The following is a 210,902-nucleotide window of genomic DNA, read 5'->3' on the forward strand; positions in this document are numbered from 1 at the left end:
GTGTCTCAGTCCCAGTGTGGCCGATCACCCTCTCAGGTCGGCTACGCATCGTCGCCTTGGTGAGCCGTTACCTCACCAACTAGCTAATGCGACGCGGGTCCATCCATAAGTGACAGCCGAAGCCGCCTTTCAATTTCGCACCATGCGGTGCAAAATGTTATCCGGTATTAGCCCCGGTTTCCCGGAGTTATCCCAGTCTTATGGGCAGGTTACCCACGTGTTACTCACCCGTCCGCCGCTAACTTCATAAGAGCAAGCTCTTAATCGGTTCGCTCGACTTGCATGTATTAGGCACGCCGCCAGCGTTCATCCTGAGCCAGGATCAAACTCTCCAATAAAGTTTGTCTAGCATCTAAAATAAAAATTGACGTTTCACGTTGTTTGTTTCGTTCAGTTTTCAAAGAACTTGTCCATCGCCGATTGGCGACTTCCTTATGTTAGCACCTTCGTTTTTCGATGTCAACCAAGTTTTTTAATTTCTTTCTTCGCTTCCTGCGTTTCTCGCATCAGCGACGTTTATTAATATACCATCCTCATTTTAAAATCACAAGTGTTTTTTTAAAATAATATAAAAAAGTTTTTCGTTTCATAATTCCACCTATTTATTTCATATTAAATAGAATTTCTTCTCCCTCACTTCAAAAACGCTAAAATACCCAATCAACTCTCTAGCTCTTACTTACAAAATCTCATTCCTTCTCTACGTAAGAATAAATTTAGAATCTTTTTACATTTAATTAATGAAAAATATCCAGATTTTGTTATATAGTAACAAAGTAGACTAAAAAACAAATTAAACGGAGGAATTACTTTTATGGATAGGTTAACAAAATTCTCATTAAAAAACCGAGCCGCTATCATCATCATGGTTTTTCTCATTTCTGTACTCGGCATTTATTCTGGTTCGAAATTACCAATGGAGTTTCTACCTAGTGTCGACAACCCCGCAATAACTGTCACTACAATGTCTCAAGGTTTAGATGCTGAAACATTAACAAAAGAAGTAACCGAACCTCTCGAAAAACAATTTCGAAACTTAGAACACGTCGATACAATCACTTCTTCTACTCATGAAGGGTTATCACGTATCGATATCGCGTATACATCTAAAGCTAACATGAAAGATGCCGCGCGCGAGGTCGAAAAAATTACCAACAACGTAAATTTCCCAAAAGAAATTACAAAGCCCGTCGTTAGTCAACTTAATACCTCTATGATTCCACTTGCACAAATTACCGTTCAAAAACAGAATGGTTTTACAAAAGCAGACGAAAAACAGATTGAAGAAGAAATCATTCCACAACTTGAAAATATCGACGGCGTTGCTAACGTTATGTATTATGGCAAATCAACATCCGAGCTATCTATTATATTAGACCCAGAACAAATGAAACAGAAAAACGTGACACCTCAGCAAGTATTGACTGCTTTACAAGGCAAAGAAACTTCCACTCCAGCTGGGCAGGTCACTGTAAATAACGAAAATCACAACCTTCGTATCATTGGAAATGTAAAAAATGTAGATGAAGTGAAGAACATAGCACTTGGAAATCAAGTAAAATTACAAGATATAGCGCAAGTAGAAGCAAAACAACATCATGACACTGTTACACATGTAAACGGCGAAGAGGGAACTGGATTAGTTATTATGAAAGAACCTAGCAAAAACGCTGTTGAAATCGGGAAAGAAATCGATAAAAAAATTAAAAATATAAGTAAAGAATATAAAGATACTTACACAATTAAGTTGCTATCCTCTACTCACGAACAAGTCGAAAACGCTGTTATAAGTATGGGGAAAGAAGTAATCTTAGGAGCAATCGCTGCAACATTTATCATTTTAATCTTTTTACGTAGTATTCGAACAACGCTTATCGCTGTTGTTAGCATCCCGTTATCCATTTTACTAACGCTATTTTTACTAGATCAATCTAATATTACATTAAATATTTTAACTCTTGGGGGATTAGCAGTTGCTGTTGGACGTCTCGTTGACGATAGTATTGTTGTCATTGAAAATATCTTCCGTCGTTTGCAAAAGGACACCTTTTCAAAAGACGTCATTCTAGATGCAACAAAAGAGGTAGCAGTCGCCATTACCTCTTCGACATTAACAACAGTCGCTGTCTTTTTACCTATCGGTCTTGTATCAGGTACAATCGGTGAACTTATGTTACCTATGGTACTAGCAGTTGTATACTCTATACTTTCGTCATTAGTTATTGCACTAACAGTTGTTCCACTTATGGCATTTTTATTACTCAAAAAGACAAAACAACGAAGTCCAAAGCCTTCAAGAAAATATATAACTACTTTAAAATGGGCACTTTCGCATAAGTTTATTATTTTATTCTCTTCTTTCTTATTATTTGCTGGGTCAATCGCCGCTTATATATTGCTACCAAAAGCAAATATCAAATCAGAAGACGACACGATGCTTTCAATTAATATGACATTCCCAACAAATTACGATCTTGAGTCTAGAAAGCAAAAAGCCTTTGATTTTGAAAAAAAATTACTTTCTAACAGTGATATAACGGATGTTATGTTACGAATGGGTTCTAGTGCCGAAGATGCACAGTTTGGATTTACAACTAAAAATAACCTTGCAACTATTTTTGTCACCTTTAAAAAAGGATCAGATATTGATCAATATATCAAAACATTAAAAAAAGAGCATACAGACTTTAAACCAGCCGAATTTGAATATACTAAAACAAGCTTTTCTAATTTTGGCGGGGGCAACAGCTTACAATTTAACGTAACAGCAAATAACGATGAAAATTTAAAAAAAGCTGCCGATGTCGTTGAAACAAAACTAAAAAGTATCAACAGTCTTTCTAAAGTAAAAACAAATATGGAAGAGTCAAAAAAAGAGTGGCAAATTCATATCGATCAAACGAAAGCAGAACAAGTTGGATTAACATCAGAAACAGCAGGACAACAAGTTTCATTTCTTATGAAGAAATCACCTATTGGACAAATTACAATTAATGATGAAAAAACAACTATTATGCTAGAAAATAAGAAAGACAATATAAATAAAAAAGATGATATCCTTAACACAAATATTCTATCTCCTATAAATGGACTGATTCCTTTAAAAGAAATTGCAACCATTTCAGAAAAACAATTACAAACAGAGATTTTCCATAAAGATGGGAAAGAAACCATTCAAATAACTGCTGAAGCAACAAATGAAGATTTAAGTAAAGTAACTACAGAAGTGAACAAAGCGATCTCAGAATTAGACCTACCAAGCGGCGCGAAAGTTAAAGTTGCTGGTGCAACTGAATCTATGCAAGAAAACTTCACCGATTTATTCAAAATCATGGGTATCGCAATTGGGATTGTCTACTTAATTATGGTTATCACTTTTGGGCAAGCACGCGCTCCATTTGCAATTTTATTCTCCTTACCACTAGCTGCTGTTGGCGGTATTTTAGGGTTAATCATTTCAAGAACACCAGTCGACTTAAATGCACTAATTGGCGCATTAATGCTCATTGGCATTGTCGTTACAAATGCCATCGTACTAATCGAACGTGTTCAACAAAATAAAGAACATGGTATGACGACGCGGGAAGCTTTACTAGAAGCAGGTTCTACAAGACTACGACCAATTATCATGACCGCTATTACAACAATAGTAGCGATGTTACCATTATTATTCAGCCAATCACAAGCCGGCAGTATGGTATCTAAAAGTTTAGCAGTTGTTGTAATTGGTGGTTTAGCAGTTTCAACTGTACTTACACTAGTTGTTGTCCCTGTTATGTATGAATTGTTAGATAAATTCGGTAAAAAACGAAGCTCACGTAGAAAAATAGACTCTTCTATAGATACACCAAAAGCCTAACATCCAAAAACGTTATCTTCTGTTCTGAAGATAACGTTTTTTATTTCTACTATGAATATACAATTATAATTCCATGATTACTCATTCATATAAGTCATCACTTCATCTATATATTCTTCTAACATTTGTCCAGAATCTACAACAAAATATGTAAAACCAGACGGTCGTTTACTACCATCTAACCACTTTTTAAACACTTCTTCAGATTCCACTTTCTCAATTTGACTTATCATTCGTTTTTGCTTCTTTAACCTATTATTAATTTCTTCTATATCATTAAGGTAACATTCAACATATTTGTATTTCACATTATACTTCTGCAACACCTTTATTCCTTTTTCTAACATTTCTATATAGAGACACGGGCTATCTAGTATTACATTATGCCCCTGGGATAAAGTGAAACTTTAATCAGCGGGGGTTTTCTTCATCCCCCACTGATTATTAGCCCTCACCAATCGGGCCGTTACGGGCAGTAATACTCCCACCTAACTTCTTTGCTTCGCCGAACTTTGAGGTGGGAGTATTACTGCCCTAAAGTAGCGGGATAAATGAAAATCTATTAAGGCCCATTCGATTTCGTACGAAATTCCACCAGCGGCCATCGTTTCAATCTGACGAGTTTCCAACGACTCTAGTAAGGCCGTTTTCACAATATCATGATCAATCACAATTGCACCTGTATTTTGGGCTATACGTCTAGCAAGAGTTGATTTTCCTGAACCCGGAAAACCTGACATTTGAAGAAAAAACATAAACAACACCTTCCCTATTTATATTACAGTATTTATTTATATCGTTAAATATACAATTTCTTTTCCTTATACTCCTCCTATAGATGAAATTACTTGATCCATCTTGCATATTAAAACCACAAAAAAGCCCTCTGTTTTTACAAACAGAGAGCTTCCCGTTTATTAAGGGTACAAGCATTTAAGCTGCCTTTGCTTTCGTTGTTTTACGAGATTTCTTAGATCCTGTAAAACGTTTATGAAGTACAGATGCAGTAAAACGAGCAATGATATTAAAGAGTAAAACCATAATAATTAATACCGCTGCTGATTTTGTTGCAATTAACTTCGCATCCGGAATAATCCCTTCAGAGTTCAATTTCCAAATATGAACCGCTAATGTTTCAGCTGGTCGAAATGGATTTAATGGATGTGCAGGACTTGAAAAGTCAGCTGCCGAATTTAAGATTGGTGATGTTAATCCCGCTGTATAAATCAATGCCGCTGCCTCACCAAATATACGACCCGCAGCTAAAATAACCCCCGTAATAATTTGCGGCAATGCTGTTGGGATAATAATTCGCACAATCGTTTGCCACTTTGTTGCACCAAGTCCAAGACTTGCTTCTTTTACATTAGACGGAACTTCTGTAATGGCACTTTCACAAACACGTGTTAGACCAGGTAAATTCAAAATCGTTAAAGCGAGTGCACCACCCATTACCGTATAGCCCCAGCCTGTCATGGTAACAAATACCAACAAACCGAATAGACCAACAACGATAGAAGGCAATGACGCCATCGTTTCAATACATAAACGAACAAAACCTAAAAAACGTCCTTGCTTCGCATATTCCGCAAGATAAATCCCTGCCCCTAATCCAAGTGGGATGGAAATAATCAGGGTGATAACAAGCATATAGAAAGAGTTGAATAATTGCGGACCAATTCCACCCCCAGCCCTTGTATTGCTTGGTTCTCCGAACAAGAAACTTGGATCCCAAAATCCCCATCCCTTTTGCAAAATTTCGTATACTAAGAAAACAAGTAAAGCTACAACAAACGCAGCAACTGCATATAAAATACCCGTCCAAATATTATTTACTTTTCTTGCATTCATCGTTATCGTTCACCTCTTTGGCCAATTGCTCGAATTACTAAAATAAATAGGAATGAAATAACAAGTAGAATCATCGCCAATGTCCATAAAGCGTTATTCCATGCAGTTCCATTTAGCGTATTCGTCATATCCATTGTTAAAATACCCGTTAATGTCGCCGTCGGGCTATATATTCCTTCAGGCAATTTAACAGTGTTTCCTATTACCATTTGAACCGCTAACGCTTCACCGAAAGCACGAGCTAACCCTAGAACGATTCCTGTTAAAATACCTTTTTTTGCAGCCGGAACAATAACACGGCTAATCGCTTGCCATTTCGTCGAACCTAAACCATAAGAGGCTTCCAAGTAATCAAATGGAACTGAACGTATTGCATCGGAAGCAATACTAGCAATAGTAGGTAAAATCATAATACTTAGTACAACAATACCAGCAATTAAACTAAAACCAACACCACCGAATGAATCACGTAAAAGCGGAACTAAAATTGTAACCCCTAATAAACCGTATACTACGGAAGGAATTCCAACTAATAATTCTAAAACAGGCTTTAGCACTTTATTCCCAAACTTTGGTGAAATTAAATTCATAAATATCGCAAGAGCAAGTGCGATTGGCGCGCTAATAACGACTGCACCTAATGACACAAGCGTTGAACCCACAATAAAGATAACTGCACCAAATGATCCTTTATCAGCATTCGGATTCCATTTTGTTGACGTCAATACCTCAGAAAATGAAATACCACTTTGCGTAAAAGATTGAATTCCTTTTCCGCAAATAAATGCAATAATCGCTAATGTAACAAGAACAATAAATATACCGCAAAACGTAACAAGTGTTCTTCCGATATATTCACTTTTTACATAATTAATTTGTTTTTTCCCCTTCATCACAGGACATAACCCCACTTTATAGATTGAAATGAACAAGACTGGCCTCGCAGCCAGCCCCGTTGAATGTTTACTTATTCAGTTTAGACATTGGGATATAACCCATATCTTCAACTTGTTTTTCGAAGTCCTTACCTTTTACATAATCGATATAATCTTTTGTAGCTTCTTTTGCTTCCCCTTTTGTTACCATATACTCATAAGACCAGAATGGATACTTACCAGAAGAAATATTTTCAACTTTCGGCTCTGCACCATCAATCTTCACAGTTTGTAATGCACCTTTTTTATCGCCCACCATATAAGACATTGCAAGATAACTAATAGAGCCAGGAGTAGAGTTAATCGCTTGTTCTACTGCACCGTTAGAATCTTGTGTTGTACCTGTTCCATCGTTAATCTTCGCATCTTTCATAATTGTTTTTTCAAATGTAGCACGTGTACCAGAAGATGCCGGACGGTTGATTACGTTAATTTTCTCATCTTTACCGCCTAATTCTTTCCAGTTTGTAACTTTTCCAGTGAAGATATCTTGTACTTGTTTCACAGTTAAATTATCAACCTTCACATCTTTATTTACAACAAGCGCAAATGCAATACCTGCCACTTTGTTATCTACTAATTCTTTCGCTTTTTCTGGATCTTTTATTTTATCTGCAGATGGAACATCAGAGTTGCCGATTTGAACCGCACCGGAAGCCACTTGGTTAATCCCTGTTCCACTACCGCCACCTTGAACTTGAATAGAAACGTTTGGATTTTTTTCCATGAATTTTTTACCCGCTTCTTCAGCAAGAGGTTGAAGAGCTGTAGAACCAGCTGCTGCAATTGTACCTGACGATTCTTGTTTTGCATTGTTACTACCGTTAGCAGTTTCTTTACTACCTGTGCTTTCTGATTTTCCGCATCCAACTAAAGCACCTGCAACCACTAATGCCGCTAACGAAAATTTAATACCTTTTTTCATAACCATGTCTTGTACCCCCATTTGGATTATCGCTTTTTCATATTCATCTACTTCTTTCGAACACAAATTCATTGTAGGACAATAATATTGTGTTAGTGTTAAGCAATTTTTAATTTTAAGTAAATAGAGGTAACATGCCTCAAAACCTATATATTTCAACTTTTTGCGTTTAAAAAACCAAAAGAATCCACACGAATTATCCCATATTGTAAATTTACTTTTAATAATGTAAATTTAACGTAAATAAAACCTTATTTTTCACTATCGATGTTAAAACTACCTTTACAAATCCCCTCATTTTTTGAACTTTATAGATGTTACTCCGCATTGATCCCACATAATTTTAGTAATATTTTTCTGTACAATAAAATAAATTGGAACAATTCTAAAAATAATTGAATATTTTTAAAGTACAAATTGACAACATCATCCAATGTAGTCTACTATATTAGTAGCAAAAAGTTTCCCTCGGCAAACTTTTTAAATCAAGACTAAAAATATAGAGAAGAGGTAACTTTTATGGTATCGGCTAATCTCAAACCCCTTTCAAATTTTCAAACAGGGCAGTTTGTACAAATCGAGAAGATACAATTAGAAGGAACTATGAAACGTCGTTTATTAGATTTAGGTTTTATTCCTGGTGCTACCATTAAAGTATTGCAAAAAAGCCCGCTTGGGGATCCAACTGCATATCAAGTAAGCAATACAACCATTGCACTGCGTAGTGAAGAAAGTTCCCTCATTTTCGGGAAGTTAATAGGAGATGATTCAAAATGAAAAAACATCGCATTGCGCTAGCAGGAAACCCTAACACCGGTAAAAGTACATTATTTAATACATTAACAGGATTAAAACAGCATACTGGAAACTGGACTGGAAAAACAGTATTAAAAGCAGAAGGTGAATATGAACATAACGGAAGTATATATACTCTCATTGACTTACCAGGAACGTACTCCCTGTATTCAAATTCTGCAGATGAAGAAGTAGCACGTGATTATATCATTTTTGAAAAACCAGAAGTAACTGTCGTTGTTGTGGATGCAACTGCAATGGAAAGAAATTTAAACTTAGCTTTGCAAGTTATGGAAATGACAAAAGACGTTGTAGTTTGTATTAACTTAATAGATGAGGCTGAAAAAAAAGGAATTATCATCGATGAGAAAAAATTAGCAAAGTCACTCGGAGTTCCTGTCGTTAAAGTCTCTGCTCGGAACCGAGTTGGAATTGACCATTTACTAAGTGTAATCGCCAAAGTAGCCAATAAAAAACTAATTCCTACGCCAGTTCAAATTACTTATAATGAACAAATTGAAAATATGATTCAGGAGTTAGAACCAGAGATTTATAAAGTGTTCGGAGATACTTATCCAGCACGCTGGGTGGCACTCCGCATATTAGATGGAGATAAAAATTTTCTAGCAGCACTCCAAAAGCATCATAAGGAACCGCTTGTAAGGGAGGTCGTAATAAATGGAATCTCACTCAGCCAATAAAGCTCTTCCATTAGATTATATTGTTCAACATGCACAGACACTTACAAAAGAGGATATACGCGATGATATTGTAGGTGATATTTATCGAACTTCCGCAAGTATATGTAAGGAAGCTGTTCAGTACACAAATACTGATAAGTTATACCGTTCAGAGAAACTAGATAAAATTTTCACTTCTCCTATATTCGGATTCCCAATCATGCTCGGAATTTTATCGGTTATTTTTTATCTTACAATTGCAGGGGCTAACGTGCCTTCTGATATGATTGCTGAGTTTTTCGGGTGGGCAGAAGGTCATTTAACCGCTTGGTTTCAAGCGATGAACGCACCATCATGGTTACATGGCATCTTAATTCTTGGCCTATTCCGTGGTACTGGCGCTGTAATTAGCGTTATGTTACCACCTATGGCTATTTTCTTCCCTATGTTTGCTTTATTAGAAAACTACGGATACTTACCACGTGTTGCTTTTAACATGGATCGTTTATTCAAACGTTCTGGCGCTCACGGAAAACAATCATTAACAATGGCAATGGGATTTGGTTGTAACGCCGCTGCCATTATGTCAACTCGTATTATTGAATCACCACGCGAGCGTATGCTAGCGATTTTAACAAATAACTTCGTTCCTTGTAATGGACGCTGGCCTACATTAATATTAATGGCATCACTATTTATGGCTGCCGGCTATACTGGTAGTATGCAAACACTTGTTACAGCAGGTGTTGTAGTCGGAATGGTTGTAATTGGGGTTATTGTCACCTTAACAGTATCTTGGGTATTATCAAAAACTGCTTTAAAGGGTGTCCCAACTCACTATACGTTAGAATTACCACCATACCGTAAGCCGAAAATTTGGAACACAATTGTGCGTTCCACACTCGATAAGTCAATATATGTTTTAAAACGTGCAGTAATTGTAGCTGCACCTGCGGCTGTATTTACTTGGATATTAGCAAATATTTATATAGGCGACACAAGCCTACTTATGTATTTTGTAAATTTCTTAGATCCATTCGCTAAATTACTAGGCCTTGACGGATTCATTCTAGCTGCATTTATCCTTGGATTACCCGCTAATGAAATTGTGATTCCAATTTTATTAATGTCTTATTTATCAACTGGCGCTTTAACAGAAATAGATGATTTAAACCAAATTAAAAACTTGTTCTTAGAGCATGGCTGGACTTGGTTAACTGCATTAAACACAATGCTGTTCTCACTTCTTCATTTCCCATGTGGAACCACACTAGTTAACATATATAAAGAAACAAAAAGCCCGAAATGGACATTTCTAGCATTTGCAATCCCTACCGTTATCGCCATTGTTGTTACATTCCTAACAGCACAATTGGTACATTGGTTAGGGCTTGTATAAAAGTGAAACTTCCATCAATACAGCTTTTACTACCCGAAAATAGTGGGATGAATAAAAAGGAAACCTATCTACGGGTTTCCTTTTTCATCTTCATTTGGATTTTCCCACGGCTGTGCACCATATTTTTTTATTTTTTTATTCAAAAAATAAACAGCATATGGGATAATCCCCATCAAAATCGTATTTATAATCGTAAACATAGAAGGCATTTTCATATTATTACTATCACTCCTATTTACATTTAAAGATACGGAAAATATCAATAGAAGATACTCAACTCCACATTACTGACCACCTTCTGGCACCAAAGAACCTGAATGTTCTACCACCGGATGAACCCGAACAACGATGTCACTCTTAGTAAAATAGTTCTTTCCGTGATCCCAATTTTTTTCTATCTTCTTCCATTCTTTATAATTATGCCGCTTATAATACTCTCCTAACTCAAGAACATCCGTTTTAAAATCTTTTTGCATTTTTTTTATCGTTCTCATCGCTGTATTTTCCATCTCTTTAGAGATGTATGTATTCATTTTCTTTTCATTCCACATCGTTCCACTCCCACCTAAATACGCCTCTGCTAGTACACCTTCAGGATAAATATCAACTGTAAACTTCGGATGACGAGGGTTTGTAAAGGAAGCATGTATCTTTCGACTTAGTTTGTGAATTTCATACGTGATTGTTTTTTTTTCTTTTCGAATGGTCATAAAACCAGTCGCTTTCTTTCCAATTATATAGTTTAATCCTTGCGTATCTTTCCCTGTTAATAGGCCAATCAATTTATTATTAACCCCTTTAAATACAGCAGCTCCTTCCATTTTCACACCTTGTTTTGTTAATTGTAAAACCGGAAGTACAAAGCTTCTCTTAGCAATCATCATTTCTTGTAAATCACCAAGACGAACTGCCTCTAACATAAACGCATTAACATCTGCATGATCTGCTAATAAATCAATATATTTTGCTGGTAATTTTTCTGGTTTCGAGCTTTGCTGCAGAATTTTTTCAGCTCGATCTTTAGAGATAAAAATTCTAATATTCCTCCTCATTTCATGATCACGAAAAAAGATATCTGAAGTTTGTTCTAACAGATTTTGTTGCTTTAATAAATCTTTTGAAAAAACTATAACTTGGATATGGGGAAAAAATAAAGACCGACTAATTTTTTTTGATATCTCGCGAACTTGCGCAAAAATACTATCAGCGGTTGCACTAATATTGATATAATTATCCTCAGCTCCACCTCCACCTCCGCCTCCACCTTTTCCTCCCTGTTGCGCTAACGCACTCGGTAAGACAAGTTGATATGTTCCTTTCATACGAGGTGGTTTCTTTGATTCACTTTCTTCCTCTTCTTTTACAACATCAAAAGCTGCTCCTGCAACAAAACCTCTCTCTTCAATCTCTTTCCGTTCTGAGCAGCCAGTCATACATATAACCAAAACAATACAACAAATATATTTATGGAGATGTTTCACTACTTTTGCCCCCCTTTATTTTATAAACAATAAAAACGAGAATAGGGACAATAATAACGCACGCCATATCTACCCAAGCTAAATAGGTACCATACTGAGTTAACTTCGTAACATTTTCAGGAAGCATGTTAAACAGATAAATAATTGGTGCACTTACAAAAATAAATGTTTTCTTTTTAATAGAAGGAAACATTGAACAAAACCCTATTATAGCAATATCATAATACATAGCCGTTGTGTTAAAAATTGTAATAATCCAAGTCGTAAAGAAAATAGCATCAAAACGTTCTAAAAATCCCCCACCAATTTCAATCTCCTTCCCTAATTCAATAACAGGATACGTCAAGCTCTTTGTCGTAGAATAAGAAAAAACAGTAATACAAGTAAGATACATGAGGATATATAATAAATTCGTAATCATCACTCCCTTTGCAGCAGCTAAAGGCGCTTTGTCTCTTTGCTTCACAATTGTGGAATAAAATAAAACGATTTCAAATCCAATGAATGTAAATATCGATTCCTTCATCCCAAGAGCATACTGGCTCCATTTTGTCTGAAAGAGCGGCAACAAATTATGAGTATCCATTAAATTTATATTTAATAACGACAAAGCAAAAATGGCACTCGCTACAATTGGCAAAAATAACAAATTAAGCCGAAGTAACGCTGCTCTAGAACCACTTACTCCATAGATAACAACAAGTAAGTAAAAAAAAGATAGAAGTTCAATAGGCGTTTTACCGAATAAATATGTTTGTGAAATAATTGAAATTGCTCGCGCCTGATACGCAGTAATTCCAGTGAATGTTAATATCATAATACTTGTTACGCAAAAAGCCACTGGCTTCGATAAGTATGTACTTGTATATTGAAAAAACGTTTGTTTTGGAAATAAATTTGCTATTTTTGTAATAACCCAAGCAAAAAAGGCACAAATCAATCCACCAAGCAATAATATAATCCAGCCGTCTGTAAAAAGCGTCTTTTCCGCAATCACCCGGGGCATCGAAAGCGCTCCTGTACCAATAATGACTGAAGATACTGCAAATGTTAACTCCCGAGATCCAATTTCTTCATCTCCGTATTCAAACGGTTTCAATTTATTTTCTCTCCTTTGAACGTAATGTTTTATCTTGCGTTTGCAAATAATCTGGTCTCGTCTTTAACATTGCCCTAGGCAACAATACCACTTCATCTTTCCAATCTTTATAAAAAGCAGGAGCGAGTGGCGTAGAATATGGGATTCCAACACTTTTTAAATTCGTAATATGTATTGCTAATGCAATTAGTGCTAAAGTAATCCCATATAGTCCAAACATAGTAGCTGCTAAAATAAATGCAAACAACAAAAACCTGAATGTAATCGTTATACTATACACAGGCAAGGAAAAGGTAGCAATAGCCGTGACAGCAATCACAATAACCATAAAAGGATTAACAATCCCAGCACTTACTGCTGCTTCTCCGATAACAAGCCCCCCTACAATCCCAACGGTTTGTCCAATTTGCTTAGGTAAACGAAGCCCCGCTTCTCGAATTAACTCCATCGTTAATGTCATAATAATAGTTTCAATATAAGCAGGAAATGGCACCCCTTCTCTTGCTCCAGCGATTGAATATGCAAGATTAGATGGAATAAGTCCTTGATGATAGGAAACAAGCGCAACATATACCGCTGGAAGTAAGATTGCCATAAGTCCAGCCATGATACGAAGCCCTCTTAGCAAGCTGCCAATAATCCATCTTTCGTAATGATCTTCTGGCGATTGAAAAATATCGACAAGCACCATAGGTGCAATAACTGCAAACGGAGACCCATCGACTAAAAGAACCGCCTTCCCTTTCGCTAAAGAAGCTATCGCTCTATCTGGTCTTTCTGTATTTAAAAATTGTGGAAAAGGTGACATGTTATTATCCTCAAGTAGCTGCTCGATTTTTCCAGAGTCTAATATCATATCTGTTTCAATTGATTGTAATCGTCGTTTTAATTCTGCTACAATGTACGGGTTAATGATGTCTTCAATATAAATTAATGTAACTTCTTTTTGAGAACGTTTTCCCATAATATAAGATTGAAATCGAAGTTTCGGATCACGTAAGTCACGTCGAATTAACATTTTATTTGTTGCAATATCCTCGGTGAATCCTACTTTCGGACCTCGAATGATGTTTTCTGTAATCGGTGGTTCTAAACTTCGCCGTTCCCACGCCCGACTATTAATCACTAATGCATTAGGTATTCCATCAATTAAAACAATGGTATCTCCCACTAGAACAGAATTAATAATATCCGGGAATTTCTTTACTATATTTACTTCACCTATAGAAATAAATCCGTCTAATAACGTTTGCATAATTGATGCCTTATTTGGAATATCTTCTTGTTGCAGTGGACGGATAATAAATCGATAAACTAAATCTTTATCCGAAAGCCCGCATAGAAAAATAACCGCACATCGCGTAGAGGAAGAAGAAAGTGCAAACTCTCGTACTGTTAAATCGTTTGGAGACTGTAACGTGTCTCGAATAGATTTTGTAATTGCAGATACGTTCGCCTCTAAACTCGTCATCTTCCTCACCTAACTTTCCTCTCAGGATATTACCGTTATATTTCTCCATCTAGGGAAAATGTATGCAATGAAAAAAGCTACCTCCCTAAAGAAAGATAACTTTTTTACTGTATACCATTCCTATTTCTCCAACACAGTAGAATTGCGCGTCACTTCAATATTTCTAGTCACAATGCTCACTACAAACATGACAATAATATTTACCACTAACGCCACAATACCCACGTTTAAATCCTTAATATATTGTGGAAAGGATGGAAACATACTAGATATAGTCGAACCAGACAATGTAATATAAGCAACTACTAATAAACCAACTCCCATTCCAGCAATGGCGCCTTGCTTTGTTACAAATTGACGATGAAACAAACTACAAACTAGTGCAGGAAAAAGCTGTGTAACAATGCTATATCCCATAAGAAGAAGTGCACCGATTGTTTCCCCGCCTTTAAATGTAAAGAACACAGCAACAAGTGTTACAACAGGAACAAATAGTTTTGCAGCCCTTGCTACCTGCTGATCTGATACAGACGGCGTTAGAACCTGATAAATATTTTTTGCAAGTAGCGTCGAAGCCGCCATTACGAGCATAGACCCTGGCACCAAGGCCGTTAATAATCCTGCACTACCGATAATACCAATAAACCACGGATCAAAAGTTTGAATAGCAAGGCGGAATAACGATAGATCTGCATCCGCTCCTTGTAATCCTGGCACTTGTAAAATAGCAGCGAAGCCAGCAAAAAATACAAAGAGTAATACTAAAGAGTACAAAGGCATAATCGCCGCATTTTTCCGAAAAACTTTTTCACTTTTGGCCGAAAAAGCTGAAGCAAATGTATGTGGCCACATATAAAACCCTAGTGCTGTTAATATAATTGTAGAAACAAACCAAGAAATACTCATTCCCTGCTCAGGTAGAGCTAAAAACCCTGGCTTCGCCGCTTCTACAGCCTCGAACATCGGCTGAAATCCTCCGTAATAATGATACGGTAAATATATTCCTAAAAACATAACGATAAATAAAATCATAATGTCCTTTAAAGCAGCTGTCCAAGCAGAGCCGTGTATACCAGAAATCATTACATATATTGTAATTGTAATCGCACCGATCCACACTGCAAAAACTGGTGATACTTTTCCATACGAAGCTTCAGAAACAATAATTCCAAGCCCCTTTAGTTGCAGTACAAGATACGGAATAATTGAAACGACACCGATAATCGATACGATAATCCCAAGTGCCTGACTATTATATTTTTTTGTAAAGAAATCCGGTTGTGAAATAAGCCCATGCTGTTTTGCATACTTCCAAACCGGCGGCAATAAAAAGTAAGATAAAATATAAGCTAGTGCCCCATATCCTAAAATATAAAATGTAGGAGCACCTTTGCTATACGCCCAGCCACTACCTCCTAAAAATGTAAACGTCGTGTAGATCTCTCCGGCCATAAGCAAAAAGACGAAAATCGTTCCGAACCCTCTGCCTCCAACAGACCATTGTTCTAAGTTCATATCTTTCCCGCGCTGTGCCCGAATTCCTAAAAATAAAGACAAACATAAAAACAAAGTAATAATAATAAGTGCTATCATTCCGCTTCCCCCTTATTAGCAGGGTCTAACCAATATAGAAATCCCATACAAAAAGATGTAATAAATACAGAGAGTAAAATCCAAAACAATAAAAATGGCATCCCAAGTACATAAGGAGTAACTGAATTTGTAAACACTGGTCCAACAACTAAACAAAGAACTGGAATAAGTGCTAATACGTGTATTTTTTTCATCTCATTCTCCTTTTCTCATAAAATTCAAAACAGATGAAACAAAAACTTCAACCCCAATTGGCAATGCATCTTCGTCAATTGTAAAACGAGGATGGTGATGCGGGTATACAATCCCTTTTTCTTTATTTCCAGCACCAATGAAGAAAAATGTACCTGGCGCTTCTTGTAAAAAGGCTGAAAAATCTTCTCCCGCCATCGTCGGCTGTAACCGTATGACTCGTTCCCTTCCGTAAATTTCTAGCGCTGCATTTTCGACAAGTTGTGTAACTTGTTCATCATTTACAACTGGACGATAGCCGTACTCATATGAAAATTTATAATTTGCGCCATAAGATTCTGTAATATGTTTAACAAGTTTTTCAATTCGCTGCGCAGTTTGTTCTCGTAACTCATGCTTTAAACTTCTTACCGTACCTTCAATCTTCGCTTGCTCTGGAATTACATTATGTGTTGTTCCGGCATGAAATTGCGTTACAGATAGAACGAGAGAATCTAACGGATTCGTAAGACGTGATACGATTTGCTGAAGCTGCGTAACTACCTGCGTACCAATAGCAATGCTATCGACTGTTTCATGCGGAATACCGGCATGTCCGCCCTTTCCTTCTATTGTAATTCTAAACACATCAGGCGCTGCCATCGCTGGACCATAAATGACACCAACCTTCCCCACTTCTAAAGACGCCCAAAGGTGTGCTCCAATAATATAGTCCACATTTTCCATCACGCCTGCTGCAACCATTTCCTGTGCACCACCTGGAAAATTTTCTTCAGCATGTTGAAATAGAAAACGAATTTCCCCTTTAATTTTTTCTCTTTGCTCTACTAGCGCATATACAGTACCAAGGAGCATCGCAATGTGACCATCATGCCCACATGCATGCATCACTCCCGGATGTGTAGAAACAAATTCAAACTGATTTTCTTCTTGGATGGGAAGCGCATCCATATCTGCACGGATTGCAATCACTTTCCCGGGATGTGTACCAATTAATCTTGCCATGATGCTATACTTTGTCGGTCGTGAGAGTTCTAGATGAGGAATTTTTTGAAGTATGTCGTATATATACTGAGATGTTTTTTCTTCTTGAAAAGATAACTCCGGATACCTGTGAAAATGCCTTCTCCATTCTATTAATTGTTCTTTAGAAAGAACAATATCTTTTACTTCATCCATTTATCCTCTTCCTTTCTTCACCAAGTTAAATGTTATTATAACTTGAATCCTCATTAAAATAAATAATATTCTGAATATTATTTATTTTAATGAGGAGCGTATCTTTAAGCATCGTTTTTTCTGCACTCTTCATCTAACCTCTTTATTTTCTCTGAATTTCTAGGTAGAAATGTTCTCAATCCTGAATAACGAAAAAAATAAAAAGCTACCTAATTAGGTAGCTTTTTATTTTCATAGAATAGTAATCGCTTGTTTCCCCATTTGTTCCCATGCTCTTTCAAATTCAGAACGTGATACTTTTTTATTCGGATTGTTAGCTAACGGATCGTTCATATATACGTAGTTTTGATCATATCCAACAATTACTGCGCTATGCTCGTAATATGTAATTTTTATATCACCGTTATTTGTATTCCATGTTTCAAAACTACCCTCAGCTAGGGGTTGAAACGTCGTATTGGCAATTACCCATACTGGTGAACCTGAACTAATAACTTTATAAATATCCTGAATATCTTTTCCTGTTAAATCAATGGTTTTTTCAGGCATATACTTTTCGGCAAGTTTAAAAATAGGCCCATGATACACACCGTATCCAGGCTCAGCCTTCGTATAAATATTTCCAACGAATCCTTCATAAGGGTTTCCTCGAAGGTTATTTTCTTTAAATGGAACTTTATTGATTTCACTTGCAAGTTGCATCTTATCTACTTGTACACCTTTATACTGCAATAACATTGCTAAACTTGTAACCTCACAACCTCGCTGCAGTTCCGGAAGTTGTTTTATGAATGGAACATTTTCAATCATAGCTGTTTCTTTCATATCAAACAAAAAATTCACTCGTAACTCTTGGACTTTTTGAAGAATTGTATTTTTCCCTATAAAAATAATAGCAACAAGTACAATCCCTATCATACATATATATTTGAATTTCTTTAACATATTCAAAACTCCATTACATCATTATTTTCATCAAACACCACTCTTTGTATTGTACCTTTCTTCTGCCTTGTTTGCTAGAAAGATTATATGAATTATTATTCAATTTAACTGTTTTAAAATTCTAATTTTTTGTAATTAAAAGAAAAATAATATGTACTTTTTCAGAATATTTCGCTATAATCAAAAACGTTATGTGTTTTAAAAAGAGCTTTCTTTCATTCACAAAACATGAAATTAGAAACTAATCATAGTTGTTTTTATCACCACTCTTACACCCAGAAAATATACAGAATTGATTTCTATAGTGATATACAGAAAACTACTATCAGTATGTTTTTCATCCCCCACTAATGATTAGTGAAATGAAGCATGCTCGAGATGCATCGAGCACAACAAACAAGGAAAAGAACACGGGGTGAAGGGAATATGAATCAAACAAATACAGAACAAACAAGTTTACAACGGACAATGAAAAGCAGACACCTTTTTATGATTGCACTCGGAGGTGTTATCGGTACAGGGTTATTTATGGGATCAGGACAAATTGTCCATAATGCTGGACCTGGTGGAGCCATTCTTGCATTTTTAGTTGGTGGTTTCGTCATGTATTTAACAATGCTTTGTCTTGGTGAATTATCTGTTGCAATGCCAGAAGCGGGCTCATTTCAAAGTTATGCAAGCCGATTTATTTCACCTGGTTTTGGATTTGTCGTTGGCTGGATGTATTGGTTAAACTGGGCTGTTACAGTTGGCGTAGAGCTTACAACTGTTAGTATTTTAATGAAGCGCTGGTTTCCGGATGTTTCCTCATGGATTTGGTGCGTTATATTTGCGGCATTACTTTTTATTGTAAACGCTTTATCAGCAAAAGCATATGCAGAAGCAGAATTTTGGTTTGCCAGCGTTAAAGTTGCTACGATCATAGTCTTCATCGTACTTGGAGGCGCCGTTATGTTTGGATTCCTAGATTTCAATGGAAAACCAGCACCAATGCTACATAATTTCACAGAAAATGGCGGACTATTCCCTAACGGTGTGTTAGCCGTTCTATTTACGATGATTACAGTAAACTTCTCCTTCCAAGGAACAGAATTGATTGGTATCGCTTCAGGTGAAAGTGAAAAACCTGAAAAAACAATTCCAAAAGCAATAAAAAACACAATTTGGCGTACGCTATTCTTTTTCGTATTAGCAATTGCTGTTGTTGTTGGACTGCTTCCATGGCAAGAGGCAAATCTTGTAGAAAGTCCCTTCGTACTTGTCTTTGATACAGTGGGAATTCCATATGCAGCAGACATTATGAACTTTGTTATTATTACCGCTGTATTATCTGTAGCAAATTCAGGATTATACGCAAATTCACGTATGCTTTGGGCAATGTCAAAACAAGGCATGGCAAGTCCTATATTTACAAAGCTAACGAAAAAAGGTGTGCCACTAAATGCATTAATTTTCAGTTTAATCTTTGCAAGTCTTTCGCTACTAACAAGCGTATTTGCAGCAGATACTGTCTTTTTAGTATTAACATCTATTGCCGCAATGGCAGCAGTTGTTGTTTGGATGTCGATTGCAGCTTCGCAATTTTTCTTCCGAAGAGAATTTATAAAAAATGGTGGAAATATAAAAGATTTAAAATACCGTACGCCACTTTATCCAATTGTTCCAATCTTAGCTTTTTCTTTAAATTTCATTACATTCATTAGTTTAGCTTTCATACCGGATCAACGCATTGCGCTTTACTGCGGGATTCCATTTATGATTATTTGCTATATCTTGTACCAAGTTAAATATAAAAAAGTTGTCACATTTGAACAGAAACGAAATATTAAACAAATAATAAACTAAATATATAAAATATTCGACTATCTTACTTTATGATAAGATAGTTTTTTTCTATTTCTTGGATATGCTGGTATAACTTTAATTATCTTAAAATTCCTACAATCATGGTTTCGTCCGAAAAATGGTTTACAATGTAATCAAGTTACAAATGATATTCACCTTAAAAAGTGTGCATTTGTGTCTATTTTTTAACAATCTAACAAAAACTATTGCCTTCTATAAATTAATAGGTTTATATTGTTTTATTGGCATAGTTTCAATCCAAGGAGAAAGGAGATTTTCAATCGTGCAACTAAAGAAATCGTTTTGGAAGTTGGCTTCACTTCTTCCTTTATCACTACTCTTGTTCCTCGGTGGCTGTGAGAAAAAACTTGCAGTATTAAATCCACAGGGGCCTGTTGCAAAAGCACAGTATGATTTGATTGTTTGGTCATTCGTACTTATGTTGTTGATTATTGCAATTGTATTCATCTTGTTTACAGTCATCTTGATTCGTTATCGTGAAAAACCAGAAAACATGGGCTATGAGCCACCTGATCAACACGGTAACACATTATTAGAAATTATTTGGACACTCTTCCCAGTTATTATCGTTATTGCATTATCAATTCCAACGGTAAAAGCTACTTATGCATCTGAAGAAGTGCCAAAAGAGTCTAAGCATATTAAACCAGTTGAAATTTATGTTACATCTGCCAACTGGAAATGGTTATTCAGTTATCCAGAGGAAAATATTGAAACCGTTAACTATTTAAACGTACCAGCTGGTACACCAATTCAATTTAAATTAACATCTGTTGGTCCAATGAACGCCTTCTGGGTTCCAGAACTTGGTGGTATGAAATACACAATGGACGGCATGATTATGGATTTATTCCTACAAGCTGATAAGCCAGGTTCTTACCTTGGTCGTAGCTCAAACTTCTCTGGTGAAGGATTTACTCACATGGAATTTGAGCTTGAAGCAAAAACAAAAGAAGATTATGACAAGTGGGTAAAAGAAGTAAAAGAAACTGCTAAACCACTGACAGAAGAAAAATATAACGAAATCATTAAACCTGGTGTAGTAGGGCGTATGACATTCTCTAGTCACCACTTAAAGTATGTAGATCCAAAATCACTTGAATACTGTGATTACAACTACTACAAAAACAAAAAGTAACAGATAATATTCCAACAGATTGGAGTGAACACAGTGAAGCTTGATGAATTTTTTGTCACAGGTGATCCGATTATTTACGGAGCTGACGCATCTATCGTTCTTGTGACATTAGCAATCATTTTCGTACTGACAAAGTATAAAAAATGGAAATGGCTTTGGGATGAATGGTTAACAACTGTTGACCATAAAAAAATCGGTATAATGTATATTATATCGGCAGTTTTAATGTTATTCCGTGGTGGGATGGACGGTTTAATGATCCGTGCACAATTAACATTCCCAGATACAACTTATTTAAACGCAGAACATTATAACGGAATCTTTACAACACATGGTACAGTTATGATTCTTTTCATGGCGATGCCATTCGTTATGGGATTAATGAACGTTGTTGTACCACTACAAATTGGTGCTCGTGACGTTGCGTATCCATTCTTAAACGCATTAAGTTTTTGGTTATTCTTTATCGGAGCAATGTTATTCAACATCGCTTTCGTTATCGGAGGGTCTCCAGACGCTGGGTGGACATCTTACTTCCCAATGGCTGGTACAGAATTTACTCCTGGCGTAGGAAATAACTACTACGCTATTGCATTACAGATTTCCGGTCTTGGTACGCTAATGACTGGTATTAACTTCTTGGTTACAATCTTAAAAATGCGTACACCTGGCATGACATTAATGAAAATGCCAATGTTTACTTGGTCAATCTTAATTACAACTATCATTATTATTTTCGCTTTCCCAGTATTAACAGTTGCTCTTGCATTAATGACATTCGATCGTCTATTTGATGCTCACTTCTTTACGATGGCGAGCGGCGGTATGCCAATGCTTTGGGCCAACCTATTCTGGGTATGGGGTCACCCTGAAGTATATATTGTTATCTTACCGGCATTCGGTATTTTCTCTGAAATCATTAGTACATTCTCACGTAAACGTCTATTCGGTTACAGTGCAATGGTATACTCAATGATTGCAATTTCTTTATTAAGTTTCGTCGTATGGCTTCACCACTTCTTTACAATGGGATCTGGTCCAGCCGTTAACTCATTCTTCTCGATTTCGACAATGGCGATTTCGATTCCAACCGGTGTTAAGATCTTTAACTGGTTGTTTACACTGTATAAAGGACGTATTCGTTTTACAGTTCCAATGCTTTGGTCATTGGCATTTATTCCAAACTTCGTAATCGGTGGGGTTACTGGGGTTATGCTTGGAATGGCAGCAGCTGACTATCAATACCATAACAGCTACTTCCTAATCGCCCACTTCCACTACGTATTAATCGCAGGTACAGTATTCGCGATGCTTGCAGGATTTACGTTCTGGTATCCAAAAATGACTGGTCATATGCTAAATGAACGCCTTGGTAAGTGGACATTCTGGATCTTTATGATTGGATTTAACATCTGTTTCTTCCCAATGTACTTCCTAGGTTTAGATGGTATGACTCGTCGTATGTACACTTACTCCGCTGATTTAGGGTGGGGTTGGATGAACCAAATCGCAACTGTCGGTGCAGTAATGATGGGTATCGGCTTCCTAATCCTTTGCTACAACGTAGTTTGGAGCGCACGTCACGGTGAGCGTGACACTACTGGAGATCCATGGAATGGCCGTACACTTGAATGGGCAACTCAATCTCCTGTACAACATTACAACTTTGCTAAACTTCCTGAAATTAAAGAGGCTGATGCTTTCTGGTTCATGAAGAAACGTGGAGAAACAGTTACACCAAAGGCTGATGAATTAAAACCAATTCACATGCCAAGCAATTCAGGTGTTCCTATCATTATGTCTAGCTTTATCGGTCTTGCTGGTTTTGCGTTAGTATTTAGCTGGTTCTGGTTAGCAATTATTGGCGGTATCGGTATGCTAGCTTGTATGATCTATCGTTCATTTGATTATGACGATGGTTACTATATCAGTGTTGATGAAATTAAAAAAACAGAACATGTAGCATGAGAGGTGAAACGAAATGGCGGCTTTAGATAAAAGCTTACCTTTAGAATATCAATCTGAACAAAGCAGATTGAATATTCTAGGGTTCTGGATTTTCCTAGGGGCTGAAATTATGCTATTCGCAACACTTTTCGCCTCTTATTTAGTCCTTGCTGGTCGTACGGCAGATGGCCCAACGCCAGCACAATTGTTTGAAGTGAAAACACTTTTAATTCAAACATTACTACTTTTAACAAGTAGTTTTACGTGCGGTATCGTAATTCATGAAATGCGTAAAAACAACCAAAAAGCTATGTTAGGATGGTTCCTTTTCACATTGCTTTTAGGTGCAGGCTTCCTATTCTTTGAAATTGAAGAGTTCATCATGTATGTTGGTGAAGGCGCTACGATCCAAACAAGCGCATTCTTATCTGGATTCTTCGTTCTTCTTGGAACGCACGGTGCCCACGTAACAGGTGGTATCATCTGGGCAACTTGTGTAATCATCCAAATTTTAAAACGCGGATTAACACCAGTTACAGCTCGTAAAGTATTTATTATCAGCTTATACTGGCATTTCCTTGACCTTGTTTGGATCTTTATTTACACACTAGTTTACTTGAACGGGATGGTGGCGTAATAATGGGACAAAACAATACACAAGCAAATGGACACGCGCATAGCGGGTTTCCATGGTCACACGTTTTTGGGTTTATTTTATCGCTTGCACTAACGTTTCTTGCTTTATATGTTGCCCTTTACACAGACTTGCCACTTTCAACGATATTAACAACAATTATCGTAATGGCACTTGCACAAGGTTTATTACAATTAATTATGTTCATGCACTTAAGAGAAGGAGAAGGTACAATTCAAATCCTTACAATGATATACAGCTTCTTTGTTGCAATCGCAACAATCGGTCTTACTGTATGGATTTTCTTCTCTATGTAATGAACAGAAAATGGACTGCTGAGATAATCTCAGCAGTCTTTTTATTTATTCCCCTCCCCTTTTATCCATATTACGGAAATTACAACATTATCATGTAAACCATACTTATTATGACAAATGTTAAGAAAACTCTTTCTTTATGAAATCGAGTTCACATGCATTGCTTTTCTTCCTATAATATGACTAAAATAAGTACTATATTATTTGAAGGGAGAGAACGCAGTGGAACATCATTCCTCAGTCTTATCACTTATGATTGTTGTCGCAATCGCGTTTTTCATTCCCCTTTTGTTACAACGCTTTAAACTAAAAGCACTTCCTGTCGTTGTTGCAGAAATTATCGCAGGAATTTTTGTAGGAAAAAGTGGATTTAACGTTATTGAGCCCGACATGTGGCTCCAGGTCTTATCAACACTAGGATTTATCTTCTTAATGTTCTTAAGCGGTTTAGAAATCGATTTTTCTATCTTTAAACAAAAAGGGAAAAAGAATACGACGAACGAACCAAACACGTTCCAAGTAGCAAGCATTATCTTTTTATTCATTTTCATCTTATCCTACGCTATATCACTTATATTCGTATGGCTTGAATTTGTAGATAGTGCCTTATTTATGACATTAATTATTTCAACAATTTCTTTAGGTGTTGTTGTTCCAACATTAAAAGAAAATAACTTAGGGAAAACAGCAATTGGCCAAATCATTTTATTAGTTGCTGTTATTGCTGACCTAGTTACAATGATTCTACTCGCTGTATTTGTCGGATTGAACTCTGAAAGTGGCCAAAGCATGTGGCTTCTTCTCGTTCTATTTGGTGCAGGTATTGTCATTTACTTTGTGGCAAGACGCTTTAAAAATATTCCATACCTAGAAAATATAAAAGCTGGTAGTGTACAAATTGACACACGTGCTGTTTTTGCACTCATTTTAATCTTAGTCGGATTATCTGAATCTGTTGGTGCAGAAAATATTTTAGGGGCCTTTTTAGCAGGTGTACTCGTATCCTTATTATCACCAAATGAAGATATGGTTGAAAAACTTGATTCCATCGGATATGGTTTCTTCATCCCAATTTTCTTTGTTATGGTCGGGGTTAATTTAGAAGTATGGTCTATTTTTAAAGAGCCTTCTAGTATGCTAATGATTCCGATTTTAATTGTCGGACTCTTTATTTCAAAATTATTACCATCACTCGTACTAAGAAAATGGTACCCACGTAATATTGTATTAGGAAGTGCCATTTTATTGACATCGACACTTTCATTGGTTATCGCCGCAGCACAAATTGGTGAAAAGCTAAATATCATTAGTACCAGTCTATCTGCTTCACTTATTTTGAGTGCAGTTATTACATGTATTTTTGCACCTGTATTCTTTAAAAAGATGTTTCCAAAGGTGGAAACACCAAAACCAAAAGTTTCTATTATTGGTGCAAGTCGAATCACCCTTCCATTATCACTTGATTTAAAACGCGAAGATTATGATGTGACACTATACATGATGCGTCAAAATAAAGTAAATGCAGAGGAAGCAAAGTCTCATGACTTCCCGATTGTAAAACTAGATACAATCACTATAGAAGGATTAGAAGAACAAAAAGCATTCGATGCAGATCGCGTTGTTGTTGCAACAAGCGATGATGAACAAAACTTATTATTAGCAGAACATGCGAAAGAATTAGGCGTTGAACATGTTATTGCAAGCGTAGAAGATCCACTTCTACAAGAAAAAGCAACACAAGAACATATTGCCGTATTCTCGACCATCAACTCTACACGAATTTTATTACGTGCACTCATCGATAGACCGAGTCTCGTTCGTTTAATTACGACAGCAAATGAAACAGTTCGTGAAGTTGAATTACGTAGTAATAAATATAACGGTTTACCACTTCGTCGCTTACCATTCCTAGGTGACGTGCTCATCATTCAAATTTACCGTGGTAATAAAGCACTCGTACCACATGGTGATACAAAATTACAACATGGTGATACGCTCCTTGTAACAGGTTCAAAAGAACACATTGATACAATGAAAAACATACTAGAATAGCAGAAAGTCCCCTTTCGAAATTGAGAGGGGACTTTTTTAGTACATAATATTCACAAAATTTTTCTTAAGATTATCGTTTTTTAATGGTAAAATATTACTATCACATATTATGGGGATGAATCACACTATGTCTATTTCAACTTTAGCTCTTTTATTATTGGCAGAGGTACTCGTTGCCATTATTCTTATCGGCATTAGCATTGAAATTTGCAGCTATGGATGGAAGAAATCCAATGGCACGAAATACTTTTGTCTCTTTCTTTCTCTTCTCATTGGTACTAGTAGCATATTAGGCCTTTGTGTTGCGCCGGCCTATTTTTTTCTGCAACTTATTGAGAAATCCTCATAAGAAAGGACAATAATATGATTACAATCAAACATATTGATGCCTCTGAAACATATAAACTACGGCAAAATATTTTGCGACCGAATCAACAGTTAGATGATTGCAAATATCCATCTGATTATGAAACAAATTCCTTTCATCTCGGTGCCTTCTTAAATGATGAACTCATTAGTATCGCGTCTTTCTCATCTGAAGCAGAGCCTTCCTTACAAGGTAATAACCACTATCGTTTACGAGGCATGGCTACAATTCCCACCTTTCGAAAGCAACATGCTGGTCGCTCATTAATTAATCATGCCGAAACCATTCTAAAAGAACGCCAAGCAACAGTACTATGGTGTAATGCTCGTATTACCGTTGCAGATTACTACAAACGATTAGGATTCCTTGAACATGGTGAAATATTTGATATCGATCCGATTGGACTTCATAAATTGATGTATAAAACGTTATAAATCATCTAATATAGCCCTCTCCATATGGAGAGGGCTATATTATGATTCATTATCTTCATCTCTTATTGATTTTTTATAATAATAGACATACAAAAAAGGAACGAAAGAACAAAGAAATACAATAATACCAATTATTCCTGCATCTAGTATAGAAGCATCAGGCGTTACAATCATATGAATTCCTATGATAGCACCCGTAAATATAATCGGAATAAGTAACAATTTGAAAAAATAGCTACGTTTTACTGGCTCTCCGCTTTCATGCACTTCAATTGATTGTTTCAAATTTAAAAAGTTTACAGACATGATTCCAACCATAAATAATAGTAGTAAATCAGACACAGCTTCATATCCTGCTTACTTTATAACATAACGGTAAAAAAATCATACTTAATATTACAAGTTCTATAATATGAATGCCATTCTAATATGCTTTTAATCCTTGAATCATTAAACGTTCATCTTTCACAATTCGCATTGATCTCTTTCACTCCCTCTCCTCCCAAAACAAATCATTTAATGTTTGGTTTAACGCATAACAAATATTCAAACACAACTCTAAAGAAGGGTTATACTTCCCTTTTTCAATTAAACTAATCGTTTGCCTTGTAACTCCTACTTTTTCTGCTAATTGTTGTTGTGTTAAATCTAGCTGAACACGAGCAACTTTTATTTTACTTACAGCCAATCCCTGTCCCTCCCTCACTATTAATCGCAACATATATATTCCATTATTCAATTTATAAATTACATAATAATTAAACTTCTTTTTCATGTCTTATATTAGGTTCCTACAAATTAAACTTTCACTTTATTATACACGAAAAAAGGGTACTTCCTACGAGAAGTACCCTTTCCTATATGATTATAAGAACAAATGACATCCAAATAAAATTGCAAAGAAATACAGAAGTGGATGAACTTCCATTCCTTTTCCTTTCACAATTTTTAAAATTGGATAGATTAAAAATCCAAGCGCAATTCCGTTCGCAATACTAGATGTTAATGGAATCCCTACGAAAATTAAAAATGCGGGCAGTGCATCTTCAAATTCACTCCAATTAATATCTCTTATGCTTTGCGCCATTAGACTTCCTACAATGATTAACGATGGAGCAGTAATTGCTGCTACACTAGATAAAGAAGCGATAACAGGGCTGAAAAATGCAGTAACGATCGTTAAGCAAATTACTACAATGCCTGTTAATCCAGTTTTACCACCTGCTGCAATTCCCGCTGACGATTCAATCGTTGCTGCTGTTGGGCTTGTCCCAAATACAGCTCCCGTTGTACCACCAATTGCATCCGCAATAAATGCTTTACCAAAACGTTTTTCAGCATTATCTGTATTTAAACCCGCTTGCTTAATCAGGCCAAGCAAAGCACCTGTTGTATCAAATAATAATACAAGTAAAAATGAAAAAACAACGCCGTATAATCCATATTCAATTACATCAGAAAATGCAGTCATCGGATTTGAAACAATGATTCCGTTTGGTAAATGAGGGATAGCTGTAATCTTATCCCCAAATTTAAGTTGCCTTGTAAAAAAGGCAATAATGCCTGTCACAATCATACTAATAAACAACGCACCACTCACACGTAATGCCATTAACACCGCTGCTAACACTAAACCAACTAATGTTAAAATAACAGCTGGTGAATGAAAATCTCCAATTGTAACTAAATTAGATGGGTGATCCACGATAATTCCAGAGAGACGAAGACCAATGAAAGCAATAAATAGCCCAATTCCACCTGCAATTGCCTGTTTTAGGCTATCTGGAATTGCGATAATAAGTTTCTGACGAAATGATGTGAAAGACAATAAAAGAAAAATAATACCTGTAACAAATACTGCTGAAAACGCAATAACATATGTAATACCTTCTGCCTTTTGTACAACCGAATAAGCAAAATACGCATTCATCCCCATTGCTGGAGCAATAACAATCGGATAGTTTGCTAAAAACGCCATACATAATGTTCCGACAACTGTTGCAATAATGGTTGCCGTAAATGCTTGATCAAATGGTACACCTGCATCAGATAATATTTTCGGATTGATGACAAGAATGTACGCAAATGTAAAAAATGTTGTGATGCCAGCTAAAATCTCTTGCTTCACAGAAGTGCTATACTTTTGTAATTGAAACATACTTTGGTACCCTTCCTACACAATGAATTATTATCACACATTCTTTTCTTATTATTATGCGAGAAAATGTAATACTTAATCTTACCAACGACTAAAAATAAGAGTCAATATATTGAGTAATAGTTCGAATTTTAAGTTTAGGTCTGACGAATTGAAAAACGGAAAGAAAAACCCTTCTTATAGGTGGGAAAGAGCGTCCGGCCATGCATAGAAGCGGTCAGGTCCTATTTTAGCCCCATGCCACGTTTTAAACAAAAGGAGAAAACGAGTGGAGGTCTCCTTTTGTTTACATAGCTGTGATTTATATGTAGAAAATCAAAATGCATTTTTACACTTCCCTTTTTAGCTGGGAGAGAGTATCCGGCCATGCATAGAAGCGACCTGGCCCTTTTTAGCTCCATGCTGCGCTTAGAACAAAGAGAAAACACAAATACAAGTTATCCTCAATTATATATTGAAAAATCCAAATGGTTTTATATATTACAGCACAAAATAATTGTTTTTGTAGCATAACAGACAGAAATATTTTATAATTTAAAATAGTTGCACTTCAAGTAAGCGCATTCAATTCTTTCATCCTATAAGGAGGCTTTTTATGCAGCAAACAAACAAATCAGGAACTTTAAACCGCGGTCTAAAACAAAGACACATCACATTGATGTCTCTTGGATCCGCTATTGGCGTAGGACTATTTTTAGGATCTGCTTCCGCTATAAAATTAGCTGGACCTTCTATTCTATTAGCCTATATGATTGCTGGACTCGTTATCTTCTTCATTATGCGTGCTCTTGGGGAAATGGCAATTGAACAACCAGTTGCTGGTTCTTTTAGTAAATATGCATATGATTATTTAGGACCGTTAGCAGGTTATATCACTGGTTGGAACTACTGGTTTTTATGGGTTATTACTTGCATGGCGGAAATTACTGCCGCTGGTATCTATATGGAGTTTTGGTTCCCAGATATCCCGCGCTGGATTTGGGCATTAATGGCTCTCGTATTAATGAGTGCATTCAACTTTTTATCTGTAAAAGTATTCGGGGAACTTGAATTTTGGTTTGCTTTAATTAAAATTGTCACAATTATCTGTATGATTGTAATTGGGACAGGCATTATTCTATTTGGATTTGGAAATGATGGTATCGCGACTGGAATTTCAAATCTTTGGTCACATGGCGGCTGGTTCCCAAATGGTTTTTCTGGGTTACTTCTTTCCTTACAAATGGTTTTATTTGCTTATTTAGGAGTCGAACTTATCGGCGTTACAGCTGGTGAAGCACAAAACCCGAAGAAAACACTCGCGAAAGCAATTGATAACGTATTTTGGCGTATTTTACTGTTCTATGTTGGTGCCTTATTTGTTATGATGGCAATTTATCCATGGAATGAACTTGGCGATAAAGGAAGCCCATTCGTATTAACATTCCAACAAATTGGTATAGCAAAAGCAGCTGGGATTATTAACTTTGTTGTCTTAACGGCAGCTCTTTCTTCTTGTAACGGTGGTTTATTTAGTACAGGACGTATGTTATTTACATTAGCAGCGCAAAAAAAGGCACCTGAAAAATTCGGCCGTTTAAATAAAAATGGCATTCCAAGTAATGGAATTATAGCGACTTCATTAGTCTTATTAGTTGGTGTTATATTAAACTACCTTGTTCCTGCTAAAGTATTTACATGGCTTACTAGTATTTCAACGTTCGGTGCGATTTGGACATGGGGTATCATATTAGTTGCTCAAATTCGTTTCCGTAAAGGGTTAGCAGAAAATACGAAGCAAAATTTAACGTACAAAATGCCTTTGTATCCATTAAGCTCTTATTTCTCACTCGCTTTCCTTGCATTAGTATTAGGAATTATGGCTTATTCAGAGGATACACGAATTGCATTAATTGTTGGGCCGATTTGGTTAATTTCATTAGCAGTTGTATATTACTTAAAAGGGTTCCATAGGATAGATGCTGCACCAAATTCAAAAGTTAGTTAAATATGTTACCCCTTCCTTATAGCGAGGAAGGGGTTTTCCTATTTTTCACACAAATATTTATCAACAAAATTCACGTTATTTTTACAAATTTTTTGTATTTTTTATATTTATTTTCATTAAAAAATCCATTACATTATTAAAGCACATATATTTATTATTAGGGGGATTCTTCTATGAAGAACAAAAAATGGCTTAAACTTTCTTTAGCAACAGCAATTACACTCAGTATCGGAAGCGCTTATATTCCACCTGCTTTCGCTGAAGGTGCTACAGATCCAGCACCTGAAATTACTGCAAAAGTTGTGAATCAAAACAATGGGAAGAAAGTATTATTTGATAATACACATGGGCAAACAGCAGGTACTGCTGATTGGGTCATTGATGGTGGTTTTTCCGATTTCGGAAATGGTATTGCTAAAAATGGATATTTTGTGAAAGAGCTTCGCCAATCTACACCTATTACATATGAAAATTTAAAAGATTATCATGTATTTATCGTTCCTGAAGCAAATATTCCTTATAAAAAATCTGAACAAGATGCTATGTTACAATATGTTAAAAATGGTGGTAGTATTTTCTTTATCGCAGATCATTATAATGCTGACCGAAATAAGAACCGCTGGGATTCTTCAGAGGTGTTTAATGGATACAGACGTGGTGCATGGGACAACCCTACAAAAGGTATGTCTGATGAAGAAGCAAATTCTCCAGCAATGCAAGGAGTAGAAAGCTCCGATTGGTTATCACAAAACTTTGGTATTCGCTTTCGCTATAATGCACTTGGAGATGTTTCCGCCAAAAATATTGTATCACCTGAACAATCCTTTGGTATTACAAAAGGGGTTTCATCAGTAGCTATGCATGCTGGTTCTACACTTGCCATTACAAACCCTAAATTAGCAAAAGGAATCGTATACCTTCCAGAAAACCCATCAAAATGGAATAACGCTGTTGATAGTGGTGTTTATAATGGTGGCGGTATTGCAGAGGGTCCTTATGCTGCTATCGCTAAAATTGGTCTTGGAAAAGCAGCATTTATCGGCGATTCTTCTCCTGTTGAAGATGCCTCGCCAAAATATGTTCGTGAAGATACAGGACAAACAAAAAAAACATATGATGGGTATAAAGAAGAAAGTGACGCTATCTTATTAGAAAATATTGTGAATTGGTTATCTAAACAAGAAACCTATACAAGTTTAGATCAAGTAAATGGCTTACAACTGGATAACCCAACACCTTTACAAACATTTGAACACCCTAATTTATCAACTGAGCCACAACCAGAACCTTGGAGCGCTCCAAATCAAGGATATCAATGGTTCAATACAAATACATTTAAGCCAGGTTCATATGGATATAGTGGTACAATAACTACTCCTGTAAATAATTACGTAGTTACGCATCCTACTATTCTGCCAAGCAATGCAGTATTCCAAGTAAAAATTCAATTAAATAACTTATTACCAAATACAACATATAATAATTATTCTCTAGGGATTTTCACAACTGGAGGAACACAAGTTGCGAAAATCCAAAATGAAAATGGTACTTGGCCTTCTAACTTTGGATATAGTAATGCATTCTCTTTCATAACAAACAGTCTAGGTTTTTCTGAAAAAGTAGTAAATGTACAACTCGCACCAAATACAACTGGACAAGCCACTTTGCGTCTTCGTCAAAATACAACGACAAAATATAATGAAACTGTCACTATTAATAATAAATAGTAAAAAAAGCAATCCTAAATGGATTGCTTTTTTACTACTCATCTTTTTCTTTCGAGAAAAACATTCTAGAAATAACAATTCCTAGTCCACCAACAAGTAAGAATAATACGGCACGAATCATCATTGATACTTCTGGTAAATCTAAGAAGAATAACTTACTAACTGTTACAACTAACACAACTAATCCAGCATATAATATTTCAGTCATTCCTCTATTACGTCCAAACCAAACTGCAACTAAAGCATATATCATCCATAAAAGAGAGACAGATACACTGATAATACTTCCATTTGTTGAAAGAACCTCTCCTATTCTCGTAATCGTAATAAATACAAGTATCATAAAGCCGTACAGTGTGATCGAATACACATGTTTTCCAAACTGTTGTAACATTGGTTTCACTCTCATCATGCCATAATAAAATGTTCCAAGCAAAATGAAATGAGCTACAAAAGCAGCTGACATAAATGTTTCAAATGGACTAACGAGCGTTTGAAGCATACCAATCGCATAAATGACAGCACTTATATGAAACTTAATTTCTTGCTTCAATTTAACAGAAGTAATGATACCTAAGAACCCTTGTAACATTAAGACAATCGATCCATTTACTAAGCTGAACTCATATAGAATTGCTAAACTAAATGATCCCATTGCAAATCCAAATAAAAGATCGGTAAATAATGATTTTTTATTTTTTCTATATTCAGCTGCAAACATTACAGTGTGTACAACTGTACTAATTAATAATCCCCCTGTTGTAAAGTTTGGAATTTTTACAATCGCTAAAATAAAGAAGATTGCATTCGCACTAAACAGCGCCATTCTAGGTTGATAAATAAAACTTCGATTCGTAAACATATGCCAAAAAAGTGTAAGATGAATAAATCCATAAACAACTGTTAATTGCACATTTAAGTTTCCAAGTAACGCCGTCATAATGACAAAGAAGACAAACGTGACAAGTACAGAAACACAATAAGACACCATATATAAATATTGATAACGATTTTTATACGCATACCATAATAAACTAATCGTTAATATCATCTCATACCCAAAGAAAATGTAAGAATTTGGTGTTGTACTATTCAATAAGAACGGTACAAAAAATGCTCCTACAGATACAAATATAGCGAGATACTCAGATTGATATCGCTTAGCAAGATAAATACCGAGTATAATCCAAATAATATTGAGTACAAATGCAATGCTTGCCGGGAAAAAGTCATACAAATAATGGGCAGCAAATGTCGTTAAAACGATCCCCGTAATACTCCCACCAGCTAATACTAATCCTAGTGCTTGACGTTCCTGTTTTATTTGCATATCACCTACATAGTACAAACCAATTGATAATACTACGCCAAATACAATCCGAATTGCTGGAGTAAGTAATCCAGCATCTACTCCCGCTTTAAATAGCCAAATTACCCCAAGGAGCATAATGGCAACGAAAATACGTGGGAGCCACGTTTGACAAAATTTTATAATATCAAATGGCTCAGGCTTAAACGCAGATATATCTACTTGTTTTAATTCTGGCTTCTCCACACCTTCTTGATTAACGACTATTTCTTCTTTTCGTACATTTTGTTTTGGAATACTGACTTCTGGTTTTTCTTCAATAGATTCCCGTTTCCTCTGCTCTCTCTCTTGTTGATTTTTTTCTTCCTCTATTTTTCTTTGCTGTGCCTTTAGCTCATATAGTGCCTCTTGAATCGTATCAATCGCTATTTCTAGCGCTTCTATTTTTTTATTTACATCCTGTTTCACTCGCTCTCCCCCCTTTAATTATGCTGCTAAAATGGTAATATATATAATTGGTTAAATTATCCATTACTTACATCATACTATTAGCCTATTCATTTTTTAAAGGAATTCTGTGTAAATTTCTCAATTTCATAAATAAAAACCTCCTTTCAATTGAAAAGAGGTTTTATTTTCTACTACTTCTTCTATTTTTTTGTAAGAATGCTTACAATCACCCCTAAACAGCCACCTACAATTGCTGGAATAACCCATCCTACTCCCTCTGTATATAAAGGAATGTATTCTAATATAGGTGTCCATTTTGAAAGTAGCACATTGCGATTTAAAATATCTATTCCACTAAACACCGCTACTAGTCCAATCGTTACTGAATATATATACGTATACCTACTAATATACTTATGAAACAGTCCTAAAATAATAAGTGTTAAAGCAATTGGATAAATAAATCCAAGAATAGGAACGGATACTTTTAAAATTTGTGTTAGCCCTAAATTAGCAAGAATCATACTAACAACACTTAAGACACAAGCCCACACTTTATAAGAGACTTTTGGAAATACTTCCGTAAAAAACTGGCTACAAGATGTAACAAGACCAATCGATACACATAAACAAGCAACAGTAAAAATAATCCCTAATAAGACCATACCGCTTTGTCCAAATAATTTAGTCATCACATGAGCTAATACTTGAGCACCATTATCAAACTTTCCAAGTGAACCACTTATTGATCCAACATATCCGAGAATAATGTAAATAAGAGATAATAAGAGACCAGCGCCAATACCTGCCATGCTCATATACTTAGCTAAGCTTTTTTCATCTTGTACTCCTTTAGCGCGCAAAGCATTTGCTACAACAATTCCAAAGATTAACGCTGCTAGTGCATCCATCGTTAAATACCCATCTAAAAACCCTTGAAATACCGCAGATTGTTTATAGTTCCCTATCGGTACTTGAACTTCTCCTACGGTTATAATCATACTTTTTATAAAAATAAGAGCAATCATACATAATAATAAAGGTGTTAACAGCTTTCCAAACAGCCCTATCAATTTCGATGGTGACAAACTTAGCCAATATACAATACTAAAAAAGACAACCGTATAGATGAGTAGTAATACACTACTCTTCTCTGGAATGAACTGGCCTGGTCCCATTTCAAAGGCTAAACTTCCGGCACGTGGTATACCAAGTCCAGGACCGATAAACAAATAAATTAAACATGGAAAAATAATTGCAAACGAAGAATGGACACGATTGACTAATCTTTGGAAACTTCGAGCTTTAGCAATTGCTATTACACCTAATATTGGAAGTCCAGTTGCTGATATAATAAAGCCGAGCAATGCAACCCACACATGTTCCCCTGCTTCATATCCAAGGAAAGGTGGGAAAATCAAATTCCCAGCCCCGAAAAACATCGAGAATAGCATAAGACTCATAAGCAAAATTTCTTTTTTCTGTAATGATTTCATTTCTTTCTCCTTTTTTACTTTTAAATAAGATGGAATCCTTCTCATCCTATATACATCAATTCTAATTTTTCAACATATAAGTTACAGCTAGATAAACAAAAGCAGACCTCCACTCGTTTCTTACTTTTGTTTTTCATGGCACGGGGCTAAAAAAGGCCCTGACCGCTTCTATCTATGGCCGGATCCTCTTTTCCCCTTAAAAAGAAAGGTTTTATATGTTTTTTTATTCTCCACTAGAACAAACATAGTCCATAGTCTACCACAAAAAAAATTCCCATTCTATATCTATAAAGGTTTCCAATTTCTTCTGAAAAATCGACCTTTATTGACATTTAATAGTTAATAAAGTAAACTATTAAATATACAAAACTATTAACTTTGTTTTCGTTTGTGTCAGGAGGAAACTTATATGGAATCAGCGATACAACTTGAGAAAAAACAACAAAGAAACAAGAAACATCCTCCAGGTTTATATCTCCTCTTCTTCACAGAAATGTGGGAACGATTTAGTTACTATGGATTACGAGGATTATTAACACTATATTTAACAACAACTTTAGTAAGCGGTGGTCTTGGGTTTAGTCCCGGGTGGGCACTTTCTATCTATGGCTTTTACACTGGAGCGTGTTACTTTACTCCAATGATTGGTGGATACTTAACTGACCGATTTCTTGGAAGACGCTTAGCTATCACGATAGGTGGCGTGACAATGGCAATCGGTAACCTTACACTCTTTGCCCTGCAAAACCAAGTCGGCCTATACCTTGGACTCGCGCTTATTATTATTGGTAATGGTTTCTTCAAACCAAATATTTCTACGCTTGTCGGAGAACTGTATGAAGAAAATGACCCAAAACGCGATAGTGCATTTACCATTTTCTATATGGGTATTAACGTCGGTTCATTTTTAGCTCCACTCGTTTGCGGATTTTTATCAGAAAATTTATTCAAAACAACAGTAGATGGTATTGTTCATTATGGCTTCCGTTACGGATTCTTAGCCGCTTCAATCGGTATGATTATCGGACAAATTTTATTTACAACATTGTCTAATCGCTTCCTTGGTGATATCGGTAAAAAACCAACAAGAGATTTGCAAGCAGCATCAGGCAAAGAAACAGCTGGTAATACACCACTTACAAAAAAAGAAAAACAACATACAGCAGTTATCGTTATTCTAACTTGCTTCGTTGTCTTCTTCTGGGCTGGTTTTGAACAAGCTGGTAGCTCATTAACGCTATATACAAACAAGTTTGTTGATCGTTCTATATTCGGATGGGAAATCCCAACATCTTGGTTCCAATCAGTCAATCCATTGTTTATCATTTTGCTTGCCCCTGTTATTTCAGCACTATGGGCTAAGCTTACTACAACAAAACGTGGAGATTTAAAAATCCCAACAAAAATGGGACTCGGTATGATTTTACTTGGAATCGGTTATATCGTTCTCGTTATCGCTACATTAAAAACAGGTAGTGATGAACACAACATTACAGAGCAAGCAAACCTATTATTTATTGTTTTTACTTATCTTTTCCATACATTAGGTGAATTGTTCTTATCACCTGTTGGATTATCGATGGTTAGTTCCCTTGCACCAGTAAAACTCGCTTCATTACTAATGGGTGTTTGGCTAGCTAGTTCAGGTATTGCCAACATTTTAGGTGGCCAACTCGCTAGTTTTACAACTTCACTTGGATATTCAGAAGTATTTACTGTCATTGGAGCCGTAGCCATCGTTCTAGGATGTGTTTTATTATTACTTTCTAAAAAACTAGTAAAATGGATGGACTAAAAAAGCTGAGGGATTGCTCCCTCAGCTTTTTATTTTCTTAGTCTGAACAAAATCTCCTGTAACAACAAAACGCTTGGAGTTATCTGATACAGACACACATGTAATAAGTGTAACTTCCGTTTTCCCGTGATCTTCTACTACTTCCCATTTATCAGGCGTTACTTCTGATACATTCTTAACAGCATACTCATACTCGTTTTCATTATCATATAAATAAATTTTATCGTTCTTTTTTAACGAAGATACATCACTAAACAAAACACCCTTTTTAGACATGTTATGTCCTGCTAATGCATAATTTTCTTTGCCCATCTCTTGCTTCTCTTTTACAGTCGCTGCTCCTGATAATAAGTTTTTCTCAGTAGAAGCATTTAAAATAGGTAATTTTAATGAAATGCTTGGAATTTCAATACGGCCAATTACTTGTTTTTTATCTAATGATGCATTTGCTACCTCTGATAAATCAGGCTGATCAATTTTAGATGCATCTACAAATTTTGTTTCATGCTTTTCGTATTCCATCTTCTGAACAGCTTGTACATTTTCTGTTTGCTTTTTCTCTGCCATATATCCGTCATAAAATGGCTTACCAATTAAAATACCACCTACAACAAATAACAGAACTGCTAATATACTATACATTCTCCTCTTATTCATACATAATTCCTTTCCATTACAAAATCTTACTTCTATATACGATGATAAAGTAAGATAGCTTTATGTACAAGTGTTAGACGGAAGGAAAAAGCTTATTGACCTATATGATAAAAAAGACGTGCACGCGGCACGTCCTTACGCAATTTTATTTCGATAAAGAGAAACATGGAATATCATCATTTGAATAAAGAAAATAAAAAATATAATATATAGTGGATATCCTAGGACATATAGGTGTACCACAGGCGAAAAGGTCAAGAGTCCAATTGCACAAGGTAAAACATACCACAATGAAACAAATGTTGTACGGAAGGCTTTTCCAGTAAGTTCTTCCTCACGCTCATCTTCTTGTGGAAATAATAAAGGAAACATCCAAAAAGATAATTTCTTATATTTTTTCTTTTGTACGTTATAGAAAATATTCGATATAACTGTTGCAATCAATAACAATAAAAGCGGTACTATATTTATTGTTATCTCAAATGGTACTTGCTCATTTTGAATAACATTTGCAAGCTCAATAACAGCATAATAGAGTTCAATAAACGTCCAACTAGCTAACCCAATAAACAACACATTCACCACATAGGACAAAATGATTCTATTCACCTTTTTCTCCTTCCTTATTTAAAACAAACACATCCTCCATCTTTAAATCAAATACATCAAAAAATCGTCAGTGCTAATAACAGTGATGGAACGTAATCGCCCTTTTCAATTGCTGCAATTGTTTGCCTTGTTACGCCAACTTTTTCAGCTAATACGCTTTGCGTGAAATTAAAACGGGCTCTTAGCTCCTTTACTCTATTACAAATGGTCAAATTTACCACATATTACCATTACTGTATACTAGACTTTACAAAATGTAAACTTAACTTAACATTAAACTCACAAAAAAATCCAACTTTACCTAATGTAAAGTTGGATTTGATTTTAACTTAAAATTGTAACTTTAACGTTTTTTCGTCCCCAAGTACTAGATGAAGCTTTATCTGGCATCAATACATCAATTCTATATCCTTTAATAGCACCGCCAGTATCTCCTGCAATTGCTTCACCATATCCATCAACATACACACGAGATCCTAATGGAATAACAGCTGGATCTACAGCAATCAATTTCATTCCTGGGTTTGCAGTTAAGTTATGACCCAATTTAGATTTTACAATTTCACCTGGTTTATAGCCATTCTCAGCTGGATCAGCTGTATAAGCAGTTGCCTCTACATAAATCTCCCGTCCACCTTTAGCCGGTTTTGATTCTGGCTGAGGAGCTGGTGCTTTTGTTGTATTTTCGGATTGTTTAGGTGCTGGTGCTGAAGTTGTTTGCTTAGAAGCTTCTTCTCTCGCTTTTGCTTCTTCCTCTTTTTTTGCTTTTGCTAAAGCTTCTTCTCGTTCTTTCGCTTCTGCTTCCGCTTTCGCCTGAGCTTCCGCTGCTAATCTTGCCGCCTCTTGTTCACGCGCAATTGTTTCTTGTACTTCTTTCATGTTTGCTTCAATTTTTGATTTTTCTTGTTCTGCTAAATTAATTTGACTTGCGATTTGATTATACTTTGCTTGCACAGCTTGTAAGTTTTCTTGGCGCTTTTTCAAGTTTTCTTGTAAGTCAGCTTGTGCTTTTGATAATTTTTGCTTATCTACTTCTAAAGATGCCTCTTTTTCGTCAATTGCTTTTTTATCTTCTTCAATTTGACGAAGATCTTGTTCTTGCAGACGTAAAATTTCTTTATCTGCATCTAAAATTGTAGATACTGCATTCATACGTTGTAAGAAATCAGCAAAGTTCTTTGATTCTACTACAACTTCGACTACTAAACTCGTATTTGAGCTATTTTGAACAGAAACCATACGTTTTTTCATAATATCTTTACGAGCAAGTACTTTATTTTCCAAAACGATAATTTCTCCCTTTTTCTGTTCAATTTGCTTATGTGTTTCATCGATTTTACGCTGAATAGCAGCTTGTTCCTCTTTGTTTTTTGTAATTGTATTATTTAAATTATGTAGTTCATTTTCAATACCTTGTATTTCTTTATTAACAGCTTGCTTCTCTTGTTCTTTTTGCTGAATATCATTGCTATTCTGCTGCAATTGCTGCTGCATGTTGTTCAGTTTCTCGTCGTTTGACTCAGCTTTGACAGCGACTGTACTAGAAAGACCAATAATTCCTGCTAATACTAGACTACTGATTCGCTTAAAATAGTTCATAATCCGACTCCCTTCTCATACAGTTATACATGATTTATTTTACAGTTTGTTTACAAACTCATTAAATACACTTTATTTTTAATGACAAAAAAACAAAAACAAACCATAAAATGTAATAAACTTTTAACTTTTAATAACTGTTTTTCATACAAATCTTACAAAAACATAGATTCGTATATTAGAAATAACAGATTACACGACATTAAAAGCATTGTCAAATCCTGTAGGAACCATGCTGATACAAAATTAGTCTTTTTACAGTTTATGACAACCTACTACAAAGTATTTAAATCCAAATTAAAAAACTGACATATCAAGCTTTTACGGACAGTTCATCTCCCATCTAACTTCTTTGCTTTCATTGAATTTTGATGTGGGAGTATTAATACGGATAAAAAATTTGTCGTCTTCCTTTTATTTACTTTGAATTTTCAGAATAGTATAATATTAAGCGTATCATGTATTATCCTATTCGTTACGAACAGGATGAATCGATACTACAAATATACCCTAACTTCGGAAGAATAACAGGAGGGATTGCACATGTTCTGACTGAAACAGGATATTCATTCTAATTTCTCATTACTAATACAAAAGGGGTGCAATCATGTTTATTGTTACAAAACTTATCCATATTAAATTTGGTTATGAAGAAAAAATTATTCGTTCTTTACAAGAATACTATCCAAACTCTGGTGCATACGGATTTATTAATCTAGAATTTTCTCGTATGAAGCGTACTGAATATGGCAACGAGTATATGATTCGTATATTATGGAAAACACAACAAGATTATCATGAGTGGATTTCTCGAAAACAAGAAACTACAACTATGCCATGGAAACAACAATTCCAAAGTTATATTCTCTCGTCAAAATCCAATGCTATACATGTTAAATATCCGCACTAAAAAAGCCTTCTGCAACATTGCAGTAAGGCTCTTACCCATTCCCCTTACCTATCGAAACAATTCGGCCTCTAAAAAATAAAATTTGATTTTACATTTTATTAAGGCTATAATAAAAACCGAATTTTTTCGAAAGGAGCCACATTTTGACAGCTTATTTATTTCCTATTAAAACAGCATTTATTCTATTTCCCCTTTTAGCAATGATTCTATTGATTCCATTTTTAATATTTAATTACAGGAAATATGGCTATTTAAATAAATGGCGTTCATTTATTTTATACTCTTTGCTTCTTTATTTGCTAAACGCTTATTTTCTTGTTATCTTACCGCTGCCACAAACTTATGATACATGTAGTCTGCAGCCTGCTAATACACAGCACGTTCAGCTTGTGCCATTTTATTTCATTCAAGAAATTAGCAACCATACAGCAGCGATATTAGCAAAGCCTGCTACCTATTTCTACTTATTAAAAGAATCTGCCTTTTTACAAGTTGTATTCAACGCACTGTTAACGATTCCATTTGGCATATATTTACGTTACTATTTCCGTCTTGGCTTTTTACAAACAATCTTCTTTTCCCTTTGTCTCTCACTATTTTTTGAAGTGACACAAGTAACTGGATTGTACGGTATATATAATTGTGCGTATCGTTTATTTGATGTTGATGATCTATTTTTAAATACACTAGGAGGGGCAGTTGGTTATTTTATTGCACCAATATTCACGTACTTCCTTCCTAAATCAAATGAATTAGATGCACATGTCGATTTAGCTACGAAACCAGTCGGATTTATTCGTCGTCTTATCGCACTGCAAATTGATTGGATTTTCTTATCCATTGTTGTACCAGCTATAAAAAATAAAGGGAATTCTATTTTCATTTCTAGTATCCAGTCTTATACGAATCTATATGAGCTTATTTTTATCATATGTGCGGTCTTCATTTATTTCATCTTCATTCCGTATTTAACGAACGGAAAAACAATTGGTAAAGCACTTCTACGTATTCAAATAAAAGGGAAAAGTGAACGAATTACCATTAAGGAATTATGCATTCGTTACGGCCTGTTCTATTTTGTTTTAGGTGGAATGAACTATATTCTCTCTAGTAGTTCCATATTGAATCAAGCTCATCCATTAATTATGTTCATTATATTACTGTTTATGTTCTCAATTAATGGTCTCTTCATTCTACATGTCTTATTACATGTATTTAGTCGAGATAAATTATTATTTTATGAGCATATAAGCCATACAAGAAATGCAATTACACTCAAAAAAGCTGACAAATAATTGTCAGCTTTTTTCATGAATAGAAAACATTTTTGCCAAATACGGATTTAAAAATAACGCCGTTGGATCTATTTTCTTTCTAACTTCCAAGAAAGAATGTAACTTAGGATAAATGGCTTGCAACTGTTCATATCGCATTGCATGCATTTTTCCCCAATGTGGACGTCCTTCATACTTTTGAAAAATATGTTCTATTGCTGTAAAGTATGCAGCATACTTCATTCCTTTATACATATGAACGGCAATATATGCTGAATCTCTTCCATACGTAGGGCTTAGCCATATATCATCTCCCCTTACATAGCGGCATTCAATTGGAAAATGAACTTGGAATTTCTTCCTTTCAATAAGGTTGTAAATTTCCTGGACTACATCTTTCATATACTGTGCTGGGACACTATACTCCATTTCATAAAAACGAACATTACGAGACGTAGCAAATATTTGATAACTAGGACCAATTGTTTTCGTATTCGGCACTGCCTTTGCTGATAGTCTACTAACTCCTTTACTTATAGAAGGTATGAACTTACATCCTTTAGACAATAATGAAAAAGCTATATTTTCAAGTAGTTCTGTCTTGAACTTATGCCACTTTAAATCCATACCTTTCACTGTCGTTTCATCTGTAATCTTCACTTGAACATCGTCTGAATATGGAAACACAAAAAATTCAAAATGACGATGTTTTTTATATTCTTCCAGTCTGTTCATAACAGTAGAAAACGATTCCTTTTTGCTTTCATAGATAAGCGAATAAGCTGGGATGACTTTTAATTTGACTTTTACAATAATTCCAAGCATACCAAGTGATAACTGAAATGCTTTCCAAAATTCAGGATGCTCTTTCTCAGAACAAACAATAATTTCACCTGTAGCAAGAACAGCGGTAATTTCCACTACCTGTGTCGCTAAACTCCCAAATGTAATGCCCGTTCCATGCGTTCCTGTACTAATAGCTCCTGCAATAGATTGCGAATCGATATCGCCTAAGTTTTCCTGCGCATATCCTTTATCTTCTAGTAATTTCCCTAAGTTATACAACTTTGTTCCAGCCCATACTTCCACTATGAATGATTGTGCATCTACATCTACAATCCCTTGTAGCTCATCTAGAGACATTAGAATTTCCTCTGTTTGAACAAGAGGTGTAAATGAATGTCCTGATCCAACAACTCGAATACTCTTTCCCTGTTCCTTTGCGAACTTCACTACTTCCGTTACGTCTTCTATACTTTTGGGATACATCATATATTGCGGAGTCCCTTCTACATTCCCTGTCCAATTTCTCCATTTCTGCCCTTTTATAGAAAGCATTGACCATCCCCCCGGTATGTTGAATACTCTCCTATAACTTTGTTACCTACAATACGATGCAGCGATGAAAAACGTTCGCATAGTTCTCCCGCTTTACTGTGTCGAAATAACATGACATCTCCAACGGTTAGATATTCTGAACCATTATAAAAAACGGGTGTTTGCACTTCTCCAGCTCCTTCTAAAGCTAACAACTTTGCCCCACTTGGCTCCCAAATTTCAGGTTGTTTGTCTTTCCCAACTGATCCTGAAGCAATATATCCACCACCTAGGCAAGTATATATATGAAAGTCTGGCTGTCTAACAATCGATAACGCAAAGCCAACAGCTGGTTCAAAACGAATATCTTTATAATAATCAAAGAGCTTAGGAGAGTAGAAAGCAGAACCGATTGTAATCTCTGTAACACATTCATCTTGCATTGTCGTTTTTATACTTCCTGTACCGCCTCCATTTACAAAGCGAAGCATAATTTCTTTCCCTTCTATTTCCTTCACAATATCTTGTCTTCTTTTTACTATTTCCCATGCTGATTTTCTTTTCAAATAGGAAACGACTTTATTTTTAAACCCTTGCTTTGGTACATCGTCCCCAACTCCCGCAATCTGTGCCTCATATCCCATTACACCATCTATTTGTAAAACGGAAGATTGCATTGCTTTTTCAATAACTTTTAAAACATCAGTAGTAGTACGTATCGGAGAACGTCTAACACCAAAATGAAATTGAAAAAAACGGCTACTCATATCGATATCAACACAAATTCGAAAACGTCCACCTGTTTCTATTGCAATTTTTTCTAAATAACTAATATGTTCGATGCAATCTACCATACAAGTGATTATAAATCCTTGTTTTGTAAGCAAACTAATTTCTTGCAGTGCTTGTTCATCATATACAGGGTATCCAAGCAACAAATCATTAAATCCTTGTTTTATTAAAAATGGTACTTCTCGTGGTGAAAAACACATAATGCCTTGAAAACAACTATTAGAAGATAAAATTTTCTTCATCACTGGAACAGATCGTAACGATTTACTAGCAATACGAACTTTTTTCCCTCTACATAATTGAACAATGGATTGAATATTTTTTTCTAACGCTTCTTCATCAAGAAATGCACATGGTAAGGGAACCTTTTGAAATATGTTACGCTCCACACTTTCCTCTCCCCTTCTATATATGTCTTATATATATTGGAAGAAAACTGATATTCTCCTGTATCTAAATTAAAAAAGTTTCTTCTTTACGAAGAAACTTCCTCACTATTTTATAGCAATTACTACCTCTACTATGTGTGTATGTTTGTAAATCAGAAATTAACAATCATTCTAGCGATTCCCATATGTATCAAACCAAAGCTGAATATATCCAGCTGTGACACGCTGCGCTTCTACTAAACGTTTTCCTGTTGCTGGTGTAACTTCTGCACGCCATTTATCAGCATATTCTTGCGATACAGCCGCCCAAACGAACCAATCTTTTGTAGTATCATTTACAATTCCATCATAATCTTGCTTAGCAGCTACAGCTGCTCCATGAATCCAATCTTCAGGATTTTTTCCTTTCCAATTCCAATATCCATTTCCATCAGCCACTTTATAATTATCTTTAATTGTATCTACAAAGTTTTCATATTTAGAGTGGAATCCTTGTGGATAAGAAAGATTTGTAAAGTTTGCTGCATGCATTGGTTGATTGACATCCCCTAAGTAATGAAGCGACAAACCTAAATAAAAGAATGCTTGTTTCATATCTTGTTTTTGATACGCTTCACCAGCAAGTTTAAAATATTTAGCTCCTGTTTCTTTTGCTTGCTTAGCAAAAGGAATATATGTCTTCCCTGTATCAGGATCATAGAAATGAGAAGCAAATGTACTATTATCATAGTAAGGGTTTTCATAATCAGCAGCATAAATACCATTCTCTAATTCTGTACGCCATTCATTTAATAGCACTACTTGATCTTGTTGTACAATCGTTGTGTTACGAGACATGATATCAATTGCACGATTAACAATCCATAAATGAGAGTTTACACCCTCTGTATGCTTATCTTCCGCAGACCAATATTGAATTGCCCTTACCTGCTTTCCGCCCTCATTTTCATGAGCAAATGCTACACTTTGTAATGGCGCCATTAATGTAATCGCTGCTGCTAAAGCTAATACTTTCTTTTTCATATGAAACCTCCGTTTATTATTCATTTACTTTAAATGTGTAATTTACATCATATGATTAACCTATGATTAGAATATCCCACCTTTCTACTAATTTGTATTGAGAAAATACATTATGAAAATTTTCATATCATTATAATTTTATGGGTGATATGCTTCATTTGCATTTTAGTAAACGAATATTAATCTTCTGCAAAGAAACAACTAAAATATTGTAAAAAAATAAAGCAATCCGGATTACACCTGATTGCTTTTACTCTTTTTTTCGCCCTGATAATATACTTGGCAATTGAACATTTACCGCTAGCTTATGAATAAATCCAAACACTAAACCAATTCCAATGAAAATATAGAATATCGTAAAGATTTTCCCAAAGTCTGTTTGCGGGCTAAAATCTCCATAGCCAACTGTCGTTAATGTAACGACGCTAAAATACAATGCATCAATCGTACGTAATCCCTCTACCGTGCTGTAGAAAATAGTTCCTGATATTAACGTTAGAATGGTTAACACAAATAACACTTGAAATTCTTTATCTTTCCAGGCTCTTAAACAAGCTTTTAGCATTCGTTTTAAAGTTAATAAAAATGAAAGCATGCGACTCCCCCTTCATACTCAAGCTAATTCTTCAAAGGAAAGTCTATCACCTTTCTATGCGTAAAAAAAGTAGCCTCCTTCTATTTCTAGAAAAAGACTACTTTCTTCTATATTATATATTATTTAGGTGAAACAAGAATCTTCACTTGATTTTTATCTTTTACAAGCGCTTCAAATCCTTCTTCGACAACTTGATCCACTGTAATTTTTTTCGTAATTAATTTCTCTGCTTGAATTTGACCAGAGCTAATTAATTTAATAACAGATGGGAAAATGTGACGGTATCCAAGAATACCAACAAGTTCTTTTTCTTTTAATACTAAGTTGTTCGGAGTGATTTTTGCGTCTTTTTCCCATACGCTGACAATTACTGTTTGACCTTCAAAGCTTGTACTTTCAATTGCTTGACGCAGTACAACTTCAACACCTGTTACTTCGAAGCTAACATTTACACCTAAACCGTTTGTTAAGTTACGGATTTCTGCTAATACATCTTGCTCTGCTGGATTTAATACATAATCAGCACCTGCTAATTTTGCTAACTCTTGACGTTCCTTAGAAAGTTCAACTGCAATAACAGGTGTTGCACCTGCAGCTTTCGCAGCTTGGATAACAAGAAGTCCGATTGGGCCACAGCCAAATACAGCCACAGCTTCTCCTTCTTTTAATTTACTTTGACGCACTGCATGAACTGCAACTGCTGCTGGTTCTACAAGTGCACCTTGTTCATAAGTCATTTCATCTGGGATATGGTGAACCATATCTGCTGGTACTACAGTATATTCAGAGAAGCCACCGCCATCTCCACCAAGACCGTGGAAAACAAGTTGTTCACAAACGTTATAATGGCCGTGTTTACAAGCTTCACATTTACCACAAGAATAAATAGGTTCTACAACAACGCGGTCCCCTACTTTATGAGTTGTAACGCCTTCACCGATTTCAACAACTTCACCACTAAATTCATGACCTAAAATGACAGGTGCTTTCACATGTGTTAGTGGATGTTCTTCTGTTGGAATAAAAATAGGTCCTGCTAAATATTCATGTAAATCTGTTCCACAAATACCACACCATTTAACCTTGATTTTTACTGCTCCTGGTCGTACAGTTGGTTCTGGAACTTCTTCTACTCTTACATCACGTTGATTATGCCAAAGTAATGCTTTCATTTTATGCATCCCTCTCTATGTATATATACTTAACCTGGTGAAGTTTACCATTCTATTATAGTACTAATATCCATATATTTCAAAACATCAATCTGAGTTTCACCAAATTTTAACAAGAAAAGTTCATTTTTCTGTCACTTTGTGCTTTTTTTCCACATCTGTTAATTCAATTTCATTGCAGGAGAAATTCGCATTATGCCATAATAGCAGAGGAGAGGTGAACATCACTTGAAATATTTCATTTATTTTATTGTTATCGTAGCGTTTTTAGATACATTTTCACAATTACCAATTATGAGTACTTACGCGCAAAGCCTCGGAGGAACACCTCTTATTATCGGTCTTGTTGTCGGAATGTACTCGTTTGCCAATATGATCGGCAATATTGTCGCAGGTGCATCTGTTGATAAGTTTGGAGCAAAGAAAGTACTTTATATAAGTATGGGCCTTACGAGTTTCATAGTATTATTGTATACCGTTGTTCAGAGCGGCGAACAATTACTTATCGTTCGTTTTTTACACGGATTTAGTGATGGCTTCTTAATCCCTGCAGCCTTTACTTTCCTATCTAAGCAAACAAAATCTACAAAACAAGGAAAAGCAATGGCGCTATCCGGTGCTGCTGTCGGAACAGCCGCTATCGTTGGTCCTGCTTTCAGTGGAATTATGAAAGCAACTGCAGGCGTTGAATGGGTCTTTATTACGATTTCGATTTTAATGGTACTCGGTACAATCGTTTCCCTTTTCTTGTTACCAAACAATGTAACTAGAAAAGATACTTCACGAACTCAAATGATGAACAAAGAAGATATGATAGGATTACTAAAATCCGAACCATTATTACAAGCATATATTGGCGCTTTTACATTGATGTTTTCACAAGGAATCGTCACATATATGTTGCCCGTAAAAGTAGAAGCATTAGCGCTTAAAGCATCTACAACAGGCATGATGCTAAGTGTATTTGGAATTACTGCTATCCTCTTCTTCTTGCTACCGACAAATCGTATTTATGACCGCTTTGACCGTTCAAAAATGATGCTAATCGGTATTGCAGTCATGGCACTTGCCTTATCATTACTTGGCATCTTTACAACAAAAGGGATGCTCTTTATTGTGATGATGATTTATGGAATTGGATTCGCCATCCTCTTCCCATCTATTAATGCTTTACTCGTTGAAAATACAACTGAAGATAAACGCGGGAAGGCATTCGGATTATTTTACGCATTCTTCTCATTAGGCGTTGTTGCAGGATCTTTTACAGTGGGGGCAATCGGGGCATCACCGAGCGTAAGCTTTGTAATTGGAACCGCATTCTTACTCACATTTGCTTCTATGATTTATGTAAGAGGAAAAGTGAAAAAAACAATGATGGGTTAAATGCCATCATTGTTTTTTATTTTCAGGTAAATTTTTTACCGAAAGCACTTTGTATCAAGAACATATACTGTAACATGTCCATCTCGGATATCTGTTAATGTGATATTATAGGATCCAGCATTTTTTTAACTGAAACACCATCTCTCAATTAATATGATTTTTGTAAACCATTATCATATTTAACAAACATCTCATCGTTTGTTATGCTCTATTCCTCTACTTCTATCACTTGTGTCCCAGCAATAAGGTCATGAATTGCTCTTCTATCCTCACGTAACCCTACCATAAATACACTTATAATAAAGCCAATTCCTAATGTAAGTATATATACAATTATAGCTAGCAAATAACGCTTACATGTAGTCCATAATGTAATCTTTTCCCCATCTATACGAATAATTTGGATTTCTATCACTCTCTTCCCTATTGTAAACTCTAGCCATATAGCAGGTACAATCAGGAAATATAAAAAGTTTAAAGTATTGACTATCATTTCCGTATGAGACTTGGATACATCTAAACTTAAAAACATAATATACATAGGAACAATCAGTAACCCATCAACAATACAAGCTAAGAATCTCTTCCAAAACCCTGCAGGTTCCTTTTCATACATATTGCTCCCACTCCTTTTGAAACAATCTCCTCTTTATAAGTCAATGTTTTCTGTATGTTTAATTTTAAATATAGCCGACCTTATATCTATACGCAATGTCCCTTTCATCATTTCCAATAGAATTTGGGTAACCCTTGCATATATCTCGACAATTTCCTTGGAAATATTTCTTTTCCCTACAGTATTTGATAAGGTTTTGTTTTTGAAATCGTTATAACATGGTATTAGGTGATTTTGACGCTTGAAAATTCTAAATATTGGTTTTACAGTTAAATCATATGAAAAATGCATCATATAACATAATTGCAACCGTAAGTTGACAAAGTGCATTTCTCATATGATAGAACAGAAAGCAATGTTTATATACAATTTAGTTATCAAAACAAAGGGGGTTATACATATGGCTTTTGGTGAGAAACTTTTTAAGTTAAGAAAAGAAAAAGGCCTTTCTCAAGAAGATTTAGCTGAAAAATTAAACACCTCAAGGCAAGCGATTAGTAAGTGGGAAAATGGTCAAGGGTTTCCTGAAACTGAAAAACTTTTAGTAGAAAATGAAGAACATAATAATCGCTTAAGTTTTAAAATTCGAAAAAAAGTGAGAGAAAAGATGAATCATCTTTAATCGATTTATCCCTCCATAAACTTTTCTATATAACAAAAAATCACAACTCAAACAAGTGAGTTGTGATTTTTAATTATTTATTTTCCTTGTGTTTTCTCCCAATCCGCTAAGAATTTCTCAATTCCTTGATCTGTTAACGGATGTTTTACTAATGCTCCGATTACATTCGCTGGAATTGTTGCGATATGTGCACCGTTTAATGCTGCATCAGTTACGTGAACGCTATGACGTACAGATGCTGCGATAATTTCTGTTTTAATGTCGTGAATTACAAAGATGTCAGCGATTTGGCGAATTAGATCCATACCATTATGACCGATATCATCTAAGCGGCCTAAGAATGGAGATACGTATGTTGCACCAGCGCGCGCTGCAAGTAATGCTTGTACTGCTGAGAACACTAACGTAACGTTTGTACGGATTCCTAGATCAGAGAATGCTTTTACTGCTTTTAACCCTTCTTTTGTCATTGGTACTTTAACAACAACATTTGGAGCGATTTTTGCTAATTCTTTTCCTTCTTCAATCATTTTATCTGCTTCTAAGCTGATTACTTCTGCACTTACAGGTCCTTCTACAACGCTGCAAATTTCACGAATACGTTCATGGAAGTCTACGCCTTCTTTTGCTACAAGTGATGGGTTTGTTGTTACACCTGCTAATACTCCTAAATCATTTGCCTCTTTAATTTCATCAATGTTTGCTGTATCAATAAAAAATTTCATTTGTTATTCTTCCTTCCTAATTTTCATTTTATATTTATTTTTTCTTAATAAGCTCTAATTCAATCGGAATGAATTTTTCCACTTTTTTACCTTGGTTCACCTGTTTTGCTGTCTCCATCGCCTTCTCTCCGATTAACTCTGGTTTTTGAGCAATCGTTGCTGCCATACGCCCATCATTAACTGCCTTCACAGCATCATCAGTTGCATCAAATCCAACAACCACAACATCTGTTTTTCCAGCAGATTTTAATGCCTCAAGCGCACCTAATGCCATTTCATCATTATGAGCAAATACTGCTTTAATATCATTATTTGCCTGTAATATGTTTTCCATAACTGATAATCCTTTGGCACGGTCAAAGTCAGCAGCTTGCTTTGCAACGACTTTTAATCCTTTGTCAGCTACGTTATGGAATCCTTTCCCGCGCTCACGAGCAGCAGAAGATCCAGGAATCCCTTCTAGCTCAGCGACATTTGCCCCTTCACCAACAAGTTCACGAATGTAGTCACCAGCCATTTGGCCACCTTCTACATTATTTGATGCAATGTGTGAAACAACTTTTCCTGAGTTTGCAACGCGATCCACTGTAATAACAGGGATGTTCGCTGCATTCGCTGCACTTACAGCTGAAGCAACCGCATCTGAATCTGTTGGATTAATAACAACTACATCAACGCCTTTTTGAATTAAATCCTCGACATCGTTCGTTTGTTTCGCTGCATCATTTTGAGCATCAACAGCAATCAATTCAATGCCACTATCTTTCGCTTTCTTTTCTGCACCTTTTTTCAACGTAACGAAAAATGGATTATTTAAGGTGGAAACAGAAAATCCAACTTTAATAGTTTTATTTCGACCTTTATCGCTAGAATCCTTTGCCCATTCTGGTGGTTCCATTGAACAACCAGCAGTGATTATCATGATAAGTGCAACGAGCGCAAGTAACCATTTTTTCATGAATTGTCCCTCCATTATGCTTCTTTTCGACGATCAATTAATACAGCCAGTAAGATAACAAGTCCTTTTACAACTTGTTGGAAGAAAGAAGATACACCTAATAAATTTAGACCGTTATTTAATACACCGATAATCAGTACACCAATGAATGTGCCGACAATCCAACCTCTTCCACCCGAAAGGCTTGTTCCTCCTAATACAACTGCAGCAATTGCGTCTAGTTCATAAGAAGTACCAGCAGTTGGCTGTGCAGAATCTAAACGTGATGTTAACACAATGCCTGCAAGCGCTGCCAACATTCCAGAAAGACCATAAATCATTACTTTTATTCGCGTTACGTTAATACCTGATAATGCCGCTGCTTCTTCATTTCCACCAATTGCAAAAGTACGGCGTCCAAATGTCGTTTTCTTTAGAATAAAGTACAGAACTGCGAAAGCGATCATCATCGTTACAGCTGGTACTGGAATACCAATGAAGTAACCACGACCGAACATTTGAAACATTAAATGGTCGCCAAGGCCAGTGATCGGACGTCCATCCATATAAACGAGCGTAAGGCCACGAAAAATGGTCATTGTTGCTAATGTCGCAATAAATGGTGCCACTTTTCCTTTCGCAATGATGATACCGTTTACAATCCCCATTACAAGACCAGCCAATAATCCAACTGCCATTGCAAGGAATGGATCCATGCCACTTGCCATCATTCCAGCAACAAGTGCACTTGATAATGCTAAAATAGAACCTACTGATAAGTCAATACCCCCTGTTAAAATAACGAAGGTCATTCCAAATGCGATTAGTGCATTAATCGATACTTGACGTAAAATATTAAACAAGTTTGGAATTTCAATAAATGCTGGATTTAGTGCTGTAATGACTACAATGATAAGCGCTAATCCAATTAAAGAACCAAGTTGTTGCAAAACATTCCCCTTTTTAGCCATAACTTATTCTCCCCCTGTAGCTAATGCCATAATGGACTCTTGTGTTGCTTTACCTTTCTCTAAAATGCCGCCTACTTTTCCTTCATGAATAACAAGAACACGATCGCTCATTCCTAATACTTCAGGTAGTTCGGATGAAACCATAATAACGGCATCGCCTTGATTTGTAAGCTTGTTCATAATTGAGTAAATTTCTTTTTTCGCTCCAACATCGACGCCACGCGTTGGTTCATCTAAAATTAACAACTGCGGCTGGATTCCTAGCCATTTTGCAATGACGACCTTTTGTTGATTTCCACCAGAAAGTGATTTGACAGGCTGTTCCCCATTTGCCGCCTTTACATTCAGAAGCTTCATCATATCCCTTGTAAACTGCTCTTCCGTTCTTTTATCCATTACACTACCTTTTGAAAGACTTTCTAAGTTTGGTAATGCTAAATTTTCACGAATAGAAAAGTCTAATACAAGCCCTTCTGATTTTCTATCTTCAGTGATAAAAGCAATTCGTTGCCTTATTGCATCAATTGGACTGTCAATTTTCACCTCTTGTCCATTCATAAATATTTGCCCTGAATCTAATGGTTCATAGCCAAAAATCGCTTTCATAATATCTGTGCGACCAGCTCCCATTAATCCAGCGACACCGAGAATTTCACCTTTTCTCACTTGAAACGAAATATTTTCAAACTTTCCTTTTTTCGTGCCGTTACGCATTTCAAAAATAACTTCGCCAATCTTAGCATCTCGCTCTGGATAACGTTCACCAATACTACGGCCAACCATCATGCTTACCACTTCATCAAATGACGTTTCAGGAATTAACCGTGTTCCCACATATTCTCCATCACGTAAAATAGTAATAGCGTCGCAGATTGAAAAAATTTCTTCCATGCGATGTGAAATATAAACAAAAGACACGCCTTCTTTGCGTAATTTATTTATAACTGTAAAGAGCGTTTCAATTTCACGATCCGTCAATGCTGCGGTAGGCTCGTCCATAATAATAACGCTTGCATTTGTCATTAACGCCTTACCAATTTCTATAATTTGCTGTTGCCCAACTGATAATTCCCCAGCAAGCATAGCCCCTTTTACATGTAGCCCAAGACTTGCTAATTGCTCTTGCGCAATAGCATTCATTTGACGCGTACGCAGGATACCTGTTTTTCCGTACATAAGCTCTTTTCCAAGAAACATATTTTCAGCTACTGTTAAATTCGGTAATATGTTTAGTTCTTGATGAATAAAAGCAATTCCGTACTCTTCTGCTTCTTTCGCGTTTTTAAAAGTTCGGTCTTGCCCATCAATCGTGACTTGACCACCATCTCTTGTATATACACCTGTTAAAATTTTCATGAGCGTTGATTTACCGGCTCCATTTTCCCCCATCAGTGCATGAACTTCTCCTGTTTCAATGCTAAACTGTGCATGTTTCAAAACAGGATTGCCATTGAACGCTTTCGAAATGTTTTTCATTTCAATTCGCATTCTCATCACATCCCTTTATTAAAAAATCACACCTGCGTGTAAAATAACGTTCGCATATGGCGTTGCTTCTCCTGTACGAATAATCGCCTTCGCCTGTTTTGTAAGTTCTTTAAACTGTTCATGAGATACATATTCAAAAGCAGCCTCTTTCAAACGTTCTTCAACTTCTTGGTTTACCTCTGCATTATACGTAGTAATTTCTTCTGCTAATGTTAGTTTTTCAACTGCCATATCATCTGTTACAACTTGTAATACATCTAAAAATGATGGTTTTCCAAGTTCAATAGCTAAATCAATTCGTTTCACACCGTTAGGAATTGGTAAGCCACAATCCGCAATCACAATTGTATCCGTATGCCCAAGTGAAGCAAGCACAGCAGCTATTTCACTATTTAATACACCGTGCTTCTTCATCCGACAATCACCTGCACTTCCCGGAGTCTCTCTCTTGTTGGCATACCGCCTTGTGCTCCTAGCTTTGTTACAGAAAGACCACCCGCAATATTTGCAAATCGAATTGCCTTTTCCAGTAGCTCACCTTCCGCAAGTGCAACCGCTAATGCACCGTTAAAAGTATCGCCAGCTCCTGTCGTATCTACTACTTCTACAGAAATGCCTGGAACATGAACAACTTCTGCACCATTATGGAAACGAACGCCTTCACTACCTTCTGTCATCAATAACTTATTTGGGTATTTCGCAAGTAATTCTTCAATTGGTGACGTAAAATCATCTAATACGATGCGGCACTCATGCTCATTCGGTGTAATATATGTTGCCTTTTCCAAAATATCTGCTGATAAAACTTGTGCCGGGGCTGGATTTAACATCACTGGAATTTTATGCTCTTCGCAAAGATTAAGAACATACTCTACTGTCTCTAGTGGTATTTCCAACTGAAGTACAACCATATCTGCTTTTACGAGAAGATCTTTTGCACGATTTACAATTTCTTCGTTTACAAGACGATTTGCACCTTGTACAACAACAATGCTGTTATCTTCTTCCGCTAACACGATATGGGCAATACCTGTCGTTTCACCTGTAACCGGTACCACATAATCGATAAAAATACGTTCATTCTCTAAATTATTTTTAACTACTTTACCGTAATCATCATTCCCTACAGCTCCAACCATTGCTACATTCGCACCTAATCTAACTGCAGCAACTGCCTGGTTGGCACCTTTTCCTCCTGGCACTGTATGAAACGCTTCACCAATTACCGTCTCTCCTGCTTTCGGTCGCTTTTTTGAAACGGCGACTAAATCCATTGAAATACTGCCGACTACTGCAATGTTTGGCATATATCTCATCTCCTTACTTCGTTGTATTTCGTTCTATAATTTTAATCGGTAAACGATAATGTTCGGTTTCTAATGGTTTTCCTACCATCTGCTCTAATAGTAATTCCGTTGCAATACGCCCCATCTCATAAATAGGCTGTGCCACTGTTGTAATGGATGGATGCATCATTTCTGTTAAAGAAATACCATCAAACCCAATGATTTGTAATTCATTAGGAATAGCAATCCCCTTCTGCAAAGCTGCCTTGACTACACCGATTGCAATCAAATCATTTCCTGCTACAATACCATCAATATGCGGATATTCGTCTAGTAATTCCATCGTAACACGTTCGCTATTTGCTGGATCAAATGTACTCTCAGCAATCATATAAGAAAGACCATACTCTGTAATCATATCTACAAAACCTTCAAATCGTTCATTTGCAGTACTTACGTCACGTGGTCCACGAATATGGGCAATATGTTTACAACCCTTTTCTAATAGTAACTTCGTTGCCTCTTGAATCCCCGCATAGTTATCTGCGTATACTGTAGGGATTCTCTCATTAAACATGCGGTCAATTGCCACAACTGGTATAGATAGATTCATGTAATTCACACTATTTTGCGGGTTCGTTGCTACAATAAACCCATCTACGTTGTTTTGTCTAAGTACATCAATATATTGTTTCTCTTTTTCTAAACTTTCATCAGAATTACAAAGTACAACTGTGTATCCTTGTTTATGTGCTACATCCTCTACGGCACGTGCAACTTCTGGAAAGAATGGATTCACGATATTTGGAACGACCAAACCGATTAAACGAGATTTTTTATTATATAGAGAACGCGCTACCGTGCTAGGCTTATAATTCAACATTTCAATTGCTCGCTCTACTTTTTTTAGCGTATCTTCGCGAACATACCCGTTCTTATTTAACACCCTGGAAACGGTCGCAACAGATACTCCCGCTAATTTCGCAACATCTTTTATCGTACTCATTCTCTTCCCTCCTCATCACATGTAACCGTTTACACAAAATAATATAACTTATTTCTAAAAATGCGTCAATCACTTCTAACTAAAAAGCATCGCCCTAAGGCGATGCTTTTTTCTCATTATGAGTAAGATACGTTCGTTTCTTTTTCTTCTACCGCAGCAGACTCTTCTGCACCTTTCTTACGATCAGAAAGCTTGATTTTCTGCAAGAAAATCGTAAATACGGCACCGACCACAATAAAGACTAATCCTGTTAGGAATACACTGTGAAGTGAATCTACTAAAGATGTTTTTAAAATAGGTACGATGCTATTAGAGAATGCTTCTGGCATTTGCTTTAATGCCTCTGGACTAAATAACATAGAATATAAACCTTGTGGATCTGTATGAATCATATCTTTAAACTTCGTTACCATTTCTCCAGCTTGTGGCGGAAACTTATCTAATACCGGCACTAATTTCTCAGTTAGAACTGTACCTGAAGTATTATTCATAATAGAACCTAAAATCGTAATCCCGAATGTTCCCCCAATTTGACGGAAGAATTGACTGGAAGATGTTACAACGCCAAGATCTTTTTTCGGGAAACTTTCTTGCAATGCTAATGTTAATGTTGGCATTACAAGTCCCATTCCTAAACCGATAATGCTCATATAAGAAGTTGCAACAAGCTTACTTGTATGCATATCCATTGTCGTTAACAACCAAAAACCACCAGCCATAATAAGCATCCCTGTAATAATTTGTGGTTTCACGCCAACTTTTAATACGAGCTGACCACCGATAATACTCATCACAATCATCGTAATCATCATTGGTGTCATGATCGTTCCAGATTCAGCAGCACTTACTCCAACAATTCCTTGCATAAAGAATGGAACGAACATAATTGCTCCAAACATTCCAATGCTCATAAAGAAACCAATTGCATTTAGTAGTGTAAATGTACGGTTCTTAAAGAAATGCATTGGCAAAATTGGCTCTTCTGCCTTTGTTTCAACAATAACAAAGCTTACGATGCCGATGATTGCAAGTGCAAATAACCCAATGATTTGCCAAGAATCCCATGCATAGTCTTTCCCGCCGAATGTTAATGCAAGTAATAAACTTACAACACCGAGAATCATCGTGAAAATACCAGCAATATCAATTTTAATTGGTCCTGTTTGTTTATGTGATTTTAATCCCATTGCAATAAAGATTGTCGCTAACACACCAACTGGTAAATTTATATAGAATACCCATCTCCAGTTGACAGCATCTACAATCCAACCACCTACTTGCGGTCCAATTACAGATGCAAGACCATATAATGCTCCGAAAATCCCTTGCCATTTCGCACGTTCTTTTCCTGTAAACATATCCCCGATAATAATCATCGCCATTGGCATCATAATACCGCCACCTAGGCCTTGAATACCACGGAAAATGATTAACTCCGTCATGCCGTTTGCCATACCACAAAGGGCTGAACCAACCATGAAAATAACTAACCCTGTTATATATACGTTACGACGTCCTAATAAGTCAGCTAACTTCCCTGCAATTGGTACAACTGTCGTTGATGTTAACATATACGCTGTTGTTAACCATGTCATTAAACTTAATCCGCCTAGTTCACCAACGATACGCGGCATTGCTGTACCAACAATTGTTCCATCTAACGCAGCAAATACCATCGCAATAACTAGACCAATTAACAACAACTTTCTATTTTGGTTTTCTTGTTGCTCCATGTAATCTCCTCAATTCTCTTTAGTTTGTCTCTTTTTTCTCGGATGCTCCGCAAATAATTTTCTCTAATTTTTCAAATAAGCGTAATAAATCTTCTCTTTCCTGTAATTCTAATTGTGAGAAATACTTGGCAATGTGTTCATTTCGAGCAGCCATTGCCTCTTCTAATACATCTTTCCCCTTCTTTGTTAACTCAATTATGACAACGCGACGATCACTTTTGTCGTGATAGCGTAACACCAATTCTTGCTCAATTAAACGATCAATCATCACTGTAATTGCACTTGGTTTCACGTACATTTTCTTCGCCAGCTCTGTAGCCCTTGCTGCACCGTAATGATCTAAAATTTTTAAAATGTAAAATTGCGGTGGTGTAAGTCCTGATGCTTGCATTTGTTCTAATAACTCCGTTTGCATTTTCTTCCCTATAGAAAATGCAAGAGCCTGAATTTTATCAATATGATTTATATCATTTTGCATGTTATCCACCTCTTATTTAAACAATAAAATATTTAACGTATTTAAATATTAAACTACCTAATAAATCCCGTCAACAACTTTATTTCATAAAAACGTTTACAAATTTGTCACAAAGTTGTATACTTTGTGACGAAGTTAATAGCGAAAGTCATGGAGAATTAGAGTATACGACTATGGAACATGGAAAGAGTGCCTTTCTATATTTCATGGTCTTTTTTTGTTTACCATGGTGTTGAACGCTTACAATAATAGAGGAGGATTTTAGGCGATGTTTCTAACTAATTTATTTAAACCTGCGCCGCATACAGAACGCTTGCCTGCTGATCGCGTAGATAGCGAATACCGCAAACTACGCTTACAAGTGTTTTTAGGAATTTTCATTGGTTATGCAGGTTACTATCTTGTTCGCAAAAACTTTTCACTAGCAATGCCTTATCTTGTTGAACAAGGATTTAGCAAAGGAGAACTTGGAGTTATCCTTTCTGCCGTATCTATTGCATATGGCTTAAGTAAATTTATAATGGGGATTGTATCCGACCGTTGTAACCCCCGCTACTTCTTAGCAGCAGGGCTATTTTTATCCGGTATCATTAATATTATTTTTGGTTCATTCTCTTTTATTACAACGAGTATTTTACTAATGTTTGTTCTCCAGTTTTTAAATGGCTGGGTACAAGGTATGGGCTGGCCTCCATGTGGTCGTACAATGGTTCATTGGTTCTCTATTAGTGAACGCGGTACAAAAATGTCTATTTGGAACGTTGCCCACAATGTTGGTGGTGGGCTTATGGGACCACTTGTAACATTAGGACTATTCTTATTTGCTGGTAGCTGGCAAAGTATTTTCTACTTCCCAGGTATTTTTGCAATTTTAGTTGGAATCTATGTATTAATTGTAATGCGCGATACACCTCAATCTTGTGGATTACCACCTATTGAAGAATATACAGGTGAATATCCTTCAGATGAAAAAGTAAAAGATCGTGAACGTGAACTTTCAGTAAAAGAAATTTTATTTACGTATGTATTAAACAACAAATTTTTATGGTACATCGCAATCGCTAACGTATTCGTATACTTCGTACGCTACGGCGTTGTAGACTGGGCACCGACTTATTTAGTAGAAGAAAAAAGCTTTACTCATAATAGTTCTCGTACAGCATACGCATTGTATGAATTTGCTGGTATTCCAGGTACACTCCTTTGTGGATGGATGAGTGATAAATTATTTAAAGGACGCCGTGCACCTGCTGGTATTTTATTTATGGTTGGTGTATTCATTGCCGTTCTTGTTTATTGGTTAAATCCAGCTGGTCACCCAATCATTGACAGCATCGCACTTGTTGCAATTGGCTTCTTAATTTATGGACCAGTTATGTTAATTGGATTACATGCCCTTGACTTAGCACCAAAAAAAGCTGCTGGAACAGCTGCTGGTTTAACAGGTTTCTTCGGTTACCTGGGCGGTGCTGCATTTGCTAGTGCGGCAATGGGCTTTATTGTAGATGCTTTCGGGTGGAACGGTGGTTTCATTCTATTACTTGCATCTTGTGTGCTTGCGATTGTCTTCCTTGCTCTAACTTTAAATACAGGATCATCAAAATCACAGCAAGCATAAAGTGAAACTTTACTCAGTAAAAAACAAAATAGCTCTTAGCATTAAGATACACGCTAAGAGCTATTTTTTATTTATGTCTAGTGATATTGTCTTGCCTACTATAACAATCATTTCCCTTCTATTTACAACATTACTTTTATTAAAACATCTGCTGAAACATTTTCACAGTAATAGCCAATATCACTGAAGTAGCAAAGCCCCCTAAACAAATAAGACTTACTCCTTGACTATATGACAGATTTTGAAACCCTTTCATTTCTTTCATCCTCTCATGTATTTATTTGATATCTTTATTTTATCCATGGAGGCAATTTTATAACATCGATTTCGCTAACAACTGTCTTACAAAATTGTAAGATTTCCCCCTTTGAACTACCCCCACTTAACAGTCTAACAAACTGTTTGAAGTGGGGGATTTCTACGAACACCAAAGTATCCCTCGGCTTTATGAGTAGGCAATCCCCGTAGTCCCTACGGTTAGAAGCCTTAAGGCCTCTTTTCTCAGATTTTTTCCTGCGTTGACATCTCTATCATGATGCATACCACAAGAAAGATACTTCCATTCACGCAATTCCAGATCTTTCACGTCTTTGTTTTTGTTTCCACAATTTGAACAAAGCTGAGAGCTGGCGAATGTTTTTGATACCACGACGACTTGTTTCCCATACCACTCTACCTTATACGTAAGCATCGCTCTGAATTGTGACCAAGATACTTCTTGAATCGCTTTTGCTAGCTTGTGATTCTGTAACATATTGGATACTTGCAAATCTTCTATCCCAATCACATCGTGGTTTTTGATGATCATCGTAGAGAGTTTTTGCAAATAATCGGTTCTTGCATTTGTGATTCGTTCATGAATACGAGCCACTTTGATTCGCTGTTTATGCCAGTTCGCTCCACCTTTTGTACGGCGAGACAGAATACGCTGGGCATGAGCGAGCTTCTTCTCTAATACCCGAAACCATTTCGGATTGCCAAATACCTCTCCAGTTGAAAGAATCGCAAAGTTTTTTACGCCAACAACGGAACCTGTCTTTGGCAATTCTTGCACTTCTACTTCGGCAAGAATCGAGACAAAATATGTTCCACTTGGATTTTTTCTGACAGTAGCACTCAAAAATGCGGCCTTCTACCTCACGACTTTTGGAAAACGTGACAAGGCCCAGTTTCGGTAACTTTATTTGATTCCCTACAATCGCGATGTTCCCATTCGTGTGCTTCGTTGTATAAGATTGGACTTTATTGTTTTTCGACTTAAACCGAGGTGCTTTGTTTTGTTTGTTGAAGAATCGTGAATACGAGTCAGTGAGGTTGTGAAGAGAAGATTGAAGAGCCGTGCTGTCCACTTCTTTTAACCATACAAATTCTTTTTTGAGAGCAGGTAATTGCGAAGAACAAGTGCCATAGGTGAATCCTTTTCCTGTTTCTTTATATCTATCATTCCATTTTGCCAAAAAGTAATTGAATACAAAACGAGAGCAACCAATTGTTTTCGCAATACGTATTTTTTGTTCTGCGCTAGGGTAGATCCGGAACTTATACGCTTTATGGACGAGCACCACTTTCCACCTCACTTCCTATTTTGGTTTTTCTACATGCTTTTTTCGCGATATGCATGAGAACGATATCATATTATACTCAAAAATACTTCTCTCGTATCATTTCTTCTTGTCGAAATTCCTCTGTCGCCCTTCAAAAATGTATACATATGGATGGAATTTTATGATGGAACAATTCCTTATATGTAAGAATGCTTCTTACTGCATCATTTCCCTTCTATAGGAACGAACGGATTCCGATACCTCATACTAACTCTTCAACAAGAAGAACCATTAGGCTTTTGCCTAACCGCCATTCATCTCCCACCTACTCATTGGACCATATCCTATCCATTCCTTGAGGTGGGAGTTTTCTGTCGGGAAATGATAAAAAACAGACAACATTTCTATTGTCTGTTACTTTACAATCATCACCGGGCATTTCACTCGTTTAGCTACTTTATGACTTACACTACCGAGCACCATTTCTTGTAATGTATTTAATCCCCTACTCCCCACAATTACAAGATCAATGTCTCCTGTATTTACGTATTGAATAATTGTATCACTTGGATCACCATGTAAAATCGTAATTTTATAGGAGATCTCTTCTTGCTGTAATAAAGCCTCAATTTCTTTTAATCTATCTTTTCTACTAGCTGAAATTGTTTCTATATTTGTTTGTCCCTGTATAATATCTGATTTTGCCGTTCTATTATCTACTACGTATACAACTTCAACGTTTATTTCCTTACTCAACATAGCGATGTGTGCGGCATGTTTTGCTGCGCGCATTGCGTGTTCTGAACCATCACATGCTAGTATAATCTGCTTGTACATATGCTGAAGCCCCTTTCATCATCATACTCGTATTATAATACAAAAAGAACCCTTTCGGCCTCCCGAAAAGGTTCTTCCTATTTAACTAACAGCTTGTTCTTTATTTTTATTATAAGTAGCCAATTTTGTAACAAGCTGCGAACTACGCTCGTTTAATCCCGTTATATTTACTTTCACACCATTTTGCTCATACTTCATCACAACTTTATCCACGGCTGCTACTGCTGAATCATCCCATATATGGGCATGTGTAAAATCAATTTCTACTTCTTTTACATCTTCTTTAAACTGAAACGTATTTATGAATGCTGTAGTAGATGCAAAGAAGAGTTGTCCGTGAACAGTGTATCTCTTTTTCTCACCAATATAAAAATGTTTCACGTGAATCTTTGCCATATTCGCTGCAAATAGTACGGCACTTATTACCGTACCGATAATCACACCGAGTCCTAAATTATGTGTTACAAGAACAATTGCAACTGTTACGACCATAACAAACGCGTCACCCTTTGGAACTTTATGAAGGGTAAATACAGAATTCCAATCAAATGTTCCAATAGACACCATAATCATAACCGCAACTAATGCTGCCATTGGAATATGGACAACATAGTCACCAAGAACAAACAGTAGAACAATTAAAAAGCCACCAGCAACGAATGTTGATAATCGACCACGTCCGCCTGATTTCATATTAATAAGAGATTGTCCAATCATCGCGCACCCTGCCATTCCACCAAAGAAACCAGCAACAATATTGGCAATTCCTTGACCACTTGCCTCTTTATGTTTATTACTCGGTGTATCTGTTATATCATCTAGAAGAGATGCTGTTAATAGCGATTCTAATAAACCAATCACAGCTAACATAATCGAATAAGGTAAAATAATAGCTAATGTTTCTAACGTAAATGGTACATCCGGAATACTAAAGAACGGTAATTCGGTTGGTAAATTTCCCATATCGCCAACAGTTCGTAATTCAAATCCGCTGAGTAACGCAATACTTGTCACAATAATAATAGAAACAAGTGTAGACGGTACTGCTGTTGTAATACGTGGAAATAGATAAATAATTACGAGTCCTAATGCTACTAACGCATACATTTGCCAGTTTACACCTTTGAAATGTGGCAATTGTGCTGTAAAAATTAAAATCCCTAATGCATTTACAAAACCACTCATAACCGAGCGCGGAACAAATTTCATTAATGAACTTAGCTTTAATACTCCAAAAATAATTTGTACAACACCTGTTAAAATCGTCGTTGCAAATAAATACTGCAATCCGTAATCTTTTACAATCGTCACCATTAACAGCGCCATCGCACCTGTCGCAGCAGAAATCATCCCCGGTCTCCCGCCCACAAATGAAATTGTCACGGCAATACAAAATGCAGCGTATAGTCCAACCATCGGATCTACTCCTGCAATAACGGAAAAGGCAATCGCTTCAGGAATCAGCGCTAGTGCAACAACAATACCTGATAACACATCGCCTTTTACATTCGAAAACCATTCGTTTTTTATCTTTTGAAACAAAAAAACACTCCTCTACTTTTTTATTTTTAATTTCCTCCATAAGAAAATCGATCCGACTGCACGAGAGCTATTATATAATAAATGTCAGATTTTTTGCTATGAAAAAGTTTCCCAAAATAAAAAGACGCTTGCTTTTATGCAGCGTCTTTTCTACTTAATGTCCAGCATGACCTCCGCCATTTTCCTGAACAATCTCTAATCTTTCATCTAATATCCCTTGCGTTTCAAATGAAATATTCTCCGTATTCCCTAATAAAAAGCCATGATTATATGGTCCTAAGGTTGGATCATCCTTAAACTTCGGCTGGATTGTTGCCAATAAATCATAGACTGGTTGCGAAACCTTCCCTTTATCTAATAATAGAACAGGTGCATGTTTCCCCATATGAGAAAACGGTGCACCAGCAATTGCTAAATCTGGTGTTTCTGTTGAAACAAATGATACACCATGTCCCGGTTTTTTGAATCCCCAACCAAATTTCGTTTTTTCATCTTTAAAATTAGCAAAAGCGATAGAGTTTTCTGTCGGACTTTCCCCACTAATACGCGTTACTTTACCATGCTTACTTAACTGTTTTTCTACTTCTTTTGAAATTATTTTTTCTGGACCTAATATATATATATTTGCTTTCCCTTTTCTTGCTTTTAACGCCTCAATTGTAGCTTCGGGTACTTTATCTTTTGTTACATATAAAAGAGGTTCTGGCATATGTGCAATCCAATTTACAGCTGGCGTTGTATATAAACGCCCTTCTTCTTCAGACGAACCGATAATAACACTTTCTGGATACTTCCCTGTTATGTCTGCATATTCTTTATCAACGTCTTTCGCAAATATAGCTGGATCTGTTTCTTTTATTTGTTTTACTTTAAATTCTTTTAATTGATCTAATGTAGAAGATCCTACATCCCCCATTACCATAATTTGAGTTCCATCTTTTGTTCCAAGTGGATTTAACCGCTTGATCTCTTTTAATGTTGCCTCTGGAATTCCCTCTTTATTTGTAAATAAAATAGGCCCATTGTTCGGATGATGAATCAAATCCGCACTAGCAAGCCCAAGTTGCCACTGATTAACTGGTACTAAGATCACCGCTCCTGGTTGATTCTCTTTATGAGTTGCTGGCCAGATTGTTTGTGATGTTAACACTGCCATTTGCACAGGATCATTTGTATTTAATCTTGTTATATTTTTTAAACTTGTTGTTAATAAATCGCTAGATGCCTTTGCATTCATTTCTTTCGGTGCCATCGCCTCATGATTCATTTCCTTTTGCTGCTCATTTTTCTTCTCTTTTTCAGATTCGTGATTTTTATGCTCTGTATTGGCTTGCCCACACGCTGCAAGTCCAAATGCAGCAACTATTGTCACACTTAACATTCGAGCTGTTTTTTTCAAAAAAACGCCTCCTCACCTTTATCGTTTGAACCTATATCCTTTACCTAAAATGAAAATTTCAACTATACGATAACAACCAAATCTGAAGAAATTATGCAGACGCATCATAATCTGCACCATTTCTCCATGATTTTGCATTACACTTTTAATAGTGAATACAAATACGGAGGATATTATATGATGAATATACTACTCGTAGATGATGAACCACGTATGCTGGAGTTATTAGCACTTTATCTTACTCCTAGAGGATATAATTGCATTTCTGCGACGTCAGGCCAAGAAGCCATTTCCTATATAGAAAACCAAAGTTTTAAGTTTGTTCTTCTCGATATTATGATGCCAAAAATGGATGGATGGGAAACATGTAAAAGGATTCGTTCATTTAGTAATGTTCCTATCATTATGGTAACCGCTCGGGATCAAACGATAGATGTTGTTCAAGGATTAAAAATCGGAGCTGATGATTATATAACAAAACCGTTTCATGAAGATGAACTATTAGCACGAATTGAAGCCGTATTGCGACGTAGCAATCAGCATGAACAACTAAAATATAGAGGGATTTTGTGGGATGAAGCAAAGCACTTTATTTCCGTTCATGGACAAGAGATTTTGCTTACACCAATTGAATTCTCTTTACTTGGATTATTTTTGCGTCACGTAAACTATGTACTCAGCCGTGATCAGCTTATTGAGCGAATTTGGGGGCTAGATACAAATACAGAGGATCGCACAGTGGATTCCCATATTCGTAATTTACGTGATAAATTACGAAAGGCTAATTTTCCAATTGATGAACATTTAAAAACCGTGTATGGTGTTGGCTATCGATGGATTGATACTGAAAATCAAGGAGCTACACGATGAAACGAATTTCTGTTCAACTCGGATTTTATTTTTTAATTGTTACGCTTTTAATCGAAACCGTCCTGTTTGCATTGCTCTATTACAGCCTTATCAATACGAGAGTAAATGAAGAAATGACAGCATTATTAAAGCGAGGAAATAGCCATCGGGATGTACTTGAAAAACATTTCGATTCCCAAACAATCTCTCATGTCGCTTTAATGGAGTCAGAAGCTGAAACAAAGGTTGTTATTACAAACTCCTATAAAGAAATATTAGCAAAATCTAATGATATAGATTCCACTATAAAAAGGCACATTGTCGAAATGATAACAAGTGCAGATCATAACGGAACAATCATAGAAAACCACTGGAAAACATCTAATTATATATGCACAGTTAGCCCGATAATAATAGAAGGAAAAATACAAGGTTATGTTTATATGTTTCTCGGCACAAGTTCTATTAAACAAATGATTGCAGGTCTTACGAAACAATTCCTTGTTGTTGGTGCTGTTACATTTATTTTAACAGTCATTACGATATTTCTTCTATCGCGTCTGTTAACAAAGCCGCTTCTTCGTATGAAGCATGCTACTGAAAAAATGAGTCATGGTGATTTATCCGTTTCTTTAACAAGTAATCGAAATGATGAAATTGGTGAACTTGCACAGTCTATTCAAACACTTGCGAATGATTTACATTATATGAAAAAAGAACGCAGTGAATTTCTAGCAAGTGTCGCCCATGAGCTAAGAACACCTTTAACTTATGTAAGAGGATATGCAGATATCGCTATGAAAAATGACACGCTTCCTGAACAGCGCCAAAAATATTTATCGATTATAAAAGATGAAGCTGACTACATTACAAATTTAGTACAAGACTTATTTTTACTCGCGCAAATGGAAAAGCATAACTTTTCGATTCAAACAAAGGAAGTACACTTACAAACTTTTCTTTCTCGCATCGTTACAAAAGTGAATATCATGTATGAAGCAAAGCATATCAATGTTTCTTCAACATGCCCTTCTTCACTTTCTATAACTCTTGATGAACAACGATTTGAACAAGTGATCATCAATATTTTAAATAATGCGTATGCACATTCACCTGAACATTCTCAAATTACAATTTCCGTTACAGAGCATAACACACACATTAAACTCTCAATTCAAGATACAGGAGAAGGAATTCCAAAAGAAGATATCCCGCATATTTTCGAACGGTTTTATCGCGTCGATAAAGCAAGATCTCGCTCAACTGGCGGAACTGGATTAGGACTTGCCATTGTCAAAGAAATAGTCGAACTACATGGCGGAACAATTACTGTTACAAGTGAAGTAAATCAAGGTTCTTGCTTTACTATTTCATTTCCAATCAGTATGTAAAAAAATAAAAATGCGAGGGTAATGTCTATAAGACATTACCCTCGCATTTACATACCACTTACAAAATTTTATTCATTAATTAATTCAACTGTTTCCGTAATTTTTATACTATCCTTCACAGATTGAGCAATCGTACAATTCTTTACCGCAAGTTCTAACGCTTTTTCTAATTGTACTTGTGTAATCCCCTCTGCTTTTAACCTATAGTGCAAATGAAGGCTTTCTACCGGTCTCGATAAAACTTCACTTCTTCCAATTTCAGTTTCAATTGTAAACGTATCATATGTAATACGCTTCTTTTCTAAAATTGTCCGAAATACAATTGCACTGCATCCTGCAATAGAAGAAACCAATAATTCTAACGGCGTATGTCCACTTTCTTTTCCAATAGACAATCGACCATTTGAAAATTCTGCTTCAATATCATCATGCTTGATTGTTAGTTTCATATGTTGTTCCCATCTCCACTTTCGTAATTTGCTGCCGTTTCTTATTTATATAATAATACACATAGCAGAAAATGATAAATGGAATGCCGCAATATAGTGCCATACGCTGTTCTGGAATGAACGCTAAACTAATTACAACAATACTATTTGTAATTAACGCTAAAATTGGAACAATTGGATATAGTGGTGTTCTATATTTTAAATCTTCTAATTTCCCGCCACCCTTTATATACTGACTTCTAAAGCGAAGTTGTGATAAGGCAATGATAATCCAACTTGAGACAGCTGATAAGCCAGCGATAGATAATAAGTACATATATACTGTATCTTCCGCTAAAAAGCTTGTTAATAAAGATAATGCTGCTACTGCAATTGTAACTACTAATGCTGTAATCGGAATCCCACGCTTATTTACCTTTTTGAAAGAAGCCGGTGCCATTCCTTCATTTGCAAGTGACCATAGTATACGCGTCGCTGCATATAATCCTGAGTTCGCTACAGATAATAACGCAGTGATAATAACGAAATTCATAATATCCGCTGCATATGGAATACCGATTTTATCAAATACAACAACGAATGGACTTTCAATAACTCCTGCGTCTTTCCAAGAAATTAAACCTACTAAAATCGTCATTGTTAAAATAAAGAACAACATAATACGCCATACTGTATTACGAATTGCACGCGGGATTGTTTTCTCCGGCTCTTGGCTCTCCCCCGCTGCAATCCCAATTAACTCTGTACCTTGGAATGAAAAGTTAACTGTAATCATTGTAAGAAGTACAGCAGCAAGTCCATTTGGGAACAAACCTCCATCGCTTACAAAATTAGAAAAAAGAGGTGCTGCTTCTTTTCCGTCATATGGTAAAAATCCTAATAACGCACTACCACCAAGAACAACAAATGCAACAATTGTAATAACTTTAATACTTGAGAACCAAAATTCTAATTCCGCATAACTCTTTGCTGAGATAGCATTTGACATATATAAAATAACTCCAAATACAAGACACCATACCCAAACATCGACATGTGGAAACCATCTTTTCATCATTAAACCAATCGATGTTAACTCTAAACCAACTGTAACTGCCCATCCAAGCCAGTACAGCCAGCCGATCATAAATCCGGTCCCTGGACCGATAAACTTCGTCGCATATTTTTGGAAGGAACCAGAAACTGGCATCGCAACCGTTAGCTCACCAAGGCAAAGCATTGTTAAATACATAATAAATCCGCCCACTAAATAAGAAAGAATCGCTCCTCCTGGTCCTGCTTGGTTAATGGTATATCCTGATCCAAGAAAAAATCCTGTTCCGATTACACCTCCAAGTGCAATCATGAATAAATGTCTACTCTTCATCGTACGATGTAATTTCTCGTTCGTTGTTTGCTGCATCGTAATCCTCCCCTATAAAAAACCCTCTATCTCTTTTTAAAATTTTCTGATAATAAAAATATACACGAAAGCGGTTACAATTTCTATATAAAATTAAAACTTTTCTGATAAAATATCATATTTTTTAATTCCTCTTACAATTACACTACTAAAAAGTTAATATATTCCAAGTGGTATTTTCCATACTACATAAATCCATTTTATTTTTCCAAGATATAAAGTGAAACTTTAATCATCCCTCACCAATCGGGCTTTTACGGGCAGGTAATGCGGGCTATGAAAACAAAAGAGGACTGCACTCATTTTCTCTCTTTGTTTTAACTTGGCATGGGGCAGAAAAACGCTTCTATCCATGGACGGATCCTCTCTCCCACCCAAAAAGAAAGGTTTTATGTCGATTTTTCAACTTATATTTATATATGTAAAAAATAAAAAAACTCTTACATCCTATTTCATGTAAGAGTTAACGGCTTTCCAATTTTCTAGACACAAGCGATAAACTGTAGTTAACAACAAAATACATACATGCAACAAGTAATAACGTAGGAATCATATAGTTTACGTTTTGTCCATTAATAATTTGGGCATTATGCATGAGTTCTGGCAAAGATATAACAACTGCTAGTGACGTATCTTTTAATAAAGAGATAAATTGACTAACAAGTGGTGGTACCATGCGTCTCAATGCTTGTGGCAAAATAATATGCCACAGTGTTTGTACATATGATAATCCAGAGGCACGTGCTGCTTCAATTTGTCCTTTTTCAATCGATAATAAGCCACTTCGCACAATTTCTGATATCATCGCTGCTTCAAATATCGTTAAAGCAACAATAGCTGCTGTTGTAATCTCTAATTTCAGTCCAGCTTCTGGAAGTGCAAAATACGTAAAGAAAATAATTAAAAGCAGCGGTAAATTACGAATGATTTCAACGATAAAACCTAGTAACTGTGATACGACTGGTATCTTTGTATATCGCAACGTCCCGACCACACTACCAATAATAAAACTAAGCAAAATTGCTATAACAGCTATTTCTAACGTAACAAGTAGCCCTTTTAATAAAAATAAAATATGATCGCCTGTATAAGCACCTCGAAAGTCCATTTACACCGCTCCTTTCGCTAAGCGTTTCTCAAAGTAACGCACAAGCATACTAAGCGGTACAGTTAAAAGTAAATAAAACATTCCAACAAATATATATACATCAAATGTAACAAATGTTCTTGTTGAGATTAAATCCCCTTGATACATCAAATCTGCTCCTGCAATAATGCCAAGGATAGATGAGTTCTTTACTAAATTGAGAAATTGATTTCCTAATGGCGGAATTACTATTTTAATAGCTTGTGGTAAAACGACATAATACATGGCTTGCACATACGTTAAGCCTGAAGAACGTGCTGCTTCCATCTGTCCTTTCGGTACTGACAAGATTCCAGCTCGAATTGCTTCTGCAATAAATGCTGCTGTATAGACTGTAAGTGCAGCTGTACCAGCAACAAATCCATTTAATGTTACACCCATTACTGGAAAAGCAAAGTAAAATACAAATGCAATTAAAACGAGTGGAATATTCCGAATGAATTCTACATAAGTCGCGCCAAGCCAATTCAAAACTCGAATGGGTGCAATTCGCATCACTGCCATAATAATGCCAAGAATAAAGCTCCCAATCAGTGCAACAATACTGGACAACACTGTATATTTAAATCCTTCTAAATACAAATCAAGATTGTTTATAAGAATAGAAAAATCAGGCAAATGCCCCCCCTCTTTCTTTACAAGAAGAGGATGAGTATCTCTCATCCTCTTACTCTTTCTATACTTTACTTCTCTGGCTTTTCACCAATCCATTTTTCATATAATTTATCGTATTCTCCATTTGCTTTCATTTCTTTTAACAAATCATTAATTGCCTTTGTCAAATCTGTTGCTCCTTTTTGAACAGCGATTCCATACGGCTCATCTGTAAAGATTTTTCCAACAACTTGATAATTTGCATCTTGTTTTGCCATACCATATAAAATGGCATTATCTGTTGTAAGTACATCACCTTTTCCTGCTTTTAACGCTGTAAATGCCTCGCTATAATTTTCAAATTCTAACACCGTTGCTTCTGGTGATTTTTTACGAACATTTTGTGTAGAAGTTGACCCTTTTACCGCCAATACCTTCACGCCACTTTTCACATCATCAATACTCTTAATCTTGCTTCCTTTTTTCACAAGTAACGACTGCCCCGCTTTAAAATATACATCTGAAAAATCAACTTCTTTTTTACGCTCTTCTGTAATTGTCATCGTTGCGATAATCGCATCAATATCACCGTTTTTCAACATTGGAATACGCGTTTTGGAAGTTACTTCTTTTAATTCTAATTTACTCTCATCTCCTAGAATTTTTTTCGCAAGCGCTTTTGCTACATCCACATCAAACCCTTCTACCTTCCCTGTTGCAGGATCTTTCAATCCAAATAAGTTTGTATCATTTTTAACTCCAACCACTAGTTTCCCACGCTTTTTAATTTGATCTACTACATTCCCGCCAGAAGATTCTTTAGACACTTCTTTAGACGTCTCTTTCTTACTTCCGCAACCCGCTATGATAAGAGTAAATAAACATGAAAATACAATTAAAACAAACAGTTTTTTCGCTTTTAACATGAAATCCCTCCTCTAATGGTTTAACACCCGACTTAAGAACAATCGTGCTCTTTCTTGCTTTGGATTTGCAAAGAAGTCTACTGGCTTTGTATCTTCAATGATTTGTCCTTCATCCATGAATATGATGCGGTCTGCTACTTCACGCGCAAATCCCATCTCATGGGTCACGACAACCATCGTCATCCCTTCTTTTGCTAAAGTTTTCATTACATCAAGTACTTCTCCAATCATCTCTGGATCGAGCGCTGAAGTCGGCTCATCAAATAGCATGATTTCTGGCTTCATTGCTAATCCCCTTGCAATTGCTACCCGTTGTTGTTGTCCTCCAGATAATTGCTGCGGATACACATCCGCTTTCTCTGGAATTCCTACTTTCTCTAAATAGTATCTCGCTGTTTTTTCTGCTTCTTCTTTCGAGACATTACTTACTTTTATTGGTGCAAGTGTAATGTTTTGAAGTACTGTTTTATGTGGATATAAATAAAAATGTTGAAATACCATTCCAATATTCCGGCGTAATCTATTCATATCTGTTTTCGGATTATGTACTTCAACATCTTGTACTACTAATTCTCCTTCTGTAATTGTTTCCAATTGGTTAATGCAGCGAAGTAATGTACTTTTTCCAGATCCAGATGGTCCGACGATTACAACTACTTCTCCTTTTTGAACTTGTAAATTAATATTTTTCAAAACTTGAAAGTTACCATAAAATTTATTTACATCACGAAAAGCAATCAATCTTTTTCCCCCTTTCCACCCTAATTTTATCGTATTTTAACTTGGCCCAATTATTAATAAAATGAAGCTTACCTGATTCAAATTTTATTCGACCACGCAAATAGAAATTCCCATTATTTGAACAATAACGGACAGATATACTGCCCGTTATTGTTTTACAAATACTCTATTATGACACTTCTTCTTTCTTATCTTTTCCGTATTCGTGCTCCCAGAAATCGGCGTTTTTAATTCCTAGTTCACGAGGATCGAATACAGGATCTTTTCCTTCTTTCTTCTGTTTTTCATAGTCTTTCAATGCAAGGAGTGCTGGTTTTTGTAGGAATAAAATTGCAATGATATTCACCCATGCCATAATCCCTACACCGATATCACCAAGAGCCCAAGCGGTTGCTGCTGTTTTTATACAGCCGTAGAATACAACACCTAAGAAAACAATTTTTAAAACAAGTGACATCCATGGACGATCTTTATCACGATTTAAATAGGCAATATTCGTTTCTGCAATGTAGTAATACGCCATAATTGTTGTAAAAGCGAAGAATAATAGAGAAATGGCAACGAAACCGTTTCCAAATCCAGGGAATACAGATTCTACTGCAGCTTGTGTATATCCAGGACCCGGTTCTGCACCATTCAATTTGTTTACAATGAAGTTTTTTCCGCTTGCATCAAATACGTTATACATTCCTGTAATAATCATCATAAACGCTGTTGCTGAACAAACGAATAATGTATCAATGTAAACGGAAAATGCTTGCACAAGTCCTTGCTTTGCTGGATGTGATACTTCCGCTGCTGCTGCAGCATGTGGTCCAGTTCCTTGACCAGCTTCATTTGAATAAATACCACGTTTTACTCCCCAAGAAATTGCTAAACCAATAATTCCACCAAAAGCCGCTTCTAATGCAAATGCACTTTTTATAATTAACATAAATGCTTCAGGTAACTTTTCAATATTCATAAACACAATTACGCAAGCAACAAGTATATATCCAACCGCCATAAATGGCACAACAACTTGTGCTACGTTAACAATACGCTTAACCCCACCAAAAATAATAAGTGCTAATACAACGACTAATACTGCTCCTGAGATAGAAGTATTAATGCCAAAAGCAGTTTCCAAACTTAAGGCAATACTATTTGCTTGAACACCTGGAAGCAACATCCCTGTTGCAAGGATTGTAGCAGCGACAAACACAAGTGCATACCACTTAATTCCTAATCCTTTTTCAATGTAATACGCTGGGCCACCACGAAATTGCCCTTGATGCTTTGTTTTATATATTTGGGCAAGTGTTGATTCTACATAAGCAGATCCCGCTCCTAAAAATGCCACAGCCCACATCCAAAAGACTGCTCCTGGTCCACCAAATGCAACTGCTGTTGCAACGCCGGCGATGTTCCCTGTTCCAACGCGCCCTGATAGAGAAAGCGCTAACGCTTGGAAAGAAGAAACACCGGCTTCTGACTTTTCTCCTTGAAATGTAAGCTTTACCATTTCTCCCACATGTCTAACTTGTAAAAATCTCGTTCGAATCGAAAAATATAAACCAACGCCTAAACATAAATAAACAAGTGCGGGACTCCATACAATACTATTTAGCCAAGTAACGAAAGCTTCCAATCTATTTCCCCTCCTTTTCTTTATAAAGAATATTCAGAATATATAAAAAGTATAAATGTATCTATAGTCTATGACAATATTATTTTGATAAAACAAACATATTTTTGTATAAAAAAACAAAGTATATATTTGATATATATACTTTGTTACATTACATCTGTATTATATATTCACAATGGCTTCCTGTTTTATAATCCTTACATACAGTTCATCTGCTAGCTTTTGAAAATATACTGGCATTTCTTTACCCTTGAACTTCTTCTGAATCGTACCATATAAACCAATATCACGAAGGCGTAAAAATAGTGGTAGTGATTCATACCAACTTTCTTCTAATTGATGTTCTAACTCATACCCTTTTCTTAATACTTGTAATTGTTTACGCACAAACAATGTTTTTTCTTGTTCAGTCTTCCATACATTCGAAAGAACGGAATAATAAATAACCATTGCTAAATCATGAATAAAATAATTATACGTTGCATCATCAAAATCAAAAATCGTCAATTCTTTCCCATCATAATGGAAATTCCCTTGATGAATATCACCATGCATAAGACCAAAATTTCTCTTTTCTATTGGAAGCATCTTTATTTTATCAATTAATACATATGCAATCTTTTTTACTTGTTCATCCTCTAACTGATCAATAATCGCTTTCTCTTCTATCTCCCATGTATCACGATATCCTGTATTAGGATAACTTATTGTAAGACGATGAAGTTGACCAATCGCTTTTCCCCATGCTTCAAAAAGATCATCTCCCCAATAAATAGATGTTGAATCTTTTACTCTCTCTCCTTTGGCATATGCAAATAAAGAAGCGTAAAAGAAAGTTCCATCTACTGCTTGTATCCCTTCTACAAGTTTTCTAGATTTTGAATAATATGGTCTAGCAATCTTAGCTCCATGCTCCCCTAGATACTGTAAAAAATCTAATTCTGTTTCTACTTGTTTTTCAGATCGATGAGAAGAGTGCGTTAATCTTAATACGTAAGATACCCCCTTTTCATCCTTTGCATGAAAAATATAGTTTTCAAAATCTCCAAGTGGATTTTTTTCCACTGTAACGTTAAATAGATTTGCCGCTTCCTCCAAAATTTCATTGGTGAAAACTCTCTCTACAGCTATTTCCATATTTAGCTCCTCCTTTACGTATCCTTTATTTAATTCGACATGAACGTGAAAAATACTGCTATGAACAGAATGCACGAGCTCAAATTTTATAAATAGAAGGGATCAAAAAATAAAAAGATTGCTTATTCAATCAACTTTTTTGTTCAAGGTGCCGGAACATTCTTTAGAGATTCTCAGCATTTTGTAAATAAGAAACCTATACCTAAATGTGAATTCAAACTAAAATCTGATAATAATTCCATCTTTTTCTTGTTGTTTATATCACTTTATGATATATTTTTTTCAGATATATCATAAAGTGATATAAAAGGTAGGGATAAAATGAAATCATTAGAGCAGTTAACTGATTCTGTATTTTATATTATGGCAGGATTTACAAAACCAAGGCATGGCTATGCAGTGATGAGTTTGATTGAAGAATTAACAGAAGGTCAAGTAGTAATTGGACCTGCATCACTGTACACAATTATTAAAAAGTTAATAACCGAATCTTACATTGAGTTATTTGATGATTCAAATTCACGTAGAAAAGTATATGTTTTAACAGAAAAAGGGAAAGAAGTGTTAGAACAAGATATTTTGAGACGTAAAACGATGCTTGATTTCGCTGAAAATGGATTAAAGGGGGAGAAGTAAAATGGGGAAAACAAAATACATGATGTCAAACGGAATTGCTTTTTCAGAAAAAAGGGACTTACAGAAGCTAAGGAAGTATGCTACAAAAGGTTGGATCGTGAAACGCTTCAAAAAAATGGGATATGAATTGGAAAAAGGTATTGCTGAAGATGTTATTTTTAGTCTTGATATAAGAGAATTAGCAGCAAACGAATTAGAAGAATATATCGAAATGTTTGAACTGGCAGGTTGGGAATATATTTGCTCAAGTTATAATATGCACCTATTTAAAGCGCAACCTGGCACAAAACCAATTTATACAGATAAAGAAACAAAGCAGGAAAAAATAAAAAAACTTAGACAACCAGTTCTATTAACAGTCGCGATTAGTATGGCTCTGCTTATTATAAGCTATATCGTTCATTCAGTAAGCTCTGGATTATTAAGTACAATATTTTCAACAATCTTTTTATGTTCACTTGTCATTACTGTTCCCATGTTAATGACATTAATGGCGACCTACTACCATTCTTTTCGCACAAAATAGTATAGCATTTCTAAGTCTATAAAGCAGCGATACATTATAAATCCCTTATATTTTAATTAATCTTTATTCAAAATATAAGGGAATCTTTTCATAATGAAATGAATGTTCTCAACATCCTTTTAATCAAGTTTTACTTTGAGCCCACACATGCATTTACTTTTCTTCACCTTCTGTTTGCATTGAGTTGAAAGTCCAATTCAAATTCAATACATCTCCTTGGAACACATTTTGATCTTCCCCGTTATCTACAAATGTGAACATCACATAGAAAGTATCGTCATCACCTGGAGCAAGTCCGTTTTCTTCTCGATCTACAATACCTTTTTGCACAAGATCAGGAATATTTCCATTTTGTGTAGCTTCCTTCAATTCAGATAATGTAGTAGACCATATAGGTACTGTATTTTTGTCCAAGTTCCACAAGAAATCAACGCGGATATGATCCCCAAAATCAGTATTTCCATTATCTCCTTTGGCATCAATTACAGTGTAATCAGTAAGAAGCTTCACATCTCCTATCGCTAATGTACCTTTGTTAACTAGTTGAAACCCACGCTCCATTTCGTCACCTGGTTTAAGATTATCTACATCAATAACGACTTTAGGATCAACACTCAAGTCTAAAGTACTAGCTGCAAACGTGTTATTTGACACTTCTTTATCACTGAAATACGCATACGTTCCTCCCCCAATTAAAGATAAACCAAGAACCGCAGTCATAGCACCCATACCAAGCTTTTTCTTAAGACCCATTTCAATAATCCCCCTATTTTAAAAGTTCAAGTTATAGATCACGTATCAATTGCACGAAAAATAATAAACAAGCTAGTAAACTATTCCACGTTAAAAACTAACCAATTTTAATTACTCAATGTGAAAATTCAAGTACCAAAATACATTTCACTATAAAACTACTTTAAGAAAAACCGGTAACGTTACAATGAAGCATTACCGGTCCTCATTAATCATGGAAGCACATCCCTAATTCGTTTTATTGTAGTTATTTAATGGCATACTGCATTCCAAATTTGTACTTACTTATTTTTTCGGTTCCAATCCAATCGAGCGCAAGATTTTCTCTAACGTCACTGGTCCAACATTTTCTTTTGGTTTCTGATTCTCTTTAGCATCTGGACCCTTTTTCAAGAAGTTCTTCTCGATAAAACGTATATCTGTTTCATTTACAACGCCGTCTTGATTGATGTCACCATCTTTAACAGTTTTTCCTTTTTCATATGATAGAGCTGCTATTCTAGCATCTTGAATATCCACCATTTTATCGCCGTTGACGTCACCAGCAAGGTTATCATCCATATCAGCTCTAAAATATTGACCTACTAATTCCCCATCCTGCATTTTCCCTATTTTTGTTGTTAATTTACTATTTAAATGACCCGGCATTTCTACAAAAATATCGTATTCTTTATCGCTCACAGGAACATTGTGAATTTCAAATTGGCCGTTATTATCAATTTTCCCTGTGTATTTCTTTCCATCCTTGCCAACCACGTACACTTTTGCTCCCAGTTTTGTGTAGTCGTTCTTACCTACATACCCCTCTTCAGTCAAGAATGCTTCTGGTCCAATATATCCTGTAACCATTGAATGTTTTGAAACAATAGAAAAGGATTTATCTTTAAACACAGGAATCTCAGCACCTTCTGATACACCAGCTTTTGTATAAGAGAATTTATCTACTCCAAATACAGCCAAACTATTAAAATATTCATCACTCGTCATCTCGAATGTAACATCTAAAAATGGTGTGTCTCCATCTAATCCCTTAAATTCTGCTCCTTCTACAGATGCGCCAACTTTTACTTTATTTTCCCAAGTGCCTTCTTCATTTATCACCGGATCTTCTAACTTGATATTTAATCCATGTTGTTTCGCATATTCCGTAAGCGCTGGATTTGATTTCACATCTGTAAATTTAAATAGCTGTTTACTATAAGGAATCTCAAATGTACCTGACATAAGTTGTTTTACATTATTGAGATTTAAAGTTAACGTAATTTTGTCTCCTAATTTTATTTTGTCTTTGTCATAACTTGGAATAGCGTATTCTGTTCCTTCTTTAACAAAGACGTAATCTTTAAACCCATTCGCCATATTCGCTGCAGTTGCAAGGTCATATCCAAATAATCTTAAATTAAGCGGTTCATTTATTTCCTCTGGAAGTACGCCAAGTTTAAAATCACCATTGGCTTGAATTGTATTCAACCAACCTGATGGAAAGGCAGAGTTTTGGTAATATACAATTTCATTAGCCTTTTGATCATACTGAAGGCCTTTTGCCTTTAATGCATCTATCGTAGAATCATAAATATTACCATGGACCCACAATGCCCTTTGACCATCTTCTTCTGTGAACATAGATTCATTTACCTCATGAACACCAGGTTGTACATCAGCAAATTTCACTTCAGGTTTGACATTATCAATAATTACGCTATCTCCTTTTGTATAAGGTTTTCCTTCTTTATCATATCCAATGAAATCCAGTTGGTAATCTCCATCAGGTAGCGTAACTCGTTTATCTCCAATTGGATGATTCGGATCTCCTGTAAACGGGAACACGTATCCTCCCATACCATCGAACATAATATATTCAGTATTCGGTGTTAGACTACTAGCATTAAGTGTGCCAACAATTCCTAATGCCTTTCCTGTTTTTCGATCCTTCACAACCGCATCAATGGTTTCAAGTGGACTATTTAATTTAAATGTCAACGGTGAACTCGGTCTTCCCATAAATGGATGGAAGTTAGATGTATCTGTCGCCATTGCATCTCTAAGCAAATCTACAGATGCAATCCCTTTTTCTGTGAATTTCACTGCAAATGGCACTTGATATGTTTCTTTTTCATTGTTTTTATTTGAAATATGAATATATCCTTCATATCTACCGAATTCCGCGTTTTCTGGAATGATAATTTCAGGACTAATTTCCCCAGATGTACCAGGAGCTACTTTAATAGAATCTTGTACATTCAACTTCACACCATTCTTCGCTGCATCCTGCACTCCTACACTTGTTGGTGAAAACTCTACTTCTAGTTTGAACTCTTTTTCTTCTGTTTTATTGTTGTTTTTAATCAGAACTTTTCGATTATCTTTAATTGGTCCATTTGCTAATTGCGTTTTATAACCGAATGCAATAGAACCAGTTTTTTCTTCAATTTCTACTTCTTCATCATTTACCACGTTTGTCGTTTTATCGATAACCTCAATCGCTGTATCCGTATGAACTGCACGATAAGCATCAATTCGTCCTGATCCCACCTCAAATACGGAGCGCTCTTCTTTTAAATCTACCGCTGTATTCATAAGCGCCTCTTTTACTTCAAATGGACTATAGTTTGGATGTTCTTGTAAAATTAATGCTGCTACCCCCGCAGTATGAGGAGTTGCCATAGATGTACCCGACATACGTCCATACGCTACTGGATAATTTTCGCCATCCTTTGGATCATTAATATATTCAGGAACAGTAGAGAAAATAGACACACCTGGCGCTACTATATCTGGTTTAATATCATCTGTTTTACTTGCAGGACCTCGTGAACTGAAATCAGCTAGGTGATCTCCCTCTGTTTTTGTGTTACTCAGTTCTCCAAATGCTAAGGACACATCCCCCTGGGCAGCTTTTGCTTGTAATTTCTCACCATCTGCTTTTGTTAAGCGGAAAGATGGAATAGATGAAGTACTTTCTCCAAGATAACTTGTAATGTCACCATCCACATTGTTGTACACAATGACAGCTTTCGCGCCTGCTTCCTTCGCATTTTTAATTTTTTCATCAAAAGTAATCTCACCGCGCTGGATGAGCGCTAGCTTTCCTTTTACATCTTTCCCTGAAAAATCATCTGATTTTCCAAGGCCTGTATATACAACAGATAAGGATTGTCCTTTTAAGTCCTCAAGCTTATCAGCAAAGCTTTTTCCAAGTAGCATCATCTTATCCACATGTAAATCACCTGCAGTAGCGGAAAACGTCGGGATAGTCATCGCAGCGTCACTCGCTCCAACTGTAATCGGAAGTGCTGCCGCACTAGGTGATCCAAGAGTTCCTTCTTCTGGTCCACTATTTCCTGCCGCTACAACTGTGACAACACCAGCTAACATAGCATTGTTTACTGCCACAGAAGTAGGGTATAAAGGATCATTAATAGAGGCACCTAGTGATAGATTAATAACATCCATATCGTCTTTCACTGCTTTATCAATCGCAGCAAGAATACCATTTACTTGTCCGCTTCCATATGGTCCTAATACACGATACGAATATAAATCTACATCAGGAGCGACTCCCTTAACCGCATAATCTACGTTATTTTTTTTGTCTGCAGCAATAGTTCCAGCTACATGTGTACCGTGAGATGTATAATATGCATTTCCATTATAAATCTCAGGATAACCTCCAGAGTTTTGCCAGTCTTTATATGTTGTTTCCATTGGATCAGCATCGTTATTAACGAAGTCCCATCCTTTTATAGAGTTTGGATCTACCTTTGTTGGATCTTCCCCTTGTGTTGCACGATATCCTTTATATGCATCTTTTAAATCAGGGTGGTTATAATCGATACCTGTATCCAGCACCCCCACCTTAATTCCTTTACCTGTTATTTTTTCATCATGAAGCTTGTCCACACCGATTTGTGGTACACTATCTGCCATTTTTGGCTGGGCAGCAGTCTTAGCTGTTTCTTTCGGCAAATCAATTTTGACCTCCTGATCTTCCCATACGCGCTTAACGATACCAGTGCGAACTAAGTCTTCAATCATATTCCCAGGTAACGACATTGCCACACCATTAAAAGCATTCTTATATTCTCTTGTTATTTTGGCAGACTTAAAGTTTTCCCCTTTATCTTTCTTTTTTCGAAGCTGTTCGAGCTCAGATTTAAATCCTTTATGAGATGCTTCCACCTTTTGTTCTGCATTAGAAAGAGCTAATTTTTTCCCTTTAGCTGCTTGTTTTAGCACCTCAATTTTAGCAGGAGCTTGCTTGAACTCTACAATTACATTCACATTATCAGGACTTGCTGTATTGATACCTGGTGAAATAACAAAACCTGGTTTTGTATCTAATGTTTTTAAAGCATTACGTTGTTCCTTTGTAAGTCCTTTCAATACAGAATTTGCATCATCAATACCAGTTAAAGTAGATGTATTTACCTCTTCTGCCAATACGTTATATGGAATTCCTTGAGACAATAACATACCAACAGTCAACGTTCCAATAAGAATCTTTCCAAATTTTCTTTTCTTCATATGGCATCCCCTTATAATTACAAAGTTATTTTTTCGAGACGAATTGATTCTCAAAACCTTGTTCAGCATTGGCAATTCTATCAATCTTGAACCTTTATTTTGTATGATTGAGAATAACCAACACTGCTACCATCCCCACATTTCATCTAGCTGACCGTCCACTTTAATTTTTTCTATAAACGCCCCCTACAACTTATTTCCAATACCAAATTTTCACAAAATGAATTATTAATACAATGAAACGATAATTCTATTTTCATTATTCCATATTCCGATTTTTCTGAACATTAAACAAAAGGAGTAATTTTTGTTCTAATGATTCTACACCTAAATAGTACAAAAGAACTATCTTGCTCTTTATTCTTTGGAATAGAGAATAAAGAAACACGATAGTTCTCTTAGGAATTTTTTATTTAGTCCAACGGAACCAATTGATTTCGAACTGCATAAATCACTGCTTGCGAACGACTTTTTACATTGAGCTTTTTAAAAATTTTATTGATGTGAATTTTAACTGTCTTGTCACTAATATATAGAGCTTCAGCAATTTCTTTATTACTAAGCCCCTTAACCAATTCAAAGAGAATCTCCTTTTCACGCTCTGTCAATTCATTTTCGTTTGATTCTACTTTCATTTGTTGCTGATGATACGTAATTAATTTTTTCGTCATACGCGGATGAATAACGGAATCACCTTGATATAACATTCGAATTGCTGCTACTACTTGCTCTGATGATGAATCTTTCAACAAATAGCCATCAGCACCCGCCTGAAGTGCATCCATTAAATACTCGTCATGCTCATACATAGTAAAAGCAAGCACTCGGCAAGTCGGATACTGTTTTTTCACTAACGCCGTAGCTTCAATTCCATTTTTCCCAGGAAGATTAATATCCATTAAAATACAATCCGGTCTGCATTCCTCGACTTTCTCTAATACCTCGTCCCCAGAGATCGCTTCCCCAACTACTCTTATATCAGATTCAACCTCTAGTATACTGCGAATTGCGTCTCGTAAAAAAGCATGATCATCCACTACTAATATTTTAATCATTTTACGCACCCCTTGTTTGTGAATCTGGAATTAATAATGTAATTTCTGTCCCCTTCCCTACAGAACTATCAATCTGTAAAGTAGCCCCTAGCTGTTCAGCTTGTTCATTCATATGTAATATACCATAATGCGGCTCACACTTCGTTTTAACCATAGACTCAAATAGTGAAAAACCAATTCCATTATCCTTCACCTTTAAAAGTACGTGCTCACGCTGATAGCTTAACAGCACATCAACTTTTTCTGCTTGTGCATGTTTAACAATGTTCTGCAAACTCTCCTGAAATGTATCAAAAATAACTCTTTCTTTAGAAAAACTGATTGTACGAGCATGACCCCTTTCATGGTATGTAATGTCTATTTCATATTCTTGTTTTACAGATTTTATTTTACTTGCTATCGCTTGCTTAAGTCCTAATTGTTGCGTTGGATATGGCTTTAAAGCATAAATAGAATAGCGAACTTCTCCTAAGCTTCCCCTTAATTTTTTTATACTTTTCTCCACTACTTGCTGCATATCGGTTGGTTTATCACGATATTTTTTCTGGACGGATTCTAGTTGGAATATTACCCCGGCTAACGCTTGCGCGATACCATCGTGAATTTCGCGTGCAATTCGATTTCTTTCTTCTAAAATCATTCTTTTTTCCTGTTCAGAAATCAATATCCTTGTTTTAACTACGTTAGCTAATTGGTTAGAAAACGTAGCTAAAGACTGTATATCTTCTGGAAAAAAACCCGCATTTCTACTTTTTCCTGCAACAAACATTCCAACTAATTCATCATTTACAATAAGGGGAAAATATACAAGCGAGCGTATGATATCATCAAATACATCATCTCCAGGAGCCATACCAGTTTTCCAATCATTAAAAACAAGATTTTTGGAGATTTCCTCAAACCCCTTATATATATCAGAATGATCAGAAAAATTCGGATGCACTTTCCCATCTTTTAATAAAAGATTCCAGTTTCCATCATCTTTTGTCCATATTGCATATGCTTGTATTCCAAAAAAACCTTTAAGTGCTTGTTTGATATGCTTCAAGTTCCCTCCGGTTAGTCCACGACTTATTTCTGTTGTAATAAGAAACAGTTCGTATAATCGTTCCTTCTCGATCCTTATTCGCACAGAAAAAGAGCTGATAACTGAAATTGCTACAAGTGGAAAAAAGAAAAACAATACTGTAATCTCGTTTATCTCCACACTATATGCACTAACTAAGAGATGCATCAGAGCAGCGTAAAATAAACCAAAAGTTTCACAAAGAAATACCGTTGTGGTTTTTTTATACCATTGATGTATTGAATACGGCTGAGGAAGGAGTACCATTAACAAATCGTAAAAACGGTTGTTGAAAAAACAAAAAAACACGCAAAACAATAACAGAAATATTAATTTCTCATACAGGACTGACATGTCGATCCTGCTAATAAATAAAGACAGACCTTCATTGGAAAACCATTCTGCCAAGATCAAACTAAGAGCATGCTGTGTACTATTAAATAGCATTCTTTGCACTGGCGAACGACGATGCAGATGAATAATTAGCGTAACAAACACAATTGCAATAATAGTTATATGTATTCCAAGCTGCCAACTCATAGCGTAAATAATCGGAAAGGTAAGCGAGCTAGTTCCTCTCCAAAATCGTACAGGAAAATACTCTGCAATCCCCATAAATATTAATAACAATATTAGTATTGTTGGATGAGAAGGGATTTTAATTTCAAGTAAAGATATAGTTATAGTAATCAAACCAAGAAAAGAAATGAAATAAAGATAATAACTAGCAACTTTTTCTCTCATAAAAATAGAATCTACATCTTTCAAAACAGCCCCTTCTTTCTTTATAAAAATATATTTTCTCTATTATCCAACAAAAAACCGGCACTGGCAAAATGGAAGAACTTCCACTAGCCAATCACCGGCTGTGTACTACACCTAAACAGGCAAGACACAATATTAGTATAAGTTGATTTTTATAAATTTCCTATTCATCAAATGATGTAATTGTACATACTATTGGACGTAATCTTTATAGTACAAAAGATGTATATTAATATCGTTAATCTAGTAGAGTTGTAATTCACTTGTAAATTTCTTTGTACATGTAAAGCAAGAAACTGTTGATGTTATATATCCCCTATAAAATCTTTAACACAAACATAATTTAAAATTTGAAAAAAGATTATCCAAAGGTGCAGTTTAACCCTGAAGTAGAAGTAAAAATGTTATATAGTGGCGTTTTAAATTAATAAGAGGTTGAATGCTATGGGCATCCAACCTCTTATTTCAATTATTTAGTAAATCGATACACAATGGATTCATACGGTCTAAGGATAAGCTTTCTAATATCTTCACCTGAATCCTCATAATTTGATATTAATATTTCTTGCTTCATCCCATTTACTTTAATCTCTTTTGGCACAGAATATGTTATTGTTTCTCCATAAAAATTATTTATCACAAGTAGCATTTCATCATTTAACGTACGAGTATATACCCAAACATTCGGATCATCCATATCTATAATTTCATATTTACCAGCTGTAAGCACATCATATGTTTTTCTAAGTTCAATTAACTTTTTATAATGATAAAACACAGACTCTTTATCTTGTAATGCTTTTTCCACATTAATTTCTTTGTAATTTTCTGCAACTGAAATCCAAGGTGTATTTGTTGAAAAACCAGCATTTTCTTCTTCATTCCACTGCATAGGTGTCCGTGAATTATCGCGAGATTTTTGTTTTAGGATACCAATGATTTCTTCATTTGACATCCCTTCTCCCTGCTTCATTTCATAAATATTTAAAGATTCAACATCTCGATACTGTTCAATTCTTTCAAATCCTGGATTTGTCATTCCAATTTCTTCACCTTGATAAATATAAGGTGTGCCTTGCAACATATGCATCGCCGTTGCTAACATCTTTGCCGATTCATTTCGGTACCGCTTATCATCACCAAAACGGGATACAATGCGAGGCTGATCATGGTTACACCAGAACAGAGCGTTCCAGCCCCCACCTTCTTGCATTTCAGTTTGCCACTTTGACATGATTTCTTTCAACTGCCTGAAATCAAAGTCAGCTTTTGTCCACTTATCTCCATTTGGATAATCTACTTTTAAATGGTGAAAGCTGAAAGTCATACTTAATTCCTTCCGCTCTGGATTTGAATACTTAATACAATTATCAATTGTTGTAGATGACATTTCTCCAACTGTAATTACGTCTTTTCCTTCAAATACTTCATGATTCATTTCTTGTAAATATCCATGAACACGAGGGCCATCTGTATAGTATTTCCGACCATCGCTAGTAGCAGTTGTTCCTTCATCATCTAGAAAACGTTGATCTTTTGAAATTAAGTTAATGACATCAAGCCGGAATCCTTTGACCCCTTTTTCAAGCCAAAAGCGCATCATTTCGTATACTTCTTCCCGAAGCTTTTCATTTTCCCAATTTAAATCAGCTTGCGTTTTATCAAACAAATGCAAATAATATTGCTTTGTTTTCTCATCATATTCCCAAGCGGAACCACCAAACTTAGACTGCCAATTATTCTTTTCATCACGCCATATATAAAAATCACGGTACGGGCTATTTTTATCATGGCGCGCTTCCTGAAACCACTTATGCTCCGTCGAACTATGGTTCACAACGATATCAAGCATAATATCCATCTCACGTTTCTTCGCTTCTGCTAAAAGTTCTTCAAATTCTTCCATTGTTCCATAAGATGGATCTATTGAATAATAATCACTAACATCATAACCATTATCATTTTGTGGTGAACGATACATTGGCGTAAGCCAAATATAATCAACACCAAGTTTTTGTAAATAATCTAATTTCTCTGTTACACCTTTTATATCGCCTGTCTCTGTATTGTAATAGCTATTAAAGCTTTTCGGATAAATTTGATAGACAACACTTTTATGCCAATCTTTCATGCTAAATTGCCTCCTACTTCTGTTTTACTTGCTTTGCAAATAACCACGTTAAAACAAATGGAACTACTACTGCGATTATCATCCCAACTACAAACATCGGAATCGATTTCGGAATGATAGAAATAAATGCCGGTAAACCACCAATTCCAATCGCTGGTGCTAATACGCCATTTAACGTAATAAATACTGCCGCAAGTGCCGATCCCGTAATAGCTGCATAAAACGGAAATTTATTTCTCAAATTCACACCAAACATTGCTGGTTCTGTAATACCGAAGTACGCTGAAATAGCTGATGTTGATGCCATACTTTTATCATTTTGATTTTTTGAAATCCAAAACATTGCTAGCGCTGCACTACCTTGCGCGATATTAGAAAGTGCAATCATTGGCCAAATAAATGTACCACCACTTTGTGAAATTAATTGTAAATCAATTGCAATAAACATATGATGCATACCTGTAATAACTAATGGTGCATATAGTGCTCCAAATAGAACCGCACCGATTGCTGGAACTGTTTCGTATACTCCCACTAATCCAGTTGTTAGTAAATCTCCGATATGACGTGTAACTGGACCAATAATACCTAACGCTAATACCCCCGTCACAACGATTGTTGTAATCGGTACAACTAATAGTTGTATCGCATTTGGTACACGTTTTTTCAGGAAAATCTCAACTTTACTTAGCACCAATGCTGCTGCTAAAATCGGTAAAATTTGTCCTTGATACCCTACTTTTTCAATTTGGAACAATCCTAAAATATTAAAGTACTCAATTTTTTGTCCATCTAGTCCTGCCGATGCTTTTCCATAATTCCATGCATTTAATAAATCAGGATGTACAAGCATTAACCCCATTACAATCCCGAGTATTGGACTGCCGCCGAAACGTTTCGTCGCAGACCAACCAACAAGTGCTGGTAAGAATACAAATGCCGTATTTGCCATCATATTAATTAAATCCCATAGCCCGCCTAAGTTTGGATATACTTCTAATAAATTTTTCCCTTCAAAAAATAAGTCTTTAGCACCTAATAAATTATTAATCCCCATAAGTAAACCAGCTGTAACAATTGCTGGCAAAATCGGCATAAATACATCAGAAAATATCTTTACAAATTTTTGCATCGGATTTAATTTTTGATTTCCCGAATCCTTCACATCTGCTACTGTCGACTCCTTCATACCTGCAAGCGTTATCAATTCTGCATATACTCGATCTACATCTCCTGGACCAATCACAATTTGAAATATACCAGCGTTATGAAACGCTCCTTTTACTAAGGAAACTTCTTGCAGTTTATCACTATCTATTTTACTTTCATCCTTTAAAGCGATACGAAGTCTCGTTACACAGTGAGCTGCTTGTTCAATATTTTCTTTACCACCAATATATTTCAGCACTTCTTCTGCTGTTTTACGATAATCTTTCCCCATATCCGTCCCTCTTTTCTTTTTTGATACCGTTTACAATTACATATTAACTCGTATATATAAGTTAGTCAATACTCGTATATACGAGTTGTTATTATTTTTTATCAAACAATACAAAAAGAGATGAAACATCTATCGTTTCATCTCTTTATTTTCTCCGCGCCACATCCGAAAAATGAAAAATATCAAGTCGGTGTCGTGATTCTGTATATTCAAACTGACTACCATCATAAAGATGAGTAAAGTTTTTCACAACAACAACATAATCTGTTCCATTTAAATCTAAATACTTCCGATCATCACCTGTACAAGGTTGCACTTCAATAACGCGCTGTGAATAACTAATATGTAATTCTAATTCTTTCTCAATGTATTTATAAATTGACTTCTCAGCAATTTCTTTTGTTAATCCAGGAATATATTCAGATACAAAATAGTTTACATCTAAAATTACATTTTCCCCGTCAATATTTCGAACGCGTTTAATATGATCTACCTTCGTTTTCGCCTTCACATTTAATAATTTGGCCATTTCTTTCGGTGCTGACAATTGCTCCATCTCTACCACATTTGTTATACATTGGCGCCCTAATCGTTCATTTTCCTCTTGAAAACTCACAATCCCACCAAAATTAAATTCAATGTTTTTTCGTTTTAAAACGAAAACGCCTTTACCGTGTATTTTCTGTACATATCCACGTTCCTGTAATAAATCGACAGCTTTCCTTACCGTCCCACGGCTCACTTCATACTGCTTCATCAATTCTGTTTCAGATGGGATTTTACACCCTTCTGTTAACTTACGATTATCAATTGAATTACTTATCTCCGTATAAATCTGTTCATACTTACTCATCATTTTGAATAACCCCTTGTCACCTTCTATTTCTACTTGTATTATAGCATGACAGAAAATCATGCCAATCTCTCACTAATTTTCCAGCACAAGAAATATCTATATAAATATTTAGTCAACAATACGAATTTTTATAATTTTTTTCATATTTCCCTTTTCATTCTAAAAAACATGTAGTATACTAACTTCAAAATCAGAGGAGAAAGGGAGCAAAGAACTATGCTTACGAATACAACTGTAGTTACATTTGCACAAAAACATCATCATCATACTTAACCCTTGAAACCTAGCGGAAAAATTCACGCGTAGGTACAAGGGTTATTCCCGTTGTACCTACGTTAGGCAAAGAGCCATGTAGGTATTTTTTATCTACATGGCTCTTTTTTTGTTTTCAAAAACGCTAGTAAAAAGATGATGAATAAGCAAAACTACTACAAAGGAGATAAACAAACATGGAAACGAAAAAATGGGGTTTATGGATTTTAACAGCATTTGTTGTTGGAAATATGGTTGGCGGTGGCGTGTTTATGCTTCCAGCAAATTTAGCGCAAGTATCGGGTCCAATGGGATCTACGCTTGCTTGGAGTATTACAGGACTTGGCGTATTTATGATTGCTCTTGTATTTGGAAACCTTGCAGTACGTAAGCCGGAGTTAAAAGCTGGTCCACAAAGTTACGCACAAGCAATGTTTGCTTCTCAAAAGGCAGGTAAAGTTGCTGGATATAGTATGGCATGGGGATACTGGGCTGCGAACTGGGCTGCGACTGCTTCTGTTATTATTTCATTTGCAGGATACCTATCTACATTCTTCCCAGTTTTACAAAGTAAGCAAGTTCTTTTTTCACTAAACGGATTTTCATTAGAACTTGGAAAAGGGTTAACTTTTGCTGTATGTAGCATTATACTATGGGGCATTCAATATATTCTTTCTCAAAACATTGATAGAGCTGGCAACATGAACCTGCTTGCAACGATTGCAAAGATTATCGGATTTACAATGTTCATCGTCATTACACTATTTATTTTCAATACTTCTAACTTTGGCGATGGTCAAACATTTATGAATGAGGCTGGCAAATCAATTCCATTAGGTGGACAAGTTAATGCCGCTGCTATTGCAACTCTTTGGGCATTTATAGGAATTGAGTCAGCAGTTATGCTATCGAATCGCGCAAAATCACAGCGCGATGTAAAAAAGGCAACAATTTTCGGTTTAATTATTGCTCTTCTTATTTACATGGCAATTACACTACTAACAATGGGTGCTCTTCCACAAGACGCTTTAAAAGAGTCGCAAAAACCTTTAGTAGATGCTTTAAACCTAGCCATTGGTAATAAAGGTGCTTATATCATGGCACTACTTGCACTTGTATCATTATTCGGATCTACTGTTGGCTGGATTGTTGTAAGTTCAGAGGTACCTTATCAAGCAGCAAAGAATGGACTTTTCCCGAAATTTTTTGGAAGAACTAATAAAAAAGGGAGTCCTTCAAAGTCACTCCTTGTTACAAATATTATGACGCAAATTTTCTTGTTCTCAACAATATCTGGGACTGTTTCAGAAGCTTATAATTTCGCCATTGTTGTCGCAACATTAGCTTATTTAATTCCCTATCTTGTTTCTACCCTATACCAATTAAAACTTGTTGTAACAGGAGAAACATACGATATAACACCAGGCTCTCGAGTAAAGGATGGAATCATTACAGTACTTGCACTCCTATACTCTATTTGGGTAATTAAAACAGGAACAACTGATTTAAAAACATTTTTCTTAGGTATTGGATTATTTGTATTAGGACTCGTTCTCTATCCAATTCTAATGAAAAATTCATCTACTTCTCCTTCAGAACAGCCTAATAATAAAGCTAGCTAATACAATAAGAAGCTGTGAGCTACATTCCAAAATATACTGGATTGTTCCCTCACAGCTTCTTGTATTCCTAAGAAACTTTCAATTAATAATCAGTGGAGGATGAAGAAAACCACCACTAATTAAAGTTTCACATGAAACTCTTTCTATGCTAATAAGGTGAAACTTTGATTCCCCTTTATCAATTGTACTTTTAGCAATTGTGGATTCCTCTTGTATGTAAAATTAACTGTTAAATAAACCAACGACACTTGAATCTACATAGTGAATACGATTACTTAAGCTCCTTTTGATAGCTAATCGCTTGCTTCCCCATTTGCTCCCAAGCCGCTTGAAATTCATTTTTGGAAACAGCGATATGTGGTTCTGTTCCAAGAGGATTATGAAGATATACTTTTTCTTTATCATATCCGGTTACGAGTACACTATGCTCATAGTACGTAATACGAACCATTCCTTGCGGCGTTTCCCAATTACGAAAATGACCATCGGAAAGACGCCGAAAAGTAGAATTTGTAATGACTAAAACTGGTATCCCCGAACGAATTTGTGTATAAATGCTCTCTATATCTTCTCCCGTCAAATCAATTGCTCGTTCTCCTAAATATTGCTGTGCCAAATTATAAATTGGCTTATGATATGCCCCATATCCAGGATAAGAATACGTGTAAATATTCCCAACAAACCCCTCGTTTGGATGCCCATGTTTATTTCCAATCCAAAACGGAACTTTATGTATTTCCTTTGCTAACCTCATTTTATCTACTTGAATATTGGCTGACTGAAGTAGCATCGCCAAACTCGTTACTTCACAACCCCTTTTTAATTCAGGAAGCTGTCTGATAAACGGAACATGTGATAAGACAATTTTCTCTGGTAAAGGTTTTGCTGTTTCTTGTTTCACTTGTTGAATCTTATATTGACTTGCTTTCCCATCCATTTTTACTGGTTGAGAAGACTTCTTACTTGCCGGAGAACAACTCCCAAATAATACTGTAAAAACAAAAAGTAGTTTATACAATTGCACATATTTTTGCATATATATAACTCTAACTCCATTTCATATTAAAATGCTTCTTTCCTATTGTGTACGATTACAAATAAAATCCCATTGTTATTTTTTCCCGAATTGTATTATCACTATATGCAGGAAAAATGCGGAAAGCTTGAGCATTTTATCTACATTTGTGCAGATAAAACAAAACGTTTTATAATGAGGGTATTATACTAAATTTCTATAAAGCAATACGCAAGAAAGTATAGGTGAAATATATACATATGAAAAATCGTGTCGTTCAACTATTATTTGTGTTGACTATTGTAGCGATCGTCCTCACGCTCTTAAATAAAGAGGTCATATCTTTATATAAATTTATTGGTGTACTATGGTCGATTACGATTATAGGAATTTCCTTCGTTATTTTTATCGAAAATCGCTCTCCACAAAGCACACTAGCATGGTTTTTAGTATTAGCACTTCTTCCTGTTATTGGTGTATTATTGTATGCACTTTTTGGAAGAAGTCGCTGGAGACGAAAAAAACATTTACATCGTGCAGAGGAACAGCGAAATGTATTCCGTCAGATTTTAGAAGGGAAGCGTTTAGATGTAGCATTTCCTTCCTCACTAAGTGAACGGTCTACCTATTTAACCAAAGTTGTACAAAAATTTGGTGGTGGTCCCGTTGCAGATCAAACAACAACAACGCTATTAACAAACGGAGAGGAAACATTTACTGAAATCATACAAGCTATCGAAAATGCACAGCATCATATTCATATTCAATACTATATTTATCGTTCAGATGAAATCGGTACAAAAATTCGGGATGCATTAATAAAAAAAGCAAAATCCGGTGTCATCGTACGTTTTCTTTTCGATGGACTTGGAAGTAATACACTACGAAATCGCTTCTTACGACCGATGAAAGAAGCCGGAATTGAAATTGTCGAATTCGATTCCATTCTTTCACCATGGCTACTAGAAACAGTAAATTATCGGAACCATCGTAAGATTGTTATTGTAGATGGAGTTATTGGTTTTACTGGTGGGCTTAACGTTGGGGATGAATATCTTGGCCGTTCGAAAAAGTTCCCTATTTGGCGCGATAGTCATTTAAAAATAGAAGGAAAAGCATTATATAAACTGCAAGCTGTTTTTCTAGAAGATTGGCTATATGCTTCTAGCGGTTTAAATAACTATTCCTGGGATTCATTTATGAATAGAGGATACTTTCCAGGACAAGGTATTCACCAAGCAGAAGGTGCTGTTCAAATTGTCGCAAGTGGTCCAAGTTCCGATGATACAAGTATTCGCAATGCTTTATTAGCAGCTATAGGGTCTGCCAAAAAATCAATTTGGATCGCAACGCCCTACTTTATTCCAGATCAAGAAACATTAACATTACTGCGTTTAAGCGCCACCGCTGGTATTGATGTCCGTATTCTATATCCAGGAAAAAGTGACAGTATCATTAGTGATCAAGCATCTCAATCCTACTTTACACCACTCTTAAAAGCAGGAGCTTCCATTTATCGCTATAAAGATGGATTTATGCATGCTAAAATTGTACTTGTTGATGATGAGATTGCATCGATTGGTACCGCAAATATGGATATTCGTAGCTTTGAGCTTAATTATGAAATTATTGCGGTGCTATATGAATCAAAAACAGTTTTAGATATAAAACGTGATTTTGAACAAGATTTTAAAGACTCCATCGAGATTAGATGGGATTCATTCAAAAAACGCCCTATTGGAAAGCGAACACTGGAATCACTTATGCGGCTAATTTCCCCTTTGCTTTAAAAAGTAATCAAGATAAACTTGATTACTTTTTCTTTTATAATGGTACATTCCTCTCCCTTCCTTTTCTTTGCATACCATATTAAAACAAGTTATCATAAGATGTATTGTTTACTTTACGAAAATAATGTTAGGTGGGAAATACATGTTAAAACAATTTCATATACATGCTGATTTAAAACAGCAATTAGCAACAATTCACGACAAAAATAAGCAAGCAGCTGGTGAAAATGCACATTTAATCGGTACAAAAATGTATAAAGCATCAGATAGCAGTATTATTGAAGATGCGATTACAGCACTTCTACTTGGCAAAAACATTTTATTAAAAGGGCCGACAGGAAGCGGTAAAACTGTACTTGCAGAAACACTATCTTCTTTATTCCAAAAACCAATGCACAGTATTAACTGTTCTGTTGATTTAGATGTCGAAGGTATTTTAGGATACAATACTTTAAAAACAAAAGATGGAGCATCTGAAGTTTCCTTCGTTGACGGTCCTCTTATGAAAGCAATGAAAAACGGACATTTCTTATATATCGATGAAATCAATATGGCAAAACCTGAAACACTTCCTCTTCTTCATGGTGCATTAGATTACCGTAAAATGATCACAAACCCATTTACACAACAAGTTGTATATGGTGATGAAGAGTACCGCGTTATTGCGGCAATTAACGAAGGTTACGTTGGAACGAGCGAACTAAATGAAGCATTAAAAAACCGCTTTGTTATCATTGAAGTTCCTTATATTCAAGGTGATACTTTAAAAGAGTTATTACTATCTGAATCCAAATTAAATGACGTTGCAACGATTGAAAAGTTTGTAGCATTCGCAAGTGACCTCATGCCACTTGCCCGTGATGGACGTGTAAGTGAAGAAGCAGCAAGTATTCGCGGCATTATCGACGCATGTGACTTAGGCGTATATATTCCTGTTATGCGCGCAATTGAGCGAAGCATTATTGCAAAATTAAATGATGAAACAGAACAAATGACTGTCCGTGAATTAGCAGAAAGCTACTTCTTTGAGGGATAATTCATGAGACAAATTTTTAGTGACAAAAAAATTGATGCGTCGCTGTTTCTTCAAATGGAAAACTTAATGTATGCCCTTCTAAAGGAAGACGATGCCTACCTTGAGTATGGCTATAAAGCATACTACGACGAAATAGAAAAAAAGGTTGTCATTAGTCACTTTTGGGATGATCGAAAAGAAGAAGATACCATAATCGGATTAAAAAGCGAAGTGTTTTTAAAAGCACTTGGTAATAAACACTACTCGGACATGACTTTAATTCGCTCTTATGCAATTGAATTACAAGAATCTCCTCTTAAAAAGTTTTTAACACAATTATTTGTTTTATTAGAAGATTTACGTGTTGAGGAAATCGTGAAAAGCTTACGTCCTGGCACAAAATATATTTTTAAGCGCCGAAAAGAAATGTATCGTAATTACTTCGGCTCACAAAATGAAATAAACCGCGTTCGTAATTATCACGGTGATCGTCTATTTTGTTTATGTTACCTTTCATTAACGAGCGATAAATATGAAATGTTCAACAATGAATATTTCGAGCAAATTGAAACGATTTTACACGAAACATTCCAAGCACGTAATACGGAAGATATTATGTACGTCGTTGAAAAAATTCGCTATCGTCTAGAAGGTCTTCTGCAAAATGATATGATCAATAACTATTTCGGACACGCCCCACTCTACTTATCTGTCATTGCAGATGAAAAAAACTGTCGTGTCGAAGAATTAGCAAATGATGATACTCAAATCGTAGATGATGAGAATAAAAATAAAATTAATGAAAGCTTCTCGACATGGCATCGTGAAAATAAAAATAACGAAAACGAGAACTTTTTACGCTTTGAATTAGAAAGCGGAACAAAAACAAATATGATGGGTGATACTGCTCGTGAATCAGAGGATGGCGATCAAGCGCTTGGTTCTGTACAAGGGACTTCTCAAAAAAGTACGCAATCTAACTTTGATGTGGCTGATGCAGAAGATTCCAGAGCCTCTCATGCTTCTAGCCAAAATGAAGGCATATATGGTAAATATAATGTCGGTGCTTCTCATACATTTAAAGAAGCTCGCAAGCCAAACTCTGATGAGAAAAAGGACTATCAAGCCATTAAGTCACTCATTAATAAAGACGTAAAAGAATTAAAGAAAATCATTGAGAAAACAATTGAAAATAAAACAAACGCAAATAGTGATAAATATTACGGAAGACTTCGTAAGAAATTCCTTCGTATTTATACAGAAAAACAGCCGCGCATGTTTTATAAAAAGGGACAAGAATCACAAGAACTTGACGTTGCCTTCCAACTATTAGTCGACTGCTCTGGTTCTATGTATAACAAAATGGAAGAAACGAAGAAAAGTGTTGTTCTATTCCATGAAGCATTAAAATCATTAAAGATTCCACATGCAATTAGTGGATTCTGGGAAGATGCTTCTAGTGCGACACCAGAAGATAAACCAAACGTCATTCATGAAGTGGTAACATACAAAAACTCAACGCTTCCAAACGTTGGACCAGAAATTATACAACTTCGCGAAGAAGAAGACAATCGCGACGGTTACATTATTCGCATCGTTTCTGAAAAGCTTGCAAAACGACCAGAGAAGCACAAATTCTTACTTGTCTTTACAGACGGTGAACCATCTGCTTTAGACTATCAACAAGATGGTATTTTAGATACACACGAAGCTGTTAAACTCGCTCGAAAAAGCGGTATGGAAGTTATCGGGATTTTCATCGAAGAAGGCGAAGCAAAAGAAGCGACATATCAATTAATGAAAAATATTTATAACCATCATTTCTTAGTTGCCAATCATGCTGAAGATTTACGCTTAAAGATTAAGCCGCTATTGAAGAAATTATTATTGAAGACGATTGAATAGCAAGCAGGAGCCCATTTGGCTCCTGTTTTTTAATCATTATTTGTCGAGCGATCGATATCCTATGTGGAATCGCTGATATATTTTAATTTGCGTCGATAAAATTTTTATTTACTATTTTGTTTCCTTTTGAAATGTATATGGAATAGATGCTTTTAATAATGATTCAATTCCCCCATCATAATATGGAAAGCGTGTGTTCGCTATTTTAACATCGACCCATTCTATTACTGAAATCTCATCTGCATCTTGCACAGCAATATTCCCATCTATCACATTGGCGTGAAAAGTAATCAACAATGCATGGTTACCTACCTCAGTAAAAAATTTTTCATTTATTGCAGCAATCCCTTGTATCTCTACAGTTAATCCCGTTTCTTCTTTTACCTCTCTTACAGCTGCAGCTTCTAATGTTTCTCCTTTTTCCACTGCTCCTCCTGGCAATGACCAAGCATCTTGTTCAACATTATGTACCATTAATACTTGGTCCTTTTCTTGATTATAAATTAATGAATATACAACATCGACTCTTTTCATATGTATTCCCTCCTATTATATTTTTTACGTATCTAATTCTGGTTCAATTTTCGATAAAATGAAACTTTAATGCCCACACCAATCAAGCTTTTATGGGCAGCCCGCCCCCACCTATCTTGCTTATCTCTCTCTGAATAATGAAAAATTTTTAGAAATCGTTTTGGGTATATTAAGAAAGAATTCTACTATCAAATATATTTGAAAGGATGTTTCATTTGTCCACAAAAAAGGATGAACAATATACGGATGTTACAGCCGCTGAAGCAAGACATGAATATGTCATTCCCGAAGAGTTTCCCGAGGGTCCTTACGGTTCTTCCATTAACAGAAAGTTAGGAAAATCGACTCCTTGGGAGAAAGATCAAAAAACACATAAAGCATTTAGTTACGAATATGAAAAACAATATGAAGAAACAGAGCAGCAATATCCTGAAGCTAGCACTGAACCAAGAAGCGTAGATACGAATAAGGTAAAATCTATATAACGAGAAACCTTATTTCTTCTCTAGACTATGTTTAGATATGCTGACAAAAAGAACCGATTCAATTGAATCGGTTCCCTTCATTAACTAAGCACTAGCTCAGCTGTTAACTTTTTTTTTAACTTTGCTAGCATATCTGCTGTCATTTTATCTAAATCATACTCCGCTTTAAAGCCCCACTCTTCTTTTGCTGCTGTCGCATCGATTGAGTTTGGCCAACTATCAGCAATGATTTGACGAGCTGGATCTACAGCGTAATCCATTGTAAACGTCGGAATGTGCTTACGGATTGCTGCTGAAATTTGTTCTGGTTCGAAGCTCATTGCTGTAATGTTGAAAGCATTGCGATGGACCAGTTTACTTGAATCAGCTTCCATTAATGAAATAATCGCTTGCAAGGCATCAGGCATGTACATCATATCCATGTACGTACCTTCTGCAATGTATGAGGTGTAAGTACCATTTTTAATTGCTTCATAATAAATTTCAACGGCATAATCCGTTGTACCGCCTCCTGGAGGAGCTACGTAAGAAATTAAACCTGGGAAACGAACCCCGCGCGTATCAACACCAAATTTTTGATGATAATAATCACATAATAATTCTCCTGCTACTTTGTTTACCCCATACATTGTAGTCGGACGCTGAATTGTATCTTGCGGTGTATTATCTTTTGGTGTTGTTGGACCAAATGCACCGATAGAACTTGGCGTGAAAAATTTACAGTCAAGTTCACGTGCTGCTTCTAATGCATTTACAAGTCCGCCCATATTTAAATTCCAAGCAAATAGCGGATTCTTTTCTGCAGTCGCTGAAAGTAAAGCTGCTAAATGAATAATTGTATCTACTTCATTACGTTTCGCAATGTCGTGTAGTTTCTGACCATCGGTTACATCTAACGTTTCAAATGGACCAGATTTTACGACATCACTATCCGTCTCGCGAATATCTGTTGCAATAACGTTTGATGCGCCGTATACATCACGAAGTTTCATTACAAGTTCAGAACCAATTTGCCCTAAAGAACCGGTTACTAGAATTTTTTTCATTTTTCCCACTCCTCATTTGCAAGCTTTCAAAAGATGTAAGTTAAATAATTCCCATTTCTTTACCCACTTTTTCATACGTACGAATCGCTTCATCCAGCATTTCTTTCGTATGAGCCGCTGTTGGCATATTACGAACACGACCTGTTCCTTTTGCTACAGTCGGGAATACGATCGATTTTGCATAAACACCTTCTTCATTTAGACGTTTACTGAACTCTTGTGTTAATACTTCATCGCCAATGATACAAGGTGTGATTGGTGTTTCGCTTTCTCCAATGTTGAAGCCAAGCTCTTTTAAACCTTGTTTTAAATAGCGACCATTTTCCCATAAGCGGTCATGTAATTCCGTGCTTTCCATTAAAATTTCAATTGATCTCATACAAGCCGCTGCATCTGCTGGTGTTAGCGCTGTCGAGAATAAGAATGGACGTGAACGAACTTTTAGCCAATCAATTAAATTTTGCTTTCCTGCTACATATCCGCCAACTACCCCAATTGCTTTTGATAATGTACCGATTTGGAAATCTACTTTATCGGAAAGGCCGAAATGTTTTACAGTACCTGCCCCTTTTCCAAGTACACCTGAACCATGTGCATCATCCACATATGTCATTAAATCTAACTCTTCTGCAATTTCAACAATTTCTGGTAGTTTCGCAACATCACCATCCATTGAGAAGACACCATCTGTAATAACCATCAATTTATTGTAAAGGCCTGATTCCTTGGCCTCAGTTGCTTTTTTGCGTAAGTCTTCCATATCAGAATGTTTATAAACAATAATTTTTGCTTTTGATAAACGACTACCGTCAATAATAGACGCATGGTTTAATTCATCAGAAAGAATTGCATCGTTTTTATCCATAACAGCTGAAATCGCTGCCATATTACAGTTAAATCCTGATTGATATGCAATTGCTGCTTCTGTATGTTTAAACTTGGCAATTGTTTCTTCTAATTTAATATGCAAATCAAGAGTCCCGTTAATTGTACGAACCGCTCCTGCACCAACACCATACTTATGAATCGCACCAATTGCTGCTTCTTGCAGACGATTGTCTGTTGCTAAACCAAGATAATTATTTGAAGATAAGTTAATATATTCTTTCCCGCCAATTGTAATGATTGGTCCATTTGGACTTTCCAGCGGATCGATTACGTTATAAAGCCCCTTTGCTTTTAAATCCTCTAAATTTTCTTCTAAAAAGTTTGCAAGTGTTTTACTAGACATCGTGAAGCCTCCCCATCGTTCATGTAAGCGAATTATTGTCTTAATAATTCCAATAATCCCTCTACTAGCTTAACACGTTTTCAGAATTTATTATAGAAAAATAGTTTAAAGAAAACGCTTACAAATTTTAATTATATAGGATTACATACAAGAAATCTATGATTTACTTCAATTGTTTGATAGAATGAAAAAAATATTTTTAGGAGCTGAGAAAATGGCATTTACAGAATCTGAAGTATATAATAATGACTCTTTTTTTGAACAGTACATGAAGCGTAGATATCGAAAAGATAATCCAAATGAAGTAATTGAAAAACCTGCCTTATTGCAGCTCATCGGGGATATGAAAGAGAAGAACATTCTTGATTTAGGATGCGGTGATGCTAAATTTGGTGTGGAATTATTGCAAAAAGGATGTCTTTCTTACACAGGTATCGAAGGCTCTCACCTTATGTATACAGAAGCTGTAAAACAACTAGAAAATAAAAATGGTACCGTCCATTTTATGAACCTCAAAGACTATACATACCCTCCTTCTACTTTTGATCTCGTTACATCTAGACTCGCCCTTCACTATATTGAAGATCTCGATATGATTTTTAAAAACATCCATCAAACTTTAAAAACCGATGGAACTTTCACATTTAGTGTACAGCATCCCGTTATTACTTCTTCCTTTGAAAGCCTACAATCTGGTGGCAAACGCACAAGTTGGCTCATTGATGATTATTTTAAGAGCGGGAAACGTGTAGAACCGTGGATTGACCAAGAAGTAATCAAATACCATCGTACCATCGAACAATACTTCATTCTTTTACAACAAGCTGGATTTATAATTACAGACTTGCGAGAAGCAACACCACAGCGAAAACATTTTCAAAGCGAAGAAGAAGATACACGCCGATTGCGCATTCCCCTCTTTCTTTTATTTTCTTGCAAAAAAATGAAAAAAGCGATGAAATTTCATCGCTTTTTTCATTTCACTACTTGCGCTACCTGCGGAAGTAAACATCTTCCTCTTCCCTGCGGAATGCACAGCGGTGTTCCAAATAAAGGATCTGTTGTAATTTGACACTCCATGCGGAATACATCACGAACTAGCTTACAGTCAATAATCTCTTCTGGCTTACCTTGCGCATAAATTTGTTTATCTTGAATGGCTACAATATTGTCTGCATAGCGGCAAGCTAAGTTTAAATCATGTAATACCATAACGATTGTTCTTTGTTCTGTTTCATTTAATTCGAATAACAAATCAAGTACTTCAATTTGATGTGTCATATCTAAATAGGTTGTTGGCTCGTCTAACAAAATAATATCTGTATCTTGTGCAAGCGTCATAGCAATCCAAGCACGCTGACGTTGTCCCCCTGAAAGGGCATGAACATCACGTTCAGCAAATTCAGTCATTCCTGTTGCTGCAAGCGCTTTTTGTACCATTTCTTCATCTTTTTCTGACCATTGCTTGAGCCACGTTTGATATGGATAACGCCCTTGTTTTACAAGTTGAAGCACAGTCAGCCCTTCTGGAGCTTGAGGTCCTTGGGGTAAAATTGCCATTTGCCGAGCAATTTGCTTCGTTTGCATATTTTGAATTGCTTTATTATCTAATAAAATATCACCTGATGTCGGTTTTAATAAACGAGCAAGCGAGCGTAATAAAGTTGATTTTCCACAACCGTTAGAGCCGATAAAAATCGAAATTTTTCCTTTTGGGATCTCTAGATTTAACTCATTAATAATAATTGTTTCACCATAAGACAATGTTAGCGTTTTCGTCTCTAATGCTTTTTGCATGTTCATCTCCCTTTACTCCGTTTTCTTAGTAGACAAGAAATCGTTTATGTACTTCTTTACCTTTATGAATTTCGACTTTTATAAAGTAAATAAATAAAATACGGAGCACCGATTGCTGATGTAAATACACCTGCTGGAACTTCAAGAGGAGCAAAGACTGTGCGCCCAATCAAATCAGCAGCAAGTACTAAAATTGCCCCAACAACAGCAGCTACTGGAAGTAGTGCCCCATATAAAGAACCAACTAATCTTCTTGAAATATGCGGTGCCATTAAACCAACAAATCCAATTCCACCTGCAAAAGCAACCGCTCCACCAATTAATGCTGTACTAAGGAGCAAGAGGAAAAAGCGTGACTTCGTTAAACGAATACCAAGTCCGGTAGCAATATCATCACCAAGCTCTTGTGCATTTAAATGTCTCGCTGCTATAAATGCAATCACTGTTAAAATAAGAACCCAAGGTGCTAACACCCCTACATTTTGCCAAGAAGATCCATAAACAGTACCGGTAATCCACACATTCGCTTGACTCGCTTGATAAATTGGTGCTAACAGCATGAATAATGTTGTCGCTGCCTTTGTTAGTGCCCAAAATCCAACACCGATTAAAACAAGACTAATCGCCGATAATCCATCGTTTCTCCATGCGAATAAATATACAAAAAAGGCAACGATGGTTGCACCAATAAAGGCAGCTAGCGGCATATAATGAATGCTTACTGTTAATGCATTATTTTTATCACTAAATAAAGCAAGAAATAGTACAACTGCTACACTTGCACCACCTGTAATCCCAATGATATCAGGAGAAGCAAGCGGATTTCGAACGAGCCCTTGTAAAATACATCCAGCTACAGCAAGAGCTATTCCTACAAGAATTGCAATTAAAATACGCGGCATGCGGAACTTATTTACAACCATATTAGACATCGCATCACCGTTTCCAGTAATTGCTTGCCATACATCATATGGGGCAATCTTCATCTCCCCCATACCTGCGCTTGCAAAAAACAATCCAATTAAAACAATGAATAAACCTAATAAGACGAGACAAGCTCGTTTATACATTAAAAACGAGAGGCCGTCTTTTCCTATACGAAACGGAATATACTTCTTCATTTGCTAAGCCCTCTCTTACGTGCGATATAAATAAAGAATGGTGCACCAATAAATGCTGTCATAACCCCTACTGGTACTTCTTGTGGCATGATCACATATCTCGCTCCAATATCTGCAAGAAGTAATAATATAGCACCTAACAACCCACTATACGGTACTCTCCAGCGATGATCTACGCCAACAAGCGCCCTTGCAAAATGAGGTGTAATAATCCCCACGAATCCAATTGGACCAGCAACTGCAACAGAACCACCTGACAGTAACACAATAATGAGCAATACCAGTGATTTCATCAAAATGGTTCGCTGTCCTAACCCTTTTGCAACATCTTCTCCCATCATTAATGTATTTACTTTTCCTGCCATTAGAAGAGAGGCAATCCATCCTATTAATAAATAAGGAAATACAGACTGTAATATTTCTAACTTTCTCCCCTGCACAGAACCAGCTAACCAAAATAATACTTCTTCCAATGCTTTCTCGTTTAATACGAGCAAACCTTGTGTTAAAGACGAGAATAAAGCACTAATGGCTACCCCTGCCAAAGTCAATTTAAGTGGGGTTGTCCCTTCTTTACCTAAGGAACTAGATGCAAATACAAGTGCTGCAGCAACTGCTGCACCTAAAAAAGCGATCCACGTAAACGCTGACAAAGATGAAATCGAAAAAACAACAATGGCTACAACAATGAAAAAGGCAGCACCTGAGTTTAATCCGATAAAATCTGGAGCAGCAAGTGGATTTTTTGTTAAAGTTTGCATTAAGCAACCAGCGATGGCTAAACTAGCACCGACACTAGCAGCAATTAGCGCACGAGGTAACCGTACGTTTTGAATAATGATATGCTCATTCGAACCATTAAAATGAAAAAAAGCATCCAACGCTAATTTCCCACTTGTATTTGTATATCCAAAAATAATACTTCCCCAAATACAAGCGATAACTGCAATGATTCCAACAAATAGTCCAACCCATTTTGCTTGATTTGTTTTTAATAACATGCAGTGTTTCTCCTTCAATGTATAATGATACGTTGTTAGTGTATTGCAACTTAATTTACGTTGTCAATGATAATAATTATTAATGTCAATTATTTCTATTGACATTATATTTTCAAAACCGTAATATCAATTTCGACAATGAAAATTATTCTCAATATTTAGGGGGATACATAATGAATTTCATCAAACAAAAATCATTTGTATTATTTGTATTCGTGTTATCATTTTCACTTCTTTTAGGGGCATGTGGTAAATCTGATAACAAGGCTGAGCCGAAAAAAGAAGAAAAGAAAGAAATGGTTACTGTAGAACATGCGATGGGCAAAACGGAAGTTCCTGCAAATCCAAAACGTGTTGTTATTTTAACAAATGAAGGAGCAGAAGCTTTACTTACTCTTGGTGTTACACCAGTTGGTGCTGTAAATCCGCCTACTAGCGACTCATGGTATCCACATATGAAAGATAAAATGAAAGATGTAAAATCTGTCGGTAACGAAAGTCAAGTCAATATCGAAGCAATTGCTGCTTTAAAACCTGATTTAATTATCGGCAACAAAATGCGTCAAGAGAAAGTGTACGAGCAGCTAAATGGCATCGCTCCTACTGTCTTTGCAGAAACATTACGTGGTGAATGGAAAGATAATTTTAAATTCTATTCAAAAGCAGTAAATAAAGAAAAAGAAGGCGAAAAAGTATTAGCTGATTACGACAAACGTATCAAAGATATAAAAGGTAAGCTTGGAGATAAAGTAAACCAAGAGATTTCTATGGTACGCTTTATGCCTGGTGACGTTCGTATTTATCATGGCGATACATTCTCTGGGATTATTTTAAAAGAACTTGGTTTCAAACGCCCTGGCGATCAAAACAAAAATGACTTTGCAGAACGTAACGTATCTAAAGAACGCATTCCTGCAATGGATGGCGATATCATCTTCTACTTCACTTACAATCAAGGAAATGAGAAACAGGGTTCTGAATTAGAGAAAGAATATATCAATGATCCTCTATTCAAAAACTTAAATGCTGCAAAAAACAACAAAGTATATCAAGTTGACGATATAATTTGGAATACAGCTGGCGGTGTAATGGCTGCAAACTTAATGCTAGATGACATTGAAAAACGTTTTATAAAATAATACTTTTCTAAAACAGCTTCCCTTTCGGAAGCTGTTTTTATTTCACCTTCACGAAAGTGTCACATTATTTCATTTTGTATTTTTATTCCCTATATGTTATATTATAAAAGTAAATAAAATGTATTTTCTATATACCAGAAAAGTTTTTATAATCTAAATTTTCTGATTTATCATTATTTTGGTTTCTTTTGAAATTCAAATACTACATTTGAAAACGCTTATTATTAATTTTTCAGGGAAAAATACAGTAACGGATAAACACTCAATAGATTATTTAAGAAATTTTCTTGCTATTCCCATATAATTCTATTGACTTCTAAATATTTTGTAAATTAAAATGATTACATAAATATCCGTTATACAGGATTAGGGGGAAACAATATGGATGCAGCTTTAAAAGTAGAAAAAGCTGGAGGGCAACAATCACCAAAAAAACATCCACCTGGATTATATTTGTTGTTCTTAACAGAAATGTGGGAAAGATTTAGTTATTACGGAATGCGTGGTCTTTTAGTTCTTTATTTAACAACAACTGTTGTAAGTGGAGGACTTGGATTTGACAAGGCTTTCGCAGTGCAATTATACGGAATTTTCACAGCTTTAGTATATTTCACACCGATTATTGGTGGATGGTTAACTGACCACTTTATTACAAGACGTCATGCAATTACTCTTGGCGGTATTATCATGGCACTTGGTAACTTTGTACTATTTTCAATGAATACAAAAACTGGACTCTTTTTAGGATTAACACTCTTAGTTATTGGTAATGGATTCTTTAAACCAAATATTTCTACCCTTTTAGGTGAACTATACGGCGAAAATGATTCACGTCGTGATAGTGCTTTCACAATCTTTTACATGGGTATCAACGTAGGAGCTTTCTTTGCACCACTTATTTGTGGTTTCCTAGCAGAAGATTTCTTTAAAACAAGCGTTGATGGCGTTATGGTTATGGGTTATAAATACGGGTTCCTTGCAGCTTGTATCGGTATGATTATCGGTCAAATTTTCTTTAACCTATTAGCTCCACGTTACCTTGGTAAAGCAGGAACAACAGTTGTAGGAAAAAAATCAAAAGATAAAAACGCTGCAGTAGTTGAAAAGAAACCTTTAACAAAACAAGAAAAGAACCGTACTTGGGCGATCGTTATTTTAACTTGCTTCGTTGTTTTCTTCTGGGCAGGTTTCGAACAAGCCGGTAGTTCTTTAACACTATATACAAACACTTTTGTTGATCGTACAATTTTCGGATGGGAAGTTCCAACATCTTGGTTCCAATCTGTTAACCCAGCATTTATCGTACTATTCGCACCATTCGTATCTATGTTATGGATGAAACTATCTAAAACAAAAAATGGCGACTTAAAAGTTCCAACAAAAATGGCACTTGGTATGATTTTACTAGGAATTGGTTATCTTGTTTTAACATTAGCTGTTTTGAAAACTGGAAGTGATGAAGCAAACATTGCTACGAAAGCAAACTTACTATTCATCGTCTTCACATATATGTTCCATACAATTGGTGAATTATTCTTATCACCAATCGGTCTATCAATGGTAAGTGCAATTGCTCCTGTAAAATTAGCATCTCTATTAATGGGAGTATGGTTAGCAGGTTCTGGTATGGCGAACTATCTAGCTGGTGCACTAGCTGCTTTCACACAATCTTTAGGATACCTGGAAGTATTCGCAAGCATTGGTATTATCGTAATTGTACTTGGCTTAGTACTTCTTATGTTCTCTAAAAAAATTGCACGTATGATGGAATAACAAATTCAATACGAAAGGACCCTCAAATATGAGGGTCCTTTCTATTTAACATTTTCCCTATTGTATTTTCACTGATCCTAAAGCTTCTTTTTCTAACAATGGTGAATACGTATCAGTACGACGGTCTCTTAAGAACTGCAATAGATTACGTGCCGCTTTAATTTCTTTCGTATCAATTTTTTGAATTAACACCCCTTCCTCTTCCTCTAAGGAACAAATAATTTCTCCCATTGGATTACTGATAAAACTCCCTCCATAAAAACTCATATCCTTCTCTTTCCCTACTCGATTTACAGCAGCAACAAATACACCATTATGAATACTATGAGCTGAAATAGCTTTTGTCCAAACTGGTTTTGTAGACAACTCTGGATGATCCGGCTCAGAACCGATTGCTGACGGATAAAACAATATTTCTGCACCTTTTAATGTCAAAATTCGTGCTACTTCAGGGAACCATTCATCCCAGCATATCCCGATTCCTATCTTCCCGTACTTTGTACTATATATGGGATAACCCGTATTTCCTGGTGTAAAATAATATTTTTCATGATAATTAGGTCCATCTGGAATATGATTTTTACGTGTTGTCCCTAAATATTTACCATCCGCATCAAACACTGCTGCACTATTAAAATAAATTCCCTGTGCTACCCTTTCATAAAAAGGAACAATTAAAACGACATGTAATTCTTCCGCTAATTTCTGCATCACTTGTAATGCATCATGCTCAAAAGAAATAGCTAATTCATAATTATGAACCGAGACATTTTGAGCAAAGTACTCGGCATGATAAAGCTCTTGTAAACAAACGATTTGGGCACCTTTATCTGCTGCTTCTCTTATCTTCTCAATCGTTTTTTCTATATTTATCTCGATATTCTCCCCACATGCTAATTGAACTAGACCAATTGTAATCGTACTCATTATCCTTTCTCCTCCTAGTATTCATTTTGGACAACTTGTTTTTCAGCCTGGTAGACAACCTTTCCATCTACCATTGTGAAAATAACTGAAGCCTCTTTAATTTCTGTCACAGGCACATCAAATAAATTCCGATCCAATACAACAATATCTGCTAACTTTCCTTCTTCTATTGTTCCAAGTTCATCCTCACGAAATGAAGCATATGCGGGAGCGTATGTATAGGCCCATAAAGCTTCAGCCAAAGAAATTTTCTCCTGCGAATTCCACTCTATTCCTTCATCATCTAACCTTGTTACTGCCCTATAGATTTCCGGTAACGGATTTAATGTAACTACCGGATAATCACTTCCAAATACAAGCATTGCACCTGCATCCATTAATGTTTTCATCAAATAATTGTGCTGCATTCTTTCTAATCCAATTAAATTCTTATATACTTCTCTACTTGTAAGATTAATATGTTCTGGCTGAATAGAAGCAAGCGCCCCTAGTTTTTGGAATCTCTCAATATCGCTTGGATGAATCATTTCAACATGCTCAATTGCATGTCTTGCATCTCTTTTACCATTCCGCATTTGCGCCTCTTCAAAAGCATCTAACGCTAAACGTACAGCTCCATCTCCAATCGCATGAAACCTTACACGAAATCCTTCTTTATCCGCATCGACTGTCCACTTTTTTATTATTTCTGGAGGATAAGTTGTATAGCCGCTTGTCTCTTGAGTACAATATGGTTCTAATAAATATGCTGTATAACTTGTTGTAACACCATCTATAAATTGTTTAAACCCACAAAATTGAACCATATTAGAGTTATATGTTTCATTTAAATGTTTTGCTAATTTTAAATCACCATTCAGAGGAGCCACAAAATGAATTCTTGTTGTTAACTTCCCCTCCTTCTCAAATTCATCGTATAGCTCTGCTTCTTCCACACCCATTTCAGGTATTCTTAATAAATCATGTACAGACGTTACACCGTATTTTGCAGTTTCTATTAAAAAGCTCTGAAGCAACGCTCTATTTCGTTTGGGAGTAAACTGTAATATATTTGTTGCTAACCCTACTGCATTTTCCTTTAAAATCCCTGTTGGCTCGCCATTTTGATCTTTCACAATTTCTCCATACGGCGGATTTTTTGTTCCTCTATGAATCCCCGCCATTTCTAAAGCCTTACTATTTAGCCATGCACAATGAAATTCAGCATGATATAAAAATACTGGTCGGTCTGCAATACATTCATCTAATATATTCCGGTGGGGTTCTTCCTCCGACTCCCACAAATTCTGTTCCCAACTACTTCCAATCACACAAGGTGCATTTTTATTTTCATCAGCATGTTTCTTTACAAGCCTTGCAACTTCCTTAGCTGAACGTGCATGAATAAGCTGTACTCCCTCATTTACTAAGCTCCCTAGCATAAGATGAATATGAAAGTCATGAAACCCAGGCATAATAAGTTGATTTCCAAAATCATAAATCCTTGTGTGCGTATCAACATAATCTTGAATGTTATCTTTTTGAACAAGAGCAATAATTTTATTATCTTTAACCACAATAGAAGCCGGAATAGAAATTTCTTTCGTTCCTGTAAACACAGCATCACTACTTAAAATAACATCTGCTTTTTTCGTCATCATGTTCCTCCTAAATCGATAATTCTTGTCCATCTTCTTTCTGTGATTCATCAAAATTCATTTGTGGTGGTTGAACTCGAAATAATTTCGTTATATAGAGTAAATAAACAATCCCAACAAAGGCCCATATTCCTCCTAGTATCATAGACATCTTATCCAAATCGCTCCATAACTTGAGTGTTATACTCGCACCAATAAACGGAATCACAAAATATAAAATTGTACATTTTAAAGATCTCTGACGCCCTTTAACAAAGTAATGAGCAATAACTGAGATATTTACAAATGTAAATGCAATTAGTGCACCAAAATTAATGAAAGAAGTAATGGTAACAAGGTCGGTAAATAGCGCAGCTAGAGCAAAAATACTCACTAAAATAATATTCTTGATAGGTGTGTGAAAGCGTGGATGTATATAGGCAAAGAATGTCTTCGGCAATACCGAATCCCTTCCCATTGCATATAAGATACGTGAAACACTAGCATGAGAAGTCAAAGCTGAAGTAAAAGAAGTTACTATCATTCCTGCAAGAAATATGGCATTAAATAAATTCCCGCCTATCATTCTCGCAATTTCAGCAGCTGCTGTATCTAGATTTTTAAAAGATGCATAATCCGGATGTATTAAGTGTGCAAGGTAAGAAACAAGAATATAGCAGATACCCGAACAAGCAATTACAAAAAATATTGCTTTTGGAATCGTCTTTTTGGGATTAATCGTTTCTTCTGCGAAAGTTGTTAATGCATCAAAGCCTAAGAAAGATAAACAAAGAACTGCAGCGCCAGAAAATGCAGCTAAAATTGATGATTCAGAATTTATGAATGGTTTTAACGAAAATATAGTTCCTTCTCCATTCCCATTGAGGAGAGAGTTTACACATAATATGCAAAACAGAAACAATACAAAATATTGGAATCCTAAAAAAATCATATTCATTGTGATCGTTAATTTTGTCCCTATAATATTGATTACAGTAACAATGACAATCATTGCAACAATCCATATGCTAGAAGGAATAGAAGGGAAATATTCAGACAGGTAGAGTGCTATTATGAGGAAATTAATCATAGGAATAAACAAATAATCCATTAAAATTATCCAACCAACCATAAAACCTAACCCTGGGCTCAAAGATTTTTGCGTATACGTATAAGCAGATCCAGAAATCGGATAAGCCTTTGTCATTTGTCCGTAACTATAAGCCGTAAACAACATTGCAAATAGGGCAAGTATATACGCGGTTGGTATTACACCTTTAGATAAAGATTCTACAACTCCAAAGGTAGTAAATACAGTTAATGGCGCCATGTAGGCTAGACCTAGTAATACTAACTGAAAAAAATTCAACGAACGTTTTAGTTTCATTTCATTCTTCACTTTTCAACCCCCTTCTTATTGCTACTTACTCTATGCAAATTATGTTCCAATTTGTCATTACATAGAAAAAATCTTGTTTTTTCATGTTTTGCGATGAAAAAACATGAAGACGGGTATTTCAAAAAATATACCAATATGCATAAATTATGAGCTATTGCATACTTCTTATCACTTTTATAAATAAAAAGCGAAAGTTAGCTACTGAAAGCTAACTTTCGCTTTTTATTGCTCTTCTAACGCTGTAACGTCCACTTGCACTGTTTCATGTGGTGTTTTTATATCATGTACATTTGCAATTCCACTTCCCTCATCACAACTTTCAATCCACACTGGTACACCTTGATACGTAACATCAATTCTGCTTGAAGACGACAAAATTTGTTTCACACGCTTTACATCCATTATTTATTCCTCCTTCTATATATTACACCTCCTAGCTTTCCATATTTTCAAAACTCTATTCCACAAAAAAATCCGTGTATTTCTACACAGATTTTCCCATAATATTCAAATTTTATGAAAATAATGTCTTTACAACTTCACTTACTTTCTCATTATGCACTTGATAATATACTTCTAAGCCACGTCTTTCAAAACGAACAACCTTATTTTGCTTTAATTTCGTTAAATGCTGCGAAACAGTCGATTGCGGAATTTCTAATACTTCCTGCAATTGTGTTACGTTACAAGTTCCACGACCCATCAGCTCCATTACTAAGCGAAGGCGGAGCGGGTGAGCTAACGCTCGTAGCATTTGTACATCCTCTTCTGAAATACAACAATCAAATTGATTTTGATTCATAAAGTTCCCCTCATTTTTTCATTTTTATTTTCTCTTTATTTATCTTTATATATTTGTTTTTATATTTCCTGTTACGACACAACTTTATCAACCTAAAATAAAAAAATTATTTCCTCCTTTTATCAACACACAATTAAGGACAAAACCCCTGCTGATTTTGAATATTATACTACACGGTTTAGTGAAAAAGCAAAACATACAGATAGGTATACTTTGCTTCTAAATGCTGATTTATCAACCTTTTTGTTATATTTTTTCACTTACACTACTCCCTGTAATGATATTGTAAAATATTACTCTGAAATGATATGCGAATGTAATCTTTTTAAGTTATTTGACCTATAAAAATCGCCTTGTTACGATGGATATAGTTAAATTTTGGTAAAATAGATAGTTTTTCATAAGTTTCATTAATATTGCACTTGGTTATATAATTATCCAAAACTTCCTATATAAAAGATAAAGGAAAATAAAAATCCCCTTGGATCTTTCGACACATAAGTCACTGCTACGAAAAAAATGACTTGCATTGTTCTCGCTCTAACTTGGTAATGACAGGAAGAAATTCTGACCGCTTCTATACATGGCCGGATCCTCTCTCCCACCTAAATAGAAAGAGTTTGGTTTTATATAGGAATCGTGTACTTTCACATACACGGTTCCTCTTTTTGTCCAGTTTATGAACAAAATGTAGCGGAATTTTTACAGTTGACACTATTATGGAATAATTATACTTTTTTACGTTGACAATAGTGTTGAACAGGAATATACTTAGCAATGTAAATTGATTGTGAATTATTTCACAAATAATGTGAATATATTCACATATTATAGATAGGAGTTGTCATTATTATGAGTACTTGGACACAAATTTATGATCCATTAAACAACATTTGGTTATCAGCACTTGTCGCTGCTCTTCCAATCTTATTCTTTGTTCTTTGTTTAACAGTATTTAAAATCAAAGGATATTTATCAGGACTTTATAGCGTAATTCTAGCAATCATTCTTTCTATATTTGTTTACAAAATGCCTGCAACTATGGCAGTATCATCGGCTGCATTTGGAGTAGCTGCTGGTTTTTATCCAATTTGTACAATCGTTATTGCAGCAATTTTCCTTTACAAATTAACAGTAAAAACTGAACAATTTAACGTTATTCGTGACAGCATCTCCAGTATTACAAATGACCGTCGTCTTCAAGTCTTATTAATCGCTTATTCTTTCGGTGCTTTCTTAGAAGGTGCAGCTGGTTTTGGTGTACCAGTTGCAATTACAGCAGCATTACTTGTAGGTATGGGCTTTAATCCATTAAAAGCAGCGGGTATTTGTTTAGTTGCAAATATTGCTGGTGGCGCAATGGGAGCAATGGGTATTCCAGTTACAGTACCTGCTCAATTAACACAAATGGATGCATTAATTGTTGGTCGTCAAACTGTAACATTATTACCTTTCATCAGCTTTGTATTACCATTCTTACTTGTGGTAATGGTAGACGGTTTCAAAGGAATTAAAGAAACTTGGCAAGGTATCCTTGTAAGTGGTGGTTCTTTTGCTATCACACAATTTGTTGTAACATATTTCCTTGGTGCCGAACTAACTGATATTTTCGCAGCTGTTGTCAGCATGGTTGCATTAGCTTTATTCTTACGCATATGGCAACCAAAATCTTCGGATGAAACTAACGCTGGGCAAGCTGAAAAACATAATTACACAATGAAACAAATTTTATATGCTTGGTCACCATTTGCTTTCTTAACAGCATTCGTAACAATTTTCAATTTAAAAGCAATTAAAGGTTTATTCGCTCCAGATGGCGCATTAGGGAGCTTAGTATGGAACATCCAGGTTCCTGGTTTACACAATCACGTTATTAAAACAACACCAATTGTAAATGCAGATACACCATTTGCAGCAATCTTCAAACTAGATGTATTTTCATCTACAACTACTGCAATTGTACTAGCAATTATCGTATCCTTACTTGTATATCGTGCAAAAGGACAATTGGTTAAGGAACTAACTATTGAAACATTAAAAGAGCTAAAAGCTCCAATTTATACAATTTGTAGTGTAATTGCATTAGCATATGTAACAAACTACTCTGGTATGTCTTCTACTCTTGGACTAGCTTTATCATCTACAGGCAATGCCTTCCCAATCTTATCTCCAATCTTAGGTTGGATCGGCGTATTCTTAACTGGTTCTGTAGTATCAAGTGGTTCATTATTTGCACCACTTCAAGCAGTAACTGCAGCACAATTAGATATCGTACCATCTACACTCGTTGCATTAAACGTAGTCGGCGGTACAATGGCAAAAATGGTTTCACCACAATCCGTAGCGGTTGCATGTGCAGCAGTTGGACTAGTTGGTAAAGAATCTGCTTTATTTAAAACAGCAATGAAATATAGCTTAATCTTCTTAGCTATCATTAGCTTACTTCAACTTAACGCTATATTTAATATCTTTTAAAATAAAAAGGCTGATGACTCGTTCATCAGCCTTTTTATTTTAAAAGTGTGGTGAAAGTCTTCTCCACACTCTATTTTTTATGTCATTCTTTGTTGGAACGTCGATATCCTTTGTCGAATCGCCGATATATAATGAGAAATGGCCGATATATTTGAATTTATGCTGATAAAATTTCATTTACTATTTATCATTACACCCCATACCAAGATCTCTATATTTCATCAGCTTTTTTATTTTTCTCTCTAACCATTCACTAAGATACAGTACTTCACTAATTCCAATTGATTCTTCATCTAACCTTGCGTTAAACTCTAAACTATTTCCATCTAAATCATAAAAATAAACAGCCGCCGACGGCATCCAATCATGTACAATTGGTTCAATTGGTTCTTTTTCAAAACTTTTTCTTAGTCTTATCCCTCTTTCTTGTAACCACTCATTTGCCCTTTTTAAATCTTCTAACGTTACTCCAAAGGCAAAATGATTTGTTTTTATCTTTTCTCCCTCTGCAACTTCCCATATCCCTAACATTTGTTTCTTTTCTCCCACATAGAAAAACGCGCATCTTCTTTCTTCTATTTTATGCGCAAGAACAATTCCTAATCCTTTATAAAATTCAATTGATTTTTCTAACTGCTTGACCTGCACATGCGTTTCATAAATAGATTGAATCATTTTTATTCCTCCTTTTATAGTGAAGTCTTTCCTTCATTATAAAAAGTTTTCCGATTTCAACCACCATCAATAAGGATGAGAATACATCATACCTTTGTATGAAAAAATCCCGATACACAAAGTATCAGGATTTTTTATTTTTTAATAGCGACGCTCCTGCGATCTCAGGATGTGTCATTTCATATGGATCCAAAATAATATCCAACTCTTCAGCTGTTAATACACCATGCTCTAAGCAAAGTTCACGGACTGATTTGCCTGTTTTAATTGCCTCACGTGCAATACTAGAAGCTGCTTCATATCCAATATGAGGGTTCACCGCCGTAATAATACCAACACTTTTCTCAACATATTGTTTTAACAACTCTTCATTTGCAGTAATCCCTTTAATACAGTACTCACGGTATACGCGGAATGCATTATTCATTATACTAATGGATTGAATTAAATTAAATACTAACACTGGCTCCATTACATTTAGTTCTAATTGTCCTGCTTCTGATGCTAAACATATTGTATGATCATTTCCGATCACTTGGAAGGCAACTTGGTTAATAACTTCTGCCATAACTGGATTTACTTTTCCCGGCATAATAGATGATCCAGGTTGACGAGCTGGTAATTGAATTTCAGCTAATCCAACACGTGGACCAGATGCCATAATACGCAAGTCATTTGCAATTTTAGACATATTCATCATGCATACTTTTAAAGCTGCTGATACTTCGGTATACGCATCTGTATTTTGCGTTGCATCCACTAAATGTTCGGCGCCAACAAGCGGAAACCCACTAATGCTGCATAAATGTTTTACAACCTGCTTAATATAAGTTGGATTTGCATTTAAACCTGTTCCAACAGCTGTCGCTCCCATATTTACTTCGTATAAATGTTGACGAGATTGTTTTATTCGCTTTATATCACGTTCAAGCACACGACTATAGGCTTCAAACTCTTGACCAAGTCGAATGGGAACTGCATCTTGCAAATGTGTACGTCCCATTTTAATTACATGATCAAATTCTTTTGCCTTATCAGCAAACGCATGATGAAGTGCATCCATTGTAATAAGAAGCTCTTCTAACATTATAAGCGTCGCAATATGAATTCCTGTCGGAAAAGCATCATTTGTTGATTGTGCCATGTTCACATGTGTATTTGGACTAATTATTGCATAATTTCCCTTTTCATAACCTAATCGTTCTAATGCACGGTTTGCAATAACTTCATTTGTATTCATATTAATGGAAGTTCCTGCCCCGCCTTGAATGGGATCTACAATAAACTGCTCATAAAACTTTCCATCAATAATTTCCTGAGCTGCTTCTACAATTTCTTTCCCAATATTCTCTTGCAAATAACCTGTCTCCATATTTGCAAGTGCCGCAGCTTTTTTAACCATTGCCATTGCTTGAATTAATGACCCATGAATACGATATCCTGTAATAGGAAAATTCTCTACAGCACGTAATGTTTGAACACCATAATAAGCTGCATGTGGCACTTCTTTTTCACCTAAAAAATCTTTTTCTATACGTACGTCTTTCGTTGCTATCATTTTTTATCACCTATACTTTTCATTCTAATCGATGACCTAAAAACATTTTCTATGAAAATATAATTTTGTGAGATATATATTTTCATATCCTTCTTCACTATAGTCACCTTTCTTGAAAGCGCAAACATTATTACTTTTTTACCAAATCACCTATTTAAATTTGAACCGGTGGGAATTCCCCCTTCCCACTGATTTATAAAGGTTAGGCAATTGCTGGATCTTCTTCTTCAACTTTCTTTATTTCCACCCGTTTAATTTGATGCATATCTTTTTCGAGAACTTTGAACATCCAACCATTTGTCTCAATAATATCTCCCTCAGTAATGATTTGTTTTTGCATCATAATCCAACCACCAATTGTGTCTACATCATCAGCAATTAAATGTAAACCGAGCAAGTCATTCACTTCACTAATGAGTACTTTTCCATCAAGGATTTTATATGTTTCACTTATATGTTCAATAGGAGGGTATTCATCTTCATCATATTCATCACGAATTTCACCAACAATTTCCTCCAAAATATCTTCAAGCGTTACAATTCCTGCCGTTCCTCCATATTCATCATATAAAACTGCAAGTGGAATGCGTCTTTTTTGCATTTGCAATAATAAATCATGAATTGGGATGTTTTCCAATACTTCAATAACAGGTCTTGTATAAGGAACAATGGAGCATTCTTCATTTCGACCACCATCCATATAACGAATAAATAAGTCTTTTACATTAACCATCCCAATAATCTCATCTTTATCTTCTCCAAATACAGGATACCTTGTATACTTTTCTTGCCCAATCACTTTGATATGTGTCTCAAACGGTTCATCTTCATATAAACCGACAATTTCAGTACGCGGAACCATAATTTCTTTTGCTATCCGGTTATCGAATTCAAAAATATTATTTACATATTTAAACTCAGCCTGATTGATTTCTCCGCTTTCATAACTCTCTGATAAAATAAGTCTTAATTCCTCTTCTGAATGTGCAACTTCATGCTCAGAAGCTGGGGACAATCCAAATATACCTGTCACCAGGCGAGCAGAACCATTTAGAGTCCAAATAAATGGATACATAATCCGGTAAAAATAAATGAGCGGCCTGGATAGTAATAAGCTTACTTGTTCTGCTTTTTGAATAGCAAATGTTTTTGGTGCTAACTCTCCAATCACAACATGCAAAAATGTAATAACAGCAAATGCAATAATAAAGGAAACTGTACTCGCAATTGTAGGTGAAATTTCAATTTTTAAAAATAACGGCTCTAACAAATGCTTTATTGTCGGTTCACCTAACCATCCTAGTCCTAAAGCTGTAATTGTAATTCCGAGCTGACACGCTGATAAATATTCGTCCAAATTCGAAATCACTTTCTTAGCTGCTAGTGCCCCTCGTTTCTTTTCTCCTACAAGTTGATCAATACGACTACTACGAACTTTTATAATCGCAAATTCGATTGCCACAAAAAAACCAGTTAATGCAATGAGAATAACAACCATGATTAATTTCGCAATTTCCAAAGAACACCTTTAGCTTTTTCTTAGCTAAAGTTACACCTCCTTTTTAAAAGAAGTTTTCTCTCCATCAAAGTAGCTGATTGAATGGAAAACGAATGGAAGCTTCACTTTGTTCTTATTTTCTTCATTTGTCCAAAAGCAAACCTATATAAAATTCCCCAATTTTCAATCCTCATATAATTCTAACGGTAAACCATCCGGATCTTGGAAAAATACAAATCGTCTCCCTGTTATTTCATCAACACGTATTGGTTCCGTATCTACTCCGCATTGATTTAAATGTCTAACTGCCTCTTGTATATCTGTAACTGCAAATGCTAAATGTCTCAGACCAGCTGCTTCTGGAAAACTTTGGCGCTTTGGGGGATTTGGAAATGAAAATAACTCAATTTGATACTGCCCTCCTACACATAAATCTAATTTATAAGAATCCCTTTCTTTCCTGTAAACTTCATTTAACACATTAAATCCTAAAATTTCAGTATAGAAGTTTTTAGATGTTTTGTAGTCAGAACAAATGATTGCAACATGATGCATTCCAGATATATTCACGCTCTACTTCATTCCTCTCTTTACCAAACATGCATATTCTCCCTCGAAATGAAAAACCTATGTAACAGAATATCTCTTTTAGGAGGCTAATTATGCGATTTGTTACTTTTTTTCTCGGTCTTGTTGTTGTTTTCTTTCTTGCCTACATCGCAAGTAATAATAAAAAGCATATTAAATTCAAACCGATTTTCATTATGCTTATTATACAGTTAATTTTAACCTATTTACTACTAAATACAGAAATTGGTCTCATACTCGTAACCATGATTTCTAATTTATTTACGAAATTATTGGACTACGCTGCATCTGGGATAAACTTTGTATTTGGTGGGATTGCAAATAAAGGAGAAATGCCGTTTTTCATCAATGTACTGTTACCAATTGTCTTTATTTCTGTCTTAATTGGTATCTTACAGCACTTCAAAATACTCCCATTCTTTATTCGCTGGATTGGTTTTTTTCTCAGCAAAATAAACGGACTTGGCAAGCTAGAATCTTATAACGCTGTCGCCTCTGCTATTGTAGGTCAATCAGAAGTATTTATTACCGTAAAAAAACAGCTTGCCCAAATTCCCAAACATCGCCTATATACACTTTGCGCTTCCGCTATGTCAACTGTATCCATGTCAATCGTCGGGGCTTATATGACAATGATTGAGCCCAAATATGTAGTAACCGCTCTCGTTTTAAATTTATTTAGTGGTTTTATTATCGTACTCATTATTAATCCATATAAGGTTAAAGAAGAAGAGGATATTTTAGAAATTAAAGGCGAAAAACAAACCTTTTTTGAGATGCTTGGAGAATATATTCTAGATGGATTTCGCGTTGCTATTGTGGTTGGTGCCATGTTGATTGGATTTGTTGCCTTAATTAGCTGTATTAATGATTTATTCCATCTTATTTTTGGAATTACATTTCAACAGTTACTTGGTTATGTTTTCTCTCCTATCGCTTTTCTTATTGGTGTGCCCGGTAACGAAATTGTCACTGCAGGAAGCATTATGGCTACAAAGCTTGTAACGAATGAATTTGTAGCCATGATGGATCTCAGCAAGCTTGCAAATAGCCTCTCTCCTCGTACGGTAGGCATTATTTCCGTTTTTCTTGTATCCTTTGCCAACTTCTCTTCTATCGGAATTATTTCCGGTGCTGTTAAAGGATTAAATGAAGAACAAGGTAATGTTGTTGCTCGTTTCGGTTTAAAACTGTTGTACGGTGCAACACTCGTCAGCATTTTATCTGCAATTATTGTAAGCATTATGCTATAAGGAGGTAAAATTTAATCCTTTCCTTATTCATCCTTTTTGTATACAATACGAATAGATGTCTCATAAATAATCGAGACATCTATTTTTTATACATGTACAACGATATCTAGCGTACAATGTCCTTTATGTGTCTCATTTACACATTATAAGAAATATACAAATTGAATGATTTAAAGGAGAACTAAACAATGAACTCAGACTTAGAAAACAATAATAGAACCTCAAAGAGGCGATTTAAAAAAAGACGCCTACTATGGTTTGTTCTCATTCCGTTACTCATTGTAACAATTGGCGGTGGAAGCTATTCTTTCCACATATACAGTAAAGCAAAATCAATTATAAATAATGCCTATTCTAAACTAGATAGAGGCGATAAATCCGATAAACGAGAAAAAGCTGTTAAGCCGATGACCGATAATGTTTCTGTCCTGATTATGGGGGTTGATGAAAGTGATCTTCGCGAAAAATCTTATGGTAAAGCAACACGCACAGATGCATTATTACTTGCCACAATCAATAAAAATGATAAATCAGTAAAGCTTGTTAGCATACCACGTGACTCACGTGTGTATATTAAATCCCGTGATAAACAAGATAAAATCACACACGCTCACGTATTTGGAGGCGTAGATAGTACAATTGATACAGTTGAGAACTTTTTAAATGTTCCTGTTGACTATTATGTTAAATTTAACTTTAAATCCTTTATAAAAATTGTCGATTCTCTGGGTGGCATCGATGTAGATGTTCCTGTTGAATTTACAGAGCAAAATAGTAAGGACGAACCAGGTGCAATTCACCTTAAAAAAGGACGTCAACATTTAAATGGTGAAGAAGCACTTGCTTTAGCAAGAACTCGTCATATCGATAGCGATTATATGCGCGGTCAGCGCCAACAGCTTATTTTAGAAGCAATTGCTCAAAAAGCGTTATCTATCAACTCCATTAATAAAATTGGTAGCCTATTAGATGCTGTTGATCGTGATTTAAAAACAAACTTAACTTTTGATGACATGATGACAATTACAAAGAACACTATGGGCTCAAACTTAAAAATGGATAAACTGCAAGTAAAAGGTGAAGATAAATATATAGGTGGTACTTACTACTACATTCCGGATAAAAAAAGCGTACAAGATATAACTACAACAGTACAACAACATCTCGGTGTCACGAATAAAACAGAGCACAAAAAATTATAATAAAAAGGCTGCTAGGATTTTTCCAGCAGTCTTTTTATTATAATTTTCAACAAAATACTTCCATTTTCTTACGCAAATAATGACAAAAAGAGACAAATGTTACAGAATTGTAACGTTTTTTATAAAAACATTACACCGATAAGGAAAATAATAGTATACTAGTACATACATAATACTATTTTTATCATTCATACATAAAAAACGAATACATATGACCTTATACATTAACTTTTTGGGGGGAAGTAAATGAAGCTACGTAAATTACTTATTGGTTCTGCTGTCACTGGTGGAATATTACTATGTGCAGGTGGGATTGGTGGTTATCAATACGTCTCTAAATTAAATAAACAGCTCGATACAAATGTATTACCACATACTACATTTGAAGGCACTTCTCTTGATGGTAAAAGTAAAAAAGATATCCAAAAAATTATTCAACAAAAAATTGATGAATCCAATAAAAAGTCCCTTAACTATGCATTCCAAGGTAAGACACAAACTTATACGTGGAAAGATTTAGGTATTGAATATAAGGAAAAAGACATTGTAGAAAAAATCTTTAAAGAACAAAAAGGGAACATTATGGATCGCTATAAAATGCGAAAACAAGCTGAAAATGGTGAGCTGAAACGTGAATATAAATTAACACCAACGCTAAATCCAACAGCTTATGAAATCTTTATAAAAGAAAAATATAATGAAACCTTAAAAGAACCTGTAAATGCTGAATTAAGTGTTTCAGGGACAACAGTAAATATTAGTCAAAGTCACAATGGTGAAAAAGTCGATAAAGAAAAATTAAAACAATTAACAGCAAAAGCAATTACTGCTGGTACACAAGATATTGAGCTGCCAATTGCCTCCATAAAACCAGAACGCTCTACAGAAGATATACAAAATATGGGGATTACAGAAGTTATTGCTGAATATTCTACTCCTATGGCTGGTCGAAATGGCAACCAATCCTTTAATGTAAACAAGTCTGCAAACACTTTAAGTGGTGCAATCGTGGCACCCGATGAAACATTTAGCTTTAATGGACGCGTCGGTATTACCGATGCAGCTCATGGTTATAAATCTGCTGCTGTATTTTCACAAGGTAAAGTGATCCAAAGTGCTGGGGGCGGCGTTTGCCAAGTGAGTAGTACTCTATATGGAGCAGCATTACGTGCTGACTTAGGAGTTGTTGCTCGTAGTAACCATTCTATGCCTGTTAACTATTTACCACTTGGTCAAGATGCTGCTGTAGCAGATTATGGTCCAGATTTAAAATTTAAAAATAATACCGGAAAGCATATTTATATTCAAGCATTTTCTAATGGCAGTAGCATAACTACACGTATTTTCGGCACACCTACTGGCAAGAATGTAGAAGTTTCATCAAAAGTAATTAGTAATACGGAAAATAAAATTACTGCTGTCACTTATAAAAAGGTAACACAAAACGGTCAAGTTATATCAAATGGCCAAATTTCAAAAAGTGTATACAAAAAGGCGTGATTATTCACGCCTTTTTGTTTTGCAATACATGTATAAATGTCTGTATATGTTCTCTGGTCTCTTCTAATGACCATATACGATTTCCTTGTTTAGCTGCCAATAAACAACCGTCTTCCCAAGAATTTTCCTTTTGTATATGTAATAACTCATGTTGTAATTTCGCAATCGTTTCTTGATCCTCTTGCTCTAAAAACTCCGTCATTACATCTATAATCTCTTCCTCATGTACACTTAACGTACAATATGCTTTTAGGAAATATTGAAATGTCGGATACATGTTACTCTCCCTTTCTTATTTATCAGATGGATAGGAAGTAATGATTTTAAATCCTAATGTTCCTGACTTATCTCGTGCTAAGACAGTGACCGTATTTATCAGCTTATCTTTCACACTCATATCTTTCTTTAATACTGTTTTTCCAACAGGAAATGAATGCTTCGTATTTAATACGAGACGATTTTCTTTGGAATTCTTTAACCAATTCTCAATTTCCTGCTCATGTTGCTTTAAACTATCTTTAACAGCTTTGGTTGCCACTTCTTTATCGTAGTATGTACTTGCTGCGGATACTTTATCTGTGCGTAATCGTTTTTTTAGATCCTCTTCTGTCTTTCCTACATGACGTTCTATCGTATGACCATTTTTAGGTGGCCCTTCCATTTCGTCTAAAATATTATCATTTATTTTCTCTACTGATGTTGAATTACTTCCTTTTGAACTTTCTTTTTTCTGCTCTTGTCCTGCACACCCACTTAAAACAAGAATCATCGCAAGTAAGCTGCTCAAAAAAATACTCCATAATCGTTTCATCAAATCACCTCTTTCATGATTATTATCGGAACTTCATCAAAAGTCAATTTTGGATAGAAAAGCATGTAGCATTCTAAAATTCTACATGCTTTTTCTTATTTTTTCATATTGCTTCCCATTCACAGAACCATTTTCTCTAGCTGAGAGCCATAATCTATGCAATAAACCTTTTATTTAAGGGGTATATTTAATAAATTTTAAAAAAACCTTATTTTAATAACATTTACACACTTAAAATATACCCCTATTTTTATATACCATATACCCATAAAGGGTATAAAGGTTCATTTTTATCACTATATGTAAATTTAATCCATATTTTCTCCACGGATTAAGCTTTTACATGCCTTCATTTTTACTGCACTTTAAAGTTAGCGTGTTACTGCCCTAAAATAGCGAGATAAAAGCATTCATTTTAAGTAAAAATCTACGCTTGCCTATATTGATTAAATATGGTGTAATGCTAAAAAAGACAAAGGACTATAATGATATGCAAGAACTGATTCATGATGTACTTACAGAACATTACACGCTAGCAATTCCACTTAGTATTCTATTTAATATCATCATTAGCTTTGCTGGTTTCATTCCAAGTATTTTTCTAACTGCAATCAACATACAACTTTTCGGTTTAACAGCTGGAACAATCATTTCGATCGCAGGCGAAGCATTAGGGGCCATTATTTCTTTTTATTTCTATCGGTTAGGTCTTCAGAAATTCGCACAAAACAAGATAAATCATTACCCAAGGGTAGAGAAACTCCTTTATGTTCAAGGAAAAGAAGCTTTTTTGCTCGTTTTATCATTCCGCTTCGTTCCCTTTATTCCATCAAGTATTGTTACTTTATTCGCATCTTTAGGGAAAATGTCCCTACTCTCTTTCAGTATTGCCAGTACACTAGGAAAAATCCCAGCTTTACTCATTGAAGTGTATTCGGCATATCATGTTATGAATGGAACAAATGAAGCAAAGTGGATTATAACAATTGCAGGTTGTATCGGGTTATTGTATATATGGAGAAAGTGGAAGAAAAAATAAAAAAAGGGAGCATTCGCTCCCTTTTTTTATTTTTATATTATGAAGAAATCTTATTTTACACCAACTGCATCATACGATTGTTTCACCGCTGTAACCTCAGCAGAACTTGCACCATATAAATCTGCTGCAGCTTGTACTAAACCAGCACGAGCTTGACTAAATGTAGTAGATTCAGTGAAATATAACGTATTTGCACGATAATAGATTGCTCCTACTTTATCTTTACCAATACCGTTCACTGTTACACCATAATGTGTACCACCATTTGCTAGTAAATAAGCCGCTTTATTAATAATTCCACTGTTCGTATGAACACCACCATTATCACTTGAACCTGTGTAACGCTTAGAATAGTGATCTGGATCGCCATATTTCGCCGGATTACTCATAGAACGAAGTGCATCCCCTGCTGTACCAGGTGTGTAAATGTCTTCTCCTACTTCCCAATCCGGATTGCGATTGTCATAGTACTCTACTAAAGTACCAAAAACATCAGAAATCGCTTCATTTAATGCACCTGACTCATTTTGGTAAATAAGATTTGAGCTATATTCTGTAACCGCATGTGTTAATTCATGTCCAATTACATCTAATCCACCGGATAAGGCAGTAAATGTATAACCATCTCCATCTCCATATACCATTTGCGAGCCATTCCAGAATGCATTATTATAACCACTACTGTAATGAACCGTTGATTTTAACGGTGCTCCAGCGTCATTAAATGAATTACGATTGAACGTCTTTTTATAATAATCATATGTTACTCCCGCATAGTAATGAGCATCTACTGCTGCTGCATCACGGCTTGCATTGAAAACGTTATCTGTATCGGCCCACAACGTTCCTGGTAACGTAGTACGATTCTTCGCATCATATGTGAAAATCTGCGCTCCACGCGTATTATCTTGCAAATAATAAGAAGATCCAGATAACGTTGTATTAATAGATTTTGTATCTCCTAATACCCCTTTACCTGTTCCAACTTTATTTGTTCCTGTTACAGGTTTTATAACTGCTTTTCCCTCTTGCTTTACAGCTTCTTTATTAAGCGGTGATTTATCTTCACCTGTTACGTGATCAATTGTGTTGTATTTATTTAACACGTTACCGCTATCTGCTTCAATGAAATAATAATAGTTTCCTGGTTTTGGTTCTAAAAAGTTTAATTTCACAACATATGCATAAGTTGTGTCTTCACCGTTTTGATATACATATAAATCTGCTGATGGCTCTACCTCATACTTTGGTGTTAACCCTAGATCTTGCTGTGCAATTTCAATCGCTTTTTTACCTTCAATCTTATTTTTATTTTTTAACTTTTCTTTTTTGTCTAGATCAGGCACAACGGTTCCAGATAGTACTTTCAATGAACCATCTTTACTAACATGGGCTAGTTGAGTAGACCCCCATACTGGTGTGCCTTCATACATTTGTTGCATACGTACCACTGTTGCATTCGTTACAGAATCCTTTTTCACTTGCTTCACTTTGAAAGAATCCTCTGCACTCTTTTCCCCTAGCTTATACTCCCCTTTTGCTGCATTTAAATAATCAAACACAACAGACTCCGCTTTCTTTCCAGTTGCTCCAGTTAAATCACCAGAGATAAATTCAGGTGACTGTACTGCTTCGTTGTACTTTTTCGTAGAGAGCACATTCTTAGAATCTGCAAACGCAGAGCTTGTCCCTCCAAACGTTGTAACTGCCATTCCTGCCGCTAACGCAAATGCTAAACTCTTCTTTTTCATATAACCTTCCCCCTAATAAAAATTTTTTTTGAAAAAGAGTAGTTTTATATTAGCATTAGATTTCCATTATTAATATACTAAAAATTCAAAAAGTTCATTTCTCAAGTTTTGTAGAATTTTGGAGAACAATTATTGAGAAAGGCCCTTTCCGTTTTGGAAAGGGCCTTTCTCAATTGTTATTATAGGTTTACTGATTGAGATGAATTAACTTCTTGACCATAATTATCTGGCTTCCAAGCATACTGCACATCGAATACTACCGCTAAAATCGCCACCATTACAAATGTTCCTAAAATCACTTTTTTCATCCTATAACTCCTCCTTCTTCTTCTAACAACATAATCGCTAATTTATAATATCGATTACTTTCTTTAAATTCCAATGATTCTTCGAAGTATTCCGCTAGCTCTAAATATACTTTCTTTAAATCCTTAACATTCTTTTCGTTTTTAAAGAAAGGCACTGCTTCCATTTCCAAAAACCGCTTATATACTTCTTTTTTCTCAAAATATTTATATTGTAGCATTAATAACAGGTACAATATACTTTTATACCTATCTTCTTTTCTTGCAGCCGAAATACCTTTTTCAATCCAGCCTCTCGCCTCTTCAAACTCCTTTAACTGAACACACTGCAGAGAAATTTCATACATGGCATCAATATAATTTAAATCTTCTTCTTCTTTATACTGGAGACTCTTCAAATAATATTCTTTTGCTTTTGCATAATTATTTTGACGATAATATAAATAACCAATATTATTTAAAGCAATCGACATGATATTATCTTTATCTGCAAAAGAATCTGCCTCTCTCAAAATATGATTAAAAATCCCCATAGCCTCACTGTACTGTGTTTTCCGTATATAACTAAAAGCTATTAAAAGTTGACAATTAATTACATGTCGAAACTTATATTCATTTCGAAATCCTTCTAACGCAACATTAGCAAAATACAATGTCATATGATCAATTTCTATCTGACTGTACGTGAGTGCTAAATTATAATATATTCCCGTTTCATAATATCCTTGTTCTTTTGCCATAGATTCTGTTTTTAGTAAGTACTCCAGTGCCTGTTTATATTTATACTGCAAAGAATACAGCAAACCTTTACTATACGTATACAACAACTTCTGAAACGGAGAATACTTCTTATACATCTTCTTTAATTTCTCTAGTTCTTCTTCAAGCGCCGGAAGATCTCTTTTCATAATCAAATAACGTGTATACAGCAGATTATAATAATTTATAATTTCAAAATCTGAAACTTGTTGCATCTCATCCTGTAATTCGTTATATATGCGTTCAACCTGCCCTTTGTCCAAATGGACTAATGCGTTTAGCCAATCATCTAACTTCTCTTTCACATCTTCTTCCACATCTCTCAAATCCGACACAGCAATCTCTAACCTCGCGCAGAGCAGCTGCAAAATTTCCTCCGATGCTTCTATCTTTCCATTTTCAATCTTACTTAAATATGAGACGGAACAAATGCCCTGACATAATTCTTCTTGTGTCATTTTTTGCTGTAATCGCTTATAAAAAACTTGTTTGCCAATTTTCTCTAGTGTTTGTTGCATTGCCCTCCTCCATTCTCATTTACCCTCACTACTTTAATAATACATAAAAATCAGAAAAATATAAATTAATAAATGTAAATTTTCTAAAGAATTTTTCATTTATCAACTTCATTTCCCTCTCTTCAATTAATTTTTATGCTAAAAAAATCTGCTGAACTGCCTAAACTTTGAGTTTTCCCTATTCAATAACCATTAATTATTATTATTTATCTTTTTAATATAATAAACGAAAAAAATTCTCTTCTTATTAAGATCGCCTCCTTTGGCATAAACTAGTAAAAATTGTTATACTATAACAAAATTACGGAGGTGTTTTCGCAATGAATCATTATAAAGACGATAGTTACGCCTTACATACAGATTTATATCAAATCAACATGGCTTATACATATTGGAAAGACGGTATTCATAATCGCCGCTCTGTTTTTGATTTATATTTCCGGAAGCTTCCATTCAAAAATGGTTATGCTGTTTTTGCTGGTCTTGAAAAAATTATAGAATACATAGAGAATTTTCTTTTTACTGATAGTGACATCACTTATTTAAAAGAATTGGAGTTCGAGGAGGAATTTCTGCATTATTTACAAAACATGAAGTTTACGGGAACAATTCGCAGTATGCAAGAAGGAGAGGTTGTTTTTAATAACGAACCATTACTACGTGTTGACGCTCCTCTTGGTGAAGCTCAAATTATTGAAACCGCTTTGTTAAACATTGTGAATTACCAAACATTAATCGCTACAAAAGCTGCTCGTATGAAACATGCAGCAGACAATGATGAACTATTAGAATTTGGCACTCGTCGTGCTCACGAATTCGACGCTGCCCTATGGGGTACACGCGCAGCCTTTATTGGTGGTTTTTCTTCTACTAGCAACGTCCGTGCTGGAAAACGATTTGGTATTCCTGTTGCTGGGACGCATGCTCATTCTTTTGTCCAAGCTTATCGTGATGAATATGTTGCATTTACAAAATACGCCGAAACACATAAGAAATGTGTTTTTCTCGTTGATACATATGATACGTTAAAATCCGGTGTACCAAATGCGATTCGCGTTGCTAAAGAATTCGGCGACCACATTGATTTTTATGGTATTCGTCTTGATAGCGGTGATATGGCTTATTTATCAAAAGAGGCACGAAAACTACTTGACGCAGCTGGATTTACCAATACAAAAATTATCGCTTCTAGCGATTTAGATGAATATACAATTATGCATTTAAAATCCCAAGGAGCAAAAATTGATGTATGGGGCGTTGGAACAAAGCTCATCACTTCCTTTGAACAACCTGCATTAGGTGCTGTTTATAAATTAGTTGCGATTGAAGATGAGAATGGGACACTAAACGATACAATCAAAATTTCTTCCAATCCTGAAAAGATTACAACACCTGGGTTAAAACGTGTATATCGCATTATTAATCGCGTCAACGGACACTCCGAAGGGGATTATATTGCGCTAGAAACTGAAGTACCAGAGCAGGAGGAACGTTTAAAAATGTTCCATCCTGTCCATACATACATCAGTAAATTTGTCACAAATTTTGAAGCAAAAGAACTACACCATACTATTTTCGTAAAAGGTAAACGCACATATAAACTGCCTGAAATACAAAATATTCAGCAGTATGCACATGATAGTTTACATGTATTTTGGGAAGAATATAAACGAACTCTTAATCCTGAAGAATACCCGGTCGATTTAAGCCAAGAATGCTGGGATCATAAAATGAATTATATTCAAACTGTGCGGAATCAGGTTTCAAATAATATTCAAAAATAAAAAGAAATACAATTGTTATCAAGATCTAAATTTAAAAATATTTTTAAAAAATAAAGACTCTAACATATTGTATATGACTAATATGTTAGAGTCTTTTGTTTTATTAGTAGTACAGTTCGAATAGTGTTGATTTTTATACCAAAGTAAAAAAACTTTCCCGTAAACGAGAAAGGTTCTAACGCCTCCAAGATTGGAAGCTTGTTCGAATATTGATACCATGTAGAGTGGAGATGTTTGTACGTATAAGGCAAACTATACATATATATCTCATATATCATATGCTAAGTAAAACCATATGGTTTGGACATGTTGCGTGAACTTCCGATAAAGTAAAACTTTAATCAGTGGGAGATGAAGAAAAACCCCACTGATTATTAGCCCTCACCAATCAAGCTTTTACGAGCAGTTCATACAGGGTAACACAAGTTTCCAAAGCTTTATTAATCGAAAGGTCTGTTAAAGCGTCGCAAAATACAAATTGTACGTCATTTCTTTCGCTAAATGGACACTTTACGCAAGGCAAGGTAAAACGTCTATTTTTCTGATAAAAAAGCTTAGTATAGGTTTTTTATAAATCTTTCACTCGTAATACACGCATCGCATTCAATACAGCAAGTAGCGTAACACCCACATCGGAGAAAACAGCTTCCCACATTGTTGCAATTCCAAATGCACCAAGTAATAAGACAAGTCCTTTTACACCAAGTGCAAAGATAATATTTTGCCATACAATATTGCGTGTACGTTTGGCAATTTTAACAGCCGTTGCAATTTTAGAAGGTTCATCTGTCATAATGACGATATCTGCTGCTTCAATCGCTGCATCAGACCCTAACCCCCCCATTGCGATTCCAACATCTGCTCTTGCTAATACTGGTGTATCATTAATACCATCACCAACGAAAGCGACTTTTTCTTTTGCTTGTTTTGCCGCATCAATTTTTTCAATTTCTTCTACTTTTTGCTGTGGCAATAATTCAGCATGAACTTCATCTAAACCAAGCTCTTTACCGACAGCTTCTCCAACTAGCTTTGCATCGCCTGTTAGCATAACTGTTTTCTTAATACCAAGTTCTTTTAACTTTTGAATCGCTTGTTTTGAATCTTCTTTTACCTCATCTGAGATAACAATATAACCAGCGTATGCACCATCTACAGCAACATGAACAAGTGTGCCTACTGTTTGTGGTTGCTCAAATGCGATATTTTCTTTTTTCATTAATTTTGCATTACCCGCAAAAATTTCTTTACCCTGTACTTTTACAACTGTACCGTGACCAGAAATTTCACTGTAATCTTCCATGCTATTTTCATCAATTGATTTTCCATATGCAGTTCGAATAGATTGCGCAATTGGATGGTTTGAATAAACCTCTGCAAACGCAGCATATTCAAGGAGTTCTTCTTTTGTTATTTTGCCGTTTGGCTCCATCTTTGTTACCTTGAATACACCTTTTGTTAATGTTCCTGTTTTATCAAACACAATATGTTTCACATCATTTAATGCTTCTAAATAGTTACTACCTTTTACTAAAATACCACTTTTCGATGCTCCGCCAATACCACCAAAGAATCCAAGCGGAATAGATACTACTAACGCACACGGACAAGAAATAACAAGGAATACTAACGCACGATAAATCCAATCTGAGAATGTAGCACCTTCTAAAATAAGAGGGGGAATAAACGCCAATGCTGCTGCTGTAATAACGACAACCGGAGTGTAGTAACGCGCAAATTTCGTAATAAAGTTTTCTGTCGGCGCTTTTCGACTACTTGCATTTTGTACTAAATCTAAAATTTTCGATACTGTGGATTCACCAAATTCTTTTGTTACCTCAATTGTTAATACACCATTTTGATTCACAAAACCACTTAATACATCATTCCCAACTTCTACTTCACGTGGTACAGATTCACCTGTTAATGCTGAAGTGTCTATCATTGATGTTCCTTCAACTACTCTTCCATCTAACGGTACCTTATCACCTGGTTTAACAATGATGTAATCTCCAATTTGTACATCTTCCGGCGAAACTTGTTTTGTTTCATTTCCAACTTTAACGTTGGCATAATCAGGGCGGATATCCATTAACGATGTAATAGATTTTCGAGAACGGTTTACCGCAATGCTTTGGAATAACTCTCCTACTTGGTAAAATAACATAACTGCAACCGCTTCTGAGTATTGTCCGATTGCAAATGCACCAAGTGTCGCAATCGCCATTAAAAAGTTTTCATCAAAAACCTGGCCGCGTGTTATATTTCTCACAGCTCGCCAAACGATATCTCCACCAATTAATAAATATGCGATAACGAAAAGTGGAATAGTCATCATTTGTGGTAATCCTGCAAGTGCAGCGATTCCTGTTAAGACACCACCAATCGCTAAGCGCCATATCATTTTCTTCACATTTCCTTCACCATGATCGTGTCTATGACCATGATCATGTCCTGTTTTTTCTTCACGGACAACTTTTACATCGGGCTCTAACTTTTGAACAATATTTTTTATATCTTGCACCGTCGTTCCGAGCTCTTTTTCGTTTGCCACTTCTATTTTTAGTTTCTTTGATACAAAATCAACAGTCGCATTTGAAACTGTAGGCATTTCTTTTACCTTTGTCTCAATCTTCATTGCACAATTTGCACAATCTAATCCTTCTAATACAAATACTTCTTTTGTAATTTTTGTTTTTTGTTCTTCCTGTACTTTAATATGCGGTTCTAATTTCGTAACAAGTTGTTTCGCCTCATTAACAACATGATTTTCTTTATTTTGCTCTGTTTCTAAAGTCATCGTCTTTGTTGCAAAGTTCACAGAACAAGAGGAAACGCCGTCTAATCCGCTAACGCCTTTTTCAATTTTCATCGCACAATTCGCACAATCTAATCCTTCTAACACAAGTTTCCGTTTCACTAGTGCTTCTGCCATCTTTCTCCCTCCTTGTGCATTTCTTTTTATTCTTCCTCGTTTACATGTTCGAATGCTTGCTCAAAGATACCGATTACGTGATGGTCCGCCAATGAATAATAGACAACCTTTCCCTCTTTACGGTTTTTCACAAGTTTCGCTTGCTTTAATACACGAAGTTGATGAGAAATAGAAGATTGTGTCATACCGAGTAAATAAGCTAAGTCACATACGCACATTTCCGCTTCGAATAAAGCGTGTAAAATCCGTGTCCGCGTACGGTCACCTAATACTTTAAATAACTCCGCTACTTTACTTAAACTTTCATCTGCTGGGATTGTTTGTTTTACTTGATCAACAACTTCTTCATGGATAATTGTTTGAGAACATGATTCTTGGCATGTTTCCACTTTATTTTCAGCCATTATAGCTCACCTCTTTATTTGAACATATGAACAATCATTCATATATCTTATACCTTTATTATATGAGCGCCTATTCATATGTGTCAATAAAATCCTTAATTAATTTTCCGAACATTTTGTTCACATTTCAAAACACATCACTTATTCTCCGCATCCGTTACATTCTTCATACAAAAAGGATGTACGGAAGTTTCCATCCTTTCGTACATCCTTTTTTCTCTACCCTTTAATCAAAAGAAAAAGCCTTGTGCGCTCCCTAGACGCACAAGGCTTACAATTCATTATATCCCTTTAGTTTGCTTTTTCTAAACTATCTTGCGAACTTCCATCTTCTTTTAAATGACTATGTTTTTTCGAATAAACAAAGTATACAACTACTCCGATTGCTAACCAAGCACCGAAGTACATCCATGTCGTTAATGGTAAGTTTACCATTAAGAATAGGCAGCATACGATTGAAATGATCGGTAAAATTGGTACAAGTGGCACCATAAATCCACGTTGTAATTTCGGATGTGTTTTACGAAGGATGATAACTGATACACCAACCATCGCAAATGTTAGTAACGCTCCAATATTCGCTAAATTCGACAATTCTTTTAAATCGATAAATCCAGCAATTAAAGCACTACCAATTCCTGTTAACCAAGTTGAAAATGTTGGTGCTTCTGTCTTTTTGTTAATTTTCGCAAAAGATTCTGGCAATAAACCGTCACGACTCATTGCAAAGAATACACGTGTTGTTGCGTAAATATAAGCAAAGATTACAGCCATGATACCTATTACAGCCCCGACAGCAATTACACCAGCTACTTTATCTTGTCCTACAACTTCTAGTACATAAGCCATTGCTTCTGGTACATCTAGTTCCTTGTAAGAAACCATACCAGTCATAACAAGACAAACTGCAACGTAAATGATTGTACAAATAACTAACGAAGCGATGATACCAATTGGAAGATCACGCTGTGGATTTTTCACTTCTTCTGCTGAAGTTGCTAATGCATCAAAACCTAAGAAAGCAAAGAATACTGCTGCTCCTCCGGCAAAGACTCCACTTAAACCATATGGTGCAAATGGTACCCAGTTTTCTGGTTTTACGTAGAATACACCAACTGCAATAAATAAGATAACAATACTAATTTTGATTAATACCATCGCGTTATTTATACGTTTACTCTCTTTCGTACCACGTGATAACAACCATGTTAATACGAGCGTAATGATTACTGCTGGCAAGTTCACAATACCACCTTGTGATGGAATCGTTAACAGCTCTTTTGGAATTTCTAATCCAAATCCATTCACCAAGTTATTGAAATAACCTGTCCATCCACCAGCTACTGCTGCTGTTGTTACAACGTATACTGATAATAATGTCCATCCCATTAAATGGGCTACAAACTCACCGATTGTTGCATAAGAGTATGTGTATACACTACCTGAAACAGGAAGTGTAGAAGCAACTTCGGCATAACATAATGCTGCAAATCCACAAACAATTGCGGCAATCATAAATGAAAAAATAACTGCTGGACCAGCATCTCTTGCTGCTACTAATCCAGTTAATACTAGAACTCCTGTACCGATTATCGCACCAATTCCTAGCATTGTTAGGTCGAATGCCCCTAAAGTTTTAGACAAAGTCTTACTTTTACTTTCCCCTAACAATTGCGTAACGGATTTCTTTTTAAATAGGTTGGCCACGATGTATGCCCCCTTTTACTAAGAAGAGCTAAGAGGTCTTCTCTCTTAGCTCTTATCATGTTGTATTAAATATTGTTCGATTTTTATTTTGTATTATGCTTCAATTAGCAAGATACAGTTTCTGCTTCTAATAATTCTTTTGCACCTTTGTATTCTACACCATGAGCTTCTGCAACTGCTTCAAATGTTACATAGCCATCTAATGTATTAATACCTTTTAATAATGCAGAGTTGCTTAGGCAAGCTTCTTTGTAGCCTTTGTTTGCAATTTGTACTGCATATGGCACTGTTACGTTTGTTAATGCAAGAGTTGATGTACGTGGAACCGCACCTGGCATGTTTGCAACTGCATAATGAACAACACCGTGTTTTTCGTAAGTTGGGTTGTCATGAGTTGTAATGCGGTCAGTTGTTTCGAAAATACCACCTTGGTCAATTGCGATATCTACTACAACAGAACCTGGTTCCATTGATTTAATCATTTCTTCTGTTACAAGTTTTGGCGCTTTTGCACCTGGAATTAATACCGCACCGATTACAAGATCAGACTCTTTTACAGCTTCTGCAATATTGTACGGGTTAGACATTAAAGTTTTCACTTGGTTACCGAAAATGTCATCTAATTGACGAAGACGTTCTGCACTTAAGTCGATGATTGTAACATCCGCACCTAGTCCAACTGCAATTTTAGCAGCATTTGTACCAGCTTGTCCACCACCGATAATTGTTACTTTACCACGTTTTACCCCTGGAACGCCTGCTAGTAAGATACCTTTACCGCCTTTGTTTTTCTCAAGGAATTGCGCACCGATTTGTGCTGCCATACGACCAGCTACTTCACTCATAGGTGCAAGTAATGGTAAAGAACGATTTTCTAATTGTACTGTTTCGTAAGCGATAGCTACAACTTTCTTTTCAATTAAAGCTTTCGTTAATTCTGGTTCTGGAGCTAAGTGTAAGTATGTGAATAGAATTAAACCTTCGCTGAAGTGTTTGTATTCGCTTTCAATTGGTTCCTTAACTTTCATTACCATATCCATGTTCCAAGCTTCTTCAGCTGTGTCAACGATTTTCGCACCTGCTTCAATATACTCAGCATCTGTAAAACCAGATCCTAAACCTGCACCCTTTTGAATGAATACTTCGTGATTGTTACGAACTAAATGTACAACACCAGCTGGTGTCATTGCCACACGGTTTTCGTTGTTTTTAATTTCTGTTGGTACCCCAATACGCATAATGAAATGCCCCCTTATAATTAACAGAAAAAAGAAATTCTTTTTTCTTTTTATAATAATTAATAACTTATGTCCTTATTCTAGCATAACTTTGAAATTATGAAAACGCTAACATATCAAATTTTAAAAGTTTATATTTTTAGAATAGTGTAAATATAAAGAACTTTATTCCCTAGGGAGATTCCCTATATCTCGCTTATTTAACACTCTATTTTCATTATAACCTTTGTAATTCAATATTACCCTTTTATTATTTGACAATAATATAACAATGTGAAAAATCAACATAAATCGCATACATATACAATCGAATTTTCCTGTAATATTTTAGAGATATATTCTTTTTTATATAAATCCATTTTGTTTTCTCAATATACACGACGCTACCATGAAGAAAAGGTAACTTGCACTCGTTTTCTCCTTTTGGTTTCACACGGCAGGGGGCTAAGCCAAAAAGGGCTCTGTCCTCTTCTCCCCATGGCTGGATGCTCTCTCCCACCTAAAAAAAGTTTTTATCTTTTTTCACTTTGCATTTATATAATAAAAAAACAGCTACCGATATTTAACCGGCAGCTGGATAACTGAGAAACAACTTTGAAAATAAATCTTCCGTTGTTTCTGTAATCTTATCAAACACATCTGTTTCACTTTCTTCTTGCTCTTTCATCATTTTAATGGTTTCTTGCGCATCCACAGGATAGTCTGTAATAATCCCATCGACATTCAGTTTATAATATTTTTTTAAGCTTTCCATATCATTTACAGTCCATACATAAATCGGCTTATTTAATTTACGGGCTGATTTTACTAAGCGTTTGTTTAACATATATTCTTCCGCTACATAGAAATCGGCTTGCACATATTTTAAGTTAGCCCTACTTGCATATAATATATATCCTACTTTTATATTTGGATTTGCACGTTTAAATTCTTTAATGAGCGGATAGTGCAATGTTTGAATGACACATTGCTTTTCAAAGTCATTTTCTTTAATTGTGTCTAATACTTTCTTTACAAAATCTTTTTCATTTCCGTGCAATTTCACTTCTATATTCAGTTTTATCTTGTTTTCTGCAAGCTTAATCATCTCATCAAGTGTGCTAATTTTCCCTGTGAATCCATCTTGACTAAGAGTCAGTTTTCGAAGCTCATCCATCGTTAAATCTGAAACTTGTACATTCGCATTCGCAAGACGCTTTAGCTTTAAATCGTGTATCACTGCCAATTCACCATCTTTTGTTTGCAACACATCAATTTCAGCATAATCCGCTTTCGCATCAATCGCACCTTGCAGAGCCTCTTTCGTGTTCTCTACTCCTTTGGAAACATATCCACGATGCGCCATAATAATCGGCTCTTTATAGGAGTTCGTAATAAACGTTACAATAAAAGCTACAACCATACCGACTGTAAAAACACCGACAATATATACGCCAATAAACTTCAGGCGATGTTTTTTAAAGAAACATTTATCCGCTTTCGTTTTGGAATAATCTAAGCCTTCTTCTAATAAAACATCTCCAACTGGGACCTTTTGTAAATAAAGTCTTGTCAATGCCATAATATAAAACGGAGTTATAATAAAGCTAAATAGATACAATGTACTCGTCAAAAATACAGATAAGGTAGATTCTGCTAGTAGGGCAAATGTCCCTTTTGGATTCGTAAATTCATACACACCCCATAAAATTAAGAAATATACACCCATAAATAAGACAAATACAATCCCTATCGAGATAAAAAATCCAACTAAAAAGAACAAAACTTTAAAAAAGCTTTCTTTTACCAAGTTTGCACTTTTACGTGCAGCTGTGCGAAACGGTTTTTCTTCTAATACAATAATAGGTAAAACAAAGATCCAGCGAAGATTCAAGTATGCAACTACAGCAAAGAACGTGTAATAACCTACTTGTCCCATTGTTGTTTTAAACAATTCACCTGTAATAAAATTAGGAATTTGAATTTCTGGGATTAGCGCAGATTTATATCCCAAGCTTAAAAGAGGTAATAGTACAACTGCATATAAAATGAATCCTGGCAAGCAATATGTAAAAAGAGAAGGTAAATACGTTACTGTTTTATACAAAATCGGACGTAACCTCACCTTTTGCCGTTTATGAGCAAAATATGAAATAATAATAAGAACTGCAAATTCCGTAAAAATGAGGAAGAGTGCCAATATCGATAAAATGACAATAGCCGCGATTCCATATGGCGTTTTTAGAAAGGCTAACAATTCATCATTTGTTGCATTTGCATAGCCACCCCAATATAATAACTTGTTAAAAATCATACCGAATAGCGGTATAAACACAATAGCCGCTACTAATTTATATGCGAGTTGAAATGATAATACATTCCAAAAAGCAAATTGTACCGTTTGAAAGGAATGTCTCATAACTCCTGGTATAGATAATCTTTTACGGTGTTGCATAAATTCCTCCAAATTCTAAAACTATATTTGAAATGGATTCCATTTCACAGTCATCTTTTTATAATAATATATTCCGCTTAACATGAACACTCTTATACATTCACAAAAAAGAGTGATGAGTACTTTCTCATCACCCTTTTTGTTTTTATTTTTTCTCTAATCCTTGTCCAAACGCTTTTAAAAAGCTAAATCCAAAAGTAATGGCTCTGTTAATATCCGGGTCTTTCAGCACTTTAAAAAAGTCCATTACTTTTGTTTTCTTTCCTTTGTTCAATTCATCTGTTGCAAACTGTAATCCTGTAACTAAGCTAGATGTGATCTGTTTTGTCATTTCTGGGTCGACTGAAGATAAAGCCTCTCCTGCCCCCATCATATTATTTAATGCATTTTTGACTGGTTCACGGTTTAATTGCTCAATTGCAATTTTAGAAACATCTTCTTTGGCAGCAAGTAGACTGATTGCCGCATCTAAAATACCAGCTTGCTGCAACCCTGCTAACAACTGCATCGTTTCTTCTACCGCCTCACGATTTTCCACTAATTGTGTTAACAGTTCATCTGATAACTGTTGTTTCTTTTCTTCTTCTGTAACTACCTTTTTTTGAATCAATGTAATTTCTTTTGCCACTTTCTTCGCCCCCTAGTTCTGATCCACAAGTGATACATATTGTTTTCGTTGCCATTTCTGCTGAATTTCAACACCATTTTGCGGATGACGTTTTTTATCTCTTGGGTTCGAAGCAGGAAGTGGGCGATTTCCTTTTTCGCGCAACACACGCATTTTCACCATCGTTTGTTTATAAGCTGGTGTGCAAGTATACAGGTCTGTCGCTGTTCCTGTTAAAATATTAATCGCTTCTTCATTTACTGTCGCGTGCATCGGTAAATATAGCTCATTTCCAGTCACACGATCTGTAACAAGTGCCTGTACTTTAATTTTCCCAAACGGTGATGCTAACTCGACAAGTCCGCCATCTTTCACATTCCGCTCAGCAGCAAGCTCTGGTGAAATTTCAACAAACACATCAGACATTTTAGATAAAATTCCTACTGATTTATTTGTCATATTCCCTTCATGGAAATGTTCGAGTAAACGACCATTATTTAATAATAAATCGTATTCTTCTGGTGCTTCAACCGGCGGAATCCATTCATCCAATGATAGACGTGCTTTTTTATCTGGGAAATTAAAGCCATCTACATATAATAGTGGTGTGTCGCTACCATCATGACTACCCCAACATAAACTATTCCATCCTTCTAAGCGGTCGTATGTGGCTTGGGAATAATACGGCGCGAGTGATGCAATTTCATCCATAATTTCACTTGGGCTTTCATAATTCCAATCACCACCGAGGGCACGAGCTACTTTTTGTAGGATCCACCAGTCCGGTTTAGAATCACCAAGTGGTTTCATAGCTTCATATAAACGCTGAATACGACGCTCTGTATTCGTAAATGTTCCTTCTTTTTCTAGACTTGGTGCCGCTGGTAAAATAACATCAGCAAAACGAGCTGTTTTTGATAAGAACATGTCTTGAACTACAAGGAAATCAAGATTACTTAAAATGTGTTGCACATGATTCGCATTAGAATCGACCAACGCCATTTCTTCTCCCATTACATACATACCACGTAGTTTTCCTTCTTCTGCTGCAGCAAGCATCGCAATATTATTCAGTCCTGGCTCTTTCGGAATGGTAGTTCCATATGCTTTTTCAAATTTCGCACGAAGCGTATCATCCGACACTGCTTGATAACCCGGAAGCCAGTTTGGTAATGTTGCCATATCACAAGCACCTTGTACATTATTATGCCCACGGAGTGGATATGCACCTGCACCCGGTCGGCGATAGTTACCTGTTACAAGAAGTAAGTTTGAAATCGCTGCGGATGTTGTACTTCCTCCTGTATTTTGCGTAACACCCATACCCCAAAGTACACAAGTACCGTCTGCTTCATATACCATACGAGCTATTTCTTTTAATGTATCTTTAGAAATACCTGTAATATTTTCTGTATAATCAAGTGTGTATTTCTCTAACATCTTGCTATATTCATCAAAGTTTTTCACATTTTCGTCTAAGAATTTTTTATCATGCCAGCCTTGATCAATAATATATTTTGTTATACCCGCAAGCCAGACATAATCTGTTCCTTGACGTGGATGAATAAACAGGTCAGCACGCTCTGCCATTTCATGTTTACGAAGATCTGCCACAATTAACTTTTGTTCCTGTAATTTGTGAGCACGCTTCACACGAGTAGCAAGTACCGGGTGTCCTTCCGTTGGATTCGCTCCCACAATAATGACAAGGCCAGCTGCTGCAATATCTTTCACTGTTCCTGCGTCTCCGCCTATACCAACAGTTTTTGTTAACCCATCGCTTGCTGGTGATTGACAGTAACGGGAACAGTTATCTACATTATTTGTTCCATATATTTGACGAGCTAGCTTTTGCATTAAATAGTTTTCTTCATTTGTTACTTTTGAAGAAGAAATAAATCCAAATGCATCGCTACCATATTCAGATTTAATGTGCTGCATATTGGATGCAACAACCTCTAAAGCTTCTTCCCATGATGCTTCAACGAACATATCTCCTTGACGAATCAACGGTTTCGTAATGCGGTCCTCACTGTTTACAAAGTCCCAGCCGAATTTTCCTTTCACACATGTAGAAATTCCGTTTACTGGCGCATCTGATACAGGTTGTACTTTTAAAATTTGACGGTCTTTCGTCCAAACTTCGAACGAACAACCTACACCGCAAAATGTACAAACTGTTTTCGTCTTGTTAATCTTCGTTTTGCGCATTGCAGATTCAACTTCTGAAACTGCTAAAATACTACTATATCCAGGTTCTACATCCTTTACAAAATCAATCATTGGGTCTAACACATCCGGTTTTAATCCGGTCATAAACCCAGCTTCCCCAAGCATAGATTTTTCCATTAATGCGTTACAAGGACACACCGTTACACATTGCCCGCAACTCACACAAGATGAATCGTTAATACTTACGCCGCTATCCCAAATTACACGCGGACGATCTAAATTCCAATCAATTGATAATGTTTCGTTTACCTGTAAATTCTGACATACTTCTACACATTGCCCACAAGCAATACATTGATTCGGATCGTAACGATAAAATGGATGAGTCATGTCTACTTCTTTTGCACTAACTTTCGGTTCATATGGATATTTCTGTTCCTCAATCCCCATCATATGTACCGTATTATGAACTTTACAGTTCCCGTTATTATTATCACATACTGTACAGTACAATAAATGGTTCTCTAATATTCGATCCATTGCTTCCGTTTGTGCTTCTTTTGCACGTGCTGATTTTCTTTCAATGTGCATACCATTTTCTAATTTTGTTGAACAAGCACGCATTAATTTTCCATCTACCTCCACAATACATGTATCACAAGTTTGAATTGGATCTACTTCCGGTACATGACAAATCTGTGGATGCTCTAAATCACTTTCGTTAAATAATTGCAGTATCGTCTTTTCACCAGATGAAAGAAAGTCTTTTCCATCTATAGTTACACGAACCGTTTGCTCTGCCATAGTTCCCCTCTCCTTACAACTAACTGTACAATAAATTTTTGAATCCGCTTTCAAAACTTTATTGTTGTACATTTTTTGAAACGCTCTGCTGAAATCCTATCTTAGAAGTCGATTCTTGATGCTATAAGGTATAAAAATGACACTATTCTACCACTCTATTATATCTCACATATACAATAATAACCAAATAATATATAGAAACTAAGAACAAACGTACAACCTGTCTTTTTAGGTGGAATAGAGCATTGGGCCATGCATAGACACACATTCCTTTTTCCCCTTTCCTCCCCCATTCCAAGTAAAACAAAAAGTGCAGATTACTTAAAATTTATCTCGCTATTTCTGGGCAGTAAGACCTCCACCTCAAGATTCAGAGAGAACTAAGGAATGAAGTTACCTACTGATGAAAGTTTCACTATATACATAACAGATGCTTTTATTTTTTTTATGTTTTATGATAAATAGTAAGAAAAATACATATGAAGGGGAAAATACGATGGGGCCTGTCCAAGAAACATGTAAAATGGTACGTTATCAAGCTGGAACATTCCTTGAACAAGAAGATAAAATTGTCACAGAACATCCTGTAACAATTAAATTAAATGGGGAAGAATACGTAACAGTTGTATGTACTCCAAATTATATTGAAGATATGGTAATAGGTTTTTTAATTTCTGAAGGAATTATCGCTTCTTATGAAGGTATTGATGAGCTATGGATACAGAAAGACAAAGGGGTTGTCCACGTAAAAACATCACAAATCAATCCTCTCTATCAAACACTATATAACAAACGATATGTCACTTCTTGTTGCGGAAAAAGTAGACAAGGTTTTGTGTTTGTAAATGATGCAGCAAAAGCAAAAAATTTACATGATATACATGTAACAGTTACTCCAGAAGAGTGCTTTCATTTAATGAATACCTTGCAACACTCTTCTACTACATTTCGTCAAACCGGAGGAGTTCACAATACTGCTCTTTGCGATCGAAATACCATTCTCCTATCCAGAATGGATATCGGTAGACATAACGCATTAGATAAAATATATGGTCATTGTCTACGTAACCATATCCCCATCAAAGGAAAAATCATTGCATTTAGTGGCCGAATTTCATCTGAGATTTTACTAAAAGTTTCTAAAATCGGTTGTGAAATTGTTCTTTCTAAATCAGCTCCAACAAAATTAGCTTTGCAACTTGCTCATGATTTAGGCATTACAGTAGTCGGGTTTATTCGTAATGATTCTTGTAATATTTATACTCACCCAGAACGAATTGAAGGATATATAACAGACAAAAATGATTCCTAGCAAGGGAATCATTTTTTAGTTATAAAAATGTAACATACTTAATTGTTGAATAGTTAATAAAGTTAATATATAATTTCATTACATAAAGCGAGACAAAAAACAAAAGAAGATACATGTTTTTCTCGCATATATCTACTTATTCTTTTACAAATTAAGAATGAGTACGTAAAGAATATGTTTATGAATACACAGTAGATATTCTATGAATATAATCATCATACTCTTACGGATCCCCCTGCTTTAAACACTAAAGCGGCGTATTCATTTTCCTATAGAGTGAGCTAAACTGAGGAGGTTACTGATATGGAAATTCGTTTATTAACAAAAGAAGATGCAAAAATTTATTTAAAAGTGTGTATGGAAGGATTAACACAAAATCCAGAAGCCTTTAGTTCTTCTTATGAAGATGTACTAAAACATGAGGATCCAGTTGCTGCAATGGCAAAACGTTTAGCTAACCCTGATAAGTATACCCTTGGTGTCTTTAAAGATAACGATTTGATTGGAATTGCTACTTTAGAAACAAAACCATTTATTAAACAAGAACATAAAGCGAAAATCGGATCTGTTTACGTCTCTCCAAAAGCTCGCGGTCTTGGGGCTGGACGTGTATTAATAAAAGCCATTATTGAAAATGCTCATAAATTACATGTAGAACAACTCATGCTCGATGTTGTCGTTGGAAATGTAGCTGCGAAAAAGCTGTACGAATCACTTGGTTTCCAAACATACGGTGTACAAGAGCGTTCCTTAAAACATAATGGACAGTATTGGGATGAAGAACATATGGTTTTATTTTTAAATAGCTAATGATAGATTTTCACAAAAGTACCTTTTGATACAAAGGTGCTTTTTTCTTACAACAATGTAATATTCATGTCATCTAATTGAATGGTTCTCTTCCCTCCTCTTCCCTATACTAAAAGTACGAAATCACACCCAAAAGAAATAAAAGATAAAAAAATAATAGCAGTAATAGCATAAAAATCAGTAACCGGAGGAACAACAGATATGAAACAGCACAAACATCTTATTTTTTTAATTTGTGGCACAATAATCGTCACTTCAGGATTAGCAATTCTTCCTTGGTTTATATAAAACTTCTATCACCTTTTAATTCCTCCCTATGCAAATAAAAAAAGCTCATTGTTTCTCCAAACGAAACAACGAGCTTATACATCTATTATAGAATTCCGAAAAATTTATTCGCACACGTTACAATGATTAGCATAGATACGGCAACACACATTACAACAGCATTGCGATCTTGTTTATCCTTTTGGAAACGTTCTTCTTTTTTACTCATGTGTATATTCCCCTTTTAAAAAAAGTGTGAGATAGGAAATTTTCCTTATCCGATGCGAGGTGAATACGAAATTTCTCGCTATCTCACATACACAATAGAATGGAATTGTCATTTTATAAATAAAATGACATGACGTTATGTCGCAACATAGGGTATTTTGTGTCGCTACGCCTTTTATTATAAAAAAGAGTTGTGCAAAAGTAGTGCATTTTTTATGTCAATTGCCTTAGTAGAAAAAATACACTACAATTCAATCACATAAACAGAGTTTTTTATTATTTTCATGTAAACTATACAAAGTAGAAATGAATGTTTTGAGGTGCACAAGACCATGATAAAAATCTTATTAGTAGACGACGAAGAACGCATGTTACGATTATTAGATTTATTTTTAAGTCCACGCGGTTATTTTTGTATGAAAGCCACGTCTGGCATAGAAGCTCTTGAACTAATTCAGCAAAAAAACTTCGATATCATTTTGTTAGATGTCATGATGCCAAATATGGATGGATGGGATACATGTTATCAAATCCGCCAAATCTGCAATGTTCCAATCATAATGTTAACAGCTCGTAATCAAAACTACGATATGGTTAAGGGACTCACAATGGGGGCCGATGACTATATTACAAAACCTTTTGACGAACAAGTACTCGTTGCACGAATTGAAGCTGTACTGCGCCGAACAAGAAAGGATGGTTTTATTAGCTTCAATGGTATTGAATGGGATAAAACCAAACATACTGTCACTGTTTACGACGAAAAAATTTCACTTACACCTATCGAGTTTTCGTTACTAGGACTGTTTTTACAAAATACGAATCGAGCATATAGCCGTGATGATTTAATTGAAAAAATATGGGGATATCAAACCGATATTGAATACCGTACTGTCGACTCACATATCCGCAATATCCGTGATAAATTACGAAAAAAAGATTTTCCTGTTGAAAAATACTTAGAGACTATCTATAAAGTGGGATATAAGTGGAAAAGTGAATGAGAATTGACTTCTCCCACTTAAAACTCGTTAAACAAGCATAATAAAACTCTGGTCGGTAGTGAGTTTCTTTCTGCTGGCCATTAATGTGAAATAAAGGTATGGTGACAAAATGAATAAACTATCCCTCAAGGTTGGTACATACTTTTTAATCTTAGCTCTATGTATTGAAACAATTGCCTTTTTATCTTTTCATACGAGTCTTGCGAACATGCGCATCGATGAAGAAAAAACAGCCCTTTTAGAAAAAGGCAAGCGCTATAGTAAATTTATTGCTAGACGTTATAGCACACGCGCTTTGGAGCATGCTGCAGCAATGGAATCCCACTCTGATTCAGATACAAAATTAGTCATAACAGATACGAATGGGCAAGTTCTTTCCGCCTCTGATCCTGTCACAAACGAAATGAAAAAGCAGCTTGACTACAAAATACAATCTATTTCAACAGATGGAACGATGGTTGAACAAAACTGGAAAACATCAAAGTTTATTTCAACAGCAACTCCAATTATCGTTCACAGGCAAGTTATTGGATATGTACATATGTTTTTAGATACAGCCTTCTTAGAGAAAATGATCCTTCGTTTAACACGTCAATTTATGATTATCGGTATATTAACGCTTCTTTTAACAACAATTTCTGTATTTATTTTTTCTCGCGTCATTACTGATCCACTTATTAAAATGAAACGAGCAACAGAAAAAATGTTAAAGCTAAATAAACCAATTAAATTGGGAATTACACGAAATGATGAACTTGGTAGTTTAGCTAAAACCATTGAAGAATTATCAAGCGAATTAACCTATATGAAAAAAGAACGAAATGAATTTCTTGCAAGCGTTGCTCACGAACTTCTCACACCACTCACCTATATGAAAGGCTATGCCAAAGTTGCAAAACGAGAGTCTTTATCTAAAGAGGAGCGTGAAGAATACTTGCAAATTATCGAAGACGAAACCGATAGTGTAACAGAACTTGTTCAAGATTTATTTGACCTTGTGCAATTAGAACAACATCAATTTGTTATTAAAAAACAGAAAATGCCACTCTTGCCTTTTCTGGAACGGATGATTGAAAAAACAAAGACTACGTTTGTTAAGAAACAAATAAAAATTAAATTTTACTGCGCAGATAATCCTAATGTCTGTATGGATGAACGCCGCATGGAACAAGTGATGCTAAATTTATTACACAACGCCTATCAGCATTCTTATGAACAGTCTGTTATTACTGTACACGCCTATCAAAATGGGAATACTTTTTCTATAAGTGTGCAAGATGAAGGAGAAGGGATTCCGCAAGAAGAGATTCCACATATTTTTGATCGTTTTTATCGGGTTGATAAATCAAGAACGCGGGCTACGGGTGGTAAAGGAATCGGTCTAGCTGTTGTAAAAGAAATTGTTGAGTTACATAGCGGCTCCATTCAAGTAAAAAGTAAGCTTGGAATGGGAACAGAATTTATTATTACATTACCAATCGAATAATATAATTTTTCGTCTATCACCAGTAGTATCTTTACGAAAAATCTACTGGTGATATTATGTTAATAGCTACTATTTATTGGAATTTCATTTACAAACTCAATAAAATACTACTAACAAAAGCTAGCTTTTTGAAATTATTCTTATTTCAATATAAAATATAATTACATCTGTCAAAGATTTGGAGGGTGATATAATTGGATATCCATGTATTAACAAAGGATGAAGCAGAAATTTACTTAGAGCTTCGTGTAGAAGGATTAAAGCAAAATCCTGAGGCTTTCAGTTCTTCTTATGAAGATATTATTAATAAAGAATGCCCGATTGAGTATAAAGCACAAAAATTAGCGCAAGATGAAAACTATACGCTAGGTGCGTTTAAAGACGGAAACTTAATCGGGGTTGCAACCTTAGAAACGAAACCATACGTGAAACAAGAGCATAAAGCAAAAATTGGTTCGGTATATGTATCGCCAAAAGCACGTGGACTTGGAGCAGGAAAATCTCTTATTAAAGAGTGTATTGAACTTGCAAAAACATTAGAAGTAGAACAAGTTATGCTTGATGTTGTGGTCGGAAATGATGGTGCAAAAAAACTTTATGAATCATTAGGCTTCAAAACATTTGGTGTACAAGAGCGTTCTTTAAAATATAACGGTCAGTACTGGGATGAAGAGCATATGGTTTTATTCTTAGATGAAGAGAAATAAGAAAAACATCCTCACATGCATGAGGATGTTTTTTATTTTCCGACAAGATATGTAAATGTAAAACACACTACTCCAATGATAATTATAACCACTATATAATGAACAGATGGAAAAAATATAGTAAATATTCCATAAAGAACAGCTAGTATTAATACTGCGCTTACTGAATAGAGACCCCCTTTCCATATTGGCTCTAGGTACACATAACTCGAAACATACACAATAATTGTCAGTATGATGCCATACAAAATCCCAGTGTATATATTTAACTTCTCTGGTCCCAATAATATGCTTATTAATCCAGCAATAATAATGATATTTTGTATTCTTTTATCCCGTTGTAACTTTACAATAACTTCTTTCACCAAACTCCTCCTATTTTTCCAAAAACCACACCTGATATAGCAATTGAGTGGCCTCTTCAATCTCTTCCTCCGATAAAATAGCAAACCCAAGTAAAACTGTATTTTTTGAAGTAGTCCCTTCTTTATAATACATAGACACTGGATATACCCTTATGCTATTTTCAGCCGCTCTTTCTATTAATTCTTCTTCCAACATCCCATTGTGAACCTTTAATAAAATATGTAAGCCAGAATCTTCTCCTATCACGTCCACCTTATTAGAAAAGTACCTTTCTATCGCTGAGACAAGAGCATCTCTCTTTTTTCGATAAACAACTCGCATCTTATGAATATGTTTTTCCCAATGTCCTTCGTTTAAAAATCTTCTAATAATTTCTTGATCGATTCTTGAAACACTTTGTGTATAAAATAAATATTGTGTTTGATACAACTCGATTAATTGTTTTGGCAATACCATATAGCTCATTCGTAATGATGGGAGCAATGCTTTTGAAAGTGTTCCCATGTAAATTACATTTCCCTCTGTATCAAGTCCTTGCAATGCGGGAATCGGCTTTCCAGAGTAACGAAACTCACTATCATAATCATCTTCAATAATATAACGCCCACTCTCTCCTTGTGCCCATTGTAATAGTTGCATCCGTCTTTTAATTGGCATAATCATTCCACACGGAAATTGATGAGATGGGGTAACGAACACAACATTTGCATTACTACCTTCTAAATCTGAAATACAAATCCCATCCTTATCAAGCGAGAGCATCTGGACATTTTCTTCACCTTTCTCAAAGACAACTAATTTCCGGTGATATCCTGGATTTTCAACTGCAAAATAGCTTCTCTTTAGCAACTGAAACAACATTCTTATTAAAAACTGTGTGCCAGCTCCTATTACAATTTGGCTTGCTGAACATCTCACACCTCTTGATTCATATAAATATTTCGCCATCTCTTCACGTAAACTCAATTCACCTTGGGGATGACCAAGAAATAGTAGGTCCTTATTTTCTAGTTGCCATACCTCGTTTGAAATCTTTCGATATACAGAGAACGGAAATGAATTTGCATCTACACCAGTTTGTGTAAAATCATATTTATATTTCTGTTCCCTGTACAATACTTCTTTCACGACTTCTCTTTTTTGCACTGTATGCATCATTTGTTCTATTTCACATACAAAATAGCCTGTGCGTGACATCGATTCAATATATCCCTCTGCAAGAAGCTGTTCATATGCCGATTCCACCGTATTTTTACTCACTTCTAAATGCGCCGCTAACTTTCTTTTTGCTGGGAGCTTCGTCAAAGGAGGAATTTTTCCACTTCTTATTTCTGCTTTTATATATTCGTATAACTGTACATACAGCGGGATTTTTTCCTCCATATTCAAATTTGGTGTTAATTCTAACATGAAATCTGACCCCTTTATAAAATTAATTATTGATACTTTTTATAGTACCAGAAGTTATATATAATTCCTTTTATCATGTAAACTTTGAAAAATCAATCTTAGAAAGGAGCATCATGATGATGAACAATAGCAGACGACTCGGCCTCATTATGATTATTACAGGAGCTACTTTATGGGGATTATCAGGTCCGATGATTCAGTGGCTTTTTCAACATACGAAAATATCATCTATCGATTTTTTAGTCATTCGTCTATTACTTGCTGGGGTCTTTATTTTATGGTTCTTACTTTTAAAAAAACAAAATATATTTCGCATTTGGCAAAGCCCGCGCCATCTTTTACAACTGATCATTTTCTCTATTCTTGGAATGCTTGGCGCCCAGTATGCTTTTATTGAAACAGTGCATATTAGCAACGCAGTTACCGCTACTTTATTCCAGTTTTTAGGGCCAGTTCTCATTACTGTTTATGTTGCACTGCGGCATAAAAAACTTCCTTCCACTATGCAAGTATTAGCAATTGTCGCTGCTCTAACAGGCACATACTTTATCATTACCAATGGATCCGTTCAAAATATTGTTTTATCGAAGGAAGCTATTTTATTCGGTCTCTTAACAGCAATTGGATTTGCCTTTTACACACTTCACCCAGCTTCCCTTATTAAACAATGGGGGACGACTCTTATTATTGGTTGGGGGATGCTAATAGGAGGTATTGCACTATTCATTTATAATCGCTCTTTTGAATGGAAACAACTTTCGCAAACCTTTACGTTACAAACATTTTCTATGCTAATTTTAATTATTATAAGTGGAACACTTTCTTTTCTTCTTTACATTGGCAGTCTAAAATATTTATCAGCAACAGAGACTAGTATTTTATCTAGTATTGAACCGCTTGTGGCAGCTGTTATTTCCATCACTTGGCTAAAAGAATCTTTCGGAGCATACCAATTACTAGGCGGTGTATGTATCGTCATCGCTGTTATTTTCTTAACAATGCCAGAAAAAGAAGCAGAGCCTACATTCACACCGGAACAAATATAGTACAAAATGTCAAAAGAGGTCATACTAAACTTATGACCTCTTTTTTATGAATGAAAAGGAATTGTCCGCTCTTCTAACAAATACAATTACACTAACAACGAAAAATAGGAGTGTGGCAAGATGAAAAAAATTGGAACTGCGCTACTTTTCTCCTGTCTCATCACTGGATGTACCTCAATCGAACAAGATTCCAAAGCACCAAGAAAAGAAATAATAGAGACTTCAAACCCTCAAACAAATGCACCCTCATTTTTTCATTTAAGCGTCTTAAAAGATGTTAACTGGGAAGAAAGTCCTTCCTTTGTTGATGGAAAAACACCGTTACGAGGCATTGAAGGAAAAATTGCAATTGCAGATAGTACTTTCATTGCTGGTGAGAAAAATAAACAGATGTGGTTCTTCCTCGATCCGCAAATACCATCTGGAAAACTATCTATTATTGCTTTAAAACAAGGGTCTACAACACCCACTCCCGTACTCTTCCAAGATGAAATTTCCGAACAAACTTGGACTGCTCCTACTCCCATTCATTCAAATATAAAAGAACTTCCTTTCCTTATGTCACTGCCTTCTCCTGGATTATGGTTATTAAATGTATATATTGGTGAGAAATATTATGAACAAATTGTTATTCATGTAGAAAAAAGTGACAAAGCTTAATCTCTTCCTTACAACAATGTAATTCTCGTGTCATCTACTTCGATAGTTGTATCTCCCTCTCTCTCTTATACTAAAAGTAAGAAATGAAACAATAAACAAGGAGAGATGAGAGATGAAAAAAGTGATGGAAGTTGTAGTGGCAGTAGTAGAAGTTTTCGTAAACGGAAAACAAGTTGCGATGGAGTTGAACAAATAATGAAACAAAAAAAATTCATTACGAATCGTATAAGACAATAAAAGGAGATAAGGCTTCATCACTGTTTTGATCCCTTATCTCCTCAGAGAAACAGTACCTTTTCTAAAAAAAGGTACTGTTTCTTACTATTTCAAATAACTTGGTATCTTTTTTATTTGTGCTACACCTGATTCGATTGCTGCCTTCGCTACTGCAGCAGCCACACTTGGTACAACTCTTTTATCTAGCGGATTTGGAATTACATAGTTCTCATTCCGTTCCTCATCAGTAATGATGTTTGCAATTCCATATGCTGCAGCTAACTTCATTTCTTCTGTAACATCTGTCGCACGTACATCTAGTGCACCGCGAAATATTCCAGGGAACGCTAACACATTATTTACCTGGTTTGGAAAATCAGAACGTCCTGTTCCAACAACCGCTGCCCCGGCCTCTAGTGCATCTTCTGGGAATATTTCTGGAATTGGATTCGCCATTGCAAACACAATCGGTTTTTCATTCATAGTCTGCACAAGTTCTTTTGTTAATACGTTAGGAGCAGATACACCGATAAAAATGTCTGCACCGTCAATCGCTTCTTTTAATGTTCCACATACAAATTCACGATTTGTTTCTTTCGCAATCTCGATTTGTGCCGGATTCATCCATGATTCGCCTTCACAAACAATCCCTTCTAAACTTACTAGTGTAATATGCTGTGCGCCTGCATTTAATAACAATTTACCAATTGCAATCCCTGCAGAACCGGCACCATTAATGACAATCTTCACTTCATCTATCTGTTTGTTTACAACTTTTAAAGCATTAATAACTGCAGCTAAAACAACAATTGCTGTTCCGTGCTGATCATCATGGAACACTGGAATATTTATTTCTTCTTTTAAGCGCTTTTCAATTTCAAAACAGCGCGGCGCGGCAATATCTTCTAAATTAATACCAGCAAATGTAGGTTCTAAATTTTTAACAATGGTTACGATTTCATCTACATCAGTCGTTCCAAGACAAAGCGGAAATGCATCTACATTCGCAAACTTTTTAAATAAAATACTTTTCCCTTCCATAACAGGCATAGCTGCTTTTGGTCCAATATCACCTAATCCGAGTACTGCTGTTCCATCCGAAACAACTGCAACCATATTACCGCGCGCTGTATAATCATAAGCTGTTTCTTCATCTGCAGCGATTGCTTTACAAGACTCAGCCACTCCTGGTGTATATGTCAAACTTAAATCATCTGCTGAATTTACTTCTACTTTACTTGTAATTTCAATTTTCCCTACCAATTCTTTATGAAGTAATAATGAACGCTCTTTAATTTGACTTTCTAACATAGTTACAATCTCCCTTTAATTTGACAAGCTAGCTACATCTTTATATAGCTAGCTTGTCTGATAGTAAGTAATTTAAGAAAACATTTTTAACAAAATCGTTGCTGTTACGACCATTGCAGCTCCGCCCAAACGCGTAGAAATTTGCGCAAATGGCATCAATTCCATACGATTTGAAGCTGATAAAATCGCAACGTCTCCAGTTCCACCTAATCCACTATGGCATCCTGTTACAATCGCAGATTCAACTGGGTACATTTTCATTACTTTCCCAACAAGAAAGCCAGTCGCTATCATTGTAAGTACTACTGACGCGCATACAACAACATATCCAACTGAAAGAACAGCTGCTACGTCTTTTAATGGAATGTATAACAATCCTAAACCAACCATTAATGGCCAGGTTAAGTTTTTCGAAATAAATTTATATAAATGATATGCTCCTTGCTCCATTTTTGCCGGCATTAGTTTAAAGTACTTCACAATCGCTGCAGAGAAGATCATAATGATTGCCCCTGGAATACCAATAAATTTAGAAGCAAATCCGCCAAAGATAAAGAATGTACATGCGATTAATAAACCTGCTCCCATTAATGAGAAATCAATTGGTTTTTCTGTATTTTGTTCTTTTAATAACTCTGCTTGATTATCTGTTTTTACTAATACACCATTACCACTAAGCTCGGGTCTTTTTTCACCTAGACGTTTCATATATCCTGCACTTACAATCGCAAACATATTTCCAATAATAGCTGCTGGAATTAGCTGTGATACAAATGTCGCAGAAGATTCATTTAAAATATCACTGTAGGCTAAAGAAAGTGGTAAAATCCCTTCTCCGATACCACCGCTCACAATCGGTACAATGATAAAGAAGAACGTTCGCTTCATTTCAAATCCAAATAATGATCCAACTAATAATCCAACTACAATAGAAGCGATTGTTCCTACAACTAATGGAATAAACATACGAACAAACCCTTGTACTAACACTTTACGGTTCATTCCTAAAACACTTCCGACTACTAAACAAGAAATATATAAATATAAAAAGTTCGACTTTTTCATTAATGTAGTAGCAGCTTCCATTGAAGCTGGATTCATCCAATTAAAAAATACAAGTAATGATGGAATAAATAATGAGAGAATTGCTGGTCCACCAATATTTTTTAAAATCGGGATCCGCATTCCAATATCACCTAAGAAAATCCCCATAATCATAATGACTGCAAATCCACCAATCATATCAGCAGGTAATTTGTTATATACAGATGCTCCATAAATAATAGCTGCTAATACGATATATAACGGTAAAGGTATAACACCAATTTTAATATTCATAATTTTCTGTACAAAAGTTTTTTGTTCCATCTCTGTTGTTTTCACGGATGATACCGCTTCCACTTCTTTTTGAATCCCCATATAGGCACCCCCTTATATTCTTATTCACAATATTAAAACGCTTTCAATAATAAAAATAGTTTTTGTAAGTTTTGTAACTAATTTTGTAATTAAAAAAAGTATAAGCGGCTTACATAAGCCGCTTATACATAAAAACGTATTTTACTTTCATCGATACATCGTAATTTACTTACCGGTCTCCCCACATGTTGATAGACCATTTCATTTTCTAAAACTCCTATTTCAGTTAAAAACATGACGTACTTTCGAATAGAAACCCTTGAAATTCCAACTAATTGCGCCATTTCATCTGTTGTAAACACTTGTCCATGAAGTAATTCTATTTGCTTCCAAATTAACTGTAATGTTTGCTTTGTTAGCCCTTTTGGCAGTTCCTTATTTGCATGAATTTCTACTTTTTCTTTTTGTAAAATCAATGTATCTAATTCAGATTGACTAATATTTTGTTGTTCTTTCATGAACATAAATTTCTCACGATATGCCGTTAATGCTTCCTTAAACCGTTCAAATGTAAACGGTTTAATTAAATAATCAACAACTCCATATTGCAGCGCTTTTTTTATACTCCCCATATCATGCACAGCTGAAATCATCATAACATCAATTTCTTTTTTCTGATTCCGAATGTGCATTAACAATTCAAATCCTGTATCACCAGGCATAAAAATATCCAGCAAGATAAAATCTATATGTACTTTCTCTAGTATATCTACTGCTTCTTTCACAGAATTAACTGCCTGGACAAGTTCAAATCCTCCTACCTGCTCCAAATAATGCTTATTTAACATCGCTACCATCGGATCATCTTCTACAATCAAAACTTTGATCATGTTCCTATCTCATCCCTACTTTTGTATGGTATTTCAATGGTTATGGTCGTTCCCTTCCCTAATAATGACTCGACCTGCATGTTTCCATTTATTCGCTTTAAACTATCCTTTACAAGATACAAGCCATACCCTCGATTCTCTCCTTTTGTGGAATACCCTTTGATAAATACTTTGTCAATTTCTTCTTGCTGAATTCCAACTCCTGTATCTTTAACTGTGATAATCAACGTATCCTGATATTGAATAGAAATATCTACTCGTTTATATTCACAATTCACTACCGCATCTAATGCATTGTCGATTAAATTTCCTACAATTGTAATGAGTTCATGAATAATATGTTCATCATATGGCTCTGGTAAGTAAGAATTTTCGCTTACAATAAGTTGTATATTCTTTTCCCTTGCGTAACTAAGTTTACCAAGCATAAATCCTGCAAATACAGGATTTTTTATTTTTCGCATCACACCACCAATTTCATATTGATGCTCCGAGACCATGTTACTAATGTAGGTCTCTAATTGTTCATAATGCTTCATATGTGTAAGCCCTAATACAACATGCATCTTATTCATAAACTCATGAGATTGCGCCCGAAGCGCTTCTGCATAAAGTCGAATATCCATTAATTGTTCTGCTAATTGCCTAATCTCTGTTTTATCACGAAATGTTGCAATCGCACCAACAATTTCTCCTTTAACATATAAAGGAACTCTGTTTGTAACAATGGTAATTCCATAAAGATTTTGTTCCTCATACAATTGTGCTTCCCCCGTTTGTAACACTTCCTTTATACATGAGTTAGGCATATACTTCTCAACATCTTTGCCAATAAAATCTTCTTCGAGACCACTTTTCTTAAATAACCGTTTCGCTTCGTTATTAATTAAAGTAACTCTCGCATTTTTATCAACAGCAATAATTCCTTCTTTAACAGATTGTAACATCGTATTCCGTTCTTCTAAAATTTTTGCGATTTCGCTAGGTTCAAGATTAAATAAAATTTTCTTAATATGTCTAGCTAATAAAATAGCACCTATAATTCCAACTAAGATTCCAACACTGATACCAATATAAATAATGTGTCTACTCTCTTTTACCCTCTCATATACATTATCAGCTGAAATACCGACAGCTACAACTCCCATTTGTTCTCTCGTTTCAGAAAAAATAGGTACAAACACGCGCATAGAGATTCCCAATGTTCCTTCTGCCATCGATACATGTTCTTTCCCTTTCAAAGCTACCCCTTCATCCCCTCCTACAAAATGATGACCGATTTTTTGAGGATCAGGGTGAGATTTTCGAATACCATTCATATCCATGACTACAATAAATTGTACATCTGTATTTTTTAATAATCGGTTTGTATACATTTGAATTTCAGATATATCTTTTCTTCCTGCTAAAGCATCAATGACAAGTGGTGAATTCGCTACAATACGCGCAATTGTTTTTGCTTTTTCAGCTTGGCTTTCTTCAGTCGTGCGTTCGACATTATGACTAATTAAAATATCTGTTACAAGTAAAGAAAGTAAAATAACAGTACACACTAGCAATGTAATCGTTTTCCATAAACTTAACAGCTTTTTTCTTTTCCTCATCCCTTTATTGTCTCCCTTATTTCTTCTTTACTGCATGCGAAATCTATCTTACTTATTCTTTTTTAGAAATACAACAATTTCACAAAATAAGGACATCTACCTTCATTCATTCTCTCACAAAATTTTCTATCCACTTTTTTATTCTTACAATAATGTAATTCTTATGTCATCTACTTCGATAGTTGTATCACATGATCTCTTTTATACTAAAAGTAAGAAATGAAACAACAAACAAGGAGAGATGAGAGATGAAAAAAGTGATGGAAGTTGTAGTGGCAGTAGTAGAAGTTTTCGTAAACGGAAAACAAGTTGCGATGGAGTTGAACAAATAATGAAAAGAGGAACATTCATTATGAATTGTATCATCGCATAAAAAAAGATAAGGCTTCATCGTTGTTTTGATCCCTTATCTCCCTTATAAGAGGAACTCAGCATCTGCTGAATTCCTCTTATTATATTACTCGATATATAAATGTAATTTCAGCCCTAGTTCAATTTGAACGTTGCACATTGGAACGACAAGCTGATTCTTACCGCTTTCCTCTTGGATACATTTGTTTGAGACAATTCTTTTTACATTTTCTACATGGTTAGTAACAGGAATTATGTCGCTCCTTTTCATATACACACTACAGATACATATCGCTAATACAATCAATCAAACATATATACAACTTCCAATTTCGCATCATTCTCTTATCTTCACGGCCCTTTTCACTTCGTTAAATACGAATAAAATGCATCCGCATCTGTTTGAACCATAGGTAAAAAGACAAGTTCATTTCCCTTTTCAGGCTGTTCTTTTTTTATTTTCTCTTTCAACTGTTGGATATTTGAATTTGCACTATCTATACCAAGCTCCTCTGCAATTTGTATGACTTTCTGTTCATTTATTTCTCTTAGCACTTGGTAAATATCTTTACCATATAAATCAATATGCAGTTTTTTGGCTTCCTCCTGAATTTTCTTCTCATATACTTCTTGTGCCAAATCTTCTATATCTCTCCCTTTTTGAGAAACACCTAATTTTTCCGCTGCCTCTTTTACTTTCGTTCCATAAATCTCGGCCGCAATCTCATCTATTTCTTTTCCCTCCGTTGAAACCCCTAGTTTATCTGCTTCATCATTGATTTTAATTGTATTAATTTGCTTTATTAAATCCACAATAGATGCATGATCTATTTTTATTCCTAGATTCACTGCTTCTTGTTTTACTTTTGTTTCATAGATTTCTTCTGAAAGAGTCCCTACATCTTTTCCCTCAGTAGAAATCCCTAGCTGCTTCGCCTCTTGATCAACTTCTGTTTCATGAATTTCTTTTTCTAACGTAATTTGCTCTTTACCATCTGTTTCAATTCCTAGTTTTCTTGCTTTTTCCTCTGTCTGTGCCGCATGCATGTTCCCATCATTAAGTTGTTCTTTACTGCGCTGAGCAAAATCAATTTTTCCTTTTGACATCGTAGAAGAGGATGCCCCTCCCATTACACTTAAGCTCAACATTCCAATAACAAATAATGATGCTATCTTTTTCTTTTCCAAATTTCATCTCCCCTTTATGTTTCTTACTCTTTATTTTTTTTGACGCTTCCTCTTCCATTTTTTCCATATTATCGTGAAAAATATGCTCTATTCGGTTCCTATTAAAATCATCCATGAATATAACGATTTAGCTATTCTTAAATAAAATATAAAGTGATTACTTTTTCTTTCTTTTGTCCTTTTGATTCTGTATAGAATCTATTATGAAAAACATTTCTTAACTTTCCCTTAAAAAAAGACGACCTTGTAAAAACAAGATCGCCTCTAATTTCTTTATACTCTTTGATTTTTTGGTAAAGTTACTTCAAAACAAGAACCTTCATTCATTTTACTCTCTACTTTTATTCTCCCGTAATGTTTCTCTACAATCCAGTTAGCAATTGAAAGCCCTAATCCTGCACCTTCTGATTTCGTTCTTGCTTTATCTCCTTGATAAAAACGATCAAATAACTTTGGAATCTCTTCTTCTTTTATTCCAATTCCATTATCTTTCACCTGAATCATAATGGAATGATTTGTTTGCGTACATGATACTTGAATTGTTCCACCAACATCAGTATATTTCATTGCATTGTCTAATAAAATTACAACCATTTGATGAATTCGTTCTCTATCACCAATAAAAGATACTTGAGATTCTATTTCTAGTGTCATCTTTTTCTCTTGATACGCAGCAATTTCCGTATAAGGCTCTACTACTTCTGTTAATAATTCGTCTAATGCAAATTCCTTTTTATCCATTTCAATTTGATTCGAATCCGAACGAGCTAATAGTAATAAATTAGCAACAAGCTTTGATAACCTTCTACACTCCTTTGAAATTGTAGAAATATCCATTACCTTTTCCTCTATCGTGGCGGAAGGAGACTGAAACAATACATCTGTTTTAGATTGAATGACAGCTAGTGGCGTTCTTAACTCATGAGATGCATCGGAAACAAACTGTTGCTGCTTTTCCCAAGAATTTCGAATTGGTACAAGAGCTCTTCCAGCTAAGAAAAATCCCATTCCAATTGCACATAAACTTCCTACACTACACCCCACTATCAGAATTAGTGATAACGTATGCAACATATCTCTTTCTGCAGTTGTATCACGTACAAATTGAACCGTCATTTCTCCAAATTCAGTATTACGCTGAAAAGCCAATGCTCGGAAACTCTTCCCTTTTATTTCAATATCCTGAAATCCCTCCAATTTTTCCGGAAAAAAAGCTAAAGTATTTTCTTCAAAAGTAGGATCAACAAATTTAGGATTCTTATCTATTAGGGCTACTTTTTTTCCATGCCATAACAGTACAGTAATCCTTGGATCTCCAATACGAATATCCTTTACTGATCCTTTTGGGTTAGACTTAGAATGTTTCTTTTCTTTTGCTTTAAACATTTCTAGTGAAGTATCTACTCCACTATAGATACGATTATATGTATAACCATAGATAATACTCCCTAGAACTCCAATTAATATAATAAACACCAATGAATTTAATATTGTAAGGCGAATGCGTGTTTTTTGAAACATACTTCTCCTCTTCATAGCTCTTTTAACATATATCCAATCCCGCGAACGGTTTGAATATCTTTTTGATAACCAAATGGCTCTAATTTTTTTCGTAAATGATGAATATACACTTCAACAATTGCTACCGTTGTATCTGAATCAAAGCCCCAAATACGGTCAAAAATTTGTTCACGCATTAAAATCTTTCTACTATTTTGAACGAGATACTCTAAAAGTTCATATTGCTTTAATGTTAATTTAATCGCTTCCCCATTCACCTGAATATCCTTATCCTTTCCAAACAACTCGATCCCACGGTAAGTAATAGTTTGCTTTGTTGTTAAACTACCACTTCTTCTTAATAAAGCACGAATTCTTGCTTTTAACTCAGGGGCTTGAAATGGTTTTATTAAATAATCATCTCCCCCAAAATCTAAGCCTTTCACACGATCCTCCAAAGAATCTTTAGCAGTCAAAAATAAAACAGGAGTTTCAATCTTCTCATTCCGTATTCTTTGAATTACTTCAAATCCATCCATTTCTGGCATCATGACATCAAGAAGAATTGCATCATAAATATTTTGCAGTGCCAAAAATAAGCCGTCTTCTCCATTCATTGCTGTATCAACTTCAAACTCATCACATAAAATTTGTGTAATTGATTCTAATAAAGGTGCATTATCTTCTACAACTAATAAGCGCATACCACTTTCTCACCTTTCATCCAACATAAAAATCTTTTCTATTCACCTATATTCATTTTCATCATAACAAAAAAAGAGCCTTCGACATACTTGTCCGTCTTGTGTACAAACAATTCGACTTGCTTACTAAACCATACGTAATCATAGCCTTAATAAATTCCACACTTATTCCACTATCTAACGTTCTGCATATAGGATTTATTATGAAATTTATTTCTTAACTTCCCCTTAATAAAAAGCTTTAAAAACAGAAAAATTGTACCCTTACAACACTGTAATCCTTATGTTACCTAATTCGATAGTTACAATACTTGCTGCCCGCTATACTTACAGTAAGAAATGAGACAACAAACAAAGGAGAGATAAGAGATGAAAAAATGATTGAAGTTGTGGTAGCGGTGGTAGAGGTTTTCGTAAATGGGAAACAAGTTGCAATGGAGTTAAATCAATAATGAATCGCGGTAATGATTTTACAAATTATGTAAACTCATAAAAAGAGATAAGTTTTGATCTTTGTTTTGATCCCTTATCTCTTTTTATATTATTCTTTCACCACATATACATTTTGACTTGGTAATTCTAAACAGTTTAACTGACCACCATATACGGCTCCCCCATCGATTCCGATAATTCGATTTCTTCCAAAATACACATTACAATTCTCCTCGTCGCCATGGAGTGTGTTGGTTACTGTATGTCCAAAAACAACAGTTTTTTCACCATTATATCCATGATGAAACTCATTCCGTATCCACATTAACGTGTATGGTTCAGATTCAGCAACTGTTTTTGTTGGTTCTACACCTGCGTGAACAAATATGTAATCTTCTGTTTCGATATAATGATCTAGTTCTTGTATAAACTTTAAATGATTTTCTAATATACCAGACTTTAAAACTGTTTTTTCAAATACCTCTTTATTTACAGCAATATCGCTCTCTGAAAAACCATAGCTATATAACGTTTTATCCCCGCCATTTCTCTTCACCCAATGATTCCATGATCTTTCTTCGTTAGTCGTTAATGCTTTAATCATCATATCTTCATGATTCCCTTTTAAAACAAAAGCACCTTCGTCTTTTAATTGCATCACTTTTTCAAGTACAGCCTTTGCACTTGACCCACGATCCACATAATCCCCCATTAAAATTAACTGATCCTCTTTCGCATTGTATTTTGCCTCTACTAACAGCTTTTCAAACTTCTCTATCTCTCCATGAATATCACTTATCACAAGAATTCGCTTCATCTATTTCCCTTCTTTCTAGAGTGATTTACTCCATATTATAACTAGTTATATCTAAATTTTCAGATTACAATTCCGAAACCTTATTCATAAAATAAATCAGCGGGGTTTTCTTCATCCTCCACTGATTATTAGCCCTCAAATAGCTGGATAAATTTAGTGATGCCTTTTTTACAACGATACAAATGAAATAAAAATAATTTATAAAAATACTAAATTTCACAAAAAAACTTTTTTCCATATTTTTTCTATAATAATATATATAATAGAATTTGATAAATTTACAAAAAGATTAAGAGGCGATATGGGATGAAAAGATATATTAAAATAAAAGGTATTGGTGTATATGTTCCAAAACGAAAAGTAGATTCTTTTGAAATAGATCGTATGTTAGGTGCTCCAGAAGGCTGGACATTAAAAAAAGCTGGGGTAAAAACACGATACTTTGTTGATGATGAAACCTCTTCTTATATGGGAGCTGAAGCTGCAAAAAAAGCTGTAGCAGATGCTAACCTAACATGGAAAGATATAGATTGTATCATCTGCGGAAGTGGCACAATCCAGCAGGCAATCCCTTCTACTGCATCACTTATTCAAGAACAACTTGGACTACAGCATTCTGGTATTCCATGTTTTGATATCAACTCAACATGTTTAAGTTTCGTAACAGCACTTGATACAATTTCTTACGCAATTGAATGCGGGAGATACAAAAACGTTGTTATCATTTCTTCTGAAATTTCTTCTGTAGGATTAAATTGGGGACAAAACGAAAGTAGCATTTTATTCGGTGATGGCGCAGCTGCTGTTGTGGTAACAAAAAGTGATCACACTTCTTCTATTATAGCTTCCCATATGGAAACATATAGCTCTGGTGCCCATCTATCAGAAATTCGTGGCGGTGGAACGATGATTCATCCTAGGGAATATAGCAAAGAACGAAAAGAAGACTTCTTGTTCGATATGAATGGCAGAGCTATTTTCAAATTGTCTTCTAAATATATGTTAGGTTTTATCGAAAAACTACTTATGCATACTGGTTATTCCCTAGATGATATTGATTTAATTGTTCCTCATCAAGCAAGTGGTCCAGCTATGAAACTGATTCGTAAAAAATTAGGGGTCGATGAGGATCGCTTTATGACTATTTTTGAAGACTACGGGAATATGATTTCTGCATCTATTCCAGTCGCTCTTTTCGAAGCAATGAAACAAAAGAAAGTGCAACGCGGAAATAAAGTATTATTACTGGGTACTTCTGCAGGACTTTCTATTGGAGGCATTCTTCTTGAGTACTAAGAAAAAGGTATTAATTACAGGGGCACGCGCACCAGCAGCATTACATTTATGTAGACTGCTCAAGAAAAGTGGCCATACCGTCATTATTGCAGATAGTACTCCTTATCCATTAAGCAAAGTTTCAACGAGCACTGATTATTTTTATGAAATTCCTTCTCCAAAATGGAACACAATTGAAAGTATCGATGCACTGCAATCAATTATCCAAAAACATGATGTCGATTTACTTATCCCTACTTGTGAAGAAGTATTTTATATATCTAGGTATAAAGAGAAATTAAGCCGATTTTGTCATGTATTAGTAGACGAATTTCACAAACTTTCATTACTTCATAATAAGTGGGAGTTTATTCAGTTCGTAACGAAATTAGGTTGGCGAGTTCCTGCAACATATAGAACAAACAACGAGCAATCCATACTGGCAATGATTCAGCGAACATCAACATCCACTCCTTTTGTACTAAAACCTATTTTCTCGCGTTTTTCTGATAAAGTAGCGTTTATTACAAAAGAAGATGTGGTAAAAGGAATTACGATAGATAAACAAAATTATATTATGCAAGAGTTTATAAAAGGAACACAGCATTGCTCCTACAGTATTGTAAAATCAGGGAAAGTGTTAGCACATTCTGTCTACAAAACAGAATTCACAGCAGGTTTAGGCGCTACCATTGCGTTTGAGCATATTAATCTCCCAAAAATTGACGAGTTTGTTGGGCATATCGTAAAGGAGCTCAATTTCTCTGGGCAAATTGCCTTTGATTTTATCCTTACAGAGGACGGAGATGTTATTCCGATTGAATGTAATCCACGTACTACAAGTGGGTTACATTTATTCGATGAGGAAATATTATCAGCTTTTTTTGATACAAAAGTGAACCATATGCTAATTCCTAAACCAAATTCTGAGTGTGCAATTCGATTAGCAATGCTTTTATATGGACCTCCTTACTTAAAAAATAAACAAACACGTAAGCGCTGGCTGAAAGTTCTATGTTCCTATCCAGATATCATTTATGGTCACTCTGATTGGAAACCATTTTTTTATCAGTTTTATAGCATGTATAAATTATGGCGTGAAAGTAATAAACATAAACGGACTATTTTGGAGCAAACAACATATGACATATCATGGGACGGTGAAAATTTATGAAAATGCTAGTAACTGGTGGAACTGGTTTTCTAGGACAAAAACTTGCTTTTCGATTAGCGAATATGGGCTATGAAGTAACAGCAACCGGGAGAAATAAAACAATCGGCAAATTATTAGAACAAAATGGAATTGAATTTGTACATTGTCCTCTTGAAGATAGACATCGTGTTCTACAAGTTTGTAAAGACAAAGATTATATCTTTCATAGTGGAGCCCTTTCTTCTCCTTGGGGCAAATATAAAGATTTTTACAATGCAAATGTGTTAGGAACAAAGCATATTATTGAAGGAAGTCAAAAGTCTGGTATAAAACGCCTTATCCATGTATCAACACCGAGTATTTATTTCTATTATGATGAACGGCAAGATGTAGTAGAAAACGCAAAGCTTCCTGATACATTTGTAAACCATTATGCAAAAACAAAATATATGGCCGAACAAGCTATTGATCAAGCGTTCAATCATGGTTTACCAGTTATCACGATACGCCCACGTGCTTTATTTGGTCCAGGAGATAACGCTATTCTTCCACGCCTTATTAAAGTATGTGAAAAAGGCGCCCTACCAAGAATCGGTACAGAAGATGTACTTGTCGATATTACATATGTCGAGAATGTTGTAGATTCCCTGCTTCTTTGTATGCATTCACCTAAACATACATTAGGCCAAAAATACAATATAACAAATGGGGAACGTGTAAATTTATATGAAGTCATTGAAAATGTAATGAAACGCCTTGGTAAGGAGGTCCAATATAAAAAGATTTCCTACAAAACCGCTTTTACAATTGCTGCGATACTAGAAAGCATTTCAAAAAACATTTTATTCGGAAAAGAACCTATTCTCACAAAATATACTGTTAGTGTACTTTCAAAAAGCCAGACTTTAAGTATTGATAAAGCTCAAAGAGAACTAGGCTATATCCCAAATATTAGCATAGAAGACGGAATCACAAAATTTGTGGAATGGTGGGAAACACAATGAAAATCAAATCTTTAAAGCTATACGATACAGGATATTGTACACATCCTGAAAAAATTGCATATTCCAAAGGCAGTTGGAAACAAATTTCCTTTCCAGCTACAGTAGGATTACTTCAACATCCAAGCTTAGGTTATATTTTGTTTGATACCGGTTATGCCCAGCACTTTATAGAAGCAACAAGAAAATTTCCTTACTCTGTATATGCTAAACTTACTCCTGTTCACTTTACAGAAGAGCAATCTATTAAACAGCAACTACTTCTTGATGGTATTCAACCAGAAGAGATCAAGTATATTATTCTTTCTCATTTTCATGGTGACCATACAGCGGGACTGCCCGACTTTCCAAAAGCAAAAATATTAACCTTTGCAAAAGCTTATGAAGATATTAAAAAGAGAAGTAAGTTTGGTGCCCTATTAAAAGGTTGCTTAAAAGATACATTACCAATTGATTTAGAACAACGGATGACATTTATTGATAAAACTCCATCACTTAGCTTACCTCCTACATATGGAAAGTTTGAAGAGGGATATGATGTATTTGGTGATGGTTCATTACTCGCTGTTGATTTAACGGGGCATGCAATTGGACAATTTGGTTTATTCGTCCATTTACATAGTGATAAAATTATCTTTCTTTGTGCAGATGCAGTGTGGCTCAGTAAAACGTATGAAAACCTTGTCTTTCCAAGTAAGATTGTCAGGCTTTTAACCGGAGATGCAAAATCTTATCGCCACAACATTGAAAAGTTACATCATTTATCGCAAATATCACCGGAAATTGAAATTCTTCCAACCCATTGCGAACGTACATGGAATCAAATTAAAGCAGGGGTGTACTATGAATAAATTCCAAATTCTCCAGCAATATTTGAAAACAAAATATCGCTTACGATTTTCAACTCGTGAGCAATTAGAACAATTTCATAAGCAAAAAATAACAAAGCACCTTTTGTTTGTTATAGATCAGTCACCTTTCTATCGTCAATTATATACACCTTTTTTAAAAGAAATTGAAAACGGGGACTTGGCTTCACTCCCCATCATTAATAAAGAAGTAATGATGGAGAACTTTGATACATTAAATACAGTTTCTATTTCAAAAAAAGAAGCCTTTCATGTAGCATTTGAAGCGGAAAAGACCCGAAATTTTTCTCCAACTATTCGTAATATAACTGTTGGGCTGTCATCAGGAACTAGTGGAAATCGCGGAGTTTTTCTCGTTTCTGAGGAAGAACAAACGATGTGGGCCGGTTCTATTATCGGTAAAGTCCTTCCTTCTAGCATTCTGCATAAACACACTATCGCTTTTTTCCTACGAGCGAACAGCAATTTATATGAAGCGACAAATAATAAGCGAATTTCGTTTCATTTTTTTGATTTACTAGATTCGTTTCATCAACATATCGCTCGACTAAATGAAGTAAATCCATCTATTTTAATTGCACCTCCTTCTATGTTGCGAAAAATCGCTCATTGGCAACAAGAAGAACTTATTATGATTTTTCCCAAAAAAATTATCTCTGTAGCAGAAGTACTTGAAGATATTGATAGGGAGTTTATCAGTACAATTTTCCAACAGACAGTACACCAAGTTTACCAATGCACAGAAGGCTTTCTTGCTACAACATGTAAACATGGTACATTACATATCAATGAAGATCTTGTTCATATTGAAAAAGAATACTTAGATCAAGAAAGAGGGATATTCGTTCCCATTATTACTGATTTCATGAGGAAGACACAGCCTATAATCCGCTACCGTCTCAATGACATATTAATTGAGAAAAAAACAGCGTGCGCCTGCGGTTCTCCCTTCTTAGCCTTAGAACGAATTGATGGTCGATGCGATGATATATTTATCGGGATAAGTGAATTGGATAAAAACGAAATATCTATTTTTCCTGATTTCATTCGAAGAGCAATTATGTTAGCATCTAATGAAATTCAAGAATTTAAAGTGATTCAGCACAGCACAGACAAAATTGAGATTAAACTTAAAGTACTACCGGAACATTTCAAATCATGTAAATCTAGCTTAATACAGGAGCTACATACACTATGGTCTACTAAAAAATGTGTTGTGCCACATTTTTTCTTTTCACATTATGATATTCAATTATACGATAAAAAATTAAAAAGAATAGAAAGCCTTATAAAGCATGGTGAGAGTGTATGACTACGTTACATGATATTCATTCCTTGCACAGCATCGACTGGACTACAAAACGAGATGGAACATATGTAAGAGACAGCTTCCTTCCGCTTTTACAAAATGGTATTACAGCATTTATTGAAAATGTTAACACACAGCTATTTCTATTAGAAATTGATGATCTTATATTGCCAGTTACTGTTAATAATGAGGAGTTTGAAAACTCCTATGTATGTTCCCCCTATACACATTACATATCCTATGCTCTAGAAGAGTTATGGGAATTAAAGAAACCGTGGTTAGAGAAGTTACTAACCTATCCGATTCATCTTATCGGAAGCTGGCTACGACGAACGAATATTAATAAAGTAATTGTAGTAAATAATTGGATGCTGTCAACAAATCTTTATCATTCTATAAATCAACAACAAATCGAACGGATTACGAATTTACTTGTTGAAAGATTTCCAGAGCATACGATTTTATTCCGTTCTTTAAATAGCGAATTATATCCTGAAATTACACAAGCATTATCTACAGTAGGTTACAATAAAATTATGTCTCGTTCCATATACTTATTTGATCCAAAACACTATAAGGAAATGAACCGAAAAGAACGAAAAGACTTATTAAATGATAAAAGATTATTAAAGAAAAGCAATTATGAAGTGATTACGAATGAACGATTAACAAAAGAAGATATTTTAGAGATTTCCGAGTTATACAATCAACTATACATTGAGAAATATTCCGATCATAATCCAATGTTTACACCAGCTTATTTATGGAATGCGCTTCAGCACCATTTATTGGAGATAAAAGTTATTAAAAAAGAGGGAACGATTGATGGTGTCATTGCTTATTTTATTAGAAATGGAGTTATGACCACTCCTATACTCGGCTATGATACAAACTCTGATCAGCAACAAGGCTTATATCGCATTCTTTCCCTTCTTATTACAATGGATTCTATTGAAAAAAATTTAATTTGTCATTGTAGTGCTGGAGCTGGAGAGTTCAAACGAAATCGTGGTGCAAAACAACAGATTGAATACAGCTATATATATCATGCTCATTTGCCACCTAATCAACAAAAAGTATGGAAAGTATTAAGTTGGATATTAAATACATGTATAGAACCGATGGCAAAAAAACATCAATTTTAAACATAAAAAAGAGATAAGATTTCCGCTTATCTCTTTTTTCATAACCTATATTATTCTGTAGCTTGTTCGATAGTTTCATTTGCTCCTGCTACCCTTAACATATTGGCCATTTCTTTAAACCCTCGCTTCTCCGCATGCTCTAGTGGAGTAACACCTTCTCGATCGGCCATATTTACATCTGCCCCATGATCAATAAGCAACTGAACAATTTGTTTATGATTTTCACTGCCATTACCAAGAACAATTGCTTCTAGTAATGCTGTCCAACCAAGGTCATTTCTATAATTCACATCAATATCAGTACGATCCACTAGCTCTTTTACAACTTCCACATGTCCTCTTTCAGCTGCCGGAATGAGTGCTGTTCCACCGCGATGATTTATTTCTCTAATATTCGTTCCTGCATCGATTGTTAGCTTCACAATATCAACATAACCCTCTTTGCTCGCATAAAGGAATGGATTTTCTTTATTTTTATCTTGTAATTCAATATCTGCACCTGCGTCAATCAATGCTTTTACTGTCTCAACGTGATTATGATACGTTGCTGCCATTACAGGTGTTTCTCCTTTATCCCCTGATACATTTATATTTGCTCCATCTTTTATTAATTTCATAGCTGTTTCTGTATCACCTATTGTCGCAGAAAGTAATAATTGCTTATCCATTAAATTCATACTTTTTTTCTCTTTGTTCTCTTCTTCCTCTTTATGTGTCTTCTCTTGTTTGTTTTCATTTTTCACTTGAACCGGCTTAGATTCAATCTCTTCTTGCTTCTCACAAGCCACTATCATAATGAAAAGCCCTACTAACACAAATAATAAAAACTTTTGTTTCCTCACAACTTACAGCTCCTATGAAAGATAATGTTTTTTTAACCATCCCTTCATCACATGTAACAACTCTTCTTCAATACATTTATCCATAAGCCCCTTATATTCCTTCATTAATCGAATCATTGTATGCTTATGTTCATAATTTCTTAAAATATGGTTCATGTTCGGAATGATATGCCATTCTGCTTCGCCATTCACATATGAAGCAATCAGTTTAGCATGCTCAGGCGGCACTTGTATATCCCTATCTCCCGTAATTGCTAAAACAGGACATGATACTTGCTCTAAATATGTAACTACATTATATTGTAACTGTTCTCTTAACCATTTTGCATTCACTTTTGTCCCTTTTATCCATATAACAGCTTGTGTTGAATCTTGGATTTTTTGCGTAAGTACTTCATTCTGCTTTTTCATACGCTGTGGAATCTTCAACATTTTAGATAACCAACCAATGAATCCTGATTTATTTTCTAACTCGTTAACAACTTTATCTATTTGTCTTTCCAAGAGTAATTTAGATGGTTCTGCTGCACCAGCAAGTAATACTAATCCCGCAACTGATTCTCTCACGTAGACAGCTGGTGCAAGTAAAGCTCCTTCACTATGCCCAGCAATAATAACACGTTTTGGGTCTATTTGTGGGTGATCCTTTAAAAACCTAATCCATAAAACCGCATCATCAATAAAGTCTGTCACCCCTGATTTATAATAATTCCCCTTACTTTTATGCGTACCACGTTTATCATAGCGAAGTACTGCAAAACCTAAAGAGGTAAAATAATCCGCTAATTCTTTATATAAGTTTAACTGTAAACAACTTGTATTTCCATCCCGATTTCCTTTTCCAGTACCACCAATTATTACAATAGCTGGATACGATTCAGAATAATATGTAGGGAGTGTTAAAGTTCCTTGAAGTGTATACGCACATTCCATCGTCACAAACAGTTCTTTCCCCATGCTTATTCTCCCCTCACTGTTTTTCAGGAATAATATATAGTTCAAATCGGTCTTCTTTCCTATCCTATGCCTATATTATCAAAAATGAGAACAAGTATATAATGTAAACAGCTGTTAAAAATGATTAAACAACTGTTTACATTATATATGAAGAACTATTACTAATAAAAAAAGATGTGTAGCAATTTCTACACATCTTTTTTTATTCACATCCAGTAATTAACAAATCATCTTCTAACTTAAGTAACAATGTATCCGCATTAATTTCCTGACCAACCTCTATATTTACAGATCGTATATGACCACTAATTCCCACTGCTACTTTCTCCAGTGTTCCGTCGTTTTTTCGAATCGCCATCAATTTTTCCCATTCATATACGTAAGAGGATTCATCAACGAAAATCTCTTCTACTCTCCCATTATATGAACTATAAATCTCTTCAAACATCGCTTTCATTCAAAATCTACTCCCTACTTCACGCTTCTCTATTTTCTCATCTATTCTACCACTCCTGTAATAAACACATTATGTTTTTAAAAATTCAAAATAAAACTCATGAACAAAATGAGCAAAATGACAATTATGCGTTTAATAACGTTATTTCTCTAATTATTTACCATCCATATTTCATCCTTTATGATAAACAAAAAAGTTTTTTCTGAATTTTCAACATAATTTGAAAGCGTAATCATTTTTTGAGGGGGAGATTGCATGTTAGCGATACTCGGATTTGCAATGGTTTTTGTCTTTATGTTTTTAATTATGACAAAACGTATGTCAGCGTTAGTTGCATTAATATTAATTCCTATAATATTTGCATTAATTGGGGGATTTTATGCAAATGTAGGACCAATGATGTTAGATGGAATTAAGAAATTAGCACCAACTGGTATTATGCTTATGTTCGCCATTTTATATTTCGGAATTATGATTGATAGTGGCTTATTTGATCCAGTCATTAGTAAAATCTTGAAATTTGTAAAAGGCGATCCTTTAAAAATTGTTGTCGGTACAGCAATTCTAACGATTATCGTTTCTTTGGATGGTGACGGCACAACAACATATATGATTACAGTTTCTGCCATGTATCCACTTTATAAACGCCTTGGAATGAACCCACTTATATTAGCTGGGGTTGTTATGTTAGGAGCAGGAGTGACAAACCTTACACCTTGGGGAGGACCAACCGCTCGAGTTATGAGTGCACTTGGACTTGATGCATCCGAACTCTTCACACCTCTTATTCCAGGAATGATTGCTGGTGCAATTTGGGTTGTTTTTGTTGCCTACTATCTCGGAAAAAAAGAAAGAAAACGTTTAGGAATTATGGATGTACAATATTTAAAGAAAATGCAAACAATCGATGAGCAAGCTGCAACAGTCGAAGCTGTATCATATAAACGTCCTAAACTACTCTGGATTAACTTTTTACTAACAGTTGCCTTACTCGTTTGTCTCATACTAGAAGTTATGCCGTTACCAGTTTTATTTACAGTCGCTTTTGCTATTGCCGTGATGATCAACTATCCAAACTTAGAACAACAGAAAGAACGTATTGCTTCTCACGCTGGAAATGTATTAGCAGTTGTTTCTCTCGTATTCGCTGCTGGAGTTTTCACAGGTATTCTATCTGGAACAAAAATGGTAGATGCGATGGCTCAAAGTGTAGTTACCCTCATACCAGATGCACTTGGACCACAACTTCCAATTATTACAGCTCTTCTAAGTATGCCGTTCACATTTTTCATGTCCAATGATGCGTTTTACTTCGGTGTACTACCTATTTTGACAAAAGCCGCTGCTGCTTACGGAGTTAGCGCCGCTGAAATGGGACGTGCTTCGTTACTCGGACAGCCTGTTCACTTACTAAGTCCACTCGTCGCTTCCACTTATTTATTAGTCGGAATGGCAAAAGTTGATTTTGGTGAACATCAACGTTTTACATTACTATGGGCAGTTGGAACAACACTGGTCATGTTACTTGTTGGTATTATTACTGGCATTATTCCGATATAATCCGTAACGAAACTTCTTTGAAAGGAGTTTCGTTTTTTCAGTCAATACAAATAAGAAAGAAGGCTACAATATGCTATTATTCAATCTTTTATTATTAATATTCGCAAGCCTGGGTGGTTACCTACTTTCTTTAACGGGTTTGTCAATTGGTTGGTTACTTGGTTCCCTAAGTATTACAGGTCTCCTTGCTTACTTCAAACCAGTCTGGATGCAAACATTAGAAGAGCAACCACTCCAAGAAAAAATCCTTCTTTCCTTTCAACATATTGGTCAATGTATCATTGGTATTGAATTAGGACAAAAATTAACAACTGATATTCTTGTTACGTTTCAACAATACTGGCTAATCATTATGATGATGATTATTGGCTCCATTGCTCTTGCATTATGTTCTGGTTTGATTGTATGGCGTTTCGGGAAAGTAGATTTATTTACGAGCCTATTTAGCGCCACTCCTGGCGGGTTATCTGTTATGCCTACACTCGCCTCAGAAATAGGTGCGAATACCGCAATAGTTAGTATTGTTCAAACAATTCGCGTCTTTTTGGTGCTTGGTACAATTCCGCTTCTTTCTGTCTATTGGATTCCCCATAATCCAATTGTATCTCACCTAAAAAACGCCCCTACCAGCTCTCCATTTTGGACAATCTTTTTAATTTTTATCGCTTGGATTGGTTATCGAATCGGAAAAGTTTTAAAACTTCCTTCCCCTTGGCTTGTCGGAAGCATGATAAGCGTTGCACTCATACAAGCTTTATCTGCACACTATGTTAGTAATAGTCCGACAGCCTGGTGGCCACAATGGACTATGGTTTTAGCTCAAATTTTCATTGCAACTAGCATTGGATGTCGTTTTAATAAAGAAATGTTTATTGGTGTAAAACAAACAATCATAATAGGGTTATTTAGTTCTATTGGCCTGATTGGAATCTCTATATTGTGTGCATTCTTTGTTTCTTCCGTCACAAATATTCCACTAGTTACTTCTATACTAGCTCTTGCACCTGGCGGAATCGCAGAAATGACAACAACCGCTATCATTTTACAAACAGATGCTACATTTGTAGTCACAGTTCAAGTAATACGCGTTCTTACCATTCTTGGATTGCTTCCTATTTTCTTTAAATTCCTTTATGGATATTTGCATGGTAAAAAATCTAATGTTCATAAAACAGGATAACAACTTCTTCGAACAAAAAAGTAGAGGCTCTAAGAACCTCTACTTTTTTCTACCTCATAATTATGAAGAAACTAGGAAATATCTTCGCTCTGGTCTTCCCACATTCCCATATATAAGTTCCGCATAAATCCTCTTTTCAGAAATCAAATATTCTAAATAACGCCTTGCTGTTGATCGACTTATCCCTGCTTCTAAGCCCAACATCTCTGCTGTAATTCCTTCTTTTCCTACTTTAGAAACGTATTTTTTTATTTTTGATAATGTTAAAGGATCAATACCTTTTGGAGCATATCTGCTTTGATTATTTTCCAATCGTTCCTTAAACCACAAACTTTCAATTTCTTCTGATGATAACTGTTGACTTTGCTGTAATTGTTGTATCTTCTTTCGGTAGTTTTCTAAACCTCTTTTAAATCGATCAAACATAAGCGGCTTTACAATATAATCCGTTACCCCACCTCGCAATGCATGGCGGACAACTTCGACTTCTGATGCCGCTGTAATCATAATTATATCTGTATCGTGTAGGTTACGCCGAATATATGTCACAAGTTCCGTTCCTTGCATATCAGGTAAATACACATCCAATAAAACAAGTTGTGGTGAGACAAGGTCTAACCACTCTTTCGCTTGCTCTCCTGTTGTTGCAGTTCCAATTACCTTGAATCCTCCTACCTTTTCAGTAAACCGACGATGAATCTCTGCAATGCGAATATCATCTTCTACAATTAGTACTTCAATCCCTTCGTTCATTACAATTCGCCTCTTTCCTTTGGCAACGCAACTATAAACAGTGCACCACCTAAATCCCCTTTTTCTAGCGCGATACTCCCTTTTAAATCTTCAACTAACTCTTTTACCTTTGCTAATCCGTAACCTCGCTTTTCTCCTTCTTTTGTCGAAAACCCTTTGTCAAATATATATGTAATTACCTCATCATCAATCCCACGACCCGAATCTTCAACTTCAATAACAAATTCCCCTCCCATATCTGTTACAAACATTCTAACTTGCTTTTCATGCTCCTCCTTATATTCAACTGCTTCAAACGCATTGGTGATTAAATTTCCTAACATAGAGACAATGTGATTACTATCAATATGCGAACCTAAACTTTGTAAACTACTCTCACGGTCCAAAATAAAATCAATTTTCAATTCTCTAGCACGATTATAAAATCCTATTAAAATTCCACCTAACCACGGATTGTGTATACGTTTCATAATAAATTGAACAAACTCTTGATATACAGCGGTCTCTTTGTGAATAAGCTCTAACGCTTCATCATATGACTCTAATTGGATCAGCCCTGAAAGCGTATACAAAAGATTGTTATACTCATGTGTCTGCGCCCGAAGCGCCTCTGTATAACGTTTCGCTTGAGATAGTTCTTCTGTTAACTGATCCATCTCTGACTTTAAGCGAAAACTAGAAACAACTCCAATTACCTCATTGTTCACTTTAATAGGTAATCGATTTACAATAACCGCTTGTCCCCTTATATCTAAATAGCGATCAAATTGCTCTTCTCCAGTTCGAAGCACTTCTAGTATCGAAGAGTTCGGAAGAATTTTCAAAATAGAATCCCCAATGATCTTCTGCTGTTTTTCAAGAGAAAGAATTTCATATGCCGCTTGATTGACTAAACGAATGCAACCTTCTTTATCTATCACCATAATTCCTTCCCTTACAGATTGAATGACAGCACTATGCTCTTCATATAAAGAGGAAATCTCTTCTGGTTCAAAGCCAAACATTAATTTTTTTATACTACGTGCTAAATATATAGAACCCAATATCCCAATTACCAATCCAACAAGAGCAATCCAAAATACTCTCTTACCATAAGCTTCTGCCACCTCATGAATATCCTCCATAGAAAAACCAACAGATACAACCCCGATAATACGATTAGTCTGATCACGAATTGGCACTTTCCCGCGTAAAGAAGGCCCTAATGTCCCGGTTGCCTGAGAAATATATGATTTTCCATCCGTTAAAACCCCTTCGTTATCCCCACCAACCATTTCTTTTCCGATTTTCTCACGTAAAGGATGTGCATAACGAATTCCATCTTTATTTCCCACTACGATAAAATCAGCATCTGTTTCTATCCGTATTTTCTCAACAATTGGTTGAATCATAGCAGATGGGTCTTCCTTCTGAAATGCTTCTTGAATTTCAGGTATGGCAGCGACTGTCTTCGCAACGTGTAATGCTCTTTTGCCAATTTGCTCTTCCACCGTTTTAGATACAATATAATAAAAAAGAAAACTCGTTAAAACAATAACAAAGAAAATAAGTATACCAATCGTTAATGTAATTCTTGGCTGTAATTTTAATTTTAATTTTTTTAACTTCAAAATGATTCCCCTAACTTTCATTGCATATTACTTTGTGAAGCATAGGTGAAGAAAGTATTTCCTTCCTATGAAATACATACTTCCAGCAGCTTATAATATGTTAGGAAATTTCCTTAAAAGAAGTTGTACAAAATCTACATACTCACTTTCCTCATCACTGCTATTTTCCTGATTCATCCAATAATACCCATCTACCAAATCAAACATTTCAATAGCAGTTATTTCCTGACAGTTAGCATCTTGTAATACCCTTTTCATCGACTGTAAATCAGCATCCCAATTAAAATCTAATACAAACGCATGTAACAATTCAGGAGTATTTAATTGAGTAAAATAAGCTTCTGCTTCAACTTCCTCTCCATATAAACAACCATCGATAATCTCCTGTTCACTTTCTGTTAATCTCAGTCGAACCGCTCCTTTTGTTTCTAATAATAAATCTGCTATTTCAGGATTATGTCTTGCTGCAAACCAAGTTGTTTTCTTTATCCCTGCTGGATGATTCAGTTCTACTCCATTTTTTATTAAGCACTGCACAGCCTGTTTATTACTAAATTTAATTGCTTTCGAAAATACTGACTCATGTAAACGGTCTTTTATCGTTGTCTTTGCCCCAACAGCTAGTAATCTTTCAAACATTTCAATAGGAGCTTTTTTGACAATTACATAATGCAACGGTGTCCTTCCAAACTGATCTTGTTCATTTATATTAGCTCTCGGAATGGCCTCTATGAATTGATCGAGATTTTTGTTTTTAATTGCTTCAAACAATATGTTCAATACATTCACCACTTTCGTACTACGATATTTTTACAAAAAACAACAAGAATTACAGGACTACTTCCCTATAAGACAGGCTCTCTTAAATAAAGCATTACATTATTGATTTCAATACATTCTCAAAAGAAATTTACCTATTGTCTTTTTTAAATGATGTATCCATTATAACTAAATATACTAAATTTTGTTTATTATTTAAAAACCGTTAAGTAAAATAAACATATATGTCTATAAGAAAGTAGGGTAAAAAAATGGAGTCAAAGGAGCTTTTATTAAAAGAAATTGCAATGATTGAACAATGGGAGAAGGAACAGGAGGATCTTTGGTTCTTTGAAAAGTGGGGGAAAATTCCGTTTGCTATTCTTGATAAGCTCACGCCAAAGTTTATTCATAAAAAAATTAATCTTTTACTAGATGAGCTTATTCAATATCTCAATTCTGGAAGTAAATATTTAATTCATCCACAAACAACAATAGAGAAATTTGAAAATGCTGCTTCCTTAACAGATGTTCAAAAATTCCCTTTAAGTGAGATGGATTCAATTGTTGATAAAATCATTGAAAATAGAAAATCTGTCGCAACTGCCCAAGGAGCGACAACTGGATTTGGTGGTATTTTCACCCTCGCAATTGATATTCCAGCTGTTTTAAGTATGTCACTAAATGTTTTACAAGAGATTTCCATTTGCTACGGTTATAATCCTGAAGATATGCAAGAGAGGTTATTTATCGTAAAATGCTTACAATTTTCCTCATCTGATATTGTAGGAAAACAAACAATTCTTCATGAATTAAAACATTTTGACTCTCGCGCCAATCACGATGACAGTATGTCACAAGTTAAATCATGGCGAGAAGTGTTTACTGTGTATCGTGACAATTACGGCTGGAAAAAACTTTTTCAGATGATTCCTGTTGCCGGAATGATTTTCGGTGCTTATTTAAATCGAAAAACAATTGAGGAAATTGCTGAAGTAGGTAAGATGCTTTATAAGAAAAGAAGGGTGTTAGATAGATTAGAAGAAATGAAATACAATTCTAAATAGCATGTCAAAAGGCCCCTACTGTAAGGGGCCTTCTTTCATTACTTTTCACTTTGCTCTTTTTCTTCCACTACTTGCACAACAGGTTTCTCACTCACTGCTTGCTGCACTGCACCTTTCCCAGCAAATCCTTCTAATAGTTCTTTCAAGTCGATGCCAGAAGAGGCTTTCAATGTCTCCTGCATCGTTGCCATTAGATCAGTCGCATACCCTGCCACTTTACCAGCGCCGCTGTTTTTTCCACCGCCGCCTGTATCAACAACAGTAATTTTATCAATGTTGCTAAGTGGACTTGCAACTTCTTTTGCGTAGCTTGGAAGCATTTTAAGAACCATATCCATAATTGCCGCTTGCCCATATAATTCGAATGCTTCCGCAATTTTTTGCTTCGCTTCTGCTTCTGCTAAACCTTTTAACCTAATAACATCCGCTTCTGCTGTACCTTGTGCTTTTTGAACTTCCGCTTTTGCTTCCCCTTGTGCCTTTTCAATTTCAGCTTTTGCTAAACCTTCTACACGTACTTCTTCTGCACGTGCCCTTGCTTCTGCTTCAATCTTATATTGATCTGCATCTGCTTTTTTCATTTGTTTTACTTTTTCCGCTTCCGCTGATTGTTCAACTGCATAACGATCTGCATCTGCTTTTTTCTTTACTTCCGCATCATATTGTTTTTCACGGCGCGCAATTTCTTTTTCTTCTAATTCAATTTGTTTTTCACGCTCAATGATTTTAACTCGCATTTGCTCTTCTGTAACACCTTGTTGCGCTTTCGCTTGTTGTAATTCATAAGAAAGATCCGCATCTGCACGTGCTTGCTCTTGCTCTCTCTTATATGATTGTACCTTTAATTCTTTATGCTTTTCAGCTTCAGCAATTTGCGCATCACGTTGATACTCAGCTTCTTTCGCTTCTTTTTCCGCGCGAGCTTTTTCAATACGTGCTTCTTTTTCACGCTCTGCATTTGCTATTTGTGCATCACGTTTTACAGTTGCAATTTGCGGCTGACCAAGCGCATCTAAATAACCATTTTTATCCATAATCTCTTTGATCGTAAACGAAACAATTCGAAGACCCATTTTCTTTAAATCTGTTGAAGCGACTTCATGTACCTTTTGGGCGAATTGCTCTCTATTACTATAAGCATCCTCCACTGTCATCGAAGACAAGATAGCACGTAAATGACCTTCTAATACCTCTTTCGCTTCCACTTTTAACTCTTCTGTTTCTTTTCCTAAATATTGTTCAGCTGCTGTCGATACTTCTTCAATTGTTGAACCTACTTTAATAATGGAAACACCGTTTACCGTAACTGGTACCCCTTGCTTCGTATACGTATCACGTGTTCCAACTTCTAGTTTATAGTTTAATAAACTAAGAGGTTCTGCTCGTTGCATAATCGGTACTACAAAAGTACCTCCGCCACGAATAATTTTAATTTTCTTTCCATCATCTGTTGTAACAACGTTCTTTCCGCTTCCAAGCCAGTTCCCGGTAACAATCAATGCTTCATCTGGGCCAACTGTACGGTATTTTGTAATAAACACCAAAATAAGTAAAAGTAAAATTGCTAGTAGCACGCCACCGATAATTAATGGAATCATTCAAATTCCCCCTTATAACTTTGGTTTTTTTAAAGAATAAGCGATGTTTTGTACAAGCAAAACACCATCTTGAACTCCCTCAATCATAACTTGTGTTCCTTGCGTAATATCTGTCTTTCCAACTGTCTTAGCTGGTATCGCATTGCTTCCAAATTGTGAAGAGACTAATACTTCTCCAAATCCTTCTTTCGGAATAGTGATAATCACTTCTCCTTTGCAGCCAACAAATTCATCCATACGCTGCACTGTATTTTGTTCAGCTTCTGCAATTGGTTTTAAAATCAATATCTTCATTAGAAAAACACCAATAAAGGATATGCCAAAAGAAAGACTAAAAATAATAATACTATTCAAAGAAAATAAATACTCTCCTATATAACTAAACCCACAAAGCATTGCAAGGAAACTGAGCAGCAGCGTTACAATGGATGTAGATCCACCTCCGAAGCTAAATATGGATTCGAATATATCTCCAAAAAAGATATAAATAACGGTAAGTACAGTAGCAATAATAAATCCATATAAATAAATTGTTTCAAGCGGATAACCAAATAATGTCATGCCTTATCCCCCTCTCATTATTGCTTCTCTCTTTGTTATATGTATGCCTCACCTCTTTCAAGGATTATTTTTTCATAATTTTCAGTTATTTAATATTTAAAGAAAAACCTGTATAACAGGCTGCTTAAAAAAGAACAGGAAGAGCCTATTGTGACAGGCTCCTCCTAGAAAATAACCGATGTATTATATATTTATATAATATACTATTTTACATAAAAAGTAAAGTTGTATATACATTAGAAATGGATTTATTTTACTAATAATGAATATGCCCCATTTTTATTATCAAATTTATATACATATAAATAATACTTTCCTGGTCTTGCTTGATATTGTTCCTTTATAACATTTCCATCAGCTTGACCATAAGCGACATAATTTTGCATATCTTCTTCATGATGAAGCACCCATGTCATCCCAATTTGTTGTTCATTTATAACAGCAATGTCCACTTCTTTTGGTGATGTGATCTCGAACGTATAAACATCCGTTTGATTTAGAGTGTTCAAACTTCCTTTTATAAGCGTATTAAAAGGAAGTATCTTAGTTTCTTCAGAGCCTGCATTTGTTTGTGTATCCTGTTTTACTGTGACTATTGTTTGTTCTTTTATTTCTTTTCCTTTACTATCTTTCACTGTTAATGTCACAGTATATTTTCCTTCTTTCCCATATACATGAGTAGGATTTATTTCTGTACTTGTTTTACCATCTCCAAAATCCCAAAGATACGAATTTATTTTTCCATCTGTACTTTCTGTACCATCACTATGAAACTGAATTTTTTCATTTACTTTTCCCTGATAGGGCCCATTTATATTTACTTTAGTTGTTGAAATTTCTTCTTCATCCGTTGCAACACCATGAAATACAATATCATATTCAAACTGATTTGCTGCATTCACACGATGGTTAACAAAATACGCTGTAACTGTTTTATAGCCGCTCCATTCTTTTTGCGATAGCTGTTCTAATACCTGATTCATTTGCTTACTCATCACTTTCCAATCTTCTGATTCATCTTTTGATACCCCACCTATGTACGTGCCTTCTACTGTAAATGTGTTAAAGAATTGAGACTTATGTTTTATAATTTTTGCATCTTTTACATTCGCAACATCTGCAATTTCTTTTTTCACTTCAGTTAACGCCTTCGGTGCGTGTTTTACTAAATAATCATCAGATACTTGTGGTACATTATATTTATCTTGATTATCAATTAAATGCTGCATATATGCTTGATATTCTTGATTTAACTTTAAATCCTTACTTAAAGCTTCACGATATGCATCATAATTTTTCACATCATTTGCACGTATTAAATCTTGAACCTTGTCAAATGTTTCAAATCGATGATTATATAAATACGACTGCAATGCAAAGGAATAGTTATAAAAATCCCATGATCCATACTTTGCAAACAATGTTCGTTCTGCTGAATAACGACTCGCCGTATCAGATGCTATGCCACTAATTATACTCTTACGCGGCACGACATTATTTGTACGTGTAGATCCTGCAAAAAATTCCGCATTCCCTTCTTGGAACCAAGTTAATCGTTCATTTTGATACATGTCTCCCCTTCCAAATAAACCAGGAACCTCATATCTTCCTTGTAAATAATGTGTAAATTCATGACGGAATAACTCTTCTAAACTATAAATACTTTGTTCCGGTGTGCGCTCATATGTAAAGAAAGTACCCTTCTCTTCGATATAGATTCCACCATTGTTTGTTTCATATCCATATAACTGTCTATTTAACTGATATTCATCCGGATTATTATAAATTACTACTGTCAATACATCATCAGCGTTCCCTGATTCTAACGCTTTATCATTTCCAATTACACGATGATATTGTGCTTTTACTTCCTTGGCAGCCCAATATAATCTCTTAATCTTCTCTTCTGTTACTTTGTCTCCTGTTTTAAATACGATAGATCCATCATCAAATTTGTATGTTTTCGGTAGATACCGCTGTTTACCTTCTTCCTGTACTTTCTCTAAATCAACAGTATTTCCACTAGAGTCTTTCCCACCATAATTTGTTGTAATCTGCTCTACTGCTCCAAAATAAGCTTCACTTAAATGAGGATACATATGCATTGCTTGTGTGATAACTTCCAATCCTTTATTTGGATTACTATGAAATTTCCCTAAACGTCCTACATAATAAATACCGTTATTAATTAACCAACTATTTTCAGTTGTTACATTTCGTATGAGTGCGATTCTACTAATCTCATTTATAAAGTTATCAATCTGTCCAAACCACATTGTCGCATTAGGTTCTTTATGCGTATCATACAAATAAGACTGTATGTCATAATCAATTCCTTGCATGAGATCATATACAGCTTGTCCCTTCATACGGTCACTTACATATGTAAAGAAGTTATCGTTATACTGTTTTAAAATATTTGCCGCATACTGCACTGTTTCAGCATCACTAGAAGCATTGCTAATTAATTTACCATATGCAGATATCACTATATCTTGCTCTACTGTACCAAGTTTAAAGTTTGGATTTTTTGCGATTGCCTTTAATGCTGGTAAGCATCTATCCTGAAAACTGCGCTCATTTAAATAACTTAACTCTTTATTATAAAATCCAACATAAAAAGCTGAACGTAATACTTCAACAAATGTTTCAATACCTTTTGTATCTTCTTTTGTGAACGCATTTCCACGACTACCTAATTCATCAATAATAACCTGCATTCGCTCTTTCTTTTGATAAAAAGCTTTCGCATCTTGATTGAATTGGAATAAATCTGTAATTTGATTCCAACGAATGTTTGCTAGCGTATCAATTAGTTCACTATCACTCATTCTATTAAGCTCTGCCATAGAATAACTTTGCTGGAATTGTCTAACTTCAGCCCGCTCCGCAATCGGTGTTGGTCGCTGTGAAAAATCCCCTACTTTTAAACGCTTTTCAAATGATAATGTTTCATCGCTTTTGGTTGTATGTCCAACTTCATCTTTTGAAGTTTCTATACCTATAGGCTTCATTTGTAATACGTTACTTTGATCTTTTTCTGCCGCCAAAGCTTCAAATTGAACTCCTCCTAACGATAGCGCTATTGTACTAATACCAAGAATTATTGGATTAAACTTTATCTTCTTGTTCATGGTAAATCCTCCTGAGTTATATATTCCAAACAAGAAAATAACATATTATCTTGATAAAATAATATAAAATGCAATATTTCATATTATTTCTGTATATATTTCGAACGTTTTATGAATAATTATACTAACGTATCTCTTCTGTAAAAATCGAATTTTTTGACATTAAAACCAATAATTGTTATGATCAATATAATTATTAACTAAATTAAATAAAAGGTGGGATTCTATGATAAAAAAAGAAAACAGTGTATTTTATATCTCCATCTTGCTCACAACCTTATTTATTATATGGGGTGTGATTCCAGCGAGTTGGATACAAGGCTATGATTTACAAAGTGTTACCTCTTCTTTAAATTCTTTTATCCTCAATAAGTTTGGGTGGTTTTACTCTCTACTTATGACCACGATGATTGTTTTAGCTGCTTATTTAGCATTTTCAAAATATGGGTCTATTCGTCTTGGTAAAGATGATGAACAGCCAAAGTATAGTTACCTTTCTTGGCTTGCGATGTTGTTTGGAGCAGGAATGGGAATTGGCCTTCTCTTTTATGGAATTACTGAACCAATTTCACATTTTGGTGCACCACTTACTGGTAAACCTGGAACAGAGCAAAGCGCAAAACTTGCCATGCAATATTCTTTCTTCCACTGGGGTCTCTTCCCTTGGTCACTTTATGCAATGGTTGCTTTAACAATCGCATACTTTACATTCAGAAAGCGAAAAGGTAGTACAATTGGTGCTACAGTTATTCCTTTATTTAATCGATCGAAAAATTCTTCTATTGGAAAAACAGTAGATATTTTAGCTGTGTTGGCAACCGTCTTCGGAATTGTGCCATCCGTAGGAATCGGTGCACAACAAATTGCTGGAGGATTAAGTTACTTATTTCCTTCTATTAACAATACAATGAGCACACAGCTAGTACTCATTGCTATTTTTACTGTACTCTATTTAACTAGTGCGCAAACTGGTTTAGATCGTGGGATTAAATATTTGAGTAACTTAAACTTCTCCCTTGCTGGAATATTACTCGTTTCCTTTTTAATTCTTGGTCCAACTGTCTTTATTATGAAATACTTTACTTCTACACTAGGTTCTTACATTGGGGCACTACCAAGTATGGGATTAAACTTAGGAGCCTTTAGTAAAGAGTCCTCTTCTTGGATTGAAAATTGGACGATTTTCTACTGGGGTTGGTGGATTTCTTGGTCGCCATTCGTCGGTACATTTATCGCCCGCGTATCCCGTGGACGTACAATCCGTGAATTCATTTTTGGCGTAGTCTTGATTCCAACACTCATCTGTACATTTTGGTTTGCTGTTTTTGGCGGAACTGCGATTCATATGGAAATGTTCCAATCACTTGGAATTGCTGATGAAATCGCTAAATATGGAACAGAAATTGGATTATTCGCTGTTATTTCACATTTACCATTCTCAACATTCTTAACCATTATCGGAATAATCTTAGTTGCAACGTTCTTCGTTACCTCTGCGGATTCTGCAACATTCGTTGTTTCTATGCAAACAAGTAATGGTAATTTATCACCCAAAAACCATTTGAAACTTATTTGGGGATTAACTATTGCAGCGATCGCAGCCATTCTCTTGCAGGCTGGCGGATTAAATGCCTTACAGATTGCGGCGATTATTGCAGCCTTACCATTCTCTATTGTTGTTGTTTTAATGGTCACTTCACTCTTTAAAGAATTGCGTCAGGAAGACGTTGCTGTTCAAACCAAGCAAATGTCACAAAAAATGAAAAAGGTTATGTAATTTTCAGCACCTCTAAATAAATAGAGGTGCTTTTTATATGCCAAAAAGGAAAAATAGAATGAATATAAAAAAACCCCTTAAAAAAGGGGTTACGCCATTTTCTCACCTGATTCTTCTCTAAAAAAGCTCTTCATTGCGTGGAATACATCAGCTTTCTGTTTTAAAATATAGTACCTGAAATTCTCATCTTTAATATTTTTATAGGCTGACATAAGCGTACTGTGACGATTATACTGATTTACTTCTCCATATCCAAACATATTACATACCTTCATCAATTCTTGTACAAGCTTAACACAACGAGCATTATCTGATGTTAAGTTATCTCCATCTGAAAAATGAAATGGATAAATATTATAGCGTTCTGGTGAATACTTTCCATCTATAAGCTCAAGTGCTTTTCTGTAAACAGAAGAACATATTGTTCCACCACTTTCCCCTTTTGAGAAAAACTCTTCTTCTGTCACGACCTTTGCTTCTGTATGATGGGCAATAAATTCTATATCTACCGTTTCATACTTTGTACGTAAAAACCTTGTCATCCAAAAGAAAAAGCTGCGCGCCATATACTTCTCCCAAATTCCCATAGATCCGCTTGTATCCATCATTGCTAATACAACAGCTTTTGAATCTGGCTTCAATACTTCATTCCATGTCCGGAATTTCAAATCCTCTTGACGAATTGGATGAAAAGCAGGCTTTCCATTCATTGCATTTCGTTTATAAGCTGATATCATCGTCCGTTTTTTATCAATATTTCCCCATAACCCTGTTTTTCTAATGTCATTAAATTCAATATGTTCAATACGATTTTCATCCATTTCTTTCCTTTTTAAATTAGGTAACTCCAACTCTTTAAAAAACGCTTGCTCTAATTCTAAAATAGATACTTCTGCTTCATAATAATCTTCTCCAGCTGCATCTCCCGCACCTTGCCCTTTACCCGGTCCTTTTTGCTTTTGACCACCCGATCCATCTCTTGCAACCACATCGCCAACTTTACTATCACCATTTCCTTGGCCAACATGTTTATTCTTATCGTAGTTATATCTAATTTTATATTCATCTAAAGACCGAATTGGTATTTTTACAACGTCCCTACCATTAGACATAACGATACTTTCTTCTGTCACAAGGTCTGGTAAGTTATTCTTAATTGCTTCTTGCACCTTTTCTTGATGGCGTTGTTGATCGTCATGTCCTTTGCGATGGAGGGACCAGTTTTCCTGTGAAATTGTATAATTTGGTTGATTTTCTTCGCCCATCCTTTTCCCTCCTTACTGTAATTTCCCTTATTTTTCTCTAATAAACAGTAATATATAAATTTGAGGTTATAATGTAGCAACAAGAGTAGTAAAAAAGTATCTGTTCATTAGAACTTACTTTTTCCATAATCATATGGCACCCATGGCTTTTTTACGTATTACTCTGAACTTCCTTAACAAAACTTTGATATCCACTTTACTTTGAAATTTCTTTCGCTGATAAGAAAGAAACACAATTCATTGTTGCACACTTTTTCACTCTGCAACATATTGTATTGTGTTGGCTTTTTCTGTATGAATGGTTGGTTACTCTATCATATGCATATTGTGAAAATAATTGACAATAAATTCATGAAATTGCATCTTAATTTCTTCTGTTTGGACAAGTCCATACATGAAATGAAACATTCACTTTGAAAAACCGACATCAAACCTAATTTTTAGGTGGGCGAGAGCATCCAGCCAAGCATAGAAGCTGTCAGTTCCTTTTCGAGCCCATGTCATGTAAAACAAAAAGAAAAAATGAGTGGGGATTTCCTTTTTTGTTTTCATAGTCACAATTTAGATGTTGGAAAACAAAAATGGATTTATATGGTATATTATCCTCACTTCAATCAGATAGATACAAAAACGCTGCCTCTGGTTTCATAAGAGACAGCGTTTTATTATCAAACTATCGATTCAACAAGCTACCTACATAGCGAAGCAATTCATTCGCTGATGAAGAATTGTAGCCATGTTCATCGATTAAGCGTGCTACAACATCATTAATTTTCTTCAGCTGATTTTCGTCTGGTGTCTTAGTCGATGTTGTAATTTTTACAACATCTTTCAGATCGGCAAATAATTTTTTCTGGATCGCTTCGCGAAGACGCTCATGTGAGTTGTAATCAAAACGCTTCCCTTTACGAGCATAAGCAGAAATTCGTATTAAAATTTCTTCTCGGAATGCTTTTTTCGCATTTTCTGAAATACCAATTTGTTCTTCAATAGAACGCATAAGCTTTTCATCTGGACTCATTTCTTCACCTGTTAACGGATCCCGTAATTTTGACTTATTGCAATATGCCTCAACATTATCTAGGTAATTATCCATAAGCGTCTTAGCTGACTCTTCATACGAATACACAAACGCTTTTTGAACTTCCTTCTTAGCAATCTCATCGTACTCTTTCCGTGCTAATGAAATGAAATTCATATAGCGCTCGCGGTCTTCATTACTAATGGATGGATGTTGGTCTAGCCCATCTTTTAACGAACGTAACACATCAAGCGCATTAATCGATGGTACTTCTTTTCTAATAATAGTGGAAGAAATGCGATTAATAACATAGCGCGGATCAATCCCGCTCATACCTTCATCTTGATATTCACGCTGCAATTCTTCCACATCAATTGAATTATAACCTTCGACCATTTCTCCATCATATAAACGCATCTTTTTAATTAGATCAATATCCGGACGCTTCGGATCTTTCAGGCGTGTCAAAATTGTAAACATCGCTGCGACGCGAAGCGTGTGCGGCGCAATGTGTACATTTGAAACATCACTTTCGCGAATCATCTTTTCATAAATATGTTCTTCTTCACTAATCCGTAAATTATATGGAACCGGCATTACAATAATTCTTGAATGTAACGCCTCATTTTTCTTATTAGAAATAAAGGAGCGATACTCAGTTTCATTCGTGTGGGCTACAATTAATTCATCTGCTGAAATAAGCGCAAATCTTCCCGCTTTGAAATTCCCCTCTTGCGTAAGAGACAATAGATGCCATAAGAATTTCTCATCACATTTTAACATTTCTTGAAATTCCATCATGCCACGGTTTGCTTTATTTAATTCTCCATCAAAACGGTATGCACGTGGATCTGACTCTGAACCATATTCTGCAATTGTAGAAAAATCAATACTTCCTGTTAAATCCGCAATATCCTGTGATTTTGGATCTGAAGGACTAAATGTACCAATTCCTGTCCGGCGATCTTCCGAGAAGAAAATTCTTTCTACAATTACATCTTCAATTCTTCCACCATATTCTTTTTCTAAACGCATCACATTTAATGGTGACAAGTTTCCTTCAATTCTTACGTCATATTCATCGTAAAAGTCATCCCGTAAATGATGTGGTATTAGATGAAGAGGGTCTTCATGCATCGGGCAACCTTTTATCGCAAAAATAGCTCCGCGATCTGTACGCGAGTATGTTTCTAACCCTCGCTTTAACATAGTAACTAACGTTGATTTCCCCCCACTAACTGGTCCCATTAATAATAAAATCCGTTTTCTAACATCTAAACGTTTTGCAGACGGATGAAAATATTCTTCCACAAGACGCTCTAATGCGTCTTCTAATCCAAATAACTGATTGCTAAAGAAATTATATTTTTTTCGCCCTTCTACTTCTTCAATACCAGCGTCTTTAATCATATTGTAAATGCGAGAGTGTGCAGTTTGAGCCACCCATGGTCGTTCTTTGACAAGCTCCAAATATTCCGCAAACGTACCTTCCCATTGTAAACGTTCTTCTGCTTCTCGATGCTGTTCAATTTTCTTTAGAATATCCATTATAGCTCCTCCCCCATCTCCTTGTTCAATCGGATTATTATAAAAGGTATGCGAGGATGTCCTTAAACATTCTTTAAATCCAAATGAAATCTGCTACAAACATTATAAATTTCATCCCAAAGTTAAAAGAAAATTCGGTATAATAAAGTTATAAGGGAACTTCTCCCTCATTCTTACAGATATCTCTTCTTTACTTCCACAGAATCTACATAAACTTCAGATCCAAATTGGCTAAAATAAAATATGAAGAAGGAGGATTCATATGAAATTATTATTAATTTTAGGTGTATCACTTACATTTCTTACTGCAATTTTCACTTCAGGATATAATGATAAACCAGGTACAAACAAAAATTGATGGGCCTAGGCCCATCAATTTTTGTTATTTATTACATGCAGGCTTTAGTATACAATTTCTAAATCTAAACCTGGATAATTTTGTTGACGGAATGCTTCATAAATTAAAATCGCTGCTGTATTGGATAAATTTAAAGAACGTACTTTGTCAGTCATTGGAATACGTAAGCAATGATCGAAGTTTTCTTCGATTACGTTTGCTGGCAATCCATTTGTTTCTCTACCAAATACAAAGTAATAATCTTTCTCAGGCTTACTATAATCAAACGCTGTATGTGCTTTTTCACCATACTTTGTTAAATAGAAAAATTCACCGTCACTATTTTTTTCATAAAACTCTTCAATTGAATCATAATACGTAATTTTTACGTGCTGCCAATAATCTAGACCGGCACGTTTTAACATTTTATCATCTGTTGAAAATCCAAGCGGTCGAATTAAATGTAATTCTGTCCCAGTAGCTGCACAAGTACGTGCAATATTTCCTGTATTTGCTGGAATTTCTGGTTGATATAAAACAACATGTACTCCCACGTGATATTCACCTCAATCTTTTGTCTACTACGTATTATACCACTTGAATGAAAAATCTCTACCCATTAATAATATGAAAAAATTTATATTTCATTTGTGGCGTATATTTACTGGAATCTTCATAATTCCAATATCGCCTGCGGCTATTAGCAGAATGGGCATTTACAAGCGGCATACCATCTGCATCTTTGGCTACAACGATTGTTGTATGATTCCATCTGCCATCATCTTCAAAATCATAAACAATTACATCACCAAGTAGAAGATCTTTTGGATTTTCTACTGCTTTAGCACGTAGTCCTGTTGTAGCTCCTGATAAATACCAATAAAATGAATGAGCAACTGCCCAACTCCAGCTCCACTGATTCTCCCGTTGCCACCATCCTTTACGAATGTTAGGATACCCAGTCATTGGTGTTTCACCAGCATGCAGACACTGCGAAATAAAATTTGTACAATTATCAGGAAAATTACGATATGCCGGATTCCGACCATCCCACCAATACTCCGCATATTTGACAGCTTCCAAGCGATTATATTGATATGAATCATACTTTCCTTTTGTTACATCGCGCTCTAATGTTTCACCTTGGAACCTTTCTTCTGTTATTTCAATATCTTTATCTTCTACAATATGCCCATCTTTCAAATAAACACGTCGTTCTAATTGTTCTTCTTCCATATAGAATAATTCATGGTGATGAACTAAATATTTCAAATGAACTTGATAATCTACTTCTTGATATTGCTTACTATTCCATTGTCTTATAAAAGATACATCTGCTGTTGCCTTCACAATTTCAGCATTACGGTTTTGAAACAAGTTTTTTTTTCGCTGTACTACTTGTAATAAATCAGCAGGAATCTCATCGACACCTACACGTTTATTTGTAATATACGCTAAAAATTGTTGCATCTGTTTTTCAATCTTTTGTTTTACCAGCATCCCTCTCCCTCCCATATTATTACAATATGAAAAAGGAAGACATTATCTACTGTTTTTTCTCGGCTAACATTTCAAGACCGCGATTCATTTCATGAAGAACTTCTTCGTCATTTTCACGTTCCATCGCCTTTTCAATCGCTTCCCCTACACCTTCACCACCGATTTTCCCTAAAGCCCATGCGGCTGTCCCTCGAATTACAGGTCTTGGATCCTCTTTCATAACACCAATTAAATCAGGAATTGCTGTGGTTTCCTTGAAATGAGCAAGGGCTAAAATCGCATTTCGTTGCAACGGTTTTTTCCCGCGCCATGATCCAGACATAATGCCGTATTTTTCTTTAAAATCTCGGTTACTTATCGTTAATAATGGGGTTAATAGTGGTTTAACAAGCTCTGGGTCTGGCTCCATTTCTGGATGATTATGAAAATCCTTCCCCCTGTTCTTTGGACAAACTGTTTGGCACGTATCACAGCCGTAAATACGATTTCCAATTTTATCTCGATATTCTTCTGGGAGAAATCCTTTTGTTTGTGTTAAAAAAGCAATACACTTTTTTGAATCTAACTGTCCTCCCTGTACAAGTGCACCGGTTGGACAAATATCAATACACTTTGTACAGCTTCCGCACTGATCTTCTATTGGCTGATCCGGTGGAAATGGTACATTCGTAATCATTTCACCTAAATACACATAGGAGCCAAATTCTGGCGTAATAATGGAACAGTTTTTACCACTCCATCCAATACCAGCACGCTCTGAAACTGCACGATCACTTAATTCTCCTGTATCCACCATTGATTTTACTTCTATATCTGGAAGCCGCTCAATTAAATACGCCTCTAATTTTTGCAGACGATCTCGTAAAACAAGATGATAATCTTGTCCCCAAGAAGCACGACAGAAAATCCCCCGGCGTTCTCCTCGTTTACTTAACGGTGCATTTTTCAATTTTGATGGGTACGCTAATGCAATTGCAATAATTGATTTTGCTCCCGGCAATAGTAACTTTGGATTTGTTCTTTTTTCAATATCAGGCTCTTCAAAACCAGACTGATAATTTAATTGTTGCTGCTGAATTAAACGCTGCTTTAATTCTTCAAATGGTGAAGCACTTGCAAAACCTATTTTATCTATTCCAATTGTTTTACTATACGCAATTACATCTTGTTTTAACTGCTCAAAATCCACGCTTTGCCTCCTTCTACGATGAATATATATACTTAGTCATCTACTGATGGTTAGCAATTCACTTCGTAATCATAGTTCTTAATTCTATTTTCGCATAAAATCTTCATTTCCAAACATTAAAAAACGCAATGCCTCGTTTATCTTAGAAACGAAACACTGCGTTGATCACAATGTATTATGAAAATATAAATAATATCTGGAGCGGGTGAAGAGAATCGAACTCTCGACCAGAGCTTGGAAGGCTCTTGTTTTACCACTAAACTACACCCGCAAATGTGAAAAAAGAGAAGCTATTCAAATAACTTATGTAAAATAGTATAGCACGTCACAAAAACCTAAGCAAGAATTTTATCGAAAAAAGTCGAAAAAGTGATGAGTATACTCGTCACTTTTTCAATTCTTTATCAATTTCCTTTTTTATACTATCATAATCTGGATTTGCAAGATTTCCGTTTACGTATACTGAAGGAGCACCTTGTACTTTCAGTTTTTGTGCACGGTCTGAATCTTTGCGTACTTTATCTTGAATTTCTTTGCTATGTAAATCTTTTTGAAATTGATCTACATTAACTTTTGGAAGTTTTTCCTTCACTATATTAAGAAGCAGTTCTTCTGTAATCCATTCTTCAGTATCTTTCTTCTGGCTTTGATAGATTTCATCATAGAATGTCCAGAAAGATTCTGGATCCTGTTTATAAATCGCTTCGCCAGCCGCTGCACCTAAATCAGAATCTTTTCCAATAAACGGGAAGTTAATAAAATAAAATTGTACTTTACCTTTATTAATATACTCTTCCTTTAAACGGGGTAATACTGTAGCATCCCACGTTCGGCAAGCTGGGCATTTAAAATCTCCAAATTCTACAACCTTAACAGGAGCATCTTTTTTACCTAAAGATTGCTGCGTGGAATAAGCAAACATCTCATCCCCTTTATCCTTTTTATCATTTATGATACTGTATGCAATTGTCCCGATTACAATTAATACTGCGATAGAAAAAACAATACCAAGAGCCATGATTTTATTTGATGATTTCATATACATTCCTCTTTAAATTCATATTCTGTATACATTGTTGTACACATTACACATGATATCAATACTTTTATACATCATGCAATGAACACGCTCACATAATTTCCAAAAATACGACAAATGTGTCAATATTGTGTCTCTTCTTTGGCTATTCTATTCAAAAAAAAAGCGAAGTTCCCTCTATGGAACTTCGCTTTTAGCTTACCGCTTTTTCACGAGCTACTTTTTGTAATGAATGCTGGGTTGGAATATCATGACGAATTACTAATTTTTCACTAATCGCTTGCACATATTCGTTATGACTAATATACCCTTCTTTTTCCATTAATTTCAAAACAACATTTCGTCTTTCTACTGCTTTATCATAATTTTGAGCAGGAGAATAATAAGCAGGGGCTTTCACAACAGCAGCCATCATTGCACTTTCACTTAATGTTAATTGATTTACCTTTTTCCCAAAGTATAGCTGGGATGCTTTTTCAATCCCCCATGCACCTTCTCCGTAATAAATATTGCTCACATATAATTTTAAAATCTCATCTTTCGTAAATGTGCGCTCAATTTTTTTTGTATAGAAAATCTCTTTCCACTTACGGGAAAATGTACGTTCATTAGATAAAAAAGCATTTTTAGAAAGCTGCTGTGTAATTGTACTTCCGCCCTGTACAACACCACCAGCTTTTATATTTTCAATAGAGGCTCGAACAATTGCTATATAATCTAAACCGTTATGGTGATAAAACCTTTTATCTTCTGTCGCAATAAATGCATGAGCTAAAGGTTCTGGTACTTCTAATTTAGCGGATACCTGTAGCTTGCTAATATCACTTCGCTCAATCATTACATTTCCAATCAATAATAATGTACAAGTAATTAGTAATAATAAAATAATAGCTTTATAAAGAAACTTTGTAATTGGATTGAATGAAACCTTTTGATGATAGTTGACCCTAGACAGTACTCGTTCTTTCATCGTACACACCTCTTTTCCTTATAACATATATAGTCCTTACATTTAGAATACTGTTTCTCAAAGCAATCTCCAATTGATTTCTCTTACACTTACCTTACAATGTTGTAAGCTATAAAATACATATTCTAGCAGAAAAAGTAGCAAGCTTCTATTCATATAAATTGCTTTAAAAATCACATACCCTTCTTCTATTATATCATCTGCATATTTTTCAGTTTTAGTTGTTTCCCTCCTAATATTTTTTCTACAGCATATCTAAAGAAATTAATATAACAGTTTAATTTGAACAATATAGATATAATACCAAACAAACGTTCTTGCAATCAATATCTATTTACCATATGTATTTATCTTACTACATTACCCAGTTTCACCGATTACGCATCATACTAGACATTTTCCCTTACACAATATAAGAAAAAAGAACAAGTTATTTGGTAATACCTCAAATAACTTGTTCTTTTACATAAAGTGAACCTTTAATCAATGGGGGTTTTCTTCATCCTCCACTGATTATTAATTAAACCAATCGGGCTTTTACGGACAGCCCGCTCCCCACCTAACTTTTACTTTCACTGAATTTTGAGACGAAGGTCTTACTGCCCGTAAATAGCGAGATAAATACCATATCCTATAATCTTTCTATCAAATCATAAGGATCTACTTTCCAGGTTTCATATGGAATGAAATTCTTTGCTTTTATAGCATCAAGTGTCCTTGATTTCATGTGAGGACGCGTAATATATTCATCAATATTATCTTCATTCAAAGTAATAAATTTTGCTTCTTTTATTTCTTCTGGTGGGGCTTTTATTTCTCCGTTCACATACTCCACTTTAAAGACCACTGATAAAATATGCTTTGAGGCATTATAGTAAAGACCTGTAATTCCAACTGGTTTCACTAAGAGGCCTGTTTCCTCAAGTACTTCTCGACAAACTGCCTGATCAAGAGGTTCTCCCTCTTCTACTTGTCCGCCAGGCATTTCCCATGTATCAGCTCTCCACTGTACCTTTACTAATAGAATTTCATTATTTTCATTCGTTATGCATGCTGAAACAGCGACAATATGCTTAGGTATTTTATATTCCATTTTATAGCCTCCAAGAAACATTCATTAAATTTTAAATATAATATATATTAATATTCAATATCAGATGCAAAAGTCCTTTTCCTTTAGGCTATAGATGATCTAAGAAAAAAGACCTTTTGTTCTAAATAACAAAAGGTCCCTTTTTCATATATTATTCCCCTAAATCTACATTGTGGTAAACTTGTTGAACATCTTCTAAATCTTCCAATGCATCAATCATTTTTTCAAATTGTGCTTGTGCATCTTCTGAAAGTGTTACATCACTTTGTGCAAGCATCGTTAATTCAGCAACTGTGAATTCAGTGATACCAGCATCCTTAAGCGCAGCTTGTACCGCATGGAACTGATCAGGCTCAGCATAAACGATAACTGCCTCTTCTTCTTCTAAAATGTCACGTGCATCTACATCTGCTTCCATTAAAATTTCAAGCACTTCATCCACAGTTTTTCCTTCAAGTCCAATAACAGCAGTCGCATCAAACATATATGCTACTGAACCATTCACACCCATGTTACCGCTATTTTTACTAAATGCAGCACGTACATCTGCTGCAGTACGATTCACGTTATTTGTAAGTGTATCTACAATTACCATTGATCCGTTTGGTCCAAATCCTTCATAACGAAGTTCATCATAGTTTTCTTCTGAACCACCTTTTGCTTTTTCAATTGCACGATCAATAATTGTTTTTGGTACACTATATGTTTTTGCACGCTCTAATACCACTTTTAAAGCTTGGTTTGATTCTGGATCTGGTTCACCTTGTTTTGCTGCTACATAAATCTCACGTCCAAATTTAGCGTATACACGGCTTGTATTTGCATCTTTTGATGCTTTTTTGTCTTTAATATTATTCCATTTACGACCCATTCTGTTCCACTCTCTTTCACGTTAAAATCTACATAAAAAATATTAATATGAAATATAATGTTTATTCAACACTTTTTCAAAAGAAATACAAAAAGTTCATTATCGACTCACATTATTGACATAATATACATCGATATAATTTTGTTCATTTACCAAATTATATTATACCTTAATTCTATAATTCATTACGAGTTTAACACTCAAATAACATGCTTTGACAGTGTCAATGAAAAAAGCCTCCCTAAAAGGAAGCTTCTAACTATAAATTATGGATGTTTATTTTCCTGAAACATGCTTAAGGTCTCCTGAGTTGTGTAACTGGCGTGTTACTTCATCTCCGAAATTATTTAAAGAGAAATTTTGTTCATCTACTGGATCCATAACTCCTGTAGCTTTACCAATATTCCCCTCTTGTGATGTCCAAAAGTAGTTATGGTCATCTACAATTTTACTAAAATCTCTATTTACCCATCTTTCAACAATTGCTAAAAGTTCTTCTTTCTTTTCAAAGTTACTTTGACTTACGATATTTTTTACTGTCTCAGCATTCTTCTTAGACATTGGAATAGCGCCCCATTTTTGTTCTGCTACTACTTTTTGGTGAGTCATACTATGCATTGCTGCAATAACATCATTTTCTGTAGAATCTTTAGTAATACGAAGTTTTTCATCTGCTCCTTGTATTCCACCAGTCATCGATTCTTTTTCTCTTGGAACTTCTGCATATTCGCCTTTGTCTATCTCTGCACTAGCCTTTTTATCTGCTGGATTGTCTGCGAGTTCAAGCATTCCGAAAGTTATACCGATAGTAAGAGCTATTAATCCTACGATTGACCCCAACCAAATTATTGTTTTCTTTTGCATCTTATTCCCCCATCTTACATTTCATTTAATACCCCATATTAAGAATATTATACCAAAAATGTATTATATATGTAACGATGGTAAATTAACCGTTTATTTCAAGTAATAGTTAGAATTGAAATTGAACTTCAAAAAGGCGGTAGAAAATTTGAATGAATTAAAAACTGCGGAAAAAATTATGGACATTATCCAAAATTTAAGCAACGAGGAAAGATGGAAGTTGTTAAATATTTTGTACGATGAATATTACAATACAACGGTTAACAAAGGAATGCCAGTAGATTAAAAATACGTCAAAAGTCATCTTTAGATTATTTTTTGTCGTGTCGAAAAAACAAAAAAAAGACTCCAACATCTCTGTTAAAGTCTTGATTTCATCACGTTATTTGATACCGATGGTCGGGGTCGAACCGACACTCCCGAAGGAACACGATTTTGAGTCGGTTATAGAATTTAATCCTTCCCATAAACCATCGAAAACATTGATATATATACGTTCTTTTACGTTCAATTTTAATTTAAACCAAATTATCACATACGACTATCTTGTAAACAAGTATATTTCGTTTAAAAAGGTTAGTCAAGTTGAAGAGTGCGACATAAAACGAGTTTCTTCCTATTATATAAGTGATTATATTGTTTAATATATTTTTGCCCTTACCAAGAAGATAGACATTAACTTTCCAGTTTAAAACAAAAATTTCTTTACAAAAGTTTTTCCTACTATTAAAAATTATACATTTCTTTTTATATCTGAACTTATAAGATCAAAGAAATTTATTAAATCGTAACCGAACCTAGTAACCTTCGTAAATTTTTCATATGAATGTCTACGGAATTGATCTTGAGTAATTTGTTTATTAATAAATTTCGCTAAATCTTCATTCGTTTTAACTAAAGGTGTATTAATTAACCCATAATTTTCAAGTCTATTTTCAATATAAGTATTATAAGCCTTTTGTTCATAATACTTCCTAGTTTCTTCTTCTGTCTCAGGCGCTTTAAATGCAGTTGGATATCTCTTACCTTCCGCTCTTAATTTACCTAAATACATTTTATAGTCTGGTGTTAATTCGATTAGTCTTTTAATTTCATCAAGCCTTAATTCTCTAAATACATCATAATAAGCAATAAGACGATCTTCATCTCTAAAATCTCTGTCAATAATGTTTTCAAAACCATTGAAAAGAAATTCAACTTTTTCATCTTGTATATCATTCATTATGTCTTCTAAAATAATAGGAAATGCTTTTTGTTTAAGAAATTCATTAAATGCTGCATCTTTCCTCTGAAGCTTACTTTCAATAACCATAAGGCGTTCTTGATGTTCTTCTAAACGTTTTTTCAATCGATTTATTCGATGTGAAGTAATTGCTCCACTTATATAAGGTGCTACACTTCCAATATTATCAAATACTAACTCTATATTACTGCCTTCTTCAATTCCTAATAAATTTTTTACTGATTTAACTACATCAAATTTCATTTTCTTCTCCTTTACATGGTTGATTAGCTAACTTCTCGAAATTCCTTTATTATTTCAGGAATACCTGTTTTTAGCTCGGCTTCATTATATTCCATCTTTAATTCTTTTTTTAATTGATTATATTCTTTAACAATTGTCGTTACCAAATTAAAAGTAACCTCGCTAGGAACTTTCAAAGATGTAGTATAATCTTTAAAAATATTTATTAGTTCTATACTAGCGTATCCCGAATTAGTTAGTATCAATTTTTCCATTGCTTTTCTATCTAAATGGTCTTGTGAGCTTCGCTGTCCTAAAGTAAGCGAACCATTCCCTACCCATCCAGTTTCTTTTGCCATATTAAGCCTTGAAAGTATCATTGCGTATACAGGAGCATACAAATTTTTATATTGTTCCATTTTAAAATTCCTTTTTACCTTTCTTGGCTCAATATATAGATGAATAATTAGAAACGTAAGAACTGAAACTATTACTGAAATAAAAGCAGACAATATTTTTATATCGATTTTCATGCTATCCTCCAATTAACTTATAATTATTTCTTTTTCACACAGAAAGCACCCTAATTAAAGAGTGCTTTGAAAATTAGCTATTCTCCACTGTATCAATACCATAAGAAGTTATCTTAACTATGCGTCTATCTTTAGAAAAAGGTCTATATTCAATCAATCCTTTTCCATTTAAATATTCATAGGTTAAGTGTTTTTGTCTATCTTCTTCAGACACATACACATCAAGATAAACACTTAATGCATCTCCATTATTTTCAAAATGGTAATTATAAAGTTCTTTTAATAAATTTTTTCTTAACGTTTCTCTCTCATTTAAGGTTAAAGACATAAAAATTACCCTCTTCCTTTATTTAAAAAGCCAATTAATAATTTATTTAAATCGAATACGCTTGTACAATTTACAATAAAGATTTTATATTAAAGCAATTAAGCTATTATTTCTTTCCTTTTGCTTGTGCCAAAACTGAAGCAGCAAGACTTTTTGTTAGTTTGCTAGTACCTTTACTTTGTAATGCTTTTGACGCTTTAGATGCCATAGATGCACTCGATACTTTCTTTGATCCTTTTGCCATTTAATCACCTCCTTATTCCAAATGGACATTTTTACCTTTACGTATATATTGTATTACGTTTCAAAACAAGACACAAGATATATGAATAAATTCTTTCTTTTAATAAAAAAAGCACTTCCAAATGAAATACTCTTTTAAAATTATATTAATTAGTTATTATCCATGAGCCTTTGTCAGCAGGATTGGTATATGCTACTTCTCTTCCTTGACTATCTGTGACAATAATTGTGATTTTCTCACCTTTAGGTATAACCCCAGCCTTCTCTAAGTTAGAATTTATAATCGTTCCTAACAACATTGTATCTGCTTCTTTAAGCAATTTAGATTTTCTATACCATGCATCATCATTAAAAAGAAGAATTACTTTCTTCTCTCCACTATCATCATATAACATATCAATTACTTCATTTGGTAAGTTCCTTTTCGTAAAGTCCTTTGACTCATCTAATGCCTTCTGTATGCTCGTATCCATATTTTGAGGATTAGTTGTTACAGTTGCTTTTGTTTCTGTATCATCTACAGGATTAACATTTTCATTTTTCACTTCACTAGCAGTTTCTTTTGTATCAGTTTCTGCATCTTTACTTCTCATTAGATAAATATTAACTGAAAGAAGAACTATAATTCCAATAATAACCGCTACCTTTACATACTTGAACATAATCTAAATCCCCTCTCTTAAAAATTCCCCTATGAAATAAATTAGGTTCATGCGCCCTTATTTAAACAATTCGATTGTTCAGAATGTAAACCGCCCCTCCCCCCCTATATTGTCTTATCACTGGAAGGGATTGGCAAGATGTTTTTTTACATATGTAACCAATTGATTTAATCTTTATGTCAGATCACGCAAAACTTCTTATTAAATGCAGAAGTATCATGTATAAATAACACGATGATTTACACTTCAAAATATCGTGGAATTATTGCGTAGAATTATAATTCTATGATAAAATTTACATATAAACAGACGGAATACATACATAAACTCATGAATAGCAAGCAGAAAAAGTTGCGTAGAATTATTTAGGGAGGAATTATCATGATTCATAAGTTCGTGAATGAAGCATTGAAAGGAAAGTCAGCAACAACTGTTAAGACATACACTCATGCACTAAAACAATTTGAACAGTGGCTTGATGGAGCAGGAACAGACTTGGAAGGCTTTGCTCGTTCTGATGTCCAACAGTATATTGACTACATGGTCGCTAATAAGAAGTCAGCTGCAACTATTAATAAAGTATTTAATGCATTAAAGAAGTATTGTAAGTGGAGTAACAAGACAGAAGCAATAGAAGACATAAGTGTAGTGAAGCAACAAGACTTAAAGCAAGTAGCACCTAAGTCACTCGATAGAAACGAACGCAATCAACTCATACGTGAAGTGGATAGAGCAGGCAACAAGCGAGACTCGGCTATTGTAATGCTTCTATTGAATACTGGATTGCGTGTTAGTGAACTTACAAATATAGATATCAATGATATAGCCCTTACCGAAAGGAAAGGTACGGTTAAGGTTATTGGAAAAGGAAATAAAGAACGTACAGTACCATTAAATGCAGAAACTAGAAGGGCTTTAAATAAGTATTTAGAGGAACGTAATGGAAATAGTCCAGCCTTTTTCTTAAGTAATAGAGGGGAACGTATCAGCGTTAGAAGTGTGCAGCACCTAATAAACAAATATGGATTCAATGTACATCAACTACGGCATACGTTTATTACTGACCTTGTACGTGCAGGGCATGATATAAGTGTTATTCAATCCTTGTCGGGACATTCCAGTGCTGATATGATCCTTCGCTATTCAGCACCATCAGAAGAAGATAGAACAAGCGCAGTTGAACAATTATATAAGAATTGATACAAGGCTATCGTTTACGATGGTCTTTTTTCATGTAAAGATTTATTTCACTTCAATATATTGCAACTCGTAAAACAAAAAAACTTCCCTCTATTATGCTTACGTATGTATCATTTCGTACATCTTCGTTAACAACGCACAAGATGGCGACCACTCTCATTCCTTGTTTCTTCATCCACTCCTTATCACTACAAACACATGCATTCTTACACTTATTTAACGTAACAACTCCGAGAAATTACTTCATATATGAAGTATTAATGTTTTACAGATAAGAGGGATTCAGCTACTTCTTATCTCCACTTAATTCAAATTGGCGTAGAAATGAGCATTACAGTTTCAAGTTTTAAACGTTTTGAAACCCCCTTTTTTCCCTGTATCAAATGGTACAGGGATTTCTTTTGTCCATTTTTAAGCGTAAGAAAAATAGAATATCAAACCATGCTTCTTACTTTATTTTTAATCCATTTATAACAAATTCAAAAATGATATGACCATTGATTTTAAAGCTGATTCCACTCGATACGTTTACTCGGTAACACTCGATGAAAATCCTTCGAGTAATTACATCTTAATTAATTTTTAAAACGTAAGAATTACGCACGATTCCCAAGTATTACTGGTTTAAAACAGTACAAATAAGGAAATTCGAAAGGAATGTTAAATTATGGTTAAAAAGGTTTTTCACACATCTGATATGTCGCTAACTGCTGCATTATCAACAATTAAAGGAGCATCAATTGGTCATGTAACTGTAACTCAAAAGGAGGACGATGGTTATTTGGTTACATATGAAGTGACATACGAAGAAAATTTACAACCAGCAATCGACAACATGATTGAGCAATATAAGGCGAACACATTACAACTAAACGTTAGATCACTAAGTTCACAATTAGCTTATTGTCGTTATTTATTCAATCTTAAAACAAGACAATATCAAAATCAGATTTAGTGGAGGTTCAATATGTTTAATACACCAAAATCAAATTTAGACAAGAAGATCGAAGAATTAGAACAACAATTAACGCTATATAAACAAGTTGCAGAATTAAAGAGAGAATTAGCCCTTGAACATGCTATACAAGAAGAATTTCGTATGATTGTAAAAGTCACTATAGAATTTCTTAAAAATAAAACTCTGCAAGCAAATCCAAATGAAAGCGAGGTGAAGAATTAGTGCCTAGAATAGTTCACTTAGTCGATAAGGAAACAGGACAAATATTGGGTGAAGATATTATTAATCCCCAATCACAAGTAATATCTGAAAATCAAAAACAAGCATATAAGAACAAATTAGAAAAGGAAAGAGATAACCGTCATTTCAGTTTTGCGGATATGGAGAATATTAAAGAAGTGATTTCTAAATTAACAAATATTCAGCTTGGATATTTATTAAAATTACAATGTCATATGGAATTCGGAACAGGGTTTTTAATTGGAAAGGATGGGGCGGTTATGACTAAGAAAGTGGACATTGAACATACATTAGGAGTTACAAATAGTACTAATAAACGTTTATGTAAAGCACTTGAAAGTAATGGGATTTTGGAAGAGGTTGAAGGTGGATATCGTATTAATCCTACTTATCACTTTAGAGGACAAGTTCAAGAACAAAAGATAATCAAACTATTTACTACAACATTAAAACATTTATGCGAAGTTCTGAAACCTGCTGAAATTGGATTCTTATATAAGTTACTTCCATATGTTCATTATGAAACTAACATGGTTTGTATTAATCCTCATGAAGTTGATCCCACTAAAATTGAATTTTTGAACATCAAAGCTATTGCTCAACTTGTGGATATGGAAGAGAAAAAAGTAAGCACGTTATTGACTAAGTTAAGAAAAGGTCTAATTGTAGCTGAAGTAAGAAGACAGGATAAGAAAAATATCTTTTTTGTTCTCAACCCTTATATCTTCTATCGCAAAAGTGGAAAACCAGACGATACATTACGAGGTATGTTTGCTGCTTCACCATACACATCGAAAAAATAGGTGTCTTTTTTGACCCTTTTTTTCCCGAATAGGTGTCTTTTTTGACCCCTTTTAAATTACGCTCAATCCATTGTGGCAGTAAGGCTGAACGTTGTTTTGGGCGTTGATTACTTCTTATTCTTTGATACAAGTTAACTTTATATATAGTTTAATAATTTACAAGTTTAATATAGGTAAGAATTATCTTTTACATATATTCCTTGTTATATGTCCTCAATTGCCGGACGGCTTAGTACTTCACTTTCGTTTGTACATACATTTTATAAATAAAGGAGGTAGAAAAAAGTTTATGAAAAAGAAATACATGAGTCGCAAAGAATTTATTCAACACGTTAGTATTTTAACTTTAGGATATTATGCATATAAAAATGAACCAATTTCATTTCCACAAGTTGCTGAATATCTAAATACAACTACTGATAACTTACGATTAAAGAAACAAGATACTGATCTGATGAATCAATTATCTAAATGTGGAATTATTGTAGAACGAATTAATAATACGAATCATTTTGTACTAGCAAATAATTAACCAAAGTTTCGCCCTATCCGAAAGGAACGTGGGGGAACAGGTTAATACACTTTCCAAAAACCCCTTTTCTCTTCGGCAAGGGCTAATCACAAATTAAATAAAGGATGGTATTAATATGAACCAAGATAATTTACTTTCAAATTTAAAACGTTATGAAACAAGTAATAGTAATCCATTAGCATTTTTAGACGAAAACAAGAAATCTGAAACTGCTGCTACTGATTTAAATAGTAACGAAAACCCTTTAGCATTCTTAACGAACGATCATGAAATTGCTACAAATAAAACTTATAAGGATAACCCATTGATTTTTTTAGAAAGTGCAGGAACTATTACAGATGAATTATTAACTGAATTCAAATATCAAGGTATTGTAGAAGTGTTACGTAAATATCAAAAAGGTATTAAGTTAGAACAAGATGAATTGAAATTATTACTTGATTTTAGAGCAATGTTCCCAACTAAAACCTTAGAACAATTGGAGGATTAATAATATGAGTGCATATACAATTAAAGACATCCAAAACTTAAAAATGATATTTGGAAATGACTTTGATCCCTATAATAAATCTAATTCACATTCTGATTTTGTCAATATCACTATTCCACTAATTGCAAAAGGATTAGCAAATTACATCAAAAGACATTATCGTTTCGCTAATTATCCAGCAGAGTTTACAGGTGCAGTTTCTGATTTACGACACTTTGTAAAGGACGCTAAATTAGACATCCATAAATTTTATAATATATTTGAATATCAAAGTACAGTAAATGAGTTAACAAATGAATTGAAGAAAAATAATATTAACCTTACTTATATAGGTGGAAGGGTTAAGTTAGTTGAATTTTAAAGGGTATCCTCATTTAGAGGATGCCTTTTTTACTTATTAAGAGGGTTTTAAGTGGTTATTAAATCATTGTTGTTAAGTACGTATTAAGAGCATCATAACAAACTTATATGAGGTTATTAAGTACGTTATAACTAATGCTATGTATAAGCTTACCTAGAACTTTCGAACCGCCATTACATTCGCTCATACGAAAGTTTATGCTTAGCGTATTACAATTATGAATAGTAACGTCATAAACTCATTCTCCATATATAAGGAGTGTGTGCAAAATTGCGTAGACCACTTATGTTTTCCATAATAGGTGTGCTCAAAATTGAGCTTACCTTTTTCCTTTCTCCTTTTGCTCCTGAATCCATTTTTCTGCTCGTGCTACTGGATCGTCAATCATGAATGAATCCAAGTTACGATTTTTTAACTCCTGTTCCATTTTGTTAAATTCATCAATATACATCAATTTAAAATTCATAGCTGCTCCACCAGTGAATCCCATAACTAAAAGTGTAAAGCCGTCTTTTGTTAAATTGTATTTCTTATATTCACGTCCGTTATCGTGTTTATAAGACGATAGCCCAAAATTGGACTTTCCTTTTTCATCCACTTGAATCATTAAGTTTTCAATATCTCGCAAAACATGTTTATGTTGTTTTCCAAAGACACCAGCTACATTTAAACTATCTGTTACTACCTCATTATTTTCAATAAATACGATATTACTCATTTACGTGATTGCATTAACTCTTCGTCCAAATTCACCGATTGAACAATGACCTTCAACATCTAACCAAGCATCGTACATATCAAGTTTAGGTTTTGCTTCAATGATTTTTTCAGACAACTCTTTGTTTTGTGCAAGTAGTAATTGTTTCTCCTGCTGTTCTTTAATCCATCGTTCAGCTCTTGCTATTGGATCGGCGATCATGAATGAATCTAAATTACGACTCTTTAACTCTTGTTCCATTCGGTTAAATTCCGTGATATACATTTCTTTAAAACGCGCTGCTTCAAAACCTGTGAATCCCATTACAAGGAAAGAAACACCATCACGTTTAATTAAATACTTTTTGTATTTCTTATTATTACCTTCTGTCTTATATTCTGAAAGCGCAAAATTTCGCTCTCTAAAATCTTCACTACATTTTAATGTTTCGATAGTTTTTAATACATCTTTGTGATGTTTTCCAAAGACACCAGCTACATTTAAACTATCTGTTACTACCTCATTATTTTCAATAAATACGATATTACTCATTTACGTGATTGCATTAACTCTTCGTCCAAATTCACCAATCGAACAATGACCTTCAACATCTAACCATGCATCGTACATATCAAGTTTAGGCTTGTCTTCGATGATTTTTTCAGACAATTGTTTATTTTGGACTTCTAAAGCTGCTCGTTTTTTCTTCTCTTCATTGTAGTTCGTTAACAATCCAATCATGAACGTAGGATCAGCTAAAGTTTTTTCTAGTAAATTATCAGTCATGTACATTCCATGATTACGAATATCTTTTAAAATTTCTTTAACTTTCTTTTTGAATTGTTTAGCGATTGGTTTTCTTGATTGCATTAATACCTCATACAATCCATCTTCAGTTAAGAACCATAAGTCAGAACCACTCGGATTATTAATCGTAGTGCGGATTTTTGTTTTTTCTTCATCATCAACTGTTCTTAACATAGCTGATACATCATAATAACCTTGTTTTGTTTTGTTGTATTCAATTAAAATAGCTACATCTCTAGCCAAAAATAAAGGTTCTTCCTTTGATCCGTAAATTTTAAATTCTTGTCCTAATACCTCTTGTTCGTGAATAACTTTTAATTCGTTTGTCATTTAATTTTCCTTCTGTTTAATCATTCCCTTCATCCTCCCTTCTCTATTCGGTAAGGGCATTTATAAGATAAATAATTTACTCTGTTCATTATTATTTTATAAAATGTATTGACTTGGATTGCTTGTCCTTCATCATGGGATGAGTGGTAAGGAAAACGGCTAGGGCATAGAATGACTACCTTACATTGCAAAAACAAGAAAGTTAATGCAACATAAAGCAGACGTTCATTTTCACTTCCCATGGTCTATCGGGTTAAGGAATCCGTATAGTAACACCTTGTTTGAACGTTAGATTTTCATCTACAACGAATTTTTAACATGTTATGCTTGTCCAACATGCCGAAAGATATAGGGAAGGAATTGTACTGCTGACATCATCCTTAATTATTTGTAACCTAATGTTATCTTTCTTATTCGTTGCTACCTGTACCGTAATACACCAAGCAACCTTACCAAACCGTTTATGGACGTTCTCTCCTAGTCTTCTAACAACGCAAACAAGGAAACGTTATACGTTAGAACGCTTAATTTTATGACATCGGCTTAGCTAACCTGTTCAAGTATTTATTCGTGGTGTTAGGTCATTCCCACGTTCGGAAATCCCTGTACATCCTCCCTAAAAAAGACAATAGGAAATTAAACCTTTGCATTATATTTTTTAAAAATTTATAATGAAGGTATTAAATGTACGGAATATCCGTTATTTAATTTTTGCTATTACTTATTTAAACTTGGTCACCTACTGCAATAGGTGGCTTTTTTCTTTTTATTTGTATCTATTCAGCATCTTTAAAGGTGAAAATTCTTTATGTTTCTCCTTCACATCATTACTAAATAAATTGACATACGTTCTAACCATATCCATTGTTGTGTGACCAAGTATGGATTGTAATTCAAATATCCCTGCTCCATTTTGAACGCTTAATTTAGCGAATGTATGTCTAAACGTATGTGGACTGCAACGAACGTCTTTTATCTTAGCCATTTCCCCATACTTGCTAATTCGATTTTGTAATTGGCGTTTTGTCATTGGACGATTATCAATTGAAGTGAACAATGCATCAGTTTCAATTGATCCACGAACCGTTACATACTTTCTTAATACTTCTTTCATATATGATTGAATGGGTACTAACCTTTCTTTATATCCCTTTGTATTACGAATATGAATAAACGAATCTTCCCATTTAATATCAGTAATTGTTATTCCGACAAGTTCATTTGCTCTTACACCTGTTTCTAAAAGCAATAACATTACCGTATAATCACGAAAGCCTATAAATGTAGTTAAATTAGGTTGTTTTAATAAAACTTTTATCTGCTCTTTGCTGAATGTAGGTATAGCTTGTCTTCTTACACGCAAGAATTTAACGTCTTTCATTGGATTAGATTTAATGTATCTTTCAGTATGAAGGAAGTTAAAAAACGCTCTAATGGCTCTTAAACGTGTATTAATAGTAACTGGTTTTCTTTGTAGAACCTCTTTCATATAGAAAATAACGTTCTTCTTAATTACTTCACTGGTAATTTCAGTTGGATTTGTGGATACAGATTGATCCATGAGAAGTTTGTAAAACGTGGTTAACTCACTCCTATAATATCGAATAGTATGGTCACGCAAATTACGCAACTCACAATCATTAAGGAATAAGTGTAGAGCGGTTTTATAATCGAGTACATCTAATTGTACAGAATCGTGAATTACTGCTAATTCTTTAACATTTAAATCATTGTTACGTCTTTTCATAACAAACTTTTACCTCCCTTTGGTATCTGATTCAATACGCTTATTTAACAAGGAGATAATCGTATGTAGTGAACCTTTAAGAACACGAAAAAACGGCTCCTACTGAACGTAAGAACCGTTTAAATCAACATTACATGATACCGATGGTCGGGGTCGAACCGACACTCCCGAAGGAACACGATTTTGAGTCGTGCGCGTCTGCCAATTCCGCCACATCGGCATGCTAAGAAAGGCGGCAACCGGATTCGAACCGGTGGTAAAGGTTTTGCAGACCTCTGCCTTACCACTTGGCTATGCCGCCATATTAAATTTGGAGCGGAAGACGGGATTCGAACCCGCGACCCCAACCTTGGCAAGGTTGTATTCTACCACTGAACTACTTCCGCAAAAATGGCTGGGCTAGCTGGATTCGAACCAGCGCATGACGGAGTCAAAGTCCGTTGCCTTACCGCTTGGCTATAGCCCACCGAATTATTAATACATTATATGTTTGAATCATTCATTTTATTACCATTAATATTTAACTAAGACATTAGATATCTTATCATAGTTAAATTTATTTGTAAATATTTTAAATAAATGGGGCGACTGATGGGAATCGAACCCACGAATGCCGGAGCCACAATCCGGTGCGTTAACCACTTCGCCACAATCGCCATATTGTGTTTTTGGCAGGGGCAGTAGGAATCGAACCCACACTGGAGGTTTTGGAGACCTCAGTTCTACCTTTAAACTATGCCCCTATGTAAATGGTGGAGGGGGGCAGATTCGAACTGCCGAACCCGAAGGAGCGGATTTACAGTCCGCCGCGTTTAGCCACTTCGCTACCCCTCCGAAACTTACATGGTGCCGGCTAGAGGACTTGAACCCCCAACCTACTGATTACAAGTCAGTTGCTCTACCAATTGAGCTAAGCCGGCGTATTTAGTTGAAAATGGTGGCTCGGGACGGAATCGAACCGCCGACACGAGGATTTTCAGTCCTCTGCTCTACCGACTGAGCTACCGAGCCAGAATTAAATGGCGGTCCCGACCGGGGTCGAACCGGCGATCTCCTGCGTGACAGGCAGGCATGTTAACCACTACACCACGGGACCATTTGGTTGCGGGGACAGGATTTGAACCTGCGACCTTCGGGTTATGAGCCCGACGAGCTACCGGACTGCTCCACCCCGCGATAATACTATTCATATATTATGTTTATATATGGTGGAGGATGACGGGATCGAACCGCCGACCCCCTGCTTGTAAGGCAGGTGCTCTCCCAGCTGAGCTAATCCTCCAAAGTGGTGACCCGTACGGGATTCGAACCCGTGTTACCGCCGTGAAAGGGCGGTGTCTTAACCACTTGACCAACGGGCCAAAAATATCATGGCGGAGAGCAAGGGATTCGAACCCTTGATACGCTTGTGACGTATACACGATTTCCAATCGTGCTCCTTCGGCCAACTCGGACAGCTCTCCAATCATGGCTCCGCAGGTAGGAATCGAACCTACGACCGATCGGTTAACAGCCGATAGCTCTACCGCTGAGCTACTGCGGAATGATATTAGCCTGGCAACGTCCTACTCTCACAGGGACAAGGCCCCAACTACCATCGGCGCTAGAGAGCTTAACTTCCGTGTTCGGTATGGGAACGGGTGTGACCTCTCTGCCATCATTACCAGACTATATTCACTCGAGACAAACATTATTATACTTGATTGATTAAAAAAGTCAATAAGTTTTTTATATTCTCTCAAAACTAGATAACATTTGCTTCATATTATATGGTTAAGTCCTCGATCTATTAGTATTCGTCAGCTCCACATGTCACCATGCTTCCACCTCGAACCTATCAACCTGATCATCTTTCAGGGATCTTACTAGCTTACGCTATGGGAAATCTCATCTTGAGGGGGGCTTCATGCTTAGATGCTTTCAGCACTTATCCCTTCCGCACATAGCTACCCAGCTATGCCCTTGGCAGAACAACTGGTACACCAGCGGTGCGTCCATCCCGGTCCTCTCGTACTAAGGACAGCT

The 210,902-nt window shown here is 35.3% G+C and carries 179 protein-coding genes, 16 tRNA genes, 3 rRNA genes and 8 pseudogenes; 63 read left to right on the forward strand and 143 right to left on the reverse strand.

The window, feature by feature from the left end; all coding sequences use genetic code 11:
- Positions 1–338 (reverse strand): 16S ribosomal RNA (locus KFD70_RS18500); the annotation flags it as partial.
- A 476-nt stretch (positions 339–814) separates the two neighbouring features.
- On the opposite strand from KFD70_RS18500, the gene KFD70_RS18505 reads away from it, so the two are divergent.
- The gene (locus KFD70_RS18505; protein ID WP_336453031.1) at positions 815–3,859 is read left to right on the forward strand and encodes an efflux RND transporter permease subunit; all 3,045 of its coding nucleotides are present in this window, start codon (positions 815–817) and stop codon (positions 3,857–3,859) included.
- 77 nt (positions 3,860–3,936) lie between these two features.
- Here the strand turns inward: KFD70_RS18505 and KFD70_RS18510 are convergent.
- From KFD70_RS18510 to KFD70_RS18530, 5 genes and pseudogenes are all read right to left on the reverse strand, one after another.
- Positions 3,937–4,257: pseudogene (locus KFD70_RS18510) on the reverse strand (P-loop nucleotide/nucleoside kinase family protein); the annotation flags it as partial.
- 153 nt (positions 4,258–4,410) lie between these two features.
- Positions 4,411–4,614, reverse strand: a pseudogene (locus KFD70_RS18515) (P-loop nucleotide/nucleoside kinase family protein); the annotation flags it as partial.
- Between the two features lie 178 nt (positions 4,615–4,792).
- Positions 4,793–5,710 (reverse strand): phosphate ABC transporter permease PstA, encoded by a 918-nt coding sequence (gene pstA, locus KFD70_RS18520; RefSeq protein WP_336453030.1) that lies wholly within the window; start codon positions 5,708–5,710, stop codon positions 4,793–4,795.
- A gap of 2 nt (positions 5,711–5,712) precedes the next feature.
- The gene (pstC, locus tag KFD70_RS18525) at positions 5,713–6,603 is read right to left on the reverse strand and encodes a phosphate ABC transporter permease subunit PstC (RefSeq protein WP_336453035.1); all 891 of its coding nucleotides are present in this window, start codon (positions 6,601–6,603) and stop codon (positions 5,713–5,715) included.
- Positions 6,604–6,673: 70 nt separating this feature from the next.
- Complete coding sequence (locus KFD70_RS18530; protein ID WP_336453029.1) at positions 6,674–7,576, reverse strand: phosphate ABC transporter substrate-binding protein PstS family protein; 903 nt, start codon at positions 7,574–7,576, stop codon at positions 6,674–6,676.
- A 513-nt stretch (positions 7,577–8,089) separates the two neighbouring features.
- Here KFD70_RS18530 and KFD70_RS18535 point away from each other — a divergent pair.
- The 3 genes from KFD70_RS18535 to KFD70_RS18545 are packed head-to-tail and all read left to right on the forward strand — an operon-like array spanning position 8,090 to position 10,444.
- Positions 8,090–8,347, forward strand: a complete 258-nt coding sequence (locus KFD70_RS18535) for a FeoA family protein (protein ID WP_336453028.1) — start codon at positions 8,090–8,092, stop codon at positions 8,345–8,347.
- Entirely contained in the window at positions 8,344–9,066 is a 723-nt protein-coding gene (locus KFD70_RS18540) for a FeoB small GTPase domain-containing protein (protein WP_336453027.1), read from the forward strand. Before KFD70_RS18535 ends, KFD70_RS18540 begins: the two co-directional genes overlap by 4 nt.
- Positions 9,044–10,444, forward strand: a complete 1,401-nt coding sequence (locus tag KFD70_RS18545) for a nucleoside recognition domain-containing protein (RefSeq protein ID WP_336453026.1) — start codon at positions 9,044–9,046, stop codon at positions 10,442–10,444. The genes KFD70_RS18540 and KFD70_RS18545 overlap by 23 nt, the downstream gene beginning before the upstream one ends.
- A 68-nt stretch (positions 10,445–10,512) precedes the next feature.
- On the opposite strand, the gene KFD70_RS18550 is transcribed toward KFD70_RS18545, so the two are convergent.
- From KFD70_RS18550 to KFD70_RS18585, 8 genes are all read right to left on the reverse strand, one after another.
- Positions 10,513–10,659: a hypothetical protein gene (locus tag KFD70_RS18550; RefSeq protein ID WP_174100232.1), complete on the reverse strand. Its 147-nt coding sequence runs from the start codon at positions 10,657–10,659 to the stop codon at positions 10,513–10,515.
- 69 nt (positions 10,660–10,728) lie between these two features.
- The gene (locus KFD70_RS18555) at positions 10,729–11,925 is read right to left on the reverse strand and encodes a Ger(x)C family spore germination protein (protein WP_336453025.1); all 1,197 of its coding nucleotides are present in this window, start codon (positions 11,923–11,925) and stop codon (positions 10,729–10,731) included.
- A complete protein-coding gene (locus tag KFD70_RS18560; RefSeq protein ID WP_336453024.1) occupies positions 11,909–13,024 on the reverse strand; it encodes a GerAB/ArcD/ProY family transporter in 1,116 nt (371 codons plus the stop codon). Before KFD70_RS18560 ends, KFD70_RS18555 begins: the two co-directional genes overlap by 17 nt.
- A 1-nt stretch (position 13,025) precedes the next feature.
- Positions 13,026–14,495, reverse strand: coding sequence for a spore germination protein (locus KFD70_RS18565; protein ID WP_336453034.1), 1,470 nt, complete (start codon positions 14,493–14,495; stop codon positions 13,026–13,028).
- A gap of 120 nt (positions 14,496–14,615) precedes the next feature.
- Positions 14,616–16,088, reverse strand: a complete 1,473-nt coding sequence (locus KFD70_RS18570; protein WP_431613271.1) for a sodium:solute symporter family protein — start codon at positions 16,086–16,088, stop codon at positions 14,616–14,618.
- A complete protein-coding gene (locus tag KFD70_RS18575) occupies positions 16,085–16,282 on the reverse strand; it encodes a DUF3311 domain-containing protein (RefSeq protein WP_336453022.1) in 198 nt (65 codons plus the stop codon). Before KFD70_RS18575 ends, KFD70_RS18570 begins: the two co-directional genes overlap by 4 nt.
- A gap of 1 nt (position 16,283) precedes the next feature.
- Positions 16,284–17,459, reverse strand: a complete 1,176-nt coding sequence (locus KFD70_RS18580) for a M20 family metallopeptidase (protein ID WP_336453021.1) — start codon at positions 17,457–17,459, stop codon at positions 16,284–16,286.
- Between the two features lie 231 nt (positions 17,460–17,690).
- Complete coding sequence (locus KFD70_RS18585; protein WP_336453020.1) at positions 17,691–18,404, reverse strand: C39 family peptidase; 714 nt, start codon at positions 18,402–18,404, stop codon at positions 17,691–17,693.
- A gap of 426 nt (positions 18,405–18,830) precedes the next feature.
- Between KFD70_RS18585 and KFD70_RS18590 the strand changes: the two genes are divergently transcribed.
- From KFD70_RS18590 to KFD70_RS18625, 8 genes are all read left to right on the forward strand, one after another.
- Entirely contained in the window at positions 18,831–20,249 is a 1,419-nt protein-coding gene (locus KFD70_RS18590; protein WP_336453019.1) for an amino acid permease, read from the forward strand.
- A 283-nt stretch (positions 20,250–20,532) separates the two neighbouring features.
- Positions 20,533–21,408: a cytochrome aa3 quinol oxidase subunit II gene (qoxA, locus tag KFD70_RS18595; protein WP_336453018.1), complete on the forward strand. Its 876-nt coding sequence runs from the start codon at positions 20,533–20,535 to the stop codon at positions 21,406–21,408.
- 33 nt (positions 21,409–21,441) lie between these two features.
- Positions 21,442–23,376: a cytochrome aa3 quinol oxidase subunit I gene (gene qoxB, locus KFD70_RS18600; RefSeq protein WP_336453017.1), complete on the forward strand. Its 1,935-nt coding sequence runs from the start codon at positions 21,442–21,444 to the stop codon at positions 23,374–23,376.
- Positions 23,377–23,389: 13 nt separating this feature from the next.
- Positions 23,390–23,992 carry a cytochrome aa3 quinol oxidase subunit III gene (qoxC, locus tag KFD70_RS18605; protein WP_090694261.1) on the forward strand — a complete coding sequence of 201 codons (603 nt, stop codon included), beginning with the start codon at positions 23,390–23,392 and terminating at the stop codon, positions 23,990–23,992.
- Positions 23,993–23,994: 2 nt separating this feature from the next.
- Positions 23,995–24,306, forward strand: coding sequence for a cytochrome aa3 quinol oxidase subunit IV (gene qoxD, locus KFD70_RS18610; RefSeq protein ID WP_336453016.1), 312 nt, complete (start codon positions 23,995–23,997; stop codon positions 24,304–24,306).
- 222 nt (positions 24,307–24,528) lie between these two features.
- Positions 24,529–26,358 carry a monovalent cation:proton antiporter family protein gene (locus KFD70_RS18615; RefSeq protein WP_336453015.1) on the forward strand — a complete coding sequence of 610 codons (1,830 nt, stop codon included), beginning with the start codon at positions 24,529–24,531 and terminating at the stop codon, positions 26,356–26,358.
- A 115-nt stretch (positions 26,359–26,473) separates the two neighbouring features.
- Positions 26,474–26,707 carry a DUF4022 family protein gene (locus KFD70_RS18620; RefSeq protein ID WP_336453014.1) on the forward strand — a complete coding sequence of 78 codons (234 nt, stop codon included), beginning with the start codon at positions 26,474–26,476 and terminating at the stop codon, positions 26,705–26,707.
- Positions 26,708–26,721: 14 nt separating this feature from the next.
- Entirely contained in the window at positions 26,722–27,159 is a 438-nt protein-coding gene (locus tag KFD70_RS18625; RefSeq protein ID WP_336453013.1) for a GNAT family N-acetyltransferase, read from the forward strand.
- Positions 27,160–27,198: 39 nt separating this feature from the next.
- On the opposite strand, the pseudogene KFD70_RS18630 reads toward KFD70_RS18625, so the two are convergent.
- The 3 genes and pseudogenes from KFD70_RS18630 to KFD70_RS18640 all read right to left on the reverse strand — a co-directional run bounded on the left by KFD70_RS18630 (position 27,199) and on the right by KFD70_RS18640 (position 29,317).
- Positions 27,199–27,637, reverse strand: a pseudogene (locus KFD70_RS18630) (hypothetical protein).
- A gap of 9 nt (positions 27,638–27,646) precedes the next feature.
- Complete coding sequence (locus KFD70_RS18635) at positions 27,647–27,847, reverse strand: helix-turn-helix transcriptional regulator (RefSeq protein ID WP_336453012.1); 201 nt, start codon at positions 27,845–27,847, stop codon at positions 27,647–27,649.
- Between the two features lie 177 nt (positions 27,848–28,024).
- The gene (locus KFD70_RS18640) at positions 28,025–29,317 is read right to left on the reverse strand and encodes an NCS2 family permease (RefSeq protein ID WP_431613272.1); all 1,293 of its coding nucleotides are present in this window, start codon (positions 29,315–29,317) and stop codon (positions 28,025–28,027) included.
- Between the two features lie 595 nt (positions 29,318–29,912).
- On the opposite strand from KFD70_RS18640, the gene KFD70_RS18645 reads away from it, so the two are divergent.
- Positions 29,913–31,304, forward strand: coding sequence for an amino acid permease (locus KFD70_RS18645; RefSeq protein ID WP_336453010.1), 1,392 nt, complete (start codon positions 29,913–29,915; stop codon positions 31,302–31,304).
- A 173-nt stretch (positions 31,305–31,477) separates the two neighbouring features.
- Positions 31,478–33,031, forward strand: coding sequence for a DNA-binding protein (locus tag KFD70_RS18650; protein WP_336453009.1), 1,554 nt, complete (start codon positions 31,478–31,480; stop codon positions 33,029–33,031).
- Positions 33,032–33,065: 34 nt separating this feature from the next.
- On the opposite strand, the gene KFD70_RS18655 is transcribed toward KFD70_RS18650, so the two are convergent.
- Complete coding sequence (locus KFD70_RS18655) at positions 33,066–34,808, reverse strand: DUF2339 domain-containing protein (RefSeq protein ID WP_431613273.1); 1,743 nt, start codon at positions 34,806–34,808, stop codon at positions 33,066–33,068.
- Positions 34,809–34,990: 182 nt separating this feature from the next.
- On the reverse strand, positions 34,991–36,286 hold the full coding sequence (gene brnQ1 / locus KFD70_RS18660; protein WP_431613274.1) for a branched-chain amino acid transport system II carrier protein BrnQ1: 1,296 nt from the start codon (positions 36,284–36,286) through the stop codon (positions 34,991–34,993).
- Positions 36,287–36,695: 409 nt separating this feature from the next.
- Between brnQ1 and KFD70_RS18665 the strand changes: the two genes are divergently transcribed.
- Positions 36,696–38,081 (forward strand): peptide MFS transporter, encoded by a 1,386-nt coding sequence (locus KFD70_RS18665; RefSeq protein WP_336453006.1) that lies wholly within the window; start codon positions 36,696–36,698, stop codon positions 38,079–38,081.
- Between the two features lie 21 nt (positions 38,082–38,102).
- Here KFD70_RS18665 and KFD70_RS18670 read toward each other — a convergent pair whose 3' ends face one another.
- The 4 genes and pseudogenes from KFD70_RS18670 to KFD70_RS18685 all read right to left on the reverse strand — a co-directional run bounded on the left by KFD70_RS18670 (position 38,103) and on the right by KFD70_RS18685 (position 40,946).
- Positions 38,103–38,738 (reverse strand): class A sortase, encoded by a 636-nt coding sequence (locus KFD70_RS18670; RefSeq protein WP_431613275.1) that lies wholly within the window; start codon positions 38,736–38,738, stop codon positions 38,103–38,105.
- Positions 38,739–38,873: 135 nt separating this feature from the next.
- Positions 38,874–39,347, reverse strand: coding sequence for a DUF2178 domain-containing protein (locus tag KFD70_RS18675; protein WP_431613276.1), 474 nt, complete (start codon positions 39,345–39,347; stop codon positions 38,874–38,876).
- Positions 39,340–39,568, reverse strand: a pseudogene (locus tag KFD70_RS18680) (helix-turn-helix transcriptional regulator). Before KFD70_RS18680 ends, KFD70_RS18675 begins: the two are co-directional and overlap by 8 nt.
- 103 nt (positions 39,569–39,671) lie before the next feature.
- A complete protein-coding gene (locus KFD70_RS18685) occupies positions 39,672–40,946 on the reverse strand; it encodes a 3D domain-containing protein (RefSeq protein ID WP_336453003.1) in 1,275 nt (424 codons plus the stop codon).
- 607 nt (positions 40,947–41,553) lie between these two features.
- Here KFD70_RS18685 and KFD70_RS18690 point away from each other — a divergent pair.
- Positions 41,554–41,856, forward strand: coding sequence for an antibiotic biosynthesis monooxygenase family protein (locus KFD70_RS18690; RefSeq protein ID WP_336453002.1), 303 nt, complete (start codon positions 41,554–41,556; stop codon positions 41,854–41,856).
- A gap of 143 nt (positions 41,857–41,999) precedes the next feature.
- The gene (locus KFD70_RS18695) at positions 42,000–43,151 is read left to right on the forward strand and encodes a VanZ family protein (protein WP_336453001.1); all 1,152 of its coding nucleotides are present in this window, start codon (positions 42,000–42,002) and stop codon (positions 43,149–43,151) included.
- Positions 43,152–43,154: 3 nt separating this feature from the next.
- Here the strand turns inward: KFD70_RS18695 and KFD70_RS18700 are convergent, their stop codons facing one another.
- The 5 genes from KFD70_RS18700 to bdhA form a co-directional block, all read right to left on the reverse strand.
- Positions 43,155–44,468: a D-arabinono-1,4-lactone oxidase gene (locus KFD70_RS18700; protein WP_336453000.1), complete on the reverse strand. Its 1,314-nt coding sequence runs from the start codon at positions 44,466–44,468 to the stop codon at positions 43,155–43,157.
- Positions 44,456–45,628: an amino acid deaminase/aldolase gene (locus KFD70_RS18705; protein WP_336452999.1), complete on the reverse strand. Its 1,173-nt coding sequence runs from the start codon at positions 45,626–45,628 to the stop codon at positions 44,456–44,458. The genes KFD70_RS18700 and KFD70_RS18705 overlap by 13 nt, the downstream gene beginning before the upstream one ends.
- 171 nt (positions 45,629–45,799) lie before the next feature.
- Entirely contained in the window at positions 45,800–46,651 is an 852-nt protein-coding gene (gene cerA, locus KFD70_RS18710) for a phospholipase CerA (RefSeq protein WP_336452998.1), read from the reverse strand.
- 250 nt (positions 46,652–46,901) lie between these two features.
- Positions 46,902–47,246 (reverse strand): potassium channel family protein, encoded by a 345-nt coding sequence (locus KFD70_RS18715; RefSeq protein ID WP_336452997.1) that lies wholly within the window; start codon positions 47,244–47,246, stop codon positions 46,902–46,904.
- 119 nt (positions 47,247–47,365) lie between these two features.
- Entirely contained in the window at positions 47,366–48,418 is a 1,053-nt protein-coding gene (gene bdhA, locus KFD70_RS18720; RefSeq protein ID WP_336452996.1) for a (R,R)-butanediol dehydrogenase, read from the reverse strand.
- Between the two features lie 228 nt (positions 48,419–48,646).
- On the opposite strand from bdhA, the gene KFD70_RS18725 reads away from it, so the two are divergent.
- Positions 48,647–49,801, forward strand: coding sequence for an MFS transporter (locus KFD70_RS18725; RefSeq protein WP_336452995.1), 1,155 nt, complete (start codon positions 48,647–48,649; stop codon positions 49,799–49,801).
- Between the two features lie 208 nt (positions 49,802–50,009).
- Here KFD70_RS18725 and KFD70_RS18730 read toward each other — a convergent pair whose 3' ends face one another.
- On the reverse strand, positions 50,010–50,417 hold the full coding sequence (locus KFD70_RS18730) for an RDD family protein (protein WP_336452994.1): 408 nt from the start codon (positions 50,415–50,417) through the stop codon (positions 50,010–50,012).
- Positions 50,418–50,817: 400 nt separating this feature from the next.
- Here KFD70_RS18730 and KFD70_RS18735 point away from each other — a divergent pair.
- Positions 50,818–51,021, forward strand: a pseudogene (locus tag KFD70_RS18735) (helix-turn-helix domain-containing protein); the annotation flags it as partial.
- A gap of 95 nt (positions 51,022–51,116) precedes the next feature.
- Here KFD70_RS18735 and fsa read toward each other — a convergent pair.
- The 9 genes from fsa to KFD70_RS18780 form a co-directional block, all read right to left on the reverse strand.
- Positions 51,117–51,764 (reverse strand): fructose-6-phosphate aldolase, encoded by a 648-nt coding sequence (gene fsa, locus KFD70_RS18740; protein WP_174100274.1) that lies wholly within the window; start codon positions 51,762–51,764, stop codon positions 51,117–51,119.
- A 34-nt stretch (positions 51,765–51,798) separates the two neighbouring features.
- Entirely contained in the window at positions 51,799–52,722 is a 924-nt protein-coding gene (rbsB, locus tag KFD70_RS18745) for a ribose ABC transporter substrate-binding protein RbsB (RefSeq protein ID WP_336452993.1), read from the reverse strand.
- A 14-nt stretch (positions 52,723–52,736) separates the two neighbouring features.
- Positions 52,737–53,672 carry an ABC transporter permease subunit gene (locus tag KFD70_RS18750; protein WP_336452992.1) on the reverse strand — a complete coding sequence of 312 codons (936 nt, stop codon included), beginning with the start codon at positions 53,670–53,672 and terminating at the stop codon, positions 52,737–52,739.
- A gap of 3 nt (positions 53,673–53,675) precedes the next feature.
- Positions 53,676–55,160 (reverse strand): sugar ABC transporter ATP-binding protein, encoded by a 1,485-nt coding sequence (locus tag KFD70_RS18755; RefSeq protein ID WP_336452991.1) that lies wholly within the window; start codon positions 55,158–55,160, stop codon positions 53,676–53,678.
- Between the two features lie 18 nt (positions 55,161–55,178).
- A complete protein-coding gene (gene rbsD / locus KFD70_RS18760) occupies positions 55,179–55,574 on the reverse strand; it encodes a D-ribose pyranase (RefSeq protein WP_336452990.1) in 396 nt (131 codons plus the stop codon).
- Entirely contained in the window at positions 55,571–56,467 is an 897-nt protein-coding gene (rbsK, locus tag KFD70_RS18765; protein ID WP_336452989.1) for a ribokinase, read from the reverse strand. Before rbsK ends, rbsD begins: the two co-directional genes overlap by 4 nt.
- 13 nt (positions 56,468–56,480) lie before the next feature.
- A complete protein-coding gene (locus KFD70_RS18770; protein ID WP_336452988.1) occupies positions 56,481–57,452 on the reverse strand; it encodes a LacI family DNA-binding transcriptional regulator in 972 nt (323 codons plus the stop codon).
- Positions 57,453–57,568: 116 nt separating this feature from the next.
- Positions 57,569–59,185 (reverse strand): MDR family MFS transporter, encoded by a 1,617-nt coding sequence (locus KFD70_RS18775; RefSeq protein WP_431613277.1) that lies wholly within the window; start codon positions 59,183–59,185, stop codon positions 57,569–57,571.
- Between the two features lie 19 nt (positions 59,186–59,204).
- Positions 59,205–59,663: a MarR family winged helix-turn-helix transcriptional regulator gene (locus KFD70_RS18780; protein WP_336452986.1), complete on the reverse strand. Its 459-nt coding sequence runs from the start codon at positions 59,661–59,663 to the stop codon at positions 59,205–59,207.
- A 268-nt stretch (positions 59,664–59,931) separates the two neighbouring features.
- Between KFD70_RS18780 and glpT the strand changes: the two genes are divergently transcribed.
- A complete protein-coding gene (gene glpT, locus KFD70_RS18785) occupies positions 59,932–61,281 on the forward strand; it encodes a glycerol-3-phosphate transporter (protein WP_336452985.1) in 1,350 nt (449 codons plus the stop codon).
- 139 nt (positions 61,282–61,420) lie between these two features.
- Here glpT and KFD70_RS18790 read toward each other — a convergent pair whose 3' ends face one another.
- From KFD70_RS18790 to KFD70_RS18810, 5 genes and pseudogenes are all read right to left on the reverse strand, one after another.
- On the reverse strand, positions 61,421–61,546 hold the full coding sequence (locus tag KFD70_RS18790) for a DUF4027 family protein (protein ID WP_336452984.1): 126 nt from the start codon (positions 61,544–61,546) through the stop codon (positions 61,421–61,423).
- Between the two features lie 180 nt (positions 61,547–61,726).
- Positions 61,727–62,843 (reverse strand): annotated as a pseudogene (gene tnpB / locus KFD70_RS18795) (IS200/IS605 family element RNA-guided endonuclease TnpB).
- Between the two features lie 396 nt (positions 62,844–63,239).
- Positions 63,240–63,662 carry a universal stress protein gene (locus tag KFD70_RS18800; protein ID WP_336452983.1) on the reverse strand — a complete coding sequence of 141 codons (423 nt, stop codon included), beginning with the start codon at positions 63,660–63,662 and terminating at the stop codon, positions 63,240–63,242.
- Positions 63,663–63,743: 81 nt separating this feature from the next.
- Positions 63,744–65,204 (reverse strand): SulP family inorganic anion transporter, encoded by a 1,461-nt coding sequence (locus KFD70_RS18805; RefSeq protein WP_336452982.1) that lies wholly within the window; start codon positions 65,202–65,204, stop codon positions 63,744–63,746.
- Between the two features lie 154 nt (positions 65,205–65,358).
- Complete coding sequence (locus KFD70_RS18810; protein ID WP_420792364.1) at positions 65,359–66,585, reverse strand: cell wall-binding repeat-containing protein; 1,227 nt, start codon at positions 66,583–66,585, stop codon at positions 65,359–65,361.
- Positions 66,586–66,780: 195 nt separating this feature from the next.
- On the opposite strand from KFD70_RS18810, the gene KFD70_RS18815 reads away from it, so the two are divergent.
- Positions 66,781–67,473: a response regulator transcription factor gene (locus tag KFD70_RS18815; protein ID WP_336452980.1), complete on the forward strand. Its 693-nt coding sequence runs from the start codon at positions 66,781–66,783 to the stop codon at positions 67,471–67,473.
- A complete protein-coding gene (locus KFD70_RS18820) occupies positions 67,470–68,843 on the forward strand; it encodes a sensor histidine kinase (RefSeq protein WP_336452979.1) in 1,374 nt (457 codons plus the stop codon). Before KFD70_RS18815 ends, KFD70_RS18820 begins: the two co-directional genes overlap by 4 nt.
- A 68-nt stretch (positions 68,844–68,911) precedes the next feature.
- Here the strand turns inward: KFD70_RS18820 and KFD70_RS18825 are convergent, their stop codons facing one another.
- From KFD70_RS18825 to KFD70_RS18860, 8 genes are all read right to left on the reverse strand, one after another.
- A complete protein-coding gene (locus KFD70_RS18825) occupies positions 68,912–69,292 on the reverse strand; it encodes an OsmC family protein (protein WP_336452978.1) in 381 nt (126 codons plus the stop codon).
- Positions 69,270–70,694: an amino acid permease gene (locus KFD70_RS18830; protein WP_336452977.1), complete on the reverse strand. Its 1,425-nt coding sequence runs from the start codon at positions 70,692–70,694 to the stop codon at positions 69,270–69,272. The genes KFD70_RS18825 and KFD70_RS18830 overlap by 23 nt, the downstream gene beginning before the upstream one ends.
- A gap of 463 nt (positions 70,695–71,157) precedes the next feature.
- Entirely contained in the window at positions 71,158–71,802 is a 645-nt protein-coding gene (locus KFD70_RS18835; protein ID WP_174100293.1) for an amino acid ABC transporter permease, read from the reverse strand.
- Positions 71,803–72,459 (reverse strand): amino acid ABC transporter permease, encoded by a 657-nt coding sequence (locus KFD70_RS18840; RefSeq protein WP_336452976.1) that lies wholly within the window; start codon positions 72,457–72,459, stop codon positions 71,803–71,805. It abuts the gene before it with no gap.
- A 65-nt stretch (positions 72,460–72,524) separates the two neighbouring features.
- The gene (locus KFD70_RS18845; RefSeq protein WP_336452975.1) at positions 72,525–73,361 is read right to left on the reverse strand and encodes a glutamate ABC transporter substrate-binding protein; all 837 of its coding nucleotides are present in this window, start codon (positions 73,359–73,361) and stop codon (positions 72,525–72,527) included.
- Between the two features lie 12 nt (positions 73,362–73,373).
- Entirely contained in the window at positions 73,374–74,102 is a 729-nt protein-coding gene (locus KFD70_RS18850; RefSeq protein ID WP_336452974.1) for an amino acid ABC transporter ATP-binding protein, read from the reverse strand.
- 169 nt (positions 74,103–74,271) lie between these two features.
- A complete protein-coding gene (locus KFD70_RS18855) occupies positions 74,272–75,732 on the reverse strand; it encodes an alanine/glycine:cation symporter family protein (protein WP_336452973.1) in 1,461 nt (486 codons plus the stop codon).
- Positions 75,733–75,894: 162 nt separating this feature from the next.
- Complete coding sequence (locus KFD70_RS18860) at positions 75,895–76,869, reverse strand: phosphotransferase enzyme family protein (RefSeq protein WP_336452972.1); 975 nt, start codon at positions 76,867–76,869, stop codon at positions 75,895–75,897.
- A gap of 321 nt (positions 76,870–77,190) precedes the next feature.
- On the opposite strand from KFD70_RS18860, the gene KFD70_RS18865 reads away from it, so the two are divergent.
- Both KFD70_RS18865 and KFD70_RS18870 read left to right on the forward strand, forming a co-directional pair.
- Entirely contained in the window at positions 77,191–77,505 is a 315-nt protein-coding gene (locus KFD70_RS18865) for a PadR family transcriptional regulator (RefSeq protein ID WP_336452971.1), read from the forward strand.
- Between the two features lies 1 nt (position 77,506).
- Positions 77,507–78,031 (forward strand): DUF2812 domain-containing protein, encoded by a 525-nt coding sequence (locus KFD70_RS18870; RefSeq protein ID WP_336452970.1) that lies wholly within the window; start codon positions 77,507–77,509, stop codon positions 78,029–78,031.
- Between the two features lie 153 nt (positions 78,032–78,184).
- On the opposite strand, the gene KFD70_RS18875 is transcribed toward KFD70_RS18870, so the two are convergent.
- The 7 genes from KFD70_RS18875 to treR all read right to left on the reverse strand — a co-directional run bounded on the left by KFD70_RS18875 (position 78,185) and on the right by treR (position 90,622).
- The gene (locus KFD70_RS18875; RefSeq protein ID WP_431613278.1) at positions 78,185–78,784 is read right to left on the reverse strand and encodes a TasA family protein; all 600 of its coding nucleotides are present in this window, start codon (positions 78,782–78,784) and stop codon (positions 78,185–78,187) included.
- A gap of 285 nt (positions 78,785–79,069) precedes the next feature.
- Entirely contained in the window at positions 79,070–83,308 is a 4,239-nt protein-coding gene (locus tag KFD70_RS18880) for a S8 family serine peptidase (protein WP_336452968.1), read from the reverse strand.
- 413 nt (positions 83,309–83,721) lie between these two features.
- On the reverse strand, positions 83,722–84,363 hold the full coding sequence (locus KFD70_RS18885; RefSeq protein ID WP_336452967.1) for a response regulator: 642 nt from the start codon (positions 84,361–84,363) through the stop codon (positions 83,722–83,724).
- A 1-nt stretch (position 84,364) separates the two neighbouring features.
- Positions 84,365–86,197 carry a GAF domain-containing sensor histidine kinase gene (locus KFD70_RS18890; RefSeq protein WP_336452966.1) on the reverse strand — a complete coding sequence of 611 codons (1,833 nt, stop codon included), beginning with the start codon at positions 86,195–86,197 and terminating at the stop codon, positions 84,365–84,367.
- A gap of 466 nt (positions 86,198–86,663) precedes the next feature.
- Positions 86,664–88,325, reverse strand: a complete 1,662-nt coding sequence (gene treC / locus KFD70_RS18895) for an alpha,alpha-phosphotrehalase (RefSeq protein ID WP_336452965.1) — start codon at positions 88,323–88,325, stop codon at positions 86,664–86,666.
- Between the two features lie 13 nt (positions 88,326–88,338).
- Positions 88,339–89,766, reverse strand: a complete 1,428-nt coding sequence (treP, locus tag KFD70_RS18900) for a PTS system trehalose-specific EIIBC component (RefSeq protein ID WP_431613279.1) — start codon at positions 89,764–89,766, stop codon at positions 88,339–88,341.
- Between the two features lie 145 nt (positions 89,767–89,911).
- Complete coding sequence (gene treR / locus KFD70_RS18905; protein WP_336452963.1) at positions 89,912–90,622, reverse strand: trehalose operon repressor; 711 nt, start codon at positions 90,620–90,622, stop codon at positions 89,912–89,914.
- 449 nt (positions 90,623–91,071) lie between these two features.
- Between treR and KFD70_RS18910 the strand changes: the two genes are divergently transcribed.
- Positions 91,072–92,496, forward strand: coding sequence for an amino acid permease (locus KFD70_RS18910; protein ID WP_336452962.1), 1,425 nt, complete (start codon positions 91,072–91,074; stop codon positions 92,494–92,496).
- A gap of 271 nt (positions 92,497–92,767) precedes the next feature.
- On the opposite strand, the gene KFD70_RS18915 is transcribed toward KFD70_RS18910, so the two are convergent.
- Complete coding sequence (locus tag KFD70_RS18915; RefSeq protein ID WP_336452961.1) at positions 92,768–93,532, reverse strand: C39 family peptidase; 765 nt, start codon at positions 93,530–93,532, stop codon at positions 92,768–92,770.
- A gap of 239 nt (positions 93,533–93,771) precedes the next feature.
- On the opposite strand from KFD70_RS18915, the gene KFD70_RS18920 reads away from it, so the two are divergent.
- The 3 genes from KFD70_RS18920 to KFD70_RS18930 all read left to right on the forward strand — a co-directional run bounded on the left by KFD70_RS18920 (position 93,772) and on the right by KFD70_RS18930 (position 98,221).
- Entirely contained in the window at positions 93,772–95,301 is a 1,530-nt protein-coding gene (locus tag KFD70_RS18920; RefSeq protein ID WP_431613280.1) for a cardiolipin synthase, read from the forward strand.
- A 142-nt stretch (positions 95,302–95,443) separates the two neighbouring features.
- Positions 95,444–96,337, forward strand: coding sequence for an ATP-binding protein (locus KFD70_RS18925; protein WP_336452959.1), 894 nt, complete (start codon positions 95,444–95,446; stop codon positions 96,335–96,337).
- A 3-nt stretch (positions 96,338–96,340) separates the two neighbouring features.
- Positions 96,341–98,221, forward strand: a complete 1,881-nt coding sequence (locus KFD70_RS18930; protein ID WP_336452958.1) for a vWA domain-containing protein — start codon at positions 96,341–96,343, stop codon at positions 98,219–98,221.
- Positions 98,222–98,332: 111 nt separating this feature from the next.
- Here KFD70_RS18930 and KFD70_RS18935 read toward each other — a convergent pair whose 3' ends face one another.
- Entirely contained in the window at positions 98,333–98,755 is a 423-nt protein-coding gene (locus KFD70_RS18935; RefSeq protein ID WP_336452957.1) for an NUDIX hydrolase, read from the reverse strand.
- Positions 98,756–98,961: 206 nt separating this feature from the next.
- Between KFD70_RS18935 and KFD70_RS18940 the strand changes: the two genes are divergently transcribed.
- On the forward strand, positions 98,962–99,240 hold the full coding sequence (locus tag KFD70_RS18940) for a hypothetical protein (RefSeq protein ID WP_336452956.1): 279 nt from the start codon (positions 98,962–98,964) through the stop codon (positions 99,238–99,240).
- Positions 99,241–99,320: 80 nt separating this feature from the next.
- Here KFD70_RS18940 and KFD70_RS18945 read toward each other — a convergent pair whose 3' ends face one another.
- Complete coding sequence (locus tag KFD70_RS18945) at positions 99,321–100,286, reverse strand: L-threonine 3-dehydrogenase (protein ID WP_336452955.1); 966 nt, start codon at positions 100,284–100,286, stop codon at positions 99,321–99,323.
- 40 nt (positions 100,287–100,326) lie between these two features.
- Positions 100,327–101,517: a glycine C-acetyltransferase gene (locus KFD70_RS18950; RefSeq protein ID WP_026593913.1), complete on the reverse strand. Its 1,191-nt coding sequence runs from the start codon at positions 101,515–101,517 to the stop codon at positions 100,327–100,329.
- 214 nt (positions 101,518–101,731) lie between these two features.
- Between KFD70_RS18950 and KFD70_RS18955 the strand changes: the two are divergent.
- Positions 101,732–102,460, forward strand: a pseudogene (locus tag KFD70_RS18955) (class I SAM-dependent DNA methyltransferase); the annotation flags it as partial.
- 32 nt (positions 102,461–102,492) lie between these two features.
- Here the strand turns inward: KFD70_RS18955 and KFD70_RS18960 are convergent.
- The 3 genes from KFD70_RS18960 to KFD70_RS18970 are packed head-to-tail and all read right to left on the reverse strand — an operon-like array spanning position 102,493 to position 105,436.
- The gene (locus tag KFD70_RS18960) at positions 102,493–103,320 is read right to left on the reverse strand and encodes an ABC transporter ATP-binding protein (protein WP_336452954.1); all 828 of its coding nucleotides are present in this window, start codon (positions 103,318–103,320) and stop codon (positions 102,493–102,495) included.
- A 56-nt stretch (positions 103,321–103,376) separates the two neighbouring features.
- Positions 103,377–104,435, reverse strand: coding sequence for a FecCD family ABC transporter permease (locus tag KFD70_RS18965; protein WP_336452953.1), 1,059 nt, complete (start codon positions 104,433–104,435; stop codon positions 103,377–103,379).
- Positions 104,432–105,436: a FecCD family ABC transporter permease gene (locus tag KFD70_RS18970; protein ID WP_336452952.1), complete on the reverse strand. Its 1,005-nt coding sequence runs from the start codon at positions 105,434–105,436 to the stop codon at positions 104,432–104,434. The genes KFD70_RS18965 and KFD70_RS18970 overlap by 4 nt, the downstream gene beginning before the upstream one ends.
- Before the next feature lie 173 nt (positions 105,437–105,609).
- Between KFD70_RS18970 and KFD70_RS18975 the strand changes: the two genes are divergently transcribed.
- Positions 105,610–106,575 carry an ABC transporter substrate-binding protein gene (locus KFD70_RS18975; protein ID WP_431613281.1) on the forward strand — a complete coding sequence of 322 codons (966 nt, stop codon included), beginning with the start codon at positions 105,610–105,612 and terminating at the stop codon, positions 106,573–106,575.
- Between the two features lie 381 nt (positions 106,576–106,956).
- The gene (locus KFD70_RS18980; protein WP_336452950.1) at positions 106,957–108,348 is read left to right on the forward strand and encodes a peptide MFS transporter; all 1,392 of its coding nucleotides are present in this window, start codon (positions 106,957–106,959) and stop codon (positions 108,346–108,348) included.
- A gap of 57 nt (positions 108,349–108,405) precedes the next feature.
- Here KFD70_RS18980 and KFD70_RS18985 read toward each other — a convergent pair whose 3' ends face one another.
- The 5 genes from KFD70_RS18985 to KFD70_RS19005 form a co-directional block, all read right to left on the reverse strand.
- Positions 108,406–109,275: a carbon-nitrogen hydrolase gene (locus KFD70_RS18985; protein ID WP_336452949.1), complete on the reverse strand. Its 870-nt coding sequence runs from the start codon at positions 109,273–109,275 to the stop codon at positions 108,406–108,408.
- Positions 109,276–109,289: 14 nt separating this feature from the next.
- Positions 109,290–110,912 carry an amidohydrolase gene (locus KFD70_RS18990; RefSeq protein WP_336452948.1) on the reverse strand — a complete coding sequence of 541 codons (1,623 nt, stop codon included), beginning with the start codon at positions 110,910–110,912 and terminating at the stop codon, positions 109,290–109,292.
- Positions 110,913–110,922: 10 nt separating this feature from the next.
- Positions 110,923–112,290, reverse strand: coding sequence for an APC family permease (locus KFD70_RS18995; protein WP_336452947.1), 1,368 nt, complete (start codon positions 112,288–112,290; stop codon positions 110,923–110,925).
- A gap of 222 nt (positions 112,291–112,512) precedes the next feature.
- Complete coding sequence (locus KFD70_RS19000; protein WP_336452946.1) at positions 112,513–112,692, reverse strand: acid-soluble spore protein H; 180 nt, start codon at positions 112,690–112,692, stop codon at positions 112,513–112,515.
- A 112-nt stretch (positions 112,693–112,804) separates the two neighbouring features.
- Positions 112,805–113,092, reverse strand: coding sequence for an ArsR/SmtB family transcription factor (locus KFD70_RS19005; RefSeq protein ID WP_336452945.1), 288 nt, complete (start codon positions 113,090–113,092; stop codon positions 112,805–112,807).
- 852 nt (positions 113,093–113,944) lie between these two features.
- Between KFD70_RS19005 and KFD70_RS19010 the strand changes: the two genes are divergently transcribed.
- Entirely contained in the window at positions 113,945–115,567 is a 1,623-nt protein-coding gene (locus KFD70_RS19010; protein ID WP_336452944.1) for a lactate permease LctP family transporter, read from the forward strand.
- Positions 115,568–115,747: 180 nt separating this feature from the next.
- Here the strand turns inward: KFD70_RS19010 and KFD70_RS19015 are convergent, their stop codons facing one another.
- The 4 genes from KFD70_RS19015 to gloA2 form a co-directional block, all read right to left on the reverse strand.
- A complete protein-coding gene (locus KFD70_RS19015; RefSeq protein WP_431613282.1) occupies positions 115,748–116,242 on the reverse strand; it encodes a VOC family protein in 495 nt (164 codons plus the stop codon).
- A 124-nt stretch (positions 116,243–116,366) separates the two neighbouring features.
- The gene (gene aspA, locus KFD70_RS19020; protein ID WP_336452942.1) at positions 116,367–117,800 is read right to left on the reverse strand and encodes an aspartate ammonia-lyase; all 1,434 of its coding nucleotides are present in this window, start codon (positions 117,798–117,800) and stop codon (positions 116,367–116,369) included.
- 202 nt (positions 117,801–118,002) lie between these two features.
- Positions 118,003–119,319, reverse strand: a complete 1,317-nt coding sequence (locus KFD70_RS19025) for a hemolysin family protein (protein ID WP_336452941.1) — start codon at positions 119,317–119,319, stop codon at positions 118,003–118,005.
- A gap of 162 nt (positions 119,320–119,481) precedes the next feature.
- Complete coding sequence (gloA2, locus tag KFD70_RS19030; protein ID WP_336452940.1) at positions 119,482–119,868, reverse strand: SMU1112c/YaeR family gloxylase I-like metalloprotein; 387 nt, start codon at positions 119,866–119,868, stop codon at positions 119,482–119,484.
- Between the two features lie 92 nt (positions 119,869–119,960).
- Between gloA2 and KFD70_RS19035 the strand changes: the two genes are divergently transcribed.
- The 3 genes from KFD70_RS19035 (at position 119,961) to KFD70_RS19045 (ending at position 123,841) form a co-directional block, all read left to right on the forward strand.
- A complete protein-coding gene (locus KFD70_RS19035) occupies positions 119,961–121,139 on the forward strand; it encodes a NupC/NupG family nucleoside CNT transporter (RefSeq protein WP_336452939.1) in 1,179 nt (392 codons plus the stop codon).
- A gap of 188 nt (positions 121,140–121,327) precedes the next feature.
- Positions 121,328–122,341 (forward strand): LCP family glycopolymer transferase, encoded by a 1,014-nt coding sequence (locus KFD70_RS19040; RefSeq protein ID WP_336452938.1) that lies wholly within the window; start codon positions 121,328–121,330, stop codon positions 122,339–122,341.
- A 246-nt stretch (positions 122,342–122,587) separates the two neighbouring features.
- Positions 122,588–123,841: a VanW family protein gene (locus KFD70_RS19045; protein WP_431613283.1), complete on the forward strand. Its 1,254-nt coding sequence runs from the start codon at positions 122,588–122,590 to the stop codon at positions 123,839–123,841.
- Between the two features lie 4 nt (positions 123,842–123,845).
- Here the strand turns inward: KFD70_RS19045 and KFD70_RS19050 are convergent, their stop codons facing one another.
- Entirely contained in the window at positions 123,846–124,118 is a 273-nt protein-coding gene (locus tag KFD70_RS19050; RefSeq protein ID WP_431613284.1) for a hypothetical protein, read from the reverse strand.
- 15 nt (positions 124,119–124,133) lie between these two features.
- Complete coding sequence (locus tag KFD70_RS19055) at positions 124,134–124,652, reverse strand: RNase A-like domain-containing lipoprotein (RefSeq protein WP_431613285.1); 519 nt, start codon at positions 124,650–124,652, stop codon at positions 124,134–124,136.
- 490 nt (positions 124,653–125,142) lie between these two features.
- Here KFD70_RS19055 and KFD70_RS19060 point away from each other — a divergent pair, with 490 nt between their 5' ends.
- On the forward strand, positions 125,143–125,691 hold the full coding sequence (locus KFD70_RS19060; protein ID WP_336452934.1) for a TVP38/TMEM64 family protein: 549 nt from the start codon (positions 125,143–125,145) through the stop codon (positions 125,689–125,691).
- Between the two features lie 50 nt (positions 125,692–125,741).
- Here KFD70_RS19060 and KFD70_RS19065 read toward each other — a convergent pair whose 3' ends face one another.
- The 3 genes from KFD70_RS19065 to KFD70_RS19075 form a co-directional block, all read right to left on the reverse strand.
- Positions 125,742–127,442: a M4 family metallopeptidase gene (locus KFD70_RS19065; RefSeq protein WP_336452933.1), complete on the reverse strand. Its 1,701-nt coding sequence runs from the start codon at positions 127,440–127,442 to the stop codon at positions 125,742–125,744.
- A gap of 179 nt (positions 127,443–127,621) precedes the next feature.
- Positions 127,622–127,750: an NprX family peptide pheromone gene (locus KFD70_RS19070; RefSeq protein WP_336452932.1), complete on the reverse strand. Its 129-nt coding sequence runs from the start codon at positions 127,748–127,750 to the stop codon at positions 127,622–127,624.
- A complete protein-coding gene (locus KFD70_RS19075) occupies positions 127,747–129,024 on the reverse strand; it encodes a helix-turn-helix domain-containing protein (protein WP_336452931.1) in 1,278 nt (425 codons plus the stop codon). Before KFD70_RS19075 ends, KFD70_RS19070 begins: the two co-directional genes overlap by 4 nt.
- A 320-nt stretch (positions 129,025–129,344) precedes the next feature.
- On the opposite strand from KFD70_RS19075, the gene KFD70_RS19080 reads away from it, so the two are divergent.
- Positions 129,345–130,808 (forward strand): nicotinate phosphoribosyltransferase, encoded by a 1,464-nt coding sequence (locus KFD70_RS19080; protein WP_431613286.1) that lies wholly within the window; start codon positions 129,345–129,347, stop codon positions 130,806–130,808.
- Between the two features lie 568 nt (positions 130,809–131,376).
- Here the strand turns inward: KFD70_RS19080 and KFD70_RS19085 are convergent.
- The 7 genes from KFD70_RS19085 to fdhF form a co-directional block, all read right to left on the reverse strand.
- Entirely contained in the window at positions 131,377–133,743 is a 2,367-nt protein-coding gene (locus KFD70_RS19085) for a heavy metal translocating P-type ATPase (protein WP_431613287.1), read from the reverse strand.
- Positions 133,744–133,769: 26 nt separating this feature from the next.
- Positions 133,770–134,147: an ArsR/SmtB family transcription factor gene (locus KFD70_RS19090; protein ID WP_336452928.1), complete on the reverse strand. Its 378-nt coding sequence runs from the start codon at positions 134,145–134,147 to the stop codon at positions 133,770–133,772.
- 291 nt (positions 134,148–134,438) lie between these two features.
- A complete protein-coding gene (locus KFD70_RS19095) occupies positions 134,439–135,854 on the reverse strand; it encodes an amino acid permease (protein ID WP_336452927.1) in 1,416 nt (471 codons plus the stop codon).
- 104 nt (positions 135,855–135,958) lie between these two features.
- The gene (ald, locus tag KFD70_RS19100) at positions 135,959–137,092 is read right to left on the reverse strand and encodes an alanine dehydrogenase (RefSeq protein WP_336452926.1); all 1,134 of its coding nucleotides are present in this window, start codon (positions 137,090–137,092) and stop codon (positions 135,959–135,961) included.
- 562 nt (positions 137,093–137,654) lie between these two features.
- Positions 137,655–139,526, reverse strand: coding sequence for a glycerophosphoryl diester phosphodiesterase membrane domain-containing protein (locus KFD70_RS19105; RefSeq protein WP_336452925.1), 1,872 nt, complete (start codon positions 139,524–139,526; stop codon positions 137,655–137,657).
- A gap of 145 nt (positions 139,527–139,671) precedes the next feature.
- Positions 139,672–140,154, reverse strand: coding sequence for a helical membrane plugin domain-containing protein (locus KFD70_RS19110; protein ID WP_336452924.1), 483 nt, complete (start codon positions 140,152–140,154; stop codon positions 139,672–139,674).
- Between the two features lie 12 nt (positions 140,155–140,166).
- Positions 140,167–143,109 (reverse strand): formate dehydrogenase subunit alpha, encoded by a 2,943-nt coding sequence (gene fdhF, locus KFD70_RS19115; RefSeq protein ID WP_336452923.1) that lies wholly within the window; start codon positions 143,107–143,109, stop codon positions 140,167–140,169.
- A 496-nt stretch (positions 143,110–143,605) separates the two neighbouring features.
- On the opposite strand from fdhF, the gene fdhD reads away from it, so the two are divergent.
- Entirely contained in the window at positions 143,606–144,421 is an 816-nt protein-coding gene (gene fdhD / locus KFD70_RS19120; RefSeq protein WP_336452922.1) for a formate dehydrogenase accessory sulfurtransferase FdhD, read from the forward strand.
- Positions 144,422–144,724: 303 nt separating this feature from the next.
- Positions 144,725–145,231 (forward strand): GNAT family N-acetyltransferase, encoded by a 507-nt coding sequence (locus KFD70_RS19125; RefSeq protein WP_336452921.1) that lies wholly within the window; start codon positions 144,725–144,727, stop codon positions 145,229–145,231.
- A gap of 373 nt (positions 145,232–145,604) precedes the next feature.
- Here the strand turns inward: KFD70_RS19125 and KFD70_RS19130 are convergent, their stop codons facing one another.
- On the reverse strand, positions 145,605–145,727 hold the full coding sequence (locus KFD70_RS19130) for a hypothetical protein (protein WP_098335770.1): 123 nt from the start codon (positions 145,725–145,727) through the stop codon (positions 145,605–145,607).
- A gap of 331 nt (positions 145,728–146,058) precedes the next feature.
- Between KFD70_RS19130 and KFD70_RS19135 the strand changes: the two genes are divergently transcribed.
- From KFD70_RS19135 to KFD70_RS19145, 3 genes are all read left to right on the forward strand, one after another.
- Entirely contained in the window at positions 146,059–146,730 is a 672-nt protein-coding gene (locus tag KFD70_RS19135; RefSeq protein WP_336452920.1) for a response regulator transcription factor, read from the forward strand.
- Between the two features lie 109 nt (positions 146,731–146,839).
- Positions 146,840–148,216: a sensor histidine kinase gene (locus KFD70_RS19140; protein ID WP_336452919.1), complete on the forward strand. Its 1,377-nt coding sequence runs from the start codon at positions 146,840–146,842 to the stop codon at positions 148,214–148,216.
- A gap of 194 nt (positions 148,217–148,410) precedes the next feature.
- Entirely contained in the window at positions 148,411–148,923 is a 513-nt protein-coding gene (locus KFD70_RS19145; RefSeq protein ID WP_336452918.1) for a GNAT family N-acetyltransferase, read from the forward strand.
- A 32-nt stretch (positions 148,924–148,955) separates the two neighbouring features.
- Here KFD70_RS19145 and KFD70_RS19150 read toward each other — a convergent pair whose 3' ends face one another.
- On the reverse strand, positions 148,956–149,288 hold the full coding sequence (locus KFD70_RS19150; protein WP_336452917.1) for a hypothetical protein: 333 nt from the start codon (positions 149,286–149,288) through the stop codon (positions 148,956–148,958).
- A gap of 10 nt (positions 149,289–149,298) precedes the next feature.
- Complete coding sequence (gene pdxR / locus KFD70_RS19155) at positions 149,299–150,699, reverse strand: MocR-like pyridoxine biosynthesis transcription factor PdxR (protein ID WP_336452916.1); 1,401 nt, start codon at positions 150,697–150,699, stop codon at positions 149,299–149,301.
- Between the two features lie 119 nt (positions 150,700–150,818).
- On the opposite strand from pdxR, the gene KFD70_RS19160 reads away from it, so the two are divergent.
- Both KFD70_RS19160 and KFD70_RS19165 read left to right on the forward strand, forming a co-directional pair.
- A complete protein-coding gene (locus KFD70_RS19160; RefSeq protein ID WP_336453033.1) occupies positions 150,819–151,745 on the forward strand; it encodes a DMT family transporter in 927 nt (308 codons plus the stop codon).
- A 120-nt stretch (positions 151,746–151,865) separates the two neighbouring features.
- Positions 151,866–152,405: a DUF4871 domain-containing protein gene (locus tag KFD70_RS19165; protein ID WP_336452915.1), complete on the forward strand. Its 540-nt coding sequence runs from the start codon at positions 151,866–151,868 to the stop codon at positions 152,403–152,405.
- Between the two features lie 321 nt (positions 152,406–152,726).
- Here KFD70_RS19165 and KFD70_RS19170 read toward each other — a convergent pair whose 3' ends face one another.
- The 8 genes from KFD70_RS19170 to KFD70_RS19205 form a co-directional block, all read right to left on the reverse strand.
- The gene (locus KFD70_RS19170) at positions 152,727–153,932 is read right to left on the reverse strand and encodes an NAD(P)-dependent malic enzyme (RefSeq protein WP_336452914.1); all 1,206 of its coding nucleotides are present in this window, start codon (positions 153,930–153,932) and stop codon (positions 152,727–152,729) included.
- Positions 153,933–154,004: 72 nt separating this feature from the next.
- Positions 154,005–155,351 carry a 2-hydroxycarboxylate transporter family protein gene (locus KFD70_RS19175; RefSeq protein WP_336452913.1) on the reverse strand — a complete coding sequence of 449 codons (1,347 nt, stop codon included), beginning with the start codon at positions 155,349–155,351 and terminating at the stop codon, positions 154,005–154,007.
- A gap of 122 nt (positions 155,352–155,473) precedes the next feature.
- Positions 155,474–156,181, reverse strand: coding sequence for a response regulator (locus KFD70_RS19180; RefSeq protein ID WP_336452912.1), 708 nt, complete (start codon positions 156,179–156,181; stop codon positions 155,474–155,476).
- Positions 156,178–157,785 carry a sensor histidine kinase gene (locus tag KFD70_RS19185; protein WP_336452911.1) on the reverse strand — a complete coding sequence of 536 codons (1,608 nt, stop codon included), beginning with the start codon at positions 157,783–157,785 and terminating at the stop codon, positions 156,178–156,180. The genes KFD70_RS19180 and KFD70_RS19185 overlap by 4 nt, the downstream gene beginning before the upstream one ends.
- A 714-nt stretch (positions 157,786–158,499) precedes the next feature.
- On the reverse strand, positions 158,500–159,285 hold the full coding sequence (locus KFD70_RS19190; RefSeq protein ID WP_336453032.1) for a transporter: 786 nt from the start codon (positions 159,283–159,285) through the stop codon (positions 158,500–158,502).
- A 312-nt stretch (positions 159,286–159,597) separates the two neighbouring features.
- A complete protein-coding gene (locus KFD70_RS19195; protein WP_336452910.1) occupies positions 159,598–160,860 on the reverse strand; it encodes a sensor histidine kinase in 1,263 nt (420 codons plus the stop codon).
- On the reverse strand, positions 160,857–161,528 hold the full coding sequence (locus tag KFD70_RS19200) for a response regulator transcription factor (RefSeq protein WP_336452909.1): 672 nt from the start codon (positions 161,526–161,528) through the stop codon (positions 160,857–160,859). Before KFD70_RS19200 ends, KFD70_RS19195 begins: the two co-directional genes overlap by 4 nt.
- 541 nt (positions 161,529–162,069) lie before the next feature.
- Complete coding sequence (locus KFD70_RS19205) at positions 162,070–162,777, reverse strand: metallophosphoesterase family protein (protein ID WP_336452908.1); 708 nt, start codon at positions 162,775–162,777, stop codon at positions 162,070–162,072.
- A gap of 306 nt (positions 162,778–163,083) precedes the next feature.
- On the opposite strand from KFD70_RS19205, the gene KFD70_RS19210 reads away from it, so the two are divergent.
- Genes KFD70_RS19210 through KFD70_RS19235 form a run of 6 tightly spaced genes read left to right on the forward strand, consistent with a single transcriptional unit; the run spans position 163,084 to position 169,529 of the window.
- Positions 163,084–164,073 carry a beta-ketoacyl-ACP synthase III gene (locus KFD70_RS19210; RefSeq protein WP_336452907.1) on the forward strand — a complete coding sequence of 330 codons (990 nt, stop codon included), beginning with the start codon at positions 163,084–163,086 and terminating at the stop codon, positions 164,071–164,073.
- Positions 164,063–165,226, forward strand: a complete 1,164-nt coding sequence (locus tag KFD70_RS19215; protein ID WP_431613288.1) for an ATP-grasp domain-containing protein — start codon at positions 164,063–164,065, stop codon at positions 165,224–165,226. Before KFD70_RS19210 ends, KFD70_RS19215 begins: the two co-directional genes overlap by 11 nt.
- Positions 165,223–166,209 carry an NAD-dependent epimerase/dehydratase family protein gene (locus tag KFD70_RS19220; protein WP_336452905.1) on the forward strand — a complete coding sequence of 329 codons (987 nt, stop codon included), beginning with the start codon at positions 165,223–165,225 and terminating at the stop codon, positions 166,207–166,209. The genes KFD70_RS19215 and KFD70_RS19220 overlap by 4 nt, the downstream gene beginning before the upstream one ends.
- Positions 166,206–167,057, forward strand: a complete 852-nt coding sequence (locus tag KFD70_RS19225; RefSeq protein ID WP_336452904.1) for an MBL fold metallo-hydrolase — start codon at positions 166,206–166,208, stop codon at positions 167,055–167,057. The genes KFD70_RS19220 and KFD70_RS19225 overlap by 4 nt, the downstream gene beginning before the upstream one ends.
- Positions 167,050–168,387: a F390 synthetase-related protein gene (locus KFD70_RS19230; RefSeq protein ID WP_336452903.1), complete on the forward strand. Its 1,338-nt coding sequence runs from the start codon at positions 167,050–167,052 to the stop codon at positions 168,385–168,387. The genes KFD70_RS19225 and KFD70_RS19230 overlap by 8 nt, the downstream gene beginning before the upstream one ends.
- Positions 168,384–169,529, forward strand: coding sequence for a hypothetical protein (locus tag KFD70_RS19235; protein WP_336452902.1), 1,146 nt, complete (start codon positions 168,384–168,386; stop codon positions 169,527–169,529). The genes KFD70_RS19230 and KFD70_RS19235 overlap by 4 nt, the downstream gene beginning before the upstream one ends.
- A gap of 50 nt (positions 169,530–169,579) precedes the next feature.
- Here KFD70_RS19235 and KFD70_RS19240 read toward each other — a convergent pair.
- The 3 genes and pseudogenes from KFD70_RS19240 to KFD70_RS19250 form a co-directional block, all read right to left on the reverse strand.
- Positions 169,580–170,411: pseudogene (locus KFD70_RS19240) on the reverse strand (ankyrin repeat domain-containing protein).
- On the reverse strand, positions 170,384–171,328 hold the full coding sequence (locus tag KFD70_RS19245; RefSeq protein WP_336452901.1) for an alpha/beta hydrolase family protein: 945 nt from the start codon (positions 171,326–171,328) through the stop codon (positions 170,384–170,386). The pseudogene KFD70_RS19240 and the gene KFD70_RS19245 overlap by 28 nt, the downstream one beginning before the upstream one ends.
- A gap of 202 nt (positions 171,329–171,530) precedes the next feature.
- Positions 171,531–171,785, reverse strand: a complete 255-nt coding sequence (locus KFD70_RS19250) for a hypothetical protein (protein WP_336452900.1) — start codon at positions 171,783–171,785, stop codon at positions 171,531–171,533.
- Between the two features lie 255 nt (positions 171,786–172,040).
- Here KFD70_RS19250 and KFD70_RS19255 point away from each other — a divergent pair, with 255 nt between their 5' ends.
- Together KFD70_RS19255 and KFD70_RS19260 are read left to right on the forward strand one after the other, a co-directional pair.
- Entirely contained in the window at positions 172,041–173,345 is a 1,305-nt protein-coding gene (locus KFD70_RS19255; protein ID WP_336452899.1) for a CitMHS family transporter, read from the forward strand.
- Positions 173,346–173,415: 70 nt separating this feature from the next.
- Complete coding sequence (locus tag KFD70_RS19260) at positions 173,416–174,525, forward strand: AbrB family transcriptional regulator (protein ID WP_336452898.1); 1,110 nt, start codon at positions 173,416–173,418, stop codon at positions 174,523–174,525.
- Positions 174,526–174,585: 60 nt separating this feature from the next.
- Here KFD70_RS19260 and KFD70_RS19265 read toward each other — a convergent pair whose 3' ends face one another.
- The 3 genes from KFD70_RS19265 to KFD70_RS19275 form a co-directional block, all read right to left on the reverse strand.
- Entirely contained in the window at positions 174,586–175,278 is a 693-nt protein-coding gene (locus tag KFD70_RS19265; protein WP_336452897.1) for a response regulator, read from the reverse strand.
- Positions 175,278–176,909 (reverse strand): ATP-binding protein, encoded by a 1,632-nt coding sequence (locus KFD70_RS19270; protein WP_420792361.1) that lies wholly within the window; start codon positions 176,907–176,909, stop codon positions 175,278–175,280. The genes KFD70_RS19265 and KFD70_RS19270 overlap by 1 nt, the downstream gene beginning before the upstream one ends.
- 69 nt (positions 176,910–176,978) lie before the next feature.
- Entirely contained in the window at positions 176,979–177,668 is a 690-nt protein-coding gene (locus KFD70_RS19275; protein ID WP_431613289.1) for a DUF4274 domain-containing protein, read from the reverse strand.
- A gap of 251 nt (positions 177,669–177,919) precedes the next feature.
- Between KFD70_RS19275 and KFD70_RS19280 the strand changes: the two genes are divergently transcribed.
- Positions 177,920–178,714, forward strand: coding sequence for an EcsC family protein (locus tag KFD70_RS19280; protein WP_336452894.1), 795 nt, complete (start codon positions 177,920–177,922; stop codon positions 178,712–178,714).
- 38 nt (positions 178,715–178,752) lie between these two features.
- Here KFD70_RS19280 and floT read toward each other — a convergent pair whose 3' ends face one another.
- The 3 genes from floT to colA form a co-directional block, all read right to left on the reverse strand.
- A complete protein-coding gene (floT, locus tag KFD70_RS19285) occupies positions 178,753–180,312 on the reverse strand; it encodes a flotillin lipid rafts scaffold protein FloT (protein ID WP_336452893.1) in 1,560 nt (519 codons plus the stop codon).
- A gap of 12 nt (positions 180,313–180,324) precedes the next feature.
- Positions 180,325–180,873, reverse strand: a complete 549-nt coding sequence (locus KFD70_RS19290) for an NfeD family membrane protein (protein ID WP_336452892.1) — start codon at positions 180,871–180,873, stop codon at positions 180,325–180,327.
- 248 nt (positions 180,874–181,121) lie between these two features.
- Positions 181,122–184,007 (reverse strand): collagenase ColA, encoded by a 2,886-nt coding sequence (gene colA / locus KFD70_RS19295; RefSeq protein ID WP_431613290.1) that lies wholly within the window; start codon positions 184,005–184,007, stop codon positions 181,122–181,124.
- Between the two features lie 226 nt (positions 184,008–184,233).
- Between colA and opuD the strand changes: the two genes are divergently transcribed.
- The gene (gene opuD, locus KFD70_RS19300; RefSeq protein WP_336452890.1) at positions 184,234–185,784 is read left to right on the forward strand and encodes a glycine betaine transporter OpuD; all 1,551 of its coding nucleotides are present in this window, start codon (positions 184,234–184,236) and stop codon (positions 185,782–185,784) included.
- Positions 185,785–185,873: 89 nt separating this feature from the next.
- On the opposite strand, the gene yhbH is transcribed toward opuD, so the two are convergent.
- The 11 genes from yhbH to KFD70_RS19355 all read right to left on the reverse strand — a co-directional run bounded on the left by yhbH (position 185,874) and on the right by KFD70_RS19355 (position 197,481).
- On the reverse strand, positions 185,874–187,049 hold the full coding sequence (yhbH, locus tag KFD70_RS19305; protein ID WP_336452889.1) for a sporulation protein YhbH: 1,176 nt from the start codon (positions 187,047–187,049) through the stop codon (positions 185,874–185,876).
- 673 nt (positions 187,050–187,722) lie between these two features.
- Positions 187,723–189,618: a PrkA family serine protein kinase gene (locus KFD70_RS19310; RefSeq protein ID WP_336452888.1), complete on the reverse strand. Its 1,896-nt coding sequence runs from the start codon at positions 189,616–189,618 to the stop codon at positions 187,723–187,725.
- 402 nt (positions 189,619–190,020) lie between these two features.
- Positions 190,021–190,509 (reverse strand): tRNA (uridine(34)/cytosine(34)/5-carboxymethylaminomethyluridine(34)-2'-O)-methyltransferase TrmL, encoded by a 489-nt coding sequence (trmL, locus tag KFD70_RS19315; RefSeq protein ID WP_098335745.1) that lies wholly within the window; start codon positions 190,507–190,509, stop codon positions 190,021–190,023.
- A gap of 58 nt (positions 190,510–190,567) precedes the next feature.
- Positions 190,568–191,455: an amidase domain-containing protein gene (locus KFD70_RS19320; protein WP_336452887.1), complete on the reverse strand. Its 888-nt coding sequence runs from the start codon at positions 191,453–191,455 to the stop codon at positions 190,568–190,570.
- A 46-nt stretch (positions 191,456–191,501) separates the two neighbouring features.
- On the reverse strand, positions 191,502–192,644 hold the full coding sequence (gene queG / locus KFD70_RS19325) for a tRNA epoxyqueuosine(34) reductase QueG (protein WP_336452886.1): 1,143 nt from the start codon (positions 192,642–192,644) through the stop codon (positions 191,502–191,504).
- Between the two features lie 197 nt (positions 192,645–192,841).
- Positions 192,842–192,915, reverse strand: a tRNA-Gly gene (locus KFD70_RS19330).
- A 114-nt stretch (positions 192,916–193,029) separates the two neighbouring features.
- Positions 193,030–193,683: a DsbA family protein gene (locus KFD70_RS19335; RefSeq protein WP_336452885.1), complete on the reverse strand. Its 654-nt coding sequence runs from the start codon at positions 193,681–193,683 to the stop codon at positions 193,030–193,032.
- Positions 193,684–193,876: 193 nt separating this feature from the next.
- Positions 193,877–194,653 (reverse strand): transglycosylase domain-containing protein, encoded by a 777-nt coding sequence (locus tag KFD70_RS19340; RefSeq protein WP_336452884.1) that lies wholly within the window; start codon positions 194,651–194,653, stop codon positions 193,877–193,879.
- A gap of 631 nt (positions 194,654–195,284) precedes the next feature.
- A complete protein-coding gene (locus KFD70_RS19345) occupies positions 195,285–195,746 on the reverse strand; it encodes an NUDIX hydrolase (RefSeq protein WP_336452883.1) in 462 nt (153 codons plus the stop codon).
- 151 nt (positions 195,747–195,897) lie between these two features.
- Entirely contained in the window at positions 195,898–196,617 is a 720-nt protein-coding gene (locus KFD70_RS19350) for a YebC/PmpR family DNA-binding transcriptional regulator (protein ID WP_336452882.1), read from the reverse strand.
- Positions 196,618–196,893: 276 nt separating this feature from the next.
- Positions 196,894–197,481, reverse strand: a complete 588-nt coding sequence (locus tag KFD70_RS19355) for a PRK06770 family protein (protein WP_336452881.1) — start codon at positions 197,479–197,481, stop codon at positions 196,894–196,896.
- A gap of 148 nt (positions 197,482–197,629) precedes the next feature.
- Between KFD70_RS19355 and KFD70_RS19360 the strand changes: the two genes are divergently transcribed.
- Positions 197,630–197,767, forward strand: a complete 138-nt coding sequence (locus tag KFD70_RS19360) for a hypothetical protein (protein ID WP_336452880.1) — start codon at positions 197,630–197,632, stop codon at positions 197,765–197,767.
- A gap of 447 nt (positions 197,768–198,214) precedes the next feature.
- Here the strand turns inward: KFD70_RS19360 and KFD70_RS19365 are convergent, their stop codons facing one another.
- The 5 genes from KFD70_RS19365 to KFD70_RS19385 form a co-directional block, all read right to left on the reverse strand.
- Positions 198,215–198,967, reverse strand: coding sequence for a hypothetical protein (locus tag KFD70_RS19365; RefSeq protein ID WP_336452879.1), 753 nt, complete (start codon positions 198,965–198,967; stop codon positions 198,215–198,217).
- A 23-nt stretch (positions 198,968–198,990) separates the two neighbouring features.
- Positions 198,991–199,479, reverse strand: a complete 489-nt coding sequence (locus tag KFD70_RS19370) for a hypothetical protein (RefSeq protein ID WP_336452878.1) — start codon at positions 199,477–199,479, stop codon at positions 198,991–198,993.
- Positions 199,480–199,552: 73 nt separating this feature from the next.
- Entirely contained in the window at positions 199,553–199,807 is a 255-nt protein-coding gene (locus tag KFD70_RS19375) for a hypothetical protein (RefSeq protein WP_336452877.1), read from the reverse strand.
- Positions 199,808–199,913: 106 nt separating this feature from the next.
- Positions 199,914–200,051 (reverse strand): hypothetical protein, encoded by a 138-nt coding sequence (locus tag KFD70_RS19380; protein ID WP_176553786.1) that lies wholly within the window; start codon positions 200,049–200,051, stop codon positions 199,914–199,916.
- 145 nt (positions 200,052–200,196) lie between these two features.
- Positions 200,197–200,712: a hypothetical protein gene (locus KFD70_RS19385; protein ID WP_336452876.1), complete on the reverse strand. Its 516-nt coding sequence runs from the start codon at positions 200,710–200,712 to the stop codon at positions 200,197–200,199.
- A gap of 381 nt (positions 200,713–201,093) precedes the next feature.
- Here KFD70_RS19385 and KFD70_RS19390 point away from each other — a divergent pair, with 381 nt between their 5' ends.
- The 7 genes from KFD70_RS19390 (at position 201,094) to KFD70_RS19420 (ending at position 205,296) form a co-directional block, all read left to right on the forward strand.
- Entirely contained in the window at positions 201,094–201,912 is an 819-nt protein-coding gene (locus KFD70_RS19390) for a tyrosine-type recombinase/integrase (RefSeq protein WP_336452875.1), read from the forward strand.
- Positions 201,913–202,579: 667 nt separating this feature from the next.
- Positions 202,580–202,867: a hypothetical protein gene (locus KFD70_RS19395; protein ID WP_336452874.1), complete on the forward strand. Its 288-nt coding sequence runs from the start codon at positions 202,580–202,582 to the stop codon at positions 202,865–202,867.
- 12 nt (positions 202,868–202,879) lie between these two features.
- A complete protein-coding gene (locus KFD70_RS19400) occupies positions 202,880–203,092 on the forward strand; it encodes a hypothetical protein (RefSeq protein ID WP_336452873.1) in 213 nt (70 codons plus the stop codon).
- Positions 203,092–203,913, forward strand: coding sequence for a hypothetical protein (locus tag KFD70_RS19405; RefSeq protein WP_336452872.1), 822 nt, complete (start codon positions 203,092–203,094; stop codon positions 203,911–203,913). Before KFD70_RS19400 ends, KFD70_RS19405 begins: the two co-directional genes overlap by 1 nt.
- A gap of 289 nt (positions 203,914–204,202) precedes the next feature.
- On the forward strand, positions 204,203–204,445 hold the full coding sequence (locus KFD70_RS19410) for a hypothetical protein (RefSeq protein ID WP_336452871.1): 243 nt from the start codon (positions 204,203–204,205) through the stop codon (positions 204,443–204,445).
- Between the two features lie 115 nt (positions 204,446–204,560).
- Positions 204,561–204,935 (forward strand): hypothetical protein, encoded by a 375-nt coding sequence (locus tag KFD70_RS19415; protein WP_336452870.1) that lies wholly within the window; start codon positions 204,561–204,563, stop codon positions 204,933–204,935.
- Positions 204,936–204,939: 4 nt separating this feature from the next.
- Positions 204,940–205,296 carry a hypothetical protein gene (locus tag KFD70_RS19420; protein WP_336452869.1) on the forward strand — a complete coding sequence of 119 codons (357 nt, stop codon included), beginning with the start codon at positions 204,940–204,942 and terminating at the stop codon, positions 205,294–205,296.
- 319 nt (positions 205,297–205,615) lie between these two features.
- Here the strand turns inward: KFD70_RS19420 and KFD70_RS19425 are convergent, their stop codons facing one another.
- The 21 genes from KFD70_RS19425 to KFD70_RS19525 all read right to left on the reverse strand — a co-directional run.
- Positions 205,616–206,014, reverse strand: a complete 399-nt coding sequence (locus KFD70_RS19425; RefSeq protein ID WP_336452868.1) for a Rha family transcriptional regulator — start codon at positions 206,012–206,014, stop codon at positions 205,616–205,618.
- The gene (locus tag KFD70_RS19430; protein ID WP_336452867.1) at positions 206,015–206,545 is read right to left on the reverse strand and encodes a Rha family transcriptional regulator; all 531 of its coding nucleotides are present in this window, start codon (positions 206,543–206,545) and stop codon (positions 206,015–206,017) included.
- Positions 206,546–207,130: a BRO-N domain-containing protein gene (locus KFD70_RS19435; protein ID WP_336452866.1), complete on the reverse strand. Its 585-nt coding sequence runs from the start codon at positions 207,128–207,130 to the stop codon at positions 206,546–206,548.
- Positions 207,131–207,896: 766 nt separating this feature from the next.
- The gene (locus KFD70_RS19440; protein ID WP_336452865.1) at positions 207,897–208,877 is read right to left on the reverse strand and encodes a tyrosine-type recombinase/integrase; all 981 of its coding nucleotides are present in this window, start codon (positions 208,875–208,877) and stop codon (positions 207,897–207,899) included.
- 138 nt (positions 208,878–209,015) lie between these two features.
- Positions 209,016–209,097, reverse strand: a tRNA-Leu gene (locus KFD70_RS19445).
- 10 nt (positions 209,098–209,107) lie between these two features.
- A tRNA-Cys gene (locus tag KFD70_RS19450) sits at positions 209,108–209,178 on the reverse strand.
- Positions 209,179–209,188: 10 nt separating this feature from the next.
- Positions 209,189–209,263 (reverse strand) — tRNA-Gly (locus tag KFD70_RS19455).
- 5 nt (positions 209,264–209,268) lie between these two features.
- A tRNA-Gln gene (locus KFD70_RS19460) sits at positions 209,269–209,343 on the reverse strand.
- A gap of 114 nt (positions 209,344–209,457) precedes the next feature.
- A tRNA-His gene (locus tag KFD70_RS19465) sits at positions 209,458–209,533 on the reverse strand.
- A 13-nt stretch (positions 209,534–209,546) separates the two neighbouring features.
- Positions 209,547–209,620: transfer RNA gene (locus KFD70_RS19470), tRNA-Trp, on the reverse strand.
- Between the two features lie 7 nt (positions 209,621–209,627).
- Positions 209,628–209,711 (reverse strand) — tRNA-Tyr (locus KFD70_RS19475).
- A gap of 10 nt (positions 209,712–209,721) precedes the next feature.
- Positions 209,722–209,797: transfer RNA gene (locus KFD70_RS19480), tRNA-Thr, on the reverse strand.
- Between the two features lie 15 nt (positions 209,798–209,812).
- A tRNA-Phe gene (locus KFD70_RS19485) sits at positions 209,813–209,888 on the reverse strand.
- A gap of 9 nt (positions 209,889–209,897) precedes the next feature.
- A tRNA-Asp gene (locus tag KFD70_RS19490) sits at positions 209,898–209,973 on the reverse strand.
- A 3-nt stretch (positions 209,974–209,976) separates the two neighbouring features.
- Positions 209,977–210,053: transfer RNA gene (locus tag KFD70_RS19495), tRNA-Met, on the reverse strand.
- Positions 210,054–210,083: 30 nt separating this feature from the next.
- Positions 210,084–210,159: transfer RNA gene (locus KFD70_RS19500), tRNA-Val, on the reverse strand.
- A 4-nt stretch (positions 210,160–210,163) separates the two neighbouring features.
- A tRNA-Glu gene (locus KFD70_RS19505) sits at positions 210,164–210,238 on the reverse strand.
- A gap of 10 nt (positions 210,239–210,248) precedes the next feature.
- Positions 210,249–210,340: transfer RNA gene (locus tag KFD70_RS19510), tRNA-Ser, on the reverse strand.
- A gap of 5 nt (positions 210,341–210,345) precedes the next feature.
- Positions 210,346–210,420: transfer RNA gene (locus tag KFD70_RS19515), tRNA-Asn, on the reverse strand.
- Between the two features lie 9 nt (positions 210,421–210,429).
- Positions 210,430–210,545: ribosomal RNA gene (gene rrf / locus KFD70_RS19520) — 5S ribosomal RNA — on the reverse strand.
- Between the two features lie 101 nt (positions 210,546–210,646).
- Positions 210,647–210,902 (reverse strand): 23S ribosomal RNA (locus KFD70_RS19525); the annotation flags it as partial.

Source organism: Bacillus pfraonensis (genome assembly GCF_050768835.1).
Lineage (GTDB): Bacteria > Bacillota > Bacilli > Bacillales > Bacillaceae_G > Bacillus_A > Bacillus_A pfraonensis.

Bases quoted from the DNA above. Each gene is read 5' to 3' on its own strand.
- pdxR (WP_336452916.1), bottom strand. From the start codon at position 150,699: ATGTTAGAATTAACACCAAATTTGAATATGGAGGAAAAAATCCCGCTG.
- treC (WP_336452965.1), bottom strand. From the start codon at position 88,325: ATGAAAGATTGGCATAAAAGTGTTGTCTATCAAATTTATCCGAAAAGC.
- KFD70_RS18790 (WP_336452984.1), bottom strand. From the start codon at position 61,546: ATGAAAGAAATGAAAGGGTTTCAAAATCTGTCATATAGTCAAGGAGTA.
- KFD70_RS18505 (WP_336453031.1), top strand. From the start codon at position 815: ATGGATAGGTTAACAAAATTCTCATTAAAAAACCGAGCCGCTATCATC.
- KFD70_RS18585 (WP_336453020.1), bottom strand. From the start codon at position 18,404: ATGTTAAAGAAATTCAAATATATATGTATGATAGGGATTGTACTTGTT.
- KFD70_RS19160 (WP_336453033.1), top strand. From the start codon at position 150,819: ATGAACAATAGCAGACGACTCGGCCTCATTATGATTATTACAGGAGCT.
- KFD70_RS19200 (WP_336452909.1), bottom strand. From the start codon at position 161,528: ATGCGCTTATTAGTTGTAGAAGATAATGCACCTTTATTAGAATCAATT.
- KFD70_RS18650 (WP_336453009.1), top strand. From the start codon at position 31,478: ATGAAGAACAAAAAATGGCTTAAACTTTCTTTAGCAACAGCAATTACA.
- KFD70_RS18880 (WP_336452968.1), bottom strand. From the start codon at position 83,308: ATGAAGAAAAGAAAATTTGGAAAGATTCTTATTGGAACGTTGACTGTT.
- KFD70_RS18730 (WP_336452994.1), bottom strand. From the start codon at position 50,417: ATGTATGAAAAGGAACCTGCAGGGTTTTGGAAGAGATTCTTAGCTTGT.
- KFD70_RS18565 (WP_336453034.1), bottom strand. From the start codon at position 14,495: ATGACGAGTTTAGAGGCGAACGTATCTGCAATTACAAAATCTATTCGA.
- floT (WP_336452893.1), bottom strand. From the start codon at position 180,312: ATGATTCCATTAATTATCGGTGGCGTGCTACTAGCAATTTTACTTTTA.
- KFD70_RS18885 (WP_336452967.1), bottom strand. From the start codon at position 84,363: ATGATTAAAATATTAGTAGTGGATGATCATGCTTTTTTACGAGACGCA.
- KFD70_RS19230 (WP_336452903.1), top strand. From the start codon at position 167,050: ATGAATAAATTCCAAATTCTCCAGCAATATTTGAAAACAAAATATCGC.
- colA (WP_431613290.1), bottom strand. From the start codon at position 184,007: ATGAACAAGAAGATAAAGTTTAATCCAATAATTCTTGGTATTAGTACA.
- KFD70_RS18980 (WP_336452950.1), top strand. From the start codon at position 106,957: ATGGATGCAGCTTTAAAAGTAGAAAAAGCTGGAGGGCAACAATCACCA.
- KFD70_RS19395 (WP_336452874.1), top strand. From the start codon at position 202,580: ATGGTTAAAAAGGTTTTTCACACATCTGATATGTCGCTAACTGCTGCA.
- KFD70_RS18755 (WP_336452991.1), bottom strand. From the start codon at position 55,160: ATGCGAATTGAAATGAAAAACATTTCGAAAGCGTTCAATGGCAATCCT.
- KFD70_RS19280 (WP_336452894.1), top strand. From the start codon at position 177,920: ATGGAGTCAAAGGAGCTTTTATTAAAAGAAATTGCAATGATTGAACAA.
- KFD70_RS19010 (WP_336452944.1), top strand. From the start codon at position 113,945: ATGAGTACTTGGACACAAATTTATGATCCATTAAACAACATTTGGTTA.
- KFD70_RS19365 (WP_336452879.1), bottom strand. From the start codon at position 198,967: ATGAAATTTGATGTAGTTAAATCAGTAAAAAATTTATTAGGAATTGAA.
- KFD70_RS19375 (WP_336452877.1), bottom strand. From the start codon at position 199,807: ATGTCTTTAACCTTAAATGAGAGAGAAACGTTAAGAAAAAATTTATTA.
- KFD70_RS19425 (WP_336452868.1), bottom strand. From the start codon at position 206,014: ATGAGTAATATCGTATTTATTGAAAATAATGAGGTAGTAACAGATAGT.
- KFD70_RS19175 (WP_336452913.1), bottom strand. From the start codon at position 155,351: ATGGGGATTCAAAAAGAAGTGGAAGCGGTATCATCCGTGAAAACAACA.
- pstA (WP_336453030.1), bottom strand. From the start codon at position 5,710: ATGAATGCAAGAAAAGTAAATAATATTTGGACGGGTATTTTATATGCA.
- KFD70_RS18845 (WP_336452975.1), bottom strand. From the start codon at position 73,361: ATGTTAAAAGCGAAAAAACTGTTTGTTTTAATTGTATTTTCATGTTTA.
- KFD70_RS19130 (WP_098335770.1), bottom strand. From the start codon at position 145,727: ATGAGTAAAAAAGAAGAACGTTTCCAAAAGGATAAACAAGATCGCAAT.
- fdhD (WP_336452922.1), top strand. From the start codon at position 143,606: ATGGGGCCTGTCCAAGAAACATGTAAAATGGTACGTTATCAAGCTGGA.
- rbsK (WP_336452989.1), bottom strand. From the start codon at position 56,467: ATGCCAAACATTGCAGTAGTCGGCAGTATTTCAATGGATTTAGTCGCC.
- KFD70_RS19085 (WP_431613287.1), bottom strand. From the start codon at position 133,743: ATGGCAGAAGCACTAGTGAAACGGAAACTTGTGTTAGAAGGATTAGAT.
- qoxD (WP_336453016.1), top strand. From the start codon at position 23,995: ATGGGACAAAACAATACACAAGCAAATGGACACGCGCATAGCGGGTTT.
- aspA (WP_336452942.1), bottom strand. From the start codon at position 117,800: ATGATAGCAACGAAAGACGTACGTATAGAAAAAGATTTTTTAGGTGAA.
- pstC (WP_336453035.1), bottom strand. From the start codon at position 6,603: ATGAAGGGGAAAAAACAAATTAATTATGTAAAAAGTGAATATATCGGA.
- KFD70_RS19255 (WP_336452899.1), top strand. From the start codon at position 172,041: ATGTTAGCGATACTCGGATTTGCAATGGTTTTTGTCTTTATGTTTTTA.
- KFD70_RS19190 (WP_336453032.1), bottom strand. From the start codon at position 159,285: ATGTTGAGCTTAAGTGTAATGGGAGGGGCATCCTCTTCTACGATGTCA.
- yhbH (WP_336452889.1), bottom strand. From the start codon at position 187,049: ATGGGCGAAGAAAATCAACCAAATTATACAATTTCACAGGAAAACTGG.
- KFD70_RS19140 (WP_336452919.1), top strand. From the start codon at position 146,840: ATGAATAAACTATCCCTCAAGGTTGGTACATACTTTTTAATCTTAGCT.
- KFD70_RS19065 (WP_336452933.1), bottom strand. From the start codon at position 127,442: ATGAAAAAGAAGAGTTTAGCATTTGCGTTAGCGGCAGGAATGGCAGTT.
- KFD70_RS18815 (WP_336452980.1), top strand. From the start codon at position 66,781: ATGATGAATATACTACTCGTAGATGATGAACCACGTATGCTGGAGTTA.
- KFD70_RS18670 (WP_431613275.1), bottom strand. From the start codon at position 38,738: ATGAATAAGAGGAGAATGTATAGTATATTAGCAGTTCTGTTATTTGTT.
- treP (WP_431613279.1), bottom strand. From the start codon at position 89,766: ATGGGGAAAGATTATCGTAAAACAGCAGAAGAAGTGCTGAAATATATT.
- KFD70_RS18540 (WP_336453027.1), top strand. From the start codon at position 8,344: ATGAAAAAACATCGCATTGCGCTAGCAGGAAACCCTAACACCGGTAAA.
- KFD70_RS18570 (WP_431613271.1), bottom strand. From the start codon at position 16,088: ATGATAGCACTTATTATTATTACTTTGTTTTTATGTTTGTCTTTATTT.
- rbsD (WP_336452990.1), bottom strand. From the start codon at position 55,574: ATGAAGAAGCACGGTGTATTAAATAGTGAAATAGCTGCTGTGCTTGCT.
- KFD70_RS19335 (WP_336452885.1), bottom strand. From the start codon at position 193,683: ATGAAATCATCAAATAAAATCATGGCTCTTGGTATTGTTTTTTCTATC.
- KFD70_RS18700 (WP_336453000.1), bottom strand. From the start codon at position 44,468: ATGCTTTCTATAAAAGGGCAGAAATGGAGAAATTGGACAGGGAATGTA.
- KFD70_RS19410 (WP_336452871.1), top strand. From the start codon at position 204,203: ATGAAAAAGAAATACATGAGTCGCAAAGAATTTATTCAACACGTTAGT.
- KFD70_RS18865 (WP_336452971.1), top strand. From the start codon at position 77,191: ATGAAATCATTAGAGCAGTTAACTGATTCTGTATTTTATATTATGGCA.
- KFD70_RS19235 (WP_336452902.1), top strand. From the start codon at position 168,384: ATGACTACGTTACATGATATTCATTCCTTGCACAGCATCGACTGGACT.
- KFD70_RS19105 (WP_336452925.1), bottom strand. From the start codon at position 139,526: ATGCAACACCGTAAAAGATTATCTATACCAGGAGTTATGAGACATTCC.
- KFD70_RS18580 (WP_336453021.1), bottom strand. From the start codon at position 17,459: ATGGATGAAGTAAAAGATATTGTTCTTTCTAAAGAACAATTAATAGAA.
- KFD70_RS18960 (WP_336452954.1), bottom strand. From the start codon at position 103,320: ATGAACATGCAAAAAGCATTAGAGACGAAAACGCTAACATTGTCTTAT.
- KFD70_RS18590 (WP_336453019.1), top strand. From the start codon at position 18,831: ATGAATCAAACAAATACAGAACAAACAAGTTTACAACGGACAATGAAA.
- KFD70_RS18930 (WP_336452958.1), top strand. From the start codon at position 96,341: ATGAGACAAATTTTTAGTGACAAAAAAATTGATGCGTCGCTGTTTCTT.
- KFD70_RS19005 (WP_336452945.1), bottom strand. From the start codon at position 113,092: ATGAATCAAAATCAATTTGATTGTTGTATTTCAGAAGAGGATGTACAA.
- KFD70_RS19310 (WP_336452888.1), bottom strand. From the start codon at position 189,618: ATGGATATTCTAAAGAAAATTGAACAGCATCGAGAAGCAGAAGAACGT.
- KFD70_RS19270 (WP_420792361.1), bottom strand. From the start codon at position 176,909: ATGAAAGTTAGGGGAATCATTTTGAAGTTAAAAAAATTAAAATTAAAA.
- KFD70_RS19400 (WP_336452873.1), top strand. From the start codon at position 202,880: ATGTTTAATACACCAAAATCAAATTTAGACAAGAAGATCGAAGAATTA.
- KFD70_RS18975 (WP_431613281.1), top strand. From the start codon at position 105,610: ATGAATTTCATCAAACAAAAATCATTTGTATTATTTGTATTCGTGTTA.
- KFD70_RS19070 (WP_336452932.1), bottom strand. From the start codon at position 127,750: ATGAAAAAAGTGATTTTAGGAACATTTGTAATGGTGGCGATTTTAGCG.
- KFD70_RS19320 (WP_336452887.1), bottom strand. From the start codon at position 191,455: ATGCTGGTAAAACAAAAGATTGAAAAACAGATGCAACAATTTTTAGCG.
- KFD70_RS19430 (WP_336452867.1), bottom strand. From the start codon at position 206,545: ATGAGTAATATCGTATTTATTGAAAATAATGAGGTAGTAACAGATAGT.
- KFD70_RS19035 (WP_336452939.1), top strand. From the start codon at position 119,961: ATGCGATTTGTTACTTTTTTTCTCGGTCTTGTTGTTGTTTTCTTTCTT.
- KFD70_RS19080 (WP_431613286.1), top strand. From the start codon at position 129,345: ATGAATCATTATAAAGACGATAGTTACGCCTTACATACAGATTTATAT.
- KFD70_RS19340 (WP_336452884.1), bottom strand. From the start codon at position 194,653: ATGAAAGAACGAGTACTGTCTAGGGTCAACTATCATCAAAAGGTTTCA.
- KFD70_RS19195 (WP_336452910.1), bottom strand. From the start codon at position 160,860: ATGAAGAGGAGAAGTATGTTTCAAAAAACACGCATTCGCCTTACAATA.
- KFD70_RS18780 (WP_336452986.1), bottom strand. From the start codon at position 59,663: ATGCAAAATGATATAAATCATATTGATAAAATTCAGGCTCTTGCATTT.
- KFD70_RS18945 (WP_336452955.1), bottom strand. From the start codon at position 100,286: ATGAAAAAAATTCTAGTAACCGGTTCTTTAGGGCAAATTGGTTCTGAA.
- KFD70_RS19355 (WP_336452881.1), bottom strand. From the start codon at position 197,481: ATGCAAAAGAAAACAATAATTTGGTTGGGGTCAATCGTAGGATTAATA.
- KFD70_RS19245 (WP_336452901.1), bottom strand. From the start codon at position 171,328: ATGGGGAAAGAACTGTTTGTGACGATGGAATGTGCGTATACACTTCAA.
- KFD70_RS18990 (WP_336452948.1), bottom strand. From the start codon at position 110,912: ATGACGAAAAAAGCAGATGTTATTTTAAGTAGTGATGCTGTGTTTACA.
- KFD70_RS19260 (WP_336452898.1), top strand. From the start codon at position 173,416: ATGCTATTATTCAATCTTTTATTATTAATATTCGCAAGCCTGGGTGGT.
- KFD70_RS18665 (WP_336453006.1), top strand. From the start codon at position 36,696: ATGGAATCAGCGATACAACTTGAGAAAAAACAACAAAGAAACAAGAAA.
- treR (WP_336452963.1), bottom strand. From the start codon at position 90,622: ATGATGAGTAAGTATGAACAGATTTATACGGAGATAAGTAATTCAATT.
- KFD70_RS18530 (WP_336453029.1), bottom strand. From the start codon at position 7,576: ATGGTTATGAAAAAAGGTATTAAATTTTCGTTAGCGGCATTAGTGGTT.
- opuD (WP_336452890.1), top strand. From the start codon at position 184,234: ATGATAAAAAAAGAAAACAGTGTATTTTATATCTCCATCTTGCTCACA.
- KFD70_RS19090 (WP_336452928.1), bottom strand. From the start codon at position 134,147: ATGGCTGAAAATAAAGTGGAAACATGCCAAGAATCATGTTCTCAAACA.
- KFD70_RS19055 (WP_431613285.1), bottom strand. From the start codon at position 124,652: ATGAAACGATTATGGAGTATTTTTTTGAGCAGCTTACTTGCGATGATT.
- KFD70_RS19050 (WP_431613284.1), bottom strand. From the start codon at position 124,118: ATGTATCCGACATTTCAATATTTCCTAAAAGCATATTGTACGTTAAGT.
- KFD70_RS18920 (WP_431613280.1), top strand. From the start codon at position 93,772: ATGAAAAATCGTGTCGTTCAACTATTATTTGTGTTGACTATTGTAGCG.
- KFD70_RS19210 (WP_336452907.1), top strand. From the start codon at position 163,084: ATGAAAAGATATATTAAAATAAAAGGTATTGGTGTATATGTTCCAAAA.
- KFD70_RS18830 (WP_336452977.1), bottom strand. From the start codon at position 70,694: ATGCAGCAAACAACGAACGAGAAATTACATCGTACGATGAAGAGTAGA.
- KFD70_RS19370 (WP_336452878.1), bottom strand. From the start codon at position 199,479: ATGAAAATCGATATAAAAATATTGTCTGCTTTTATTTCAGTAATAGTT.
- KFD70_RS18620 (WP_336453014.1), top strand. From the start codon at position 26,474: ATGAATCACACTATGTCTATTTCAACTTTAGCTCTTTTATTATTGGCA.
- KFD70_RS19440 (WP_336452865.1), bottom strand. From the start codon at position 208,877: ATGAAAAGACGTAACAATGATTTAAATGTTAAAGAATTAGCAGTAATT.
- KFD70_RS19185 (WP_336452911.1), bottom strand. From the start codon at position 157,785: ATGAGGAAAAGAAAAAAGCTGTTAAGTTTATGGAAAACGATTACATTG.
- qoxC (WP_090694261.1), top strand. From the start codon at position 23,390: ATGGCGGCTTTAGATAAAAGCTTACCTTTAGAATATCAATCTGAACAA.
- KFD70_RS18715 (WP_336452997.1), bottom strand. From the start codon at position 47,246: ATGCTTTCATTTTTATTAACTTTAAAACGAATGCTAAAAGCTTGTTTA.
- KFD70_RS19265 (WP_336452897.1), bottom strand. From the start codon at position 175,278: ATGAACGAAGGGATTGAAGTACTAATTGTAGAAGATGATATTCGCATT.
- KFD70_RS18935 (WP_336452957.1), bottom strand. From the start codon at position 98,755: ATGAAAAGAGTCGATGTTGTATATTCATTAATTTATAATCAAGAAAAG.
- KFD70_RS19045 (WP_431613283.1), top strand. From the start codon at position 122,588: ATGAAGCTACGTAAATTACTTATTGGTTCTGCTGTCACTGGTGGAATA.
- KFD70_RS19290 (WP_336452892.1), bottom strand. From the start codon at position 180,873: ATGACATTATTTGGTTATCCGCTTGAAACAATTTATTTATATGGATTT.
- KFD70_RS18545 (WP_336453026.1), top strand. From the start codon at position 9,044: ATGGAATCTCACTCAGCCAATAAAGCTCTTCCATTAGATTATATTGTT.
- KFD70_RS18575 (WP_336453022.1), bottom strand. From the start codon at position 16,282: ATGAAAAAAATACACGTATTAGCACTTATTCCAGTTCTTTGTTTAGTT.
- rbsB (WP_336452993.1), bottom strand. From the start codon at position 52,722: ATGAAAAAATGGTTACTTGCGCTCGTTGCACTTATCATGATAATCACT.
- cerA (WP_336452998.1), bottom strand. From the start codon at position 46,651: ATGAAAAAGAAAGTATTAGCTTTAGCAGCAGCGATTACATTAATGGCG.
- KFD70_RS19040 (WP_336452938.1), top strand. From the start codon at position 121,328: ATGAACTCAGACTTAGAAAACAATAATAGAACCTCAAAGAGGCGATTT.
- KFD70_RS18770 (WP_336452988.1), bottom strand. From the start codon at position 57,452: ATGAGTACGATAAAAGATGTTGCGAAATTAGCGGGAGTATCTGTTGCG.
- KFD70_RS18550 (WP_174100232.1), bottom strand. From the start codon at position 10,659: ATGAAAATGCCTTCTATGTTTACGATTATAAATACGATTTTGATGGGG.
- KFD70_RS18965 (WP_336452953.1), bottom strand. From the start codon at position 104,435: ATGAAGAAGTATATTCCGTTTCGTATAGGAAAAGACGGCCTCTCGTTT.
- KFD70_RS18950 (WP_026593913.1), bottom strand. From the start codon at position 101,517: ATGTCTAGTAAAACACTTGCAAACTTTTTAGAAGAAAATTTAGAGGAT.
- brnQ1 (WP_431613274.1), bottom strand. From the start codon at position 36,286: ATGAAATCATTACAGAAAAAAGAAATTTTGCTTATGAGTCTTATGCTA.
- KFD70_RS18940 (WP_336452956.1), top strand. From the start codon at position 98,962: ATGTTTCATTTGTCCACAAAAAAGGATGAACAATATACGGATGTTACA.
- KFD70_RS18535 (WP_336453028.1), top strand. From the start codon at position 8,090: ATGGTATCGGCTAATCTCAAACCCCTTTCAAATTTTCAAACAGGGCAG.
- KFD70_RS18800 (WP_336452983.1), bottom strand. From the start codon at position 63,662: ATGTACAAGCAGATTATACTAGCATGTGATGGTTCAGAACACGCAATG.
- KFD70_RS18875 (WP_431613278.1), bottom strand. From the start codon at position 78,784: ATGGGTCTTAAGAAAAAGCTTGGTATGGGTGCTATGACTGCGGTTCTT.
- KFD70_RS18915 (WP_336452961.1), bottom strand. From the start codon at position 93,532: ATGCAAAAATATGTGCAATTGTATAAACTACTTTTTGTTTTTACAGTA.
- bdhA (WP_336452996.1), bottom strand. From the start codon at position 48,418: ATGAAAGCATTACTTTGGCATAATCAACGTGATGTAAGAGTAGAAGAA.
- KFD70_RS18910 (WP_336452962.1), top strand. From the start codon at position 91,072: ATGGAAACGAAAAAATGGGGTTTATGGATTTTAACAGCATTTGTTGTT.
- glpT (WP_336452985.1), top strand. From the start codon at position 59,932: ATGTTTCTAACTAATTTATTTAAACCTGCGCCGCATACAGAACGCTTG.
- KFD70_RS19060 (WP_336452934.1), top strand. From the start codon at position 125,143: ATGCAAGAACTGATTCATGATGTACTTACAGAACATTACACGCTAGCA.
- KFD70_RS19390 (WP_336452875.1), top strand. From the start codon at position 201,094: ATGATTCATAAGTTCGTGAATGAAGCATTGAAAGGAAAGTCAGCAACA.
- KFD70_RS19350 (WP_336452882.1), bottom strand. From the start codon at position 196,617: ATGGGTCGTAAATGGAATAATATTAAAGACAAAAAAGCATCAAAAGAT.
- KFD70_RS19385 (WP_336452876.1), bottom strand. From the start codon at position 200,712: ATGTTCAAGTATGTAAAGGTAGCGGTTATTATTGGAATTATAGTTCTT.
- KFD70_RS18625 (WP_336453013.1), top strand. From the start codon at position 26,722: ATGATTACAATCAAACATATTGATGCCTCTGAAACATATAAACTACGG.
- KFD70_RS19435 (WP_336452866.1), bottom strand. From the start codon at position 207,130: ATGACAAACGAATTAAAAGTTATTCACGAACAAGAGGTATTAGGACAA.
- KFD70_RS19415 (WP_336452870.1), top strand. From the start codon at position 204,561: ATGAACCAAGATAATTTACTTTCAAATTTAAAACGTTATGAAACAAGT.
- KFD70_RS18985 (WP_336452949.1), bottom strand. From the start codon at position 109,275: ATGAGTACGATTACAATTGGTCTAGTTCAATTAGCATGTGGGGAGAAT.
- KFD70_RS19075 (WP_336452931.1), bottom strand. From the start codon at position 129,024: ATGCAACAAACACTAGAGAAAATTGGCAAACAAGTTTTTTATAAGCGA.
- KFD70_RS18835 (WP_174100293.1), bottom strand. From the start codon at position 71,802: ATGGACTTTCGAGGTGCTTATACAGGCGATCATATTTTATTTTTATTA.
- KFD70_RS19180 (WP_336452912.1), bottom strand. From the start codon at position 156,181: ATGATCAAAGTTTTGATTGTAGAAGATGATCCGATGGTAGCGATGTTA.
- KFD70_RS18640 (WP_431613272.1), bottom strand. From the start codon at position 29,317: ATGTTTCAATTACAAAAGTATAGCACTTCTGTGAAGCAAGAGATTTTA.
- KFD70_RS18775 (WP_431613277.1), bottom strand. From the start codon at position 59,185: ATGGAGCAACAAGAAAACCAAAATAGAAAGTTGTTGTTAATTGGTCTA.
- KFD70_RS18690 (WP_336453002.1), top strand. From the start codon at position 41,554: ATGTTTATTGTTACAAAACTTATCCATATTAAATTTGGTTATGAAGAA.
- fsa (WP_174100274.1), bottom strand. From the start codon at position 51,764: ATGAAATTTTTTATTGATACAGCAAACATTGATGAAATTAAAGAGGCA.
- KFD70_RS19165 (WP_336452915.1), top strand. From the start codon at position 151,866: ATGAAAAAAATTGGAACTGCGCTACTTTTCTCCTGTCTCATCACTGGA.
- fdhF (WP_336452923.1), bottom strand. From the start codon at position 143,109: ATGGCAGAGCAAACGGTTCGTGTAACTATAGATGGAAAAGACTTTCTT.
- KFD70_RS19220 (WP_336452905.1), top strand. From the start codon at position 165,223: ATGAAAATGCTAGTAACTGGTGGAACTGGTTTTCTAGGACAAAAACTT.
- KFD70_RS19250 (WP_336452900.1), bottom strand. From the start codon at position 171,785: ATGAAAGCGATGTTTGAAGAGATTTATAGTTCATATAATGGGAGAGTA.
- ald (WP_336452926.1), bottom strand. From the start codon at position 137,092: ATGCGTATTGGGGTACCAACAGAAATTAAAAACAACGAAAACCGTGTG.
- KFD70_RS19225 (WP_336452904.1), top strand. From the start codon at position 166,206: ATGAAAATCAAATCTTTAAAGCTATACGATACAGGATATTGTACACAT.
- KFD70_RS19205 (WP_336452908.1), bottom strand. From the start codon at position 162,777: ATGAAGCGAATTCTTGTGATAAGTGATATTCATGGAGAGATAGAGAAG.
- KFD70_RS19015 (WP_431613282.1), bottom strand. From the start codon at position 116,242: ATGATTCAATCTATTTATGAAACGCATGTGCAGGTCAAGCAGTTAGAA.
- KFD70_RS19000 (WP_336452946.1), bottom strand. From the start codon at position 112,692: ATGGATGTAAAGCGTGTGAAACAAATTTTGTCGTCTTCAAGCAGAATT.
- KFD70_RS18860 (WP_336452972.1), bottom strand. From the start codon at position 76,869: ATGGAAATAGCTGTAGAGAGAGTTTTCACCAATGAAATTTTGGAGGAA.
- KFD70_RS19125 (WP_336452921.1), top strand. From the start codon at position 144,725: ATGGAAATTCGTTTATTAACAAAAGAAGATGCAAAAATTTATTTAAAA.
- KFD70_RS19345 (WP_336452883.1), bottom strand. From the start codon at position 195,746: ATGGAATATAAAATACCTAAGCATATTGTCGCTGTTTCAGCATGCATA.
- KFD70_RS18645 (WP_336453010.1), top strand. From the start codon at position 29,913: ATGCAGCAAACAAACAAATCAGGAACTTTAAACCGCGGTCTAAAACAA.
- KFD70_RS18820 (WP_336452979.1), top strand. From the start codon at position 67,470: ATGAAACGAATTTCTGTTCAACTCGGATTTTATTTTTTAATTGTTACG.
- KFD70_RS19380 (WP_176553786.1), bottom strand. From the start codon at position 200,051: ATGGCAAAAGGATCAAAGAAAGTATCGAGTGCATCTATGGCATCTAAA.
- KFD70_RS19420 (WP_336452869.1), top strand. From the start codon at position 204,940: ATGAGTGCATATACAATTAAAGACATCCAAAACTTAAAAATGATATTT.
- KFD70_RS18870 (WP_336452970.1), top strand. From the start codon at position 77,507: ATGGGGAAAACAAAATACATGATGTCAAACGGAATTGCTTTTTCAGAA.
- KFD70_RS18750 (WP_336452992.1), bottom strand. From the start codon at position 53,672: ATGGCTAAAAAGGGGAATGTTTTGCAACAACTTGGTTCTTTAATTGGA.
- KFD70_RS19170 (WP_336452914.1), bottom strand. From the start codon at position 153,932: ATGTTAGAAAGTCAAATTAAAGAGCGTTCATTATTACTTCATAAAGAA.
- KFD70_RS18685 (WP_336453003.1), bottom strand. From the start codon at position 40,946: ATGAACTATTTTAAGCGAATCAGTAGTCTAGTATTAGCAGGAATTATT.
- KFD70_RS19135 (WP_336452920.1), top strand. From the start codon at position 146,059: ATGATAAAAATCTTATTAGTAGACGACGAAGAACGCATGTTACGATTA.
- KFD70_RS18925 (WP_336452959.1), top strand. From the start codon at position 95,444: ATGTTAAAACAATTTCATATACATGCTGATTTAAAACAGCAATTAGCA.
- KFD70_RS18825 (WP_336452978.1), bottom strand. From the start codon at position 69,292: ATGAAACTAACAATCAAGCATGATGATATTGAAGCAGAATTTTCAAAT.
- KFD70_RS18810 (WP_420792364.1), bottom strand. From the start codon at position 66,585: ATGTTAAGTGTGACAATAGTTGCTGCATTTGGACTTGCAGCGTGTGGG.
- KFD70_RS18970 (WP_336452952.1), bottom strand. From the start codon at position 105,436: ATGTTATTAAAAACAAATCAAGCAAAATGGGTTGGACTATTTGTTGGA.